General features: G+C 38.6%; 192 protein-coding genes, 6 pseudogenes and 1 riboswitch (2 of these 199 running past the window's edge). Of the genes and pseudogenes, 151 read left to right on the top strand and 47 right to left on the bottom strand.

The features are described 5' to 3' along the window. From K8L98_RS15125 to K8L98_RS15110, 4 genes and pseudogenes are all read left to right on the top strand, one after another. Positions 1-261, top strand: partial view of a Gfo/Idh/MocA family protein gene (locus K8L98_RS15125; RefSeq protein WP_223435843.1) — the 3' end only. Its footprint begins 828 nt before the window's first position; the window shows 261 of its 1,089 coding nt (coding positions 829-1,089); the start codon falls outside the window, past its left edge; it ends in the stop codon at positions 259-261. A gap of 55 nt (positions 262-316) precedes the next feature. Beyond that, positions 317-667: pseudogene (locus K8L98_RS15120) on the top strand (family 4 glycosyl hydrolase); the annotation flags it as partial. Positions 668-716: 49 nt separating this feature from the next. Beyond that, positions 717-2,087: an MATE family efflux transporter gene (locus K8L98_RS15115; RefSeq protein WP_223435842.1), complete on the top strand. Its 1,371-nt coding sequence runs from the start codon at positions 717-719 to the stop codon at positions 2,085-2,087. 532 nt (positions 2,088-2,619) lie between these two features. Continuing rightward, the gene (locus tag K8L98_RS15110; RefSeq protein WP_223435841.1) at positions 2,620-3,660 is read left to right on the top strand and encodes a hypothetical protein; all 1,041 of its coding nucleotides are present in this window, start codon (positions 2,620-2,622) and stop codon (positions 3,658-3,660) included. 327 nt (positions 3,661-3,987) lie between these two features. Here K8L98_RS15110 and K8L98_RS15105 read toward each other — a convergent pair whose 3' ends face one another. Both K8L98_RS15105 and K8L98_RS15100 read right to left on the bottom strand, forming a co-directional pair. Beyond that, entirely contained in the window at positions 3,988-5,190 is a 1,203-nt protein-coding gene (locus tag K8L98_RS15105; RefSeq protein WP_223435840.1) for an MFS transporter, read from the bottom strand. Positions 5,191-5,215: 25 nt separating this feature from the next. Further along, complete coding sequence (locus tag K8L98_RS15100) at positions 5,216-5,797, bottom strand: TetR/AcrR family transcriptional regulator (protein WP_223435838.1); 582 nt, start codon at positions 5,795-5,797, stop codon at positions 5,216-5,218. Positions 5,798-6,401: 604 nt separating this feature from the next. Between K8L98_RS15100 and K8L98_RS15095 the strand changes: the two genes are divergently transcribed. The 5 genes from K8L98_RS15095 (at position 6,402) to K8L98_RS15075 (ending at position 11,243) form a co-directional block, all read left to right on the top strand. After that, positions 6,402-7,868, top strand: a complete 1,467-nt coding sequence (locus K8L98_RS15095) for a sensor histidine kinase (RefSeq protein ID WP_223435837.1) — start codon at positions 6,402-6,404, stop codon at positions 7,866-7,868. Beyond that, positions 7,846-8,532 (top strand): response regulator transcription factor, encoded by a 687-nt coding sequence (locus K8L98_RS15090; RefSeq protein ID WP_223435836.1) that lies wholly within the window; start codon positions 7,846-7,848, stop codon positions 8,530-8,532. The genes K8L98_RS15095 and K8L98_RS15090 overlap by 23 nt, the downstream gene beginning before the upstream one ends. Before the next feature lie 140 nt (positions 8,533-8,672). Next, positions 8,673-9,365 carry an ankyrin repeat domain-containing protein gene (locus K8L98_RS15085; RefSeq protein WP_420828793.1) on the top strand — a complete coding sequence of 231 codons (693 nt, stop codon included), beginning with the start codon at positions 8,673-8,675 and terminating at the stop codon, positions 9,363-9,365. Positions 9,366-9,391: 26 nt separating this feature from the next. After that, complete coding sequence (locus K8L98_RS15080) at positions 9,392-10,462, top strand: hypothetical protein (protein ID WP_223435835.1); 1,071 nt, start codon at positions 9,392-9,394, stop codon at positions 10,460-10,462. Positions 10,463-10,826: 364 nt separating this feature from the next. Beyond that, on the top strand, positions 10,827-11,243 hold the full coding sequence (locus K8L98_RS15075) for a VOC family protein (RefSeq protein WP_223435834.1): 417 nt from the start codon (positions 10,827-10,829) through the stop codon (positions 11,241-11,243). Positions 11,244-12,026: 783 nt separating this feature from the next. On the opposite strand, the gene K8L98_RS15070 is transcribed toward K8L98_RS15075, so the two are convergent. Both K8L98_RS15070 and K8L98_RS26705 read right to left on the bottom strand, forming a co-directional pair. Continuing rightward, the gene (locus K8L98_RS15070; RefSeq protein WP_223435833.1) at positions 12,027-13,241 is read right to left on the bottom strand and encodes an MFS transporter; all 1,215 of its coding nucleotides are present in this window, start codon (positions 13,239-13,241) and stop codon (positions 12,027-12,029) included. 20 nt (positions 13,242-13,261) lie between these two features. Next, a pseudogene (locus K8L98_RS26705) lies at positions 13,262-13,957 on the bottom strand (LysR family transcriptional regulator). A gap of 315 nt (positions 13,958-14,272) precedes the next feature. On the opposite strand from K8L98_RS26705, the gene K8L98_RS15055 reads away from it, so the two are divergent. Beyond that, a complete protein-coding gene (locus tag K8L98_RS15055) occupies positions 14,273-14,425 on the top strand; it encodes a YfhD family protein (RefSeq protein ID WP_223435831.1) in 153 nt (50 codons plus the stop codon). Between the two features lie 941 nt (positions 14,426-15,366). Here K8L98_RS15055 and K8L98_RS15050 read toward each other — a convergent pair. Continuing rightward, positions 15,367-16,608 carry a multi antimicrobial extrusion protein MatE gene (locus K8L98_RS15050; RefSeq protein ID WP_223435830.1) on the bottom strand — a complete coding sequence of 414 codons (1,242 nt, stop codon included), beginning with the start codon at positions 16,606-16,608 and terminating at the stop codon, positions 15,367-15,369. 798 nt (positions 16,609-17,406) lie between these two features. Between K8L98_RS15050 and K8L98_RS15045 the strand changes: the two genes are divergently transcribed. The 3 genes from K8L98_RS15045 to K8L98_RS15035 all read left to right on the top strand — a co-directional run bounded on the left by K8L98_RS15045 (position 17,407) and on the right by K8L98_RS15035 (position 19,022). Next, positions 17,407-17,736 carry a DUF2834 domain-containing protein gene (locus K8L98_RS15045; RefSeq protein ID WP_223435829.1) on the top strand — a complete coding sequence of 110 codons (330 nt, stop codon included), beginning with the start codon at positions 17,407-17,409 and terminating at the stop codon, positions 17,734-17,736. A gap of 161 nt (positions 17,737-17,897) precedes the next feature. After that, positions 17,898-18,350 carry a GNAT family N-acetyltransferase gene (locus K8L98_RS15040; RefSeq protein WP_223435827.1) on the top strand — a complete coding sequence of 151 codons (453 nt, stop codon included), beginning with the start codon at positions 17,898-17,900 and terminating at the stop codon, positions 18,348-18,350. Positions 18,351-18,521: 171 nt separating this feature from the next. Beyond that, entirely contained in the window at positions 18,522-19,022 is a 501-nt protein-coding gene (locus K8L98_RS15035; RefSeq protein ID WP_223435825.1) for a DinB family protein, read from the top strand. A 101-nt stretch (positions 19,023-19,123) separates the two neighbouring features. On the opposite strand, the gene K8L98_RS15030 is transcribed toward K8L98_RS15035, so the two are convergent. Then, the gene (locus K8L98_RS15030; protein ID WP_223435823.1) at positions 19,124-19,669 is read right to left on the bottom strand and encodes a DinB family protein; all 546 of its coding nucleotides are present in this window, start codon (positions 19,667-19,669) and stop codon (positions 19,124-19,126) included. A 223-nt stretch (positions 19,670-19,892) separates the two neighbouring features. Here K8L98_RS15030 and K8L98_RS15025 point away from each other — a divergent pair, with 223 nt between their 5' ends. The 7 genes from K8L98_RS15025 to K8L98_RS14995 all read left to right on the top strand — a co-directional run bounded on the left by K8L98_RS15025 (position 19,893) and on the right by K8L98_RS14995 (position 27,383). Further along, positions 19,893-21,131, top strand: a complete 1,239-nt coding sequence (locus K8L98_RS15025; RefSeq protein WP_338036979.1) for an ROK family transcriptional regulator — start codon at positions 19,893-19,895, stop codon at positions 21,129-21,131. Between the two features lie 228 nt (positions 21,132-21,359). Beyond that, entirely contained in the window at positions 21,360-23,156 is a 1,797-nt protein-coding gene (locus tag K8L98_RS15020; protein ID WP_223435821.1) for a glycoside hydrolase family 2 protein, read from the top strand. A gap of 110 nt (positions 23,157-23,266) precedes the next feature. Next, positions 23,267-24,526, top strand: a complete 1,260-nt coding sequence (locus tag K8L98_RS15015) for an extracellular solute-binding protein (RefSeq protein WP_223435820.1) — start codon at positions 23,267-23,269, stop codon at positions 24,524-24,526. A 219-nt stretch (positions 24,527-24,745) separates the two neighbouring features. Then, entirely contained in the window at positions 24,746-25,606 is an 861-nt protein-coding gene (locus K8L98_RS15010) for a carbohydrate ABC transporter permease (RefSeq protein WP_223443473.1), read from the top strand. Positions 25,607-25,609: 3 nt separating this feature from the next. After that, a complete protein-coding gene (locus K8L98_RS15005; protein ID WP_338036978.1) occupies positions 25,610-26,452 on the top strand; it encodes a carbohydrate ABC transporter permease in 843 nt (280 codons plus the stop codon). A gap of 52 nt (positions 26,453-26,504) precedes the next feature. Continuing rightward, positions 26,505-26,930: a hypothetical protein gene (locus tag K8L98_RS15000; RefSeq protein ID WP_223435818.1), complete on the top strand. Its 426-nt coding sequence runs from the start codon at positions 26,505-26,507 to the stop codon at positions 26,928-26,930. Positions 26,931-26,993: 63 nt separating this feature from the next. Beyond that, on the top strand, positions 26,994-27,383 hold the full coding sequence (locus tag K8L98_RS14995) for an ROK family protein (RefSeq protein WP_223443468.1): 390 nt from the start codon (positions 26,994-26,996) through the stop codon (positions 27,381-27,383). 236 nt (positions 27,384-27,619) lie between these two features. Here K8L98_RS14995 and K8L98_RS14990 read toward each other — a convergent pair whose 3' ends face one another. The 4 genes from K8L98_RS14990 to K8L98_RS14975 form a co-directional block, all read right to left on the bottom strand. Next, positions 27,620-28,360 (bottom strand): anti-sigma factor, encoded by a 741-nt coding sequence (locus tag K8L98_RS14990; protein ID WP_223435817.1) that lies wholly within the window; start codon positions 28,358-28,360, stop codon positions 27,620-27,622. Continuing rightward, entirely contained in the window at positions 28,361-28,915 is a 555-nt protein-coding gene (locus K8L98_RS14985) for an RNA polymerase sigma factor (RefSeq protein WP_223435816.1), read from the bottom strand. Positions 28,916-29,024: 109 nt separating this feature from the next. Next, positions 29,025-29,513: a COG4315 family predicted lipoprotein gene (locus tag K8L98_RS14980; RefSeq protein WP_223435815.1), complete on the bottom strand. Its 489-nt coding sequence runs from the start codon at positions 29,511-29,513 to the stop codon at positions 29,025-29,027. A gap of 25 nt (positions 29,514-29,538) precedes the next feature. Further along, positions 29,539-30,324 carry an extracellular solute-binding protein gene (locus K8L98_RS14975; RefSeq protein ID WP_223435814.1) on the bottom strand — a complete coding sequence of 262 codons (786 nt, stop codon included), beginning with the start codon at positions 30,322-30,324 and terminating at the stop codon, positions 29,539-29,541. A gap of 351 nt (positions 30,325-30,675) precedes the next feature. On the opposite strand from K8L98_RS14975, the gene K8L98_RS14970 reads away from it, so the two are divergent. The 3 genes from K8L98_RS14970 to K8L98_RS14960 all read left to right on the top strand — a co-directional run bounded on the left by K8L98_RS14970 (position 30,676) and on the right by K8L98_RS14960 (position 34,189). Next, positions 30,676-31,029, top strand: coding sequence for a VOC family protein (locus K8L98_RS14970; RefSeq protein ID WP_223435813.1), 354 nt, complete (start codon positions 30,676-30,678; stop codon positions 31,027-31,029). A gap of 611 nt (positions 31,030-31,640) precedes the next feature. Further along, entirely contained in the window at positions 31,641-32,102 is a 462-nt protein-coding gene (locus K8L98_RS14965) for a VOC family protein (RefSeq protein WP_223435812.1), read from the top strand. 614 nt (positions 32,103-32,716) lie between these two features. Continuing rightward, entirely contained in the window at positions 32,717-34,189 is a 1,473-nt protein-coding gene (locus tag K8L98_RS14960; RefSeq protein ID WP_223435811.1) for a protein adenylyltransferase SelO, read from the top strand. A gap of 346 nt (positions 34,190-34,535) precedes the next feature. Here the strand turns inward: K8L98_RS14960 and K8L98_RS14955 are convergent, their stop codons facing one another. Continuing rightward, positions 34,536-35,309, bottom strand: a complete 774-nt coding sequence (locus K8L98_RS14955) for a phytanoyl-CoA dioxygenase family protein (protein ID WP_223435810.1) — start codon at positions 35,307-35,309, stop codon at positions 34,536-34,538. 141 nt (positions 35,310-35,450) lie between these two features. Here K8L98_RS14955 and K8L98_RS14950 point away from each other — a divergent pair, with 141 nt between their 5' ends. From K8L98_RS14950 to K8L98_RS14895, 12 genes and pseudogenes are all read left to right on the top strand, one after another. Continuing rightward, positions 35,451-36,311, top strand: coding sequence for an AraC family transcriptional regulator (locus tag K8L98_RS14950; protein ID WP_223435809.1), 861 nt, complete (start codon positions 35,451-35,453; stop codon positions 36,309-36,311). Between the two features lie 259 nt (positions 36,312-36,570). Further along, positions 36,571-37,341, top strand: a complete 771-nt coding sequence (locus K8L98_RS14945; protein WP_338036977.1) for a ThuA domain-containing protein — start codon at positions 36,571-36,573, stop codon at positions 37,339-37,341. Between the two features lie 24 nt (positions 37,342-37,365). Then, entirely contained in the window at positions 37,366-38,442 is a 1,077-nt protein-coding gene (locus K8L98_RS14940; protein WP_223435807.1) for a Gfo/Idh/MocA family protein, read from the top strand. A 145-nt stretch (positions 38,443-38,587) separates the two neighbouring features. Then, on the top strand, positions 38,588-39,370 hold the full coding sequence (locus tag K8L98_RS14935) for a sugar phosphate isomerase/epimerase family protein (RefSeq protein ID WP_223435806.1): 783 nt from the start codon (positions 38,588-38,590) through the stop codon (positions 39,368-39,370). A gap of 298 nt (positions 39,371-39,668) precedes the next feature. Continuing rightward, on the top strand, positions 39,669-40,559 hold the full coding sequence (locus tag K8L98_RS14930) for a Vgb family protein (RefSeq protein WP_223435805.1): 891 nt from the start codon (positions 39,669-39,671) through the stop codon (positions 40,557-40,559). Between the two features lie 591 nt (positions 40,560-41,150). Then, positions 41,151-41,672, top strand: coding sequence for a P-loop NTPase family protein (locus K8L98_RS14925; protein ID WP_223435803.1), 522 nt, complete (start codon positions 41,151-41,153; stop codon positions 41,670-41,672). A gap of 46 nt (positions 41,673-41,718) precedes the next feature. Beyond that, positions 41,719-42,270, top strand: a complete 552-nt coding sequence (locus K8L98_RS14920; protein WP_223435801.1) for a GNAT family N-acetyltransferase — start codon at positions 41,719-41,721, stop codon at positions 42,268-42,270. A 493-nt stretch (positions 42,271-42,763) separates the two neighbouring features. Then, positions 42,764-44,620 carry a GAF domain-containing sensor histidine kinase gene (locus K8L98_RS14915; protein ID WP_223435800.1) on the top strand — a complete coding sequence of 619 codons (1,857 nt, stop codon included), beginning with the start codon at positions 42,764-42,766 and terminating at the stop codon, positions 44,618-44,620. After that, on the top strand, positions 44,595-45,236 hold the full coding sequence (locus tag K8L98_RS14910) for a response regulator (RefSeq protein ID WP_223435799.1): 642 nt from the start codon (positions 44,595-44,597) through the stop codon (positions 45,234-45,236). The genes K8L98_RS14915 and K8L98_RS14910 overlap by 26 nt, the downstream gene beginning before the upstream one ends. A gap of 188 nt (positions 45,237-45,424) precedes the next feature. Then, a complete protein-coding gene (locus tag K8L98_RS14905; RefSeq protein ID WP_223435798.1) occupies positions 45,425-48,970 on the top strand; it encodes a S8 family serine peptidase in 3,546 nt (1,181 codons plus the stop codon). Between the two features lie 313 nt (positions 48,971-49,283). Continuing rightward, positions 49,284-53,432 carry a S8 family serine peptidase gene (locus tag K8L98_RS14900; protein ID WP_223435797.1) on the top strand — a complete coding sequence of 1,383 codons (4,149 nt, stop codon included), beginning with the start codon at positions 49,284-49,286 and terminating at the stop codon, positions 53,430-53,432. 592 nt (positions 53,433-54,024) lie between these two features. Beyond that, positions 54,025-54,168: pseudogene (locus tag K8L98_RS14895) on the top strand (bile acid:sodium symporter family protein); the annotation flags it as partial. A 233-nt stretch (positions 54,169-54,401) separates the two neighbouring features. Here the strand turns inward: K8L98_RS14895 and K8L98_RS14890 are convergent. Further along, complete coding sequence (locus K8L98_RS14890) at positions 54,402-55,490, bottom strand: citrate synthase/methylcitrate synthase (RefSeq protein ID WP_223435796.1); 1,089 nt, start codon at positions 55,488-55,490, stop codon at positions 54,402-54,404. 108 nt (positions 55,491-55,598) lie between these two features. Here K8L98_RS14890 and K8L98_RS14885 point away from each other — a divergent pair, with 108 nt between their 5' ends. From K8L98_RS14885 to K8L98_RS14830, 12 genes are all read left to right on the top strand, one after another. After that, entirely contained in the window at positions 55,599-56,477 is an 879-nt protein-coding gene (locus K8L98_RS14885) for a LysR family transcriptional regulator (RefSeq protein WP_223435794.1), read from the top strand. A gap of 16 nt (positions 56,478-56,493) precedes the next feature. Beyond that, positions 56,494-57,552, top strand: coding sequence for an undecaprenyldiphospho-muramoylpentapeptide beta-N-acetylglucosaminyltransferase (locus tag K8L98_RS14880; RefSeq protein ID WP_223435792.1), 1,059 nt, complete (start codon positions 56,494-56,496; stop codon positions 57,550-57,552). Positions 57,553-57,748: 196 nt separating this feature from the next. Then, positions 57,749-59,590: a sigma-54 interaction domain-containing protein gene (locus tag K8L98_RS14875; protein ID WP_223435791.1), complete on the top strand. Its 1,842-nt coding sequence runs from the start codon at positions 57,749-57,751 to the stop codon at positions 59,588-59,590. A gap of 162 nt (positions 59,591-59,752) precedes the next feature. After that, entirely contained in the window at positions 59,753-60,838 is a 1,086-nt protein-coding gene (locus K8L98_RS14870; protein ID WP_223435789.1) for a tartrate dehydrogenase, read from the top strand. Between the two features lie 13 nt (positions 60,839-60,851). Further along, positions 60,852-62,300 carry an aldehyde dehydrogenase family protein gene (locus K8L98_RS14865; protein ID WP_420828792.1) on the top strand — a complete coding sequence of 483 codons (1,449 nt, stop codon included), beginning with the start codon at positions 60,852-60,854 and terminating at the stop codon, positions 62,298-62,300. Then, the gene (locus K8L98_RS14860; RefSeq protein WP_223435788.1) at positions 62,297-63,070 is read left to right on the top strand and encodes an SDR family NAD(P)-dependent oxidoreductase; all 774 of its coding nucleotides are present in this window, start codon (positions 62,297-62,299) and stop codon (positions 63,068-63,070) included. Before K8L98_RS14865 ends, K8L98_RS14860 begins: the two co-directional genes overlap by 4 nt. Continuing rightward, entirely contained in the window at positions 63,070-63,933 is an 864-nt protein-coding gene (locus K8L98_RS14855) for an energy-coupling factor transporter ATPase (RefSeq protein WP_223435787.1), read from the top strand. The genes K8L98_RS14860 and K8L98_RS14855 overlap by 1 nt, the downstream gene beginning before the upstream one ends. After that, entirely contained in the window at positions 63,930-64,802 is an 873-nt protein-coding gene (locus tag K8L98_RS14850; RefSeq protein ID WP_223435786.1) for an energy-coupling factor transporter ATPase, read from the top strand. The genes K8L98_RS14855 and K8L98_RS14850 overlap by 4 nt, the downstream gene beginning before the upstream one ends. 5 nt (positions 64,803-64,807) lie before the next feature. Further along, positions 64,808-65,653 (top strand): energy-coupling factor transporter transmembrane component T family protein, encoded by an 846-nt coding sequence (locus K8L98_RS14845; RefSeq protein WP_223435785.1) that lies wholly within the window; start codon positions 64,808-64,810, stop codon positions 65,651-65,653. A gap of 72 nt (positions 65,654-65,725) precedes the next feature. Next, positions 65,726-66,283 carry an ECF transporter S component gene (locus K8L98_RS14840; protein WP_223435784.1) on the top strand — a complete coding sequence of 186 codons (558 nt, stop codon included), beginning with the start codon at positions 65,726-65,728 and terminating at the stop codon, positions 66,281-66,283. Then, positions 66,283-67,254: a P1 family peptidase gene (locus K8L98_RS14835; RefSeq protein WP_223435783.1), complete on the top strand. Its 972-nt coding sequence runs from the start codon at positions 66,283-66,285 to the stop codon at positions 67,252-67,254. Before K8L98_RS14840 ends, K8L98_RS14835 begins: the two co-directional genes overlap by 1 nt. Positions 67,255-67,269: 15 nt before the next feature. Next, positions 67,270-68,484 (top strand): M20 family metallopeptidase, encoded by a 1,215-nt coding sequence (locus K8L98_RS14830; RefSeq protein ID WP_223435781.1) that lies wholly within the window; start codon positions 67,270-67,272, stop codon positions 68,482-68,484. Positions 68,485-68,795: 311 nt separating this feature from the next. Here the strand turns inward: K8L98_RS14830 and K8L98_RS14825 are convergent, their stop codons facing one another. The 3 genes from K8L98_RS14825 to K8L98_RS14815 are packed head-to-tail and all read right to left on the bottom strand — an operon-like array spanning position 68,796 to position 72,468. Then, a complete protein-coding gene (locus tag K8L98_RS14825; RefSeq protein ID WP_223435779.1) occupies positions 68,796-69,923 on the bottom strand; it encodes a Ger(x)C family spore germination protein in 1,128 nt (375 codons plus the stop codon). Next, a complete protein-coding gene (locus K8L98_RS14820) occupies positions 69,913-71,394 on the bottom strand; it encodes a spore germination protein (protein ID WP_223435778.1) in 1,482 nt (493 codons plus the stop codon). The genes K8L98_RS14825 and K8L98_RS14820 overlap by 11 nt, the downstream gene beginning before the upstream one ends. 9 nt (positions 71,395-71,403) lie before the next feature. After that, complete coding sequence (locus K8L98_RS14815; RefSeq protein ID WP_223435777.1) at positions 71,404-72,468, bottom strand: GerAB/ArcD/ProY family transporter; 1,065 nt, start codon at positions 72,466-72,468, stop codon at positions 71,404-71,406. Positions 72,469-72,653: 185 nt separating this feature from the next. Here K8L98_RS14815 and K8L98_RS14810 point away from each other — a divergent pair, with 185 nt between their 5' ends. From K8L98_RS14810 to K8L98_RS14790, 5 genes are all read left to right on the top strand, one after another. After that, positions 72,654-73,001: a DUF3243 family protein gene (locus tag K8L98_RS14810; RefSeq protein ID WP_223435776.1), complete on the top strand. Its 348-nt coding sequence runs from the start codon at positions 72,654-72,656 to the stop codon at positions 72,999-73,001. A 509-nt stretch (positions 73,002-73,510) separates the two neighbouring features. Beyond that, the gene (locus tag K8L98_RS14805) at positions 73,511-74,545 is read left to right on the top strand and encodes an ABC transporter permease (protein WP_223435775.1); all 1,035 of its coding nucleotides are present in this window, start codon (positions 73,511-73,513) and stop codon (positions 74,543-74,545) included. 1 nt (position 74,546) lies between these two features. Further along, positions 74,547-75,224 carry an ABC transporter ATP-binding protein gene (locus K8L98_RS14800; RefSeq protein ID WP_223435774.1) on the top strand — a complete coding sequence of 226 codons (678 nt, stop codon included), beginning with the start codon at positions 74,547-74,549 and terminating at the stop codon, positions 75,222-75,224. Positions 75,225-75,335: 111 nt separating this feature from the next. Beyond that, positions 75,336-76,010: a response regulator transcription factor gene (locus tag K8L98_RS14795; RefSeq protein ID WP_223435773.1), complete on the top strand. Its 675-nt coding sequence runs from the start codon at positions 75,336-75,338 to the stop codon at positions 76,008-76,010. Then, a complete protein-coding gene (locus tag K8L98_RS14790; protein ID WP_223435772.1) occupies positions 76,007-77,389 on the top strand; it encodes a sensor histidine kinase in 1,383 nt (460 codons plus the stop codon). The genes K8L98_RS14795 and K8L98_RS14790 overlap by 4 nt, the downstream gene beginning before the upstream one ends. A gap of 602 nt (positions 77,390-77,991) precedes the next feature. On the opposite strand, the gene K8L98_RS14785 is transcribed toward K8L98_RS14790, so the two are convergent. Both K8L98_RS14785 and K8L98_RS14780 read right to left on the bottom strand, forming a co-directional pair. Then, positions 77,992-78,807: an endonuclease I family protein gene (locus tag K8L98_RS14785; RefSeq protein WP_223435771.1), complete on the bottom strand. Its 816-nt coding sequence runs from the start codon at positions 78,805-78,807 to the stop codon at positions 77,992-77,994. Next, entirely contained in the window at positions 78,807-79,769 is a 963-nt protein-coding gene (locus K8L98_RS14780) for a S8 family peptidase (protein WP_223435769.1), read from the bottom strand. Before K8L98_RS14780 ends, K8L98_RS14785 begins: the two co-directional genes overlap by 1 nt. A gap of 457 nt (positions 79,770-80,226) precedes the next feature. Between K8L98_RS14780 and K8L98_RS14775 the strand changes: the two genes are divergently transcribed. From K8L98_RS14775 to K8L98_RS14765, 3 genes are all read left to right on the top strand, one after another. Beyond that, complete coding sequence (locus K8L98_RS14775; RefSeq protein ID WP_223435768.1) at positions 80,227-80,781, top strand: GNAT family N-acetyltransferase; 555 nt, start codon at positions 80,227-80,229, stop codon at positions 80,779-80,781. A gap of 517 nt (positions 80,782-81,298) precedes the next feature. Further along, complete coding sequence (ppsA, locus tag K8L98_RS14770; protein ID WP_223435767.1) at positions 81,299-83,914, top strand: phosphoenolpyruvate synthase; 2,616 nt, start codon at positions 81,299-81,301, stop codon at positions 83,912-83,914. A 392-nt stretch (positions 83,915-84,306) separates the two neighbouring features. Further along, the gene (locus tag K8L98_RS14765) at positions 84,307-84,462 is read left to right on the top strand and encodes a DUF1540 domain-containing protein (RefSeq protein ID WP_223435766.1); all 156 of its coding nucleotides are present in this window, start codon (positions 84,307-84,309) and stop codon (positions 84,460-84,462) included. A gap of 127 nt (positions 84,463-84,589) precedes the next feature. Here K8L98_RS14765 and K8L98_RS14760 read toward each other — a convergent pair whose 3' ends face one another. Together K8L98_RS14760 and K8L98_RS14755 are read right to left on the bottom strand one after the other, a co-directional pair. Continuing rightward, positions 84,590-84,832, bottom strand: coding sequence for a hypothetical protein (locus tag K8L98_RS14760; RefSeq protein WP_223435765.1), 243 nt, complete (start codon positions 84,830-84,832; stop codon positions 84,590-84,592). A 640-nt stretch (positions 84,833-85,472) separates the two neighbouring features. Beyond that, entirely contained in the window at positions 85,473-86,813 is a 1,341-nt protein-coding gene (locus K8L98_RS14755) for an aminotransferase-like domain-containing protein (RefSeq protein WP_223435764.1), read from the bottom strand. A gap of 116 nt (positions 86,814-86,929) precedes the next feature. Between K8L98_RS14755 and K8L98_RS14750 the strand changes: the two genes are divergently transcribed. Both K8L98_RS14750 and K8L98_RS27005 read left to right on the top strand, forming a co-directional pair. Further along, positions 86,930-87,850, top strand: coding sequence for a DMT family transporter (locus tag K8L98_RS14750; RefSeq protein WP_223443462.1), 921 nt, complete (start codon positions 86,930-86,932; stop codon positions 87,848-87,850). Continuing rightward, complete coding sequence (locus K8L98_RS27005) at positions 87,837-88,052, top strand: EamA family transporter (protein WP_223435763.1); 216 nt, start codon at positions 87,837-87,839, stop codon at positions 88,050-88,052. Before K8L98_RS14750 ends, K8L98_RS27005 begins: the two co-directional genes overlap by 14 nt. Positions 88,053-88,355: 303 nt before the next feature. On the opposite strand, the gene K8L98_RS14745 is transcribed toward K8L98_RS27005, so the two are convergent. After that, a complete protein-coding gene (locus tag K8L98_RS14745; RefSeq protein ID WP_223435761.1) occupies positions 88,356-88,766 on the bottom strand; it encodes a VOC family protein in 411 nt (136 codons plus the stop codon). A gap of 1,536 nt (positions 88,767-90,302) precedes the next feature. On the opposite strand from K8L98_RS14745, the gene K8L98_RS14740 reads away from it, so the two are divergent. The 12 genes from K8L98_RS14740 (at position 90,303) to K8L98_RS14690 (ending at position 126,784) form a co-directional block, all read left to right on the top strand. After that, positions 90,303-90,809 (top strand): GNAT family N-acetyltransferase, encoded by a 507-nt coding sequence (locus tag K8L98_RS14740; RefSeq protein WP_223435759.1) that lies wholly within the window; start codon positions 90,303-90,305, stop codon positions 90,807-90,809. Positions 90,810-91,029: 220 nt separating this feature from the next. After that, a complete protein-coding gene (locus K8L98_RS14735) occupies positions 91,030-91,536 on the top strand; it encodes a hypothetical protein (RefSeq protein ID WP_223435757.1) in 507 nt (168 codons plus the stop codon). 94 nt (positions 91,537-91,630) lie between these two features. Continuing rightward, positions 91,631-91,762: a hypothetical protein gene (locus K8L98_RS26575; protein ID WP_275976709.1), complete on the top strand. Its 132-nt coding sequence runs from the start codon at positions 91,631-91,633 to the stop codon at positions 91,760-91,762. Between the two features lie 442 nt (positions 91,763-92,204). Further along, a complete protein-coding gene (locus tag K8L98_RS14730) occupies positions 92,205-93,230 on the top strand; it encodes a serine hydrolase domain-containing protein (RefSeq protein WP_223435755.1) in 1,026 nt (341 codons plus the stop codon). A 210-nt stretch (positions 93,231-93,440) separates the two neighbouring features. Next, complete coding sequence (locus tag K8L98_RS14725) at positions 93,441-94,454, top strand: fatty acid desaturase family protein (protein WP_223435754.1); 1,014 nt, start codon at positions 93,441-93,443, stop codon at positions 94,452-94,454. 189 nt (positions 94,455-94,643) lie between these two features. Next, the gene (locus K8L98_RS14720) at positions 94,644-95,372 is read left to right on the top strand and encodes a thioesterase II family protein (RefSeq protein WP_223435753.1); all 729 of its coding nucleotides are present in this window, start codon (positions 94,644-94,646) and stop codon (positions 95,370-95,372) included. Continuing rightward, the gene (locus K8L98_RS14715) at positions 95,353-101,121 is read left to right on the top strand and encodes a non-ribosomal peptide synthetase (protein ID WP_223435752.1); all 5,769 of its coding nucleotides are present in this window, start codon (positions 95,353-95,355) and stop codon (positions 101,119-101,121) included. Before K8L98_RS14720 ends, K8L98_RS14715 begins: the two co-directional genes overlap by 20 nt. Continuing rightward, positions 101,111-105,358 (top strand): type I polyketide synthase, encoded by a 4,248-nt coding sequence (locus tag K8L98_RS14710; RefSeq protein ID WP_223435751.1) that lies wholly within the window; start codon positions 101,111-101,113, stop codon positions 105,356-105,358. Before K8L98_RS14715 ends, K8L98_RS14710 begins: the two co-directional genes overlap by 11 nt. 4 nt (positions 105,359-105,362) lie before the next feature. Beyond that, entirely contained in the window at positions 105,363-109,844 is a 4,482-nt protein-coding gene (locus K8L98_RS14705) for a non-ribosomal peptide synthetase (RefSeq protein ID WP_223435750.1), read from the top strand. A 23-nt stretch (positions 109,845-109,867) separates the two neighbouring features. Further along, complete coding sequence (locus K8L98_RS14700; RefSeq protein ID WP_223435749.1) at positions 109,868-113,023, top strand: cyclic peptide export ABC transporter; 3,156 nt, start codon at positions 109,868-109,870, stop codon at positions 113,021-113,023. After that, positions 113,007-125,249, top strand: a complete 12,243-nt coding sequence (locus K8L98_RS14695) for a non-ribosomal peptide synthetase (RefSeq protein ID WP_223435748.1) — start codon at positions 113,007-113,009, stop codon at positions 125,247-125,249. Before K8L98_RS14700 ends, K8L98_RS14695 begins: the two co-directional genes overlap by 17 nt. A gap of 134 nt (positions 125,250-125,383) precedes the next feature. Then, entirely contained in the window at positions 125,384-126,784 is a 1,401-nt protein-coding gene (locus K8L98_RS14690; protein ID WP_223435745.1) for a YcdB/YcdC domain-containing protein, read from the top strand. A 75-nt stretch (positions 126,785-126,859) separates the two neighbouring features. Here the strand turns inward: K8L98_RS14690 and K8L98_RS14685 are convergent, their stop codons facing one another. After that, a complete protein-coding gene (locus K8L98_RS14685) occupies positions 126,860-127,204 on the bottom strand; it encodes a cyclic-phosphate processing receiver domain-containing protein (RefSeq protein WP_223435743.1) in 345 nt (114 codons plus the stop codon). 332 nt (positions 127,205-127,536) lie between these two features. Between K8L98_RS14685 and K8L98_RS14680 the strand changes: the two genes are divergently transcribed. The 7 genes from K8L98_RS14680 (at position 127,537) to brnQ (ending at position 135,701) form a co-directional block, all read left to right on the top strand. Then, on the top strand, positions 127,537-128,154 hold the full coding sequence (locus tag K8L98_RS14680; protein WP_223435742.1) for a class I SAM-dependent methyltransferase: 618 nt from the start codon (positions 127,537-127,539) through the stop codon (positions 128,152-128,154). A gap of 317 nt (positions 128,155-128,471) precedes the next feature. After that, on the top strand, positions 128,472-129,233 hold the full coding sequence (locus tag K8L98_RS26700) for a CPBP family intramembrane glutamic endopeptidase (RefSeq protein WP_338037044.1): 762 nt from the start codon (positions 128,472-128,474) through the stop codon (positions 129,231-129,233). Positions 129,234-129,521: 288 nt separating this feature from the next. After that, positions 129,522-130,565 (top strand): ArsR/SmtB family transcription factor, encoded by a 1,044-nt coding sequence (locus tag K8L98_RS14670; RefSeq protein WP_223435741.1) that lies wholly within the window; start codon positions 129,522-129,524, stop codon positions 130,563-130,565. Between the two features lie 4 nt (positions 130,566-130,569). After that, entirely contained in the window at positions 130,570-131,763 is a 1,194-nt protein-coding gene (locus tag K8L98_RS14665; RefSeq protein ID WP_223435740.1) for an MFS transporter, read from the top strand. Positions 131,764-131,951: 188 nt separating this feature from the next. Next, complete coding sequence (locus K8L98_RS14660; RefSeq protein ID WP_223435739.1) at positions 131,952-133,352, top strand: alkaline phosphatase; 1,401 nt, start codon at positions 131,952-131,954, stop codon at positions 133,350-133,352. 142 nt (positions 133,353-133,494) lie between these two features. Then, positions 133,495-134,157, top strand: coding sequence for a DUF4352 domain-containing protein (locus K8L98_RS14655; RefSeq protein ID WP_223435738.1), 663 nt, complete (start codon positions 133,495-133,497; stop codon positions 134,155-134,157). Between the two features lie 218 nt (positions 134,158-134,375). Beyond that, entirely contained in the window at positions 134,376-135,701 is a 1,326-nt protein-coding gene (gene brnQ, locus K8L98_RS14650) for a branched-chain amino acid transport system II carrier protein (protein ID WP_223435736.1), read from the top strand. 390 nt (positions 135,702-136,091) lie between these two features. Here brnQ and K8L98_RS14645 read toward each other — a convergent pair whose 3' ends face one another. Continuing rightward, positions 136,092-136,373, bottom strand: coding sequence for a hypothetical protein (locus tag K8L98_RS14645; protein ID WP_223435734.1), 282 nt, complete (start codon positions 136,371-136,373; stop codon positions 136,092-136,094). Between the two features lie 344 nt (positions 136,374-136,717). Between K8L98_RS14645 and K8L98_RS14640 the strand changes: the two genes are divergently transcribed. Genes K8L98_RS14640 through K8L98_RS14625 form a run of 4 tightly spaced genes read left to right on the top strand, consistent with a single transcriptional unit; the run spans position 136,718 to position 140,109 of the window. Then, positions 136,718-137,878 carry an ABC transporter ATP-binding protein gene (locus tag K8L98_RS14640; protein ID WP_223435732.1) on the top strand — a complete coding sequence of 387 codons (1,161 nt, stop codon included), beginning with the start codon at positions 136,718-136,720 and terminating at the stop codon, positions 137,876-137,878. Continuing rightward, positions 137,879-138,526, top strand: a complete 648-nt coding sequence (locus K8L98_RS14635; RefSeq protein ID WP_223435731.1) for an ABC transporter permease — start codon at positions 137,879-137,881, stop codon at positions 138,524-138,526. 27 nt (positions 138,527-138,553) lie between these two features. After that, positions 138,554-139,468, top strand: a complete 915-nt coding sequence (locus K8L98_RS14630; RefSeq protein ID WP_223435730.1) for a glycine betaine ABC transporter substrate-binding protein — start codon at positions 138,554-138,556, stop codon at positions 139,466-139,468. Next, entirely contained in the window at positions 139,465-140,109 is a 645-nt protein-coding gene (locus tag K8L98_RS14625) for an ABC transporter permease (protein WP_223435729.1), read from the top strand. The genes K8L98_RS14630 and K8L98_RS14625 overlap by 4 nt, the downstream gene beginning before the upstream one ends. 130 nt (positions 140,110-140,239) lie before the next feature. Here the strand turns inward: K8L98_RS14625 and K8L98_RS14620 are convergent, their stop codons facing one another. From K8L98_RS14620 to K8L98_RS14605, 4 genes are all read right to left on the bottom strand, one after another. Beyond that, on the bottom strand, positions 140,240-141,655 hold the full coding sequence (locus K8L98_RS14620; RefSeq protein ID WP_223435728.1) for a sodium:solute symporter family protein: 1,416 nt from the start codon (positions 141,653-141,655) through the stop codon (positions 140,240-140,242). A gap of 29 nt (positions 141,656-141,684) precedes the next feature. Continuing rightward, positions 141,685-143,016, bottom strand: coding sequence for an aspartate aminotransferase family protein (locus K8L98_RS14615; RefSeq protein WP_223435727.1), 1,332 nt, complete (start codon positions 143,014-143,016; stop codon positions 141,685-141,687). Between the two features lie 85 nt (positions 143,017-143,101). Beyond that, positions 143,102-144,478, bottom strand: a complete 1,377-nt coding sequence (locus K8L98_RS14610) for a sigma-54 interaction domain-containing protein (RefSeq protein WP_223435725.1) — start codon at positions 144,476-144,478, stop codon at positions 143,102-143,104. Positions 144,479-144,624: 146 nt separating this feature from the next. Next, entirely contained in the window at positions 144,625-145,596 is a 972-nt protein-coding gene (locus K8L98_RS14605; protein WP_223435723.1) for a magnesium transporter CorA family protein, read from the bottom strand. 307 nt (positions 145,597-145,903) lie between these two features. Beyond that, a riboswitch (M-box (ykoK) riboswitch) is annotated at positions 145,904-146,068 on the bottom strand. A gap of 268 nt (positions 146,069-146,336) precedes the next feature. Between K8L98_RS14605 and K8L98_RS14600 the strand changes: the two genes are divergently transcribed. The 3 genes from K8L98_RS14600 (at position 146,337) to bioB (ending at position 149,264) form a co-directional block, all read left to right on the top strand. Further along, positions 146,337-146,720 carry a hypothetical protein gene (locus tag K8L98_RS14600; RefSeq protein ID WP_223435721.1) on the top strand — a complete coding sequence of 128 codons (384 nt, stop codon included), beginning with the start codon at positions 146,337-146,339 and terminating at the stop codon, positions 146,718-146,720. A gap of 277 nt (positions 146,721-146,997) precedes the next feature. Then, positions 146,998-147,882 carry a foldase protein PrsA gene (locus K8L98_RS14595; RefSeq protein WP_223435720.1) on the top strand — a complete coding sequence of 295 codons (885 nt, stop codon included), beginning with the start codon at positions 146,998-147,000 and terminating at the stop codon, positions 147,880-147,882. Between the two features lie 383 nt (positions 147,883-148,265). Then, positions 148,266-149,264, top strand: coding sequence for a biotin synthase BioB (bioB, locus tag K8L98_RS14590; RefSeq protein ID WP_223435719.1), 999 nt, complete (start codon positions 148,266-148,268; stop codon positions 149,262-149,264). Between the two features lie 96 nt (positions 149,265-149,360). Here the strand turns inward: bioB and K8L98_RS14585 are convergent, their stop codons facing one another. Then, positions 149,361-150,545 carry a M14 family zinc carboxypeptidase gene (locus tag K8L98_RS14585; protein ID WP_223435718.1) on the bottom strand — a complete coding sequence of 395 codons (1,185 nt, stop codon included), beginning with the start codon at positions 150,543-150,545 and terminating at the stop codon, positions 149,361-149,363. 321 nt (positions 150,546-150,866) lie between these two features. Here K8L98_RS14585 and K8L98_RS14580 point away from each other — a divergent pair, with 321 nt between their 5' ends. The 3 genes from K8L98_RS14580 (at position 150,867) to K8L98_RS14570 (ending at position 152,589) form a co-directional block, all read left to right on the top strand. Beyond that, positions 150,867-151,736: a cation diffusion facilitator family transporter gene (locus K8L98_RS14580; RefSeq protein WP_223435717.1), complete on the top strand. Its 870-nt coding sequence runs from the start codon at positions 150,867-150,869 to the stop codon at positions 151,734-151,736. A 36-nt stretch (positions 151,737-151,772) separates the two neighbouring features. Next, positions 151,773-152,069, top strand: coding sequence for a hypothetical protein (locus tag K8L98_RS14575; RefSeq protein ID WP_223435716.1), 297 nt, complete (start codon positions 151,773-151,775; stop codon positions 152,067-152,069). Positions 152,070-152,241: 172 nt separating this feature from the next. Next, a complete protein-coding gene (locus K8L98_RS14570; protein WP_223435715.1) occupies positions 152,242-152,589 on the top strand; it encodes a hypothetical protein in 348 nt (115 codons plus the stop codon). A 54-nt stretch (positions 152,590-152,643) separates the two neighbouring features. On the opposite strand, the gene K8L98_RS14565 is transcribed toward K8L98_RS14570, so the two are convergent. Together K8L98_RS14565 and K8L98_RS14560 are read right to left on the bottom strand one after the other, a co-directional pair. Next, positions 152,644-152,823 (bottom strand): hypothetical protein, encoded by a 180-nt coding sequence (locus tag K8L98_RS14565; protein WP_223435714.1) that lies wholly within the window; start codon positions 152,821-152,823, stop codon positions 152,644-152,646. Between the two features lie 15 nt (positions 152,824-152,838). Then, the gene (locus K8L98_RS14560; RefSeq protein WP_223435712.1) at positions 152,839-153,747 is read right to left on the bottom strand and encodes a LysR family transcriptional regulator; all 909 of its coding nucleotides are present in this window, start codon (positions 153,745-153,747) and stop codon (positions 152,839-152,841) included. Positions 153,748-154,007: 260 nt separating this feature from the next. On the opposite strand from K8L98_RS14560, the gene K8L98_RS14555 reads away from it, so the two are divergent. The 3 genes from K8L98_RS14555 to K8L98_RS14545 all read left to right on the top strand — a co-directional run bounded on the left by K8L98_RS14555 (position 154,008) and on the right by K8L98_RS14545 (position 158,783). Next, complete coding sequence (locus K8L98_RS14555; RefSeq protein ID WP_223435710.1) at positions 154,008-155,831, top strand: assimilatory sulfite reductase (NADPH) flavoprotein subunit; 1,824 nt, start codon at positions 154,008-154,010, stop codon at positions 155,829-155,831. Between the two features lie 27 nt (positions 155,832-155,858). Then, positions 155,859-157,577 (top strand): assimilatory sulfite reductase (NADPH) hemoprotein subunit, encoded by a 1,719-nt coding sequence (gene cysI / locus K8L98_RS14550; RefSeq protein ID WP_223435709.1) that lies wholly within the window; start codon positions 155,859-155,861, stop codon positions 157,575-157,577. A 129-nt stretch (positions 157,578-157,706) separates the two neighbouring features. Continuing rightward, positions 157,707-158,783, top strand: coding sequence for a DNA alkylation repair protein (locus K8L98_RS14545; protein ID WP_223435707.1), 1,077 nt, complete (start codon positions 157,707-157,709; stop codon positions 158,781-158,783). 49 nt (positions 158,784-158,832) lie between these two features. Here the strand turns inward: K8L98_RS14545 and K8L98_RS14540 are convergent, their stop codons facing one another. After that, on the bottom strand, positions 158,833-159,102 hold the full coding sequence (locus tag K8L98_RS14540; RefSeq protein WP_223435706.1) for a hypothetical protein: 270 nt from the start codon (positions 159,100-159,102) through the stop codon (positions 158,833-158,835). Between the two features lie 228 nt (positions 159,103-159,330). Here K8L98_RS14540 and K8L98_RS14535 point away from each other — a divergent pair, with 228 nt between their 5' ends. Further along, positions 159,331-159,558: a helix-turn-helix domain-containing protein gene (locus tag K8L98_RS14535; RefSeq protein ID WP_223435705.1), complete on the top strand. Its 228-nt coding sequence runs from the start codon at positions 159,331-159,333 to the stop codon at positions 159,556-159,558. Between the two features lie 299 nt (positions 159,559-159,857). On the opposite strand, the pseudogene K8L98_RS27000 reads toward K8L98_RS14535, so the two are convergent. Beyond that, positions 159,858-159,965, bottom strand: a pseudogene (locus K8L98_RS27000) (KGG domain-containing protein); the annotation flags it as partial. 255 nt (positions 159,966-160,220) lie between these two features. After that, positions 160,221-160,295: pseudogene (locus K8L98_RS26995) on the bottom strand (KGG domain-containing protein); the annotation flags it as partial. Positions 160,296-160,621: 326 nt separating this feature from the next. On the opposite strand from K8L98_RS26995, the gene K8L98_RS14525 reads away from it, so the two are divergent. From K8L98_RS14525 to K8L98_RS14515, 3 genes are all read left to right on the top strand, one after another. Then, entirely contained in the window at positions 160,622-161,815 is a 1,194-nt protein-coding gene (locus tag K8L98_RS14525) for a nucleoside transporter C-terminal domain-containing protein (RefSeq protein ID WP_223435703.1), read from the top strand. 315 nt (positions 161,816-162,130) lie between these two features. Then, on the top strand, positions 162,131-163,540 hold the full coding sequence (locus K8L98_RS14520; protein ID WP_223435701.1) for a GH1 family beta-glucosidase: 1,410 nt from the start codon (positions 162,131-162,133) through the stop codon (positions 163,538-163,540). Between the two features lie 85 nt (positions 163,541-163,625). Further along, complete coding sequence (locus K8L98_RS14515; RefSeq protein WP_223435700.1) at positions 163,626-164,333, top strand: GntR family transcriptional regulator; 708 nt, start codon at positions 163,626-163,628, stop codon at positions 164,331-164,333. Positions 164,334-164,599: 266 nt separating this feature from the next. On the opposite strand, the pseudogene K8L98_RS14510 reads toward K8L98_RS14515, so the two are convergent. Beyond that, positions 164,600-164,807 (bottom strand): annotated as a pseudogene (locus K8L98_RS14510) (DUF6198 family protein); the annotation flags it as partial. 2 nt (positions 164,808-164,809) lie between these two features. Continuing rightward, complete coding sequence (locus tag K8L98_RS14505; protein ID WP_223435699.1) at positions 164,810-165,250, bottom strand: GNAT family N-acetyltransferase; 441 nt, start codon at positions 165,248-165,250, stop codon at positions 164,810-164,812. 123 nt (positions 165,251-165,373) lie between these two features. Between K8L98_RS14505 and K8L98_RS14500 the strand changes: the two genes are divergently transcribed. From K8L98_RS14500 to K8L98_RS14470, 7 genes are all read left to right on the top strand, one after another. Further along, positions 165,374-165,826 (top strand): MarR family winged helix-turn-helix transcriptional regulator, encoded by a 453-nt coding sequence (locus K8L98_RS14500; protein WP_223435698.1) that lies wholly within the window; start codon positions 165,374-165,376, stop codon positions 165,824-165,826. A gap of 413 nt (positions 165,827-166,239) precedes the next feature. Continuing rightward, entirely contained in the window at positions 166,240-166,584 is a 345-nt protein-coding gene (locus K8L98_RS14495) for an avidin-fold protein (protein ID WP_223435697.1), read from the top strand. Between the two features lie 116 nt (positions 166,585-166,700). Next, positions 166,701-166,952, top strand: coding sequence for a DUF2164 domain-containing protein (locus K8L98_RS14490; protein ID WP_338036975.1), 252 nt, complete (start codon positions 166,701-166,703; stop codon positions 166,950-166,952). Positions 166,953-167,060: 108 nt separating this feature from the next. Further along, on the top strand, positions 167,061-167,909 hold the full coding sequence (locus K8L98_RS14485; RefSeq protein ID WP_223435696.1) for a transporter substrate-binding domain-containing protein: 849 nt from the start codon (positions 167,061-167,063) through the stop codon (positions 167,907-167,909). A gap of 25 nt (positions 167,910-167,934) precedes the next feature. Further along, positions 167,935-168,612 (top strand): amino acid ABC transporter permease, encoded by a 678-nt coding sequence (locus K8L98_RS14480; RefSeq protein ID WP_223435694.1) that lies wholly within the window; start codon positions 167,935-167,937, stop codon positions 168,610-168,612. 331 nt (positions 168,613-168,943) lie between these two features. Further along, positions 168,944-169,363, top strand: a complete 420-nt coding sequence (fosM, locus tag K8L98_RS14475) for a FosM family fosfomycin resistance protein (protein ID WP_223435692.1) — start codon at positions 168,944-168,946, stop codon at positions 169,361-169,363. A gap of 155 nt (positions 169,364-169,518) precedes the next feature. Further along, positions 169,519-170,217, top strand: coding sequence for a polysaccharide deacetylase family protein (locus K8L98_RS14470; RefSeq protein WP_420828871.1), 699 nt, complete (start codon positions 169,519-169,521; stop codon positions 170,215-170,217). A gap of 119 nt (positions 170,218-170,336) precedes the next feature. Here the strand turns inward: K8L98_RS14470 and K8L98_RS14465 are convergent, their stop codons facing one another. Then, the gene (locus tag K8L98_RS14465; protein WP_223435689.1) at positions 170,337-171,899 is read right to left on the bottom strand and encodes an alkaline phosphatase family protein; all 1,563 of its coding nucleotides are present in this window, start codon (positions 171,897-171,899) and stop codon (positions 170,337-170,339) included. A 169-nt stretch (positions 171,900-172,068) separates the two neighbouring features. Here K8L98_RS14465 and K8L98_RS14460 point away from each other — a divergent pair, with 169 nt between their 5' ends. From K8L98_RS14460 to K8L98_RS14390, 15 genes are all read left to right on the top strand, one after another. Continuing rightward, positions 172,069-172,881 carry an alpha/beta fold hydrolase gene (locus K8L98_RS14460; RefSeq protein WP_223435688.1) on the top strand — a complete coding sequence of 271 codons (813 nt, stop codon included), beginning with the start codon at positions 172,069-172,071 and terminating at the stop codon, positions 172,879-172,881. Between the two features lie 270 nt (positions 172,882-173,151). Further along, entirely contained in the window at positions 173,152-173,805 is a 654-nt protein-coding gene (locus tag K8L98_RS14455) for an HAD family hydrolase (protein ID WP_223435687.1), read from the top strand. 86 nt (positions 173,806-173,891) lie between these two features. Further along, the gene (locus tag K8L98_RS14450) at positions 173,892-174,359 is read left to right on the top strand and encodes a GNAT family N-acetyltransferase (protein ID WP_223435684.1); all 468 of its coding nucleotides are present in this window, start codon (positions 173,892-173,894) and stop codon (positions 174,357-174,359) included. Positions 174,360-174,821: 462 nt separating this feature from the next. Beyond that, positions 174,822-176,264: a GntP family permease gene (locus K8L98_RS14445; RefSeq protein ID WP_223435682.1), complete on the top strand. Its 1,443-nt coding sequence runs from the start codon at positions 174,822-174,824 to the stop codon at positions 176,262-176,264. Between the two features lie 30 nt (positions 176,265-176,294). After that, positions 176,295-176,996 (top strand): CoA transferase subunit A, encoded by a 702-nt coding sequence (locus tag K8L98_RS14440; RefSeq protein ID WP_223435681.1) that lies wholly within the window; start codon positions 176,295-176,297, stop codon positions 176,994-176,996. 15 nt (positions 176,997-177,011) lie between these two features. Continuing rightward, positions 177,012-177,665 carry a CoA transferase subunit B gene (locus tag K8L98_RS14435; protein ID WP_223435680.1) on the top strand — a complete coding sequence of 218 codons (654 nt, stop codon included), beginning with the start codon at positions 177,012-177,014 and terminating at the stop codon, positions 177,663-177,665. Positions 177,666-177,691: 26 nt separating this feature from the next. Further along, a complete protein-coding gene (locus K8L98_RS14430; protein WP_223435679.1) occupies positions 177,692-178,477 on the top strand; it encodes a 3-hydroxybutyrate dehydrogenase in 786 nt (261 codons plus the stop codon). A gap of 195 nt (positions 178,478-178,672) precedes the next feature. Continuing rightward, positions 178,673-180,097, top strand: a complete 1,425-nt coding sequence (locus tag K8L98_RS14425) for a sigma-54 interaction domain-containing protein (protein WP_223435678.1) — start codon at positions 178,673-178,675, stop codon at positions 180,095-180,097. 375 nt (positions 180,098-180,472) lie between these two features. Beyond that, the gene (locus K8L98_RS14420; RefSeq protein ID WP_223435676.1) at positions 180,473-181,258 is read left to right on the top strand and encodes an SRPBCC domain-containing protein; all 786 of its coding nucleotides are present in this window, start codon (positions 180,473-180,475) and stop codon (positions 181,256-181,258) included. Positions 181,259-181,285: 27 nt separating this feature from the next. Further along, positions 181,286-181,723 carry an SRPBCC family protein gene (locus tag K8L98_RS14415; RefSeq protein WP_223435674.1) on the top strand — a complete coding sequence of 146 codons (438 nt, stop codon included), beginning with the start codon at positions 181,286-181,288 and terminating at the stop codon, positions 181,721-181,723. Between the two features lie 218 nt (positions 181,724-181,941). After that, positions 181,942-183,432, top strand: a complete 1,491-nt coding sequence (locus K8L98_RS14410) for an amidase (protein ID WP_223435673.1) — start codon at positions 181,942-181,944, stop codon at positions 183,430-183,432. Positions 183,433-183,535: 103 nt separating this feature from the next. After that, complete coding sequence (locus K8L98_RS14405; RefSeq protein WP_223435668.1) at positions 183,536-183,688, top strand: hypothetical protein; 153 nt, start codon at positions 183,536-183,538, stop codon at positions 183,686-183,688. A gap of 232 nt (positions 183,689-183,920) precedes the next feature. Beyond that, positions 183,921-184,328, top strand: coding sequence for a transcriptional regulator Spx (spx, locus tag K8L98_RS14400; protein ID WP_223435662.1), 408 nt, complete (start codon positions 183,921-183,923; stop codon positions 184,326-184,328). A 52-nt stretch (positions 184,329-184,380) separates the two neighbouring features. After that, positions 184,381-185,097, top strand: coding sequence for a GTP pyrophosphokinase (locus tag K8L98_RS14395; RefSeq protein ID WP_223443453.1), 717 nt, complete (start codon positions 184,381-184,383; stop codon positions 185,095-185,097). Positions 185,098-185,123: 26 nt separating this feature from the next. Next, the gene (locus K8L98_RS14390; RefSeq protein WP_223435661.1) at positions 185,124-185,558 is read left to right on the top strand and encodes a MarR family winged helix-turn-helix transcriptional regulator; all 435 of its coding nucleotides are present in this window, start codon (positions 185,124-185,126) and stop codon (positions 185,556-185,558) included. A 611-nt stretch (positions 185,559-186,169) separates the two neighbouring features. Here K8L98_RS14390 and K8L98_RS14385 read toward each other — a convergent pair. Next, a complete protein-coding gene (locus tag K8L98_RS14385) occupies positions 186,170-186,844 on the bottom strand; it encodes a phosphatase PAP2 family protein (protein ID WP_223435660.1) in 675 nt (224 codons plus the stop codon). A 591-nt stretch (positions 186,845-187,435) separates the two neighbouring features. Between K8L98_RS14385 and K8L98_RS14380 the strand changes: the two genes are divergently transcribed. Both K8L98_RS14380 and K8L98_RS14375 read left to right on the top strand, forming a co-directional pair. Next, entirely contained in the window at positions 187,436-188,140 is a 705-nt protein-coding gene (locus K8L98_RS14380) for a nucleotidyltransferase domain-containing protein (RefSeq protein ID WP_223443450.1), read from the top strand. A 16-nt stretch (positions 188,141-188,156) separates the two neighbouring features. Further along, on the top strand, positions 188,157-188,600 hold the full coding sequence (locus K8L98_RS14375; protein WP_223435658.1) for a GNAT family N-acetyltransferase: 444 nt from the start codon (positions 188,157-188,159) through the stop codon (positions 188,598-188,600). A gap of 36 nt (positions 188,601-188,636) precedes the next feature. Here the strand turns inward: K8L98_RS14375 and K8L98_RS14370 are convergent, their stop codons facing one another. After that, complete coding sequence (locus tag K8L98_RS14370; protein ID WP_223435656.1) at positions 188,637-188,822, bottom strand: DUF6954 family protein; 186 nt, start codon at positions 188,820-188,822, stop codon at positions 188,637-188,639. A 201-nt stretch (positions 188,823-189,023) separates the two neighbouring features. Here K8L98_RS14370 and K8L98_RS14365 point away from each other — a divergent pair, with 201 nt between their 5' ends. The 15 genes from K8L98_RS14365 (at position 189,024) to K8L98_RS14295 (ending at position 202,655) form a co-directional block, all read left to right on the top strand. Further along, positions 189,024-190,367 (top strand): aspartate aminotransferase family protein, encoded by a 1,344-nt coding sequence (locus K8L98_RS14365; RefSeq protein ID WP_223435655.1) that lies wholly within the window; start codon positions 189,024-189,026, stop codon positions 190,365-190,367. A gap of 17 nt (positions 190,368-190,384) precedes the next feature. Beyond that, entirely contained in the window at positions 190,385-191,083 is a 699-nt protein-coding gene (locus K8L98_RS14360; RefSeq protein WP_420828870.1) for a CoA transferase subunit A, read from the top strand. After that, positions 191,062-191,712 (top strand): 3-oxoacid CoA-transferase subunit B, encoded by a 651-nt coding sequence (locus tag K8L98_RS14355; protein ID WP_223435652.1) that lies wholly within the window; start codon positions 191,062-191,064, stop codon positions 191,710-191,712. Before K8L98_RS14360 ends, K8L98_RS14355 begins: the two co-directional genes overlap by 22 nt. Before the next feature lie 12 nt (positions 191,713-191,724). Then, a complete protein-coding gene (locus K8L98_RS14350) occupies positions 191,725-193,026 on the top strand; it encodes a peptidase (RefSeq protein WP_223435651.1) in 1,302 nt (433 codons plus the stop codon). A 36-nt stretch (positions 193,027-193,062) separates the two neighbouring features. Next, positions 193,063-194,493, top strand: a complete 1,431-nt coding sequence (locus K8L98_RS14345) for an aldehyde dehydrogenase family protein (protein WP_223435649.1) — start codon at positions 193,063-193,065, stop codon at positions 194,491-194,493. Positions 194,494-194,595: 102 nt separating this feature from the next. Then, positions 194,596-195,423, top strand: a complete 828-nt coding sequence (ablB, locus tag K8L98_RS14340) for a putative beta-lysine N-acetyltransferase (RefSeq protein ID WP_223443444.1) — start codon at positions 194,596-194,598, stop codon at positions 195,421-195,423. Between the two features lie 49 nt (positions 195,424-195,472). Further along, positions 195,473-196,867: a sigma-54 interaction domain-containing protein gene (locus K8L98_RS14335; RefSeq protein ID WP_223435647.1), complete on the top strand. Its 1,395-nt coding sequence runs from the start codon at positions 195,473-195,475 to the stop codon at positions 196,865-196,867. Positions 196,868-196,961: 94 nt separating this feature from the next. Next, the gene (kamA, locus tag K8L98_RS14330; protein ID WP_223435643.1) at positions 196,962-198,374 is read left to right on the top strand and encodes a lysine 2,3-aminomutase; all 1,413 of its coding nucleotides are present in this window, start codon (positions 196,962-196,964) and stop codon (positions 198,372-198,374) included. Further along, entirely contained in the window at positions 198,367-198,648 is a 282-nt protein-coding gene (locus K8L98_RS14325; protein WP_223435642.1) for a YokU family protein, read from the top strand. The genes kamA and K8L98_RS14325 overlap by 8 nt, the downstream gene beginning before the upstream one ends. Before the next feature lie 91 nt (positions 198,649-198,739). Beyond that, positions 198,740-198,973 carry a YozE family protein gene (locus K8L98_RS14320; protein WP_223435641.1) on the top strand — a complete coding sequence of 78 codons (234 nt, stop codon included), beginning with the start codon at positions 198,740-198,742 and terminating at the stop codon, positions 198,971-198,973. A 404-nt stretch (positions 198,974-199,377) separates the two neighbouring features. Beyond that, the gene (locus K8L98_RS14315; RefSeq protein WP_223435638.1) at positions 199,378-199,803 is read left to right on the top strand and encodes a MarR family winged helix-turn-helix transcriptional regulator; all 426 of its coding nucleotides are present in this window, start codon (positions 199,378-199,380) and stop codon (positions 199,801-199,803) included. A gap of 10 nt (positions 199,804-199,813) precedes the next feature. Beyond that, positions 199,814-201,442 (top strand): MDR family MFS transporter, encoded by a 1,629-nt coding sequence (locus tag K8L98_RS14310; RefSeq protein ID WP_223435636.1) that lies wholly within the window; start codon positions 199,814-199,816, stop codon positions 201,440-201,442. A gap of 114 nt (positions 201,443-201,556) precedes the next feature. After that, on the top strand, positions 201,557-202,078 hold the full coding sequence (locus K8L98_RS14305) for a DinB family protein (RefSeq protein WP_223435635.1): 522 nt from the start codon (positions 201,557-201,559) through the stop codon (positions 202,076-202,078). Next, entirely contained in the window at positions 202,071-202,253 is a 183-nt protein-coding gene (locus tag K8L98_RS14300; RefSeq protein ID WP_223435634.1) for a hypothetical protein, read from the top strand. The genes K8L98_RS14305 and K8L98_RS14300 overlap by 8 nt, the downstream gene beginning before the upstream one ends. Positions 202,254-202,361: 108 nt before the next feature. Continuing rightward, positions 202,362-202,655: a DUF3817 domain-containing protein gene (locus K8L98_RS14295; RefSeq protein WP_223435632.1), complete on the top strand. Its 294-nt coding sequence runs from the start codon at positions 202,362-202,364 to the stop codon at positions 202,653-202,655. 286 nt (positions 202,656-202,941) lie between these two features. Here the strand turns inward: K8L98_RS14295 and K8L98_RS14290 are convergent, their stop codons facing one another. Further along, entirely contained in the window at positions 202,942-203,154 is a 213-nt protein-coding gene (locus tag K8L98_RS14290; protein WP_223435630.1) for a hypothetical protein, read from the bottom strand. Positions 203,155-203,401: 247 nt separating this feature from the next. Between K8L98_RS14290 and K8L98_RS14285 the strand changes: the two genes are divergently transcribed. Continuing rightward, a complete protein-coding gene (locus K8L98_RS14285; protein WP_223435627.1) occupies positions 203,402-204,931 on the top strand; it encodes an alpha/beta hydrolase in 1,530 nt (509 codons plus the stop codon). A 296-nt stretch (positions 204,932-205,227) separates the two neighbouring features. On the opposite strand, the gene K8L98_RS14280 is transcribed toward K8L98_RS14285, so the two are convergent. Both K8L98_RS14280 and K8L98_RS14275 read right to left on the bottom strand, forming a co-directional pair. Beyond that, entirely contained in the window at positions 205,228-206,553 is a 1,326-nt protein-coding gene (locus tag K8L98_RS14280; RefSeq protein WP_223435626.1) for a short-chain fatty acid transporter, read from the bottom strand. 524 nt (positions 206,554-207,077) lie between these two features. Beyond that, on the bottom strand, positions 207,078-208,460 hold the full coding sequence (locus tag K8L98_RS14275; protein WP_223435624.1) for an aminotransferase-like domain-containing protein: 1,383 nt from the start codon (positions 208,458-208,460) through the stop codon (positions 207,078-207,080). Positions 208,461-208,653: 193 nt separating this feature from the next. On the opposite strand from K8L98_RS14275, the gene blaOXA reads away from it, so the two are divergent. The 3 genes from blaOXA (at position 208,654) to K8L98_RS14260 (ending at position 213,279) form a co-directional block, all read left to right on the top strand. Then, a complete protein-coding gene (gene blaOXA / locus K8L98_RS14270; RefSeq protein WP_223435622.1) occupies positions 208,654-209,439 on the top strand; it encodes a class D beta-lactamase in 786 nt (261 codons plus the stop codon). A 167-nt stretch (positions 209,440-209,606) separates the two neighbouring features. Beyond that, the gene (locus K8L98_RS14265) at positions 209,607-211,130 is read left to right on the top strand and encodes a LysM peptidoglycan-binding domain-containing protein (protein WP_223435620.1); all 1,524 of its coding nucleotides are present in this window, start codon (positions 209,607-209,609) and stop codon (positions 211,128-211,130) included. Between the two features lie 988 nt (positions 211,131-212,118). After that, positions 212,119-213,279 carry an MFS transporter gene (locus tag K8L98_RS14260; RefSeq protein ID WP_223443441.1) on the top strand — a complete coding sequence of 387 codons (1,161 nt, stop codon included), beginning with the start codon at positions 212,119-212,121 and terminating at the stop codon, positions 213,277-213,279. A gap of 39 nt (positions 213,280-213,318) precedes the next feature. On the opposite strand, the gene K8L98_RS14255 is transcribed toward K8L98_RS14260, so the two are convergent. Together K8L98_RS14255 and K8L98_RS14250 are read right to left on the bottom strand one after the other, a co-directional pair. Continuing rightward, entirely contained in the window at positions 213,319-213,864 is a 546-nt protein-coding gene (locus K8L98_RS14255) for a GNAT family N-acetyltransferase (protein ID WP_223435617.1), read from the bottom strand. An 85-nt stretch (positions 213,865-213,949) separates the two neighbouring features. Then, complete coding sequence (locus K8L98_RS14250) at positions 213,950-217,012, bottom strand: efflux RND transporter permease subunit (RefSeq protein ID WP_223435615.1); 3,063 nt, start codon at positions 217,010-217,012, stop codon at positions 213,950-213,952. Positions 217,013-217,347: 335 nt separating this feature from the next. Between K8L98_RS14250 and K8L98_RS14245 the strand changes: the two genes are divergently transcribed. From K8L98_RS14245 to K8L98_RS14235, 3 genes are all read left to right on the top strand, one after another. Continuing rightward, the gene (locus K8L98_RS14245; RefSeq protein ID WP_223435614.1) at positions 217,348-219,204 is read left to right on the top strand and encodes an LTA synthase family protein; all 1,857 of its coding nucleotides are present in this window, start codon (positions 217,348-217,350) and stop codon (positions 219,202-219,204) included. A gap of 111 nt (positions 219,205-219,315) precedes the next feature. Beyond that, positions 219,316-219,786 carry a DinB family protein gene (locus K8L98_RS14240; RefSeq protein ID WP_223435613.1) on the top strand — a complete coding sequence of 157 codons (471 nt, stop codon included), beginning with the start codon at positions 219,316-219,318 and terminating at the stop codon, positions 219,784-219,786. A gap of 465 nt (positions 219,787-220,251) precedes the next feature. After that, positions 220,252-220,680, top strand: coding sequence for a DoxX family protein (locus K8L98_RS14235; protein ID WP_223435612.1), 429 nt, complete (start codon positions 220,252-220,254; stop codon positions 220,678-220,680). A gap of 154 nt (positions 220,681-220,834) precedes the next feature. Here K8L98_RS14235 and ant(6) read toward each other — a convergent pair whose 3' ends face one another. Further along, a complete protein-coding gene (gene ant(6) / locus K8L98_RS14230) occupies positions 220,835-221,698 on the bottom strand; it encodes an aminoglycoside 6-adenylyltransferase (protein WP_223435611.1) in 864 nt (287 codons plus the stop codon). Positions 221,699-221,825: 127 nt separating this feature from the next. Here ant(6) and K8L98_RS26885 point away from each other — a divergent pair, with 127 nt between their 5' ends. Genes K8L98_RS26885 through K8L98_RS26880 form a run of 3 tightly spaced genes read left to right on the top strand, consistent with a single transcriptional unit; the run spans position 221,826 to position 222,325 of the window. Continuing rightward, positions 221,826-222,029, top strand: a complete 204-nt coding sequence (locus K8L98_RS26885) for a DUF6886 family protein (protein ID WP_420828791.1) — start codon at positions 221,826-221,828, stop codon at positions 222,027-222,029. After that, positions 221,932-222,243, top strand: a complete 312-nt coding sequence (locus K8L98_RS14225; RefSeq protein ID WP_223435609.1) for a DUF6886 family protein — start codon at positions 221,932-221,934, stop codon at positions 222,241-222,243. Before K8L98_RS26885 ends, K8L98_RS14225 begins: the two co-directional genes overlap by 98 nt. Next, positions 222,194-222,325, top strand: a complete 132-nt coding sequence (locus tag K8L98_RS26880; protein ID WP_420828790.1) for a DUF6886 family protein — start codon at positions 222,194-222,196, stop codon at positions 222,323-222,325. The genes K8L98_RS14225 and K8L98_RS26880 overlap by 50 nt, the downstream gene beginning before the upstream one ends. A 55-nt stretch (positions 222,326-222,380) precedes the next feature. Here the strand turns inward: K8L98_RS26880 and K8L98_RS14220 are convergent, their stop codons facing one another. Further along, positions 222,381-223,562: a styrene monooxygenase/indole monooxygenase family protein gene (locus K8L98_RS14220; protein ID WP_223435607.1), complete on the bottom strand. Its 1,182-nt coding sequence runs from the start codon at positions 223,560-223,562 to the stop codon at positions 222,381-222,383. Positions 223,563-223,841: 279 nt separating this feature from the next. On the opposite strand from K8L98_RS14220, the gene K8L98_RS14215 reads away from it, so the two are divergent. Next, positions 223,842-224,558, top strand: coding sequence for a YwaF family protein (locus tag K8L98_RS14215; RefSeq protein ID WP_223435605.1), 717 nt, complete (start codon positions 223,842-223,844; stop codon positions 224,556-224,558). A 551-nt stretch (positions 224,559-225,109) separates the two neighbouring features. Here K8L98_RS14215 and K8L98_RS14210 read toward each other — a convergent pair. Further along, entirely contained in the window at positions 225,110-225,232 is a 123-nt protein-coding gene (locus K8L98_RS14210; RefSeq protein WP_223435603.1) for a DUF4023 domain-containing protein, read from the bottom strand. Between the two features lie 236 nt (positions 225,233-225,468). Here K8L98_RS14210 and K8L98_RS14205 point away from each other — a divergent pair, with 236 nt between their 5' ends. After that, positions 225,469-226,095 carry a hypothetical protein gene (locus K8L98_RS14205; RefSeq protein WP_420828869.1) on the top strand — a complete coding sequence of 209 codons (627 nt, stop codon included), beginning with the start codon at positions 225,469-225,471 and terminating at the stop codon, positions 226,093-226,095. Here K8L98_RS14205 and K8L98_RS14200 read toward each other — a convergent pair. After that, the gene (locus K8L98_RS14200; protein WP_223435600.1) at positions 226,092-226,265 is read right to left on the bottom strand and encodes a hypothetical protein; all 174 of its coding nucleotides are present in this window, start codon (positions 226,263-226,265) and stop codon (positions 226,092-226,094) included. The two genes, K8L98_RS14205 and K8L98_RS14200, sit on opposite strands and share 4 nt — an antisense overlap. Positions 226,266-226,415: 150 nt before the next feature. Between K8L98_RS14200 and K8L98_RS14195 the strand changes: the two genes are divergently transcribed. Continuing rightward, positions 226,416-226,592, top strand: coding sequence for a YozD family protein (locus K8L98_RS14195; RefSeq protein WP_133310713.1), 177 nt, complete (start codon positions 226,416-226,418; stop codon positions 226,590-226,592). A 37-nt stretch (positions 226,593-226,629) separates the two neighbouring features. Here the strand turns inward: K8L98_RS14195 and K8L98_RS14190 are convergent, their stop codons facing one another. Further along, positions 226,630-227,718 (bottom strand): DUF2515 family protein, encoded by a 1,089-nt coding sequence (locus K8L98_RS14190; RefSeq protein ID WP_223435599.1) that lies wholly within the window; start codon positions 227,716-227,718, stop codon positions 226,630-226,632. A gap of 97 nt (positions 227,719-227,815) precedes the next feature. On the opposite strand from K8L98_RS14190, the gene K8L98_RS14185 reads away from it, so the two are divergent. From K8L98_RS14185 to K8L98_RS14160, 6 genes are all read left to right on the top strand, one after another. Further along, on the top strand, positions 227,816-227,980 hold the full coding sequence (locus K8L98_RS14185) for a hypothetical protein (protein WP_223435597.1): 165 nt from the start codon (positions 227,816-227,818) through the stop codon (positions 227,978-227,980). After that, on the top strand, positions 227,980-228,798 hold the full coding sequence (locus K8L98_RS14180) for a serine/threonine protein kinase (RefSeq protein ID WP_223435595.1): 819 nt from the start codon (positions 227,980-227,982) through the stop codon (positions 228,796-228,798). Before K8L98_RS14185 ends, K8L98_RS14180 begins: the two co-directional genes overlap by 1 nt. Further along, complete coding sequence (locus K8L98_RS14175; RefSeq protein ID WP_223435594.1) at positions 228,785-229,555, top strand: sporulation protein; 771 nt, start codon at positions 228,785-228,787, stop codon at positions 229,553-229,555. Before K8L98_RS14180 ends, K8L98_RS14175 begins: the two co-directional genes overlap by 14 nt. Positions 229,556-229,634: 79 nt before the next feature. Further along, a complete protein-coding gene (locus K8L98_RS14170; protein WP_223435593.1) occupies positions 229,635-230,096 on the top strand; it encodes a helix-hairpin-helix domain-containing protein in 462 nt (153 codons plus the stop codon). Between the two features lie 194 nt (positions 230,097-230,290). Then, complete coding sequence (locus K8L98_RS14165) at positions 230,291-230,578, top strand: hypothetical protein (RefSeq protein WP_223435591.1); 288 nt, start codon at positions 230,291-230,293, stop codon at positions 230,576-230,578. A 104-nt stretch (positions 230,579-230,682) separates the two neighbouring features. Continuing rightward, positions 230,683-230,686, top strand: the start of a protein-coding gene (locus tag K8L98_RS14160; RefSeq protein WP_223435590.1) for a hypothetical protein. Its footprint extends 218 nt past the window's final position; only the first 4 of its 222 coding nucleotides appear in the window; it begins with the start codon at positions 230,683-230,685; the stop codon falls past the right edge of the window.

The raw sequence follows: 230,686 nt of genomic DNA, 5'->3' as shown, positions 1-230,686 counted from the left end.
GTGTGGGATGGTGGAATCGGATCGATGAGCTTATTCCATGACATAAAGGGCCATCATGTTGAGTCAACCATTCCAGTTAAAGATCATCAACTAAATATATTTAATGAGAAGGTTCGAGATTTCGTCGGTTCTATTAAAGATGGTACTTCTGCGCCTATCCCAGGTGATCAAATTGTCATTAATCAAGCGATTATAGATGGTATTTTACGATCATCAGAGCAAGGAAGAGAAGTTAGCGTGGAGTTACCGCAATTAGTATAGATAAAAAGGAGAGAACACCTGATTCTCTCCTTTTTATTATTGCCATGCTGCGTTATCTCAAACTATCGAAGCCATTGAAATAAACAGAGCTTTTAAACTTGAAGGAAATGTGTTTAATACAGGCCGTTTAATCTCTAATCTTCCGGAAAATGTCTGTGTAGAGGTTCCTTGTGTGGCCGACCGCAGCGGCATTGTTCCGTGTTATGTGGGTGATCTGAAGAACAGTTCTGTTGGCGGCACTTAACCGTACCAACATCAATACGCAGTTAGTGACCATTGAAGCTGCCATCACTAAAAAGAATACATTAATCAAGCAGCGATGTTGGATCCGCATACAGCATCAGCATTATCATTAGATGACATTATTACACTGTGCGATGACTTAATTGAAGCTCATGGCGAGTGATTACCTATTCGTTATGTTTGAATTCTTATAAGACCAGGTGGTATTTAGAATGCAATTAATTAAGCAAATTCTTCGTTTGGCCCTTCCATCAATTGCAACCTTTTCATCGATGACGTTTACAGGTTTACTCGTGTTAATGATTGTTGGAGGATTAGGACCCGCAGCAATTGCGGTGGTGGGAATTTCAAACATTTTAATGTACAATTTGTGGGCCCTATTTTCAGGGAACCAAGGATCCATCAATTATTTGGTTGCTCAAAACTTCGGTTCAAACAATATGAGATTGGGTAATCAACGCATGCAAATTGCGTTGATAGGAACAGCCTTACAAGCTGTGATTTTATTTATTGCAAGCTTTACCCTTCCTTATTTTATTTTGCAACTCATGGGAGCGAATGAAACGATACTAAGCCTTGGAGCCCCTCATGTTCAAGTGCGCATGGTAGCTTTAATGTTTACCATTTTTAACACGGTATTTTTTGCATATTTGCGAGCAACGGGTGATACACGCACACCGATGACTATCTCGTTGATTAACAGTGCATTGGTCGTCATCTTGACCTATGTTCTGGTCTATGGGAGGTTTGGCTTTCCGAATTTGGGATTGCAAGGTGCAGCCTGGAGTATGGTTGGGGCAGAAGGGATTGCATTTTTGTTGAATCTGATGGTGTATTTCGGTTTGTCAAACAAATTGTATGACACCCGTAAGTGGGTGCCGATTGAATTTCAACAAATTCGGTTGCTCCTGTCTGAAAGTGTGAAACTTAGTATCACGGAAATGTCCAACAGTATAGGGTTGTTAGTATTTACAAGTTGTATCACACGGCTGGGAACCACAGCAATTGCTGCCAATGAAATTGCTTTAAATATCCTTTCATTTGGATATATGCCAGCCAATGGATTTGGAGCCGCGTCAACCATCGGAATTGGCCAAGAGATAGGTAAGGGGAGGCCGGCGGAAGCCAAACGATTTGGATTGGTCACAGTGTATCTTGGACTGGGATTCATGTTTTTGTTTTCGATCTTTTTGTTTATTTTTGCCTTACCAGTGGCGAAACTGTATACATCAGAATCTGAGGTTTATTTGACTGCTATTTCCTTGATTCATTTAGCTGCATTTATTCAATTATTTAGCGGAGCAAGTATTATTTTTGGAGGAGGGCTGAGAGGCGCTGGCGATACAACGTATTTGTCAAGGATGTCATTTTTTCTCAACTGGGTCTTGTTTATTCCTAGCACGATTTTGTTAACTCTCGTGTATGACTTCGGACAGACCGGGGCATGGGTGGCCTTTAGCAGTGTAATTGTCTTAACAAGCATCGCTAACAGCTGGCGCTATCTATCCTTCAATTGGAAATCTGTGAAAATGAAATCAATCAATGTAACTCGGTCCAAATCGGTCAGTATTTCATCTGATTAATTTGGCTTATAAATGGTGAATTCTACACTATGTCATTGTTACGGGATAATGCATGCGTCTTATTGAGCCTATATCTTGCAAAGATCAATATTTAACCTCCTAGGTAGATGAGAGTAATATTAAACTTACATATCTCATCTACTTATTTAGGAGAATACTCTTGATGATATAAATCCAAGTCCTACTGGGTTTTCAGAATTTAATGAACTACTTATTATTCTAGTTACATCTGCTAGTAATATACTTGGAGATAATTTACAAGGTTCTTTTGCGGTAGGCGATGCAGATATGCAAAGTGACTGTGACTTTATAATATTCATTACAGAACAACTAACTAATTATCAAGGTATTCTTCAGTTAATTTAAGTTAATCATACTGTGTTTATGCTAGGAGGTACCTCTTCTATGTTGATTTGTGTAAAAAACATAAGAGAAGATTTTAAAGTGATTTATAGAAAAGCGGCATGCTTATCCAGTGTTCGAAATTTGTTTAACACAAACCAAAATACCGAGCGAAGTGATGGTGGTGTCTATGAGAATCGAATCAGCTAGAGCTGCAGCGATTGAATGGGTCATGGAGCATGCAAGTCGGGAAGCTTGGTTCAAGGGAGCTTACTTCAGCGGTTCGACCATTGAACTACCCGGTGAGGCGATGTTGCCGGATAGCTCTGATTTGGATGTCATGATTATTACCACACTAACTGAGCCACCACTCAAACTAGGGAAATTCGTATACAAAGGCACGCTTTTGGAGGTTACTTATTTGTCCTGGTATCAGTTCACCTCGGTCGAAGAGGTTCTGACATCCTATCATCTGGCCAATAGTTTTCGAGTGAACACGATTATAGCCGACCCCACGGGAGAGGTTAGTAGATTACAAAAACGGGTGTCTCGCCACTTTGCAGATCGGGCCTGGGTAAGACGCCGATGTGAAAATGCACTGAACAGAGTTATGAATGGGTTACGGGCAGTCGATACCTCTGCACCCTTCCAAGATCAGGTTATGGGCTGGCTGTTCCCAACTGGAGTGACAACGCACGTTCTTCTCGTGGCAGCGCTCCGTAATCCTACTGTACGGCTTCGCTACCTTGCAGCACGAGAGGTGCTTATAGAATACGGACAAGCCAGCCTGTATGCAGATTTGCTGAAATTGCTTGGTTGCGCTCATTTAACTAAACAGCGCATCGAGCATCATCTCGATAATCTTGCTCGAACGTTCGACGCTACTGTCGAAGTTGCCAATACACCGTTCTTTTTCAGCACCGACATCACAAACATAGCACGGCCAATTGCAATCGATGGAAGTCGAGAACTTATACGTTCCGGTTACCACCGCGAAGCGGTCTTCTGGATTGTTGCTACATATGCACGTTGCCACACGGTCCTGGCTGCAGACGCTTCACAAGACCTGCAACGCGCACTTGCTCCAGCCTTTGAAGAAATCGTCTCTGATTTGGGCATCACTTCTAGTACCGACCTCATCCGCAGATCCAAAGACGTCATTGATTTCCTGCCTAGACTTTGTGAGACCACCGAGGCAATCCTATGGGCCAACCCTGACATTGAGGCATAGTAATAAGTTATTGCATTTTAGGGCGCTTATCCAGAACAAGGATAGCGTATTATTCACAGCCCTTTAAGTACCGTTTGGATAGGTAATCAATGTTCATTTTGTTTACTAGATTTGAAATACTCTGGCTTGGAAGCGTGACTTGTTAATTTTGAGTTGAATAATCTTAAAGAAAAGCTCTAAACCCTTTGCATCCAAGGGTTCGGAGCTTTTCTTTAAGACCTGTGAAGTAATTCCTTATGTCATTTTCTAATGAAACATTTATTGGACTTCTATTTTACCTCTCTTACGATTCTTGTTTTGTTCCGAGGGAGCATCGTGCTTTTCTAATTATTCCGCAAAGCTTTCAGCCAATTGCTTTTCTTTCCACATGACTGTAATACCAAGGCCAATAATCAAAATGACAGCTGCGAAAAGATAAGGATAGTGGATGTTTACGTCAAATAATATGCCGCCCATGGCTGGCCCAACTATATTTCCTAAGCTTGTATAAGCTGAGTTCATCCCTGCAACAAATCCTTGCTCTTTCCCGCCAGCTTTTGATAAAAATGTTGTCAATGCCGGACGAAGCAAGTCAAATGCGAGGAAGATGAGGCAAGTTACCAATAGTACACCCAAAAAGTTAGATACAACGGTGGACGCCACCGACAATATTGCACCTATAATTAAACATAATTGGATCATTTTCTTTTCACCGAGTATATCTACCATTTTTCCAAACATAAATACTTGCACAACAACTCCAAAGATTGAGCTTATTGTGATAATAACGGCAAGGTCCTTAGGCGTAAAGCCGAACTTATGATCAGAAAATAGGCTAAAAACAGTTTCATATGCTGATAAACCGAAAGCAAGTACAAATACAATGATAAATGCAATAAAGTAATGTGGATTAAGTGATCTTTTAAAATCGCTTATAAAGTTTGTTTGCTTTGTTTTAGCAGAAATTTCTGCAAGCTGTTCCTTTGTTAGCGGCTCTTTTAAAATAAATATCGATGAAAAGCATGCTAAAAAAGCAATGGCTGCTGCAAAGAAGAAGGGCAAGCGTACACCATATTCTGCAATAAATCCACCGATACCAGGGCCTATAATAAATCCAGTGCTAATGGCGGCAGAAATATAGCCCATCGCTTTTGCCCGTTCCTGAACGGATGTAATATCTGCAATATATGCTGTAACACCTGGCATAATAAAGGCGGCACTAATTCCCCCTAGAATCCTTGATATATAAAGAACCGATACGTTCGTGCCTACACCAAAGATAAGTTCTGAAACACCAAAAAGGAATAAGCCGAATATGATTATTTTCTTTCTGCCGTAACGGTCAACCCAACGACCTGCGAATGGTGACATAAGCAGTTGAGCTACCGCAAATACGGCAACAAGATAACCCATCGTACTTCCTGATAAATGCATGATATTCATAAAAGATGGCATAACGGGTATGATAAGTCCAATTCCCAGAAATGCAATGAATATATTGCTTAGAAGAATAATTAATACTGCTTTTTGTTTTTTTATTGGTTTCTTCATGTATTAACACCTTTTTCTGTATGTATCATTGAAGTGAAATACCTCTCCAAAATACTGTCCAAGAAGCGGCTAATTTATCTTTCAGCCGTTTTTCATCATTGCCGTATACAAGTTCCAGCATTAGGGAATCGACTACTCCTAAGAAAGCAAAGGTGGGTGTTATTGCTGCATCTCCGATGATTAATTTAGCATTGATCCAATCCTGAAATTTTTTTTCCAGTATCGTCTGCACCTTTTCCTCGATATCTATAACTTCCTGTTCGATTGCTTTTTCAAGATGGGCTGGCGGAAAAAAAGACATACGCAGCCAAAACTTTAATTGTTCATTTTTTTGGAAAAGATCGATGACCAATTGTAGAAATCCGTACAAATCTTTTTCAGGATTTTTTGAATCAACTTTACTAAAATAGTGAAGTTTCGAAGATAGCTCTGTCTCTTTCGCATCACGTAAAACTTTCAGAAAAAGATCATCTTTTCCTTTGAAATGGGCGTAAATGGATTGCTTTTTCATGCCGACTTCTTCAGCTATCAGAGAAAGGGATGCTCCTTCATAACCATGAATTGTGAAATATTTTAGAGCTGCCTGCTTAATTTCATTGCTTTTCAATAATATCACCTCAAATTTAACGAACGTTCGTTAGTTATATTAGCAATTTAAATAAGTAAAAGCAAGCGGATCAGTAATAGAATGTATTTATGCAGCACGGTAATGCAGAGTAATTTTCCATAATCGGGGTTTAAGATTCTTAAGCATATACCAACCAAGCGTCTATTTAGAGGAAATGAGAAGGATAATGAGCGATTAAAAATTCTTTAAGATCATGTTCTGGTCTTTTTAATATTGTTTTTATAAAATCATCTGTTATGATTTTTCGTCTAGAACTGCTAGAAAATCCGAGTTCTAATAATCTGTTAAGATCTTCATCCTTAAAATAATACTGTAGTTTAATTCAATAAATCGAATAAACCCCTCTTTAAACTTCAAGTTCAAAGAGGGGTTTGTCTACGGTCTGAGTCGTGCTGAGAAGCACGTCATTTTTTTATCTCTTAAAAAAACAAGAGCGAAGTTGATCATTTTTAATAGGATCATTTAAGAAAATTTTAAGATTTACGTGGTAAAGTGGTACAGATAAACCGCCAGGATGGTTAAAACAGATAATGGAAGAAAACCTATATCTAGAATAACTTGCGGTAATGAGGAGATTAAAAGTATGTCGATTAAAATAAGATTTCTTCTGTCTTATATAGGCGTTATCGTTGTCTCAATCATCTTATGTCTTGCAGCCGGTTTTTTGATGCTTTTTACAGTCACAGGAGACGCAAATTCGGTTGAGCACTTATTTAAGAAAACCTATATTCAAAAGCCTCTGACAACAGAGGAGGAAAGCACCTTTTTAGATCTTAAATTACTTGCAAAGAAAGATCCCAATACACTTTTAAATACAAATGAACTTCAAAACATTAAACAAGTCGGGATTGATATTGTCGTAAGGAAAGGCGGAGAAATCGTCTATTCAACTGACGAGCAGAATCGAGAAAAACTACAGCGTTTTCTGCCTGAATTTGAAGAAATCAATATAAACACCCGCGATACAATACGGATTGATGATAGGTTCTACACGTATGTGAAGTTTGATTTTTATTTTGAAGATGGTGAGCAGGGCAGCATCTTCGTCTTACGAAAAGCAAGTTCAGTAGCGGAACTGACACGTGAGCTATTTCCGTTATTATTAATTTTATTGGTAATTTTGTTTGTATTGATCATTGGTCTTCTGAACTATCTGGTTTCCAGAAGCATTATTAAGCCGGTCTCCTTTTTAAAACAAGCAGCGGACCGCATCAAATCAGGAGATCTCGACTTCAAAGTCACACCAGCTTCTAATGACGAAGTGGGTCAGCTTCACCTGGCTTTTGAAGAGATGAGGATTCGGCTAAAGGAATCTACAGAACTTCAGATAAAATACGAAGAAAACCGAAAAGAGCTGCTGTCTAACATCTCGCACGATTTAAAGACGCCTATCACATCCATCATCGGTTATGTAGAAGGGGTACGGGACGGTGTTGCCAACACGCCAGAGAAAACAGCAAAGTATTTATCAACTATATCTTTAAAAGCGCGGGATTTGGACTCTCTAATCGATGAGCTCTTCCTGTTCTCAAAGCTAGACCTCAAAAGGGAGCCGTTCTTTTTTGAAAAAGTGGATCTTGTTCCGTTTATTAAAGATATATCGGAAGAAGTTCAATTCGATTTGCAGCCGCATGGCATCCAACTGGACGCTGCAATAATAGCTCCATCACTTATTGTGACGGCCGACCGTGAAAAAATAAAACGGGTTATGATGAACATAATTCAGAACAGTGTAAAGTTTTTAGATAAAGATGAGAAGAAAATTGCTATTAGTCTACAAGAAAACAATGAAGATGTTATGGTTATCATCACAGATAACGGACAAGGCATTGACCCCGAAGCACTTCCGTTTGTGTTTGACCGCTTTTACCGGTCTGAACTTTCACGGAACACGGCAACAGGTGGAAGCGGACTTGGACTTTCCATCGCGAAACAAATTATACATGCACACGGGGGAACAATTGAAGCAGACAGCAATCTTGGAGAAGGTACATCTGTATACTTTACGTTAAAAAAGGGGGATCACCGTGAAACGCATTTTGCTGATTGAAGATGAAGTGAGCATTGCTGAGCTGCAAAGAGATTATTTAGAGATTGAAGGCTTCCAGGTAGATATGAAGCATGATGGAAAGTCAGGTATAACAGCAGCCTTGCAAGGTGATTTTGACCTCATTATCCTCGACATCATGCTGCCTGGGATGAGCGGATTTGAAATTTGTAAACAGATTCGAGCTGAGAAAGATATCCCAATTCTGCTCGTGTCCGCTAAAAAAGAAGAAATCGATAAGATTAGAGGACTCGGTCTTGGAGCTGATGACTATATTACAAAACCTTTTTCACCAAGTGAATTAGTTGCGAGAGTAAAGGCACATCTATCACGTTATGAACGGCTTGCAGGGCAACAGCCAAGAAACCAAGTGCTTTTTGTACAAGGGATATCAATTGACCAATCCTCACGTAAAGTACAGGTAAACGGAAAAGACATACCGTTTACGACAAAAGAATTTGACCTGCTCGTGTTTTTCGTGATGCACCCGAATCAAGTGCTATCGAAGGATCAGTTGTATGAGCGGATCTGGAGAATGGATTCTGCGGCTGATGTATCAACGGTTACGGTTCACGTCCGAAAACTTCGGGAGAAGATTGAACAAAATCCGGCAAAACCTGAACACTTGGAAACCGTTTGGGGTGCAGGCTATCGCTTTAACGTATAATTTATTATCCCGGAATATGACCCGGGATATTTTTTTAAGCTTTTCTTAAGAATTTGTTTAGATGGAATTTATGAATTCCCTCTATCCTTATCTGTGTAAGACAAAACAAGTAAGGAGAGATGTAAAAGAGGGGTGAATAGATGAAATGGTCAGCAGCAGGACTCAGCATTATGTTACTTCTGCAAGGGTGTACCGACAAAAGCGAAAGCACCAATACGCCAGGAAAGGAGACATCAATCATGACAAATGAACTTCATCGAGCAACAGAACAGCAAGATACCGAACAAGTGAAAAAACTAATTAAGGACAGCGTTGATATAAACGCACAAGACTCTCAAGGGCGAACGCCTCTAATGATTGCTGCGTACAACGAAGACTATGACACTGCAAAGGTTTTAATTCAAGCAGGCGCAGATGTAAACATTCAAGATAACATGAAAAACAACCCGTATCTGTATGCAAGTGCGGAAGGCTACAGCGATATCCTGAGCATAATCATTGGTGCAGAAGCTGACACGAAAATCACAAACCGATACGGCGGAACAGGATTAATTCCTGCATCTGAACATGGTTATGTGGAAGTTGTAGACATGCTTTTAACGAAAACAGATGTCAATGTGGACCATGTGAACAATCTTGGCTGGACGGCGCTGTTAGAAGCGATTATCTTAAATGACGGAAATGAAAAGCAGCAGAAAACGGTAGAGCTATTGATTCAGCATGGGGCAAATGTCAACTTGGCGGATGGTGAAGGGGTAACACCGCTAGAACATGCGAAACAAAAAGGATTTAAAGAAATTGAGACCTTACTAATTGAGGCAGGAGCCAAATAATCCATAACAAAGGGAGAGAAGAATTAATGAAACCACGTAAAAAAATCCTTACAGCAGCACTTGCTTTTTCAGTTATAGCAGCAGGTGTTGTAACATATAACCAATCAGACTATGTGAATGCGGAAAAGTCAGCACAACAGCAGCAACAGAAAGAAGCACGCATTACAAACATTGATGTACTTAACACGATGACACTGCAAGTGACGTTTAACAAGCCGCTTGCAGCTGAAGATGTGAACCCAAGCAACTTAGAAAACATCAAGAAGCATTTCTCATTTAACCATGACTTGAGCATCGTGAACGTACCACAATTGAAGATCGGTGCAAAAAGCACGTACATTGTTCCCGTGACGATGCAAAAAGAAGGAATCCCTTATACGTTGAGCTACAAAGGGGAACGTACGAAGAAGTTTAAAGGAAGCGATAAAAAAATCAATATCCGTGATACTCGTCAAGTAACAGATGACACGTTTGAGATCGAGTCATTCCGAGAAGATGGTGTCACAGACTATGCGAACATCATTGAAGCTTACAGATCAAACCGAGGAGAGCAATCTTTTGAGTTGGACCGTCAGAACCGTGACGAAAACGGCATACAGTATGAAATTATTTCATCTCTTCGTGACCGTGTCATAACCGTAAAAGGTGACAACGGCGACACATTTACAGCAAACTATGTACCGTTCACACAAGGAGCTGACATGAGACAAGCTCCGAAATTCCGCCTGCCGGCTGGAGAAACGTTCTATCCCGGTGTAACTTACACGGTAACTTCTGAATGGGCTGATGTGAAGAACGCTACATTTAAAGCAGCTGACTTTGAGCCGCTAAACATTCAATCGGCTAATGCCATTGATAATAAATCTTTAGAAATTACCCTAAATGCTGATCCCGGCATGGAGCTGTTTGCTGGAAGAAGTTTGCAGTTAAAAGCAGAGGATGGCAGTACAGTTGATGCTCAATATCGTTTTTCTTCACGAAAAGGAGCAGTTGGAATCTTTGATGTGAAAGGTACATTAACGTCAGGCGAAACGTATACGATTGTTCCTCTCACTGATTGGGCGGAAGCATACAACGTCACATTTACAGCGAAATAGTTTACAATAAGCACACTTTCCTAGGTTAGGAGGTGTGCTTTCGTTTGTTACGAACAAATTTCCTTAGGTGTCAGGAACCCCGCTTTATGTAGGCGCTGCGATCATTGTGAAAAAGTGGGTGATGGCGCTATTACGGATTGAACAAGCTATTATTTTTCACCCCAATTGAGAAGGAAATCCAGAAAAGCATTTTCAACTAAAGGGCAGTTTAATTGAAGAGTGGTGTCAATTGTTCTGATCAACAATCGGGCCATTTTCTTGAATAAGAGAAGGGATTATTCGTAAGTAAATCGAAGTTAATTTAGAAGCTATTATTTAGTTTAGCATCGAAACGTATTACTCAACATTAAGGAGGAAATCGATTATGAGCGACACACAGACATTACGAGGACTTACCACAGTCAGTTTTTGGACGGATGATCTAGCAGAGGCAAGGAAGTGGTACTCAGAGCTATTGGGCATCGAACCATACTTCGAACGTCCAGGATATGCTGAGTTTCGCCTCGGCGACTACCAGCACGAGCTGGGCCTGATCGATAGACGCTACGCGCCCGATGGATCAGCGAATGGCCCGGCCGGTGCTGTAGTGTACTGGCACGTCGACGATGTAACAGCAACTTTCAAGAAGTTGCTCTCTATGGGAGCGAATGAGTACGAGGCACCCACAGAGCGCGGCGAGGGGTTCATAACTGCTTCCGTGGTCGATCCTTTTGGGAACATCCTGGGCATTATGTACAATCAGCACTATTTGGAGGTTCTAGGTTCGCCCAGAAAAGCGTGACCCTCGCCGTCGGCAATCACAGTTCACCTGACTTGGCAAATTGCACTGTCGGGCTTAGCAATTATCTGTGCAGTGGCAGCTGTCATGATTTATGTTATGCTTACCCAAACTGTTCGGTATTCATTTACTATTCTGAAGACAAAAAGCACAAGAAAAGTGAAAAGGGCTTCACGAGGTAACATTTTATTAATTCATAAAAAAAATAAAAAACCTCTAAATTATTTAGAAGCTTCTTTTAAGTCAGATTGTAAAGCTTTATCGATAGCTGAAACTGCAGGTTCAATATAATCATAAGTTTCGATCGTGTGATTATTCAAATAAGTTAGCTGAAAACACTTGTTATTATAGTCATAAGTTTCGATCGTGTGATTATTCAAATAGGTTAGTTGAAAACGCTTGTTATGGTAGCGTACTAACAATATGGGAACCTGATGCTTGTTTTTGAAAGTTAGTGTTATTTCAAAATTATTGTACTGTTGTAAGGTTTTTAACATAGATTCTATGTGATCTAAGGACATATCGTCTTAGTCTCCCTTCTATTTAATAGGGGGGTTGACTAAGAGAAGTCTCAAAGGTCCCAAACAAATAAAATATATTTATCTATCAATCATAACATAGTTTGGTAAATATTAGCGAATATTGGTGTGAACAGCAAGAAGATTATATGCAGCAAAATACAAAGGATTTGTTCAGCTACCGGGGGCGATTGCTTAATAAAGTGTTGCCTATCCTTCTAAAGTAAAGTGGCGGTTAATTTAATAAAAAAAACGCCCATAGGCGTAATTAATAAATTTTATGAGGGGAAAATTTAAATTTTTCTTTTGTAACCGTTCCTAACCGATTCAGAAATAGGAGTGAAATTAATGAAAGAACAGCAATCATAGCAACAACACCAAGCCAGTCAAAGTGATCATAAAAAACACCGGTTGCTGTTCCCATTACACTTCCACCTGAATAGTAACTAAATAAATATAATGAGGCTGCCTGAGCCCTATTATTGGCAGCCAATTCACCAACCCAACTGCTGGCAATCGAATGACCGGCGAAAAAGCCGAAGGTAAAGATAGCTAATCCAAAAATTTTCAGCCAAATATTGAGGTTTAAAGTGATACAAACCCCAATTAACAAAATGATTATCGATAACTGTAAAATCTTCCTTTTACCATATTGATCTGCTAACATCCCCATCCACGTTGAACTAAATGTTCCAACAATATAGACAACGAAAATAAATCCAATCAAAGTTTGGCTGAGTGAATAAGGTGGTTTAATTAATTCAAACCCTATGTAGTTATATAAAGAAACAAAGCCAGCCTGTAATAAAAATCCAATGAAAAATAGATAAATGAGTCCAGGTGCTTTAAACTGGCTAAATAATGTGATTACTAAGTGTTTCATCCTAAATGTTCGGGGTTTAAAATGAGTTGATGGAGGGAGGACCAGCCAGAAAATAATGGTTGCAAGTAAACTAACGATTCCAATTCCTATTAAAGCAATGTGCCAACCAAAATAATCAGTCAAAATCCCATTAATAATACGACCTGCCATTCCTCCGATAGAATTTCCGCTAATATATAAACCCATTGCCATACCTAAACTCTTTTTTTCAATTTCCTCTCCCAAATAAGCCATTGCGACTGCCGGAAGACCGGCTAACGTTATCCCTTGTAAAATTCTGCATAGAATTAGCAAACCGAAATTTGGAACAAATCCTGTGATGACAGAAAGTATTGATGAGGCGACCAAAGATATGAACATTACAGTCTTGCGTCCAAAAATCTCGGATAAGGAACCCGCTATTAAAAGGCTGATAGCCAAAGCAACTGTTGTTGAAGTTTGACTTATACTTGAACTCGCTGGTGATATATGAAATTCTTCTGCGAACTCGGGGAGTAAGGGCTGTGTTCCCCATAGTAAAGCGAAGGTACAGAATCCGCCTGCAAATAAAGCAATATTAACTTTTTTAAATTCAGATGTTCCACGTTTGATGTAAGTCATTGATTAACACCTTACTCCCTTTAATGCTTTATAAAAAAGCGATTAATGTATTGAATAAATCCCTCCACAACAGGTGATATGTAGCCATCTTTTACCCAAGCCATTCCAATTTCCCGTTTACAGACCGGATTATTGACTCGGATAAGTTTGACTTTCCTTTTATCCAGAAGCTGCAAATCAGGCAACAAAGATATGCCCAATTTCGCACCGACTAACCCTGATACAGTATAATTCTTCAGTTAATAGTAACTGACAGAAAACGTCCTTATCATCGTGAAGCAATGAAGTAAGAGCTAGATCCACATTTCTCGATTTTAATTGCTCTATAATTTGTTGATTCGATATTTGTGTTAATTGACGTTTGGGTAAGTTTTTTGGAAAGTACTTATTATGTTGGGAACAACATTTATTCCAAGAGAAGGCAAAAAGGATAAGGATATCGTCCCATTATCTGGATGTATTTCATCCCATATTTCCTGTTTACCGATTTCAATTTGTTTTATCGATTGCTCAACACGGTTTAAAAACATTCTTCCATAACGATTCAAATAGATATTTCTGCCTTTACGATCAAAAAGCTGTACGCCTAATTCGTCTTCCAGTTTTAAAATTGACCGGCTAAGTGCAGGCTGGGAAATGGATAATAGGTCTGCTGCTCGTGTGATATGCTGAACTTGTGCAACCGTTTGAAAATAATTGATTTGATGCCAATCCACTTGAATGACCTCACTTATGATTTTATTTCTCTTTAATAATACGCTCCTTTACTCATTACTTCTAATTGTTAATTTGCATTAAATTAATACCTAAAAGGTATTATTCGGCTCTAAATTCGTTATTACCGAAGGGCGGCAGGGGATAGATTGTTAAATTATGCACTTAAACTGCAGGGTGCATTAGATCAATAAGAAGGAGCTGTCCCAAAAAACTGATTTAAGATAATAATGTTCGTTTAAGAGCAAATCTAGATATAAAACTGTGATTCTTAGCCATACTAATAAAGACTAAAAATTTCGTTAGGAGGCAATATTATGGGAAGATCAAACAATCATAAACCATCTAGCAGTAAAAATTCATTACCTCAAACTCCCAAAAACTTAAAAATAGAACCGGATCGTGTGGATGATGAGTTTTCTCGTGAGCTAGGTGAAAGTGGGAAAATAAGAGCTACAAGACCTAAATAAAACTGTAAAAAAGTTCATATTTATTTTTTTTCATTTTTGTAAAACAGATACAAAAGAGGCCGCCCATACTTATGGGTGGCCTCTTTTTATACCAAAAAATCTTGCTGTTTTTTAATAATTTCTTATAGAACTATAGTGTGCTTTAGTTTAAGAAAAATTGAGTGATTTTTGACTGAGGCTATATTTAAATTTTCCATTAAAGGGCCAGATTTTTTAATAACATGATAAATTTAATGTTGGATATTTATGTTAATGTCATTATAAAGAGTGTTAAATATTTTACTTAAAGAAACGTTTAGCAAATATGATGGTGCAAGACAATTTCCGGCTCCACGAAACTGATGAATAATGTAAATCAAATTTTAATTTTCAATTGAATTTATGATAATTTATAATATAAGGCATTGTTACTTAATAAATAGGGGCATGACTGATGAACCTCCTGTAATGGGAGTAGAGGAACAGCCCAAGTCTAACGGGAAAGAACGATTGGTGCATTGCCCCAATCAGATAGGAACCTGGGAACATCCCTTCTGTTAGGAGGGACGCTGCAGTGTAAGTAACGGTGAACTTATGATCAAGTAGATTCGGTTAAAGGGAGCGCGGAATGGGGGAAAACTCGCACGTTCCGTGTGGAGCAGGGGAAATGCCGGAGATAGCTTCAAACGCTTACCTATTGCGATTGTGGAAGAAGCTAACTTATATTTAACGACTTTATTGTTGCATATCTAAATACGGTGAAGATAGCCGCGGTATTCCTTTCTTTTGTCCACCTTGTATAATTAAGAATATAACCGTACCTTTTATTCCAAACATTTTTTGTGAGCGCATACATTCTTCATGAAAAGGAGTTCAGGCTTGGCAGGATTGACCCCCATAGAAAGATGTTTACCCGGTTCAATAACATCTCAATGTAGTTAAAAAACTTATTTATAGAATTTTTATCCATTTATATATTTGCTTTTACCTGGTTTTTCATTGCACACTTTCTTCTCAACCCTGTATATAATAAAAACCAATACACATAATTCTGTTAACATTCCTATTGATTGTGCAATAGCACCAATTTTCCCGTTCCAATATGGAACAATACTAGAAGTTATGACTAAAACAAGAAATGTTAAGAGTAAATTGGCTGACTGAGAAAGAACCATCACCTTTGTTTTGTTCCGTACCATTAATAATCCATTACAAAAGTCTATAAAAGGAAAAACAAGTGTCATTAATAAAAAAACGTTTAAACTATCCAAACTTGCCATTACTAGGAGTTCGTTTGCACCTAATACATGCTCAATAAAAAAGGCACCAATTGGAGTAAAGCAAAACAGAGACAAAATACCTGTAGGAATAAACCCTATTATTAATGTGAATCTTTGAACTTTTTGAGGATGATCTTTATAAAATGTTAGGACGATTTGATGAGTATAAGTGAAGAAGCTCAAGAATAATTGTGTAATACTTAAGGCAATTGCATAAGACGCAATCGCAAGTTCAATTTCATTAGTTTTTCCTAAAAAAACATTAATAACTGGACCAACCATAACAATTATTAATGATGATAGAATTAACGGATTATAAAACCGGAAAATTTGAGATTTTTTTGTAATGGTATGTTTCTTATCATCATCAACCATCTTCTTCACTAGAATTCTACCTTCTGTAAAACTAATTATACTTTCAATCATCATACCTGCCAAAAAGATATAAGCTCCTGTTTTGGCATTAATATGACCGGTATTAATAAAAACTAAAGATAATAAATACATCACGATGAGCCGTATGACCATTCCAATTGTCAACCACTTCGTTTGTCTATTTATAATAATAACTCCCTGAAATAAACAGCGAATTGCTGAAAAAAAGGTTACGATAATCAGTATTTGATAAACATCAACTATTTGTGCAATCATGTTCTCATTAGCACCAAAAAGTGTAGTAAAAACCCAATTGCCGATAGGTGTATACGCAATTGTTCCAGAAACCACCATTAAAGCCGTTAGAACATAAGCACCAACAATCGTCATCACCTTAAACGACACCTTGTCACGCACCAAAGCAGAACAGGCATTACGCAATAAAACACCAAGACGTTCTGTTATGCCAAATAAGCTCATTGCTATGGCATAACTAGCAATAATGACCTCGGGATTCTCTCCTCTTGTTAAAGTTCCATTAATTATCATATGGGAAAACGTAACTAAGCTCGCTGATAATCCTAAGGGGATAAAAAACAAAAGGATCTTTTTAGTCGGCAGGACTTTTTCGATTGAATCAATAATAATTCCCTTCTCCCTTGTTTATTTATAAAAGATTACTAATTAACTCTGATAATGTTAATGGTTTTATAGATGCGTATTATAACAATGATTTTACCAAAAATTGAAAACTCATTCTAGGATATTATTTCTTTCTAATTTTCAAATATAAAGTTTTCTTATGTACATCAGCATGTGTCACAATGTTTTTCACAATTAATCAATCGTGTCTCTGCTAGAGACCCATACTTCTGGAGGATTTGGAAAAATGTATTTTGAAGGTGCAAACTGGTTCAATAAACTGACTGTTAAACATAAATAGAATAACAAAACAACTCCCATTTATATCTTGATTAACTAGCAGTCAAATTACCTTATTTGCTAATACAAATCATATAAAAGAGCAGCGGTAGCTGCTCTTTTTAATATGGAAAATCTTCTGCAGCTGTTATGAAATGATAGCTTGTGTTCTGTTAAATGGCCAGATTGTTGAGGAACGTTTTCTATATATAAACGTAAATTTTTGTTCAAAAACAGAACAGAAATTGTGATGATTTTCACTTAAACTAACGGGCTGGATTGTGGAAGAGTCATTTTCTATCATCTTTAGTTAAATGGTCAGATTGTTCAATAAAGGAATCTTAAATAATATATATTTTTTGAACGATTTTAGAATTAGTTATGGTAATCTAATAGTAAATTTGTTGAAAAAGGGGAAATTATCCAGTGGAAAAATTATATTTAATTTTAGGGTTAATTGGTACTGTTTTTCCGTATTATTTTTTTATTCAGTTCCTCAGGGATTATGGACTTGATTTAGGTTTAATAATGGAATTATTATTTTCTAACACGATATCGGCCTTTTTTGCAGTTGATTTTTTAATCTCATGTGTTGTTTTCTTGGTATTTATGTTCAATGAATCACTAAAATATAACATTAAAGAAAAATGGATTTGTCTTATATCTCTGTTTACAGTTGGATTATCTTTAGCTCTTCCTTTATTTTTGTTTTTTAGACATTCTTATATTAATAGTAAAAATCAAAGTATAAATTAGAAAATAAGCATGTTTAAGTTAAGATAAGTAAAATGTTTATTCAAGTATCGGGCGCAAGAATTGAGCAACAATGGACTATTTCAGTAGTCCATTGTTGACGGAATTAGCGATTACTATTTTATAAGAATATGAAACATAATCTAATTAAATGAGGGATAGATTTGATTAAAAAAATTGATATTACTAATCCGAAATTTGCTGAAGAAGTTTTAAACGTTCAACTCCCATCTTATAAGGTAGAGGCAGAAATAATTGACTTTTATGAAATACCGCCATTAAAAGATACTGTTGAAACGTTGCTGCAATGTAGTGAAACTTTCTTTGGTTATTACATAAGCGAAGAGTTATGCGGGGCTATTTCTATAAAGGTTGAAAAAGATGTAATGGATATACATCGGTTAATAGTGCATCCAAACTATTTTAAAAAAGGCATTGCCAAGATGTTATTGGATTTCATTGAAAGCCATATAGAAGGCATTGAAACAATAATAGTGTCAACGGGTTCCAAAAATACACCAGCAGTAAATTTCTATGAAAAAAACGGATTCTCAAAAATAGGTGAAACAAGAGTAAATGAACGTTTATCTCTAACTTCCTTTAAAAAGAAAATTTAAGCTAAACTAGCTAATAGAAGTTAGTATGATATTCAACAATCGGGCGCTATTGCCGAACTATGAGCATCCGCTTTTTTACAAGGCGGATTAGAATAGTTCTATAAATGATTCGCAGTAAATATTTTAGAAACTGTAAACCTGGAATAAAAGAATATAAAAGAGGTGTTTAATTTGAATGATTATCACACAATTGAAATCTACAAAAACCACCTGCAGCACTTTTCGAAGGATCAGTTAAGACATATTTCTGCTGAAGGGACCTGGTCTATCGGGCAAATGTATCTCCACTTGATTGAGGTTGCATTTGAGTATCTTGAGAATGTTGAAGCTTGTTCAGCAGCATCTGAAGAACAAAAACTTGGAAAGACGGAAGCAGGAGAGATTTTGTACAAACGCGGAGGATTTCCTCCAATTAAAATCAAGCTGCCGGCAGATCCAGAAAACACACCAAGCAATACCAAAAGGAAAGAGGAACTTATGCAGGGGCTCATTCAAGTAGAGAAGAGAATGAGAGTGTGGGAAGAGAAGGTAAATGTCATTAATCCTAACTTCAAAGTAAAACATGGGGGCTTCGGCTGGCTCAATGCAAAGGAATGGTTCGATCTTGTCGACATGCATTTTCGTCATCATTTACGTCAGAAGCGGGAATTAGAAGAAAAGATATGCCTTTAGAAAGAAAAACAATAACCCTTCCATTTATTCAATCAGAATAGCATGGAAGGGTTTTAAAGTTTTGATTAATAGCAATGTCTAACAGATTTCAGCGAAATCCATTAGTAACATGATGGCTTTCCTGAAAAACTATAGACATTAAAATCTGTCATAGGTGCATCTGTTAATCCCGCATTACGGCCAATCGTTGTAATCTGACCTCGGTGATAAGTACTGTGATTCATGACTTGGAGGATAAATTCAAATCTGGGTCGAGTTTCATTAAACCATGGAGTTTCAACTTGACAAGGTCCTGTTATGGAATTTTCGGTAAGTGAATGAACATATTGAGATAACTCTTTTGAACTTTTCTCCACCATACTAAACACTTCCTCCATTGACTGAGTGGATTTCTCTCCAAACTGACCCAAATCTGGCGGTGATTCCTGCTTAATCACTTGCAGCCAAAAATTTTGAACATCCGCAATATGCTTGAGCGTCAGCTTGATAGTTGGAAAACTCGAAGGGACTTCCTGTACCATTTTTTCAGACGGTTTTGTTTTGAGCCACCCGGTCATTTTCGTATTTGCCCATAGGTTATAGTTCGCAAGATCTTTTGTTAGCGTCGTTAGATTCATTTCACTGCCGGAAAGTTCTTTTTCTATCATAATAGCTCTCCTTTTTTCACATTTGTAGAAAAGTTCAACAAAAATAATCACTTTCCTTTATTTAAAGGGCAAATAGATTTTATAATTGCCTAGCAGTTCTTATAGGAATATTTTTGTATATTTATTAGGAGTATATTATAGTAATGTAAAGTAACTTAATTAACAAAGAATTACTAATTCTATGCAGTGCACATGACAAAACTGAAGTCATAAAAAAGGCGTGATGAATAAAATGACGTTTACTCTTAAAACGGGAAGCTTTGAAGGGATGAGATCCCTAAATCAATCTTCCGTGCTCAATCTTATACGCTTGAGAGAACCAATATCGAGAGCAGAGATAGCGAAGATTACAAAATTAACGCGTCCTACAGTAGGGGATATTGTGAGTAACCTTGTTGAACAGAATCTGGTCATAGAAAAAGAATCAAATAGTTCAAAGCAAGGCGGCAGAAGGCCAATCATGCTCAGTATTAATTATAAAGCTCGTTACATAATCGGTGTTTATGCGGCAGCGGAGATCATTCGTGTTAGTCTGACAACAATGGATGGGCACATTGTCTATAATCTTTCTAAAGAGCTTGAAACTCTTCCTTCTAAAGAAGATTTTATTACCCTTATAAAGGAAAGCATCTACTCAGTGCTAGAGAATAGCAAAGCAGATAAATCCCTGATAATTGGTATAGGTTTTGCCATGCATGGTTTAGTTAATCCGGACAAAGGACTTGCCATTTTTTCTCCGCACCTGCATCTTGAAAATATGCCGATCAAAGAGATTCTTGAACAGGAATTCCACCTCCCTGTAACCTTAGAAAATGATGTTCGTGCCTTGGCAATGGCAGAAAGCTGGTTTGGACAAGGAAAGGGAGTTTCAGATTTTATTTGTATTAGTGTTGGCAGAGGTATTGGATCTGGCATTGTAATGAACAGCGAAATCTACAAAAGCTCTTTTCATACTGCCGGTGAAATAGGCCACACTGTTCTTGACGTAAATGGCCCTATGTGTGAGTGCGGAAACAATGGCTGTCTTGAGGCTTATGCATCGGAAGCGGCCATTCTTAAAAAAGTTCATAAAGGATTGGATTCTGCTGAAGATTCTATTTTAAAAGAGTGGGTAAAGGCGGATAGGAGTAACCTTTCGATTGAATTGATATTCAAAGCTGCAGAAAAAGGAGATCCCCTGGCCAGTCTTATTGTTGAACAAAGTGCTAAATCTTTAGGATTGGCAACAGCTAACTTAATTAATATTCTGAAGCCGTCCAAAATTATTCTTGAAGGCCGTATTTTTGAGCAAGGCGATCTAGTTATTTCTTGTGTTAAGGAAATGGCAGGCAAATATACAATAAGAAGTTTGGAAGAAGAAGTGGACATTGTCTGTTCTGCACTCGGAAAAAAAGGAATGATCCTTGGCGCTGTTTCTGTAGTAGTTAAGAAAATGTTTGAAGCTGGGGGACTGAATACTTAATGTTCAGTCACCATCTTTGACATATACCCATAGTCAGAATCATGAGCCAGCAATGTGTTATTTTAATAATGTCAAAGACAGCAGAAACTGAATACTTTTGAGCATTAAATGTGTTCTAGGAATAAAGTACCATTATCAGAAAATTTAAATAATAGATATTTACATTTATTTTTTTGCATATTATAGTTAAGTAAATTAATTAACTATGATAGCAAAGGAGAAAAATAAATGGTGTACCGTAAAGAATATCCCCGTCCACAGCTCGTCAGAAAGGAATGGCTGAATTTAAATGGCGCTTGGCAATTTGAATTTGACGATGAGAATGCTGGCTTAAAAGAAAAATGGTTTAAGAAAGAAAAAAAGTTTGGCAGAAAAATTGAGGTTCCTTTTGCTTTTCAGGCAGAGCTTAGCGGTATTAATGAGAGTACTTTCCACGATTGGGTCTGGTATAGAAGAGAAGTGGAAATTCCAAAAGATATGTTAGGAAAGCAAATTTTTCTGCATTTTGGAGCGGTTGACTACCGTGCTGCCGTTTATGTGAATGAACAGTTAGCAGGAACTCATGAAGGCGGACACGTTTCCTTTTCTTTTAATATTACAGACTATTTAACTGGAGAAAAGGAATCCATCGTTATAAGAGTAGAAGACCCTTCAACAGATGAAACAATTCCCAGGGGCAAACAATTTTGGCTGGAAGAATCAGCTGGTATCTGGTATACACGGACAACAGGAATTTGGCAAACCGTTTGGCTAGAGGCAGTTCACACCACTCATCTCTCAAAACTTCGGTTTACCCCCAATATAGATTCCGGGGATATTCAAATTGAATTCGAGGTGGCTGGGGAGTTTAAAGAGAAAAAGGCATTAATAGAAATATCATTTAAAGGCTCAAAGATTGCAGAAGAAAGAATAGAAATTTTTGATTCATTTACAAAGAGATCAATCAATCTGTATAATCGTCAGATATTTAAGGCCGGCTATCATCACGAAGGATGGAACTGGTCTCCGGAAACACCAAATTTGTTTGATGTTGTCATTAAAATTATAGATGCTGAGATCGTAATAGACGAAATTACTTCTTACTTCGGAATGAGAAAAATACATACCGAAAATGGAATGGTCTATCTAAATAATAAACCCTATTATCAGAAACTAGTGCTGGACCAAGGGTACTGGCCTCAAGGGCTGCTGACAGCACCAGATGATCTGGATTTTAAAAAGGATATTGAACTTTCAAAAGAAATGGGATTTAACGGATGCAGAAAACATCAGAAGGTTGAGGATCCGCGGTTTCTGTATTGGGCAGATCATCTGGGGTTCCTCGTATGGGGTGAGTGTGCTGCATCTCCTATTTACAGCGAGGATGCAGTAGCGCGGTTAACTAGGGAATGGATTGAAATTATCGAGCGTGATTATAATCATCCTTCGATTGTAACGTGGGTTCCAATAAATGAAAGCTGGGGAGTCCCAAACATCTGCAATAATGAACAGCAGAAACATCATTCATTAGCCATGTATCATCTCATTCATTCGCTTGATCCTACTAGGATTGTCATTTCAAATGATGGGTGGGAAATGACCACGACAGATATATGCGCCGTCCATAATTACAACCATGGACACAAGGAAGAGCTAGAGAAATATGAGCATTTCAAGCACTCACTTTCTACAAAGGAAAAGCTGCTGATGTCCCGTCCAGCAGGAAAAAAGATATATACAGAGGGCTTTGATTACCAGGGTGAGCCAATTCTATTAACTGAATTTGGCGGTATCGGCTTTAAAATTGGGGATGCCGCTGGCTGGGGATATACTTCTGTATCAAGCGAAGGAGATTTTGTAAGCGATTACGAAAGGATTATAAAAGGCGTTTATGCCTCAAGAACCCTTCATGGATTTTGTTATACACAATTAACAGATGTGGAACAGGAGATTAATGGAATTCTAACCTATGACCGCAAGCCGAAATGCGATCTGAAAGAAATCAAGAGGATTAACAATCTGTGGCATATTGACACAGTCGAATAACTTTCAAAGCTTACAGGGTGAAAAGAAATATAAGCGCTGTACTATGGGCTGAGGCTATTCATTTTGTTTTTAAGTGATAAATGGTAATCAAAAATTTCAGGGGGAATACTATGAAAATCACTATGAAATCAATGTTCAGTTTATTCGTTTTAGTAAGTCTCGTGTTTACGCTCGTTGGATGCAGCTCAAACAGCACATCAGGTGCCAACAGTAAAGAACTTGTATTTTGGAACCCTTTTACAGGGCCTGATGGGAAGAATATGCAGCAGATCATTAATAATTACAATAAAACAAATCCAGAATATAAGGTTAAAAACGTATCTTTAAAAGAACAGGATATGTATACCAAAATTCCTACAGTAGTTAACTCGGGAAAAAACATTCCTGATATGACAATCGTTCATGCAGAGAGAATTAAAGGGTTCACTGCAAATGAGATGCTAACCCCATTTGATGAAGCATTAACAGATTTTCCGGAAATAAAGGAAGAGAATTATGTTAAGTCTGGCTGGGATATAGGAAGCTTAGAAGGGAAAAGATACAGCTTGCCTTTAGATGTTCATAGTTTTGTTATGTATTACAATAAAAAGCTTGTTGAAAAATATGCTCCAGGGGTTTTAGAAGATAATATTGTCACATTCGATGAAATAAAAGCAGCAGGTGAAAAAGCTAAAAAAGATAACATTAAAGCAGTAGGGATCACATGGACGAGACCAATCTTCCTGTCTCTTTATCACCAATTTGGCGGGGATATAACAAGTGATGGCGAAAAACCAACGCTTAATACACCCGAAGCCGCAGAGGCTTTAAATCTATTGAAATCACTTGTTGATGAAAAGCTGACAAACAAGGATGGAGAAGACCCAGGGCAGCTGTTTAAATCAGGGAAGCAGATTTTTTATCCTGAAGGAATCTGGATGCAAAATGGCTTAAACGAAGTGAAATCTTTGGAATGGGGAATGACAAACTTTCCTCAAATTTCAACCGATAAAGTTGTTAACTGGAGCTCATCCCATCAGTTTGTCATGCTAAACAGCAAGGATCGAAATCAAGAGAAAACAAATGGGGTTATGAAATTCCTCGATTATTTGAGACAAAATTCTCTTCCTTGGGCTGAGGCAGGACAAAATCCGGCTGCACTGGCTACCTTAGAAGACCCAAAATATTTGGAACTGCCTCAATCCTTCCTGGTAAAGGATGAAAAACAGCAGGAAACGCTTAAAATTTTTGACTATCAATATAATGGTTTTGTCGTTGACGAGATTGATAAAATGGCCGGAGATGCCATTTTTGGAAAAGTGAAAATCGAAGATGCTCTTAAGAAAGCGCAAAAATCGGTTGAGGATAAGATCAGTCAGAATAAAAACTAACATAGAGCGAATTTCATTCAACGCGTGATGAAGAGTAAAAGAGGCTGTCAATCATGAAAGGATCAACCACTTGTTTTTGCATGGTTTTACCCTTTCATGATTGTCTCTCTCTATTCGATCAAAAAAGAATAGGAGACATGCTATATGAATCGTCCAGCGATAAAGCAGCAAACCCGACTTGTACCTGCTTTACAGGAGATCAAGGTTCCTAAAAAGAAAATGAACCTTTCCCCGCTCATTTATATCGGACCCCACCTGATATTGTTTCTTGTATTCTTTTTCATTCCAACGTTATTTGGTATTTATATCTCTTTTACAAATTGGGATTTGATTAATCAGCCGGAATTTGTAGGTTTGGCTAACTATCAGGAAATTTTATTTAATAAAGAATCAACGTTTCATACACAGCTGTATACAGGGCTTGGTAATACCTTTCAATTTGTCCTGTTTACGGTTCCAGCATGTATCGCCGTTCCGCTTTTGCTTGCAGCAGGTTTGCATGCAAAGCCTAAGGGGATGGGGTTTTTTCAAGCTTTATTTTATGTGCCGACACTTTTTTCTGTATCAGCAGTCATGATTATATGGGCAATGCTTTTTCATGTAACTTTTGGACCCATCAACCATTATTTTAAGCTGGATACAAACTGGGTCTCTGTTCAGCCTTATGCCTGGGTAGCTCTTGTAATCGTAACTGTCTGGTGGTGTATTGGAGCGAATATGATAATCTACCAGGCAGCTCTAGGCGGAATTCCAAAGGAATATTTTGAAGCTGCGTCAATCGATGGTGCAGGCAGTGTGCAGCGCTTTTTCAAAATTACATTGCCGAGTATTAAAGGACAGCTTATGTATACAGTTGTCATTACGACGATTGCCCAATTCAATGTTTATGGCCAGCCGTTAATGCTGACAAAAGGAGGACCTGACAGTTCAACAACTGTGCTGCTTATGTATATTCAGCAGAATGCGTTCGGTTCCGGCCAATCTATTGCCGGCATCGCTTCAGCTATGGCTGTAGTCTTAGGAGTCTGTATTATGATTGTTTCAGCCATTCAATTCTTCTTTTTAAGACAGCGTGATTAGGAGGTGTTATCTATTAATAATCGGGCCGCAAAGCTGATATCGTTTTTCTTTTTGCTGGTTATGGCATTTATCTGGATTGTCCCATTAGTTTATACATTTTTAACATCATTTAAAAATGAAGCGGATCTTCAGGCAAATGGCTTCACCATTTTGCCGATCAACTGGGTGATGACAAACTATCAGGATGTTCTTTTTAATAATACAAGTGCGCCCCTGGCTAAATGGTTTATGAACTCTCTTATTATATCAGCCTCTCAGACTATTTTAGTGGTAGTAGTGGTTTCATTGGCTGCATTTGGTTATTCCAGACTAAAATTTAAAGGAAGAAACGCCCTTTTTCTCTTTTTAATGGCTACCATGATGTTTCCTAGTGTCGTAAACTTAATTCCGCTTTATAAAATGATTGATTCTTTAGGGTGGGTAAATAGCTATCTTGCCGCAATTGTCCCTGGTGCAGCGGGTGTATTCAATATTTTCCTGGTTCGTCAGTTTTTAAATGGCATTCCCAGGGAATTTGATGAGTCGGCGAGAGTCGATGGAGCCTCTGATTTTCAAATATTTTTGAAAATCATTTTGCCCTTGCTTAGACCCGTTTTGACAGTAGTAGCATTATTTACGTTTACTGGAGCTTGGAATGACTTCTTATGGCCATCCATTGTCTTCAACGATGTTGAAAAAATGCCGATAACTCCAGGATTGCAGCTGATTCAGGGAATGTATCAATTGGATATTGCCCATGCGTTAACTGCCGCATTAATAGCGATTATCCCGACTTTTATCCTGTATTTATTTACGCAAAAATATTTTGTCGAGTCCCTGTCATTGTCTTCGGGTGTCAAAGGGTAGATTTCATGGAACTGGAACATTTTCATCCTATCCAAAAAGGAGATAATGAACTGTGAATAGAAAACTTGAGAGAAGACTTGTTTTAATAGGGGCGATATGGGAGATTTTCACAGGAGCGGTGACCATGCTCTTTTATGCATCCGCCATAAAAAAGCAAGGGCTTAGCGTCAGAGAAACTTCCTTTGGAAAAATGGAAGCCATACAGTCTCTTTTTGGAAGCATGTACATGTTTGCGGTAACATTCGGGATGATATTCATCACGCTTGGATTTATAAATTTGTATCTCATGAATAAGCTTGATGAGCAAAAAATAGAAGTGAAACTGCCAGTATGGTTTATCTTTGTAGGACTTGTATCTTATTTGCTGATGGACATTCCAGGAGCTGTTCTATGTCTTTCTGCTGGAATTTTAGCTTTGGCTAAAAATAAGTCGATGAGAAAACTAGGTCAGTTACATGAAGAATCTCAACTTTCTTAGGCAAGATAGGGAGCATATCATAATAAGATCAATGAATTTGAGGCTGATTCAACAGATAGTTGAATCAGCCTCAAAGCTTTCGTCCAAGACTATCTAGAAGAAATTAAGAGTAAAGAGGTAAAAAAGAACATATCAGGGGAAGAAATTATTCATCTGGCTATGAATGATGATCCTGCAGCTTTTTCCGTTTACAGCCGATTTGTTCACTTTATTAGCATAGGCCTTGCAAACATCACTCACCTGCTTAATCCAGAAGCCATTATTATTGGCGGCGGAATAACAGAAAAAGCTGACCGTTTAATAATAGATATTAATAAAAATTTAAAAAAGGAAGTAATGGAGTACTACGGACATGATTTGTTAGTTCTTCCATCTATGCTGGGAAATGATGCGGGTTTATATGGTGCATGCTACAATATGATTAACAAGCTAAACATGGTGTATAAATATTAAAATTATGATATTTTTTATAATGGAAAATAGATGTATTTTTTTTGATTAGAGAAGATACAGAGGGGGTTCCTGCTGATTTGGCAGGAGAAGATGCTGGTGTCTTTAATTTTCTGAATATATCGATGAAATATCAATTTTTTCGGTGGAAATTGAAATATTTCTGCGATCGCCCAAAAATCATGACAACACGGACTCACCACAATTGGAAAGTCCGTGTTGCTTCCAGAAATGAAATATCACGACGATCCCACAATCTTTTTGCCTCTTGGCTGGGTGCTGTATTGGTCAGGTTCGACGGTAATACCGATTTGATCAAAATCGGAGTTTTGTACAAGCTGGTAGGTTAACACTCCGGCCCCGCTTTCATCCGGCTTGAAAATCCCGGCATTCTCCCGCTTGCCATTTTTTAACAGCCACACCTGGTATACTTCCGATCCTTCTAACCTAGGCAAATTATTGACTTGTACAACCAGCCTCTTGTCTTCGCCCTGCTGCAAAATAGATGCATGGCCCCTCACGTTGCTGTTCGCTTGATTGGCGCTCTGTAAAGAAAGTGTTGACAAAACTTCAATTGGAGCGTATTTTAAGTTTTCTTCACTCACAAGTTCATTTTTCAATTTTACATTTGAAATTGACTGACCGATAGACAGGCACATAAAGACTAGCACTATAACAGCAGATATGGGGGTAAACTGCCTTTGAAAAAAGCTGCCCCATTCTTCCAGCTTTGCTCGGATTGACTTATTAACATTCTTTTTTTCACTCTCGAACACAAAATCCATTACGTCCACCTTTAAGGATGCAGGTACTTCTTTTTCTTCAAAGTCCCAATGTAATGAATTCCAGGCTTCTGTCATGTGTTCATACTCCCTTGAGCATTCAAGACAACGCTGTAAATGCTCTTCAAATTTTCTTTTTTCTTTTGCATCCAATTCATCCGCTATAAAAGAAAGCAGGTTTTCACATTCTCTGACCATTTATAAATCCCCCATTTCCAAATGCTTCTTTAATTGTTTGAGAGATTGATGAAGCCTGCTCTTAACGGTTCCTACCGGTTCGTTTTCGATCTTAGCAATTTCTGTTAGAGAATAGCCTTTCCAGTATAGTAAATCGATCAATCTTTTTTGCGACATATTTAATTTGCTTTTTGCCTTGGCCACTTCACTGAAAATCAGCCTTTTCTCAATTTCATTGCTCGGATCTGCTATTTCAATTGACCAACTTGGATCCATTTGTCGGTTGTTTTGGGCATGAATACTGTCTTTCCGGATATAATCAACGCAAACATTACGGGTAACCGTCAGAAGCCAATTCGTAAAACTGCCTTTTAATGGGTCATAGCTGCTTTTTGTCGTCCAAAGCTTTAAAAATACTAACTGGACAATTTCTTTCGTTTTATCTTCATTGCCGTTTGTAAATTTAAATCCAAAGCTATAGACTAATTTAATGTAGCGATCATAAAGTTCTTCTAGAGCAGGACGATGCTTTTTTTTCACTAATCTCATTAATTCGTCATCACGTTTGTTCTTCAATCGTACCTGCACTCCTCACCATTGATATCTTTATTATTGGTTAAACCCATACAATAAAATGATGAAAAGGAACCATCACTCGCGTGAAAGTTCCTGATCCTTTTTATATTTATTGAAAGACTGTTTCACTGTTTACAATAAACCATACATCTTTCACACCCTGGCCGTTTACGTCACCCTCTTTTTTGTCATTTACAAAGTAGTACAGAGGGTATCCTTTGTACGTTACCTGCTCCGCCCCAGTATCCTCTCTTGTAATCGTACCGAAGTCTTTTTTATTGAACCCATCCGGCACTTCAAATTCCTTTTCTGTAAATGGCGGCCATTTTGCTAAGCAATCACCAGTGCAGTTGCTTTTTCCGGACACGTCATTTTTAAAATAATATAGCGCCTTTCCCTCTGAATCAGTAAGATACTCACCTACCGCTTTATCCTTAAGCAATTGCAAACTTGCCGCGTCTTCTTCTTTAGCAGCGGTTTCCGATGCTGCATCAGTTTCGCTTTGAGTTCCCTTTGCCGTTTCTTTAGCTTCATTTCCACAGGCGCCTAAAACAAATATAGCAGCAAAAATTGATATAACAAACATCCATTTTTTCATCTCCAACCACTCCTTATACTAGTTATCATTTCCATCCCCATTTTTGAAAAACTTGGTGTGAAGCTTCTGTTTTTAAGTAGTCGATAAACATTTTTGCTTTTTTCTTATTGTTCGAATCATTCGTCAAACTAATAGGTGTTCCCCTATACAGTTTGTCTTCATCAGGGAGCTGAACCAAATCTGTCTCGTCTTTTAACCGATAATGCCAAGACTCGTATGTAATCCAAGCATCATATTTGGAATTAGATTTCCAGTACTCAATGGCTTCCGCGCTTGATTTCACTGAAATGGCAATATTGCGGTCAATTCCTGGAATAAGCCCTTTTCTTCCCGCCAAATCCTCCCACAGTCCAAGCTGGCCTGCACCATTGACATCAATGATTTTAACGCCATTTTTCGTTAAATCCTCCAACGATCGAATGTTCTTTGGGTTTCCCTTTCTGACTAAAATGCCTGCCGCTCTAGGATACAGCTCTATACGTTTTTTCTCATCAATCATTCCGGGATATTTGAGCATAAGGTCACGTAGCATATATTCGGAGCCTCCATAAATAATGTCGGCATCCTGTTTGGCTTTATCGATCCATTTTGCTTCTGGACCAGCAGTTACATTCACTTTTATTCCCGTTTCCTCTGTAAACCGTTCCGCCAGCTCTTTCATTGGCCCGAGAGGTCCTCCTGGTCCGTAAACGTTTACAACTTCATCATTATTTCGGCTGGTCTGCGCCTGTTTTGAATCCGCAGCTTCCGAAAACCCGAGCAGCACTAGCATTATTAATAATAATCCAGCAATAAAAACGGTTTTGTTCATTTCCATCCCCCTTTTTTGTATCACTATAGGTAACGAGAAAAAACACAAAACGGTTTGAAATAATTTATTTTTTTAAAAGAATTTTTCAATGCGGTGTTTTTTGTATTTATAGAGCCTTTTCAAGGATACGCCTTTTAAATGTGTTAATAGAAGCAATTTACTTCAATCTTTTGGCTACACTCTTAACTATTAAACATCTATCCTATTTTCAAACTGCATACTGCTTCGTAAAACGGAAAAAAAATCATTTAATACTCCTTTTAATTGTTGAACTTTAAAAGCAGGTTAGTTAAACAAAAAAACGAATGTAATAGCTAAGGCAACTATGTAAATAATTATGGAGGTGTTTATTTGAATAACCCTATTTTAAATCAAATCGGAACAGTCTTTATTCCAGTGAGCAGCATAGAACAAGCACGAGATTGGTATTGTGATATTTTAGGTTTACAAGCAGATGGAGACATTCAATTTGGTCATATTTACGTTATACCTCTGAATGGTACGGGGATTGTTTTAGACAGCAAGATTTATTCAGAACATAACATTATAAAAACCCCCTTATTTCATTTCAATACAGAAAATATTGAGGAAGCATATACTTTTATGAAGAAAAAGAACATTGATGTGATTACTGAAATAGAACATAATCACTATTTTAATTTTAAAGACCCTGATGGAAATCATCTGATGATTTGTAAGTGTTAATTAATATCTATTGAGATGATGAATAAGAAAGGAATATTTGAAGTATTTAGTTTCTAATCTCATTTGTGAATAGTTAATCTTCAACAATCGGACACTCTTCTTTAGTAAGGAGGTGTTTTTTACTAAGCGGTATAATGGAATAGCCAAATAAAATACAAGTGACATATGAGATTCGTTAATCTATTACTCTTCAGTTGAAAAAGATTATAAAATACAATTTAAAGGCGTATCCTGTTTACAAGAGGATACGCCTTTAAAAAATATTAATTGATTCTTTCAATCAGCTAATTGCTTAGTAAAGCGGTTATAAAACCATCCAATATATCAAAGTTTGATTAAGCTTAATGGGCATTTATTAAAGTGAATTTTATTCTATAATTGGGCACTTATCCAAATTGGGATAGTGTCTTATTTAATGAAAAGTTTAAAGTGAATGTTTATGATTTGAAATGAAATCGCTCAGTTTCTGTTAACCAATTTTCAGGTAAAGTCCAAAGTCGTACGACTTAAAACGTACACATGTTCAGCCAAATATACGATTCCTCTTTATTTCTTATTTGTTACAATGGGGAAAAATAACAAATCTATAGAAAATAGGGAGGGACTTATGAATGTTTCCAGGAACTCTATATGAAACACATGTTCAAACAAAAAATTTAGAAACAGCAATAGAATTCTATAAGAAACTAGGATTAGATCTAGCCCATTATATTGAAGAGCGCCGTGCAGCATTCTTTTGGTTTGATAAAAATAAAAAGAGAGAACAGATGCTTGGCGTTTGGGAGGTTTCAGAAGAAAATTTTCATAAAAGCCACTTTGCATTTAAGATTAGCTATGAGGATATCATACTTGCCAGAGAATGGCTTCTTGAAAAAAGTATTAGTCCAAGGCCAGCTTTTGGGCTGGAACCCTCTGAACCCATGGTTCATACTTGGACACCTTCTGCTAACCTCTACTTTTATGATCCAGACGGAAATTCTTTAGAATTTCTTTGTTTACTTCCCAAAAAGAAGAATGTGGAACGAGATGTCATGTATTTAAGTGAATGGGAAAATATCAGAAGTGATGGATAGGATAAAAAATCATTATTATCGAAATTCTCATCAAAATCGTTAAATTATTACTCATGTTTTTTCAAAGTGCAACTGGACTAAAATTGCTGGTATCACCACGGGTAACATGTTGGTTTATACACAGCAATTTTAATGTCAGCAGTTGCGTTTTTGATTTTTATTTACCAAGTTTGGCATAAATGGTTTGAAAAATATTGAACAGCATTTTCAATAAATCTAAATGCTCAGAGAGGAAATTCTCTGAGCATTTATTATTCAATTCCTTCGTGTATCCTTGATGGATGAATATGGTGTTATCAAAAACTTCTTATTATTTGAATGCGGCACAATAAGACCTTACTTTATTATCCATCATTTATAAGATACTATGGAGAGGAATACAGCGTTTGCCACATAAACTTCCTATGAATTTAATGGTACAGATAAACAGATGATAAGAACTGGAACAAGTGTAAGTGAAAGTATAATTTCAAGATGTTATTTATTGGAATGTATTTTCCCTTCAAATGATCCTGAATCAGTTGAACAAGCATGTTAATTATAAATTTTCGATAGTTTTGTGAGTGAAAACACTTGATGTTACATAAAAGACAAAAAGAAGAGAAGGAGATACTATGACAAATAAAAAAGAAAAAAAAACAGGATGGAACTTCGACAACAGTTACGCCAATCTGCCGAAATCATTTTTTGCCAGCGTAAATCTTAACCCTGTAAGTTCACCGAAATTGATTATTTTTAATGAACCTTTGGCAGCATCGCTTGGGTTAAACATACAGGCGCAAAAAAGCGAAGATGGAGTAGCGACGCTTGCCGGCAACGAGATTCCTGAAGGTGCTTTGCCTCTGGCTCAAGCTTATGCAGGGCATCAATTCGGCCACTTTACCATGTTAGGGGACGGACGGGCCATGCTGCTTGGTGAGCAAATCACTCCCCATGGTGAGCGGGTTGATATTCAGTTAAAGGGGTCAGGCAGAACACCATATTCCCGCGGTGGCGATGGACGGGCTTCACTTGGACCTATGCTGCGAGAATACATCATAAGCGAAGCCATGCATGCGCTGGATATTCCTACCACTCGCAGCCTGGCAGTGGTGACAACCGGTGAACCGGTAATTCGCGAAACTGAGTTGCCTGGTGCGATTTTGACCCGAGTGGCTGCCAGTCACTTGCGCTTCGGAACATTTCAATATATTTCAAAATGGGGATCAGTCGAAGAACTCCGGGCCCTTGCTGATTATGCACTTAAGCGTCATTTTCCAGACGCTGATAAGGACGAGAGCAGATATCTTTCTCTGCTTCGGGAAGTAATTAAGCGTCATGCCATGCTGATTGCCAAGTGGCAGCTGGCTGGCTTTATTCACGGAGTGATGAACACAGACAACATGACCATAAGCGGAGAAACCATTGATTATGGTCCTTGCGCTTTCATGGATGCCTATGACCCGGAAACGGTATTCAGTTCCATTGACATTCAAGGCAGGTATGCCTATGGAAATCAGCCGTATATTGCCGGGTGGAACCTTGCTAGATTTGCGGAAACCTTATTGCCGCTGCTGCATGCCGATCAGGAGGATGCCGTCCAGCTTGCGCAGGACGAAATTTCAAATTTTATTGAGCTGTACCAACGAAATTGGCTTGCAGGAATGAGAAGGAAACTGGGATTATTTAATGAAGAGATTCAGGATGAAGCCCTTATAAACGACCTCCTGAAGCTGATGCAGAAGCATCGCGCTGACTATACCAATACATTCCTTGCATTAACTTTTGATAATGCGGAGGGTACGATGCTGTTTGGCACTAAAGAATTTGCTGATTGGCATAAGCAGTGGCAGGATAGACTTGGAAGGCAGGAAGAACCAAAAACCATCTCGCAGCAATTAATGCGCAGAAACAATCCTGCAGTGATCCCCCGCAACCATCGAGTAGAAGAGGCATTAGATGCTGCTGTAAAACAAGGAGACTACAGTGTGATGGAGAGGCTTCTAGGTGTACTTTCCAGCCCGTACGCGCACTCTCCGGAACAGGCCGATTACTGCACACTTCCGCCGGAATCATCAAGTCCCTACAAAACTTTTTGCGGTACTTGACATCAAGAATAGGCATGGAATTTTAAGATGAAACAATTTATGGAATCTGATCAACAAGTTTCTATATTTTTTCAACAATTAGGCGCTTATCCAAAGCAAGGATTGCGCTTTTTTGATGGAATAAAATAGTGAAAAAATCAGTAAAACGATTAGGATGAATGAACAGGGGCGTTAAACTTGGTATGGAAGAGATTGTTTATTTTTTGCAAAAGGTCGCCTCCATAAGTTGTTTGTGCTGTTATAAACTATATACTTACACATAGGTTCGTACATATTATAAGAAAACAGAACATAAAAACCGTCCGTATATCCGAACGGTCTATATTAAAGTTAAATAAAATTACATTTACACAATTTTATATTTTGGGGTTACCCTTTCAAAATGGGGATTTTCACCATTTACCATCAGTCCCATACCCCAGTCAAAATGATCATTGCTTGTCGGGAAATCGGATGCATCCCGGTATTGGAAAAGGATATTTCTTCTCGTGCGATTACTTTTGTTAACATCCGAACCGTGAATGGTTAAGTAATTAAAAAACAACACATCGCCTGCTTCAGCTGGACATAATGTTCCTTCTGAAATCGGGTATTCCTTTTGATTTAAATAATGACTTCCTATATGCGGAAGGACCCCTTGTTTATGTGATTCAGGAATGACACGCAGACAACCGTTTTCTTCATTGCTGTTATCTAAATGGACACTTGCCGCTAACATGGTATGGTTTTCGTGCGGAAAGTAGGGATAATCTTGGTGCATAGGGAAAGCGGCACCATTTTCAGGCGGTTTTACAAGCATTTTTGAATGATGAAGCTGCACATTCGGTCCGATTATCTGTTTCAATACAGCACGCATATTCGGATGAGTCAACGCTCTTAAAAATACATGATCATGATAGTGAATATTATGAAAACCTTTTAATACTAGTCTTTTCAATTTTTCCTTTGGTAAATAGTCACCATCCCATGTGGCATTATGATCCTTATTCGCGTGTACTGCCCGCTGGATGATATTATCGACACCAGTACGCATTTCTTCAACTTCCTGCTGATTGAATACTCCTTTTACCAACAAATACCCCTGATCTTTGTAAAAATCTACATCACTAGATTGAATCATTTTCCCCAGCCTCCTTTATAGTTGTAAAAATTGACTTTATCTTCACAATTATTATAATAATGTTAATCCTTTTCTGTATTTGAATAAAACCGCCATTTTTTTGTCTGATTCCGCCATTATTAAATAAATGAGGGGATAGCTATGTATCTTGTAAAGGAAAGTGTTAGCCGATTAAATCAACATTTAGTATTAACTGGACAGGGAGCATCTTTTCGTATTAATTATTGGGGAGTCGATTCACAATTGACATACAACCCGGTCCATCGGCATTCATCGTTTGAGGTTTGTTATGTTCTAAATGGGGAGGGAACATATATAGACGATGGGAATATCTATTCTCTCTATCCAGGTACCTTGTTTTATTCACGACCAGGCATCACACATCAAATATTAAGTGAAAAGGGTCTTTTCTTGTTATTTGTTTGTTTTGAGGTTGACGAGAGGCGTTCATCAAGAGAATATATAAAGCATTATCTTTCACTGGCACAGCAGGATCATGTTTTGATTCATAATGGAGATAATTCTTCTACTGCAACTCTTTGGAAAACACTCCTCGTACCCATTCAAGAGCAATGGGCAGTATCGTCTGACACATTGCCAAACTTAGCTCATACTCTGCTGGTCTCCTTTCTTAACTTGTTTCTTAATCATAAAGATACCTATAAAAATAACATGAATCTTCCACATTTTATCTTGCAGCAGGCAAAAAAATTTATAATTGACAATTTGGAAAAAGAATTGTCATTAGAAATGGTTGCTCAATATCTTAACGTTTCAACTAGACACCTGTCCCGGTTATTTTCTACAGGAATACATGAGAACTTTATTACATTTATTCGAAAGGAGCGTGTCAAACAAGCTGCTTATCTATTAAAATCGACAAACCTTCCAATAAAAGAAATTGCAGAAGCGACAGGATTTGGAAGTGTCCATTATTTTACAAGAGTTTTTCAAAAGGAAACAGGGCTCCCGCCTGGACGATTCCGAAAAACAACCAACTAGAAATATATCTTTATTTTGAAATGGAAAACACTGATGCTATTAAAATTCTGAAAATTGACAATCGTGTGAAATTAAACTATCCTTTATATCGATAGTTATTGGGGACGGTTCAAGTAAATAAAGACTTTAATGTTAAAGCGCGCATTAAGATGCTTCCATCATTGAAATGATAACGCTTTCAAAAAAGGATTGAATCAGATCTATTAAAATTAAGGGCAAGTGCTGACTCAATTGTGCTAATTGGAGGCACAGGTCACGAATGAAACCATTAAAAATGAGGCATTGCCTCAATCATGAGCTGTTTGCGAGATTGTGCCTGCTGGTCTTGGTGAAAATGTTGGTGATTTTGCCAGTCTTTCTGTTGCCTTACATCTGCTTGAAAACAATACAAAGGGAAGTGAAGGATAAAATGAAAAAAGCGCTAATTGTATCCGGTGGCTGGAGTGGACACAAGCCGAAAGAAATCTCAGAGATTCTTGCAGCCTATTTAAGAGAAAAAGAGTTTGAAGTTGAAATAACAACTTCTTTAGACACTCTTTTAGATGAAGAAAAGTTAATGGAATTAAATCTTATCGTTCCAAATTGGACGATGGGTGACATAACCCAAGAACAGCTTCAATCTTTATTAAACACTATCAAAAGTGGTGTGGGACTAGCTGGGCTGCATGGCGGAATGGGGGATGCATTCCGAAATGCAGCAGATTATCAATTTATGGTTGGAGGACAATTTGTAGCACATCCAGGCGGGGACGCTGTGGAGTATACCGTGCAAGTGGATCCGGCTCACCCTGTTACAAAAGGAATGAAGGATTTCACCGTAAAATCCGAGCTGTATTATATGCATGTTGACCCTGTAATCGATGTTTTAGCCTATACAAACACGGAACAGGTAAAGATGCCAGTTGCATGGACGAAACAATATGGAGAAGGACGAGTCTTCTATTGTGCATTGGGGCATTCTATCGATCTTGTGGAGCGTCCGGAAATGAAGAAGATGATGAGTCAAGGAATGGCTTGGGCTGCAAAATAATCTCAGTGAAAGGTGGAGAGATATATGGAAAAAGTGAAAGTCGGTATTATCGGATGCGGAAATATTAGTGATATTTATTTCAAAAACTGCTCAAGCTATAAGTCATTGGAAGTTATCGCTTGTGCGGATCTTGATGTTGAAAAAGCGAAACAAAAAGCAAAGTTATATAACATAAAAAGAGCGTATCATGTTGATGAGATATTATCAGATACAGAAGTTCAAATGATCATTAACTTAACCATACCTGCGGCACACGCAGAGGTTTGTATAGCGTCACTTGAGGCAGGAAAACACGTATATGTGGAGAAACCTCTTGCGGTATCCCTTGAAGATGGTAAAAAAATGCTTGATTTGGCTGAGAAAAAAGGGTTACTGCTTGGCGGCGCACCAGACACATTCTTAGGGGGCGGTCTGCAAACCTGCCGAAAATTAATAGATGATGGAGAGATTGGTAAACCAGTTGCAGCTACTGCTTTTATGATGTGCCACGGCCATGAAAGCTGGCATCCGAATCCTGATTTTTATTATCAGCAAGGCGGTGGTCCTATGTTTGATATGGGTCCCTATTATTTAACTGCGCTTGTCTCATTGATTGGTCCTGTTAGAAGAGTTACAGGATCAACAAGCACTTCATTTCTGGAAAGAGAAACAAAGGATGGACGAAAAATACCTGTAGAGGTTCCAACACATGTATCCGGAGTCCTTGATTTTGAAAATGGGGCTGTGGGGACTATTATTACAAGTTTCGACGTATGGGGAGCAAATCTGCCGTTTATTGAGATATACGGCGAAACAGGAACAATGAGTGTTCCAGATCCCAATACGTTTGGCGGCCCTGTAAGAATAAAGAAACAGGGAGAAACAGAATGGAAAGAGTATTCACTTACGCACAATTATACAGGAAATAGCAGAGGCATTGGGGTAGCTGAAATGGCAGATTCTATTAAAAGCGGCAGTCAGCATAGAGCAAGCGGCCAATTAACCTATCATGTACTTGATATCATGCACGGATTTCATCTTTCTTCAATCAATGGTACGCATTATTTACCGTTTTTTAAACCCGAAAGACCTAAATCATTAGAACCGAACACAGAATTTTAAAGTCGATTTTTTTTTTCTTTTATTACTGTAAGTCATCCATGCACTTTATGATTCAACAGAAAATTGAGAACGTTAAACTCTTCATTAGACTTGAGATGAGAAATTGAGAAAAAACTAAATCTGATTATTGGAATGGAGGATTTTTATGGGGAAATTAGGATTACAAATGTTTTCGGTCTGGAGAGAAGCAGAAAAAGATTTTTTGCAAACATTATCAAAGGTCGCTGTATTAGGGTATGAAGGCGTTCAGTTTGCAGGTTTTTATAATACGCCCGTTCAGGATCTGAAAAGAGCGATGGATCATAATGGACTTAAAAGTGCAGGTGCTCACGTCAATATTAAACAGTTAATAAATGGTGAATTTGAAAAGACTGCAGAATATCATGAATTTATTGGTAATAAGCTTATTATCTGTCCTGGTCTTCCAGAAGAAATGAGAAAGAATGCTGATGACTATAAGAAAGCGGCAGAATTATTTAATCAGATAGGGGAAAAGTGCAAGAACTTGGGATTTACTTTTGGATACCATAACCATGAATTTGAATTTGACGTTTTTGATGGAAAAACAGGATTTGACCTATTATTTGAGAATGTAGATCCTTCTCTCGTGAAAATCGAGCTGGACGGCTTTTGGGCAGCCTTTTCAGGATATGATCCTGTTAAAATTCTTTCAGACTATCAAAATCAGTGTGTAACATTGCATTTGAAAGACATGAAAATCGCAGATGGAAAGAAGGTAAGTACGGAAATTGGGAACGGAGAATTAGACATTCTTGAATTCCTGCAAACTGGAACAAAATTCGGTGTCGAATGGTTTATCGTGGAACAAGAAGAATTTGAAATAGATCCGTTTGAAGCCTTGAGAATAAATTCAGAAAGAGTAAATGAAATGATAGATTTGATCAGTAAAAACAAAAGCTATCAGTAAGCTGTATAAATTCTCATTTAATATATGATGTGACGCAGAATTCAAGCCTCTTTATGACTCACATTATTCATCTGAGAATAAATTCATCTTGTTTATTACATCAGTGTTATAAACGTAACACTTATTAACGAAGCTGCACCTATTGGGATAGGTTTATTGTAATGTACTTTATACAGTCTAAAAAGGCATTGGATAAATAAGCCTGTTTTTAGTCTGTAACATGAACTGCACTACCTCCTATCTCAGAAAATGGGCATAGGAGTTTTTTTGTTAAAAAATGATTGATGGAGGGATTTAAATGAAATTTGATATTAGAGAATTTAATTTATCAATTCCCGATTCAGGTCCGTACGGTATAGATTCAACACTAGACGGAAAGGTATGGTTTACACAACATAAAGCAAACAAAATCAGCTGTCTAGATGAAAGTGGTAAGGTAAAAGAGTATAAAGTTCCTACTCCAGATGCTAAAGTTATGTGTTTAACTATATCTTCCAAGGGCGACATATGGTTTACAGAGAATGGAGCCAATAAAATAGGAAGGCTTACAACATCAGGTATTTTTATTGAATACCCGCTGCCACAGGCGGATTCAGCTCCTTATGGAATAACTGAAGGCTCAAATGGCGATATTTGGTTTACCCAATTGAGCGGGAATCGTATAGGCAAATTGACCACTGAAGGTGATATTCATGAATATGATCTTCCAAATAAGGGTTCCTTTCCTTCTTATATTACTTTAGGTTCAGATAACGCACTATGGTTCACAGAAAACCAAAATAATGCTATTGGAAGAATAACTGAAACTGGAGAGTTAACTGAATACCCTCTGCCTACACAAGCAGCAGGGCCAGTGGGAATTACTAGTGGTAACGATGGTGCACTCTGGTTTGCCGAAATTGTGGGCAACAAAATAGGTCGCATTACTACTTCTGGGGTGATTAGCGAATATGATATTCCAACTCCAAACGCACGCCCACACGCAATAACCAAGGGAAAAGATTCCGAAATATGGTTCACTGAATGGGGTGCAAATAAAATCGGCAGAATCACAAGTGACCAAACGATTCATGAATATCAAATTCAAACAGAAAATGCAGAGCCGCATGGTATTGCATTTGGGGAAGACGGTTCCGTATGGGTTGCGTTAGAATGCAACAAAATTGGTAAACTGAATTTGAGTGAATGAGATCGGAATGAGCAGTATTTATGAAACCAAAAACCAGCAAGGACCTAATCCACAAGAAGGATACCCAGTAATAAACATATTATATTAAATAAACAATCTATTACAAAGCCTCCTATTATAAGTGGAGATTATTCTTGAAGAACTGTATATGGGATAAAGCTTTTTTGTGATAAATGGGAGATTCTAATTTTCTTGTACCGGGAGCATTTATTAATAAGAAAGTTACTTTCGGAAATACAATTTTATATTGATATGCTATTATCGGCGCTTTCCAATAATAAGGATTGTGCTCTTTTTGCATGCAGATTTCATTGTATGGTTAGCCAGTTAATGTTGACTGATCTTAATACAAAGCTCTGTTTTGAGATTGAAAATAGATACTAAGTGCGATTGAAATCAGAGAGATGCCACCCTTTATCTACTTATATTTGTAAATTTTGATATATAATCTCTTTATAAAAGTTATAATATTGGAAATCGGCAGAATTAAAAAGTGAACAGTTTAAGACTATCAAACTAAAATACAATGATCCTCATAAAACTAACGGGCACATTCCTTGAAGCAGGAAACGAAGGGAGCTGATTTGTAAAATGAACCGCATTATGGTTATGGGAGTATCAGCAGGGGTAGGGAAGTCTACATTTGCACGCAGGTTAGGAGAATTATTAGAAATCTCTGTCTACCATTTGGATGCTTTATATTGGAAACCAGAATGGGAAGAAGCTTCATTAGAAGAGTTTGCAGATGATCAGCAAAAAATTGTCTCTCTAGATCAATGGATTATAGAGGGCAATTATAGTAATACATATGATATTAGAGTGCAGAATGCAGATACGATTATATATCTGGAGCTTCCCTTAATTGTATGTTTGTATCGAGTGTTCAAGCGCTGGATTCAAAACATTGGGAAAACGAGACCTGACATGGGGGAAGGGTGCAAGGAAAAATTAGACTTCCAATTTCTTAAGTTCATCTGTACCACTTACTATCCCCGTAAGAAAAAGATGGAAACCAGGCTTCAAGCTTTCAAAGGAACGGGTTCTCAAAAAAACATAATCATGCTGAAGAATAAGAAAGAGATCCGCTCTTATTTAGAAACTTTATCGCATTGAAATATCTAAATGGGATATCAAGAACAGGGTTTGAGGAGGGAAATCAATGGAAAAAGAATTTCCAATAATAGAAACAGCAAGATTAATCCTAAGAGCCGTAACATCAGAGGATGCTGACGATATGTTTCACTATCTATCTGATTATGATGTTGTCAAACATATAGGACTAGCACCTTGCAAAACAGTTAAAGACGTTTTAGATGAAATAAATTGGTATCAATCTATATACGAAGATGGCACAGGAATTAGATGGGGAATCACACTTAAAAATTCAGGTAAGGTTATCGGAAGCTGTGGTTTTCTTAATATGGCTTCCAAACATTTCCGGACTGAAGTAGGTTTTGAATTAAGCAAAGAATTCTGGGGAAATGGGATAGCCGGTGAAGCATTGGAAGCTGTTGTGAAGTATGGTTATCATCACTTTCAGCTAGAAAGAATTGAGGCTTTAATTGAACCTGCTAATCTCCCATCACAAAAATTAGTAGAAAAGCAAAGGTTTAAAAGAGAGGGCTTGCTGAGACATTATGAGTATACTTGCGGTAAATTTGATGATTTATATATGTATTCAATCATAAAAGAAGATCTGAAGTTTAGTTAGACAAACGAGAATTTTTAAAAATCATTCCTTTGCCGGAAAAAGAATAATGCAAGGGTAAAGAGGAGTATGAATTCTCAGTTGTGTTTTTTGAGGTTGCAATGATCCTTAAAAAGGGGACTGGCTGTATAGTTTATCACTTTCAGTCAGCCCTTTATTTTAATATAGATTTATCATTAGCTGAACTTTTGATTATTTTTAATTTAATATTCTATTTCATCGTAATCTTTAATGGAAAACTGTCTGAAAGGCAGTCTGGAATCCGTATATATCTTTTGTTCTATATAGTCTAGACAAAAAAACATTTATAATTACAACATTTGGTGAACAGGCAAATGAAGCATTAAGTAATATAATAATATTGTGTCTTACCATTTAAGGTTAGTGCACAGCCGGTGATTGGCTAGTGGGACATTTTCCATTTTGCCAGTGCCGGTTTTTTATTAGATAATAATAGTGTGATTATAGATTCTATGAGATAAAGGTAGGTGGCGCTTTGGAAAAGATAGATTCTATTTCTATGAGAGAACATTTTGCAAGTTTTTATATTTATTCTATTTCTTTTCTCGGTTTAATAGCTGTTATTACTTCCATATTTATGAGTGAAAAGACTTCTGAACCCATAATCCTTTTCCTATTGGCTGTGTTTATAGGGATTATTGAGTATTTTCCTATCCGCATTGGGAGAGGAGGAATCACGCTCAGCCTTACGCTCATTTATCCAATGAATTGGGAGTTTGGGATACATATAACTGTCATTGCTTGTGTGTGTGCAATGGTATTTACTCATACCCTTCGCCGTTTGCCCATGCAAAGAACACTATTTAATAGTACTCAATTAGCTCTAAGTATCACTCTAGCAGAGTGGTTGTCAAACCAATGTATTTCTTTTTTTATTACGGAGATGAACCTGCATGTTTTATATGAAGATTTAATAAGCTTGCTTTTATTTACCGTATTCTTTTGCTCTATCAATACCCTTTCTTACGATCTTTTAATGGTGCTTCTTCCTCAGCCATACACGCGAGAACAATGGCACAAGAAAAATATTTTAGTATTTTTGAGTGCAAGTTTTTGTTTATTCTACGCCTATCTTATATATATCTTAGATCATCGATATCACGGAGAGATGGATGGAATTACTGTTCTGTTCTTCTTTTTCCCGCTTGTAGCCATTTGCATCATTAGTTCTTTCTCCAGGCAAATACGGATTGAAAAAGAACGATTATATAACCTTTTTTCTATTACGACGGAGTTGAGCCATGGGCTGTCTGCCGGAAACTTACATCAGATGAAACAATCACTTAAAGGATTCTTGGGAATACAAGCATATGCTTTATGGGCAAAAGATGAAGGGAACTGGCAGCTTCTATTAAAGGATGGAAAAGTACATTCCAATATTTCAAGTTCACCTGATCTGCAGAATTTTGAGGAGATAGCTCAAACCTTTGTTGTTACTGATTGGAAAAAGGGTATGGCTCCAGGAGATGAAGTATTTGAAGATGTTATACGCTCCCTCGTCTACTTACCTCTAAAAGTCAATCATGAGTTGGTTGGAATGTTTGTTGCAGGCAAAAGCAGGGGGGCGAGTTTTATTACCGAAGATATACAGTCTTTAGCTACGTTTGCCAATCATTTGGGCAGCTTGCTTAAAACACGGTCGCTCGTCTCCGAACAGGAAAAACGAATTATTCTGGAAGAAAGAAATCGATTAGCCCGTGAAATCCACGATGGAATCGCACAAGTATTAGCCGGAGTCATATTTCATCTGGAATCAGCTCAGAAACAGTCCAAAGATCAATCAGGAAACATGGAGCAAGTGGTAGACAAAAGCATAAAAAAATTACGGAAGAGTTTAGGGGAAGTTCGGTATTCTATCTATGCTTTAAAGCCATATCCTACCCAAAGATTAGGGCTAAAACAAGCAATTGACAATAAAATTCAATCCATTAAACAAGAATATGATCTGGCCATTAAATATCATGAAAGGGGCCGTTCACGAACTCTCAGTTTTTCAAAAGAACGAGTCATTTTCGATACATTACAGGAAAGCTTGCAGAACATTGTTAAGCATGCAAAGGCGGACAAAGTTGATATTCTTTTAAGCTATCAACGTGAACATGTACTTTTAAAGGTGAAGGACAATGGGATTGGCTTTTCCCTTTTTGAATCTATGATTAAAACGAAACATGAGCCCCATTATGGAATCTTGCATATGAATGAACAAGCTGAACAGCTGGGTGCAACCCTTCAGATTGATAGTTCACCAGGAAAAGGTACAGAAATAACATTGTTAATTCCAGATTCGGAAAAGAGGGAAGAGTATCATGATTCAAATATTATTAGTGGATGATCATACTGTCTTGCGTGATGGAATTCGGAGTATATTAGATCTAGAATTCGATATCCGAGTCGTAGGAGAAGCTGTTTCAGGGGATGAGGTGTTGAAGAAAGTAGAAGAGTTACGACCTGATTGTATTTTGATGGACATCAATCTCCCTGGAAAAAATGGAATTGAGGTAACCTCACAGGTGAAAAGTCAGTATCCAAACTGCCGTGTTCTCGTATTGACTATGTTTGAGGATGATGAATATTTGATGGAAGCGCTTCGGGCGGGTGCAGACGGATATTTATTGAAGGATTCATCATCTGAACAAGTGGTGGCAGCCATCCGAATGGTGTCACAAGGAGATTCTGTTATTCATCCGCGCATGACGAAAAAACTGATTACGTATCATCACCAGCACACGAAATCAGAACCAAACGAAAATATGCTGACAAAGCGTGAAAAAGAAATCCTGTTTGAATTGGTCAAAGGTCTTAGTAATAAAGAAATTGCTGAAGCCCTATTTATCAGTGACAAGACCGTTAAAATCCACATCAATAAGATTTTCAAAAAGCTGAATGTGAAAAGCCGTTCCCAAGCAGTCATTTATGCCGTTCGAAATCAACTTGTTCCTTTTTCTTAAAGAACTATCCTGCGCCTGCACAAGGTGCGGATAGTTCTTTTGTTTTATATTGGTATAGAACCAAAAGCTTCAGTGATTATACCTTTTGATCAATTTTCAGAAAAGTGAAAATGAGAGATGATAAAGATAGATTTGAAGTTTATTAGTTTTATCTATTTATTTTTTTATAAGGAAAAGGAGAGATGTTCATGAAAAAAAGAAAAATGAAGCCATGGAAAGTCATGACCACAGCAGCGATGACTTCCTTATTATTTTCATCACTTACCGTTTTTGCAGAAGGTGATGTTACGCCAGCTGAGTCGCAAATGGCTGAAGAAATTGGGGAACAAAGAGGACAATTATTTTTTGATAAGGATAAGATCGAAACAGGTCAAGAAGATTCACTATATAAAGACGTTAAAAAAGAAGGTTTGGCTACAGCATATAAACCGAATGATACTGTTCGCTTAATCGTAGAAGTTGAACAACCAACAGAAATTGAGCAAACAGCCAAAAGCAAAAAAGCTTTATATAAACAAAAACAAGATAAAGTAATCGAACAAATCTCAAAAGAAAAAAATTCTCAATCAAATGCTCCTATTAAAGTGAAGCATCGTTTTTTCAAAGGGTTTAATGGATTCAGTGTAGAAACAGAGTTCCAAAATATAAAAGATATCCAGTCTATTTCAGGGGTTGCGAATGTCCATATCGCTAGAACTTTCCAGGAAAATATGGCAGCAAGTAAAGAATTAGTGCTAGCTCAAAAAGTATGGGAACAATATGGTTATAAAGGTGAAGGATTAGTAGTAGCGGTCGTAGATTCCGGGATTGATTATACGCACAAAGATATGAAACTTTCTGACACAGCCAAAGCGAAAGAAAAATGGACTCAAGATAAAATTAATCAAAAATTTGCTGAGACAGACGTAAACGAAATTTGGTATTCCGATAAAGTCCCAACAGGATATGACTGGGCAGACAATGATACCAATGTCATTCCGGGAACAAAAGGCAGTCCGCATGGTACACACGTGGCTGGTACAATTGGAGCAAATGGCGACGAAACGAAGGGTGGTGTCGCTGGAATTGCACCAGGTGTTCAACTATTAGCCGAGAAGGTATTTTCTGATAATGGCGGTGGTGCCTATGAGGATGATATTATCGCAGGAATTGAGCATGCAGTCACAATGGGTGCAGATGTAATTAACATGAGTTTAGGTGTTGATGCAGGCTATGTAGATGAAGATTTTGATCCGATCCAAAAATCAATCCGAGTTGCGACAGAACAAGGCACCCTTGTTGTAGTGGCAGCCGGTAATACAGCCTATAGTACAAAGAATAATATTATTCTCTCTTCATTAAGACCATATGCAGAAAATCCAGATATTGGAACGGTTGGTGCACCGGGTGTAAGTCCATATGCGTTATCGGTTGCTTCCTATGAAAATAGTAAACTTCATTTAAATGCATTAGCAGATGCAAGTGGGTTTTCGGTGCCGTTCAAAGATCAAACGCAATTTCCAGCATCGTATAATTTTAAATTCTCTAAGGTTCTTTCACCAGAAGTACCTTATGATTTGGTATATGTTGGGGAAGGAAAGAATGCATCAGATTATCCTAAAGGCAAAACTGACTATATTGCCGTTGTTAAGCTATTAAATTCATATAGTACGGTTTCATCCATTCAGTGGGAAGCTAAGAGATCAGGAGCAAAGGCGGTTATTATGATACCACCTGCAAATTGGTCAGATTATACTACACTACCAGTAACGCCAACAGCAGCACCAACGGCGTCAACAAGTAAAGCTGCAGGTGAAGCATTACTTAGTAAAATGAATAGTCTGCCAAGTGGTCAATATTTAAGCATGAAATTTGCAGGCAATACTTGGGTAGAGAATCCAGCGAAAGACACAATGTCCTATTTTTCATCTTTTGGTTCGCCAAGTACATTAGATTTTAAACCAGAGATTTCTGCTCCTGGTGGAAATATTTATTCAACTATACCAGGAAATGATTATGAAGTGATGAGCGGTACATCGATGGCAGCTCCTCATGTTGCAGGCGGTTCAGCATTGTTATTGCAGGCCCTTTATCAAAAAGGATTAACCCATTCAGAAGATACAGTTTTAAAAGCAAAACTTGCTTTAATGAATACAGCTAATTTTGCCATGGATCCAAGGACAAATGGAGAAGTTCCATATTCACCACGTGTACAAGGGTCTGGGATAATGAAAATTCAAAATGCCATTAATACACCAGTCATTGTAACAAGTAGAAACACGCCTTTAGAACAAGCTGGAGCGGTTGCATTAAAGGAAATCGGTCAAAATACAAGCTTTAATTTAATCATGGAAGCATTCGACACTCTTAAGGGTAAAAATAATAGTGATGATATTGAATACAATGTTTATGTAGATCTATTGAAAGATAAGACTGAAATGAAGGAATTCGATTTAGATAGTGATGGGCAATTGGATTCAAAAGAGTATTTAACATTAACTAGTGAACGAATTAATGGTGCGACAGTCACTGTAAATGATAATGTGGTAACAGATAAAACTGGAGCATTACTTAAAATTAAACCAGGTCAAACAAAAATACTGACTGTTAATGTAACTTTACCAGATTCCTTAAAGAAAAATAGTTTTGTAGAAGGATTTGTTCGTCTAGTTCCAGCAGCCAAGGACCAAGATAAAGCAGTACCTTTAACTGTTCCTTATATGGGCTTCTATGGAAAATGGGATGAACCGCGAAATATCGACGCACCTGCATGGGAGAAGGATGCATTTGTAGGATATACGGCCCTTTGGGATGAGAATTCAGAAAGATATCCATTGGGATATAACCCATATACTGGAAGGTTCAGTCTCAACCATATTGCATTCTCGAAAAACTATATACTCGATGGTATCTATCCGTCCTTCCAAGCCTTACGTAATTTAGACAAAGTTGAAATGTATATTGAAGATCAATCTGGAAATCTCATAAAAAATTTAGGCGATTTTAGTGAATATACTGGTACTCCATGGAAATTCAGAAAAAACATAATGTCATATGGGGATAGAATGTATGGCGGATATAAATGGGATATGAAAGACTCATCCGGACAATATGTACCTGATGGTGTTTATCAATATGTTACCAAAACAACATTAGATTATTCAGACGCAAAACCACAGATTGTTAAAATGCCAATTACGGTAGATTCTGTCCCTCCGACCGTTTCAGATATTACAGTAACGCAAAAAAACGGAAAATATGAAATTTCCTTCAATCCGCAAGACAATGCAAGTGACTTTAATTCTGCTGTTGTATGGGTGAATGGACAATATTATTCACTAAGTCTTGAGCAAAAATCTTTCTTAGTTAATACAGAACCGAAAAGTATTATTATCCTAGCCATTGATTATGCAGGAAATCAATCGTACAAAGTTTGGGGAGATCCGAGCTATATTAAATATACTATGGCCGTTCAAACGTTCAGTTTAACTCCAGCTGCAAATATTAACAAAAGCAAACCTGCAAATATTAATGCCTGGGCTTATGCCAGAGCAGACTGGACGATTAATGTTAAAGATGCAAGTGGAAAGATAGTCGATTCGTTTGAAGTGAAAAATGAACATACACTGAAAACACAATGGGTACCTAATACGGACCTTCAAAATGGAACGTATTCTATCTCAATTGATGTCGTGACAAAAGACGGTTTTAAAGTAACAACAACGCCTAAACAAGTAACGGTTCTCCAACAATAAACCGATTGCGGCCCAAGTGAGGATGATTCACTTGGGTTTTTTCATGCCCGGTGCATGGTGCCATTTCTATACGCAAAAGATGAATGATTAAATAAAAAGTCGCGTAGTAGTACTTTTGTTTTATATTGGTATAGAACCAATAACTACAAAATTTACTTCCTATGTTTAATTTTCAGAAAAGTAGAAATGTGGGATGATAAGGACAGTATCTAGTTAACTAGTTTCATGGATCTTTCTTTAAATAACTTGTTTGTAAAAAATATACAAGTTTAAGAGAGAAAAAAACAATTATATAGGGACAAGGTGATGCGGTATGAAGAGGAAAAAAATCAGTAAAATTCTTACAGGAACGCTAGCTGTTGGCATGTTACTATCTCAAGGCGCTCCATATAACGTATTGGCGCAAAGCTCGTTTGAGCTGAATCCAGTTGAAAATGCGGAAGAGATCTTAGCGAGCCTGTCTGCAGAACAAAGAAAGGCATTAGAGCAATTGGATACCAATTCAAACTTTACGATTTCTCCGGATATTAATGCAAATAGTCCGGAATTAGTCAAAGTCATCGTTGAATTTGAACAGGCGCCGGCGAAAATTGAAGTGATGAAACAAGCAGCGAAAGGAAAGAAACTATCTTCTGCTGATGCGAATGAGAAAGTGGAAAAAGCTCATAAAGATTTTAAACAGCATGTGCAATCATTGAAATCACAGAAAAACGTGACCAAGTACAAAGCAGAAGATGTAAACATCACTAGAGAGTATAAAAACGCCATCAACGGTGTAGCGATGACGCTGCCTGGTGTGGCAGTGGAGGATTTGCTGCAATCTGGTGTAGTTAAACGTATCTTTAAAGATTACGAGGTAAAAGTGGAACCGCCGGTAAAAACGAAAGAAGCCATCGATCCGAAAATGGCAGACAGTATTCCGCAAATTGGCGTGGACAAGCTGCATGCCGAGAACATTACCGGCAAGGGCATTAAAGTCGGCGTTCTTGACACAGGTATTGATTACAACCATCCAGACTTAAAAGAAGCATATAAAGGCGGATATGATTTTGTAGATAATGATGCAGATCCGATGGAAACCACATATGAGGATTGGATAAAAGAGGGCAAGCCAACAGTTCCCGGCTATGTGTATTACACAAACCATGGGTCACATGTCGCAGGGACGATTGCAGCCCAAAAGAAAAACAATGTGGATTATGCTGTGAAAGGGGTAGCACCTGAAGTAGATTTATATGCGTATAGAGTATTGGGACCTTGGGGAGGGGGAAATACAGAAGGAATCCTTGCTGGAATCGATCAAGCGATTGAAGATGGCATGGACGTCATCAATTTGTCGCTTGGCGCGCAGACTAACGATCCTTTATACGCCACTTCTGTCGCAGTAAATAACGCCATGATTTCAGGCCTGGTGACCGTCGTTGCCGCGGGCAACTCCGGACCGAACGAAAAAACTCTTGGCTCTCCAGGAACAGCAGCTCTTGGCATATCAGTAGGTGCAAGCGATGCCTCCATGTCCATTCCTGCATTTAGTGGAAGCGCTTCCGCCGAGAAGTTTGAAAATATGCAGCTGCTAGGCAAAGATTTTTCTGATAGATTAGAAGAATTGCAAGGAAAATCCTTACCAATTGTATTTGCGGGACTTGGTAAAGCGGTTGATTTTGCCGGGAAAGATGTCAGCGGGAAAATTGCGTTGATTCAGCGCGGGGAACTTGCGTTTGATGAAAAAATCAAAAACGCCAAAAACGCTGGGGCTAAATCAGTGATTGTGTATAACAATGTCGACGGGCAAATACCTGCCTACTTGGGTGAGGCCGTCGGGTTAATCCCTTCTTTCCGCCTGTCAAAAGCGGATGGTGAGCGATTAAAGGGGCTGGGCGAAGGTTCTTTCACATTTGAAACGTTAAATAACACAAAAACAGAAGGCGATCATTTAGCAGATTTCAGTTCACGCGGACCGGTAAATGGAAATTATGATATTAAGCCGGATGTAGTCGCTCCAGGTGTGTCGATATTCTCTACGACACCGGAATATATCAACGATCCGCAGGAAGGCATTAATTACGGCAATGCCTATGTCCGCTTATCAGGAACGTCTATGGCTTCTCCTCACGTAGCAGGTACAGCAGCATTGATTTTGCAGGAGCATCCAGAATACACTCCTTTCGATGTGAAAACGGCACTCATGAATACATCGGATGATTTAAAAGGGAATTATTCTGTATACGAAGTGGGTGCAGGACGAATCGATGCCTATCAATCGGTTCATACAGATACATCCATCAAGGTATGGGATAAGACAAAAAATATCGAAAATGGAAACGTCGTAGAAATTGACGAACAAACAGGCTCCATCGTATTCGGCAGATATTATAAAAAAGGTAATGAACCAATTGAAGCAAGCAAAAAGGTGACGGTTCAAAACAACAGCCAGGAAGAAAAATCTTATAAACTAGAAGTGGAGTATCACGGCGAGCGCAAAGGCATTCAAGATGCAGTGAAGAACGGTGTGAAAGTAGCTGTGCCTTCATCGATTACAGTATCAAGCGGGCAGTCACAGGAGCTTCAGCCAAAAATAACGATACCAACCAGCGCTGCGGCAGGAAGATATGAAGGGTATATTCATGTGACCAATTCCAACAATCCAGACGAAACCTATCAAATTCCATTTGCTGTTATGGCGACTGAAAAAGGATTTGATTATGTCAAAGCGACTAGACCATCCGTGACAAATACAACACCTTTCTGGGAACTTAATGACACAATGATCCATTTCATCATGAAGTTGAACAGCCCAATGACAACCATGGATGTGCTAGTAAAAGACAGTAAAACAGGAAAATCTGTAGGGTTCATAGGGACAGCGAACACTAACTTTCCAATAGATAGAGAAGTGTATCTTATGGGTGCGTTCAGCGGTACGGTCTTACCATTTACAAATGATCCGTCCCAGCCAATCAGTGATATTCCTATAAAGCTTCCAGCAGGCGATTATATACTGGAGCTGATTGCACACGATGAGGAAGGTGGATCATATGTGGTAGACAATCCGCTTATCGTGGACAATACAGCACCAGAAGTAAACATGGATATAAAATCGGGAGTAATCGAAATCAATGATTCTATGTTTACAGTAGAAGATGGCCAAAAAGCAGTGTGGCTGCATGGAACAGCTAAGGATGAGACAGTGGATTTATTGCAATCTAAAGGGTTGGACGTCAATCAATCGTCCAACACTATGGCTTACTATACAGGTGGCTCTGGATATATGGCTGGGTTCTTCCCGGTTCAAGCGAATGGAGATGTGAAATTAGGAATTGAGGAAAGTGATATAGCAAAACAACCTATGAGATTGTGGTTGAGAACGTGGGATACTGCAACAGCAGTTGGTTACCAAAAGTATTACTTCATGAAAGAAGGAACGGAATATACGACTTCCAGTTATGACAAGAAAGAGTTAAAAGTCGGCGATAACTTTACGATGACACTCAGCCTTAATAATGTGAAACAGCTTGTCTCGGGAGAATTTAATGTAGAGTACTACAAAGACTTCTTCAAGTTTTCGAACGTGAAGCTGAACAAGGCAGTAAAACAATATGCAAATGAAAAAGGCTTACAGGTATCACTAGATAAACCTGTTGTGACGGAAGGTACATTCAATAATAGTTTGAAGATCGGTGCTTCCATTACTGGAAATGTATTCAGAGGACTGGATGGAGACATGCCGTTCCTCGATGTAACGTTTAAAGTATCGAATGATGAAGTTTACGATGAAATTCCTGGATTTGAGGTAAAGAAGGGGTCTTATAAGAAATCCGGACAAACAGCAGGTACTGCTATTCCTTTTTACGGCACTGAAGATCTTAAAATAACTCCTACACATACACAGTTGCTGGGATCCATATTGCCGGAAGCATTTTTGATATATGAATCAGGATCAGCATTTTTGAAAAAAGGGGATTATTCAAAAATAGGAGCACAAGTATACGCTCTCTCCAGAAGCGGTAAAAAGTATAAAGGAACAATTAATAAAAATGGATCCTTCACGATCAATGATATTCCGGCTTCCGATCAAGTATATACAGCTGTTTTCGATGTTCCGGGGCATCTTAAAGTGATGAAGAAATTCATTCCTGGATATCATGATGCAAATGGAGAGCTACGAGGGCAATTTTTAAGAATTGGTCAGAGAAGTCTTGCAGGGGATGTGAATGGCGACAAAATGATTGATATCCTCGATATCCAGAGTGTCGTTGATGCATATGGTACGAAGGATTCATCTATCGTGCCGCAAGATATCAATCAAGATGGTGTGGTAGACGAAACAGACATTCGCTTCGTTGAGAAAAATTTCTTAACGAAGGGACCGGATGCGCCTGCCGATAAACAGCCAAAAGAAAAAATTGGCAAAAAAGGTCTGGAATACTTCCTGCGTCTTGTCGGTCTTGAGCCGAAACAATAACAAGGGATGTTGATAAAAGGGGAGGAATGCAAAACATTCCTTCCTCTTTTTTCTTTGTTATAAAATTCAAATGAAGTTAAGAATAGCAGAGGCAAGAAAGGTTGAAAAATTCTTTTATGGAGAGAAAAACTTGATAGATTAATTTATAAATATCAAAGTATAACAATAGAACCTAACCCAATAAACGTGTGAACGGAATGGAAAATGTTAAGTAATTGTAATGGCTCTATCAATTGGTTAAAAAATATTACAACTTATTTTAATGGGATAAGCCCTTGATTAAAAACCTTCTGCAGGTTTATTATATCCTTTAAAAAATTTGAGAGGAGTGACCTAAATAATAATAGAATCAGTTTCCAATATAATAGATTTATTTTGGAGGTTAGAATGTAGAGGTAAAAAATATGGAAAAAAACTTAAAATGCAACACCGACACTATAATTTATTACCGGGATCTGCCCCTGAAAGAGAAAGCTCCAAGACAATGACCAATACTTAATGAGAGTGGTATGCTCAAGGCCATCAATTACTTAGTAAGTGAAACAGAGGGAAGGCGTTTATAAATTTGGTGTCCTAAACTCTACACGTAATTGGTCCGCTAGCTGCGCTGCCAAGTGTACTTGGAACAGTATGGCATAACATTTCCGGTCCAATTCTAGCAACCTTTTGGTCAAAAAAGCCGGTCGCCGAAAAAAATAAAAAGTGGTTAGAGCTTCCATCTGAAGTGAAAATGTAAAGAGAGACACAATGAGCGATGCTTATTGTGTCTTTTTTCATTTAAGGGTGATTTTTTAAAAACAGTAAACGGATTAAATCGGCATCCCTTTGAATGGGTACCTAATCGGTCTGTGACAAATCCGCATTTTCTGTGCGCAAAGCCACATTTTTTATGCACTCTTCGGACCTCTTCCCGTTTTCTGCAGTACACAAAATCAACGCAATCTTTTTTCTCTTTTTAAAAACCTGAGATTAAACCACAGGCATTTTCCCAATATAGTGAGACTCCGGTCTGAAAATCGTATTATTTTCTGCCTGCTCAAGGACATGTGCCGTCCAGCCGACAACTCTGCTTGCTGTAAAAGTCGGGGTGAAAAGATCAGATTCCATTTGAATAGATTTCATAATGGCTGCAGCATAAAATTCAATATTGGTGTATAATGCTCTTCCCGGTTTTAGCTCTTGAAGCAGTCTGACAGCAGCCGTTTCCACATCTAGGGAAAGACCAAGCCATTCATCCTTGCCTGCAATCTCAAGTAATACTGATTTCAGTGCCAAAGCTCTTGGATCATGCGTTTTATATACGCGATGGCCAAACCCCATTAATCGTTCCCCGCGATTTATTTTCTCCCGAATCAGTTTTTCAATATTACCGCTTTTGGCAGCTTCATCTAAAAAGGCGATGACTTCAGAAGGAGCTCCTCCATGAAGCGGACCTTTCATCGTGCCGATAGCGGAGGTCACCGCTGAATAGATGTCAGACTCGGTAGAGACGGTAACTCTGGCTGAGAATGTAGAAGCATTCATTCCATGCTCTAAAGTTAAAATCATATAGGTTTCCAGTGCCTTGCACTGAGATTCCGCAGGCTTTTCTCCATTAAGCATATAAAGATAATTTTCAACATGATCAAGCTCCGCTGAAGGGCGGACAAAGGGTCTGCCTTCTAGATGGCTTTTTCTGCATGCGATGATTGTCGGCATCATAGCCGTTAACCGGATGCTGTCTGAATAAGAGGGCTTATCTTTATTTAAAGGACCAGCTGCTGAAACCGCTGTTCTCAAAACGCTCATAAAATCCATCTCAGCCGGGAGACTGATTAGCAGATTTTCTAAATACTCGGGAAGCTCGCGATGTTTCTTCAGTTCGTTTTTCAGCTGAAGGAGCTGGTGATGGTCTGGCCATTCTCCATGCCACAATAAATATGAAACTTCTTCGAAAGAATGATTTTTCGTCAATTCCCCTATATCAAGTCCTCTGTATATCAATCGCCCATTTACCCCGTCAATATGGCTGATTGCAGTTTCAGCAGCTTTAACGCCTTTTAATCCTTTAATTACCATAAAAATCTCTCCTTTCCTTTGTACTGTCTATTCTATAAAATAATAAGTATTAAGAAAATTAAATATATATAAATCATTTGATTAAGAATCTTAATTAGGAGGATGTATATGGAATTCACTTGGGTTCAAACGTTTGTCACGGCTGCAGAATGCGAAAATTTCAGAAGAACAGCAGAGCTGCTCTACATTTCCCAGCCATCTGTTTCCGTTCATATCAAACTGCTTGAAAAAGAGCTCGGGGTTTCCTTATTTGAGCGAGATGGCCGGAGAATTAAGCTGACAGAAGAGGGAAGGGTTTATTTAAAGCATGCAAAGGAGCTGCTTTCAGTTTATCAGAATGGGCTAGTAAAGCTGCAATCCTTTCAGCAGGGATTTACATCGCAGTTTACCCTGGCGATTTCCCCGCTGATTGCGGACACGATTCTTCCTTATGTGCTTAAAAAATACTGCAACCAGTATCCTGAGGTAGAAATTTCCGTTAAAATTATTGAGTCAAGCGAGATTGAAAACGCAGTGCTGAATGAAAAGGTGGATCTGGGTTTGTCCTGTTCAGAAAGCACGCATCCAGATTTAAACTGTCAGCTTCTGTACAAAGATAAGGTATTACTTGTAGCCACACACGATGGAGTGGATTCTGAAAGTGCACTCCCTCTGAATGAGGAAGAGGTTTTAACATCAAATTACCTTCTCACTCATAATCATCCTGTATACTGGGATTCCCTGTGCAGAGCTGTAAAAACAAACTATCCCGGCATTCGAATGATGGAGGTCTCCCAAATTCACATTACGAAAAGGTTTATTGTCGAAGGACTTGGAGTTTCGTTTCTTCCAGCTTCAACTGTCAGGAGAGAAATGCTTGAAGGAAGACTGCTCGAGGTCGATTGTCCTTCTATTTCATTGCCCGAAGCTCATACATATGCCATCATGAAGTACACTCATAAAAAGCAAAAAGAATTTTTAGCATTTCTTTCACAGTTCAGAATTTAAAAGGAGGCCATTTTATATGAAAAAAACGATCGTTTTTACAGGAGGCGGCTCAGCAGGGCATGTCACGCCAAATATCGCGATTATTGATGAGCTCGATAAAAGCGTCTGGGACGTCCAATATATAGGTTCTAATAAAGGGATTGAAAAGGAACTGATAGAGAAAATCTCTATTCCCTATCATGGAATTTCCAGCGGAAAGCTGAGAAGATATCTCGATTTTGAAAACGTGGTTGACAGCTTTCGAGTGTTAAAAGGCTGCATGGATGCAAGAAAAGTACTAAGAAAACTGAAGCCTGCTTTAGTTTTCTCAAAAGGCGGTTTTGTCTCCGTACCGGTCATTATTGCAGCCAGATCATTGAAAATTCCTGTTCTGATTCATGAAAGCGATATGACTCCGGGCCTTGCCAATAAAATTGCACAGCGCTTCGCTACAAAAATATTTACTTCGTTTGAAGAAACGCTGAACTATTTTCCAAAGGATAAAACAGCTGCCATCGGCTCACCGATTCGAAGAGGTATCTTAAAAGGATCTCCATACAAAGGAACGGAGCTGCTCGGCTTTGACCGCAAACGTCCGGTCTTAACGGTGATGGGCGGCAGCCTCGGGGCAAAAAAAATCAACGAGACTATTAGAGCTGCATTGCCGCTGCTGAAAGATTATCAGATTATTCATTTATGCGGAAAAGGCAACGTTGATGAGAACTATACAAATTTGAAGGACTACAAACAATTCGAATATGTTTTTGACGAGCTGCCGCATTATTTAGCAGCAACGGAATTTGTCATTACCAGAGGAGGATCAAATTCTATCTTCGAATTCCTTGCATTAAAAATCCCAATGCTCATCATTCCTCTTACGAAAAATCAAAGCAGGGGAGATCAGATATTAAACGGAAGATCATTTCAGGAAAAAGGATATGCTATGATGCTTGAGGAAGAAAATTTATCTGTTGATACATTGGTTATACATCTTGCTGATTTAAAGAAAAGAAGGGATGAAATGAAAGAGAAAATGACCTCGCTTGAGAAGAAGGACGCTATTGGAGTATTAGTAAGGGAGATAAACGCCAGATAAAAAACTTCAATAAAGGGAGCAATAGATGCACCTTTTCATATAAAAAGCCAAGGATTTGCTAACCGTTCCACCATTGGATTCATGTAGGGTAGAATGGACTGCTCTTTATCTTGAATGATAGGCTTTGTTGATGAGTTCAAGAGAATTGGGCTCTTTTTTTATGTATGAATATGATAAATTATAAAAAAGAAGGAGAGTGGAGAAATTGATCGCATTGTATAAATTGAATAAAACACTAGAAGCAATCGTCACTCGAATTTTAAGTGAACACGGTCATCAGCCTTCCTGCTTTCACTCAAAAAAAACAGTTATAGATCATATGATGAACCCATTTGTTCTAATTACGCCCTTAACTTATGTAAACGAGGTTCACTCACTTTCCATCCCAGTTGTTTCATTGTCCATTCATTTAAGTGATTTCGAAAAAACAATAGAAGATCATGATCTTAACGATAAAAATCCTCTTATTATGGTCTCAGAAGAAGAAAAAAAGTGGTTAGATACTGAAAATCATATAAGGCATCAAAATCGTTTTGAAATTTGCAGCAGGGAACAGGTTCATTACGGCTACGCAAAGAAAAACACATCCATTCTTGTTTCTTCTTGGGAAAAAAACCTTTCATTTTTACAGCAATCTAAGAAGCATCTCTTTTTTGTTCAGCCTTCAATGGATACGGTAATTTCCGCTATTCGTCAGGCAATCCAATTAATCGATGTTACGAAAGAGATGTTTAAAGAAAAATATCAAGTACAGGCTATTGTAGATTCTGCACATGATGGTTTAATAGCAGTTGACCGGCAAGGGAAAATCACGTTGACCAATAATAATGCGAAAGTATTTCTGGGTTTGGAAGCAGAAGTTATTGGCCGAAATATTACAGATTATATCCCGAATTCTGATATGCTGAGAGTTCTGCAAACAGGTAAGAAGGAAATAGGGGATGTAGCCAAAATTCAGGACCGTCAATTCATGATTAATCGGTATCCTGTTATTCTTAATAACACTGTTGTAGGAGCAGTATCCAATTTTAAAGAGATTACAGACCTGCAAAGGCTTGAAATGAAGTTAAGGAAAAAGCTGCATGAGAATGGTCTAGAGGCTAAATATACACTTAATGATATTGTAGGAGAAGCAAAAAAAATCTGTGAAGCAAAGGAACAGGCCAAGGTATTTGCAAAAACGGACGCTACAGTATTAATTACAGGGGAGTCTGGAACAGGAAAAGAATTATTTGCCCAGGGAATTCATTTACAAAGCACCAGAGCAATTGGACCTTTTGTGGCAGTTAATTGTGCCGCATTCCCTGAAAGTTTACTAGAGAGTGAACTATTTGGCTATGAAGAAGGAAGTTTTACAGGAGCAAGAAAAGGAGGAAAACAAGGACTATTTGAATTGGCGCATGGAGGAACTTTATTTTTGGATGAAATAGGTGAAATGCCATTGCAAATTCAGGCGCACTTATTAAGAGTTTTACAGGAGAGATCAATTCGAAGGATTGGGGGCAAGCGAACAATACCTGTGAATGTTCGTATTATCGCAGCAACCAATACAAACATTGAATCCGAAATTGAAAATAAGCGGTTTAGAAATGATTTATACTATCGTTTAAATGTGCTTTCACTTGATTTGCCGCCATTACGCACAAGGCTTGCTGATATCCCCCTCCTTACCCGCCATTTTATCCGGCAATTCAATGAACAGCACCGCAAACAAATTGAAAAGATTGATGAAGACTTTTTTTCTGTATTACAAGAGTATCACTGGCCGGGAAATATCCGTGAGTTAAGAAATGTCTTGGAACGAATTGTCTTGCTTCAACAAGATTCAGCCATATCTGCAAAAGATGCCTCGTATTATTATCCTAAACTTAGAATAAACAGATCCGACACAACTGCTGGCAATGCGACCATTAAAGAAAAAGAAAAAGATTTAATCCAAGTAGCGCTAAAGCAATATGAAAGTAAGGCAGAAGCAGCAAAATCACTTGGAATTGATCGATCAACACTTTGGAGGAAAATAAAAGAATATAAACTCTAGTGTTTTAAACTGAAACGCATGATGCAAAATGAAACATTAATTAATGATACTCAGTACATTTATACCTTAAAACGCCTTTATAATTCAGAATATTTTAAATTAACTGAATTGGCATAGAACTTGCATTAATAATCTATTAACAGAACAAAAAGAGGTGATAGCTTGCAACATTTTTCAATAGCTGCCATACCTGGTGATGGAATTGGCCCTGAAGTCATGGCAGAAGGATTAAAAACATTAAAGAAAATTCAGGAACTCCACGGAGGAATTCATTTCTCCATAGACACATTTGATTGGAATTGTGATTACTACTTAAAACACGGAAAGATGATGCCGGAAAATGGCTTGGACATTCTGCGGGATTATGATGTCATTCTGCTTGGGGCAATTGGTGCCCCAACTGTGCCTGATCACATTTCAGTATGGGAACTGATCTTGCCCATTCGCAGAGCCTTTCAGCAGTATATCAATTTGAGGCCTATTAAACTATTAAGAGGTTTGAACAGTCCCCTCCGGTATAAAGCTCATGATGATTTGAATTTTGTTGTAGTCCGTGAAAATACTGAAGGGGAATATTCCAACATGGGAGGGCGCCTTCACGAGAATACTCCTTTTGAGCTGGCGGTACAAAATAATGTTTTTACGAGATATGGAAGCGAAAGAGTCATCAAATATGCCTATTCGCTTGCTGAAAAAAGACCTAAGAGAAGGCTGACGGCAGCAACAAAATCGAATGGTATAAATCACTCGATGCCTTTCTGGGATGAAATCGTCAGAGAAGTCGGCATGCATCATCCGAACATCAAGACTGATATTTATCATATTGATGCACTGGCTGCTTACTTTATTACAAGACCGGAAGAATTGGATGTAGTCGTTGGCAGCAACCTGTTTGGCGATATTTTAACTGATCTTGGTGCAGCCATTGTCGGTGGCCTTGGTCTTGCGCCTTCCGGAAACATTAATCCGGAAAAAAACTATCCGTCGATGTTCGAACCGATTCATGGTTCTGCACCTGACATCGCCGGAAAAGGAATTGCCAATCCAATTGCACAAATCTGGAGTATTAGCTTAATGATGGAGCATCTTGGCTATTCTGATATAGGCGACTTGATCGTTTCTTCTATTGAAGAGGTTCTTCTTGAAAAAAATGTATCTACCCCTGATCTCGGCGGTAAAAATACGACAATAGAATTTGGAGAAGCCATTAACAAGCAAATGACCAAAATGAGCATGAATTCTATATAAGGAGATGAAAATGATGACTGAGATACAAACATCCCTGCTGAATCATAAAAACTTCCATTTATACATTAACGGTGAACACATTCACACAGTACATCATATTCCTGTCTATCACAAGTACACAGGTGAATTGATTGCATCAATCTCTAAAGCGGAAAAACAACATGTAAAGGAAGCTGTGAGTGCTGCTGAAAAAATCTTTAAATCAAACAAATTAACTGCCTATCAACGGTCTAATATTCTATCAAAAGCAGCAGACTTAATGGAACAAAGACGAGAGAATTTTGAGGTTTCATTAGTAAGAGAAGTTGGAAAAACACGCAAAGATGCATCAGGGGAACTGGATCGCACGATTAACACGATTCGATTGTCTGCTGAAGAAGCTAAACGAATAGCAGGAGAAATGATTCCTCTTCAGGCGACAGAAGGATCAGATAACCGGCTGGGATTTACCATTCGTGTTCCTAAAGGTGTCATAGGAGTGATTACTCCATTCAATTATCCTTTATTATTGGGCATCCATAAAATAGCGCCAGCTCTTGCGGCTGGAAATACCATTGTAATTAAACCAGCAACTTCAACTCCTCTTGCGACCTTTCAGCTAGTAGAACTCTTAGAAGAAGCAGGTCTTCCCAAGGGATATGTGAACATCATTACCGGAACAGGAAGTGAAGTGGGTGAATGGCTATTGGAAGATGAACGAATTGCCATGTATACGTTCACGGGTTCTGGTGAAGTAGGCAAGCATATTAAAGAACGAAGCGGACTGAGGCCTGTGGCGCTTGAACTGGGAAACAATTCTCCAAATATTGTTCATAATGATGCAGATCTTGAACTTGCTGCAAAACTGACGGCAAGCCGAAGTTTTCATAATGCTGGACAAGCCTGTATAGCTGTACAGCGCTTATATATCCATCAATCGGTATTAAAAGAGTTTACGGAAAACTACTTATCGCATGTTCAGCAGCTGATAGTCGGCGATCCTGAAAAAACAGAAACAGATGTGGGCCCGATGATCAGTGAGAAAGATGCTATTCGATCAGAGGAATGGGTGAGAGAAGCCATAGAACAAGGTGCCAAATCTTTGCTTCCATTAAAGAGGGAAGGGGCGGTCTTATATCCAGTGGTACTCGTTGACACGAATCCTGCCATGAAGGTTGTATGTAAAGAAGTCTTTGCCCCAATCGTTTGTATCATCCCTTATCAAGATATTGAAGAGGCATTTCATTCTGCTAATCAATCAGAATATGGTTTACAGGCAGGAATTTTCACACGTGATTTGCAGCTGGCTATGAGGGCGGCAAAAGTTCTGGAATACGGTGGAGTCATTATTAATGATGTATCCACTTATCGTAATGACGTTATGCCTTATGGGGGAGTGAAAAACAGTGGCCTTGGGAAGGAAGGGCCGCACTATGCGATTCAAGAAATGACAGATGAGCGAATGGTGGTGATGAACCTGTGACTGCAAGATTGTTAGAAGGAAAAACAGCCGTTATTACAGGTGCGGGCTCAGGTATGGGAAAAGCTGCAGCTAAATTGTTTGCAGCACAAGGGGCAAACGTGGTTCTATCTGACATAAATAAAGATGCAGCAGACCAGACGGCGGAAGAAATAGATCGAACAGGACACGTTAAGACGGTTTATACAGATGTAGGAGATGACGAAAGTGTCCAAAATCTTGTCAAAGAGGCATTTAATGAATTTGAAGATATAGATATTCTGATTAATTGTGCCGGCGTTCCGCAATTCTTTACCCCGATAGAAGAAATGAGCTTAAGTGAATGGGATAAAATTATGTCTGTTAATTTGAAATCGATTTTTCTAACAACCCGTCATCTTGTTCCTATTATGAAAAGAAAGGAAAAAGGATCGATTATAAATATCGCATCGATAGCAGGAATAAGGGCCAGGCCAGGATTAAATGCATATTGTGCATCTAAAGGAGCAGCGATTATGTTAACCAGGGCATTGGCGCTGGAATTGGCTCCTTTTAAAATACGGGTCAATGCCATTAATCCAGGCCCTGCTGAAACACCAATGCTTGAGAGATTTTTACCTGGCGATCCGCAAAAAGTAGAAGAGGATAAAAAGAAAATTTTTCTTGAAAGTGTTCCTTTAGGTACGTTAATTCAGCCTGAGGATATTGCCCAAGCGGCACTATATCTTGCTTCTGATCTCGCCAGGGCTGTTACTGGGGAAATCATGAATGTTGATGGAGGAAGGGGAGTGTAATGAGTAAACCATTCATTAAAATAGATGGAATTTCGTTTGAATATACAATTAACAACCAAAAGACTGTTCCTGTTCTGCAGAACGTTACCTTTGATGTACATCCGGGTGAATATGTGGCGATAATTGGTCATAATGGCTCTGGAAAGTCAACGCTGTCAAAGCATTTTAACGGAATTCTAAAACCGCAGCTTGGCGATATTTTTGTGGATGGTTTAAATACCAGAGATGGAGGACTGCTCCGTGAGATCCGTCAAAAAGTAGGGATGGTCTTTCAGCATCCCGATAACCAGATTGTTTCGACGATTGTTGAAGATGATGTAGCTTTTGGGCTGGAGAATATCGGAGTACCTGCTTCAGAAATGAAGGCAAGAATTGATTTTGCATTAGAAGCGGTTGGGATGAGTGCATTTCGGAATCGCCCTCCTCATCATCTCTCAGGAGGCCAAAAGCAGCGGGTTGCTATTGCGGGAATCCTTGCGATGAAGCCTGATTGCATTGTCCTGGATGAAGCGACCAGTATGCTGGACACTTATGGAAGAAGAGATATTCTGGATGTTGTCCGCAAGCTTAATAACGACGGTATGACGATCATTACTGTAACCCACCATATGTCAGAGGTAGCTGAAGCAAGCCGGGTTATTGTCATTGAAAAAGGTCAAATCGTATTGGATGGTGCACCAAGAGAAATTTTTCAGCAGCATGAACTGCTGCATCGATTGCAGCTGGATGTCCCTGTAGCAAGCCAATTAGCAAGGCTGATTCATAAATATGACAATGAATATGAGGCTGATTTGATTCATAATAACGAGATCGTTCAAGAGGTAATCCGTTTATCAGCCAAAAGAGGGGTGTATGCAGGTTGAGTGAATTTCCCATTCTTGAAGTGAAGGACTTACATCATATCTATATGGAAAAGACACCTCTTGAACACAAGGCCCTCTCCGGAGTAAGTTTACGTGTTGATAAGGGGGAATGTATAGCAATTATTGGACATACAGGGTCAGGCAAATCGACTTTAATTCAGCACTTTAATGGGCTGATGCGCCCTCAGCAGGGTAATGTTATAGTGGACGGCCAGCATTTATCTAATCCAAAGCTAGATGTAAAAGCGCTGCGGAGAAAGGTCGGCCTTGTGTTTCAGAATCCAGAGGATCAGATTTTCGAAAAATTGATTGGTGATGATATTGCTTATGGCCCATTAAAGATGGGACTTCCTTTAAAAGAAGTAAGAGACCGTGTGAAATGGGCAATGGAATTGGTTGGGCTTTCCTTTGAAGACCTGAAAGATCGTGCTGCCTATGCCTTAAGCGGCGGCCAAAAAAGAAAAGTCGCTCTGGCCGGGGTGCTTGCTTTAAAGCCTGAAATTTTGGTATTGGACGAACCGACAGCAGGCCTTGATCCAAGGTCAAGACAGGAACTTTTGGAGCAAATACTTCAGTTGAACAAAAAGGAAAATATGACAGTCATTTTTGTCTCTCACAACATGGAGGAAGTTGCGTATTTAGCAAATCGAATTTACGTTTTAGCAGAAGGAAGAAATCTGATTGAAGGAACACCGGGAAACATATTCGGCAATTCCGAAATCCTGGCAAAACATCATATTGGAGCACCTCAAACGGTGGAGATTCTGGCGCAGCTAAAAGAACGAGGATATTCAGTCAATCTTAATGCATATGAAATAGAGGCTGCAGCAAAAGAACTGGTTTCTGTCATTCAGTCAAATAGGAGGTGAGGAAAATGGCTGGTTTTGAATTCGAGTTAACCCGAAATATTACCATAGGGCAGTATTTGCCCACAGGTTCTCTCATTCATCGTATGGATCCTCGCATGAAGCTCTTGGCATTTACCATCCTTGTCATAGCAATGGCTATTTGTGACACATATGGGGGAAATATAATTGCACTAGCTTTTGCATGTTATTTATTTTATATGTCACGTATTCCGATTAGCTATGGTTTGTCAGGAGTCAAGCCGGCTGTCCCTTTCATTTTGATCTTAGCGGTATTGCAGCTGTTATTCTATAGCGAAATTGCTTCAGGCGGAACGGTTTTTGTCGATTATGGATTTATTCTTATTACTAGTGACAGCGTTCGTCTGGTAATCGTTTCTGCCCTTCGATTTATTGAAATCATTTTTTTAAGCAGTGTATTAACCTTAAGCACTTCAACCACACAAATTACACATGGTATCGAAAGTCTGTTAAGACCTTTAAAGCATGTTAAGTTTCCGGTTCATGAATTTGCTCTAATCATTACGATTGCGATTCGCTTTGTTCCTACATTTGCAGTGGAAATGGAAAAAATGATGAAAGCTCAAGCCTCAAGAGGGGCAGAATTTGGCACAGGAGCATGGTGGAGAATTATCCAGCGGACCAAGGATGTCTTTCCGATTATCATTCCATTATTCAATGTTGCGATGGCGAGGGCTGAAGATTTAGTGCTTGCTATGGAATCCAGATGCTATACCCCGGGGAGTGAACGGTCAATTTATACAAAATATAAAGCTCAAAGCAGAGATTATAGTGCACTCCTTTTCTGTATTCTATTTACTATTCTATTATTGGCATTTCCATTTCCCTATTAGATTTTAATCCATTTCTATTATTTAAAATGCAATACCATTCTAGCAGTCTGAAAAAATAAGGAGGGTAATCGAATGGAAAAAGGTCTAACCACTAGAAAGATTGTCATTGCCGGAGTATTAGGAGCAGTAGCTATTTTGCTTGGTGTCACCCGATTAGGTTTTATTCCTGTTCCAACTGCAGCGGGGAACGCTACTATCATGCATGTCCCGGCAATAATAGGAGGAGTCATGCAAGGCCCGTTTGTTGGATTAGTCATTGGACTGATCTTCGGTGTGTCTTCGTTCCTTGATGCAACCATTCCGTTATTCAAAGACCCGCTGGTTGCTATACTGCCGCGATTGTTTATTGGAGTAACAGCCTATTTATCTTACATTTCCTTGAAGAGAGTCAACGAATATGCCGCTATTGGGGTGGCAGGATTTGTAGGTGCATTTACCAATACGCTGCTTGTTTTGACAATGGCGGTAATCAGAGGATATATTGCTCCAGGTGTCGCGGTTACGATTGCTGTAACCAACGGAATACCGGAAGCAATTGTTTCCGTGATCATTACGCTTGCGGTGGTTGTCGCATGGAAAAAGCTGGACCATAGCGGAAACAAGAAATCAAAGATTTCAGGAGAATTGTAGTGGAACGGTTTTATAACATAACAGACGTTCCTGGTGTAAAAGTAGGGAATGAAGAGGACAAATTTGGTTATACGGGCTGTACCGTTTTATTGTTGGAGAAAGGTGCTGTATGCGGAGTAGATGTTAGGGGTTCAGCTCCAGGAACAAGGGAAACCGATTTACTGAATCCAGTGAACCTTATAGACCGGGTTCACAGTATCTGCCTGGCGGGAGGAAGTGCCTATGGCCTTGATGCAGCAAGTGGTGTTATGCAGTTTTTGGAAAAGAAAGGTATTGGTCTGGATGTAGGTGCAGGAGTGGTTCCGATTGTTCCCTCAGCTGTCCTGTTTGATTTGCCCGTAGGGGACCCTTCTATTCGTCCAGATCAGAAAATGGGATATAAGGCTGCATCAAACGCAAAAAGAGGATATTTCCCGTTAGGTAATTCAGGAGCGGGCTGCGGGGCTACGGTTGGAAAAATAGCTGGTCACGATCGGGCTATGAAGGGCGGGCTTGGTTCCGCTTCTAGAGTTTTTCCAAATGGTTTGGTTGTAGGAGCCATTGTTGCAGTTAATGCGATGGGGGAAATTCGAAATCCCGAAACGGGAGAAGTGATTGCCGGTGCCAGAGATGATCAGGGGAAAATAAAGAGCAGTTTAGAATGGATGCTAGAGCAGCCTTCCATTCCCCTAAAGCCCGGTACTAATACAACAATAGGGGTGGTTGCCTGCAATGCGAAGTTAACTAAATCGCAGGCCTCTAAAGTAGCCTCCATGGCACATAATGGATTAGCGAGAACCATCTATCCTGTGCATACGATGTTTGATGGAGACACAATCTTTTCCCTGAGTACGGGGGATATGAGTGCATCAGTTGACCTGATTGGAACGATTGCTGCTGACATTTTGGCAGAAGCGGTCATTCTGGCTGTTAAGAATGCAGAAGGAATTAAGGGCTTTCCATCAAGTAACGAAGTCAATGAATCTCATTAAGAAAGGACGTTTGCCATGACAGCAGCGATAGAATCTATTCTTCCTTTTATTGATAAAAAAGAAGTGATTGAACTGACAAGGAGTCTTATTCGTATACAAAGTGTCTATCGTCCAAATGTCGAGGGCGGAAACGAGGAAAAAGTCGCCCGTTTCATAGATGACTATCTTAAGAACATCGGATTAGAAGTTTATTATGAAGAAGTGGTGCCAGGACGGCCAAATGTTATTGCGGTTTATGACTCTGGCATTCCAGGCAAAACTCTCTTATTTGAAGGACATACGGATGTAGTGACTGAAGGAGATATTGATTCATGGACATATGATCCTTTTGGCGGAGAAGTCAGCAATGGCAGAATTTATGGCAGAGGTTCTTGTGATACGAAAGGAAACCTTGCTGCAGCCATTTCTGCTGTTCATTCTATAAAAAAATCAGACGCTGCTTTTAATGGGAAAATAATCCTTTGTATCCCATGCGATGAAGAGGGAATGATGATCGGAATTAAAGATTTTATTAAAAAAGGATGGGCAGATGGAGTGGATGGAGCTATTATCTGTGAACCTGAGGAGAATCAGCTCTGTATTACACAAAAAGGGGCGATGCGCATTGTATTAAAAACTTACGGAAAAATGGCTCATGGTGCGATGCCGCTCACCGGAATTAATCCAAATACACGAATGGCTAAATTAATCGTAGAATTGGACCAATTGGAACAGCGGGAAAAAGAACGGATGGGTGAACATCCCTATCTTGGATGGCCTAGTATTACTCCAACTATCTTGCAAGCGCCAGTTAAGGGAGAACCGCAAATCAATGTAGTTCCCGCACAATGTATGACTACACTGGATATTCGGACGGTTCCCGGGCAAGAGCATCATCAATTGAGGAAAGAAATAGAAGTCATTATTGAACAGCTGGGTAAAGAAGATCCACATTTCAAAGCTACACTTGAATTGATTGAAGACAGACCTTGGACAGAAACATCAAAAGATCATGAGGTGGTACAAGCAGTAGCTCAGGCTTATAAGCAAGTTACAGGCAAAGAACCCGTATACAATGGGGTCCCTGGGGCGACAGACGGGACGTTCCTTCACCTTGCAGGTGTGCCGATCATTACAACAGGAGCAGGTGACCGCCATATTCCCCATCATGCCGATGAATATGTTGATATTGATGAGCTCGTTGAAACTGTGCAAATCTACACACTTTCTGCTCTTAACTTTTTAAAGTAGAACTCTACACAGTAAAAATAACATCAACAATCATATAATCAGTTCATTCTATTAAATGAAATAATATTGATGGGAAGTTGAGTAAAAGAGGTGTGCCATGAGGCTAACTTTTGGCACACCCTTTTTTACTGTGAAAACGGCTAGAAGTGCCTGTTCTTTCATGGTGGGCAGGTGTATATATAGACTAATCGGATGAGAAAAATCTGGGCCATGGAATGAAATCCGCTTTGAGCCTCCGTGGTACATGGTTCTGGAACGACACTCCATTTTATTTTTCCGGGGCTAAAGAGTGACCTTTACCAAACATCATATTACTCTTTGTATTTCTGACTTCCGGCATTCACAATGACAACTTCTATTTGGATCTCAGACAGAGAATCTTCCCGCAGCTTATATTTTTTTGTGAGTTCAGGTGATGAGCGGTATGTGGATGCAGTCAAATTATACAAATCTGCGTCCAGCTTAATTCCGTTTTCATATGTGCGCTGTACATCATTTTTAATTTCTTGTTTGATTTTTTTCTTTAAACTGGTCAGTGAAGGTTCATCTACACTTTCATCAATGAAAGCCTTAGTATTCAATTTAACAGTATAGTGCAATCCATCCTTTACAGGTTGATGAAGAGTGATTTTATAGCCCTTCACCAAGAGTTCAACGACAGTTTTTTCATGAGGGATTTCAAGTTTATTTTCTTTTTGCTCCTCTGTTAACCATTGTAGTCCTGAAAGATCTTCGTAACTCAAAAATCCCTTGGATTTCATCTTGGATACAATAAAACCTCCATTTACTTGAGGGGTGGGGGGCTTTTTTTCATCTTCCTGCCATTTTCCCTGAGAGATAATAACATTCGGAATCAGGATCGATCCATAAGGCTCATTGCCGCCTCTCATCAGCATCTGCATATTTAAAGGATTTACAGCATGATTCCGGCTAAGCATAATGTCAGGATGAAACATGACTTTATATGTTGGTGCCTGATTAAAGAGAGACTTTGTTTTCAAAACTTCTGACAAATCCTCAGATGTGCCGAAAACCCAAGAGGTATATCTGATTAACGGATCATGGCCTATGTGAGAGATAACTTCTTCTAACTTTTGATTAATAACCCTCTCACTTAGCAAGATTACCTGTATGTGGCCATAGTACAGGGGATATTGGGATGCCTTCTCCAATTTCCTGAACGCCATCGTTAAGCTATCTGCTTCCTCTTTTCCTACCAGTACTGGGGACTCCGAAGGCTGGGATCCTCCACCTTCTTGCTTTGCTATGGAAGAAAAAACGGCAGATTCTGTGTATACAATATACTTTCCATCTTTATAGTCCACTCCTAATGCCTCAATATAAAGCTGATCGCTAATTCCCCGGCTTCCCCAGCATCCGCTCAGAACGGTACTGATCGAAAAAAGCAGCAGAAAAAGTTTTATATGTTTAGTGATCATTGTTGTCACCTTGACGGGATGAGTCCTGAGGAAACATCGATTTATCTCTTTGTTTCATAAGCGGAAAAGGCAGTTTGAGAAATGTTTTTAGAAAGTCTGAAACATTAGGTGCAGCCAATGTTGCCAAGTAAGGATAGTCAAATGAACGCAAGGACCCCAGAAGCAAAAATAAGCTGAGCATTGATATAAAAAAGCCGAATAATCCAAACAAACCGCACATCAAGAGGGTATAAACACGTAAAAAAAGCAAATTTCCGCTTAACGATTGGTTCACGAATGTATAGCTTGCGATCATGGTGATTGCTACGACAACAAGTGTAGTAGGGGAAGTAAGACCTGCACGAATGGCTGCATCTCCTACGATTAACCCTCCCAATACAGCTACAGTCTGACCGACTGCCCTCGGCAGCCTTGCGCCAGCTTCTTTAAACAATTCGAACAATACGACCATAATCATCATCTCAAGCGGCAAGGATAAAGGAAGTCCGGTTCGAGAAAGAGTAAGAGTTGCAAGCAGCGGATAAGGGAGCTGATCCTGGTGGAAGGTTGTTAGCGCAACCCACAGACCAGGGAGTGAAATCGTTGTAAATAATCCCGTAAAACGCAGAAGCCGTTCAAAAGTAACCATATAAAAACTTGCGTTTGAATCCTCTGGTGATTTTAATGTAATCCCTAGTGTCGCTGGTCCTATCAGAACCGTAGGGGATCCATCGACAATAATGATGAAATGACCCTGAACCAAGGATTGAACGGCATAATCAGGACGTCCTGTATTATCAAGTAAAGGAAAAATAGAAAAGTAATGATCTGATAAGGCCTCTTCTAAATCACTGCTGCTCACCAAAACATCAAGATCTAATTGTGTGAGACGATGATGAACCCGTTTTACTAAATCCTGATCGATAATATCATTTACATACAGCAGAGATAAAGAAGTCTGGCTTCTCTTTCCAATCGTATAGGATTTACTATGCAGCGAGGAAGATTTAAATCGTTTTCTTATTAGGGCGAAATTCGTTTCTAAATCCTCAATAAATCCATCTCGCGCTCCTCTGATCGAAATTTCTGTATTGGATTCTTCAGGGCTTCTTTTAGGTGTGTTTGATAGATCAATTGAATAAACATAGCTTCCATGATCTTTTGTTATTAAAACATTGCCTGAAAACAGACTGCGTTCTATCAACTGAAGCTCTTGATCAGTAAGAGAAAGTTTATTTACTGTAAAACGGTTTCCTATCGATTGACAATCTAAAGTTTCACCTTTTTCGATTATTGATGTCAAAAAAGGAAGCAGCGTTTCCTCCATAATCTGAACATCTGTTAACCCCTTGCAAAACAAAAGCGTATAACCGCAAGGAAATTCTTCAGTAAATAAGCGTTTCTTAATGACCACATCCATATTGTTTTGAAAATAGGACAAAAATTCATTTAGTTCAATAGCTTTGACATTAGCGGCAGCATTATGTGTCATACAGTTTCCTCATTTCTTAAGTAGGACGTAAATACAAATGATGCTGATGAGCGGAATCATAACGTACATCTGGAAGGGAAAAAAGTAATGATAGAGATACCTGAAAATGACAAGGTTAGATATTGGAGCAAGTGTATAGCCGATTACCAGAATGTATAAAAGACTTATTATCCAAATTCTGTATTTTTTCACTTTAATCAAATGTGATCCTATATAAATCAGTAAGCTGATACGAATAAACGCTCCTGAAATCCATTGATAGATCGACAGAAAATCCATTCTGGTAATTTCTTTGCTGATGGTAAGGAGCTTCCATTGCTCAAATGCAGGATAGCGGAGCTTGCTTGCCTCGTATGGTCCAAACTCAGCGATTGCTGCCATCAAAGGACCAAGCATGAGTCCCATTAAGATAAAAGCCACCAGGAAAATATGCTTCCATTTCAAAGGCTTATTCGTATACTGGACCATAAATAAAAGCGTGCATAATTCTGTAAGTCCAGAAAAAACGTAGGTTGTGCCCTTTATTATTGGTCCTGGTCCATGTTCAGCGATGGGAAGAAGCATGGAGTAATCCTTATGCTGAATATTTCCAATTGCGATGAAAAAACCAAAGGCAACAACCAGCGGAAGAGCAATCATAGCAACAATGCCTAATTCCTGAATACCTTTATATGTTCCGAAAAAACACAGTAAGCCTAACAAAATGCAAAGAACAAGCGGTGGAGTATTCATCAAATAATTGGTTTTTGTCCAAGTAACTGTATCTCTGAAGGTCACTGCAGCATTCAAATAAAAATATAGGAACAAAATCACTGATAACAGAAAAACAGGAACACTTCCAAGACGAGATTTCAAATAGTCTAAAAGGTTTTGATTTCCAATCTTTTTAGTAACTGCACCTATTAATAGAATCCAAATGATATAAGGAACGATTGAAACAGCAACACTGAGCCATGAGTCTCGCCCGGCAGCCGAAAGAATAAGCGGTAAGATAAGAACGTGATTGACTAATCCGGAAGACATGATAATCATGAAATAGATATGGATAGGAGCAATTCCTGGCTGAATTCGCATGTTTTCCCCCATTGTTATTAATAAAAGTTAGTATTTAGTTAAAAAATGGGTTTTATACGATAATTTGGTGGTGTTTCCCTGATTTTCAACATAGTCAGGCAGTAAAGAGTTAATAAGTTTCGATATGAAAAAAGCGGGTAAAAAACTAATAGAACGACGCTTATATAAAGAAGGGATGGATTCAAATGTCAGAACAAAATCATATTATTAATAAAAATGAAGGTCTGGAAACAGAAAAAGTTGAAAGCCGCATAGCGACGATTCCTGATGAAAAGATGGAAGATATTCTGGGGAGTTTTGAAAGCTTTAAACAGTATTTGGGGAAAAGGGTGGCACTAGGCGAAAAACTCGGACTAAATGAAGAACAATTAGCCAAAACAGCAGAAAAGGTAGCAGCATACCTTGCTGAAAATGAGGAACCGAGAAATAGAGAAGAAAAATTGCTTCAGGAACTTTGGAAAGCATGCGGGCACGAACAGCGCCATCAATTGGCGCATATGCTTGTCAGGCTTGTTGGAAAAGAGAACGCATAAAATCATTAGAAAAAACTAGAGCGGAATTTTCCGCCCTAGTTTTTTCTTTTATGAATGGGAACGGCAGGATCGTTCGGCATAATAAAAGATAGGGTGATAGAGGTTAAACTCATACGTATGCCGCGTCCACAATGCCGACCATTTTTTCAATGTCGTAAAGGTCCAGCATAGAAACATAAAAACTGCCATTTCTTTAGCAGATGCTCAATTATTCTTAGAAGGAGAACAAACAACACTGCAGCTGTTTGAAAATCACAAAAAATCGATTCACAAACAATTAAGACGCTGGGGGCTACTGGAAAAAAGCTTGATGATAAGATTGCTGCTTATAAAGAATTAATAAAGAAAAGCACTATTAATAAGCAAAATTAACAAACCATTAAAAAACCTGTAAACGGACTTCGAACCTGTTACAGGTTTTTTATGCTGTACGTTTGTAATCTCCCGTTCATGTTGTGTTCACCTTGCTTATTTATAATTTTCGTATCAAGAGAATTGGAGGAAGCAAAATGATTCTGGCATGGAAGGAAATCAAAAAAAACAAGGCCCGTTTTATCATTTTAGGATTCATCATTTTTTTAGTGAGTTTTCTGACGTTTATGATTTCTGGGCTTTCAAATGGATTATCCAAAGATAATGCATCTCTGATAAAAGATTTGCCTGATGGTCATTTCTATATGAATGAAGATGCTGAAGAAAATTATCTCGCATCTAAGATTGATAAAAAGATTGAGGGAAATGTCCTTGCGGAAAATAAACAGGCATCTGTCCTTGCAATCCAAATGGGTTTTATAAACGATGATCAAGATAAGCAGCATAGTGTTGCATTTGTGGCAGCAGCTCATTCGCCATTTTTTGAAGAGGTCGGAAAAGGAGAAGTGATTCTAGATCGTTCTTTAAAAGATGAAGGAGTGAAAATAGGAGATAAGGTAAAAAACAAACAATATAGTAAAGAACTGATCGTAAAAGGGTTTGCAGATCACAAGAAATTCAGTCATGCTCCTGCAGCTTTTATTCATAAAGAAGATTACAAAGAAATTTTTAAAGGAACTGAGATGCAGTTAATCTTTATTCCAGAACTAGTTGAGGCTCCATCTATTACCGGACTTCAGTCTTTTACGAATGACGAGTTCCTCAGCACAATTCCCAGCTATAGCGCGGAGCAGATGTCCCTGAATATGATTTCCTGGTTTTTAATAGTCATAAGCGGCATGCTGTTTACTATTTTTTTCTACATGATGAATGTTCAAAAAATAGGGCTGTACGGAATATTAAAAGCCATTGGCATGAAAACGAGGTCGTTGTTTGTTATGATGTGGAGCCAAATGATGATCATCACGCTCGCTTCACTTGGAATATCTGTTCTATTGAGCCAAGCGTTAGAAACCGTTGCTCCTGAGGGATTGCCATTTTATTTGCCGGCCAAAACCAGTTTTCAGTTTTCACTCGTTTTTATAGCAGTTGGGTTCATTGGGGCTACATTATCAGGTATTCAAATAAAAAAAGTCGAACCATTAAAAGCCATACAACAGGGAGAAGGGTAAAATGACAATATTACAGCTGAATGATGTGAAGAAAACGTTCATTTATGGTGAAGAGGAAGAACAAGTATTAAAAGGAATTAGCCTATCTCTTAAAGAAGGTGAAATCACTGCGTTAGTAGGGGCCTCAGGTTCAGGGAAGAGTACGCTTTTGACGATTGCTGCAGGACTTCAGCGTGCAACACATGGGAATATTCTTTTTAATGGTGAAAATGTAAGTGAAATGAGTCAGGACCAAATCAGAAATTTGAGAGCCAATCAGTTTGGCTTTATTTTTCAAGCTTCTCATCTGGTCCCATTTCTTACGGTTCAAGATCAGCTAATTCTCATGCTTAAACTCTCTGAAACAAAGCTAAAGAAACAGGAACAAAGAGACGAAGCAGGAAAGCTGCTAAAATTGACAGATCTGTATCATCGGAAGGATGCATATCCCCAATCTTTATCAGGTGGAGAAAAACAGAGAGCTGCTGTAGCCAGAGCCTTGATACACAAACCAAAAATCTTATTTGCGGATGAACCGACAGCCAGTTTAGATTCTAAAAGATCAAAAGATATAATGAATTTAATCAAACAATTAACAAAAACGATGAAGATTACCACAATGATGGTTACTCACGACGAAGAAATGCTTCTTTATGCAGACAAAGTCGTTACAATAAAGGATGGGCTGGTTTTCAATTAATGGAACAATCATGAAAAGACTGCCGGAATCTGAGGCAGTCTGATTTTGTCCATATTAATTTGATTACAATAGTGAATGATAGGTTTATTTCTTATCTAAGGGGAAGAGAACATGAAAAGAATTTTAGTAGTGGACGATGATCAGGATATGGTGAAATATATCCAGATAGAGTTAAATCGAGCAGGCTATAATGCAATCGGCGCCTATTCTGGTAAGGAAGCTCTTTCCATATTAAATAAAACGTCGGTCGACTTAGCTGTAATAGACATTATGATGCCTGGTTTAGATGGTTTTGAAGTAACAAGAGAAATGAAAAATATTTGCGAGGTGCCTGTCATCTTATTAACGGCAAGGCATCACATAGAAGACAAAGAAAAGGGATTTCAATCAGGAACAGATGATTATGTCGTAAAACCATTTGAATTTAAAGAATTACTATATAGAATACAAGCTATTTTAAGAAGATATCAAAAACATCAGGATGAGCTCCTGATTATTGGTTCTATCAAAATTGACCGCAGAAGCTATGAAGTTCAGGCGGAAAGCGGGACGCTGATGCTTCCGCTTAAAGAATTCGAAGTCCTGAGCCTTCTCGCATCTCGTCCAAATCATGTGTTTACCCGCGAACAAATAATTGAAAGTGTGTGGGGAATAGACTACACAGGTGATGACCAGACTGTCAATGTTCATATGAAACGAATCCGCAGCAGGCTTTCCAGCAAGGCGCCTGATATACAAATTACAACAGTCCGCGGAGTAGGGTATAAGCTGGAGGAGCTGACATGACCCATTCACTCTACCTGAAGTTCGTTTGGTTTACTCTCATTACAATGATCATCAGCAGTTTAACATCCTTCTTTGTTATGAATACGTATTATCACCAGTATGTAAAAAAAGAAAATGATAAGAAGAATGCAGCGATTGCGGCTGAGATGTCGGCATATTTAGAAGGTTTGAGTTCCGATCAGCTAAGTGATGCTTTTGAAATGCTGGGCGCATCCGGCTATCAGCTATATGTGGAGGATCAAAGCGGAAGCAGTTCTTTCTATGGAGGGGAGTACCGGGATAAAACTTTGCCCAAAGAGGTTATTTCTACTGTCATTAACGGGGAAGTGTACCATGGAATGCGAGACTACCCAAGAGAAACGTTTGTGACAGGATTTTTTGCAAATGAGCTAAAAAATTCAGTAGGTGTTCCATTGGAAGCGGATGGAACAAAATATGCTCTATTTATTCGTCCTAACATCGGCCTGCTGTTTGGAGAGCTTCGTTTTTTATTCGGAGGTCTTGGTATTGGTCTATTGCTTTTAAGTGTTTTTGGCATGATTATTGCTGCAAGGAAATTAATTCATCCAATTACTCACTTGACCAACGTGACAAAAAAACTGGCCGCTGAATCGTTTGATGAACCGATTAACATTTCCCGCCGAGATGAAATCGGCCAATTAGCTGAAAGTTTTGATGCAATGCGTGTGCAAATCAAGCAGCTGATGACAAAAAGAAAAGAGTTCGTAAATAATGTTTCACACGATATTCAGTCACCGCTGCATACGATTCAAAGCTACCTTGCGTTATTAAATAAGCCTGATGTGACAAAAGAAGAGCAATTCGCTTATCAGAAAATTATTCATCAAGAAACGTCCAGATTGTCTGAATTAACTAAACAGCTGCTTGCATTAACCGTTTTGGACGAATCTCTTGCAGTTCAAGATCAGAAACTTCTTTCAATAAATAAACAATGGTTAGACACGATTAACCACAATAGATGGAAATTAGAGGAAAAAGAAATGAGCCTTTCTCATTCTTTGAAAGCAGAAGATATCAAAGGAAATGCAACCTTGCTTCAAACAGTATGGGAAAACCTTTTAAATAATGCGGTTAAATATAGTGAAAAAGGCGGAAGTATTCATATTGAAACAGATAATAATGAGGATCAGGTTACGATCATAATCCGCGATGAGGGGATTGGAATGTCTGAGGATGAGAGAAAACAGGCGTTTGAGAGATTCTATCGTGCAGATAAGGCAAGAACACGCAAAACCGAAGGGACAGGTCTTGGTCTTTCGATTGTGAAAAAGATTGTAAAGTTGCATCATGGCAGTATTTCAATCGAAAGTGAACCTTTAAAGGGGACTTCAATCACTATTTCCTTACCTAAAGGGTAGCAAAAAGATGATATTTGTAAGAATCAGGGTTACATTAGAGTAAAAAAAGCTGAAGTAATTATACTTGAACTCATTTAAAAGAATATATACACCTACTCAAATCGTTCTTATTTGGTTATTTACGAACAATGCGCAATTGATCTCTATATAGAGTTTAAATATGATGGATAGTGGGTAATTTACGAAGCATGTCGATTGATTGACCTACTTGCTCATACAATTCTCATTCACTGGTATCCGATTAGCAGTCCTCTGGAAACATGGTATTTCATTCTTTGAATGATCATTGTGGGGGTAAATCATTTGAAGGGAACGGAAACCTCTAAGTGCAATCAAACTTTATGGAGGGGAAAGAAATAAAAGAAGCCTGTATCAATGATTACTTGGTAATCTTTGATACAGGCTTTTTAATTCAATAAGTGAATTGTCATTATATAAATTTAACATCGGGCCTGTTGCAAGTTGCTGCAGGACCTTTAATATTCGTCTGGATATTTTTCTGACAAAGCATAAAAATTATAAAAGGAAGCCGAATGGCTGCACTCCTTTCAATCTTTTATTCTAGAAAGACCCTTTCACAAAGGAGTTTCCAATCAATCACTTTATTTTTCTATGGTTACAATACTCTCTGCCATCTCTGGAAAATCAATAAATGGGTTCCGATTGCCTTGAAGTTCATAGATAGCTAGGTTGCGATGCTTTTCATAGATGGATACCGGAAATGTTTGATGCCATTTTAGCAATAAAGAGACATTCTCTAGTTCTTTTTTTATTGTGTTTGGATAGCGAATTAGGAAATAGAGTGTTGCTCTGGCAACGATTCCTTTGCCGTATTCTGGTTCGAATTTACTTTCTTCAGTCTTGCCGCAGCCATCTTTGATTCCTAGAATCCATCCTTCAGGGACATAATCGTGGAAATCATAGTAAGGATGGTTGCTGCGACTGCTATTGCAGGTGGGTTCGCAGGCAAATAGATGATGCAAGTCTCCTCTCATCGGTTCTTTTTTATCGAACCATGATTGAGGAACTACATGTTCACAGTTTAATAGATCTTCCGAGAAGCTGCCAATTAACCCTTTTGCCTGCATTTCATGGAGTCGAACGTCCTCCTCTATGACAGAAAGCGGATTCATCCCTTTTCCAGAATAAAGGCTTTTTAATTGACCGTTTTCCTGCAAATCAACCCAAGGGTACACATAACGGTGCGGGCTGTAGTTTAACTGATCTGTATGTGTTTTTTCAAGCAATGTATGAAGGCTGTCTGACAGATTAGCATCCGTGAATGAAATGCTCTGGTAATATTGATCCTTGACTTCCTTATCTTTCTTTTCGTCATAATAGGATCGATTTTCTTTATATTTTAAAAAGTCTGACTTGGCCGTTTCCCGTTCACTGTATAGCAATTCTAGCTTTTCCATTATAATTTCAACGCCTGAGCAGATATTTTTTGGTTGAACACATCCGATAAGCAGTCCTCTGCTGTTAAGTACAGCAATCCGTTGCCTTCGAGTTTTGGCGAGTTTCCTAGCGGAACCGTTCTCTTTATTAATTGTGCATACAGCTCAGGCTCTGTGAGATTTCGCTCAAAGTTTTTGTTGGCAATCTCTTTAATGAGCGCAAGTGAACCGGATATATGCGGTGCTGCCATCGAGGTTCCGCTTAGTTTTGCATACTTTCCCTTTAAATACGTTGAAAGGATTTCTTCACCAGGAGCTACTAAGTCGACTTCATTATTCGAATTTGAAAATTCAGAAGAACGGCGTTGCAGATTAATAGCTCCAACGCTAATGACTTCGTTGTAGCAGGCAGGATAGGCCAATTCATTTGAAGAATCCTGTCCATCTCCCTCATTTCCAGCAGCGCATACTACTAGAATTTGCTTAGCGATTGCGTTTTGAATAGCTTGATGCAACTCAGAAACATCCTCAGAACCACCGAGGCTCATAGAAATGATATCCGCCTTTTGTTCAACTGCATAGTTAATTCCATTTATGATCCAGTCGTATTGACCTGATCCATTTTTATCAAGAACCTTTAAAATCAGTAGACTCGCTTCAGGTGCAACCCCAACTACTCCTGTATCGTTATGGACCGCAGCAATTGTGCCAGCCACATGGGTTCCATGGCCATTATAGTCAGTATATACATCAGGATTTCCATTATCATCACCAGTGAAATTCCGTCCTCCGATAATCCGCTCATTCAAATCAGGATGGGTGACATCGCAGCCTGTGTCCAATATCGCAACCGTGATTCCCTTCCCTTTCGATTTCTCCCAGATTTTTGGAGCCGCAATAAGTTCAATACCTTTTGGCACCTCAGACACCGCTTCGACCACTGCATTTACTTGATACGGAATTAAATGTAATTTTCGCTCCATTTGTATACCTCCTGACAGAATTAATTTTCTGTTTATTCTTGGTAGTTACTAATAGTTTAACAATTCAAAATCTATATAAACAGTTACAATAGATGTGTTTTTATCGAACTAATGTTCCTGTTTTGCAATTGTCCCAAGTTACGAAAATCATGACTGACTTCTTAGATCAACACGTCATCTAGCTGGTTTAGATACAAGTTGGCTTAACCATGAAATAAAAACCAATAACACTGTTAGTCAATCACGCATGACTAATTTCCTTCAATAATCGGGCCATTTAATTGAATAAGACTTAAAGAAGAATTAGATATATATGTTAATTTTGGTTTGAGATTGTGAGGAAATGTACTTAAACTAAAGAATCAGGTTAGTACAACAATAAGCATCACTAATTAAAGGGATTTTGCTCTTCAGTATAGAAAGAACAAATAATTAAAAATGTTAGGGGATATAGGAGATGTCAGAACAAAGCAACCAATCCATTCAGATTAAGCCTTGGGAAGATAAGGACCTTGAATTACTTTTTCGTATGAACACTCCAGAGATGTTGAAGCACCTTGGGGGTCCGGAGAGTAAGGAAAAGGTTTTGAAACGACACAAACGGTATCTTGAGCCTGGTAATTGGGGAAGTATGTTTAGCATTAAAATGTTACCAGATATAGAAGCAGCAGGATCTGTTGGATACTGGGAAAATAATTGGAATGGTGAAAATGTGTATGAAACTGGATGGAGCGTCTTACCATCGTTTCAGGGGAAAGGTATAGCAACAATGGCAGTGAAATTAGCATTAGTTAAAGCAGCTGAGCAGAACAAGTATAAGTACGTTCACGCTTTTCCTTCAATCAGTAATCCTGCTTCAAATGCAATTTGTCAAAAGCTTGGCTTTCAATTTATCTCCGAATGCGAATTTGAATACCCGCTGGGGAGCTTTATGCGGTGCAATAATTGGCGTTTAAACTTAATTGATTATCAAGAAGTTTTCTCTAAGAAAGATAACAAAGATGGGATGTAAATGGGCTGCCGCCAGCAAAACGCGGATTTACTTTAAGCAACTAAAAAAAACGAAAAAAGCCCAGTTTCTTAATATTAATACTAAGAAACTGGGCTTTTTAATATTGGAATTTCTTAACGTTGTAAATCCGTATTTTCCTGACGCTACACTAAATGATTGGATATTTGGATCATATAGTGTGAGTCATTTGTCTTGTAAAATGGGTTTTTCTTCCTTTGAATTTGCATCAATTATGGTCGTGAAAATACATTGATAAAATTGAGAAACTGTGGTAAATTTATATAGATACACACTGTTAATGGATTTTTGTATAAAATATCCCTATTTTAATTATACATCATAAAATCCTTTTCAGTCAACCCCAATTTTTATTTTTTTGATATGAACATGGAACTTCGCCAGAAGCAAGAACGAGTGGACAGCGTAATGGAAACAATTACAGAACAAAGGTTGATCAGATGAACAATTTATGCATATGATTCGTCTTGGTATTGAGCGATAAATGGGAGGGAAAGAAATGAAACCATATGTACTAGAGTTTCGGGAGATCGATAAAACGAGACAAATGGTGGTCGGTGGCAAAGGGATGAATTTGGGCGAATGTTCGAGGATTGAAGGAATACTTGTACCAGAGGGATTTTGTGTTACCACTGAGGCATATAAAAGAGTCATTGGGAAAAATGAGGAGCTTCATCAATTACTGGATCAACTAGCAGTTCAAAAAGTGGACGCACGAGAAAGAATTAGTGAAATTAGCGGGAAGATTCGTGAGCTGATTGAGGGGATCGAGATCGAGAAGGGGATCGAAGAAGATATCGATCGATGTCTCTTAACTTTTGGCTTCGAGCATGCATATGCTGTTCGTTCAAGTGCTACAGCAGAGGATCTTCCATTTGCCTCCTTTGCTGGTCAACAGGATACCTATCTAAACATCAAAGGAAAAGATGCAATTTTACAACATATTAGTAAGTGCTGGGCTTCACTATTTACTGATCGTGCTGTGATTTATCGAATACAAAACGGATTTGACCATCGTAAGGTTTATCTGTCTGTTGTTATTCAAAGGATGATTTTTCCACAAGCATCCGGAATACTATTTACAGCTGATCCAGTTACCTCAAACCGCAAGGTGCTGTCGATTGATGCTAGCTTTGGACTGGGTGAGGCACTTGTCTCTGGCATAGTGTCTGCGGACAATTATAAAGTGCGGGAAGGCAGGATTGTGGAGAAGACGATTTCTGGCAAAAAGTTTGCTATATATGCACGAAAAGAAGGCGGAACGGAGAAAAAGGAAATTGAGCTGCGTCAGCAGAATCTATCGACCCTGTCAGATGAGCAAGTGTTAGAGCTAGAACAGATCGGCAGAAAGCTTGAAGCTTATTTTGGATGTCCGCAGGATATTGAATGGTGTCTTGTTGACAATGAAATTTACATCGTTCAAAGCCGGCCCATCACTACTTTATACCCGATCCCTGAAGCGAACGATCAAGAAAATCACGTCTACGTATCTGTCGGTCATCAACAAATGATGACAGATCCCATAAAACCACTGGGATTGTCTTTTTACCTGTTAACGACTCCTGCACCCATGCGTAAAGCTGGCGGAAGATTGTTTGTTGATATTACACATAATCTGGCTTCCCCTGTTAGCAGAAAAATGTTATTAGATGCCATGGGACAACACGATCTGCTCATGAAAGACGCACTTATGACCATTTTAGAGCGAGAAGATTTTATAAAATCGTCACCAGATGGTGAAAAAGTACCGAGTCCCAGTAAAAGCAATAAAGGTATATCGTCTTCGGGTTTTCAAGCACAAATCGAAAACGATCCGACAATTGTTTCTGATTTGATTAAGAGTAGTCAAACATCGATAGAAGAGTTAAAACAAAACATCCAAACGAAATCAGGATCGGATTTATTTGATTTTATTCTGGAAGATATCCAGATATTAAAGAAGATTTTATTTGACCCACAAAGTTCAGCTGTGTTTATGGCTGCTATGGATGCTTCATCATGGATCAATGAAAATATGAACGAGTGGTTAGGTGAAAAAAACGCAGCCGACACCCTTTCTCAATCTGTACCAAACAATATTACTTCGGAAATGGGTCTGGCGCTATTGGATGTTGCAGATGTGATTCGTCCTTACCCAGAAGTAATTAATTATTTACAGCATGTAAAAGATGATAACTTTTTGGATGAACTGGTTAAGTTTGATGGTGGACAGGAAACCCGAGACACCATCTATGCTTATCTCAACAAATACGGAATGCGATGTAGTGGAGAAATCGATATTTCTAAAACTCGTTGGAGCGAAAATCCAACTACACTTGTCCCCATGATTCTCAGTAACATCAAAAATTTTGAGCCTAATGCCAGCAATCGGAAATTTGAGCAAGGGCGACAGGAAGCTTTGAAAAAAGAACAAGAGTTATTAGATCGACTGAAGCAATTACCGGATGGTGAACAAAAAGCCAAAGAAACAAAACGAATGATCGACATAATCCGGAATTTCATCGGTTATCGGGAATATCCAAAATACGGCATGGTTAATCGCTACTTCGTTTATAAGCAGGCTTTGATGAAAGAAGCCGAACAGCTTGTACAAGCAAAAGTTATTCGTGAAAAAGAAGACATATACTATCTTACTTTTGAGGAACTTCGCGAAGTCGTAGGTACAAACAATCTGAATTATCAAATCATCAATAAACGAACAGAAGAGTACAAACTATATGAAAAACTAACTCCTCCACGTGTTATCACGTCCGATGGAGAAATCATTGTAGGTGAATACAAACGGGAACATCTCCCATCTAATGCTATTGCAGCTCTACCTGTTTCTTCAGGTGTTATCGAAGGAAGAGCACGTGTCATCTTAAATATGGAAAATGCTGATTTAGAAGATGGAGATATATTAGTCACCTCCTTTACTGACCCTAGCTGGACACCATTGTTTGTATCCATAAAAGGCCTAGTCACCGAAGTTGGTGGACTGATGACTCATGGAGCAGTTATAGCACGTGAATATGGCTTACCGGCAGTTGTCGGGGTGGAGAATGCTACCAAACTGATAAGAGACGGGCAGCGAATTCGGGTGCATGGAACAGAAGGGTATATCGAAATACTATAATTCATTACATTAAGCATTATGTACAATCAGCACTATTTGGAGGTTCTGGGTTCGACCAGAAAAGTGTGATCCTATCCTTTGGCATTCACAGTTAACTGAGGCTTAGAAAGTAGCACTGTAGGGTGTAGCAATTATCTGTGCAGTGGCGGTCTGAATTTATATTATGCGTACCCTACCTGTTCGGTATGCAACTACTATTCTGAAGGCTAAAAGCACAAAAAAGTGAAAAGGTAAAAAGGGCTTAATGAAGTAATATTAGTAAAGGATTATTTCAGAATAGGGCGAAAAAGGAATGCATATCTTAAACATATTCCTAAGAATATTCACACTAAAATAAAAAGTATCAACCACCTCAAATTAGTTAATGATAACAAAAGAGGAGGTGTGATACTATGGCTAAAGATGTTCTTTGTGAAGTAAACAACTGTTCGTATTGGGGTTCAGGAAACAAATGTAATGCGGATGCTATTTACGTTGTAAGTCATAAAGGTAAGCAAGCTTCGAATAGTGAAGAAACAGATTGTAAAACATTTAAACCAGGAGTTTAATTTTCTTAAGGGGTAACCAACATTTTGGTTATCCTTTATTAGGTATAGTATTGATAATAACTATCATTTTCATTCATATTTAATAAAAATTTATTAGCTGTGATAAAACAAAAGTATTCCAAGAGGATTAAGAGTGAACCTTCTTTTCATTTATAAATAACAGATAATGGGCATTTTCCACTTTTTTTTCTAAATAGTCGAGTGAATAATTGCCTAATGGATCTGCAAAGTCTCCGATTGCCCGAGATAAATTATCAATCACTAGACTTAATGTATCAAACTGTCTCCGTTCTTTCCTTTTATTCATCTCATCCATGATTTCATATGCCAGATGTTGGATTCGACGTAAGCGTATTTCTTTTGTTTGCATGATATACTCATCCTCCTCTATATACTAACTTATATTGTCTAAATATATGACTAATTATAGAGTTTATGTGTAGATGATCTTACAGAACTCGCTCGCTTAATTCCTTGTCCTTTGACAAATAAGATCGCTTTATTCTAGCTAAAGCAATCATTGCTCCTTCTTAATTAATAATATGGTCGATCTTCCACAATCGGACGCTTATCTGTAATAAGGTAAGTGTCCTTTTTAATGGTATATAAAAGATTGAGTTAATCATCTGATTTTGAAATAATTGGTATTAAGCAACGGGACATGTTGTGGTGTAAGAAAGGAAATTAGGTGGATCATCTTGAAATGGTATGTTATTCCAGAAAAGGGCAGGATTGTGGAAGAGTTTGTTTCTTTGCAACAATCGGGCCATTTAATGGAATTAGAATTTTTAATAATATACGAATGTAAGTGGACTTTTTTAATCTGAAAATCTATCAGACGATGATAAAGTAAATCTGATTTCGAAGAAGGAATACTATAGGAGCCGTGAGACAAAAAATAAAGGTGAATGTATTAGTCAAAAGTAAAAGGGTGATGGATATTAGTCATGTTTAATATCCATCACCCTTTATGCTTTCGAACAAGGACAGTTTTGCCTTGTTGAAAGAATTTATAAAAAGTAGTTTTGAGGATTTTTTAATGCACTTGCAATTTTCCTAATTCCTTCTTCAATTCGATGGGCGTCAACATTTGAAACATTCAACTTCAAAATCCGATCGTGGTAAAAGCCATCTAAATAATTTCTTTCAACTGAATCCAGATATATGCCTTCTTCATGCAAATGATAAACAAATGATTTCAAATTCACACGCTTGGGCAACCTAATATGACTATGCATTACAATTTCTGTTGATGATTCGTACGTAGATAAATGATCTTGTATTGATTGATGCAGAATTTTCGCACGTGCATAATAGATGTTACTGACTTTCGTTTTATTATGTTCAAACATACCATTTTTCAAATAGAGATATAATGCGGCTTGTGAAATCATAGAGCTGTCGATATCCGTTGTCATTTTGTATTTTTGAAAAATGTCAATAATTGAGGAAGGAAGAACCGCCAAACCAACTCTTAACCCGGGAAACATTATTTTTGAAAAACTTTTTAAATAGATGACTTTATCATGGTAATCATCAGCAAAAAGAGGATCGTTCTTCGGATTGTATTCAAAATCTGCTAAATAATCATCTTCTAAAATGTATACATTATATTGGTCTGCTAATTGTAAAATAGCTTCTTTTTCTTTTTTACCGTATGAAGATCCTAAAGGATTATGGAAGCGCGGCATTGTATAAAAGAATTTAATATCTTCTTCATGAAATATTTGTTCTAGTCGACCTAAATCAATACCTTTCGCGGTACGTTGAATTCCTATTGCTGGTATCTGTAAGGTTTTCAGCAGTTCCATATATAAATGATAGCTGGGTTGTTCAACTAGAATGGTGGAACGATTATTTGGAAAGGGCATCATACTTACTAAAGAAAGAGCCTGTTGAACACCTGCAGTGATGAAAATCTGTTCGTTATGCGTGAATACTTGGTAAGATTCTAACAGTTTTTTAGCTTCTGCTATGAGTGGTGGCCAACCTTTTGGCGTTCCGTAGCGAAATAATTCTTCTTGATAGGTATCAATTGCTTTATTTATGCAGTGTTGAAATTCTTTATAAGGAAATGCATGCCAAGTAGGAGATGCGCTTGTAAAGTCAATTATGTCAGTGGACAATGGGGTTTTGAAGACGTGATTATCCACAACATAATAACCACTTTTCTGTAGGGCATAAATAATATGTTGCTCCTCCAATTTTTTTAAAGCGGTCAATACAGTGCTTTTACTACAAGAATATTGTTGAGTTAAATTTCGAATGGATGGTAATTTTGCACCGGCCGAAAATTTTCCAGACTGAATTTGCATCATAAGGGATTGATAGATTGATTCATATTTAAGCATCATAAACCTCTTTGCACATCTGTATCGGTACAGATGTGTATTTTTTATATCGTAAAGGTTATTATTATCTCTTACGATAATGGTACCGGACAGATCAATATAAGGGGGTAATCGAAATAATTGAAAATAGAAATGCATATATCGCAGCAACCATCTATGCAATCATTATCGGATTGTCATTTATGTTTGTTAAAGTGACATTAACGGTTGCAACACCGTTAGATACATTGGCTCATCGGTTTACCATTGCATGGATCGCTGCCACAGTGTTGTTCGTGTTAAAAAAAGAATCGATCAAAGCAACAAAAAAAGATGTACTGCGGATTGCCTTGTTAGCCATCTTATATCCGACACTCTTTTTTGCTTTTCAGGTATTTGGGTTAGTGCATACATCTTCATCAGAAGCTGGTATTATTCAAGCAACAATACCAATTTTTACGTTAATTTTTGCAAGTATCATTTTAAAGGAAACATCTACAAGTAGTCAAAAAATAGCCATTGGTTTATCTGTACTCGGTGTGATCTATATTATGTACATGAACGGGGCAGGGAGCACAAATACAAGTCTCCTTGGGACTGGTTTAATTTTACTTTCAGCACTTACCGCCTCACTATACAACGTATTTGCCAGAAAGTTAACACAACGCTATTCGTTATTCACTATCACATATTTCATGACCTTGTTTGGGTTTATAGCTTTTAATGGACTGGCACTGACAAACCATGTAATGAATGGAACAGTCCATCAATATATGCAACCTTTTGGACACTGGGATTTTGTTCTTGCCATTTTATATTTAGGTATCCTATCGTCATTAGGAACGTCCTATCTTTCCAACTATGCTTTATCAAAAATAGACGCATCGAAAATGAGTGTTTTCAGTAATTTTGCTACGCTCATTACCATTCTAGCAGGGGTCATTTTTTTAAAAGAGGAATTTCATTTATACCATATAGTTGGATCAATTATCATTATCATCGGTGTTGTTGGTACAAACTATTTTGGTGCAAGGGGCAAATCAAATGAAAAAATATAGTCTCTTGCTAATCATAAGCTTCATTTGGGGATCTCAATTTTTCTTCGCGGAATTAGTAACGAATGATGTAAATTCCATTTCGTTGTCTGCTTTGAAAGCACTGATCGGTGCAATTTGTTTATCAGTGATTAATCTGTTCCAATCAAGAAAAACTACACAACCAATACTAAAAAATATTTTTGGATTGCACTTTTTGAAGTAGTCTTGCCGTTTATTCTTACTGCACAAGGCCAAAAGTATGTATCGAGCAGTATTGCATCTATGCTGATCGCAATGGTCCCGATCTTCAACAATCGGAGGTATAATGGAATAACTTATTAACTCAGTTCAACAATGAACTGAGTTTTATTATGCAAAAAAACACCACTAAAAGCGGTGCGAATTAGTTTACTAATCCTAATGCTATACCCGGTGTTTAAAACCGTGTGATTTCAAGTTTTCCCTCCCAAAACGTAACTCCTTAATCTTCAATTGGAGGTTTTTTCTCTTTCGAATAAGTGATTGTCTAATTAACCGCGCTTTCATCCATATACATAACTTCCCAGAGGTGACCGTCCAAGTCCTGAAAGCTCCAGCCATACATAAATCCATGATCAATTGGGTCTTTAGATTCCTTACCTCCAGCATGCAGCGCTTTATTAACAATCTCATCAACTTTTTCTCGGCTATCTGCAGATAGAGCCAGGATAACTTCAGTACTTTTTCCTGCATCCGAAATAACTTTCTTAGTAAAAGTTTTGAAATAATCTTCAACAAGCAGCATGACAAAAATATGCTCGCTGATCACCATGCAAGTGGCATTTTCATCTGTGAATTGGGGGTTGAACTCAAACCCGATTTTTGAAAAAAATTCGACGGATTGATTAAGATTTTTTACAGGTAAGTTAACAAAGATTTTATCTGCTGTCAGACTCATTTTTATCACCCTTTATTAGTATTCTCAATGTACGGGCATTGTCAAATTTAACTAAGAAGCTGCCTTTTCTTAATTCCAAAATCCCCCCTCTACAAAAGAATTTTACTGTCTTGCTTCATCTTTTTATTTCTCCAGCAATTCTTTAGTTTCCTGCCGAATTCACAGAATCTTATGAAAATATCTTGTCGTTTTTAGTCCTTTTCATTTAAAATTGGACATTGGGAGCAGATTTACAATGGATGCTGCTTGCTTATCAGGCGCATGCAACTCTAACTGAAGGAATTCGGGATTTTGAGAACTCATATCGTTTGAATACTCAAATTGGATTCCTCCCGGTTTTTGGGGACTCATAGAGTTCGATTGAGTCCTCAAACTGGATTCCTCCTGGGTTTTGAGAACTCATAGAACGCGATTGAGTCCTCTAACAGACCTAATTCGTAATTTTGAGAACTCATAGAGGGTGGTTGAGTACTCAACTTGAATTCCTCCCGGGTTTTGAGTACTCATAGAAAGCGATTGAGTACTCAAACTGGACGAATTCGGGATTTTGAGAACTCAAAGTGCGTGTTTGAGTACTCAAATTGAATTCCTCCCGGGTTTTGGATACTCAAAGAGCGCGATTGAGTCCTCTAACAGAACGAATTCGGGATTTTGAGAACTCAAAGTGCGTGTTTGAGTACTCAAATTGAATTCTTCCCGGGTTTTGGAGACTCATAAAGCGCGATTGAGTCCTCTAACAGAACGAATTCGTAATTTTGAGAACTCAAAGAGCGTGTACTCAAATTGGATTCCTCACGGGTTTTGGAGACTCATAAAGCGCGATTGAGTCCTCTAACAGAACGAATTCGTAATTTTGAGAACTCAAAGAGCGTGGTTGAGTACTCAAATTGGATTCCTCCCGGGTTTTGGATACTCAAAGAGCGCGATTGAGTCCTCTAACAGAACGAATTCGTAATTTTGAGAACTCAAACAGCGTGGTTGAGTACTCAAATTGGATTCCTCGCGGTTTTTGAGAACTCATAGAACGTGATTGAGTCCTCAAACTGGATTCCTCCCGGGTTTTGGGTACTCATAGAAAGCGATTGAGTCCTCTAACAGACCTAATTCGAATATTGAGAACTCATAGAGGGTGGTTGAGTACTCAAATTGAATTCCTCCCGGGTTTTGAGTACTCATAGAAAGCGATTGAGTCCTCAAACTGGACGAATTCGGGATTTTGAGAACTCAAAGAGCGTGGTTGAGTTCTCAAACTGGACTCCTCCCGGGTTTTGGATACTCAAAGAGCGTGGTTGAGTACTCAAATTGAATTCCTCCCTTGTTTTGAGTACTCATAGAGCGCGGTTGAGACCTCAAAATGAACGAATTCAGGCTTTTGAGACCTCTATCTGGACCACAAGCGGGATCGCGGTTTAGATCAATGCTTACTGTATGGCCGCAAAATGAATCATTTAGCGGGAGAGATCATTTGCCAAGGCATACTTCATTCTTTTTAGAAAATTTTTCATGTAAAATAAAAGGAGAGGGGAGGTAATAAAGGTGTCATACGAAGTGGAAATCTCAGAATTGAAAACGTCAGAAGTGCATATTGAGAAGCTTTCTGATCTTCTGATCAAGACAGTAGAGGGAGGTGCTTCAATAGGGTTTCTGCCCCCAATGAGCCATTCTCAGGCAACAGAATATTGGGAAAACGTATTAGAACCCAATGTGATTCTCCTAATTGCGAAAGTGAATCATGAAATTGTTGGGAGCGTTCAGCTCCAATTATGCGGGAAACAAAACGGACGCCATAGAGCAGAAATCGCAAAACTGATCACACATCCGGACTATCGCAGAAAAGGCATCGCCCGGTTATTAATGCAAAAAGCCGAAGAGCGGGCTAAACAAGAAAAGAGATCCCTGTTAGTTCTCGATACAAGAGAAGGCGATGTCTCGAATCAACTTTACATCTCACTTGGTTTTACAGAATGCGGCCGCATCCCGTTATTTGCTGAATCAGCGGATGGAAAGCTTGATGCAACTATTGTTTATTATAAAACTTGCTGAGGAATGAAAATAGGATCTACCTTGTTTTGATAGAATTCAACAAATAATAATCTTTCCCAAAGATGTGCTGCTAATGATTTGGGGCTTTCTTTTTTAATTCCATCTTTCCTCTTTGTCGGTGCAGCTGTGTACTAGCAGCCGCCTGATGATGTGAAAAAAAAGGAATCATATTAAAGAAGTAACGAATCAGTGCGGATAACCAAAAGGGAATTCATAATACATGATAAGTTCAATAATAAGGAAAGATTCGTGTGATTATCAAAAAATCAATTTATCTATTATTACATATATACTGTCTTTGTTTTTGCTGCTGACAGCATTAAATGCAGTGGACTTTAACATTGAAATTCACCATTATCTGGATTTCAGCTTTATCCACTTTTTTTTACTTGGGGGAGTGTTGCTCAACGCTTTGCCAGTATCTTTCATTATAGAATGGATTGCTAAAAAAGTGCCTCAGAACACCAGAAATATATATAAGCTGTTTATGTATTTATCGTTTGGCATCTTATTCAGCTTCGTGTTCATGATTCCCATGGACGGAATAAGTTTCTTTTCGATTGTTGTATTATTCCAATTTTTCATTGTGGAAACATTAAGTGAAAAACTTCCTTTTATAAAACTTCACCCGTTTATTAAAGGTGCTTCTTCAGCGGTTATTCTATTTACGGGTATTTATTACAACGTTAAATTGGCAGAATTATTTATTTTGCGGATTAACCAATAGCTTCAAATTGTGAAGATCATGCTTGTTTTTCTCCTATCTGGAATGAACGTATGGCTTATTGCACAAAATACTCCTGTTATGAGGAGGTGCAAACATGCCAAACTTAAATGATAACAAGTTCAGAAAAATCCAATCCGAAAGTCAAAAGCAGGGCAAAACACAAGAAGAATATGCTGCTGAGTTAGACAGCAACCGTGCTAAAAGCGGGCAGAAGAAGAAGGACTAAAAATTAAAGAAGCAAAGTAATCTAGAGGCTGCGCTGGCAGTCTCTTTTTTGGGGTTTTATAGAAACATGACACTACTGAAGAAAGACCTATTGCTTGCTTCATTTAGTTGTCTAATATTTTAACCATCATGAAATCTATTTAAAGTAACATATGATTTCCTGATTAGGGATCGAGGAATAATCAGTATGGAAAAATTAAATGATATCCAACATTTCAAAAGGTTCTCCAATCTCAAAGTCAAGTCTAAAACCATTGATGAGGGGAATGGATATCCTCTGTTTTAATCTGGACACCGCAGAACAAAGTCCCAGGACTCTTTAAATCGTTAGGTTGAAGCTGGATAAATTAGGGTCTTTAGAACTCTTGTTAGCAAGAAGTGAAAAGGTTAAAATTACCATTAGAAATATTTAGTAAATATAAAAATGAGAAAGGTCGGATTTAATGGAGCTTTCTGAAAGTATTGAAGAATTTGTAATGAATTATGATGATAGATTACGGTTCTCTGGCGCAATCTTAATTCAAAATGAAAAAAAGATATTTGAGGGTGGATTTGGCTACGCCAATCGAAGTGAACATATCCCTATTACTTCAAGGACCAGATTTGGAATGGCATCTGGTTGTAAAATTTTCACCTCAGTTGCGATATGTCAACTAGTTGAGAAAGGGATTTTAACTTTCGATACATGCCTCAAAGATTGTCTGGATATCTCTTTTCCACATTTCCATCCAAATGTTACAATTCACCACCTCTTAACACATACCTCAGGAGTACCAGATTATTTCGATGAAGAAGTGATGAGTGATTTTGAAGAGTTATGGAAAGCTGTCCCTATGTATTCTATTAAATCACCAAAAGATTTCTTACCTATGTTCCAGGATCATCCTATGAAATTTAATAGCGGAAGTAAGTTTTCATATAGCAATGCAGGATATATTTTACTTGGGTTGATTGTTGAACGAATGACAGGGATGACGTTTCCAGAGTATGTTGCGGAAAATATATTTCGAGTTTGTGATATGTCCGATTCTGGGTATTTCCGGATGGATAAACTCCCAGAACGGACGGCACTAGGGTATATTGACAGCGAAGAAGGCAACGATTGGAGAACAAATATTTATTCCGTTCCTTTAGTAGGAGGTCCAGATGGAGGAGCATTTACAACCGTGTTAGACTTAGCAAAGTTTTGGAATGGATTATTAAATGCGAAACTATTAGGAAAAGAGTATACGGACAAGCTATTAACTCCCTATGTGAAGAGCAGCAATGATATCTATTATGGATATGGAGTTTGGATTTCAATGAAAAATGATGAGGTTCTCAAATATATTATATTTGGATTTGATCCAGGTGTTAGAATTCATTCCTCTGTAAATGCAAAATCAAAGATACATTCTCATATTATGTCGAATATTGATCAAAGTGTAATCCCTATTGTAACTGGGATTGATAAACTGATATATGGATAATAATTTAGGATTTAGTCTTGGGAAAATATGACTATTTGTGACTTTTAAGTATATAACAATGATGGGGGTATGGTTAGAAAGTGGATCTGTAATAGACAGTTTCGGGTTTTGGTGAAATTCGGAAGTTTATTGGTATTTATAAAGAGATTATAAATAAATGATTCAGGTCGTAAATCAAGTTCATGATTTCTATTAAAAGGAGTTAATAACATGAATAGTGAAATTAACCGATTAGAAGCGACGAACCCCCCACAAGAGTTAGAAAAGCATCGATTTTCGAAAGAAATCTTGTTGAAAATCCGCGACTTACAACAACGTAATAATTGGTATAATTTTTTTGCTATAGGACTGGATTGGTTAATCATCTCCTTGGCAATTGTTCTCAATTATTTTATACCAACTGTTTGGATGTATTTAATTAGTATCGTTATCATCGGCAGCCGTATGCGCGGATTGGATATCATGATGCATGAGTCAAGTCATCGTATGCTGTTTAAAAACCGTAAATTAAATAAGTGGGTTGCTTGTTTCTTTGCAGCCTATCCGATAATGATTTCTCATAAAGCATACTGTAAGAGTCATATGAGTCACCACAAATACTTGTGGAGCGACGTAGACCCCGATAAACAACGGTATCAAATTGTTGGATTGGATAAACCTCCTGAAAATAGGATGAAGTTTTTTATTCATCATTGCTTAAAGCCATTGTTCTTGGTGCATGTGCCCAACTATCTAATCGGAATGATCAAAGTAACAGCATATGCAAAAGATGAACCTCGTTTGGATCAGGTAATCCGAACTTTATATTGGGCAGTTATCATTATTAATTCAATTATTTTTGGTTTTTGGCAAGAGTTAATCCTTTTCTGGTTTGTACCATTTATAACAACATTCCAAGTGTTAAAGTATTGGGCTGAAATGGCCGAACATGCTGGGTTAGAGTCTGAACAGGAGATATTTGCATCAAGAAATTCTTTTGGGAATTGGTTTGAGCGCACTCTAATCCACCCTCACCGAAATTCATACCATTTAGTTCATCACCTTTTCCCTGCTGTACCGCACTACAACATAAAGAAAGCTCATCTTATATTGTTGGAAGATTCAGAATACCGAAAAGCGCACCATTGTACGGGCTTCTTTTTGTCTTCTGCACCAGGGTTCTCATCGGTTATTGATGATATTCAAGGCCGTATACCATTCTGGAATAAATTAAAGAACAAATAGTTTCATACACGTTTTATATAGGCTTTATAGAAATTAACTGGTTTGCCAAAGATGTTTTTCCTGATTGCACCCTATACATATAAGTTGGGGGTTAGTTTAGCAAAACCTTGGGAGGTGTCGGGTAACTTATTAATCTCTATAGAGTCTTTTAGTTTATTCAAATCAATTTATCCGGGAAGGGGATAATGAATGAGTAAATTGGTTCTTTTTTGTTTTCCCTACGCTGGAGGATCAGGGTCAATATTCAATAATTGGCGCAATTATTTACACCATAGCATTGAGCTGCAGCCTATTCACTATGCAGGGAGAGGAAAGAGATTTCAAGAATGCTGCTATCAAGATATGAATGAGATCACAAATGATATATTCGAAAATATAACTGATTATATAAACAAAAGTAATTATTCGTTTTTTGGACATAGCATGGGAGGACTTATCGCCTATGAACTTTGTAAAAAAATGGTGAGCGAAGGCTTACATTCCCCTGCTCATATTTTTCTGTCAGGCATAAAACCTCCTAACCATGTTAGAGAAAAGAAAGTTCATAATTTACCTGAAAAAGAATTCAAAGAAAAAATAGGTAAACTAAATGGTACTCCAAAAGAGATTCTTAATAATCAGGAGTTAATGGATATATATTTACCGATTTTAAGGTCTGACTTTAAATTGATAGAAGAATATGAATTTAGCAGAGAAGGGTACAAATTAAACACTAGTATTACTGCTATGTACGGTAAGCAGGATGATATAACTGAGGAAGATATGAAAAAATGGACTGACTTTACTTCAAAAGACAGCCAAGTCCGCGGCTATCCAGGAGGGCACTTTTTTATTAATGAAAATTATATTGATATCATAGATCTGATTAATTTGACATTAGTTGGGAGAGGCGGTTTTTATGATCAATCATACATATAATAATGATTTGTTAACTGAAGAAGAAAAATTTTGGTTGAGTCAGCTATCCGAGAATTTAAGCATGAGCAGCTTTACTCATAAAAATAATAATGTTGATTTTGAAGATCGTAAACGCAAGTTATTTACATATAGAATACCAGGTCAAATATCCCGTGAAATCCTTAAGATGAGTGATCAATCCGAATATGGGTTATTCATCATTCTGATGAGCGGGGTAAAATACTTACTTTCAATATATACGGATAATGGAGATGTCTCAATCGGAACCCCAGTTATTCAATCAAAATCTGGGGCAGCTTATCAAGATCATCAATTGATCATACGAAGTGATATCCATAGCGGAATGTCATTTAAAGAGCTTCTATTTAAAGTGCAGCAAAATATTTCTGATGCCAATAAAAACCAGAAAGTATCACATGATAAATTAGCAAAATTATTAGGTTTTGATTCTAAAACCTCCAATAGACTGAACCCCCTTACAGTTGTCCAGCTTGAAAATATTCAACGCAGCAGTTCAAATTATGATTCATATGCCGACACGGTCTTCAATTTCACTTGGCATGGAAGCACTATTGAATGCTCTATTACTTGTAACGGAATCGCAGGAGAAATGATCGGAAAAATTACAGATCAACTGACTCATTTCTTTAGAGCAGTGGTGGAAAACCCTAATATTCGACTTTCTGAAATCGATATTTTATCCAATGATAGGAATCAAATTCTTTATGAGTTTAACAACACTGCTGCAGATTTTCCTAGAGACAAGTCAGTTGTTGAATTGTTTGAATTACAAGTGTCAAAAACTCCTCATGAGACAGCAGTCGTTTATCAAGGCCAAAAGTTAACTTATCAGGAATTAAATAAAAAAGCGAACCATATAGCAAATGAATTGGTTAAGCTGGGGATCAAAGAAAATTGTGTAGTAGGAAGTATGGTGGATAGATCTCTCGAACTTCCAATCGGAGTATTAGGAATTTTAAAAGCAGGAGCAGCTTATTTACCCATTGATCCAAACTATCCAAATGAACGTATAAAAAAGGTTATAGGTAACTCCAACGTAGATATAATTTTGAAATGCAGTGATCATAAACATGTGTATATTAATCAGAATACTCTATTTATTGATATCGATACAACTTTAGAAAAGGGTACACCAGTATCAATGGAAAAAAATCTAGAGCTCGAAATCTCATCTGAAAGTTTAATGTATGTTCTTTACACCTCGGGAAGTACTGGTGATCCTAAAGGGGTTATGGTTAAAAGAAATTCATTTGTAAACCTGCTCTACTGGTACACGAATGAATTTGATATAAATGAAGCCAGCAATTTATTATTAATTGCCCCAATAAGTTTCGACACTGCGCATAAGAATTTATTTGCTCCATTAATAAGAGGAGGACGATTACACCTCTTTGAGCCGGGTATGTACGATTATAATAAAATGTCAGATTATATTGAATTTCATAAAATTACAACTATAAATTGTACACCAAGCGGTTTTTATCCATTGGTTGATTATAATGAAGAATCGGATTACAGCAGGTTAACATCACTGAAACATGTCTTCTTAGGCGGTGAATCAATTAATTGTAAAAAGTTGAAACCTTTGGCGGAGTCAGCCAGCTTCAGTAGTGAAATAGTAAATACTTATGGTCCTACTGAGTGCACGGATATTGCCTCCTTCTACCGAATCAGCAATCAAGAATTAATTCAGCAGAAGTCAATTCCTATCGGAAAGCCGCTCAATAATGTAGAACTATACATTGTTAATCAAGAAATGAACCTCTTGCCAATTGGTATAACAGGAGAATTATGTATTGCTGGAGTCGGATTGTCACAGGGATATTACAATGCACCCGTTTTAACTAAAGAAAAGTTTGTGGAGTTTCCGCATATTCCCGGGAAAAAAGTTTATAAAACTGGGGATATGGCGAGGTGGATGCCTGATGGGAATATTGAATTTATTGGAAGAATAGACAATCTTACAAAGATAAGAGGCTTTCGGGTAGAAGTAGGTGAAATTGAGAATTGTCTTTTGAAACACCAGGATGTGGAGGAAGCAGTTGTTGTTGCGATGGAAGGTACTTTTGGCACAAAAGAGTTAAGCGCTTATTTTGTTGCCAATGGGGATATAACGAATTCGGAATTAAGAAATTATCTAATTAAAAGGGTGCCGGATTTCATGGTACCAGCTTATTTCACTCAACTGAATAAAATGCCTCTTAATCAAAATGGAAAAATTGATCGAAAAGCACTGCCCGTGCCTGATTTGGATAATGCGTCAAGCTCAAGTTATGTCGCACCTGAAAGTGAACTGGAAAGAATGATCGCTGGTATCTGGGAAGAAGTTCTTAATATTGAAAGAATAGGAGTTTATGATAACTTCTTTGAATTAGGCGGCCATTCGTTAAAGGCTGCTTCAATTGTTCTGAAGATAAACCAAGTATTTGAAACAAATCTGCAAATAAGCGAATTGTTTAAGCAACCAACCATAAAAGAAGTTGTTAATCTAATTACTAAGATGCAACAACATAAGAGATCAACCGTTTTAGCTGTCAAAGAAAGAGAATACTATCCCGTCTCATCACAGCAGAAAAGATTATTTATCATGTGGCAGCTTAATCGAGACTCTGTGGCCTATAATTTGCCCTCTGCAATCATTATAGAAGGTAATCTTAATCCAGATAAGCTGGTGGCAGTTTTCCAGAAGCTCGTTGATCGTCATGAATCTTTGCGCACATCATTTTCTTTTGTCGGTGGTCAACTTGTACAGTCAGTTCATCCTAGATTAGATGTTATTGTCGATTTTGCGGAAGCCCCGAAAGATAGACTAATGGAATTTGTAAAGAGTTTAGTCAAGCCTTTTAACCTGGAAAAACCTCCTCTTTTTAGAGTAACGGTTATTAAGATCGGAGAAAATAAGCATTTGCTGTTGACTGATGCTCATCATATTGTTTTTGATGGTATATCCATGGATATTATTATGGTGGAATTTTCTGATTACTATTCAGATAAAAACCTGCCTCAGGCTAAGATACAGTATAGAGACTACTCAGTATGGCAGGAGGTATTTTTTCAGACTGATGATTTTAAGCGCAAAGAGGAGTATTGGTTAGACCTGTTTAAAGAAGGTATTCCTGCACTAGAGTTAAATACTGATTACCCGCGTCGTCCCTTGCAAAATTATGAAGGGGATCATGTATTAGTTACTGCAAGCCACGATTTGACATCACGTTTAAGAAGAATAGCAGCGGAGAATGGGGCAACCCTTTATATGGTGTTACTTTCTGCTTTGAATGTGTTGTTTTTCAAATATACCGGTCAAGAAGATATTACAATTGGTTCACCGACTGCAGGTAGATCCCGTCCTGGTTTGGAAGGTGTTATCGGCATGTTTGTTAATACTGTGGTAATGAGAAACTTTCCATGTCGTGAAAAAACTTTTCGGAAGTTTTTGAGTGAAGTGAAGAATACTACGCTGAATGCTCTGGATCATGAAGAATATCCGTTTGAAGTGTTGATAGATCAATTAGGCGTTCATAGAAATCTTGGTAGAAATCCGATGTTTGACATTATGTTTTCTCTAGACAGTAATGAGAATTTCTTTAAGGATACTAAAGAATTGTCCTTCCATAAATTCCCGATAGAAAGCAACTTGACTCAATTTGATATGTTCATTCATGCAATGGAAACGAACAATAGCATTGATTTGAAATTTAAGTTTCGGACGAATGTATTTATGAAAGAAACAGTACTAAGAATGGCCGACCATTTTATGCGTTTGCTTGATGAAATTACCCAAAGTGTGAATATGCTGCTGCAAGATATTCAGATAATGTCCGAGCTAGAAAAGCAAACCATTCTCTCAGGATTCAATAATACGGATGCAGAATTCTCATATCATCAAATGACGGTGCATGAGATATTTGAGAATCAAGTGAAAGAGACAATATCGAAAACTGCTGTCGTTTGTAATGGGATTACACTATCTTATTCTGAGCTTGATTCGAAAGCCAATCAACTGGCCCGCATTTTAAGAACAAGAGGAGTGCAAAGAAATAACATCATCGGAATTATTGCTGAGCCCTCCTTGGAAATGGTCATAGGAGTTCTTGGGGTGCTAAAGGCAGGAGGCGCATTTTTGCCAATCGATCCCGGCTTTCCGATAAGCAGGATAGAATATCTATTGAAAGACAGTAATTGTCAGTTAATCCTGACGCAGCATCATTTGAAGGGAAAGTTAACTTTTGAACAGGAAGTTGTTGGACTGGATGATGAAACGATCTGTAATGAAGATGATTCTACTCTTGAAAATATAAATCAATCCGACGACTTGGCATATGTGATTTATACGTCCGGAACAACTGGGAATCCAAAAGGTGTTATGATCGAGCACAGAAATCTTGTCAATCAGCTGGGTGGATTGATCGAAAACATGCAGTTTGACCAAGAGTTTCATCATTTGCTGCTTGCGAAAGTTTCTTTCGATGTTTCCGTACAACAGATTTTTCTCCCGATCCTGTCAGGAGGAAAATTGTATATTCCTGAGGAAGAGCTGGCTGCTGAACCGAGGAAACTTTGGAGTTTTATTGAGCAAAACAAAATCAATATGCTGGGTGCTGTACCCGCCCATTTGAAGGTTTTGATAAATAGTGCCTCTACAAATCAGCGTCTTCGCTACGTCTTTGTAGCAGGCGAGGTCTTCACAAAGAATCTTTACGATGAATTACGAAGAACTGTTAATGCCGATCAAATAATAAATCTTTATGGTCCAACCGAGACAACGATTTTTTCAACACTTTATGTTTGCAACGAAAAAGAAGAAGGTTCGAGCTTGCCTATAGGTAAACCTTTAAACAACTATCGAGCGTATATTTTAGACCAAGATCATAGTCCCGTACCCTTAGGTGCAACTGGGGAGTTATGTATTGCTGGTGCGGGCGTAGGGAGAGGCTATATCAATAACCCAGATTTGACAAATGAACGTTTCGTCTCCGATCCATTTGTTCCGGGTAAAAGGATGTATAAAACTGGGGATCTGGCTAGGTGGCTTCAAAATGGGAACATTGAATATATCGGAAGAATTGATCACCAGGTAAAGATTAAAGGAGTCCGAGTAGAGCCGGATGAAATAAAAGAGCATCTTTTAAACCATAGCTCCGTTAAGGACGCAGTTGTCATTGCAAAACAGAATCAGAGTGATGAAAGTTACTTGTGTGCGTATTTGATTACAATTCAAGATGTAAATACCGCAGATTTAAGAGAATACTTGAAAAATAAGCTGCCAGATTACATGATCCCATCACATTTTGTAAAGTTGGAAAGTATGCCCCTGACGAACAGTGACAAAATTGACGTAAGAGCGCTGCAAAAAAGAAAAGACGAGGACTATATGTTGTCAGGACCCTCTTATAAGGCACCTGGAACACAAATAGAAATAACTATAGCGGATATATGGAAACAGGTACTTGGTGTGAACAAAGTAGGTATCCATGATCATTTTTTCGAGCTTGGTGGAAATTCCCTTAATATTGTTCAAGTAAATGAGCGGCTGAAAGAAGAATTAAACATCGACTTACCTGTAGTGGCGTTATTCAGACACACCACCATTTATTCTTTGGCCCAACAATTAAAATTGATTAATGCGGAACCAGAGAAAACGAATCCAGATCGAGTACAAGTGATGGAGGAATCGAGAAACAGGCTAAAGGACAGAAGGCGAAGAAAGAGGGATTGGAATGAATCATAGTCCGCAGCTATCGGTTAGAAACGGTATGGAAATTGCTATTGTCGGGATGTCATGCAGATTTCCTGGGGGAAATAATGTAAATGCGTTCTGGGAGAATTTGAAGAATGGCAAAGAATCGGTATCCATTTTCTCAGATGAGGAGCTGCGGGAAGCAGGAATTGACCAAGAAACAATCCAGAGTCCCAATTACGTTAAGGCTGGAGGATCCATCACCGGCACAGAATGGTTTGATACTCATTTGTTTAAGTACTCTCCCCGGGAAGCAGAAGTAATGGATCCACAGTTAAAAGTTTTACACGAATGTGCTTGGGAAGCGTTGGAGAACAGCGGCTACTGTTCCGATACCTTTAACGGACTGGTTGGTACTTATATTGGAAGCTCAACAAACTTGTATTGGATTGACACGGTTTACCATCAAGCACGTGATTTTATAAAAGAAGCAGAATTGTTGAATGGTTCACAATTTTTCAGTACAAGATTGTCTCATCAATTGAACTTGAAAGGCCCAAGCTACACCGTTCAAACTGCGTGTTCATCATCCTTGGTTGCTGTTCACTTGGCAAGCCAGGCTCTTTTAAGCGGTGATTGTGACATGGCTTTGGCTGGTGGCGTCTCACTCACATTACCTGAGAAAAGAGGCCATTTCTATCAAGATGGTATGATTCTTTCACCAGATGGGCATTGCAGACCTTTTGATGCAAATGCCAGGGGAACGGTTAACGGTAATGGCGCTGGAATCGTTGTATTGAAACGTCTAGAAGATGCTGTTGCTGACGGAGATTTTATCCATGCTATCGTGAAAGGATCTGCAATAAATAATGACGGTTCAAATAAGGTCAGCTTTACCGCACCCAGTGTTGAAGGACAAGCTGACGTTATCAAGGCAGCCCATCTCATGGCAGAAGTGGAACCCGAAAGCATATCTTACGTAGAGGCCCATGGTACTGGAACCATGTTAGGAGATCCAATTGAGATTGAAGCTTTAAAACTGGCGTTTAACACAAGAAAAAAAGGGTTTTGCGGCATCGGATCTGTCAAAGCGAATATTGGTCATCTCGATAACGCCGCAGGTGTGGCAGGTTTGATTAAAACGGTCGTTTCTTTAAAACACCGAATGATTCCACCACATATAAACTACGAGAAACCAAATGTGAATATTGACTTTGAGAATAGCCCATTTTACGTGAACAATAAATTGACGGAATGGAAGAACTCCGGGTTTCCTTTAAGAGCTGGAATAAGTTCGTTTGGTATGGGGGGCACAAATGCCCATGTAGTCCTTGAGGAAGCACCGGATATAGAGGCTTCGGATAGAGGAAGAAGATATCAATTACTTTCCTTTTCTGCACAAACGGAAAAGTCACTTGAGGAACAGACAAAAAAGTTGGCAGATTACTTGAATCAAGACCCTAATGTGAATTTGGCCGATGTGGCCTATACTCTTTTAAACGGCAGAAAAAGTTTAAAACATCGAAGAATGCTGGTAGTTTCTGATATAGAGGAAGCTAAGCGTGAACTTTTCGCTATGAACCCTGTTAAAGTTCAGACCAAAAGTTATGATGGCGCCAGTAAGCAAATAATATTCATGTTTCCTGGACAAGGGGCACAGTATGTAAATATGGGGTTGGATTTGTATAGAGAAGAAAAGATATTTCGGGAAGAACTTAATCGCTGCTGTCAAATTTTAGAGGGAATTAGCGGCGTCAATTGGATGGAATTATTATATCCCTCTGATCCAGAAGCTAAAGCAAGTGACGCGATCAATCAGACATCCAATACTCAACCTGCAATATTTATTTTTGAATACTCATTGGCAAAAATGTTAATAGGATGGGGGATTCGTCCTGATGGCATGATCGGGCACAGTATAGGAGAATATGTAGCTGCCTGCTTGTCCGGGGTATTATCCCTAAAGCACGCACTTAAGCTGGTTTATGACCGTGGGATCTTAATGCAGCAATTACCTAAGGGAAGTATGGTAAGCGTAAAGGCTTCGCAAAATGACATTTTACCATTAATGAGTCGTGATTTATCCTTTGCTGCGGTGAATGGTCCATTATCATGTGTTGTTTCGGGTTCTGATGAAGAAATGAACATTTTGGAGACCAAATTGAATCGTGAAGGTTTTAAATATATTAAACTGTTAACTTCTCATGCTTTTCACTCATCCATGATGGATCCGATCTTAGCTGCTTATAAAGAGAAGATTAAAGAAATTGATCTTCATCATCCAAATATCCCATTTATTTCTAACGTCACAGGAGAGTGGATTACCGCAAGCCAAGCAACCAGCTCCGATTATTGGGTAAATCATCTGCGGCAAACAGTTAGGTTTTCTGACGGTATCAAGCATCTAGTAACAGGTTCGGAAAACATTTTTGTCGAGGTCGGACCTGGAAGAGCTTTAAGTGCATTGGTTAGACAACAAGAGCAGGGAGAATCAGAACTTGCGATTGTAAACACTGTACGGCATTCCAAAGAAAGAGTCTCCGATGATAAGTTTTTGCTTCAAAATATTGGTAAGCTGTACATTTATGGTGTAAAGATAGATTGGCCGAAATACTTTTCACAAGAAAGAAGACAGCGGGTTCCTTTACCCACATATCCCTTTGATCGGCAGTTCTTTAGTATTTCTAAGGATTTAAAAAGCCGAGAAAGTGCGTCCTTATCTCAAAGTGAACTTGTAGGAGATTCGAAGCAGCCTATTGCCCCTAAAGATGATAAAGAGCAAAAAATTATAGAATCATATAAGGAAGTTACTGGTTTGAAATATATAAGTCCTCATGCTGATTTTTTTGAAATAGGAGGCAGCTCACTTACCGCAGTCAATGTTGTCGCCAGATTACAGAAGGATTTTGATATTTCTATTAATCATTTATTTGAATATCCCAGAGCGTCTGAACTAGCACAGCATATCACGTTTAAGGGAGAGAAGAATAAGGTCGATAAACATGTGTTGACAAGTTACCTTGTTGCAAGGAGGGAAAGGCACCGCTTAGTAGAGGATAAAATTAGGGACATTGAAGAAACACGCCGTTTATATGATGATAAAAACAGAAGATATGAGGAAGTAAATCTTTTTTATCAACTTAATTATAAAGAGATTCTATTAACAGGAACTACAGGATATTTGGGAATTTACTTGCTGCGTGATTTATTAACAAAATCAGATAGCAATGTTCACCTCATTGTAAGAAGCAAGAATCAAATAGAAGCAGAAAATCGCACGAAAGAAAAAATTTGTTCTTATTTTGATCCACCTTTTTATGACAAGTTTAAACAAAGAATTTTTGTTTACAGTGGTGACCTGGCAAGAAATGATTTTGGATTGGATATGAGTAATTATCAATATCTTAGTGAAACGATTCAATGTGTTATCCATTCAGCTGGTAATGTTAGTCATTTTGGAAACTACGATAAATCCTTCGAAGCGAACGTATTGGCTACGAAAAATTTAATCGATTTTTCACTCACGGGAGTAAAGAAAGATGTTAACCATATTTCTACATTGGCTGTAGCTTCCGGTACAGTGAAAAATAAAAAAGATATATTGTATACGGAATACGATAATGATTTGGGACAAGTTATTGAAAATCCTTACCCGAAAACAAAGCTAGAAGCTGAAAAGATTGTTATTGAGGCAAGGGAAAGAGGAGTAAACGTAAACATTTTTCGAGTAGGAAATATCGTTTTTGATTCTAAATCTGGCAGGTTTCAAGAGAACATAGAGCAGAACGCTTTGTATTCTATGATGAAATCATATATAGAAATTGGTCTGGTTCCAGAAATGGATAGAGATACAGATTTTTCATGTGTTGATGATGTTAGTCGAGCAATAATCAGTCTATTTGATAAAGAAGAATTAATGAATGAAACCCACCATATCTTTAATCCGAATTATATGAGTTTATCCGATCTTCTAACTACTCCTGACTTGAATATTGATGTGAAAGAAACGTCAATTGACAAATTTTTAGATTTTATCTTTGATGAAAAGCAAGTCGATCGACATGCATCAGCTATTTATAACTTACAGCTGCATAGCATAGGAGAAGAACTGGAAGTCTTTGATAATGCTGGGCAGACAGTTTTTCATATCACAGCTGATAAAACAAATATGCTGCTAAGCAGAACTGGTTTTATATGGAATGATATAAATGATCAATTGGTAAGGAAAATGATAGAGTACGGTCAGCAGGTGAACTTCTTCTCTAAATCAAAAAAGATAAAGTGGTGATTATATGAATCATACAGAGTATTATTCGCTAACTCATCCCCAAAAAAGAATTTGGTATATGGAGAAAATCAACGCTCATCAACCACTGCATAATATTGGTGGAGTAGTAACGATAAAAGGGGAGCTGGATTTTACCTTCCTGGAGAAAGCAATTAATAGTTTTGTGAAAAATAACGACGGAATGAGACATCGTTTTATAGAAACAGACGAGGAAGTACGGCAATACGTGGAAAAATACCAAAAGATAGACGTACTTAATGTTGTTTTTAATTGTCGGGAGGATTTGGACGCCTGGGTTCAACAAGAGGCGGGGAAACCTTTCACTATTCATGATTGCGATCTATTCGATTTTGCAATGTTTAAAGTGCGAGATACTAACGATAGCGGTTACTTTGTTAAGGTTCATCATATCATTTCTGATGGATGGTCTATGAATCTTTTAACGGAACAGATTTTCGATACGTATATGAGGCTTTTAAAAGGTGAAAAAATAATCGATCAGCACAGAGACTCTTATACTCTCTGTCTCAAAAAAGAACAATCATACCTAGCATCTGAGCGATTTATGAAGAATAAACAATTTTGGAATGAGAAATTCAGCACACTTCCAATTCCGATCCAGAAGAGGGAGTTAGAATGTGCAGAGGGGAATAGAAAGACATATTGTTTTCCGAATAGTCAATCTAACGGAATCAAACAATTTGCTGCTGACCACAATGTTTCTGTGTATGCTTTTTTTGTTGGTTTGTATTATATCTACCTTCAAAAATTAACGAAGCAGGAGGATTTGATTGTTGGAATGCCAGTACTTAATCGATCCGGGAAAAAAGAAAAAAATATCGTAGGGATGTTAACGAGTACTATGCCCTTCCGGCACTCTGTCGATGTGGAAATGACGGTTCGAGAATTTATCAAAGATATTAACCGTGAATTAATTCGCTGTTACTACCATCAAAAATATCCTTACGATTTACTTGTACAAGATTTGGGATTGAAGAAAAAAGGCTATGGTGATTTGTTTGATGCATGTATTAATTATTACAACACAAACCTTCCGAATGAACTTGGTGGTATTCCAGCAGAAAATGAAGAATTCTACAACGGAAATCAGATTTATTCGCTCCAGCTGATTATTCGAGAGTGGTCTAAATCAGGAGGATTCAATTTAGATATCGACTATAAGATCCAAGAATATGAAGAAAAACAAATAGAACAAATGTATCTTTCCTTCACCCATTTAGCAGAAAAAATGCTTCAATTTCCTGATAGAAAGCTTGGGGAACTGGAACTTTTATCAGAAGACGTAAGGAATAAATTAATAGTCGAATTCAATGCAACGGATTCGGATTACCCCAAGGATAAGACTATTTACCAGCTTTTTGAAGAGCAGGCAGCAAGGACCCCTGACAAAGTTGCTCTTAACTTGGGAAACGAGGAACTTACCTATCGTGAATTAAATGAAAAATCGAATCAATTGGCGAGGTATCTATTAAAGAAAAATGTGAAAAAAGGTACAATTGTCGGAATATCAACCAAGCACTCACTGGAAACAATCATTGGAATTCTAGGGATTGTGAAAGCGGGAGCAGCATACTTGCCTCTCGATCCTGACTATCCATCTGAACGAATCAATTATATGCTGGAAGACTCGGGTATTTCTATGCTGCTGACTAACTTTGATGTCTTAAATCGATGGAACATTTCCCCACACAAAGTGGAAGTTGTTCAGCTTCATTCAGCAAATCTTTATGAGGGTAAGTCTTCTAATATTAATGCTCTGAGTGACCCATCTGACCTCGCATACATTATATACACATCGGGTTCTACTGGAACTCCTAAAGGGACGATGATCGAGCATCAAGGATTGGTTAACTATACTTGTTGGGCGAAGAACGTATATGTGGAATCAAGTCAAGACGAAGTGTTTCCTTTCTATTCTTCACTTGCTTTTGATCTCACGGTTACGTCTATATTTACCCCACTAATTAGCGGCAATCAAATTGTCATTTATCCTGCTGATGAAAATGAACATGTCCTATATAAAATGCTTAGGGAAGGCAAAGTAAGTATTGTCAAATTAACTCCATCCCATTTATCCCTCTTACAAGATGTGGATTCAGAGATAAGTTCTATCAAAAAGTTTATTGTTGGAGGAGAAGATTTAACGGTAAGCCTTGCTAAAAGCATTCAGAATCGCTTCGGCAGAGATGTCAAAATATTCAATGAATACGGGCCTACAGAAACAGTTGTCGGGTGTATGATTCATCAATTCGATGTTGAAAAGGATCTAGGAACATCGGTGCCAATTGGCATGCCTGCACAAAATACGAAGATATACTTGTTAGACTCTGATCTCCGTCATGTTCCAGTGGGTGCTGTAGGGGAAATCTATATTTCTGGAGACGGCGTTGCGAGGGGGTACCTAAACAAACTAGATTTGACACGTGATAGATTCATACCGAATCCATTTTCTTCAGAAGAGCGGATGTATAGATCAGGTGACTTAGCCAGGTTTATGGATGAGAGCAAGATTGAATTCCTGGGAAGAGCGGATAATCAAATTAAAGTCCGCGGTTTTCGGATAGAACTAGGTGAAATTGAAAGAAATTTATTAAACCATCCGAGTATCAGGGATGCAGTAGTGGTCGATCGGGAGAACCATGATGGAAATTATCTTTGTGCTTATTACATAGAGAAAAATGAGGTTACTGCTACAGAGTTATTCAGATATTTAAAGAAATTTATGCCGGCATTTATGATTCCTTCTCATTTTATTCCTTTGAAAGAAATTCCGCTGACAATTAATGCAAAAGTTGATAGGGATGCTTTGCCTGAACCTGTAATTGCGAAACGCCATGCAGCTAATGCTGCAATAGAAGAAGATCTACTAAGTATCATCCGTCAGGTGTTACTTGTAGATAAAGTGCGGATGCGGGACAACTTCTATCATCTAGGCGGAGATTCAATCAAAGCAATTCAGATAGCTTCCAGGCTAAGTGAGAAAGGACTAAAAATTAAAACAAAAGATATTTTGTCTAATCCTGTAATAGAAGACATGGCTTTACATTTAGAAACAACCGCTAAAAATTTGCATGAGAGTAATCAACCATGCGTTGGCAGTGTTCAGTCACTTCCATCTGCATCTTGGTTTTTCTCACAAAAATTAGATAACATCCATCATTATACGCAGTCTGTATTATTGAAGGTGAAAGATGATATTAATATGCAAATGCTTGAATCCGCTCTGCAATTATTGGTTTGCCATCATGACTCTTTCCGATTGAATTATATGATCCAAACGGAGAAGTTATATTATAACGAGAAACATCTCGATCAGAAGTTTGAATTGAAATTCTTTGATTTATCATGCTATTCGGTGCAAGATCAGAACAATCATATAGCAAAAATTGGAGAAAAGTTAAAATCGAGCTTTAATATTGAAAACGATATTCTGCTTAAAGCGTGTATATTCGATCTGGGGGATCAGGGTAAAAGGTTTTTGATGGCGGCACATCATTTGGCTGTAGACGGGATATCTTGGCGTATTATTTTTGAAGATATGAACCGATTATATAATCAGATGGAGAATAAGGAGATTGCTTTATTGCCGCCAAAAGACAATTCGGTGCAAGATTGGGGCGTTGAATTGGAAAAGTTAAGCAAAAAAATCCCAGACAAGGAAAAACAATATTGGAATCATGTTTATCAATCTCGGGAGGAAACATTTTCAGATTTTGACTTAGGACCTGATCGCATGGAGGATTGCGAGACATTTGATCAAAAATTATCAGAAGAAGAAACGGCACAACTTTTTCAAAAAGCAAATGAAGCCTATCGAACAAAAGCTGACGAATTGATGATTATAGCACTTTCAATGGTGTTGTCTGACTATATCAAAAAGAATGAAGTAATCATTGAAGTTGAAGGGCACGGGCGTGAAGACTTATCTGAGGAAATAGATGTATCAAGAACTGTTGGATGGTTTACGAGCTTATATCCGATTCTGCTGAAGGTAGAAAATACAGATATATCACAGCAGATCAAGCAATTAAAGGATCAATTGCGCAGTATTCCCAGAAAAGGTTTGAGTCATGGAGTTTTGAAATACATTTCGGATGAATTGAGGTTTGACAATCAAAAATACGTCCGATTTAACTATCTGGGTGATTTTAATGCGTCATTTTCAAATGGAATATTTGAATTTGCTGAGGAATACTCTGGCCGAGATACCTGTCATTCAAATGCAATGGATTGTTTGGTGGATATCGTTGCATACACAGTGGATAAAAAGTTAAATTTATCAGTCACGTATAGCCGTAACAAATTTAAATGTGAAACCATATCGGAGTTTGTTAGAGATTATACGATTCAATTAAGAGATTTGATTCAACATTGTTGCCAAAGGAATCATTCTGAATTTACTCCATCTGATTTCGAAACTGCAAACCTCTCAAGTGAAGAGCTGGAAAATATATTTAACCTATGAGGCAGGGGAGGAAAGATTCAGTCATGATTAGAATAAAAATCGTTTTGATTGCCCTTGTAGTCTTATTGCAATTGCAGATGACTGCTGGAATACAGATAGGAAATGCAGAGAATGATAGAGTATCTGCCGGTTTATCCGATGACTATGGAAAAAAGCTGGACTCATTCATTAAAAAGCAAATGAAGGAAGGCAAAATTCCAGGTATGTCAGTGGTAGTAGTCAAAGGGGACCAAGCTGTTTATAAAAAAGGTTTTGGGTATTCCGACATAAAAACAAAACAACCAGCAACGGATCAAACTTTATTTGAAATTGGCTCGAATAGTAAGTCATTTACAGCTCTAGCAATCTATACGCTTGCCGAAAAAAACTTAATAGATTTGAAAGAACCAGTCAAAAAGTATTTGCCCTGGTTTCAAATGAAATATGTGGGTGAGTATAAAGGTCAGCAACTCAATAAGAATGTTGATATAACACTTGAACAGCTCTTATATCATACGAGTGGAATTCCGTTTCAAACGATAGGAGACATCCCAGTCGCAAATGACGATGATGCGCTGGAAAACACCGTTAGAAAGCTGATAAATAAAAAATTGGAGACTTACCCAGGTGAGCAATTTACTTACGCAAGCATCAACTATGACATTCTAGGTTTAGTTATACAAACAGTAACGAATCAATCATTTGAGAAATACATTGAAAATAACATATTAGTCCCATTTGAAATGGATAATACTTATTTGTTCAGAGAAAAGGCTGCCAAATATGAAATGTCTAAGGGTTACAAAATCAATTTTTTAAGGCCTAAAGAGTTCAATGCACCTATTTATCGCGGGAACACCCCTGCAGGTTATTTTATTTCAAATGCAGATGATATGGAAAAGTGGCTTCGTATGCAGTTTGGGATGTATAAGTTAAGTGATGGCCAGCAAAAGGCGATTCAAAAGACGCATATACCTAACCGCTCGGTTCCACCTTCTGCGGATGGCTCTTCCTATGCGGGAGGTTGGGAAGTATACCAAAACGGTTCCGGCGAGATCTCCCATGCTGGAAGCAATCCTAATTTTTCGTCTTTTATTGTATTTCGTCCTCAGGAAAAGATAGGTGTTGCAGTCATGGCCAACATGAACTCCTCTTATACTCAAAACATTGGCCAAGGAATCATCGATATTCTCTCAGAGAAGGAATTAGTAAATAATACAAAAGATATGTATAAGAGCATTGATGCTTTTTCTTTTACCTTACTTTTGTTTATGATTCCTTTTTCGTGCCTTACCCTATATTTTATTTTTCAAATAATCATTCAGGTGTATCAGAAAAAGAGGAATCTGGAAGAAAATAGAGTTAAACGCATTGGAGTTCCATTTATTATGGTTGTGTTTTCTTTGTTTGCCGGGTATTCCCTTTTTAAAGTTCCATCTGTATTTTTTACAGGGCTTACTTGGGATTTTGTAAACGTATGGGCACCTGACAGCATGAGTTTGGCGGCTTGGGCTACTCTAATTGGAATTGTATTGTTTTCTATTTACTTGTCGCTTATAACCATCTTTCCTTTATATAAAAATAAGAATTTATTCCCGCTCTTTGTGTTGAGCGTAACTAGTGGTTTTGGAAATGCGATGATCATATTTATCATCAATGAAGCTTTAAATAGCAGCAACGATTCAAACAATAGTCTGTTTTTATATTTTGTGCTTGGAATCATCATTTATGTACTTGCACAAAAGCTGGTTCGAACTCAGTTAATCACTCTTACAAATAATCTGATTTATGAACAAAGGCTTATTCTATTAGACAAAATCTTAAATAACCCATATGAGAAAATCGAACGGATGGAATCCGAAAAAATTCAGACCATATTAAATAATGACACAGAAGCCATCAGTAACCATGCTCCTGCAATTATCACCGGTCTGACCGATTCAATTACACTCTTGTGTTGTTTGGTTTATCTGGGTGTAATTAATGTGTTCGGACTTCTTATTTCAATTGGGGTCATTCTTGTTGCAGCAGGCATGTACTATGTAGCCGGAAGATCAGCCAATAATCTTTGGGAACAAACACGGAATATTCAAAACACCTTTTTTAGATATATCAACGACCTCATTGGCGGTTATAAAGAGTTGAGTATCGGAAAGGCAAAACGAGAAGAGTTTAGAGAGGACATGAAAGAAAGCTGTGGTGAGTATAAGGATAAACGGATTAAGGGCGGCCTTAAATTTGCCAATGTCTTTATTATTGGTGAATTGCTGTTTGTTTTGGTGATCGGGGCCGTTACATTCCTTTTTCCCATTCTGTTTAAAGAGGTGCAGAGCGAGTTCTTAAGGAGTTATGTTTTTGTTTTTCTTTATATGACAGGGCCAATTCATAGCATACTTAATGCTATTCCAAACGCTATTCAGATGAAAATCAGCTGGAAGAGGATAAAAGCTTTTTCTGAGAGTCTAAATGCGGATGAAGCTGATAAAAAAGAAACAATCAGTATATTGAAAACTCCTTTAAGACTGAAACTGGAGTTCGAAAATTTAGAATATCAATACGATAGTGATCATGAAGAATCTTTCCAGGTAGGTCCAATTGACCTCCAATTAAAATCAGGTGAGATTGTTTTCATAACAGGCGGGAATGGAAGCGGCAAATCAACTCTTGCAAAACTGATTACAGGTCTGTATACCAACAAGAGCGGAGACATATTCGTCAACAATCAAAAAATAAGCCAAAAAGAGTTAAAGGAACTATATTCAGCGATATTTAGTGATTACTATTTGTTTACAAAAGTCTATGGAATTGATTGCAGCTCGAAACAAGAAGAAATAAAAAAGTATTTAAAAATACTGCGTATCGATGAAAAAATACAAATTCAAAATGGGGAATTTAGTACAACAAAACTTTCTACGGGTCAGCGGAAAAGGTTAGCATTGTTAATCTCTTATTTGGAAGACAAACCTATTTATCTATTTGATGAATGGGCAGCTGATCAGGATCCCGAATTTAGATATTTTTTCTATATGGAGCTATTGCCTGATTTAAAGGCCCAAGGAAAATGTGTCATTGCTATTACTCATGACGACAGGTACTTCCATCTTGCAGATAAGGTAATCAAGATGGAAAGCGGAAAGGTTGTGGATGAAGTGCAACATGATCATCTAAAGGAGGAGCTTACTGATGGCAAAATTGGATAAACAAAATGTGGAAGACATTCTTAGCCTGACACCAATACAGGAGGGGATTTTGTTCCATTATTTAAAAGATCCGCATAGTGATGTGTACTTCGAACAGATATGCCTAGAGGTTTCAGGAGATATAAACGAGTCATTCTTTATGAGAGCATGGGAGTCTGTTATCCAAACCAATGAGCAGCTGCGTACATTGTTTCGGTGGGAAAAATTAAAAGCTCCTGTCCAGATCGTATTGAAAGAGCATAAGCCCTATATAGAAATAATCGATCTACAGCATAAAGATGAAACAGAAAAAAGTGCCCTTCTTGAGGAAATAATAATCAAGGATCGAGAAAAAAAAATCGATCTTCGAGATGTACCGTTCAGGATCACCTTGTGCAAATTAGCGGAAGAAAAATATGAAATGGTTATCAGTAATCATCACATTTTATATGATGGCTGGAGTAATGGGATCATTTTGAAAGAGTTTTTAAAAGCTTACCAATGCTTGAGTCATTCAGTAAAATACAATCTTCCTATCAAGAAGAAATATAAGGATTTTATTAAATATATCCAAAATCAGGATAAAGAACAGCAAAAAAAATTCTGGCAAGGTTATTTAAAGGGGTTTGACCCACAGCCAAGGCTGGAGTCGAAAAAGAGAAAATCGATTCGAAACGATCGTCATTATCGAATTCGATTCTCTAAAAATGAACTGCTCGGATTCACAACAAAAAATGAAGTTACTCTAGCCTCACTTATCTATAGCTTGTGGGGGATAGTACTTCAAAAGAACACTAATAGTAATGATATTGTTTTTGGCTCAACTGTTTCCGGCAGAGCAGGAGTCTTTAATGGAATTGAAGAAATGGTTGGATTATTTATCAATACAATTCCATTAAGAATAAGAAGATCTCCAGGGGAAACATCTATAGAACTTATCAAAGCGGTAAACAGCGCATTACAGAACTGGGAATTGTATGGAACTACTTCTTTACCGGATATTAAAAGACATGGCGAGTTGGATGAGAAAACGGATCTCTTTGACACCATTGTCGTTTTTGAAAACTATCCTCTAGATCAATCCGTATTAAACAAAAAAAGTGATATTGCTTTCAACTCCTACTCCGCAACTGAAATGACGAATTATGGTTTATCTATCAGCATAAGTGTTTTCAAAGATGTTGAAGTATGTTTCAGCTACAATGAACAATTATATGACTCATCTACAATTAAGCGGTTGGCTCAACACTTTACTTTAATCACAGATGACGTAATAAAAAACCCTGATAAAGAGATAGAACAAATCGAAATTATACCTGCCGAAGAGAAAAAGCAAATCCTCTCGGATTTCAATAATACCCGGACAACATATTCAAATGAGTACACGATTAGCCAATTATTTGAACATCAAGTGATGAAAACACAGGATAATATTGCAGTGATATATAAAGAGAGCGCTGTTACTTATAAAGAGTTGGATGAGATGTCCAGCAGCCTTGCAAATGTGCTCCTTAGGAAAGGAGTACAAAAAGGTGAAATTGTTGGCATAATGACAGAACCGTCCATTGAAATGATTGTGGGAATCATTGCTGTTTTAAAAGCGGGAGCCGCATATTTACCTGTTGATCCGGAATATCCTGAACCGCGGAAAAGATTTATGGTACAGGATAGTGGAACCAGGTTCATACTGACTGAGGAAAATTTAATGAACAAAAACAACTGCCTGATCGGGGTATTTCATAAAGATTGTATTCTTTTGTTGGATGATACCAGTCTGTTTTCAGGTGAGACGATTAGTCCAAGATTGGATCCCAGTCCTGCTGACTTATTTGCCGTTTTTTACACTTCAGGTACATCAGGAAAACCTAAAGGTGTAATGATAGAGAATCAAAGTGTGGTTAATCTTATTCAGTGGTTTGGAAATACTTTTAATATGACGGAAAATAGGAAGCTATTACAATTAACAAATTATGTATTTGATCCGAGCATTGAAGATTTTTTTGGGACACTTCTTTACGGAGCGACATTACATATAGCCGAAAGGAATTTGATATTAAACAGTGAGAGCTTCTGCGATTATGTTGACCAGCATCAAATTGATATTATTAATTTTATCCCAACTGTTTTAAAAGAATTATTATGTACTAATCGAAAGTTGAAGAGTTTACGCACAGTCATCTCCGGTGGTGAAAGACTGGAAGAATCATTGAAAGATGAACTGATTTATAGAGGTTATGAACTGTATAACAATTATGGACCGGCAGAGACAACAGTCGATGCCTTAAGTATAAAGTGTTCTGAAGAAAATGTATCATTAGGAAAGCCAATTTCAAATGTGAGATGCTACATCTTGGATAAAGACCAAAACCTTAGCCCAATTGGTATTCCTGGCGAGCTGTATATCGCGGGAGCCGGAGTGGCCAGAGGATATTTGAATATGCCCGAGTCTACAAATGACAAATTCATGAATGATCCTTTTATACCCAATGAGCGGATGTATAAAACAGGTGACTTAGGGAGATGGAATCGAAATGGAGAAATTGAGTTTCTCGGGAGATCGGATCACCAGATCAAAATCAGAGGATACCGAATTGAAGTTGCAGAAATTCATAATCTGCTATTAAAACATAATCACATTCAAGATGCGGCAGTAATTGATTGGGAAAATGATAAAGGCAAAAAAGTGCTTTGTGCATATATCGTATCAGATGCCCAGATCAATTCGAAAAGTCTTAGAGATTACTTATCTGAAGAATTGCCAGATTATATGGTTCCCTCCTATTACATCCAACTAGAGAAACTGCCTTTAACATCGATAGGCAAGCTTGATCGAAAGAAGTTGCCGCCACCGAAAATCCAAACAAACAAAAAGTATGTAGCTCCTGCTAATAAAATTGAGGAAGATCTGCTGGATGTTTGGTCTTCTGTATTGGGCATTGAACAGGAAGCAATCAGTATAGAAGATAACTTTTTCGAACTCGGCGGAGATTCTATTCTAAGTATCCAAATAGTAGGCAAGGCGCTGCAAAAGGATATAGAGATTACTGTAAGTCAGATGTTTCAGCATCAGACCATTGCGGAGCTCGCTGCATGTGTTGTGGACGGCAAAGAGAGTAAGCGTGAAGAAGGGACTAAAACGCCAGAGACAGGAGAAGTGCTCCTTACACCGATTCAAAAGTGGTTCTTTGAACAAGACTTGGGAAACTATCATCAGTGGAACCAATCAATCCTGCTGGAAACACAGCCCGGTATAAGCTCTGCACTGTTAAGTCAAAGTTTTCACATCCTGACAAGCTATCACGATAGCTTCAGACTTCGGTATTACCAAAGAAACGGTGAGTGGGTTCAAGTATATTCAGAAGCTAATGAGCATGTATTATTTGAAGAATATACTTCTGACCGGCAAGATGATCAAATGCAAGAGATCTTCTCAAAACTGCAGTATGGGTTGAATATCACGAATGGACCGTTAATCCGAGCAGCATATTTTGACTTTGGAAATCAGGAAAAAGGAAGGTTGTTTGTAACAGCACATCATCTTGTAGTAGATGGATATTCATGGCGGGTCATGATGGATGATCTACAATCTATTTATGAACAGCTTGAAAATAGTGAAACTGTCCAACTCCCATTGAAAAGCCTTTCATTTAAAAAGTGGTCAGAGTATCTTTACGAGTATGCAGATTCGGATCAGCTAAAAAGTGAACTCGTCTATTGGCAGATGAATACGCCACCTGCCTCCAAACCTATTCCTGTTGATATAAAAGGTGGGTTAAATACGGAAGACTCGGCTCGTACATTCTCTCTTATGTTAACAAAGGATGAGACAGATTTTTTATTGCGTGATATGCACCATTCTTTTAAGACAAGAATCGATGACAGTCTACTTTCAGCACTTTCTAGTTCATTGGCAAAATGGAACGGGACAACCCTAGTCGATCTAGAAGGACATGGAAGACACCCATTATTAAAAGAGCATGATATTTCTCGGACCGTAGGTTGGTTTACCTGCGTATATCCGATGATCTTAGGAGATATTGAACCAGAGATACATGTGGAAGATGTATTGAAAAAAGTGAAAGAACGGTATCGCGGTATACCCAAAGGTGGAATTGGGTATGAGATTTTATACTACTTGGCAGAAGAGAGTATACGTGAACAATTTGAATCTAAGCCAAGGGCACAAATAAGCTTTAACTACTTAGGTCAGTTTGAACAAGTACTTGAGAAAAATCAGTTATTTAAGATCTCTGAAGTGAATACGGGACCTGGTCGCGACTTGAGCGGAATAAGGAGCCATTTACTTGAAATCGATTGTATGATTGTTGATAAAAAGTTATATATTGAATGGAAGTATAGTTCTAATAAACATTTGCCTGAAACAATTGAGCAATTAGCAAACGACTTTGTTCATTATCTGAAACATTTGATCCAGTATTTTCAGACGAATGATAGTATATATTTTACTCCATCTGATTTCCCGCTTGCTTCTATCGATCAAAAGAATCTTGATGAATGGGGAAAGAAATATAAAACCGTAGAAGATATTTATACACTTTCACCTGTACAACAAAGCATGGTTTTCCATCATATCTACTCACCTGATTCATCAGTAACGGTGGAGCAAACCGTCTTCTCGATAGAATCAAACTTAGATATCGAGGTATTCGAAAGAGTATGGCAAACGATCCTGGATCGTCATGAAAGCTTGAGGGCTTCATACCACTGGGAGGAGGGACTGAAAGATCCCGTTCAGATTGTTCATAAAAAGATAAAAGTTCCTTTTCAAGTCTTGGATTGGACGAATCTTTCGGAAATTGAGGGACTTCAGAAATTAGAACGATTGATAAAGGATGATCGTAAGAGGGGATTTGATCTTACTAAACCGCCGCTAATGAGAATTTTGGTAGTTAAAAGGGGCGATTCTGTCTACGATGTGATATGGACACATCATCATCTTCAGCTGGATGGTTGGTGTAATAGTATACTCCTTAAGGAGATCGGAGAGTTTTATAAAGCCTATTGTGCTGGTGAAAAAATTGAAATGGGAAATGCACTTCCATTTAAGGATTATATCAAATGGTTACGCAGACAGGATGGGAAGAAAGCGGAACAATATTGGAGAAAGGCGTTAAAAGGATTCAAAACGCCTATACGATTTGATAACATTTTCCCTGTAAAAGCAGATTCAGATGAGTTATCCGCTTTTGGAGATGTTGTATATGAAGTGACACAAGAGAAAAAGCAGCTGATCCAGAATTTTGCCAGGAAGCACCGGATCACACTAAACACCTTGGTTCAGGGAGCATGGGCTATTCTTTTAAATCGCTACTCTGAAGAAAAAGATATTACTTTTGGTGTTACCTCATCTGGTCGCCCAGCTGATTTGAAAAATTCGGATGCTATGATCGGATGCTTTATGAATACTCTCCCTTTCAGAGTAAATGTAAACTCGAACATCGATTTGATACCATGGCTTAAGGATTTGCAATTGAAACAAGCTGAAATGCGTCAATTTGAGTATACTTCTTTAGCTGATATACGAAGTTGGAGTGAAGTACCAAGGAATTCTGGCTTATATGATCTGTATGAAAGTATTGTAATAGTTGAAAACTATCCTTTTGACGCTGCTCTAAAAGATGGAATTGGTTCTCTTCACGTAAAATCAATACGTGTAGAGGAACAATTGGATTACCCTTTGGTTGTCTATTGTAACTTACAACCAGAACTTCATTTTAAGCTCCTGTTTGATTGTCACTTTTTAGATGAAACGGAAGCAAATCAGATACTTGCACATTTAATTAATATCCTATGGAATATGATCGTAAGTGAAAATAGACAGCTAGGTGAAATTTCGATGTTATCGGAAAAAGAGCTTAAACTTTTAATTGACAGTCATCCTGCATCGATGGAGTATCCTAAAGACAAGTGTTTTCAAGATTTATTTACAGCTCAAGTGAAATCACGGTTAAACCAATCTGCAATTATACAGAATGATGAAAGTTTATCTTACAAAGAGTTGGATATACTCTCAAACAAATTAGCTCATAGACTCATAAAGCTAGGGGTTGGGCCCGAGGTGCCTGTTGGGCTGTACGTCGAACGTTCAATCAAAATGGTTGTAGGGATTCTGGGTATTCTAAAAGCTGGAGGAGCTTTCCTGCCCATTGACGCTGATTATCCTGGCGATAGGGTAAATATGATGTTGAATGATGCGCAAGTACCTGTGCTGCTTACTCAAACCAATCTGAAACCAAAGATACGAAGCTATGAAGATCACACTATTTGCCTTGATGCGGAATGGGATTCATTGCTTAAAGAGCCTGAAGGACAGCCAAAATCTCGGATTGAACCTAATAATTTGGCATATATCATCTACACTTCAGGTTCATCTGGCAGACCAAAAGGTGTAATGATGCCCCATGAAGCGGTTGTTAGCCACTCCATCGATCTTGTTAAACGCTATGAGCTTACACCAGAGGATCGGGTTCTTCAGTTTTCTTCAATAAGTTTTGATATTTCGCTTGAACAGATTTTTACGACTCTTGCTGCGGGAAGTTCTCTTGTTCTGCGTGATAAGAATATATGGACTCCTCACGAGTTTTCTCGAAAGTGTGTGGAACTCGGACTTTCGGTTGTGAATCTTCCTACATCTTATTGGGGGGAAGTTATCCAAGAATGGCATATAAGTCCTGAAATGATTCCAGATAGTAAGCTTAGACTTGTTATAGTCGGCGGAGAACAAATGTCAGCAGAAAAAGTGGGAATATGGGAAAGCTTATCTTTAGACCACGTAATTCTATTAAATGCTTATGGACCTGCTGAAACAGCAATGACCAGCACTTTGTACAGAGTATCTGGTAATGGAACTAAGAGTGCTAATTTAAGGAATATTCCGGTTGGAAGGCCACTTGCAAACAGACGTGTTTATATACTTGATGAAAGCATGCAGCCGCTGCCCATTGGTGTGAAAGGAGAAATATTTATTGGAGGTCTGCCCTTGGCCAGAGGTTATCTGAAAAATCCTGAGATGACAAAGGACAAGTTTATTCAAGATCCTTATTATCAAGATTACGGAAACAGGCTTTATAGGACCGGAGATCTGGGCAGAATTCTTCGTGATGGCAACATAGAAGTGTTAGGACGAAAGGACGACCAAACAAAAATTAGAGGTCATCGAATGGACATTGGTGAAATTGAAGTTGTTTTGAACCAATGCGATAACATAAAAGATTCTGTAGTTGTAGTGAAGAATGATGAGAAGAATGAGAAGTACCTTGTTGCATTCTACGTCCCAGCCGCACATATGACAAATGATTTATCAAGTATTAGGAAGTTTTTACGAAATCATATCCCAGAGTATATGATCCCTTCCTTTTTCATACAGCTGGAAAAACTTCCAATGAGTCCAAATGGGAAAATTGATAGAAAGTCGCTTGCTCATACGAAAATAAAAGTGGATATAGATGGTGGATATGAAAGACCATACAATGAAATACAACGAGAACTCGTACGTATATGGGAAAAAATACTGGGAACTGATGGTGTGGGAATCAATCATCATTTCTTTGAAATTGGAGGTCAATCATTAAAAGCGATTACGCTTGTTTCGGAAATTCACAGGGTATTTGAAGTAGAGATTCCACTTGGGAAAGTGTTTGAGTCTCCTACCATCAAAGAGTTGGCTTTACTTATTGAAGAAATGATGGGGAAGAAAGAAACATATCAATCTATTTCCCCAGTAGCGCAGCAGGAATTTTATAAGGCTTCCGCTGCACAGAAGAGAATGTATATCGTCAGCCGCTTGAGCGGTGCTAGTACCAACTATAATATTTCTGGAGCTGTATTTCTTGATGGCAAAGTAAATGTGTTACAGCTGGAAAGGGCATTTCAAGCTTTAATCCTTCGGCATGAAAGTTTACGAACATCATTTGCACAGACAAATGGGCACATCATTCAAAAGGTCCATGAAAACTTGGAGTGGAACATGGAACATCTGTATGCGAATGAATACAATCTGGACAGTGTTGTCGAAAGTTTTATTCAACCATTTGATTTAGAACGGGGTCCCTTGTTCAGAGCGGCAATTGTAGAAATGTCACCTTCAAAATTCTTACTTGTTTATGATATGCATCATATAATATCCGACGGTTTATCGATTGGAATTTTAATCAGAGAGTTTGTAAGTCTATATCAAGGAAATACCTTGCCGAATGTAAGAATCCAATATAAAGATTTTTCAGGCTGGCAGAATCATGCGGTAGAATCTGGTTTATTAAAATCTCAGGAGGAATACTGGCTTAAAACATTTTCACAGGAAATACCCCTTTTAAATCTGCCAACAGATTATCGCAGATCGGATGAACCGCTGTTTGAAGGAGATGGAGTGAAATTTAATTTAGAGGATAGTTTAACTTCGAAATTAAACCAAATCTCAATCGAAAAAGGGGTTACTCTGTACTCGCTATTACTCTCTGCATTCAATGTTTTGCTGTCTAAATATAGCGGACAGGAAGATATTGTAGTAGGAACTCCAGTAGCCGGAAGACTGCATTCTGAACTTGAAAATATGGTGGGTATGTTTGTAAATACACTAGCTCTTAGAAATTATCCTGATCCCGAAATGACGCTTGAAAACTTTGTGAAAGAAGTAGCCAATCAAACAGTTCAGGCTCTTGAACATCAAGAATACTCATTTGAGATGCTAGTTGATAAGTTACAATTAAGAAAGAATTTAAACCGTCATCCCTTGTTTGATGTTATGTTTGCCTTTGAAAACGTTGATGGGGCAATGGCCCAAATTGATGATTTTGAGATCATACCATATGAATATACCAATCGAACAACTAAATTTGACTTGGAGCTAAAAGTAACAGAACAGAAAGGCAAACTTCACTTTGTTTTTGAATACAGTACTGGTTTGTTTCGCAGAGATACAATTGAACGAATGGCTGAACACTTTGTTAAGATTATCGAGGTTATAGCAGATGACATCACAATTTCTATCGGGGAGATTGACCTAGTAACAACAGAAGAAAAAAATATAATAATGGATTTTAATGAAACTGGTACCCTTTTCCCAATAGAAAAAACCATCAAAAGTATATTTGAAGAACAGGTGGTAAAACACCCTTATCGTACTGCAGTAGTGTTTGGTCACAAGAAGCTAACTTATAAGGAGTTAAACGAGAAGGCCAATCAACTGGCTAATTACTTGATCAAGAAGGGTGCAAGGCAAAATACTGTGATTGGTCTTTTGGCGGAGCCTTCTATTGAAATGGTTGTTGGACTATGGGGGATTATTAAAAGTGGAGCAACTTATCTGCCCATTGATCCCGAGTTTCCAGATGAACGTATAAATTTTATGATTGAATCTAGTGGTTCCACTGCTATTTTGATTCAGTCTCATTTGTTAACCTCCATTGAATATGCTTGTGAGGAGGTTATCGAATTGGATAATAAAGAATTACTTTCTGAAGATACTTCAAACCCAGTAGAAACTACTGCATTTGATGACCCGATATACATTATTTATACTTCTGGCACAACTGGCACACCGAAAGGAGTACCAATCAAAAATCAAAGCTTGGTCAATTACATTTCATGGTTTACACGAGAAGCGAATATAACTTATAGCGATAAAACAATGCTGTTATCTTCCTTTGCATTTGATTTAGGATACACAAGTTTGTATACCGCATTATTGAATGGGTGTGAACTGCACTTAGCTCCAAAGAAAAGTTTTACAGTTCCAGAATCACTACTAACGTATTTAAAAGATCAGAAGATAAGTTTTATAAAACTGACTCCTTCACTATTCACCCACCTAGTAAACAACAGTTTGATTGAGAAAGAACAAAACCGTCTGTTGTTGAGGCTGGTGGTCTTGGGCGGAGAAGAAATGAAAGCAATTGATATCGAGAAATTTAACAGTTTGTACCCTAAGACTGAAGTAATGAATCATTATGGGCCCACGGAAACTACTATCGGCTCTATAGCCCATAAGGTCGATTTTGCCAAACTTAATCCTTTATTCCAGGGAACGGTCATTGGAAAACCGATCGATAACGTGAAAATATTCATCCTTGATAAGCATCAGAAACCTGTGCCAATAGGAGTAACCGGGGAAATCTGTATTGCCGGAGCAGGATTGACAACAGGGTATCTGAATCAAACTGAACTGAATACTGACAAGTTTATTAAAGGTTCATTTCTTGACTATGAAAAAATCAACCTGTATAAAACTGGGGACTTAGGCAAATTCACATGTGATGGAGAAGTTATATTCCTCGGAAGAATGGATAATCAGCTGAAAATTCGAGGATATCGAGTGGAGCTTGAGGAAGTGACTTCTGTACTCCTGCAGCATGATTCGGTAGTGGATGCAATTGTAGCTGCCAAAGAAGATAAAGAGGGCAACAATGATCTTTGTGCCTATATTGTGTTAAAAGAGGGTAAGAACGGATCGGGAATAAGAGAGTATCTTTCTAGTAAAATCCCTTACTACATGATGCCGTCTAGTTTTATCAAATTGGATAAAATTCCATTGGCCCCGAATGGGAAATTAAATGTTAAAGCCCTTTCGGAAATTGCCGGTGAGTCATTAATTAGAGTTGAATACGAAACTCCTGGAGATTCAGTTGAACAAAAGATTGCAGAAATATGGGAACAAGTCCTTGATGTTGAAAAAGTTGGTATGAATGACTCGTTTTTTGAAATGGGCGGAAACTCATTGAAAGTAATGCTATTAACGGCGGAGATTCATAAGCAATTTAATGTAAATATCCCGTTGCGAGTATCATTCAAAGCACCAACAGTTAGAGAGATGAGTAAGTATGTAAAGAATTCTTCAGAAAATATATATTCATCGCTTCAACCGTTAGAAAACAATGAATACTATGAACTTTCATCTGCGCAGAAAAGGTTGTATACACTTCATCAGATGGAGGGGGTTGGCACAAGTTACAATATGCCGAGAGCAACATTATTAGAGGGCGAGATCGATCTGGATAAACTAGAAAATGCTTTTTGTGAAATTGTCAAGATGCATGAGGCATTGCGTACTTCTTTTGAAGTAGTAGAAGGTGAACCCAAACAACGAATTCAAGAGAATGCGGAAGTTGAAATCAAATATTCTGTTCTAGACGGAGACTTATTTCCTAATTCAACGGGAGAACCTGCTGCTGAATTTATTCATTTGATTGATGAATTTATAACACCTTTTGACTTAAGCAAAGCACCTTTGGTCAGAATTATGGTCATTCGTTTACGCAGTGATAAACATGTGCTGCTGACGGATATGCACCATTTGATTTCAGATGGATATTCAGTCAGTATTATGTTAAACGAGTTATCAAAGCTGTATCAAGGACAGCAGATACAAAAGAATCGTATCCAATATAAAGATTTTGCCGGGTGGCAGAACGAGTTTTTGAAAACCAGTGCTGCAAGTAAGCAGGAAGAGTATTGGTTAGATATACTCTCAGGAGACCTCCCAGTATTGAATATGCCTACAAATTTCCCTAGACCGCTTATGCAAAGCTTTGAAGGAGATTGTTTTATTTTTGAAGGAGGAAAGGAATTAAAGCAACGCTTAGATAAGCTGTGTTTGGAAACGGATACGACCCTTTTTATGGTTTTGTCGGCAGCTTTTAGTATTCTTTTATCCAAATATTCCTCACAGCAAGATATTATTGTAGGTTTGCCTATTTTAGGACGAACGCATTCTGATTTAAAAAATACCATCGGCATGTTTGCCAATACTATTGCAATAAGAAGTTTCCCTAATGAGAATAAATCTTTCCTGACGTTCTTAACGGAGGTTAAGGAGCATTTGCTTAAAGCGTATGATAATCAGGATTATCAGTTTGATATGCTCTTAGATAAACTAAAAATAAAGAGAGAGCCAGGAAGAAACCCTATATTTTCTGCAATGCTTGCTCTTCAAGATGTTCAAATCAACAAGAATACCATTGGAAACATAAAATTGACTCCTATCAAATATAGAAATAAAATTTCTAAATTTGATCTATCGCTATTTGTGGAAAACGGGAATGAAGACATTTCTTTCGAACTCGAATTTGCAAGTAATTTGTTTAATATTGAAACTATTAAAAAATTCGCAAATGATTTTCTATTTATTCTGGACAAGGTTAGTTTCAATAGGGAAATAAAATTAGAAGGATTAAAGATTGAAGGATTAGTAGTTGAAAACACTGAAATTGAAAATGTTACTTTTCATTTCTAAGACAAATAGCTAAGCAGTTATCATTTGATCCCGTCCTAAGTTGGCGGGGTTTTTTATATCACTCTATGAAACAAAACAGCCTTTAGATACGTATATAAAGTAATAGACTGCAGCTCTTAAAAAAGGAGAAGGTTATGCATAATAAGGAACTTTTATATAAAGCAAGGCAGATTTGTGTGATTCCAAGTGAATATCAGCTTGAAATTGAAGATTATTCTGAGGATGGAAGCCGGGCGATTTTCGCATGGAAGCATCCAGATGAGGAAGAAATGGGGATTTGGATTGAGCTGGATGGAAACGGTCATCTGCTTGATTTAACAAAAGACAAATCAACTGCAGAGGTTCAACACAATCTCTTTAATCAAGAGGATTTAAAAAATAAAGCATTGCAATTTGTCGAGATTCATTATCCTGGTGCAGTTAATAAGTTTATGGAAGAGCATGTACACAAAATAGATGTGAATCTCCGCGTATCTTATATCCAGATGGAATTGGATTTACCTTTGCCATTTACCGGTTTTTACATAGATATTAATGAACACGGGGAAATTATGCAGTTTCATTTTAATGGTTCAGCTGAACACATTGTTTTTCCCGAGTTGCTGCTGCCTGAAGAAAAAGTAAGATGTGAATTTCTGAAAGACATAATCATGAATCTGATGATAGTCTGCCTTAATGAAGAACTCTATGAAAAAGGGGACAATCTTCCTCACTTAGTGTATGAACCAGAATTGCTTTTTTATAAGATGCCGGCAGACGGGAAACAAAAAGTATTTATAGAAAATGAAGAAGAAGATAAAGGACAAATTTACAAAAGATTGCCAAAGTTAGAATCTGGATTCTCCCCAGAAGCGTTAACAGAACTGGATGCAGGCTTTGCCAAAATTCGAGAGCAGGATTTCGGGGATGCGATTGGACAGGTATATAGAAAATATGGGGACGAGCCAGCTGCAGCAGATCATAGCATCATGACTTTTTTCAACAAAAGAAATGAAAATACAATAAAAGTAAAGCGTGATAAAGAAACCGGCAAATTAATAGGATTCATTTCTTTTATTGAAACGGCGGGGAATCAATTGCTGAGCATAAAAGAATGTGAAATAGCAGCCATTCAATTTTTAAACGCCATTTATCCTGATGCTCATCTTTATTTCCGGATGAATGAAGAAATAGAAAGTGATGAAGCAAGAGCCCTTTTTCAATTTGATCTTATCCATCATGGAATATCTGTGAGATATGGAACGGCAAGAATTAGTGTGAGCCGAACCGCTGGGAAAATCACACACTATCTTGGACCAGAAGTAGAGCCGAAGCTGCTGTTGTCAATTGATCCTGATCCCGGAATTTCTAAAGAGAATGCTATAGAAATATTTCGTTCAGTCTTCCAAATTGAAAAGCAATGGTCTAAAGAGTATAAAGACAATTCAGAAAGCTATTATCAGCTCGTTTATAAACCTATCTATCCAGATTTTAAAGGGACTGTTGCTTTTATTCATGCGAAAAATGGAAAACTTATAGTGGAAAAAGGATTTTAAATCCATTAAAAAGAGGCATCAGTTTTTAAGTAATACCTCAAAAAAATCGCTATATAGAATTTTTGCAGGCAGGAGTTAGCGGCAGGCAGCAATAGAATGAAGGGGCATGGGTTTTAAGATAACTTTAATAGATTTCGGCATTTTAAATTCATCCTGTGCTTTTTTAAAATACTTGTACATAGCTTTGCTTCCGACAGCATTGGCGGAATGAATCGTGATGCGTTTGGCATAAAGGTGATTATTAACCATGTACTCAACAAGCATTAGCCCGTTTCTTGTTTTGTTTACAAGATCATGATCAAGTGAAAGATGGTCCACACAGTTATTCCGCAAAAGACTGATGCACTGATCTATATTTTCTGCCAAAACATATCCGCTTGGGCACGTTCGGTAATCATCTAAGAAGACACTGATTTGCATGATGATTTCCTCCGATCAATTTTTGACCTGTCTTAAGTGTAACATATTTTCAGCATAAACAAAGGGGAAACCGCTTTGCCGAAGAGGAGATTACGTATATAAAAGCTCTCAGAACAGACACTTAGATGCCAATTGTTGTAATAAAAAAATTTTTATGAAGTATTCAGGAGCAGGAAATGGTGTAACTTCGCCATAAATGAATAGACTGCAGGAAATCATCATGAGATTACCGTCTTAATTTTTTTAGGCACAATGGATCTTTAAGTAACTCAAATAGAATAAATAGGAATTTATAGTTTTATCAATTACTGATTTTTAAAGAGGGTGGAGAAATGAATAATGCTTGGAATAAAGCGATATATAAGGTTTGGTCTCCAGTTTACGATAAGTTTTTCAATTCAGGCCGCTTTCTCAATGCCCGAAAGAAAATATTTCAAGAAAGGACATTTAATCGTACACAAAAAGTCCTTTTTGTCGGTGTAGGAACAGGAGCAGATTTAGAACAGATTCATCACAATGGACTAGATATTACCGCTATCGATTTTTCACCTGAAATGCTAAACAAAGCAAAAGAGAAATTTCCCAACTCTTCTATCCATTTCATAGAAATGGATGCTCAAGAAATGAATTTTCCAGATGAACAATTTGACATAATAGTAGGGAGTTTAATACTCTCTGTAGTACCAGACGCAGATAAATGTTTTGGAGAAATGTCGCGAGTTTTGAAAAAAGAGGGTGAAATCATACTGTTTGATAAGTTTTCCTCCAAAGCAAAGAGGCTCTCCTTAATAAAAAAAATCATTAGGCCATTTATCAAGGTTTTAGGAACTGATATTGGATTGAATTTTGAGGAATTATTTGCAAAACAAAAAGCAAAACTCCGTATTAAAGAGGATGCAGGGATCATGTTCAACGGAATGTATAGAAAGATAATAGTTACTAAGCAGTGATAGTGTGCCTAGGAGACACTTAGTGTTCGTCATCTTTAGGTAAGAGTGATAGTAATATTCTTTAATAAAGAGAATATTTGAATGGTCAATGTTCAGAGTGGGAACTTCTGAGCATTTTTTTGTTCTCTTTTTCTTTAAGGCTCATTTCGTAAAGATTGTTGTTTTTAAATAAGATGATTGATAATTTACTTTTTATGGTATTGTATTTACAGGAGCTTATTCAGCTAAAGAGCAGTTATCTTGATCAAGTTTAGATGAAAACGGTTTAATTGTGCTTTATTAAAGGGGGGATTAGCATATATCGCTCACGGACAAATATGTTTCTCTTATTTTTGGCAATCTTATTTTTCGCAGGTATTATTCTTTTTTCATTTAGGTTGTTTGTTTGGGGATTATTACCACTGATATTCTTGCTCCTCATCTATATCTCAACTAATAAATACCGTTCATCCGTTTCCTTGTTTATATTCTTCTTATTAGGTACATTGATGTTTCAAATTGGAAGCAGCTACATAAATGAATGGAACATATCCGTAGAAATAAAAACCATAATTAACAGAAGTTTACTTTTGTTTATTATGGTTGGAACAGTGATTTCACTAATGTTATCTAAGCAGAAGATATTTTACTTCGGACTATTACCAGATTGGCAAAGACGTATAACAATGCCGTTTCATACAATTAAATTACCATACTTTTTACTTATTGGGCTTATGGTATCGAGCACAATACTTATACCATTATTTATTCATCAAGAAATGAGCTATTTAAAATCAATATTACTTTTTGGTATATTATTTGCCATCTTAAACGCTACACTTGAAGAGGTAATTTGGAGAGGTATTATGTTATCAAGTTTAAAAAGAAATGTTTCCACCTTTTATGCTGTCGTAATAACCAGTATCGGATTCGGGCTGCTGCATTTAGCAATTGGAATTCCTGTAATAATAAGCTTACTTTTTTCTTTCGGAGGGCTTTTCTATGCAATCGTAGTTTTAAAGACCAATAGTATATATCCATCCATAGTGTTTCACATTGTTATCAACTTGGGGATGGTTTTCAATGGATGGATAATTTGAACTTATTCCATACAAGGGGGATTTAATTGAATAACCCCATTTAATTACGACGCTCAGAGTATAAAAGGCTCTGAGCTATTTTTAATTTAAATGATCGATCACCTTCATAACATCTCTACCGTATGGCAGTTAGATCTTTGACACGCTGAATTCAACATTTGTTCTCAGCGTTTGTCTAGTCCTAAGTGCTTTCCTATTTCAGCGAGTGAAACCAGTTTTTAATTAAATTCTAAATATGTTGAATAAAACATTCTATATAATTAGAATAAAAGAAAGGAGATGATAAAAATGAACTTATTAAACACATCCTTTGAAAGAAAATCATACGAAGTAGAACTAAAGCATTCGATAATATTTGAATGTGTGCTTGGAATTGCCATGATTACATATCCAAAGCTGCATAACCAGCTGGAGAAGCCAAAGCAGGAATGGGATCACATCCGATATAATCTTTCTGAAAGTCTGACGGCCGAGCTGCAATATTGTCAGGAACACAATACGTGGAAAATGCTGCTGCAGCTTTTGCACGAGGAGAATTTTTCTTCTTTTAAAGATCTACATGGTTTTATTGATGATCTTCCTGATCAGCACCTGAAATATTTGATACTGCCTTACTTGGATCAAACTCAGGATGAGAACCGTCTGAAGGCTTCCAATGGAGATGCTGAATCTGAAAATGAGATGATCCTTGCTTGTAAAGAACACGCTTTTTTCCCGCAAATGATTCATTTCATTTGCAGGTGTGACTTAAAAGAACTTAGAAACCATTTTAAACAGGTAACAATCGGCTGGTACAGAGAATTTATACAAAAACAGGAATTAGAAATAAGAAGCATTCTGGAACGTGATCAAAAGGAAAAGGAACATTGGCTGAAAAATCAGAGTCCTCAGGAAATTGTTCTTCATGCAGCAGGTGTAGATTACAAGCCGGAGCCAGGTATTACAAAGGTTTTGCTGATCCCGCATCACATTTACCGGCCGTGGACCATTCAGGCTAATTTAGAAGAAACAAAAGTCTTCTATTATCCAGTAAGTAATAACAGTCTGAATGAAACAGCAGATCCTTACGAGCCGCCTGCACAGCTTGTCCAGCGTTTTAAAGCAATTGGAGATGAAAAGCGGCTGCGGATCGTAAAGCTGCTTTCTGAAAAAGAGAGAACATTAAAGGAGCTTACAGCTTTACTTGGAATGGGCAAAACAACGGTTCATCACCATTTATCATTATTGCGTTCAGCAGGAATTGTGAAAGTGACTGGTGCTTATTATTCCGTAACAGAACAAGCTTTCCGGGGTATTGAAACCCAAATTGAGAATTATTTAGAACGGAACTGAATGGATGAAAAGTGTTTCCTTGCTTTTTTACAATCAGCTGCTTTCAACCTTCGCAAGTACGTTTGGCACCTTTTGCATTTCCTGGATTGTCTATGGGGAAACAGGCTCTAAGTTTGCGATGGGAGGACTTTGGCTGGTGAGTATTGCGGGCCAGCTGCTGATCCAATTTTTAGCGGGTCCCTATATCGATCGTTTTCAAAGAACGACTATGATGAAAACTTCAGAATGGATAAGATGTTCAGCTTATTTTCTATTGTGGATGATCATTTTTTCAGGAAATGCAGAGGTTGAATTTCTTTACTTTTCAGCTTTTATAACTTCAATTGTCGTTTATGACCCTGCTGCTGCAGCGCTTATACCAAAACTCGTTAAAGATGAGGAATTAGTAAAAGTGAATGCGAAAATCTCAGGCGGAGTCCAGCTAATGAGGTTTATTTCTCTTCCTGCTGCAGGTTTGATAGTAACCGCTGTTGATTATAAGGATGCTCTTTTATCCATTTCTATTATGTTTTTCATTTCTTTTACAATGATACAGAAGATCAATGAGCCATTTATCAGAAAAACGAAAAAGAATACTTGGACAGGTCAATTTAAAGAGGGTTTCACAATTTATCGAAACCATTGGATTTTGCTTGTTTTAGGAGGATTTATTTCCGTTGCCAGCTTTGGCGTATACGCTTCGCAAACGATGTACATTCCATACATAGCTGAGATAATCGGCGGCTCTGCTTTTGAATATGGTCTGTTCGCGGCTTCTTTTCCATTAGGCTATATTCTTGGGAGCTATGCCGCTGCAAAAATAAGAGTTCCAAAACAATCACTGTATATTGTCATGACCTCCGCGCTATTTATTGGAGGCTGCACGTATTTAGCTTTAGGAGTCACTAAAATTTTATGGGCTGCTATTTTAATAGAAATCATTGCTGGAGCCGTCATGCCTTTTTGGAACATCTACAGCACGACCCTCTATCAGCGGCTGGTACCAGATTCGGTCCTTGGACAAATTCTGTCGGTCAGGTTCTTGTTAACAAAAGCGGCCGCTCCTTTGGGGATTTTGTATGGAACTTTTTGCGCTTCGCAAATTGGGATTTCTGCTTTGTTTTTATCCGTTGGGCTTCTGATATGTATAGTGTCAGGCGCAGGCGCTGTAATCCTGAAGGTTTTCAGAAGGAGACTTGCAGTTCAGGCGGCAGATTAAGCTGGGTTAAGCAAGAGACAGCTTTTCTTCAATTTAATGTAAAAAAATCTGCGTTTTCTTTGTCTTTTTTGTAAATATTACGTAAAGGACGGACAATGAGAATTTACAAAGTCAACAAACTTACTTAAAGAAAGACCAATAGAATGTAAATAGAGATTATTAATCTATTCTATTGGGAGGTCGTTTCATTGTTTAATAGAAAGTTTGGAAAAAAAGTCATTCCGGTTGCTGTACTTTCAGCAGTGGTTGCTGGCAGTTTAATTGGAAGCTTTCCTGAGGCGAAAGCGAATCATGCAGAAGCATCCTCTAATAAAACGGGCGAAATCAAAAACGTTATTTTTTTAATCGGTGACGGAATGGGAGTATCATATACTTCATCTTACCGCTATCTGCAGGATAATCCAAATACACCAGTCGCTGAACGCACAGAATTTGATAAGCATCTTGTCGGCAATCAGATGACATATCCTGAAGATCCGTCAGAAAATGTAACGGATTCAGCGTCAGCAGCAACGGCAATGTCAACTGGGTACAAAACGTTCAATGCAGCGATTGCTGTAGACAACGATGGAACGGAACTTAAAACGGTTTTAGAATCTGCAAAAGAAAAAGGAAAGTCAACTGGACTTGTTGCAACTTCTGAAATCACGCATGCCACTCCGGCATCGTTCGGCGCACATGACATGAGCCGTAAAAACATGAACTCATTAGCAGATGATTACTACGACGAAATGATTAACGGCAAGCACAAAGTAGATGTGATGCTTGGGGGCGGCTCAAGCAACTTCATCCGCGGTGACCGCAACCTGACAGAAGAATTCAAAAAAGATGGATACAGCTATGTTACTAATAAGGAAGATTTATTGAAGGATAAAAATGAGCAAGTACTTGGATTGTTTGCAGAAGGCGGTATGCCGAAAATGATCGACCGCAACAATGAAACACCTTCGCTTCAAGACATGACCAACTCTGCATTGACAAGGTTAAATAAGGACAAAGACGGATTTTTCCTTATGGTTGAAGGCAGCCAGGTCGACTGGGCAGGTCATGACAATGATATTGTCGCAGCCATGAGTGAAATGCAGGATTTTGAAAAAGCATACAAAGCAGCGATTGAATTTGCTAAAAAGGACAAGCATACACTAGTGGTTGCTACAGCTGATCATTCAACTGGCGGATATTCAATCGGCGCTAATGGTGTCTACAACTGGTTTGGTGAACCGATTAAAGCTGCTAAGCGCACACCTGATTTCATGGCTAATGAAATTGTCACTAAAGGTGCAGATGCAGAAAAAACATTAAAGCAAAATATCGATTTAGATCTAACGGCAGAAGAAATTAATTCTGTTAAAAAGGCTGCTGAGGAAGGAAAAGCAGATAAAGATAAAGGTATTTTACGAGTAGATAATGCAATTGAATCTATTTTTAACAAGCGCACAAACACAGGCTGGACAACTGGCGGTCACACAGGAGAAGATGTTCCTGTATTTGCTTATGGACCTGGATCAGAATTGTTTGCAGGCCAAAAGGACAACACAGATCATGCAGAAATAATCTTTAAGATTTTAGAGAAAAACAAAAAGAAATAAGCAGGAATCCGCTGTTCTTCTGTGACTCTTACGAACAGCCCCGGCGATGAAGCCTAAATAGTTCTTCATCGCCGGACTTATTTCTGCCAAAAGCGGAACTACTAATAATCTATATCCACTCCTAGAGAAAAGGGGATTACAAATGAAAAAATTATGGACCCTCCTATTATTAACGTTAATTCTTACAGCATGTCAAGCTCAAGCTTCAGCACCAAAAGATGCTGCTGAAGAAGAGAAAGAAACGGTATCTGAACCCTCAGCAAATAAACAATCTACAAACGATGTCTACGTTCCAAACCCTCAAATTACAGATGACCGCGAGCTGCTTGAAGTCGGTCAGACTTTTAAGGACGACAAAGGAGCAGCAGAGTTAAAAGCTATTAAGAAAGTCAATGAAACGTACCAAGTCGGCGATGTTGAACTAATAATCCATGATGTCAAAATTATCGAGCATACACCGGCCTACAGCATGATCGATTTCTTTCACTCTTTTACACATGAAGAAACGTTTAATATTGTGAAAGTAAATATTGAAGTTAAAAATACGTCAGATCAGCCTGTTTTCTTCTCACCGTTAGCTGTCCTTGAAACGAATACAGGTGAGCATAAAGATTGGGAGTCTGATATTTACCTCGAGGAGTTAAATGGCGAGCTTGCGGCAAATGGATCTAAACGGGGGAATATCGGATTTATCTTGGATCATTCTGATAAAGAGATTAAGAGTATTAAAATTTTGACGAGTGATCTATTAAATCAAGAACAACAGATAGAAGAGAAAGCACAGGAAATAAACATTAAGTTTTAATAGGACAATGCCAAACAGGCATTGTCTTTTTTATTGGAAGAAATTTTATCGGAGTAAAGTAAACGCATTCAATGCTGATAAATAACGATTTGTGCCTTTTTTGTAAAAGAGTACTGAAAAAATGAACTAGTCAATCAATTTAATAGCTGATATACTTTGAACTATTATTTTCATGACTATTTTCTTATAGGAACTACTACATCAAAGGAGCTTTTTACATGACAAAGGAATTTAGTGGGAAACAACTTGTTTTTATTAGCTTAATGCTATTTTCAATGTTTTTTGGGGCAGGAAATTTAATTTTCCCAGTCTTTCTTGGACAGGCTGCCGGGGATAATATGTGGCCATCCCTTGCAGGATTTATTGTTTCTGCAGTAGGACTGCCGATCCTGGGGGTTGTGGCTATTGCGAAAGCAGGGAGCTTTCAGACACTGAATTCCCGTGTACACCCGTTATTTGCTCTTATTTTTCCATTTATCATTTATATTTCAATCGGACCGGGCCTTGCCATCCCTAGAGCAGGAAGTCTTGCCTACGAAATGGGAGCAGCACCATTTCTTCCTGAAGGATTAGCAGTTAATCCTGCAACACTATTCATTTATACAATTGTCTTTTTTGGTCTAGTTTACTGGCTGAGCATGTCACCATCTAAGCTTGTAGATTTGTTTGGAAAACTGCTGACGCCTATTGTGCTCGCACTTATTGTGATCATTTTGGTGAAAAGCCTGATCACTCCAATTGGTTCTTTTGAACTTCCAACAGGCAATTATGGAAATAGTCCTGTTTTTCAAGGGTTTTTGGATGGCTATTTAACGATGGACGCCCTTGCTGCCCTTGCATTTGGCATTGTGATTGCCAATACGATTCGGGCACAGGGAGTAGAGAATGATAAGTTGCTGTCACACTATATGATTTCCGCGGGAATCGGAGCTGGAATCTTACTGACTGTCATCTACATTATCCTTGGATATCTAGGTGCTGCCAGCGCATCTCTTGGCCAGTCAGAAAACGGTGCGCAGATTTTGACAAATATTATGGGGTATCTCTTCGGACAAAGCGGTACTCTCATCTTAGGAATTGTTTTTACACTTGCATGCTTCTGCGTCTCCATTGGTCTTGTGATTTCATGCAGCCAGTTTTTCGCTGGTGCAGTGTCAAAAGTTCCATATAAAGCCTGGGTTCTTATTCTTTGTCTGACTAGCACAGCGGTTGCGAATTTAGGTTTAACTCAAATTCTTAAAGTGTCCGTGCCGATTCTGGGCATGATTTATCCAATTGCAATTGTGCTGATCTTCCTTCCACTAATCCATCAGTATATTGAAAACAGTTCTTATATTTATGTTACAACTGTCGCAGTTGTCGGACTGTTCAGCATCCTAGATACAGTAAATAAAACATTTATGGGAGAAGCATTGAGTCCGGTTTTGAATGCAATGCCGCTGTATCAAGAGGGAATAGGCTGGCTCATTCCGGCACTCATCGGGATCGCACTCGGCTATCTTCTTGGTAAAAGAAAAACATCAAGTGTTCCTGCCTATAAGTAAATAATATAAAGGATCGTTTACTTTGCGGGGGTTCTCCCAGTATACTGTGCTGATTTTGGCTATCCGGTTATCAATTCCCTGAAAATAGCCTTTCGGATATAAGTTACTCCATATATTGTAAAATAGAAGTTCATCTGTTTTCGGATAGCAGGGAGGCTTCGTAAACCATGAATCCGTGTTAACAGGGACAATAATGTCAATGGACCCCTTGCTTTTTAGCCTCAATCAGTGCTTTAATCAGCTGATTGCCAGGAACAAAGCAGGGGGTTTCTTTGGCGAATGATTTTTTAAGTCTGTTATAAAAGGAGACCTCTTTTGTTCCACCCTTCGTTTTTAAAAAGCTTTGTCTTTTTACTGACAGCTTTTAGCCCGCATCTTCTTCCCAGTCCTTTAAAAATCGTTTCTTGATTTCTTCTGAGCCTTCACCTGCAATCCGCAAATGATAGTCCCGAAAGGATTCAAACCTGTGACTTGACCAAGGTATTCCTCGCCTAAATTGAAACCGCCGCACAAGTGTGAAGCCTTTCCATCAATGACGAAAAACTTCCGCTGATTTCCATGAATGATAGTAAAGAAAAAGAGCCTCTGCATCGTTTCCCGCTTTATTATGAAGAGCTCTAAAAACCTCATGCTGATTGACTTCTCTAATGATAAAAGTGAATATAAAAGCACTTATGCACCTTCAAAATCTTTAAAAAAGGGCAGGATAGAGTTTGCTGACTGCAGGATAAAGCGCTAGCTCCCCCTGATAATAAAGAATGCACCTCTGTATAGTAATCATTTACAAATCGCAAGCAGGATGACTCCACATAAAATAAGTATCATTTTCTTCAGTATATTAAAACTTCCGGTATATCGATATTAAATTGGGTTAGGCACACAAGTGAATTTTAGAGAAGGAAATGTATGGAATGAAGGGGCTGACAAAAAGTAAAAAAATGTTTGAGTTTTTTTCACAAGGGAATAAACATAAATGGAAAATATCAATTGGATTCTAACAGAGAAGGAGACATGTAATGATTCAGCTTAGAAATATCACAAAAAAATATCCTGATGGTTTTAAGGCATTAAAGGATATCAATCTTGAACTTGAGGCAGGAAAAATTCATGTAGTGATCGGACCAAGCGGATGCGGGAAATCAACAACCATGAAGCTTATCAACCGTTTGATTACTCCGACTGAAGGCACGGTATACATAAATAATGAGGATATCTCGAAGATAAATCCTGTCGAGCTGAGGAGGAAGATCGGCTATGTCATTCAAAGCATCGGTCTTTTTCCGCACATGACCATAGCCGACAATGTCGCAGTCGTTCCGCGTTTACTGAAGTGGGAGGAAGAACGGACAACCCGGAAAGTGAATGAGCTGCTATCGATGGTCAATTTAGATCCAGAGACCTACCGCAGCCGTTTTCCAAGCGAGCTGAGCGGGGGACAGCAGCAGCGCGTTGGCGTGATTCGCGCACTTGCAGCAGAACCTGATGTCATTTTGATGGACGAGCCGTTTAGCGCACTTGATCCAATCAGCCGTGATCAGCTTCAGGCAGAGCTAGTGAATTTACAGGATGATCTGAAAAAGACCATCGTGTTTGTCACTCATGATATGGACGAAGCCATTAAAATTGCGGATAACATCATTTTAATGAAGGATGGAGAAGTGATCCAGGTAGGATCGCCAGACTCGATCTTGCGGCATCCGGCAAATGATTTTGTGAAAGAGTTCATTGGGAAGAAGCGTTTAAAAGAGCATAATGATACAAGTTTTCCGATGGATCCCGATGAAATTCCAACCGTTAATGAAGTCATGATTGATAATCCTGCAACAGCCTATCCAGAAAGAGGTCTTGCAGCCGCAGTGAAAATCATGGAGCAAAGACGAGTGGATTCGCTGATTATTATTGACCGGGAACGCAACTTGCTGGGATATGCGCCAATTTTGAATCTTCTGGGACAATACCGTGATGAAACCAAAACGCTGAAAGATGTCATGCTGCCTTTCGCGCATACCGTCCAATCTGACAGTCCTTTTACAATTGCACTTGATTTAATGAGCCAGTATAACCTGCCTTATGTACCGGTTGTTGGAAGAAACGGCAAGTTTGTCGGCGTGATTACGAGAGGAAGCATGGTCCGCTTAATGGCAGACGTATTTCCTTATGCAGATGAGGTGGTTTAAATGAAACTCATTCAGGATTATTTTTCCTTTCTGCAGGAACGGTACCCAGATATTCTGGCAAGGTCAGGAGAACATTTAACGATTGTTGGCCTTGCTGTTTTATTCGGCTGCATAGCAGCTATTACAACTGGTATTTTACTGACAAGGGTGAAAGAAGGCCCTTTAAACAGCTTCGTATTTGGTCTTGTGAATGTATTTCAGACGGTTCCGACCATTGCCTTGCTTGCGATGCTTATTCCGCTGATGGGCATCGGAATGAAGCCTGCAATATTTGCTCTCTTTTTATATTCATTACTGCCGCTTCTCCGCAATACCTATTCAGGTATTAGAGAAGTGGATGGCAGCATTGTTGAAGCAGCCAGAGGAATGGGGTTTGGCACGTTTCAGCGTCTATTTAAAATTGAACTTCCGCTTGCATTTCCATACATTCTTTCAGGAATTCGATTAACGACCGTTTATATAATCAGCTGGACAACCCTTGCTGCATTGATTGGAGCCGGGGGACTTGGTGATTTGATTATTGCCGGCATGTCAAACAATGATAATTTTCTTATCTTTACTGGAACGATCAGTGCCATTATTCTGGCGGTTATCGTTGATGTTGTTTTAGGCTTTTTCAGTAAAAATAGAACCGGGTTAACAGCTTAGAAATAAGGAAACACAAGGAGAAATTTAATGAGGAAAGCAATCATTCTATCTGCACTGGCAGTTATCATAGCATGCACCTCGGTTTTATCAGGATGCAGCTCAAAAGAAACCATTAAAATCGGCGCCGCCACCTACACAGAAACAAAGATTATGGCTGCGATTTATAAAGAACTGATTGAAGATCGGACAGATTTAACCGTTGATATTACACCTGATCTGCTCTCAAATCCGATGATTCTAAAATCGATGAGCAGAGATGACCTGGATATGGCGCTCATGTATTCAGGAGTTATTTTCAGCAACTTTTTCCCTGTAAAGCAGACGACAGACCGCAAAGAGGTTCTGAAGCAGGCACAGGAAGGCTTTGATAAGCACTATGACTTTACATGGTTTGACCCTCTTGGCTGGGAAAATACCTATGCGCTGACCGTTCAGAAGCAGACTGCAGAAGAAAAAGGGCTTAAGAAAGTATCAGATTTGAAAAAAGATCAGGGGAATATGAAATTCGGTGTTGATTCATCCTGGATGGAGCGCAAACAGGATGGATATCCTGCCTTTATCAAGCATTACGGGTTTGACTTCGAACAATCTTATTCCATGGATATCAACTTAGTTTATGAGGCAGTTGCGAATGAACGGGTCGATGTGGTTCTTGCCTATTCAACTGACCCGAGACTGATTCAATATCATTTGAAAACATTAGAGGATGACAAACGATTTTTCCCTCCTTATGATGCTTCTATGGTTGCACGAAATGAGGTCCTTGAGAAGCATCCGGAGCTTAAACCGATTATGAATGAACTGGTCGGTGAGATGGATGAGGAAACCATCACGAAGCTCAATTACGAGGTTGATATTAAAAACCGCAACGAACGGGAAGTAGCAAGAGAATTCCTGACGGAAAAAGGCCTCCTGAACAACGGATCGGAGGGAACGAAATGACATTTCTTAAAGAACTATTTTCTTATATGGGCGAAAATATAGATTTGCTGCTTCTTTACACTGGACAGCACCTGCTTATGGTCATCATCGGGGTTTCATTGGCATTGATTGCGGGAACGCTCCTTGGCATTGTGTGCAGCAGGTATAAGAAACTGGCGCCTATTATCTTATCAGCAGCCAACATCATTCAAATCGTTCCGAGTCTTGCCTTGCTGGCCTTGCTGATGTTATATTTCGGACTTGGCTTCTATACAGTGGTCATTGGATTGTTCCTTTACTCATTGCTGCCCATCATCAGGCATACCTATGTGGGGCTCGAGCAGGTTGATTCATCTCTCACGGAAGCGGGACACGGTATTGGGATGACCTACATGCAGCTTCTGACAAAAGTACAGCTCCCGCTTGCTATGCCATTTATCATGGCTGGATTAAGAATTGCGGCAGTGATCGCTATAGGCGTTGCAACCCTTGCGCCATTCGTAGGCGGTGACGGACTAGGACGTGAAATTTTCTCAGGAATTAACTCCAGAAATGACATTCGGATCTATGTCGGCGCCATTCCGGCTTCCATTCTGGCCATCCTTGCAGATATTATTTTAGGGCGGATGGAGAAGAGGATGAGTGTGAAGGCTGCGAAATAAGAAGAAAAGAAGATCAGCTCCTTTTAGGGCTGATCTTCTTTTAAATAAGTGTATATCACGATATAAGTTTATTTTTGTCCAGCTCCATCGCAAAGAACTGTCGGGGCTAACCAGGCGATTCCACATTTCTTTATAATTGTTTTGTCTCTTTCAAATACTCCACATTGCTTGTTTTCTTTCTATAGTTAGTAAGGTATGAAATCCCCACTAAAACGATAAAACCAGATGACATTCCATATATGATCGGGTTTGTTGATGTAAGCCCTTCAAAAAACAGCCCGGCAAGGACAACGACCGTGCTGACCAAAATGGAATAAAAGCCGGCATTCGGCGTCGCTTTTTTCCAGAAGAATGTCATGACGAGCGGGATAAAGATTGCACCGGATAAAATGGCGTATGCTACATCTAAAGCGACTAAGACATCCTGAATCCAAATCGAGAAGGTGATCGCGATTAATCCAACGATAAGCGTTGTAATTCTTGATGCTCTTAAAAGCTGTCTATCTGTCATGTTTTTCATGAAATATTGCTTTAAAATATCATTTGTAATAAGAGTGGCCGACGCCAGCAGAGTTCCTGATGCTGTTGACATGAGAGCAGAGCAGACACTTGCAAGAACAAGCCCTAAAATTCCCGATGGAAGAATGGCAAGGGCCATTTCTGCAAAGGTGTTTTGAGGATTGCTGATGGACGGGATGACGATAAATGCACACATCCCGATGATGCTTCCTGCAAGTGCATAGGCAATGCTGTAGAAACCTGCAAAAATAGAGCCGTTTCTAGCTATTTTATTCGATTTTGCAGTAAATACCCGCTGCCAAATATCCTGTGATACGACCATGCCCAAGGCATAAAGCAGGAAGTATTGAAAGATTTGCTGATAACCGATAGATGCAAAACTGAAGTGAGTCTGAGGGAGCTCTGTCAATAGATTTCCCCAGCCATCCGCTTTTGAAATGCTCATTGGCAGCATAATGAAAAAGATTCCGATGGTCATGACAACAAATTGAATAATGTCTGTAACGGTTACACTCCACATGCCGCCAAGAATGGTATAAAAAAGAACGATTCCGCCCCCGACAAGCATCGAAGTCGTAATATTCCAGCCTAAAAGGACGTTGATGATTGCTCCCATTCCTATAACCTGTGTTACAGCAACCATTAAAGTATAGATGGCAGCTACAATTGCACTTAGCAGGCGGGTTTCAGAAGTATATCTTTTGCCGAGCAGTTCACTGATGGTTGTGATTTTCAAAGAATCAATTTTCTTAATAAAAATAGTGCCGAGTATAATAATGCCAAGACCAATCATGGTGACAAACCAGATCCCTGAGATTCCATATATATAACCAAGTTTTGCCGTTCCAATTGTTGCGGCGCCTCCGAGAATGACAGCAGAGAGACAGCCGAGATACATGAACATTCCAAGATTCCGTCCGGCCAGGTTAAAATCTTCCGATGTCTTTGCCTTTTTGGAACCGATAACCCCAACACCTATTAAAACCCCAAAATACACTAAAACCACGAGCGTATCGAGCAGCTGCATGTGAAAAGCCTCCTTTTTAGTTTAAATGGTTACGAATTTAATAATGCCTTAGATAAATGAGAGCTTTGGTACTCATAAACGGCTTCTTCTAATACTTTGAGGCCATGATCAATTTCATCCTTGCTGATAGTAAGCGGAGGGATCATCCGAATGACTTCGCCATGATTACCGCATAAATAAAAGAGCACACCTTTTTCCAGACAGCGATCCAAAATGGACATGAGTGCTTCTCCGTCTGGTTTTCCTGTTACAGGGTCAACAATTTCAATTCCAATCATCAGACCGATTGCGCGTACGCTTCCGATCACAGGGGATGTTCTTTGCAAAAATCTAAGCTTCTCCACTGCATATTTGCCCATTTTATTAGAGTTCTCAATGAGCTTCTCTTCTTTCAGCACTTCAATGGTTGCAAGTGCTGCCGCACATGCAATCGGGTTGCCTCCAAACGTTGTGCCGTGACTGCCAAGCGGCCATTGATGCATTAATTCTTTCGAAGCAACAGTAGCACTCAATGGAAGACCTGATGCTATTCCTTTTGCGATGGCCATAATATCGGGCACAACATCAAATGCTTGAGAAGCAAACCATTCTCCCGTCCGTCCGAAGCCTGTTTGAACCTCATCAAAGATAAGGAGAATCCCATGCCTGCTGCAGATATCCCTTATTTTTTTCAGCCAGCTTTTCGGAGGAACGATATATCCGCCTTCTCCAAGGACCGGCTCAACGATCATACATGCGACTTCTTCTGGTGTTACTTGATGATTAAACAATGTTTCAAAATCTTTTTCTAATTTCTCCGTGCAATAAACCTCAGGATCAGCCCCATTAGGACATCCTGAAACATCTGCATAGGGAACTTGATAAGCGAGTCCATTTGGCTGCAGAAATTTACGGTATTTGCTTTTAGAAGTTGTCACACTTAGTGCTCCGAGCGAACGGCCATGAAAGCAGCCGATAAACGATACAACATATGGTCTTTTCGTAACGTGTTTTGCGAGTTTTATCGCACCTTCAATTGCTTCCGTTCCGCTGTTGGCGAAGAAAAAACAATCGAGATTTTCAGGCAGAACGATCTTTAATTCCTTTGCCAGCTTCAAAATTGATTCATACATGATGACGCCTGATGGACCATGCATCAGCTGGTCAGCTGCATCCTTAATGGCTTGTACTACTTTAGGATGTCTGTGTCCTGTGTTGGCTGTCGCAATGCCTGATGTAAAATCCAAATATTTTCGGCCGTCAAGCCCGTAGTAATAACAGCCTTCAGCCTTTACGACGGGCAGATTCGGGTGATCCTTCGCCATGCTCGGCGCTAATAAATCCGGCATTTCTGCAACTAAATGACTCCAATTATTTTCCATCTTCATCCTCCTTGATCAATCCTGCATCATGTTTAAAAAGTAATCTGTTTATACTTAAACACTTGCAAGAACCGTGCCAAGAGAGTTAAAGGATCTCATGTTTTTTCATTTTTCTAACAATTGAAGGCTGACTGATGCCAAGAGCCTCTGCCATGCGCACTGTGGTTTTATATTTTTTCCTTGCTTTTAAAAGAATTTGCTTTTCCATTGCATCCATCATTTCTGATAAGGTCTGATTTTCATCAATCGGGAAGGGTGCAGGACCAACTGAATCTTTTATATATTCTGGCAGCTGGTCAACAGTTATTAATGCAGAAGGTGAAATAACAACCAGCCGTTCCAGAATATTAATCAATTCACGGACATTGCCCTTCCAATCGTAATGTAATAGGTGATGTGTAACAGCTTCATCCAGCGTCTTTTCCTTGTTGTACTTTTCTTCAAATTGTTTTAAAAGAAGATGAATAAGCGGCACAATGTCTTCTGTCCGCTGTCTGAGCGGGGGAATAGTTATCGGCACCACGTTTAATCTGAAGTACAGATCCTCCCTGAATAATTTTTCTTGGATGGCCTGCTGCAAATCTTTATTTGTAGCAGAAATGAGTCTGAAATCAACGTGAATCGGCTTTGTTCCGCCGACCCTGTAAAACTGTTTTTCCTGAATGACCTTCAATACTTTTACCTGATGGGCAAGAGGCAGTTCGCCAATTTCATCTAAGAAAAGGGTACCGCCATCAGAAAGTTCAATCAGGCCGATTTTGCCTTTCCGATTGGCTCCGGTAAAGGCTCCGGCTTCATATCCAAACAGCTCTGCTTCTACTAGGGAATCCGGTATCGCACCGCAGTTCACTTCAATAAATGGTCCGCTTTTTCGATCGCTTTTGTTATGTATAAATTTTGCAAGCAGGGATTTGCCAACGCCCGACTCACCCAGTATTAATACGTTTACGTCAACTTCTGATACTTGGAGGGACGTACTGATAACTTTCTGCATTTCATCACTTTTTGCAATAATTCCGGCATCATAAAGCTGTTTGCCCCGCAAAAGATCAAGCTCGCTTTTTACCCGTTCCATTTCTTCTTCCATTGTGATGAGGAAATTTTTATAGTCTGCAAGTTCCGTAATATCGTGTGAATAGCTGACAACCCTGTAGAGTTCACCATCTTCATTGTAGACCGGTATGCCTGTAACCAATAGTTTTTTTCCTTTATTCGTCGTTTGAACAAACGTAATTTTTTTCTTCTCTTTCAGAACAATTGGAGTCAAAATGGGGGTGAACAGCCCCTGCGCCTCAAGATCATAGACTGATTTTCCAATTAAACTATCAGATTCTACCTCGTAGATTTTTCCTGTAAACTCACTGACTTTTAAAATAATTCCATCTAAATTGGTAACAAGAATATCATCCTTCAGGGAGTGAAGAATTTGTTCATTTTCATTCCAGTTTGTTGATTCCGTCATCTAAAATTCATCCTTTCATTGAATGAATATAAGAAATATTATTCATATTTGAATAATTATTCATTTTTGAATAATTATATCAGGGTTCTAAATGAAATCATATACTTGAATATAAAAAGACGACAGCAAATGAGCTGTCGCCAATGTTATAAAAGCTGTTTATTTTTAAAATATTTCCACATTCCAAATGTTAATAGAATTAGAAAAGAAAAGATAATGACTGTCGCAAAAGGCGAGTCCTGGTAGGGAAGCGGAACATTCATTCCGAAAAAGCCTGTTACAAACGTTAATGGAAGCATAATAGTTGAAATCAGCGTCAGGACATTCAGTTTTTCTGAGGACTTCGCATTAATAATAGAGTAGTAGGTATCAAGAGCACTATTTACTAAGTCTCTGAACGTTTCAGTAGAGTCGACAATCCGTTCTAAATGGTCAATTAAGTCTGTATAGAAAGGGACATTTTCTTCTCTTATATCAAATTTCCATTTACCATCAACATTGATAAAGATTCTCCGCTGGGGGAGTATGACTCTTCGGATTAAGATGATGGTTCGTTTTAAGGCGAGAAATTCCTCGGTTACACCGCGAATTTCTTCATCATAAATCTCATCTTCTAATTCATCAATCCGGATTCCTATACGGTCAAGGATGGGAAAATATTCATCTGTTATACCGTCAATGAGCGTATATAAAAGAAAGTCAGCGCCTTTATTCATATATTTAATGTGTTTAGAGCAAATTGCGTCCATTTGTCCAAGCCACTTTAATTTGTGCTTATGAATCGTTACGACATAATTAGGGCCGACAAAAACGTTTAATTCAAGGGTCGTTATTTCATTATCGCTTTCCTCGTTGTACCGGAGAGCGTGAAAGACAAAGAATTTATAATCCTCGTAGTTATCCATCTTAGCCCTGGGGCTGTCATGGAGACAATCTTCAATTGCCAGATGGTGAAAATCAAATATTTTTGCGACTTCATATAATTCGCGGTTTTGTACATCATACATATCAATCCATAGTAAGCTGTCTGAATGGCTTAAATGATGATTGATTTCATTCATTTTAATATCTGCGATCATTTCTTGTGTATCGTTTTTATAGAGATACGTTTTAATCATCTGTATACACCCCGTAAAAGTTTATTCTACGAGGCAAACGTGCCCGCTTAGATCTTCTTTGGCAGGAAAAGAGGAACAGGTGCACACTGGTTGCCTCATGCTTATGCTGACTCTGTTTTCATCTGCCGGATTAGGGTCATCTGTGCCCATTATTTCCTCACCCCCATTATTATGAAAAGCGCAAGCGCCCATAGTTTATTCTGCCCGAGTAGCTGGGTGATTCCGCTTGCCATCAATGCTCAAAATTCTGTTAAAAAGACCCCTTTCATATGAAAGGGGTCATAAAAAGCATAAATAGCAAGCTTTAAATGTCTCCCCTTGTTTTGAGTTTTAGCACTGTACAGCATAGGATCATACCAGCTGCATTAAGAAAAACCTTAATCCGATTTTTCCTGTTGACCCATTGGCGTCTCTCGACATTTTTGGGCAGCAGCGTATCTCTATACAGGAGCCTCACCTAACAGAAGACTTATTTAGCTATAGTCACTATATGAAACATTACAATAAGTGTCAAACTTTTTTTAGTCAATCCTTTAACTGAATATTCATTTGGACATAACTCTATATTCAGCAAAGAATTATCAAGGAAAATATTCTTTAGTTAACCTATTTTAATAAGAAATAGGATAAGAAATGGAAATGGATAAGACTCCATGCCTATCTTAATTAAAGACAGATTCAGAATTTATTAACAGCTAAAGGAAACAATAAATCTGATCTTAAATGAAGGAGACTTGGATATGGTAAAATGTTTGACTGCTTTGGTTTTAATGATATCCCTTGTGTTTACACCGGTAGGGGACAGCGTTTTGGAAAAAAATACTTCTTATGTGAGTGCAAAATCATTTAAAGGGGGAAAACGCCGCTATAATCCAAACAGCAATTATAATCAGCGGGATGCACCTCGTTCGAACTTTAGCGCCCGCAGGAACAATCCGGCCAGGGGAGGAATTATGAGAGGATTGCTGTACGGCGGAATCGCCGGACTGCTTCTTGGAGGTTTGCTTAGCAATCTAGGGTTTTTTGGAGGGATCCTTGGGCTGTTTATCAACCTATTTGCCATTTTGCTTTTCATTTTTATAATAAGAAAGTTAGTTCGATTTTTTACACATCGTGTAAATTAATTTTTACAAACTTATTCTTTTCAAAAGGATAAGTTTTTTTACTGCTCAGACTGTCCCCCGGATGTACTGACGAACACTGCAATAACTGGGGAAACCATATCTGCTAATTAAGAGTTTACAAGCTCTTCGGCAATACCACTGAAAATCTTACTTGAAAACGCACATTAGCCTTATTTAACAGCTTCTTCTCGATTTGTTCATAGTTTATTCATATTTGGGCGATATCATTGGATGTATGTTCAGCAAAAGAGAAATGGTTAAAGAAGGAGATTTGTTTATGAAGAATGTTTTAAAGAATAGGCTAACTTATGCTTTTCTGATGACTGGGATCTTAGGAGTGGGACTTGGATGGGGCATTACCTCCACTGCTGAAGAAGAAGTGGCAAGCGTAAATGGAGAAAAAATCAGCAAGGACGAGTTATACAATCTCCTGATGGACCAAGGCGGGACGCAGCTTGTCGATTACTTAATAACGGAAAAAATTATTGAACAGGAGTCAGATAAAAAAGACATAAACATCTCAAATGATGCTGTAGAAGAAGAATATCAGACGGTTATAGCGTCTTATGGGGGCGAAGAGGCCTTTATTCAGCAGCTTGAGACGAGTGGCGGCACCGTTGAAGATGTAAAAAAAGATCTGGAAACAAACTTGAAAATCGAAAAGCTTCTGGAGCCGGAAATTAAGATTTCAGAGGATGAAATGAAGACCTATTTTGATGAAAATAAAGAAAGTTTTGCAGAACCGGAACAAGTAAAAGCAAGTCATATTTTAGTAGAAGATGAGGCTGCAGCTAAAGAAGTGAAAGAGAAGCTTGACGGCGGAGCAGATTTTTCAGAGCTTGCGAAAGAATATTCAACAGACACTTCGAACAGTGAAAAAGGCGGTGACTTAGGTTACTTTGCAAAAGGCGATATGGTTACTGAATTTGAAGATGTGGCATTCGCTATGAAAGAAGGAGAAATCAGCGAGCCGGTTAAAACCGAGTTTGGCTATCACGTTATTAAATTTGAAGATAAAAAAGCAGCTGCAGAAGCAGTCTTTGATGACAAAAAAGAGGAAATTAAAGAAACATTGTTTGATCAAAAGATGCAAACGGTCTACACAACATGGCTTGAAGAGAAAAAAGATGAATATGATATTAAAAATACGCTTGAGAGTTGAAGAAGAGAAGGAGAGGATCCCTCTTCTTTTTCTATTTTCCAGCATTAATTGTACCGGATATACGAGCAGTGATGGTCAAAAGAAACAGACTTGATAGGTAGGTTTTTTAAGATATCGCTTATACATCTGTTAATGCAAAAAACTCTTTTCTTTCTGAAATTAGGAGGCTGCTGGAAAAAAGGGAGTGTTTCTATAAAATCGGAAAGTTTTTACCAGATTTTTGCTAGTAAACAGGTCATTTCGGATAGTAAAAGTCTCATTTTGGAAAGTAAACTTTCATTAACATAGAATATCACATTTAAGTAAACTAAAATAAAAATAAGTTGACATAAATCCCCTCCATTCTTTACCATGAAAGAGAAGGAAATGATGGAGGGATTACCATGGACTGGTTAACACTTGCAAACGAAGTAGTAAATGGAAAAGAATTAAATGAAGAGGAAGCACTGAGTATCTTAAACTCTGATGATGATGAACTATTAAGTTTACTGCAGGGTGCATTTACAATTCGCAAGCACTACTACGGAAAAAAAGTAAAGCTGAACATGATCATCAACACGAAGTCAGGTCTATGCCCTGAAAATTGCGGGTACTGTTCACAATCCAGTATTTCAACCGCGCCGATTGAAAAGTACCGCATGATGGACCGGGAAAGCATTCTTGCTGGAGCAGAAAGGGCTTATAATCTGAAGGTAGGCACATACTGCATCGTGGCAAGCGGTCGGGGACCATCTGAAAAAGAATTGGACACGGTTGTATCTGCAGTGAAAGACATAAAAGAACATTATGGACTTAAAGTATGTGCGTGTCTTGGTCTTTTAAAGCCAAATCAGGCCTCACGCTTAAAAGAAGCAGGAGTTGACCGCTACAATCACAATATCAATACATCAAAGGAACATCACGAATCGATTACAACATCCCATACATATGATAACCGTGTTGAAACGATAGAAGCTGTCAAGGCATCAGGGATCTCACCATGTTCAGGTGTCATCATCGGCATGAGAGAAACGAAAAAAGATGTCGTCAACATGGCATACAGCTTAAAGGTACTTGATGCAGACTCGATACCCGTTAACTTCCTTCATGCGATTGACGGCACTCCGCTTGAGGGGACAGACGACCTTGATCCGCGCTATTGCCTGAAGGTCCTTGCACTATTCCGTTTTATCAATCCGGCAAAAGAAATCCGCATCTCCGGGGGACGTGAAGTGAACCTTCGATCCCTTCAGCCGCTTGGGCTTTATGCTGCGAACTCTATTTTCGTCGGCGATTATTTAACGACTAAAGGCCAGGAAAGCACAAGTGACCATGAAATGCTGAAGGATTTAGGATTCGAAGTAGAGTTTGATTTTGAAGAAAATGAGGCGTTGACTGTATAAAAAAAGGGTCCCTTCCTAATAGAGGAGGGACCATTTTTTGTTCACAATTAAGTCGGATTAATTATGAAAGTCTGCTCATTCATTTTTTTTTATAGATTAATAAGTAGATTCAGGAATCGCTTCGTACTTTTCAGGATCAAGAGTATATACAGATTCATCACTTACGCCATTGATAATGCCCATTAAACCAGTTTCCACTGTTTTCACGAGCATTCCTTTTTGTTTTTGACCAAAGTTCTGTGTTTGTCCTTTTACTTCGAAAAGGACGGTTCCGCTTCCATTTAATGCAAATGAACCAAGTGCAGTTCCCGGCAGATCAAGACCTTGCTCATACAGGGAGATATTCGTGAATACAGAATCTCCTTTTGCCTGAAGGGCTTCATATGCGGCAACATTCAGCTGTCTTGAGAAATCATAGTTGTAGTCCGCTGCATATTGAGCATATTTTGCTCCTTCAGCTGAGCTTGGGTCTGGAACAAACTGTGCAGAGATTGACATTGTCGCGATTTCTCCTGTGTCCCCAACATATGGAAATCCTTGATGATGAAGATCCATGAATACATCGACTTTACCGAACTCGGCCTGAAGATCTTTATACACGTCTCTTACTGTTTGAGCTTCAGGTGTTATGTACCAGCCTGGTTTGCTGGAAGCACCAGGGAAATCAGCTGCATTTGGCACATAGTTTAAGTCAGGATGAAAATCACGGTTTACATCAAATCCTGGGTTTGCTGCATAATCATCACTTTGCAGGACTCTCGTATAATAGTTCCATGATGGCGTGGCTGAACTTAATTGCGGGTATCTTTCCACGACCTCCTGCCAGCTTAAATCATTTCCTCTGCGATCTAATTCAGAAGCATCCACATTCATCATTGGAATGGCCACAATCGTCATTTCTTCTCTGATTTTACTGGCTTCAGCAGAATTGCTTGAGCCAATGTTTTGAAGCGTATTCAATAATGCAGCGGTTCCTGTTTTTTCATTTCCATGAATTTCACTTTGAACGAGCAGAACTTTGTCTCCTTCACCGACTCTGGCCGTGTAAATTTCACGCCCCTGATTCGTATAGCCTGCCACATCCACAGAGACTTTTCCGCTGCTGCTCTGCTCAATTTGAGTAAGCCTTTGCTTAAGCTCCGCATAATCAATAAAACCTTGTGTTGATAATGTTTCGCCTGCAGATGGTTTAGCGGCTTCCATGTTTCCTGCCTGCGGAAAGACAAAAACAGAAGCTAAAACAGCGGTACCTAAAATCTTTTTCCATGATTTTTTTTTCAATCCAGTCACCTCATCCTTAATAGTTCTAACTGCAATCAGAATATACTGCAAAAAATCTTCCAATCCTTTCTGAATTGACAAAAATGACGCTATGGTTCTACAAGAACTTTCAATTTGTTATTTCTTCCAATCTATTTTCCTAGCAGACGGAAGTTCTTTCGCCTCACGAAATAAAAGGTTTTCTAAAGGAATAAGTTTTAGCTGAAGCAAACTCTTTTTGACTGACATTACTATTGTTGTATTATGAAAAAAGGTTGCTGTAGACCCACTCAGTCCTTACTTGGTAAGATGGTCAAGGAATAAAAAGTGGAGGACTTTTGGATGGAACAACAAAAATATGCGGATTTAAAACTGGGTGAGCGCGGCGCCATCATAAGCATCCTTGCATACCTGTGTTTATCTGCTTTAAAACTCATGATCGGATATACAGCAAATTCAGAAGCTTTAAAGGCTGATGGATTAAATAATGCGACCGATATCGTTGCGTCGATTGCAGTGTTAATAGGTTTAAGACTATCTCAAAAGCCAGCTGACAAGGATCATCCGTATGGGCATTGGAAAGCGGAAACGGTGGCTTCCCTAGTTGCATCTTTCATTATGATGGCAGTAGGGCTTCAAGTTCTTTATGGGGCAGTCATGTCAGTTTTTGAAGGGAAACAGGAATCGCCTGATTTACTTTCTGCATGGACAGGGATTTTCTGTGCTGCTATTATGTATTTCGTATATCGCTATAATAAAAAACTCGGCGAGAAAATCAAAAGCCAGGCAGTTATTGCCGCTGCAAAAGATAACCTTTCAGACGCATGGGTCAGCATTGGGATCGCAATCGGCATTATTGGATCCCAATTTTCACTTCCTTGGCTGGATCCTCTCGCTGCTGTCGTTGTGGGATTTCTGATTTGTAAAACAGCCTGGGATATTTTCAGAGAAGCCTCTCATCATTTAACAGACGGATTTGATGAGCAGGAAATTCAGGCGTTTAAAGAAACGACTCTCTCGCTGTATGGGGTAAAAGGCGTCAAAGAAATTAAAGCAAGAAACTATGGAAACAATACAGTCGTCGACATTGTCATCCTCGTCAATTCAAATTTGGATATTAGGGATGCGCATGATATTTCAACAAAAGTTGAAAACATTTTAATGAACAAGCATGATGTGTACAATGTACATGTTCATGTTGAACCGAATTGAATCTGTTTTTGCTTATAAAAAAAGGAGGGAGAACCGATGGATACCAACCTGCTTACAAATTTGATCCGCATTGGACTGCCGATTATCATCATTGGAGCATCCATATTCTGGACAATGAAAATGCCTTACACAAGAAGGTTAATTCCTCCAGTTACGCTTGCCATACTTGCTGCTGCTGTATTTGCTGCACCATATGCTCTTGAATGGATCAATGTCAGTGATCGGGACTTAGAATCAGTTTTATTAACGATTTATATCACACTTACTTTGATGCTCAGTTCTGTATTGAGTTTGATCACAGCTTTATTTGTGAAGAAAAAAGAGACAAAATAAATATGAAATAGAAAAGACACTTCTTTCATAGCAGAGAAGTGTTTTTTTATTGATTTGATTGGAATAAAGTTGAATTCGATAAATAAAAGGAATCCCAAAGGATTGTAAGAGGAAATCACTGCTGAAACGAGAACTACATAACTGCATAGATGAAAAAAAGGGGGGCTCCATATTGAGAAAAATGATTTTTCTCATGGCCTTTATTAGTATTTTTTTAATTAGTTGTTCATCATCAAAATCTTTTGAAGGAAGAATCAGCGATATTAAAAAAGGATATTTTGAAGTGGATTGTTCTAAAGAGGTGCAAAAGGGTGAGGAGAAAGGGGAATCCGCCGGGTATCCATGTACTGTTAAGCTGTCAGATGAAACCATTTTTCGCGACAATCATGGCAAAAAGCTCAAAGCTAGGCATTTTACAACAGGATTAGATATTAAAGTTGTTTTAGCCGATCGGAAAAAAATCAGTAAGAGCAAGGAAAGCAGAGAGGTGGAAGCCAGGGAGATCATTCTGCTTAATTAAAAGTGAAAATGCTTCTCTTTTGAACTTTTGAATTAAAAGAGAAGCATTTTCTATCTAAAAAGATTGATTATTTTTTTGTTTTCTTAAGTAAGAAACGAACAATATTAATAGTCCGCCAACAATAAACCCTGCGAGAACCCCTAACGGAAACTCTCCTTTATTAACTCCAACGATTAATCCGCCAACACAGGCACCCATTATAATCATGAATACTCGAAAAACTGAGTTTTTCATTCCTGCACCTCTTATTTATTTGTTTTGAGGCTCTTGAACACTCGGCCATTTTTGCTGCAGAGCATGAATAAATGTTTTTACAATCTTCTTATCTTCAATGACTGGTGAATAAATATAAGACAATGTCCGTGTAAAATTCTGGTTTTTCATTTTAATGATGGACAGGTTCTTATTCTGTACATCTCTTTCAATGACACTTCTTGATAGAAAGGATAGTCCCATGCCATTAATCAGGGTTTCCTTAATACCCTGATTGCTGCTTATAGTGAGAAGCGATTTCACTTTTAATCCGTTAGTCCGGATCACATGATTGAGGAATTCGCGTGTGCCTGAACCTACTTCTCTTGTGACCCACGGCTGATTTTGAAGATCTGCGAATGTCACCTCATTTTTTGAAGCGAGCTCATGATTTCTGGAGGAAACAATAAATAGCTCATCCTGCATAAATGGATGCACAGAGAGCTCTTTTTCATTTGTCTGTCCTTCTATAAGGCCAATATCTACTTGGTGCATGCGGACAGATTGTATGATCTCTTCTGTATTTCCGATAAGAACCTGCAGCTCAAGCTCCGGGTATTTATTTTGAAGGTCAAGGAGTAAAGACGGTAAAATATACTCGCCGATGGTAAAACTGGCGCCAATTTTCAATTCTCCCTTTATCGAATTCTGATGCTCTAAAATATCCTGTCTTGTTTGTTCGTAAAGGGTAATCATCCGTTTTGCGCGATCATATAAAATCTCGCCTGTCGGAGTAATCTGCAGGAATTTTGGCGAACGCAAAAATAACGTCGTCTGAAATTCTTTTTCGAGATTTTTAATATGCAAGCTTACACTCGGCTGCGACATACGGAGATTTTCGGCTGTTTTCGTAAAGTTCTTAATCTCTGCAAGGGTCACAAATGTTTTTAATGCGTCATAATACAAAAGAAGCCCACCTTATGATTAGTAATCTTAATTATAACAATAAATTAAATGTATTTTACTAATTTTCTGTTTTCGGGTAAAGTAGAAATAGTATTTTTTAATTGGAGAAAAAGGTAAATCGATAGGTATGATTTTACCCTAAAAACCAACTTAATTTATAGGGATAATCAAAATGATTCTTTCTTTCTATAAAATAAACTGGATTTTTCCTTAATAATGATTTGAAAAAAGTGTTAAATTTCTTTGTGAGGTGGGAAACGTTGCAACTTCAGGTAACTAACAGTCCGTTCAGTCAGGAGCAGGCAGAGCTCCTTAACCGCATTCTGCCAACGCTGTCAGAAACACAGAAAATCTGGCTGACAGGGTATTTAACAGCAGCTCAGTCTCAGTCGATTCAGACAGCACCGGGGACTCAATCATCAGAATTGACTGTACAAAGCAGTGAGGCAGCCGTCTCTAAAGAAGTAACCATTTTATACGGATCACAAACAGGCAATGCTCAAGCACTTGCTGAGAATGCAGGCAAAACTCTTTCAGAGCAGGGTTTGCAAGTGACGATCTCGTCGATGAATGATTTTAAGCCGAATCAATTAAAGAAAGTAAAAAACCTTCTGATTGTCGTAAGTACACATGGAGAAGGCACTCCGCCGGATAATGCGCTCTCGTTTCACGAATTTCTGCACGGCAGACGCGCGCCTAAACTTGATGGCCTTAGCTTTTCCGTTCTGTCTCTTGGTGACAGCTCGTATGAGTTTTTCTGCCAGACAGGCAAGGACTTTGATCAGAAGCTTGAAGAACTTGGAGGCACACGGATTCATCCGCGAACAGACTGTGATCTTGATTATGATGATCAAGCAGCAGAATGGCTTCAGGGAGTTCTTGGCAGCTTAATGCAGGATCCGGGAGGAAGTCAGGAATCATCTGTACAGACATCATCTTTACAGGTAACTGAATCCGTTTATTCCAGAACAAACCCATTTCGTGCAGAAGTGCTTGAGAATCTTAATTTAAACGGACGCGGTTCAAATAAAGAAACACACCATCTTGAGCTGTCCCTTGAAGGATCTGGGCTCTCGTTCGAGCCGGGTGACAGCCTTGGCGTATACCCGGAAAATGATCCGGCACTAGTTGACTTGCTGATTCAGGAGATGAACTGGGATGCTGATAAAGAGATAACCGTAAATAAACAGGGGGATGTCCTTCCGCTTAAAAAAGCACTTATATCCCATTATGAAATCACGGTTTTAACAAAGCCTCTTCTTGAGCAGGCAGCTAAGCTTTCTGAAAGTGCGGAATTACAGGAGCTGACATTGCCTGAACAAAAAGAAAAATCTAAAGCATACATTGAAGGACGCGATTTGCTTGATTTGGTCAGAGATTTTGGACCATGGAATGCATCAGCAGAAGAATTCGTTTCGATTCTAAGAAAAATGCCTGCCCGTCTTTATTCAATTGCAAGCAGCTTATCAGCAAATCCTGATGAAGTCCATTTGACAATCGGAGCTGTTCGCTATGAAACACACGGGCGTGAGCGAAACGGCGTCTGCTCGATTTTATGTGCAGAGCGGCTTCAGCCAGGGGAGACCCTTCCGGTTTACATACAGCGGAACCAGAATTTTAAGCTCCCTCAAAATCCGGATACACCGATCATCATGGTTGGACCTGGGACTGGGATAGCGCCTTTCCGTTCTTTCATTCAGGAAAGAGAAGAAACAGGGGCAGAAGGAAAGTCTTGGCTGTTCTTCGGTGATCAGCATTTCGTAACGGACTTCCTTTACCAGACAGAATGGCAAAAATGGCTTGAAAACGAAGTGCTGACAAGAATGGATGTTGCGTTTTCCCGTGACACGAATGAAAAAGTTTATGTGCAGCACCGGATGCTTGAACAGAGCAAAGAATTGTTTAAATGGATCCAAGAGGGAGCGGTTGTTTACATCTGCGGCGATGAGAAAAACATGGCCCATGATGTTCATAACACTTTAATTAAGATTTTTGAAAATGAAGGCGGCATGAGCCGTGAAAAAGCAGAAGAGTATCTTGCAGATATGCAGCAGCAAAAACGCTATCAGCGTGATGTATACTGAGTTCTAGATTGAAAGGGGTATTTCAGCATGGTGAACAAATTATTAACAGCGCCGGATGGCCCGCCAAGTGATGTAGAAGATATTAAGGAAAGAAGCAATTATTTGCGCGGTACATTGAAGGAAGTCATGCAGGACCGGATCAGTGGCGGAATTCCTGACGATGACAACCGTCTCATGAAGCATCATGGCAGTTATTTGCAGGATGACCGTGATCTTCGAAATGAGCGTCAAAAGCAAAAGCTTGAACCTGCTTATCAGTTTATGCTCCGTGTCCGCATGCCGGGCGGGGTGGCGAAGCCAGAACAATGGCTTGTAATGGACGATCTTGCCCAAAAGTACGGAAATGGCACGTTAAAGCTGACTACGCGCCAGACCTTTCAAATGCACGGCATATTAAAATGGAATATGAAGCCTACCATTCAGGAAATTCATGCTTCGATGCTGGATACCATTGCTGCCTGCGGCGATGTAAACCGGAACGTGATGTGCATTTCGAATCCTTATCAATCTGACATTCACTCTGAAGTATATGAATGGTCAAGAAAACTGAGTGATGATTTGCTGCCTCGCACGAGAGCGTACCACGAAATTTGGCTTGATGAAGAAAAAGTAGCGGGAACACCTGACACAGAAGAAGTTGAGCCAATGTATGGTCCGCTGTACTTGCCGAGGAAGTTTAAGATCGGCATTGCGGTGCCGCCTTCAAATGACATCGATGTCTTTTCACAGGATCTTGGCTTCATTGCAATCGTGGATGAAGGAAAACTAAGAGGGTTCAACATAGCAATCGGCGGGGGAATGGGAATGTCCCACGGTGATAAAGCGACATATCCGCAGCTGGCAAAAGTAATTGGATTCTGCGCTCCTCATCAAATTGTCGATGTGGCTGAAAAGATCATTACCATTCAACGGGATTATGGAAATCGTTCTGTCCGCAAAAATGCCCGTTTCAAGTACACAGTTGACCGCTTAGGGCTGGATACGGTAAAAGAAGAACTTGAAAACCGCCTGGGATGGAATCTTGAAGAAGCAAAGAGCTATCACTTTGACAATAACGGTGACCGATATGGCTGGGTAAAAGGAATGGATGGCAAGTGGCACTTTACTCTTTTTGTAGAAGGCGGACGCGTAGCAGATTTTGATGGCTACCAGCTGATGACCGGTCTGCGTGAGATTGCAAAAGTCCATAAAGGTGAAATCCGGCTTACTGCCAATCAAAACTTAATTATTTCTAATGTCCCAAGCCATCAAAGAAAAAAAATCAACGATCTGATTGACCAATACGGGCTGACTGACGGCAAGCATTACTCTGCCCTTCGCCGCAGCTCTCTCGCATGTGTTGCCCTGCCGACATGCGGCCTTGCAATGGCTGAAGCCGAACGCTACTTGCCGGTGCTGATTGATAAAATTGAAGCAATCGTTGATGAAAACGGATTGCGAAACGAAGAGATAACCATTCGAATGACTGGCTGCCCAAATGGCTGTGCACGCCATGCTTTGGGTGAGATTGCCTTTATAGGCAAAGCCCCAGGCAAGTACAATATGTATTTGGGCGCAGCTTTTGACGGCAGCCGCCTGAGCAAGATGTACAGAGAAAACATCGGGGAAGAAGAGATTTTAAGCGAACTTCGCGTCCTTCTTTCACGCTACGCAAAAGAACGGACAGAGAAAGAACACTTTGGAGACTTTGTCGTTCGGGCAGGTGTCATAAAAGAAGTAACAGACGGCACAAATTTTCATGATTGATGAAAGACAGGATCTTCCTGTCTTTTTATTTTGGAAAGAAACAGGAAATAATAGAAGTGGATTGAAAACGAATGTACGTTCGTGTATAGTTAGTTTAGATAGTACTTCCTATAAAAGAAGGTAGAAATGATGGCTGAAGCCCTGAAAAATATTTATAATGAATCTTTTATTGAAGCGTTAATTGCTGCAATAGATCAAGAATACTCTTTATTTGATTCCGAACAATTCCGGACACATTTCTTTGAAGAAGGCTGGGAGAATTTAGCGCTAAAGCAGCGGATGAGAAAGATTACAGTGTGTTTAAAAAATTCACTGCCTGAGGACTATCAGGATGCTCTCCAGATTTTATATAAAATTGCACCTCATTTTAATGGTCTTGGCGGCATCATTTTCCCCGATTACGTGGAGCAATATGGTTTGCAGGAATGGGATGAATCAATGCATGCGTTAGCTTACTTTACAGAATTCTCAACTTCAGAATTTGCAGTCCGTCCTTTTTTAATTAAAGATGGAAAGCGTATGCTTGAGCAAATGCTGAAGTGGTCTACCCATTCGAATGAGCATGTAAGAAGACTTGCTAGCGAAGGGAGCAGACCAAGACTTCCTTGGGGAGCAGCGGTTCCTTCATTAAAAGAAGACCCCCGGCAAACATTGCCGATCTTAGAAAACCTGAAAAATGATCATTCTTTATATGTCCGCAAGAGTGTGGCCAATCATCTAAATGATATTTCCTATACACACTCTGAGTTTGTTTTAAGCATTGCGAATGAATGGATCGGAAAGAACAATTATACGGATTGGATAATCAAACATGCCTGCCGTTCATTGCTTAAAAAAGGAAACAGAGAAGCACTTGCGTTATTTGGATATGGAAATGACAGCCCAATAAAAATTGAGCATCTGACACTTCATCCCGATACTATCCGGATTGGAGACAGTATTCAGTTTACATTTCATATTTCAGCAGAAAGCACAATTCCTGTCAGGTTGGAATATGCAATAGATTATGTGAAATCACGGGGACAGCGAAACCGAAAGATATTCATGCTGAAAACATGCCATATGAAGCAGGGAGAAAAAAACACCATCACAAAAACTCACGCTTTTAAAGATTTAACAACAAGAAAGCATTATAAAGGAATACATACCATATCGATCGTTATTAATGGTGCAGTAAAAGCAGAGAAAGATTTTATCATCAAATGACAGACTGCTGGAACAATGAAAAAAAGTCCTCGGAGGAGGACTTTATTCATTAGTCATCTTGTCTGTCTTTATCATTCATATCTTCAGGGTCTTCAATTGGATCTTCTGGATCTTTCTCTCCATTTTCTTCGTCATCTTTGTTCATTGTGTCATCTTCATCTAAACCAGGCACATCTCCATTTTGTTCTTCTTGAGGAGCTTCATCATTTTGCTCTTCTTCTGGGGGTGCCGGATCTTGATCATCATTAGTTGCGCATCCAGCTAAAATTAAAGCAGAGAAACATACACTAAATAGTACAGATAACCATCTTTTATTCATTGTGTTACTCCTTCCATTAATTAGAATGATTGTTAATTCTGTTTTATATTTCCCTTAAGAATTTTATTTATCAGTAATTTTTAAAAAAAATAGTTGAAAACGTTAATAAAGAATTCATACTGTGTTTAAAAGTTGTTAACATAATGTTCACGTTTACAAGTATCCAGGAAATCTGAATGGTGATAAACTAAAAGTAGAAAATTGGATGATTTTAGGGAGGAATCAAGCATGTCTCATTTTGGTGAACATTTAAAACATTACCGAGAGCTGAAAAACATGAGTCAGGAAGAACTTGCTTTTAAAGCGCGACTTGGACGGCAAACCATCGAAAAGTATGAATCCGGTGTAAAAGTTCCCGATACCCAAACCATCTTAAAACTCTCCACTGTCCTTGATGTTCCAGCATCAGAGCTAGTTGATAAAGAGCATTTTCAAAAGAAAAACAAAATAAATTAATCGTTATGTTTAAAAAAGGCGTTTCCTATAAAAAAGGAAACGCCTTTTTTCGGAGAGAAATCCATTTTATTAAATCTATTCCAACTTCTCATTTAGAGAATAGGTCTTCAGGGGCAGGAGATTATGAGGAAGGGGGGACATAAAAGAAGGCAGGATAGATCATATATAAGACAGCATTTAATAAAGGATAATTGTGATTGGAAGCGGGTTCTCACCATTTTATTTGTATGACTTTTAATATTCAACTAACAAAAAACACCTTCCATTACTGGAAGGTGTGATTGTAGTCCATCCTTTTATCGTCTGCTTTTTTCGCCGCCTTTTTGCCCAATCTCCTGGTAAAACTCTTTATCATGAGAATCAGCTGTAGCTTGTCCGCCTTTGCGTCCCGCTTCTTCGCGGCTCATTTTACCGTTATCGCCAGAGCTGCTGCTGTTAGAATTCGATTGATTTTGGTTAGAGGAGCTAGCTTGTCCGCCTTTGCGTCCTGCTTCTTCGCGGCTCATTTTATCATTATTGTTTGAGCTGTTGTTAGAATTCGATTGGTTTTGGTTAGAGGAGCTTGCTTGTCCGCCTTTGCGTCCTGCTTCCTCGCGGCTCATTTTATCATTATTGTTTGAACTGCTGTTGTTAGAATTCGATTGATTTTGCTGAGCGGCATTTGCTTCGCCGCCTTTTTTTCCGATTTCCTGGTAAAATTCCTTATCATGAGAATCAGCTGTAGCCTGTCCGCCCATCCGTCCTGCTTCTTCGCGGCTCATTTTGCCATTGTTTTGATTAGCCATTGAAAATACCTCCTAATAAATTTGGATTTTTTAACCACACTTTTTTAATACCCGTCAGCTTAGCAATCAAACTGCTTTTTTATCATTACGGCCAAATGTACTAGATAAGAATGTAATAATTAGATAAATAAAACTGAAAATATCATTTCTATATATGATTATCAATTAATCCCTTTATCCTGTTGTGCCAGTGCTAACAGGATGGAATGAAAGAGCGATAATCTTTTCACAAATATAAAAAAAGATATTGGCAATGATAAATCAAGGAGGGTGATAGGATGTATTTCTTGTTAAATATACTGGGTGTACTAGTGGTAATTGGAATTGTTTATATTTGTTCACCTAATAAAAGGAATGTTAAATGGAAAGCTATTCTTACCTTGATCGTTGTTGAATTCATAATTACTTGGTTCATGTTATCGACTAAAATCGGGACATGGGTCATCAATCAAATTGCAGCTTTCTTTACCTGGCTGATTGCTTGTGCAAATGAAGGAATTTCTTTTGTTTTCCCATCAGCAATGGCAAATGAGCAGGTAGATTTCTTTTTCAGTGCATTAATGCCGATTATTTTCATTATTACGTTTTTTGACATTTTATCGTATTTCGGTATCCTGACCTGGATTATCGATAAAGTAGGCTGGCTCATCTCAAAAGTATCCGGATTGCCAAAACTTGAGAGCTTTTTTTCCATTCAGATGATGTTCCTTGGAAATACCGAAGCTCTTGCTGTTCTGCGTCTCCAGCTTGGTGCTATAAAAACTCAGAGATTGCTGACATTTGGAATAATGGGCATGAGCAGTATTAGCGGATCCATTATCGGGGCTTATTTATCCATGGTTCCTGCTACATATGTGTTTGTTGCTATTCCATTAAACTGTTTAAACGCACTGCTGATCGCTAACATGCTTAATCCTGTAGCTGTCAGCAAAGAGGAGGATGTCGTATATGTTCCTACTAAAGAGGAACGTAAAGATTTCTTTTCCACTATTTCTAACAGTATGCTTGTGGGAATCAAGATGGTTATTGTCATTACAGCTATGGTAATCGGTTATGTAGCATTGACGGCCAGCTTAAACGGTATATTAAGTTTCTTTGTCAACGGTTTGACGATTCAAAAAATCTTCTCAGTTCTTTTTAGTCCATTCGCTTTCTTGCTAGGTTTAACTGGGAGTGATGCGATGTATGTTGCTCAATTAATGGGAATCAAACTTGCTACCAATGAGTTTGTTGCCTTGCTCGATTTAAAAGATAAAGTTGACACCCTTGCTCCGCATACTGTGGCCGTTGCAGTGACATTCCTCACCTCATTTGCCAACTTCAGTACAGTAGGCATGATTTATGGAACATTTAATTCCATCCTTGATGAAGAAAAATCGCACATTATCGGAAGGAATGTCTGGAAGATGCTGCTGAGCGGAATGGCTGTTTCCTTGTTAAGTGCTATGGTTGTTGGATTATTCATTTGGTAAATAGGTTACTGATATAAAAGAATGTAAGAAGGAAAACAAGATACAATAAGGGGAAAAGTAAGGTTACTTTCATCTTCAAGTTAAGGAGGGGGCGTTAATTCAGAAGGATTAACGTCTTTTTTCTTTATTAATGGCGCTTGGATTTAATTCTCCCATTACCGCAGATACTGTCTTTTATACGTATGTTTTAATATGTTACGAAATTTATGTAGTCAAAAATTGAAAAAAAGGATATAATCACATTAATATTTGTACCTATAAATATAATATATGGCAATGAATTAGGTGAGCTGATATAAAAATGGAGGGTTTAAAATGAAGTTTCCATATGATTTTTTATTCGGAGCAGCTTCTGCTTCTTATCAAATAGAAGGCGCCTGGAATGAAGATGGTAAAGGTAAAACGAACTGGGATGTCTTTTCAAAGATTCCGGGGAAAACGTATAACGGCACAAACGGAGATGTAGCCATAGACCATTATCATCGCTACAAAGAAGATATTAAGTTAATGGCAGAGATGGGGCTTGAATCGTACCGTTTTTCCATTTCATGGGCCCGTATTTTGCCGACAGGAGACGGAGAAGTCAATGAAAAGGGCTTGGAATTTTATAATAATGTGATTGATGAATGTTTAAAATATGGTATTGTTCCATTCGTTACACTGTATCATTGGGATTTGCCTCTGACTCTTGAAGAAGACGGAGGATGGACAAATAAGCGAACAGCTGACGCCTTTGTCAAGTATGCAGAAATTTGTTTTCAGTCATTCGGCGACCGCGTCAAACATTGGATTACGTTCAATGAAACAGTTATGTTTTGCGGATTAGGCTATTTAAAAGGAGCACATCCGCCTGGTATCCAAAACGATGAGAAGAAGTACTTTCAAGCGACGCATTACGTGTTTTATGCACATGCAAAAACCGTAGAAGTCTATAAAAAACTGAATCATTACGGGGAGATAGGTATTACCCATGTTTTCTTGCCAGCTTACAGCATAGATGATAAACATGAGAATGTAGTAGCTGCCAGGCATGCCAATGAATATGAAACTTTTTGGTATTATGATCCAATATTAAAAGGTGAATATCCGTCTTATGTGGCTGAGCAGTTAAAGGAGAAAGGCTGGACGCCAAGCTGGACAGAAGAAGAACTGGATACGATAAAAAGAAATGCGGGAAAAAATGATTTTATAGGACTTAATTATTACCAGCCCATTCGAGTAGAAAAAAATCATGAGGCGGATTCATCTAAGGAACATTCAAGAGAAACATCTACTCTAGCTCCAGGCAACCCGTCTTTTGATGGTTTTTATCGGACCGTAAAAATGGAAGATAAAACATATACAAAATGGGGATGGGAAATCTCGCCTCAAGGATTTTTAGACGGACTGCATATGTTGAAAGATCGTTATGGTGATATTAAGATGTATGTAACAGAAAACGGGCTTGGTGATGAGGATCCGATTATTGATGGGGAAATAGTGGATGTTCCCCGTATTAAATATATTGAGGAACATTTAAAAGTGATTAAGCGTGCAATCAAAGAAGGCATACATTTAAAAGGGTATTACGCATGGTCTGTCATTGATCTATTAAGCTGGTTAAACGGCTATAAAAAGCAATACGGATTTATTTACGTGGATCATCATGATCATTTAAACCGAAAGAAAAAGCTGTCGTTTCATTGGTATAAGCATATTATTGAGACGAGAGGAGAAGAGCTGTAAAGTAGAAGGAAAACCTCTTGATTTTAATCAAGAGGTTTTGTGTATAATAAAGAAAAAATGATTGAACGAATGATAGGGAGATTATATGGCTGTTAAATATAAAGAAATAGCAGATTGTTTAGAACGTGAAATTAGGGATGGGAAATTTGATAAAACGAAAAAGCTGCCGACAGAAGAAGAACTGATGAAAAATTTTGAAGTGAGCCGAAATACGATCCGAAAAGCCATTAATCAGCTGGTCAATCGAGGTTATATCTATCAGGTGCAAGGGAGCGGAATGTTTTTACGGGAAAAATCGGTATCAGATTATATTAACTTAGGCAGTCTTAGAGGATTAACAAAAGATTTGACTTCAAAAATAATTGAGACGAAGATTTTGGATTTACATGTGATAGAAGCTGATGAAGTAAAATCAAAACAAATGCGCTGTGAAGCGGGAACAAAACTTTATTATATTAAGCGGCTGCGAATTGTAGACAAAGAACCCTTCTCAATTGAAATAAGTTACTTTAAAAAAGATATTGTGCCATATTTAAATGAAGATATTGCATCGAGTTCTATTTATAGGTACCTTATAGAGGACTTAAAATTAAACATTGGTTTTGCCGACAAAGTAATCAACTGCGAAAAAATCGATGAAGCAAGTGCGAGATTGCTCCATGTTAATCCGGATGATCCAGCATTGATCATTGAAAATACAGTATTCTTAACTAACGGAACTATCTTTGAATTATCTAATTCTTTATTTCATTATCAAAAAGCAAAAATATTAAATCGAATCAATTTTAAATAAAATAAGATTTAAGCAGTTAAGACTCCTGTTCTTATCCGGTTTATTATATGGTGCTCCTGAAATCGCTCAGTGTACGTTCGTCTTGTAAATAATCAAATTACCTTTATGTTATTGTGGGTGCTCACACAATAAAGCTATGAAGAAATCCTTGTCAACTGACGGGTGCTTTACTTCAGTTGCAGGCTGCCATTTTCGGCAGCTTTTTCTTATTATACAAACGGGTCAGGGCAGAAGAAGGAAATCAAAAACCATTCTATATAGAATGGTTTTAAAAAGGAATTACAAAATATTAGGTTAAAGGCTATATGATTTCCCAACTTCCTGCAGTAAGACCTACTTTTATAGATATTCCTGCCAAATTGCATCAAAAGGTGATGTTCCAAGGTCTGATTGTATAGTCAGTGAAATACCAAGAGTTAAGATCATGATCCTTAATCCATAAATAATATATTTCGATTTACTTAACCTTTTCATAATTATTTAATAGATAATTCTTTAGTCATTAAAATGTGCGGAATTCCATCTTCCATAAATATACTTGATGAAGTCTGATAGCCAAGTTTTTTATAAAAACCCTCAGCTTGAGTTTGACCGTGTAATTTAACCCTGGATACTCCTTTTTCTTCAGCTATTTCTTCTAACGCTTTAATAATTCCTTTTCCAAGTCCAAATTTCCGGTAAGGCTCTAGGATACAGATTCTTTCCAATTTACCTGAGCCATCAACAACTCTTAATCTTCCCGTTCCGGCTGGCTGTTGATTGTAATAGACTAAAATGTGTTCACATAGTCCATTAAGTGTGTCAAAATCATCAAATTCATCTTCAAATGATACGCCTTGTTCTCTAACAAATACTTCTTTTCTGATATGAAATGCTTTTTTTAAATCATCTTCCACAGTTATTCTTTCTGACTCCACTTATCTTCAGCCCTTTCTGGATTTATTTAATCAGACAAGTCATAATAAATTAAATATCTTCGAACAGTATACAGGAAAATAATATTGTTGTAAATGCAACAAAAAACGTTGGGAGTTTTTTGAATGAAGGAAATACTTCGTGAAATTGGAATGATAGCAAGGGCATTAGACTCTATAAGTAATATAGAATTTAAAGAACATGATCTTACAAAAGGGCAGTATTTGTATCTTATTCGAATCTGTGAAAATCCAGGAATTATTCAAGAAAAATTAGCAGAAATGATAAAGGTAGACCGAACAACAGCAGCCCGTGCAATAAAAAAACTTGCGATGCAAGGTTTTATTGAAAAGAAAGATGATGATAACAACAAAAAAATTAAAAAACTATTTCCAACTGGGAAAGGTGAAAAAGTATATCCCTTTTTAAAGAGAGAAGGAGAATACTCCAATATGGTTGCATTATCTGGATTTTCCGAAGAAGAAATAGATATCATTTATAATCTTCTTCAAAAGGTTAGAAAAAATATAGAGGTCGATTGGGACTTTGTAAAAAAGGGAAACAAGAGAGAATACTGAAAAAATAACTTGGATTTTGAAAAACTCGCCTTTTTTTCTAAGGGGTTCCGTTTTGGAGAGAAAATCTGAAAATACACGGTATTTAGCGCCGGGAATAGCAGCAATCTGGGGCTATTATGGAATAACTTGTTAACTCAGTTCTACAATGAACTGAGTTTTTGTATGCAAAAAAAGACACCGCTAAAAGCGGTGTGAATTAGTGTGCCAATCCTATCATTTAAATGTGGTCTGTCAGTAGTCATCGGCCATTCATATAAATTGGGAATTCTAAAGCCAATTAGCACACTTCCGTGAAATATATTGTACATGCGATCCAGTTCATTTTTCGTAATTTTTATAAAATTGAAATAAATAATTGGATACATTTATTAAATATGATAAGATGGCATAAAATTTTATAAAGGAGAATCAAAATGATCAATTACCATAATCGCCGCTTTGTGTCTGTAGAAAATACTGCAAATGGAGAGGTCTCCTCTAAAACTGTTTTTACGTATAAACAAGATGGCCAAATACTTTCAGCAGCTTATGAAGGCGGAGAGATTGTCAAAGGGACATTAATTGGGCTTGTTAAAGAGGATGGTACATTAGAATTTAAGTATAACCACGTCAATGTAAACAATGAAATCAGGGGAGGGCACTGCTTTTCCAAGCCAGAGATATTATCTGACGGCAGAATCAGACTTCATGAACAATGGCAGTGGTTTGACCGGGATCAGACAGAGGGAGAATCTATTATAGAGGAAATTGTTAAGTAAGATAATCAGACGATCTTTTTCACTTTGTACACAGAATTTTTCAAAATACCAGTCTGCCTTTCTTTTTTCTTTCTTGTTATCATCAAAAAAGTGAAGAGAACAAGAAAGAAAGGCTGATGAAGATGTTTATTAAGTTTACCAAAGAAGAAAAAATGATGATGATTGAAGATATTCAGCGCTACTACTACCAGGAAAATGGGGATGAAATTGGCGAGCTTGCGGCTGAAAATCTATTGGAGTTCATTAAAGAATCCATCGGGCCACACTTTTATAATCAGGCGATTAAAGACGCTAAAAATTTAGTTGAACAAAGAATGCAGACGATGGAAGAAGATCTTTATGCACTTGAAAGATCTATTAAAAGATAAATTAGTGTTAAGCTTACAGTCTCTGTAAGCTTTTTTTGAACAAAAAAATTGCGAAATCCCTGCTGTAATGCTATCTTTTATAGGATTATAGAAAAAAGGTGGATTCGTATGACAAGATTATTTACTTCAAAGAAGCTGAATGCCATGATGATTATGATGGCATTTGCATTAGTGATTGCCGGATGCAGCAGTTCTGCAGAGAAAAAAGAAGAAAAAACGGCATGGGATACAATAAAAGAAGAAGGCAAGCTGACAGTTGCTACTTCTGGCACGCTTTATCCAACGTCTTACCACGATTCAGAAACAAATGAGCTGACTGGATATGAGGTAGAGGTTGTTCGTGAAATGGCGAAGCGCATGGATCTGGAAGCAGAATTTTCTGAGATGGCATTTGACGGAATGCTGACATCCATCCAAAGCGGAAAAGTAGACATCGCTGCAAACGATATTATGATTAATAATGAACGAAAAGAAAAATTCGATTTCGCCGATCCATATAAATTTTCATACGGTACAGCGATGGTCCGGAAAGACGATCTTTCTGGAATAAAATCATTAGAGGATTTAAAAGGGAAGAAAGCAGCGGGAGAAGCAACGACTACATACATGGCTGTTGCCCGTGAATACGGAGCAGAGGAAGTCATTTATGACAATGCAACAAATGATCAATACTTAAGAGATGTATCAACTGGAAGAACCGACGTTATTTTAAATGATTATTACCTGCAGCGCCTTGCGGTTGCAGCGTTCCCTGACTTAAATATTGCCATTCATCCTGACATCAAGTTCAACCCTAACAGCCAGGGCATCATTATGAAAAAAGGAAGCGCTGAATTGAAAAAGAACATGGATGCAGCATTAAAAGAAATGCATGAAGATGGAACCATTTCAGAGATCTCGAAGAAATTCTTTGATGGTGCTGATGTTTCAAAAAAACCGGATGTTGATTTTGAGTAACTGGTAACTGAAGAAGGTGAGTGCGATGGGAGATATTCAGTGGGAATACGTCTTTAATTATGAACTTGCAGTGGAGTCTTTTCCATATGTGATACAAGGGATCTGGAATACCCTGCTCATTTCCTTAGTCAGCATGGCAATTGGCTTGGTGCTCGGTTTTTTTCTCGCACTAGGACGCACTTCTAAGTACTCGTTTTTCAGGTGGCCGGCTAGAATCTATATTTCGTTTATGCGAGGGGTTCCGATTCTTGTTATTCTGTTTATTTTATATTTTGGATTTCCAATTATCGGCATCGAGTTCACGGCCATAACGGCTGCTTTAATCGGCTTCAGTTTAAACAGTGCAGCCTATATGGCAGAAATTAACCGCTCAGCTTTAGCCTCTGTTGACCGCGGACAGTGGGAGGCTTCCAAGTCGCTTGGACTTTCCTACTGGCAGACGATGAGAGGAATTATTTTGCCGCAGGCATTCAGAATTGCGCTGCCCCCTCTTTCTAACGTGCTGCTTGATTTGACGAAAGCATCCTCACTGGCCGCGATGATTACTGTGCCGGAGCTATTTCAGCAGGCTAAAATAGTCGGAGGAAGGGAGCTTGATTACATGACAATGTATATTCTAGTTGCCCTTATTTATTGGGGAATTTGTTCTCTTTTGACAATTGCCCAAAATTACCTCGAAAAAAGATATGAATACCTATTATAAATTAAAGTCACAGCATTGGAGCCTGATTTTCATTAATAAGAAAATCCGGCTTCTTTGATTTTATCTTTTTTTAAAATGGATTATACTTAGTGCTGGGAGTAGGACTTCTGCATGAAATGATGTATGCAGCGTTTTAAGCCTGTTTCGTGCATGAACAGTCTCTCACACTAATGTAACAAGATATTTACTTAGCCATCTATAGTTAAACAGGAGGCAATAAAAATTATTCCATGAGAAAATTTTCATAATGATAGATTTTATTAAAACTGAAATACTAGTTGACGCACCGGAAGAATAGTAAAAAACAATTTATCTTTAATGAGGTGAAGGCATGACTATTAAAGGTTTGAATCATTTTTTATTTTCCGTTACTGATTTGGAGCACTCAATCAAATTTTACCAGCATGTATTTGATGCAAAGTTATTGGTAAAAGGAAGAAGCACTGCCTATTTTGATTTAAATGGCATGTGGCTCGCTCTCAATGAGGAAAAAAATATTTCCCGCAGGGAACATAATCAATCATATACACATATAGCTTTTTCAATAGATGAAGCGGATTTTGATAAAATGTGTGATCGGTTGAAAAAGTTAAATGTAAACATTCTTTCTGGGCGTTCAAGAGATGTGAAAGATAAAAAATCAATTTATTTTACAGACCCGGATGGTCATAAGTTTGAATTTCATACGGGTACACTGGAAGACAGATTGACTTATTATCGACAGGAGAAAAAACATATGGAATTTTTCTAATTTCAAACGAGGAAATACTTGCTTCTTCATAAATGATATAATTAGGTACCATGTATTTTTTTGGAGAATTAAAGTAAAACTCTTGTTTATATTGGGTATTCGTTAGTTGAAAAATAATCCAAAATAAAGAAAAGAAGTAAGAGGTTTAGTTTATGTTGAAAAAAAGATATGTCATACCATTTATAGGATTAATTTCGTTCATTATTCTTTTATTCTCTATGTATCATTTAATGAATTCAAGAACCTTTCAATTATTTGGCGGGTTAACCAGCAATGTTGAAACGTCACAAAAAGCAGTTGCATTGACATTTGATGATGGACCAGCAGGAAATACGGATGAAATATTGGCTATACTGGATAAATATCATGCGAAGGGTACCTTCTTTTTAATCGGAAATGAGCTGGAAAATCATGCGAAAGAAGGACAGATGATAGCGGAAGCGGGACATCAGATTGGAAATCATACATATTCTCACAGCAGAATGATTTTTAAGTCACCATCATTCATCAAGGAGGAAATCGAAAAAACAAACAACTTAATACGTCTTGCAGGCTATGAAGGAGAAATTGATTTTCGGCCTCCAAACGGGAAAAAATTAGCCCTGCTGCCCTATTATTTAAACAAACGTCAAATGGATACAATCACATGGGACATTGAACCAGACACATACTACAGTTCCATATCTGACAAAGTAAGTTATGTAACTGAAAAGACTGAACCAGGGTCCATCATTTTGCTTCATCCAATGTACGATAAAACTGGAAAAGAACTAAAAGCTCTGGAAGAAATCATCAAATCATTAGCAGAAGAAGGTTATGAATTCGTTACGGTGAATGAATTACAAAAATATTAGGACTGTATAAAGGCAGTAATCCTGTCTTTATTTTGTTTATACATAAACTTTCAATTAGAAAAAGCAACCTGAGAAATGAACCAGGTTGCTTTTTGTATTAGATGTCATATCCCATGTAATTATTCTTCTCCTAAGATATTAATAATCCAGTTTTTTAAATCAACAATCCGTAATTGATCAATGTGATGCCCGGTTCCTGTAACGATTATAGGAGCATAAGAATCGACTTTGTGCATAGAACCGTGGGCTCCTCCGCCAGTATGTTCTGGAGAGCTTTCTCCTATGAATTCATAGCCGGGGTTTGCATCCGCTATTAGAAATTCTCCTTCTTGTGAATGAATGGCTCCATACAATCTTGATAAACCATCAGGGTAATCCCCATAGCTAAGCTGTTTGCGGCTATTTGCTTTCAAATCTAAAATGTCCATGTTCCCTTTTATCTCCCAGTTTTGATGATAACGATCTTGATAAGGGCCTCCAGGTTTAAATTGGAGAGTTCCTTTGCTTCCTTTTGAAATAACTTGCACCATATCGTTTTCTTTCCAGGCAATCCAGGCAATCCGGGGATCTGTCTGCAAATTACTGGCTATTTTTTTTATAGAGGGATCCTTTTTCAGTTTGTATATATATGCCATTCGTTCATTTGCAGTAATAGCAATTTCAGTGTTTTTTTGAACTTGATCACCAAGCTTTAAAAGCTTGTAATCCGATAGGGCATCTCTTAAGTCGATCAAGGCTTTCTTTTTGTTCTTTTCTACAGCTGATTGATTACCGTCCCCCATAATAATCCATACTCTATTTGCGAGAGCGTCATTCCACTTTGGATAAGTATTCAATATTTCTTGAAGATGTTTATCAAGCTTTTCAATCCCATCCGTTGTTTTAGGTCCTTTTCTATGGACTGCATGATCATTTTCAGGCAAGTACAAAATTGTAAAGTCAGGAAGAAGCTTGTTTTTTAGAAGATAGGTTAACTCTTGAACAGCAAAAGCATCATTAATACCTAATCGATTTATCACATGATTGTTTTCCGGATCCTGATTAAGAAAATCTCCTAAAGTTAATATCTTTGGTCCGGTTGTATTGTATTTGTCCGGCAGGGAAGTCGTTTTTGCTAAAATTTTTGGAACCCTTAAGGTATGCTGATAATTTCCCCTGTATATTACTGCATTGATAGAGGCAGTTTGTTTTCCTCTATCATCCAGATCTTCATGGATTGTTTTCACATTTTCACTTAGATCTTCGTTATTAAATTGATAGAGGCTGTTGTCTGCCACATTCGTAACTCCATACTTTAAGGTTTCTAAGAGTCCATTCCCATAGCTGATCACCCGCTGTTCATCTTCGTTATACCAAACAAGACCGGGTATTTTATGCTTATCCGGGCTTGTTCCTGTAAGCAAAGTGCTGTCAATAGTAACGGACATAGTTGGATAAGCACTTACCAGCTCTTTACTGTACTGACCGTTGTTCAGGAAAAATTCGAGTGCAGGGGCTTTATTTTCATGAATCGCTTTTTTTAATGGTTTGTCCATTAATGAATCCACAACAAGAAGAATCACTTTTGGTGAAGAGGAGTTTTTTGTTTGAATAATGTTTGGAGAGACTTGATCATTATTGGCTGAGCAGCCGGTAATCAGGATGATCGAAAGGGTTACTAGAGCTAGCGCACAATTCTTCATTCAGACTCCACCTTCGGTTTACAAGTTCTCCTTATTATTTACAATATCTCTGCAATCATGTTAAAAAACGCAATGAAAAAGTGAATAAAGAATTTTTTATAAGGGGAAGGTAAGATAGCGAAAAGGAAATCAAATAGTCGGCTCAAGAATCATTTGGAGTGAAAAAATTATGCCCTCAATCAAGATAGACAGCTGCAATTCTTTTCATTACGAAGAATTCGGTCAAGGGATACCGGTTATATTTATTCATCCTCCCGGTATGGGAAAAAAAGTGTTTTATTATCAGCACAATTTATCAAAGCATATGAGAGTTATTTTTCCGGACTTAAGCGGCCACGGAGATAGTGAGACTGCTTCGCAAGAAATTTCGATTTCGTATTATGCAAGTGAAATAGTATGTTTTATGGATGCTTTAAATCTGGAAAAAGCTGTTATATGCGGATACTCAGCGGGGTGCCAGATCGCCCAGCATCTTGCCATTTATCATTCAGAAAGAATCGAATTGCTCATTTTATCAGGCGCCTATCCATGCGTTGATGATGCGTCAGGACAAATATTGCATCGTTCCGGCATTTATATGGCAGATAATCATTTGAATTTATTAATAGAAATGATTTCAAGGAGTCATACAAAAGATAAAAAGATGAGAAAAATGCTAAGTGGCCATATGAAAAAAGCGGACAAAGAAGTTTGGAAGCAATATTATATTCACTCTTTGCAATACAGCTGCCTCGACAAACTTCATCTCATCACGATGCCTATGCTGTTTATGTACGGTGAAGCAGGAGACTGGACGAACCATTATTTAAAACTTTATCGAAATAAATGCAAACACGCAGAATTTTTCCTATTTACTAACCAAAATCATCAGCTTCCTACGAAGAAATGGAACATATTCAATGAAATTGTTACAGGATTTGTCCTAAATCGAGTGAATTTCACCCATGACAATACCATAAATTTACAAAGGCAGCTCTTTTAAAAAGGCCGCCTATTTTATTATGAATGAAAGGATTTTTTAAGAGAGAGAAGATGTCCTTTAGCCAAGGGCATTTGTCTCGGAGCTCAGATTACAAAAGTGGAAGCTCATATTGTTTTTAGAGAATGAATCAAACCCTATCTTATTTAAAAGGAGCAGCTTGTTAACCCTTTGAGCCAATAGAAAGAACTTTGCTGAAGATTCTATTTTTGCACTCAATATCCAACAGTAAATTTGATAATATTGGAAAAGAGGAATAGAAAGGAAGTGTGGATGATGAAAGCGGTCCTTTTTGATTTTGACGGAACTTTGGCCAATACTTTGCCAGTGTGTTTTTATGCCTTTCAATCAGTATTTAAAGAGTTTGATAGGAGAGATGTTTCTGCAGAAGAAATAGTTGGGATGTTTGGTCCTTCAGAAACAGGGATTATTCGGGAGAATCTTCTAAATGAGGAAAAAGAGAAAGCAATTGAAAGATACTATGAAAAATATCTTGAGATGCATCCAGAGCTGGTTGAAAAAAACAATGAAATAGATGAATTAATCCGGCTTCTAAAAGACAGGGGATTAAAGCTCGGCATTGTGACTGGAAAAGCAAAAAGAAGTTTAGAGATATCCTTAGAAGCCCTAAACATGGTTGGCCTGTTTGACGTAATCATTACAGGAGACGATGTTAAAAAACCAAAACCTCATCCTGAGGGAGTAAAGAAGGCATTATTTATTCTTGGCACAGAAAATAATGAGGCCCTTTTTATCGGAGACAGTGAGGCAGACATTCTTGCAGGAGTTCGAGCAAATGTTTATACAATCGGGGTGCAATGGCTGCCGGAATATCAAACGATTAATTTTGTTACACAGCCAAACCAAGTTATGAAAAATATAAAAGAATTTAGGGAATTTATTAATCGGATGAACACCAGAAATTAAAGATTTTTAATTTAATACAAGTTTATCTGTGAATGTTGAACCTCACAGCTGAAAATTTTTCATCCTGTTTACAAAGGCGGATATTTATGAAACTTATAGAGTTACAATTATATAAAACTGAATATTTCGATCTTATCAATAGATTCAGCCTGCCGGAGGATCAGCTTCCGTTCACTGCATTACCAAATCTGATGGCGGAAATAACATATGAAAAACACCCTGTCGTCATTATATGCGGTATGGAACCAGTCGGTTTTTTTGTTCTGCATTCAAGTGACAGAGTGAAAGAGTATACTGACAATCCGGATGCCATGCTGCTGACTGCATTTTCAGTTAATCATGTTCAGCAGGGGAAAGGATATGCATTCCGGGGAATGAATCAATTAAAGCCGTTCCTAAATCAGCACTTTCCAAAATGCAAGGAAGTTGTACTCGCAGTCAATAAAAGAAATATTCCAGCTCAGAAGCTTTATCAAAAAGTTGGATTTACGGATACGGGAAGAAGAAAGATAGGGAGAATTGGAGAACAATTGATTTTGAGTTTGAAAGTATAACATTAAACCAGCCTGCGTCTGATTTAGATGTTTGGTGGATTATGTACATATAGGAAGTAATCAGTCGCTGGCTGGAAATAAATAAAACTTCTGCGGTACTTAAATGCCGAAAGCCTATTATCCGGCCAAATTAAGTTTTATTAGATGAGTTCCGTTATTGCGGAATTTTCCGTAATAACGGAACTCATTCGAAATTAATTCCTGAATTCCGGAATTTTTAGTGGCTCTTTTTATTAAATATTCAGTCTATCTGTAACGCAAAGCCAACAAGGAAGCGGAATTGGGGCTATTGTATGAATTTTCATAAAAGAATAAATAGTTGGCACACTTCTTGCAAGTATAAAAACGAGCTGGTCATTTAGAAGGAGAGCGAAAACAGGTCTGATTGCACATGTTGTAAGCGCTTACCAGCTAAAGTCTGCTCAATTTCAAGAATTAAAGAGGCCAAAAAGGGGGATGTTTGTGGAAATCATTATTATTTTATTATCACTAAGTTTACTGATGTTTGTTGCTTATCGTGGATTTTCAGTTATTTTGTTTGCTCCGATCTGTGCTCTGTTTGCAGTATTGCTGACAGATCCGAGTTATGTACTGCCGTTTTTCTCTAACGTGTTTATGGAGAAAATGGTCGGATTCATTAAACTTTATTTTCCGGTATTCTTGCTTGGAGCTATTTTTGGAAAGGTCGTGGAAATGTCCGGTCTTGCTGAATCCATTGCCAAAACGATTGTAAAGCTAGTAGGAGCAAAGAGAGCGATTCTTGCGATTGTTCTGATGGGTGCCATCCTGACATACAGCGGTGTCAGTTTGTTCGTTGTGGTGTTCGCAGTCTATCCATTTGCTAAAAATCTGTTCATTGAGGCAGATATTCCAAAACGTCTGATTCCCGGAACAATTGCTCTTGGAGCTTTTACTTTTACGATGGACGCACTTCCAGGTACGCCGCAGATTCAAAATGTCATCCCGACAACTTTCTTCAAAACTGACATTTATGCAGCTCCTGTTCTTGGGATTATAGGTGCGATTTTTGTCTTGTCACTTGGAATGTGGTATTTGGAATCACGACGTAAAAAAGCGGAAAAAGCAGGTGAAGGGTATGCAGGATTTCACTCAGAGACTGCAGCTGGGCTGGATCCGGAGCTTGCTCGTGAAAAAGAAGAGGCAGCTGTTTCAGCAAGAACGGAACTTAGTGCTGCCCGTCAGATTTTAGCCTTCGTACCACTTATTCTGGTTGGTGTCATGAACAAATTCTTCACCGTTTCTTTTCCAAAATGGTATCCAAACGGATTTGATTTCTCAGCGATCGGACTTGAAGCATTTGGTAAAATCGAACTTCCATCTGTTGTTGCAATATGGTCTGTTGAACTTGCGCTATTAGTAGGAATCATCACGACAATTGCTTTTGACTGGAAAGCTGTAACCGCTAACATTAAAGACGGTTTGAATGCTGGAATCGGCGGTGCACTTCTTGCCGCCATGAATACAGGAGCTGAGTATGGATTTGGCGGAGTCATCGCTGCACTTCCTGGATTTAAAACGGTGAGCAACGGTATTTCCTCAACATTTACGGATCCGCTTGTAAACGGAGCTGTGACAACGACCGCACTTGCAGGTATCACAGGCTCCGCATCCGGAGGGATGGGAATTGCGCTTAGCGCAATGTCAGATAAGTATTTAGAGGCAATTGAAAAGTTCAATATTCCTCCGGAAGTTATGCATAGGGTTATTTCTATGGCATCAGGCGGTATGGATACTCTGCCTCACAATGGAGCGGTTATTACGCTTCTAGCGGTTACAGGTCTTACTCACCGTCAATCTTACCGTGATATTTTTGCCATTACGATTATTAAGACAGTTGCTGTCTTTGTCATTATCGCTATTTACAGCCTATTCGGCCTAGTTTAAACAATTTTCATAGAAAGAGAGGAAACTTAGATGGCTAAGGGAAAAGTTTTAGACTCATTTAAACAAGCAATTGATAAGATAGAAGACGGTGCAACATTGGTCGTTGGAGGCTTCGGCCTCTGCGGCATACCTGAAAAAACGATTCTTGCTTTAAGAGATAAAGGTGTCAAAGATCTTACTGTTGTAAGCAATAACTGCGGAGTTGACGATTGGGGCCTGGGCTTGCTGCTTGCAAACAAACAAATCAAAAAAATGATGTCTTCTTATGTAGGAGAAAACAAAATTTTTGAACGTCAGTATTTAAGCGGAGAATTGGAAGTGGAGCTGATCCCTCAAGGAACTTTGGCTGAGAGAATGCGGGCTGGCGGCGCTGGAATTCCTGGCTTTTATACAGCAACCGGAGTTGGAACAAAGGTGGCTGAAGGAAAGGAACACAAAGATTTCGATGGCAGGACGTATATCCTTGAAAGAGGAATCGTTGGAGACTTTGCCCTAGTTAAAGCATGGAAAGCGGACCCGCTTGGTAACTTGGTTTTCAGAAAGACTTCCCGAAACTTTAATCCAGTGGCTGCGATGGCCGGGAAAATTACGATAGCAGAGGTCGAAGAAATTGTTGAAGCCGGAGAGCTGAATCCCGACGAAATTCATACACCCGGCATTTATGTCCAGCATGTATTGCTTGGTGCGAACTATGAAAAACGAATTGAACGCCTTACGGTTCGTCAGGCATAAAAAGGAGGCAAAAACATGAGTGACAGCAGACAAAAAATGGTGAAGCGAGCAGTTAAAGAAATAAAAGACGGCATGAACGTAAATCTTGGAATCGGGATGCCTACTCTTGTAGCAAATGAAATTCCTGATGATTATAATGTGCTTTTGCAATCGGAGAATGGCCTGCTTGGAATCGGACCGTATCCGATTGCAGGAACAGAAGATCCAGACCTGATCAATGCAGGAAAAGAAACGGTAACAAGTGTACCTGGTGCATCTTATTTTGACAGTGCAGAATCCTTCGCCATGATACGCGGCGGACATATTGATCTTGCCATTCTAGGAGGCATGGAGGTTTCCGAACAGGGAGATCTTGCGAACTGGATGATCCCAGGAAAAATGGTTAAGGGAATGGGAGGTGCCATGGATCTGGTTAATGGCGCCAAACGGATTATTGTCATTATGGAACATGTCAATAAATATGGTGAATCCAAGGTTAAAAAAGAATGCACGCTTCCTTTGACAGGGAAACAGGTTGTTAACCGTCTAATTACAGAGCTTGCTGTATTTGATTTTGCAGATGGCACGATGGAGCTCGTTGAACTTCAGGACGGTGTAACCATTGAGGAAGTAAAAGAGAAAACAGAGGCCTCATTTACAATAAGTCAATCACTGATGACCGCCCATTAAGGCGAGCAATAGAAAGGACAATGGCGATGAATCGATTACTTAAGGAAAAAATAGCGCTTGTGACAGGTGCCGCGAGCGGCATAGGATTTGAAGTTGCAAAGGAATTCGCAAAAGAAGGAGCGGCTGTGGTCATTTCAGATGTGAATCTGGAAGCTGCCGAAGCAGCTGCTGCACAATTGAAGGAAGAAGGTTTTGAATCCATTGCTGCTGCTTGCGATGTAACAAAGGAAGATCAGATCATTCAAACGATTGAAACCGTTCAAAAACAGTACGGGCGCTTGGACATTCTTGTTAACAATGCTGGTCTGCAGCATGTTTCTCCAATCGAAGAATTCCCAACTGACCGGTTTGAATTCCTGATCAAAGTCATGTTGACAGCACCATTTGTAGCTACCAAACACGTTTTTCCAATCATGAAAAAACAAAAGTTTGGCAGGATTATCAATATGGCATCTATTAATGGAGTGATCGGTTTTGCTGGAAAAGCGGCCTACAACAGCGCCAAACACGGTGTCATCGGACTGACAAAGGTTGCTGCGCTTGAAGGGGCGGAACATGGAATCACCGTTAACGCACTTTGTCCGGGCTACGTTGATACCCCTTTGGTTCGCAACCAGCTTGCTGACCTTGCAAAAACGCGGAATGTAGAGCTTGAACGTGTTCTAGAACAAGTGATTTATCCTCTCGTACCGCAGAAAAGATTGCTCTCTGTACAGGAAATTGCCGATTATGCAGTCTTTCTGGCAAGTGATAAAGCAAAAGGAATTACCGGTCAGGCAGCTATTCTTGATGGCGGGTATACCGTACAATAATACTCATATTCTAGAAAAGGGACAGCCAAAGCTGTCCTTTATTTTTTTGCAAAGAAAAATAAATTGTCTTTCTTTACCAGAGTGATTTTTTAATCTGAATCTTCCAATCTATTGATTTTTATTAATAGGTCTGTGTAAGATGAACATACAAATGTAAACGGTTTATTTCAGATAACCAGGAAAGAGGTGGAGAGAATGAAAGGGCTCATGGAAAAGCTTCCCTATGATTGGATTGAAGAAGTAGTCAATTTGGCGGCAGAATGCATGGTCGTTGTGGATCATGAAGGAATTGTTGTTTATCTCAATTCGGCCTATTGTGAATTCCTGAAAGTAACCGCAGAAGAATCGATTGGGAAACCTGTTCAGGATGTTATTGAAAATTCAAGAATGCAGATTGTAGCAAAAACCGGTCAGGCGGAAGTGGCGTCCATTCATCCCATAAACGGAAGCGAAATGATTGCAAACCGGTATCCCCTCTATGTGAAAGGTCAGCTGGTTGGTGCTGTTGGAACAGTGATGTTCCGCAATGCTCAGGAATGGCTGGACTATTCTAAGAAGATCCAGCCGATTATGGAAGAATTAAACTATTATAAAACGAAATTTGAGAAAGAACTTTTCAGTAAATATCATTTTGGGGATCTTGTTGGAAGCAGTCCCAAATTCATAGAAGCCAAGAAGCTCGCAGAGCGGGTATCAGACAGTCAGTCGGCCGTTCTTCTGCTTGGGGCATCTGGAACTGGAAAAGAGCTGTTTGCCCATGCCATACATCAGACTAGCGGAAGACGCTTTGCCCCTTTCATGAGGGTCAATTGCGCTTCAATCCCCGAGCATTTATTTGAATCGGAAATTTTTGGGTATGAAGAAGGTTCATTTACCGGTGCGAAAAAGGGCGGGAAAAAGGGAAAGTTTGAGCTTGCTCACGGAGGGACCATTTTCCTTGATGAGATTGGCGACCTCCCTCTTCAGATGCAAAGCAAATTGCTTCGTGTGCTACAGGAAAAAGAAATTGAGCGAATCGGCGGACGCGCTCCTATTCAAATTGATGTAAGAGTGATTGCCGCCACCCATCGAAACCTGGAAAAAATGGTTTTAGACGGTGAGTTTAGGGAGGATCTTTATTATCGCCTGAATGTCATCAAAATCGATATTCCCTCACTTAAGGATCGGAAGGAAGATATAGTCCCAATCTCAAGAATTCTATTAAAAAAGCTGGGCACTAAATTTCACAGGTATGATCTTGACCTCTCTGAAGAGGTGATGCTTGACCTGGAGCGACACTCGTGGCCCGGGAACATTCGTGAGCTTGAAAACGTACTTGAGCGTGCTGTTAACGTACTGGACGGCCAAATGATTTACCCGGAACATCTGCCTCTGTATCTTCAGCAGGAAGGGAAGAGTCATAGCCCAACCTACTCTGGTCAACTGCCTCTTAGTCCAACTCAAAGCAGCAAACTTTATGGGCCTGTCAAATCGCTTAAAGTTATCGTGGCTGAAGCTGAGAAAGAAGCAATCTTCCATGCTCTTACAGAAGCGAAAGGGAACAAACTGGAGGCAGCCAAACTGCTTGGAATTGGGAAGACAAGCTTTTATGATAAATGCAAAGGGTATGGGATAAGCTGACGTTTTCAGAAAGCACCATATGATGCTAAAATCTATTCTCCAATATACTGGGAATAGGTATAACGAATGACAAGTATCGAGCAGGGAGCACAAGAGAAAAGATGGAAGCATGGTTTGAAAAATGCTTCCATCTTTTCTTTTTCTTTTAAAATTCCCGGATTGACTTTCTTTAATATTTATTAGTACTTTACAAATGGGCTAAAGGGAATCTTCTTATATATATATTTAGAAAAGTGTTTCAAAAATGAGAGACAGGCAAGAATCTATAATGGAAACAATTACTATAATTTGAATGATTGAGCTTCATGAAATTACATGTTACTATGTAGTCACATGTGAGCATTCCGTGCTGAAATGAACGAAAGGATCGTGGATATGGAAGACAAGCTTTCCACATTGTTTAAAGCGCTGGGCCATCCAATTAGAAGACGCATTCTTGATATTCTTAAAGAATCAGCTAAAACAACTGGCGAATTAAATGACTATTTTCCTGAAGTATCCAGGTATGCAATCATGAAACATCTGACCGCACTTGAGGAAGGGAACTTGGTTGTTGTAAGACGGGAAGGGAAATACAGACTTAATTACTTAAACGCCGTTCCTCTGCAGGAAATGCATAACAGGTGGGTGGGAAAATACATGGAGACAGCGGCCGGTTCTTTACTTCGATTAAAATCGGCTGCTGAACAAAAAGGAGAAGAAGAAATGAACTTGGCAGAACAAGCAAAAGTGTTTCGAATTGAACAAGAGGTTTTCATAGACGCACCAAGAAAACAGGTATTCAAGGCATTGACAGAAAAGGCAGAAGAATGGTGGGAGTTTCGGTTAGCCCCAAAAGGAGTGACATCGAAGTTTACGTTTGATCCTGTACCAGGCGGCCAGTTCATTGAAAGATGGGGTGAAACAGAAGGGGCAGTGTGGGGGAATGTATATTATGTTAATGCTCCGGAAGAAATACGCCTTCACGGGCATTTGGGAATGCAGGGAGCAGTCAATAGTTCTTATACGTACCGTTTAATTGAAAAAAATGATGCTACAATCCTTCAGCTTTCCCATACCGCTTCAGGATTGATTGAAGAAAACTGGGAGCAGGATCATACTGAAGGATGGAAACATCTGCTTGGAACATTATTAAAAAAATATGCAGAAAGAAAAAATTGATAGTTGCCTTTTGGAGGATTAAAGAGAATGGTCCACGTAATTACTGAGATAGAAATTCGGTGCACTGCTGAAAAGGTGTCAGCGTTTGCTTCAGATCCTGACAATGCACCTGAATGGTATGTTAATATTCATTCGGCAGAATGGATGACCGCAAAATCTTTAACAATTGGCTCTCTAATTGCATTTAAAGCAAAATTCCTAGGGAGGGAACTCTCGTATGTTTATGAAATTGCTGAATTCATTCCAGGTGAAAGAATGGTCATGAGAACAGCTGACGGACCTTTTCCAATGGAGACCATCTACACTTGGCAGGCAGCTGATCAGCATACAACAAGAATGATACTTCAGAATATAGGGAATCCGACAGGCTTTTCAAAATGGTTAGCTCCGTTTATGTCTATCATGATGAAAAGAGCGAATACCAAAGATTTAAAAAAACTGAAGAACATCCTGGAAAATAGATAATCGCTGTATTTTTTATACAGAGAGATTTAAAATCTGGCTCTTCTTCCTGGATATTTGGTAAAGTTAGATCATACAGAATAACAGGAGGCAGCCTATGAGCGAATCAGGTAGTGCTGCCCCCTAAATCGATTTCGAATAATTGTTTTGCGGCCGGAAACCCTTGTCAGATTATAAAAAAACATAGAGCAAAGCACAAAATCATAGAGCGAGGTTTAATTGTGGATTTATATACATATGCAAAATACGATGGCACTGGACTTGCCGAATTGGTTAAAAAGAAAGAAGTAACACCGAAAGAATTGACAGAAGCTGCTTTTAAACAAATTGAGAATGTCAATCCTCTTTTAAATGGCGTGGTCCGTACACGGCAGGAAAAGGTTTTAAAAGAGCTAGAGCAGCTGGACCTTCAGAAGCAGCCATTTGCGGGGGTTCCTATGCTTCTGAAGGATATTTCTCAGGCGATTGAAGGTGAACCTTTAACAGCAGGATCAAGGCTCCTTAAAAATAACATTTCAAGCAGAGATTCGAATTTTGTTGCTCGGTTAAGAAAAGCGGGATTTTTATTTTTGGGCCACACGAACACTCCTGAATTTGGTTTAAAAAATATTACAGAGCCTGAAGTTCATGGACAGACGATGAATCCATGGAATACAAAGTACTCAGCCGGCGGATCGAGCGGCGGTTCAGCAGCGAGCGTGGCCTCGGGCATAGTTCCGATTGCCGGCGCAAGTGACGGCGGAGGCTCAATCCGTATTCCTGCTTCTTTTACGAGCCTGTTTGGACTGAAACCTACTAGAGGAAGAACGCCAGTAGGACCAAGTGTCGGCAGGCAATGGCAGGGAGCTTCGATTGATTTTGTTCTGACAAAAACAGTCCGCGACAGTGCCGCTATGCTTGATATTCTCCAAATCATTCAGCCGGAAGCTGCTTTCCATACCCCGTTGTTTGCAGGCAAATATACGGATGTTTCTAAAAAAGGGATAAAACGCCCATTACGGGTAGCGTTTCAAACCCAGTCTCCTGTCGAAACACCAGTCAGTGACGAAGCAATTACTGCCGTTAATCGTATGGTGAAGTGGCTTGAAGATCAGGGTCATGAAGTAGAAGAACGCGGAAACGGCATCGACGGTGTCAGACTGATGGAAAACTACTATATTATGAACAATGGTGAAATGGCTGCAACGATTCTTGGCCTTGAAAAAATGCTCGGCAGACCAATTGCAGCAAATGACGTAGAAATTGTGACTTGGGTGTTAAGTGTTGCAGGACATTCCGTAACGGCTGCCGAATTTACACAGAGTCTGGCTGAATGGGATACTGCAGCTGCTCAAATGGCTGCTTTTCATGAAACATTCGATTTGTATTTAACTCCGGCAACTGCATTTCCAGCTCCTAAAACCGGAGAGCTCACTCAGACTGAAGAAGAAATCCAGTCGTTGCTTAAGGTCAGTGAGCTGAAAAAAGAAGAACATTTATCATTCGTTTATGACATGTTCTTAAAGAGCTTAACGGTTACACCTTTTACACAGCTTGCAAACCTGACAGGACAGCCTGCCATGAGTGTGCCCATTCATATTACGGCTGATGGATTGCCTTTGGGTGTTCATTTTGTGGCACCAAAAGGGAAAGAAGACATACTTCTTGCTCTTGCAGGTCAGATTGAACAATCTGATCTGTGGATTGGTATGGAAGGAAATCCATTTTTCTGAAAAATCGTTATTATTTTAAGTGAGTAAATTAGTGTCCGTGTTAAAGTTTTGAAAAATTTGCCGATATAGAAGGAAAGTATTTAATCAGGCTGGAGGATCACTGATGGAAGAAGAAGTAAAGAATTGCCCTAAATGCAGAATGCTTCAAAAGCATACAGACAGTAAGTGCCAGGTGTGCGGACATACAGTCATGGATTCCATTTTGGCCTTATATCCTTCAAAAAGCGCCGGAAAACGCTTGGCAAAAAAGAAGTGACGAACATGGACTTTTACTCAGAGAATAAAACCATCAATTTTAATGATGGTTTTATTCATATGTAATAAAAGGCAGACAAAACAGGAAAGCTAAAAAAAAGTGGGTTCCTTCCTAAGGGTTTTTATTTGATTTATATATATCTTACTTGTAAGATATATATATAATAATTAATAAAATACATTTCACGAACCAGTGAATATAAAATCATTCATTAAAGGAGAGGAATTCACTAATGGCCATTACTATGTTTACGTCTTGCAGCTGCACATCTTGCAGAAAGTCAAAAATGTGGATGGAAGAGCATGGTCTTTCCTATACAGAAAGAAATATTCTTACACAGCCTTTAACAATGAAAGAACTTAAACAAATTCTTCATATGACAGAAGAGGGCACAGATGAAATTCTATCAACCCGCTCAAAACAATTTCAGGAATTGGATATGAATTTAGATGCTTTGCATCTGAAGGAATTACTTGGACTTATTCAAGAGAAGCCGGGAATTATGCGCTGCCCGATTATACTGGATGAAAAACGTTTTTTAGTGGGATTTAATGAAGATGAGATCCGGAAATTCCTTCCCCGCAATATACGGGCCTATCTTTTAAAGCTGCTTGAAGCGAAAACAATGCTGCCTAATTAACGGTTCGACTGATAAAGGAGAATTACAAGTGGAAGAATTGCCAATACCCAACATGAATTATGATCAGCTTAAGAAAATAAAAAATGAATTAACGCGGTTTATGATGTCCTACAAATTTGCGTTAGAAGAAATGAACACGAAAATAAATATCCTTGAACAGGAATTTCAATATATTCATGAGTATAATCCAATTGAACATGTCAGCTCGCGTCTGAAGTCTCCTGAGAGCATCGTAAACAAAATATACAGGAAGAATTACGACCTTTCCCTGACCGATATTAAAAAGAATATAAAAGACATAGCAGGTATTCGCATCACCTGTTCTTTTTTGTCTGACATTTATCAAATCAGCGAGATGATTCAAAACCAAAAGGATATCAATGTCATTGAATGCAAGGATTACATAAAAAATCCTAAGCCAAACGGCTATCAAAGTCTGCATTTAATCGTGAAAATTCCAGTGTTTATGTCGGACCGCCAGGAAGATATCCTTGTAGAAATACAAATTAGAACGATTGCGATGGATTTTTGGGCTAGCCTTGAACACAAGATCTATTATAAATATAATAAAGAAATTCCTGAGCGGCTTACAAAGGAATTAAAAGAAGCCGCAGTTTCTGCAGCGGAACTCGACCGCAAAATGGAGAAACTTCATAATGAAATGACCGATATAAAAGAAGCAGAGGAACCGGCAGGGGAACTGTCCCAGCTGCTTTTCAGCAAGGAACAATTTAAGCTTCCCATTGATTTAGTAAATTCATTAAAATAAGGAACTGTTTGTGGAGATGAAATTGTATGAATAAAAAAAGAAGTGAAAATATCGTCTCCTTATTTGAGATTTTTGTTTCACTTGAACGTAAATGGATGAATGACTGGAATCATCTGAATGAGGTCGGCCTTTCAAAAACTCATATTTTGATTCTGCAAATCCTTGAAACGGAAGGACTGAAGCGTCCGTCAATACTTGCAGAGCAATTACAGATTACTACTGGCGGTGTGACCGTCCTCACAAGCAAGCTAATCAAAGACGGGTTTGTCCAAAAATGCCAAAACGAACGTGACCGAAGAGCATACAACCTTGAAATCACGGATTCCGGAAAAAATCTTCTGCATTCGGCCAGGAGCCAAATTAATCAGCAGATTCAAAACATGTTCGGAATGCTTTCAGATGAAGAAATTCAGAACTTGCGGGATATCTTTTACAAATGCTTAATGGGACAAAAACAATAAGCTTTGCTGACAGGAGAGTTTTAAGGTTTAAATATAAAAGAAAGCCAGTGATCTGGCTTTCTTTTATTTAGCTTTCTTCATTTAAACAATTATCGCACAGCCATAAATTTTCCGCTTCGGAGAATGTCAATTTTTTATGAAATGAGCATTCGTCGCATAGATCTTCTTTTTCTTCAATGTCTCTCACATTCGCAGCCTCCTTTTATCGGCAATAGGTTCTCATCCATAAGCAGCTGTCATTAATATATGTATGATTATGATTTTAGATATACCCCTATAGAAATAAAAGGAAACATTTCCTATTATAATGAAAAAGGATGAATCCGATAGTCGTTTATAAATAAAATAAAGCAAATCATTTTAATATATAAGAGACTGCATCTTACATTTTTCTGTAACATGCCGTATTTTTTCGAGCCTAAATATAAACTATCTTTTTGAAAGAATAATAATCGTATCTAACCTATATAAAGCCCGCTGCATTGGGACTTAATCAGGATTTCATCGTCGAACCCAAAAATTATCGTGCATGAGGATGCGTAAACTTCTCTGGAGGAAAAGGAAGCGAACTGTTCAGAATGTTTCAGGAAAAAACATAAAAAAACGGCTTATCAGAAGGGAAGCCCTTTTGATAAGCCGCTTTTTTTTCTTGTATTTTTTATGTTTTCCAATTTTGCAGCAACTGCTTTTCGTTCAAATAAGATCATCCAAAGACCGGCTGAGAGAATGACAGAAGACAGTACATCATAAATGACATGCTGCTTCACAAATAAAGTAGAAAGGATAATCAAAATTCCTGTTACTTGCGTGACATAATTCATCATTTTCCCTGAGTCTTCTATCCGATTAACAGAGAGCATAATAATCATCGTAGTCAGAACATGAATGCTTGGAAAACAATTATATGGCTGGTCTGAACTGTAGATTAAGGAAACGAGCTGGACTAGGAAGCTGTCTCCCATAAGCTGAGGACGCGGCACGGTAGTCTGAAAGTAAAAGTAAATAATGAAACATACGATTTCGCCAGCGGTTATAGCCAGGATAGACTTCCAGTAAACACTCGGGTTTTTCCACCAAAAATACAGCAAAAACCCAAACATATAAACATACCAGATCACATAAGGAATGATGAAAATAGGAGCAAATGGAATGTATGAATCCAATGGTGAAGAAATATTCACAGCGTTTGCTGATTTTTCATTCAGGTATTCATAAATCAAACCAAGAATTGGGAAGATGAATAGTCCCGTTAAACCTCTTATTTTTATTAAAGCTGCCTTTGACATGTAAAACGCCTCTTTTGCTGTTTTTTTATCTATGATGCTGCTGACAAAATTCTGTTGTATATATACCCCATATGGACAACCTTAATCATCTCTATGAAAAAGTCTGACAATTAGTGATAGAAATCTGGAAATCTTACAATTATTGAAAAAGTTGGTATAATCAACTTGCGGCAAGAGCCGCAAGTTCTACTATACCTTTTTGGGAATACAATTGGAAGATTTGGGATTGGGATACGATAATAAATTCAAACAGCAGGTAATAAGCATGATTGAGTTAAAAAAACCGGAATTTTTGGCGCACTTAATAAAAAGAATCAGTCCAATTCATTTCAGGGAAACAGTCTCCAAAGTTTAATGACATGCATCTGAGCACGGTGCAGATGTTAACGCAGTCGCCAGCGACGGAGATGCTCCGATTCAGGAACGCAGCTTTTGAAGGGAATACAGAGATTGGAAGTCTATTAATAAATAACCGAGGAGACACCCTAAACGGCGAACAAAGAAGTGCTGCAGAAATAGCAAAACGAAAATATCACACAGATTTTATCAATATACTGAAAAATCCTTAAGGGGAGAGTGATAAATATGAGACTGGATCCAGTAGAAGCTGCAAAAAGAATTATAGAAAAACGGTACCCGTCATGCAAAGCCGCTGTATTATCAGGCAGTGTGGTAAGAGGGGAAAGCACTAAAACGTCAGATCTTGATCTCGTTATTTTTGATCAAGCACTAGAATCTTCCTACCGGGAATCATATGTTGAGTTTGAATGGCCAGTGGAAGCATTCGTCCATAATTTCGAGTCATACCGGCAGTTTTTTCAAAGTGACTGCAAAAGCGGCACGCCATCCATGCCGAGAATGGTATATGAAGGACTTGTTATAAAAGGAGAAGATTTGCTTGAGCCAATTAAAAGCGAAGCTCAGAAACTTTTAGAAAAGGGTCCGCAGCCTCTTTCGAAAGAAGAAATAGAAATGAGACGCTATTTTATAACAGATGCACTTGATGATTTTACGGGGAGCAGCAAACGCTCGGAAGAAATTTTTATTGCTGGGGTACTCGCAGAGCTGATCCATGAATTTGTCCTGCTGACAAATGGAAGATATATAGGGAAATCAAAATGGATTCCAAGGGCTCTCATGCAATATGATCCTGTATTTGCCGATGAATTCACCTCCGTTTTTGACGAGTATTATCGTACAGGACGCAAAGACAATGTTATTGCCTTGACGGATTCGATTTTGGAGCCCCACGGCGGCAGATTTTTTGAAGGGTTTTCACTGGGAAAAAAAGAATAGAATAGGAGAGATGATCATGTCACTTATCATACGTCATCCAAATGAAATGGATTTTGTTGCTCTGACAGCGCTTATGTATGAATATATCGTCGATTTTTATCAATGTCCAAAACCTCCAGAGCATAAAATTCATCAGCTGATTAAGACACTTCAGCAAGAAGAGAAGGGTATTCAATTTTTGGCGGAGGAAAACGGCAAGGCTGTCGGATTCGCGACACTTTATTTCACTTACAGCACAACCAGAGCTGAACCCATTACGATTATGAATGACCTTTATGTTCAGGAAGCATACAGGGGATCTAAAGCTGCAGAAAAACTTTTCAAAAGCTGCCAGACATACAGCAAGCAGCATCAATATGCTGCCATGACCTGGGAAACAGCGCGGGATAATGCAAGAGCACAGCGCTTTTATGAAAAGATGGGTGGCAGAAAAGGAGACTTTCTGACCTACTCCATTTGAGAGCGAAAAGTAAGCGCTTGGAAGACTTCCAAGCGTTTATTTGAAGAAATTTTTTGAGAAAGAATAATACAAAACACAAAGTAAACTCGCTGTCATGATGACAAAAAATCCTGTTACAATTCTTTCATCCAAAGTTCCGTCTGAAAACAGCACAGGACCGATTCCGAAGAAAGCAAGCAGCATGAATAAAAGAAGGAACACTACATCCACAATCCACTTCAAAGAATATCACCTTTGCCTTTTTCATACATCCTATGTTTCATTAGGAGTCTGAGATACAATAGTTCTTAAAAATGACAGCGCTTTCAATCTAAAATGATTATCTAATTCAATGCAACCTTCATCTATAGAAATAACCTGTTTATCCTTCACATAGAATGTAAGAAGCATGATATTCAGAATGCAAGTGAGGTGGGTATCCGGATGGAGAGGGAGTACTTAATCAAACCGATGCTTGATGAAAGCTATAAAAAAGTCAGCCATGGACAAGGTGTTTATCTATACGATACTTCTGGCAAGAAATATTTGGATGGATCATCTGGAGCTGTAACTTGTTCAATCGGACATGGGGTCAGTGAAATAGTCGAAGCAATGGCGGAGCAGGCGCGAGAGGTATCGTTTGTCTATCGGTCTCAATTTTCAAGCCATGCAGCTGAGGGCCTGGCAAAGAAGCTTGCAGAGATAACGCCGGGTGATCTTAACTGGACCTTTCTGGTCAACAGCGGATCTGAAGCCATTGAAACGGCCATGAAGACAGCGATACAGTTTTTTCAGGAAAAAAACATGCCTAAAAAAACAAAAATCATTTCCAGGTGGATGAGCTACCATGGGATAACAATTGGCGCGCTTTCTTTGTCAGGCTATCCAGAGCGGCGTTTCCGGTTTCAGCCGCTGCTTGAAGCAAATCCCGTGGTATCTCCTGCGTACTGTTATCGTTGTCCATATGGATTAATACCCTCCTCTTGCAAGGCGAAATGTACAGGAGAATTGGAAACGGCAATAAGAAGAATCGGTGCAGATCACGTTGCTGCTTTTGTTGCAGAGCCGGTTGTCGGTGCAGCGGGAGCAGCAATTACACCTCCAGAAGGATATTACGAAAAAATCCGCGATATTTGTGATCGAAACGACATTCTGTTCATCGCGGATGAAGTCATGACAGGCATTGGAAGAACAGGAAAAACACTTGCGATGGAGCATTGGGGAGCATTGCCTGACATCGTTGCACTCGGGAAAGGATTAAGTGCCGGTTATGCTCCTGTTGCGGCAACTTTAATCAGTGACAGGGTGATGCGGCCAATTCAGCAAGGATCAAAGTTAATCATGAGCGGGCATACCTACAGCGCGAATCCTCAATCTGCAGCTGTCAGTCTAGCAGTCTTGCATTATATTGAAAAAAATCAATTGAACAATGCAGCTTTTGAAAAAGGAAAGATGCTGATTAAAAACCTGCAAAAATTGCAGAAAAAAACAGAAATCATCGGTGATGTCAGGGGAAAAGGATTATTAATAGGAATTGAATTTGTCATGAACCAGACGACCAAACAGCCTTTTCCGAAATCTTATAATCTTACGAACCGCATCATTAAGAAAGCAAATCAGAACGGACTGCTTGTCTATCCGTCTGCTGCTGGAATCGAAGGCGGCGACGGCGACGCCATATTAATTGCCCCGCCGCTGAACATCAATGATGAAGAGCTAAACGAACTTATCCACCTATTTACAAAAACGACTGAAGAAATAGAAGCCGAAGTGCTGCCAATGTCATAAAAAGGAGAATCTGTATGATTGCTAATTCATTTCAGAAAATTAGACAAATTGATGAGGTTATAGGCAAAATCAATGACGGCTGCACGCTGATGGCAGGTGGATTTGGAGGTGTTGGCACCCCTCCGTCTTTAATTGACGCAATTTTGGAAAAAGAGGTGCGGGACCTCGAAATTATCTGCAATGACACTGGTTTTCCTCATATCGGAATTGGAAAATTGATCTCTGCAGGGCGTGTCCGAAAAGTAATTGCCTCGCATATTGGCTCAAATCCAATCGCGGGAAGCTTGATGTCAGAAGGCAAGCTTGAAGTGGAATTTTCTCCCCAGGGAACTCTTGGCGAGAGAATCCGTGCCGGCGGCATGGGTCTTGGAGGAATTTTGTCAGATGTAGGCATGGGAAGTGAGATTGCAGAAAAAGGAAAAGACCTTGTACAAGTGGAAGGGCGCACCTATTTTATTGAAACAGCCCTTACTGCTGATGTGGCCATCATTTGCGGAAAGGCAGCGGATGAATTCGGAAACATCATTTACAAAAAAAGTGCACGGAATATGAACCCGCTTATGGCTATGGCTGGAGATTATACCATTGCTGAAGTCGATGAAATCGTAAGCTTAGGCGAGCTTGATGCCGAAGCCATCATAACCCCGGGTGTATTTGTTCAAGCCATCGTACAAAGTGAAGGGGTGAACTGGAAGTGGGTATGGGAAGCGAAATAAGAGAAAATATTGCAAAACGTGCAGCGCAGGAAATAGATAACGGCATGATCGTCAATCTTGGCATAGGGATTCCCTCTCTCGTGCCGAATTATCTGAAAAACAAACCTCAAGTGATGATTCAGGCTGAAAACGGCATCCTCGGCATTGGACCAACACCTTTGCAAGGAGAAGAAGAGGAGACACTGTGCAATGCTGCCGGCTATCCGGTAACCCTTGAAAAAGGAGCCTCTTATTTTGACACGGCTACAGCGTTTGGCATGATTCGAAGGGGATGCATTGATTTGACGATTCTAGGTTCTCTCCAAGTAAGCGAAAATGGGGATCTCGCCAATTGGATCGTACCCGGTAAGCGTGTACCTGGAATGGGCGGAGCAATGGAACTTGCCGGAAAAGCAAAAAAAGTCATTGTCGTCATGAATCATGTCAATAAAAACGGCGATCCAAAAATTCTCACAAGCTGCACCCTGCCGCTTACATCCAAACAATGTGTCGATTTAATTATTACGGATATGGCAGTAATTGAAGTGCATGAAACAGGACTTATATTAAAAGAGGTCATGGCTCCATTCACAGTCCAGGATGTGATGAAAAGCACAGGAGCAAAGCTTGAGATCGGCATGAATCTTTGAAGGAGTGATTCGATGAAAAACTTGCAGGTGCAAGTTTGCACATGGATAGAAGAAAATCGAAACCGGTCAATTAAATTACTCAAAAAGATGGTCGAACAGAGAAGTGTTCAGGGAAATGAGGCGTCAGCTCAAGCGGTCGTGCTGGAAAAATGCCGTCAGCTTAGTCTGGATATAGATCTGTGGGAGCCTGGCGGCAAACTCCTAAAACAGCACCCGCATTTTGTAGCAACGAGAACATCTTTTAAAGACAGCCCGAACATTGTCGGTGTTTTAAAAGGAAAAGGAGGCGGGAAATCCGTCATTTTAAATGGACACATCGATGTCGTGCCAGAAGGCGACTTAGAGCAATGGGATGTGGACCCTTATCAGGCAGCGGTAACCGAAAACCGTCTTTATGGACGCGGATCGACGGATATGAAAGGCGGGAATGTCTGTCTCTTAATGGCAATGGAAGCTATTAAAGCATCAGGGATTTCCTTAAAGGGAGACGTCATTTTTCAAAGTGTCATTGAAGAAGAAAGCGGCGGCGCGGGAACCCTTGCTGCCATTTTACGCGGATACAAGGCAGATGCAGCCATCATTCCGGAGCCTACTAAAATGAAAATTTTTCAAAAACAGCAGGGATCTATGTGGTTCAGGCTGAAAATAAAGGGGCGTTCTGCACATGGGGGAACGAGGTATGAAGGAATCAGCGCCATTGAAAAAAGCACGCTGGTTGTTAAGCATATCCTGGAGCTTGAAAAAAAGCGAAACGAAAAAATAACCGATGCGCTTTACAAAAAAATTCCGATTCCAGTTCCTATTAATATTGGAAAAATAGAGGGAGGCACGTGGCCATCCTCTGTGGCAGATCTTGTCACCTTAGAAGGAAGGTGCGGGATCGCACCGAATGAAACGATAGAAGAGGTGCAGACTGAATTTCAAGAGTGGATTTCTGACCTTTCTTCAAAGGATGAATGGTTCAATGAACATCCTGTGGAACTTGAGTGGTTTGGAGCAAGGTGGCTTCCAAATGAAATCGGAATCGAACATCCTCTAACCGAAGCTTTGATAAATTCTTATAAAGAGATCATGGATAAAGAACCGATCATTGAGGCATCTCCTTGGGGAACCGATGCAGGCCTTTTATCTCATGCAGGAGATATTCCTTCCATTGTATTTGGCCCCGGCGAAACAGAGATGGCTCACTTTCCGAATGAATTTATTGAAATTGATAAAATCATCGAATGTACAAAAATTCTGGCTGTTTTCTTAATGCATTGGTGCGGTGTATCAGAGCAGATGTTTTTACAGATCGATGGAAAGGGTAAATAATTGAAGATAACGATTAAATAATTGAGGTGTCAGCAAATGAAGCAGCATTTATGGATCAACGGACAGCATATGGAAGCAAGCAAGTATCAGGAATTAAAGTCTCCTTACACGGATGAATTGCTGGCAGAGGTAGCAATTGCGGGTCAGAATCAAGTAAAAGCAGCAGTTGACGCAGCAAGTGAAGCGATTAGTAAGATGAACGTTTTGCCTGCCCATAAGCGTGCAGATATTTTACTGAAAACAGCCCAGCTTCTTGCTGAACGAAAAGAAGAAGCGGCTGTGATTATTGCCAAAGAAGCCGCTAAACCAATTAAAACTGCGAGAGCAGAAGTGGACCGAACGGTTATGACATACACATTTGCTGCTGAGGAAGCGAGAAGGCTGAATGGTGAGACGATTTCAATGGATGCAGCTCCAGGCGGGGAAAACCGGACAGCATACACAGTGCGCGAGGCAATCGGCGTTATTGGAGCGATCACGCCTTTTAATTTCCCGATGAATCTCGTTGCGCATAAGCTTGGGCCTGCTTTTGCCGCAGGCAATACAGTTGTTTTAAAACCTGCGACACAAACACCTTTAAGCTCCTACTTCATCGGAGAGCTTTTTCATGAAGCGGGTCTGCCTGAAGGCGCACTGAACATTGTAACAGGAAAAGGCAGTGAAATCGGCAAGCATTTTACATCAGATGAACGCATAAAGGCACTTACGTTTACAGGAAGTCCAGACGTTGGGAAAAAGCTGAAAAAAGAAGCCGGCATGAGAAAGACGCTCCTTGAATTAGGATCAAACTCAGCTGTCATTGTCGCAGAAGATGCTGATGTTTCAAAGGTAGCTCCAAGATGTGTGACAGGTGCATTCGCGTATGCGGGCCAGGTTTGCATATCCGTGCAGCGAATTTATGTACACGAAAATGTATTTGATGAGTTCGTTGCGAAGGCTGTAGAAGAGACGAAGAAACTTAAACTCGGCAATCCCCTTGCTGAAGAGACAGATGTCTCCTCATTAATCTCAAGCGAAGATGTGGATCGCGCCATTTCCTGGATTGAAGAAGCTGAGAATGCAGGAGCTCAAATCGCATGCGGCGGCAAATCAGAGGATCATCAGACTGTTCAGCCGACTATCTTGCTGAATGTCTCGGCAAAAGTCAATCTCTCTTGTCAGGAAGCATTTGCTCCAATTGTCATCATCAACTCATTCAAAACATTTGATGAAGCAATTGAAGAAGTGAATAACTCGAGATATGGACTTCAAGCAGGTGTATTTACAAATAAAGTCGACCTGGCCTTCCAAGCAGCAAAAGCCCTTCATGTCGGCGGTGTCATGGTCAATGACATTCCAACCTTCCGTGTCGATCACATGCCATATGGGGGAGTGAAGGACAGCGGTTTCGGCAGAGAAGGCATTAAATATGCCATTGAAGAACTGACTGAATTGAAGCTGATCTCGTTTAATCATGCCAAGTTCTAAGGCTTAAAAAAAATAGAGTGTGCAGGCTGCACTCTATTTTTTTAGGGTAATTTTTTATATAAGGGGGACCAGTTCTTGAAAAAAACGTACTCCGAAACAATAATGTTAGCTAAAAAGGACTATCGGGCTGATGCAGTACTCGATTATTTTAACAAAAGGCTCCGAATCGATGACTATCGCGGAAATACAGAGTCCTTGCTCACAGATGCATACAAATTAGCTTCAGATAACAGCTTCACAAAAGTTATTGTCAAAGCAAAAGCCTGCGACATCACTTTTTTATTGAAGCATCAATTTCAGCTTGAAGCCATTATTAAAAATTATTTTCACAGTGATGACGCCTATTTTTTTACGAAATATTTAAGTGAAGAAAGAAGAAAAACAGACTGCTGGACAAAGCAGGACAGCATCGTCACATCCATTTATGAAAAAAAGAAGACAGTTCATGTACAGTCAGCAGCATTTTTATTTCGTACAGCTGAAGAACATGATGCAAAGAAGCTTGCAGAGTTATACAGAGCAGTATTCGAAGTGTATCCAACACCCCTCCATTCAAGTGATTATATACAAAAAACGATGAGGGATGGCACCATCTATTATCTTGCTGAAAAAGGAGACAACATCGTTAGCGCTGCTTCTGCTGAAATCAATTCAGCATACCACAATGCTGAAATAACAGACTGTGCAACGCTGCCCGAAGTCAGAAAGCATAAATTAATGAGAAGCCTGATTTTATTACTTGAGCAAAAGCTTTTTGAAAACGGTATTTTTTGTGCTTATTCGATTGCAAGGGCGGATTCTTTCGGCATGAACGCCGTTTTGCATCAGCTGGATTACGAATATACCGGCAGACTTACAAATAATTGTGTCATTAGCACAGATCTTGAAAACATGAATGTATGGTGCAAAGATCTGTCTGCCGGAAATTGAGCAATGTATGCCGAAAATCCGGCGGCTTATGTAAAAAGGAGGAAAACCTTTGACAAATCAAAATAGGGAGCGAATCATTCATCATATTTTAGAAACGATTGATGAGGGGATTCATGCGGTTGATGAGAAAGGAATCACCGTTTTTTACAACGAGATTGCAGCTTTTCATGATGGTTTGAAAGTCGATGAGGTAGTAGGCAAGCATTTATTTGATGTTTTTCCGTCTCTTTCTGAAGAAACGAGCACACTATTAAAAGCCATTAAAACGAAAAAACCGATTTATCACCATTCACAAACGTACATAAATATAAAGGGCGAAAAAATTGAGACTGTGAACACAAGCCTGCCGATTTTATCAGAGGATAAAGTGATCGGTGCAGTTGAAATTGCAAAGGATTATTCAGCGATCAAGCGGCTGACAGAGCGGCTTGCTGACCTGCAAAAACAAGTGCATTCTCCCCCTAAAGCAGAGGGATCCAACGGCACAAGGTATGTTCTTGATGACATCATTACTGCAAGCAAGAACCTTCTTATGATAAAAATGCTTGTGAAAAAAGCGGCAATTACCTCATCAAATGTTCTCATTTATGGGGAAACAGGAACTGGAAAAGAATTAATTGTACAGGCCATTCATAACGAATCACAGCGCAGAGATGCTCCTTTTATAGCACAAAACTGTGCGGCGCTTCCTGAAGCCTTGCTTGAAAGTTTATTATTTGGTACAGCAAAAGGGAGCTACACAGGGGCAGTAGACAGGCCAGGCTTATTTGAACTGTCGCACGGCGGCACGCTTTTTCTGGATGAACTGCAATCTATGCCACTGAATCTGCAGGCGAAGCTTCTTAGAGTCATTGACGATGGCACGATTAGGAGAATCGGAAGCAGTCATTCAATCACAGTCGATGTCAGAGTGATTGCCGCAATGAACATCAGCCCTGAAAAATGTCTCGCGGAGGGAAAAATGCGGGAAGATCTTTATTTTCGCTTAAACGTCTTCGGAATCAATCTTCCCCCGCTCAGAGAAAGGCCGCTCGACCTTCCCTTACTGATTTCTTATTTCATAAAAAAGTACAATCATGAATTTCAAAAGCGTGTTGCTGCATTATCAGACGAAGCGCAAGTCCTTTTAAAGCACCATCACTGGCCCGGGAATGTAAGGGAGTTAAAGCATTGCATTGAGTTTGCCATGAATATGTGTGATGGGAATAGAATTAAAACCGATCATTTACCGCCATATTTACTGAAAGAGGAAGATACGTCAAAGGAAGCGCATTCTCTTCATGAAAAAATGTCAATGATGGAAAAAGAGATTATTCAACAAGCACTTGTTCAAAGCGAAGGCAATATTTTAAAAACAGCAAAGCTGCTCCAAATTCCGAGACAAACTCTTCAATACAAAGTGAAAAAATATTTTCCTGACCAATTTTCGGCACCAAAATTATAAGCATAAATAGCAAATGTGATTTTAGCAGCTTCATAGTCACGTTGGCATGGTTTTTGCATGTAATAATGGTAAAGACCGAATTGGGGGAACTGCCATGAAATACGATCTATACAAGCCGAAGCGCGACTGGAAAGACATCGAACTCTGGAAAGATGTCACAGATGAACAGTGGAATGACTGGCTCTGGCAGCTGACAAATACCATCCGCACACTTGATGACCTTAAAAAAGTAATTAATCTGACTCCTGATGAAGAAGAAGGGGTTAAAATATCAACGAAAACCATCCCCTTAAATATTACTCCCTACTATGCATGGCTAATGAACGAAGATGATCCGAGATGTCCAATCCGCATGCAGTCGGTTCCGATATCACAGGAGCTTTATAAAACAAAATATGACCTTGAAGATCCGCTTCACGAAGATGAAGATTCACCTGTACCTGGCCTGACTCACCGCTATCCCGATCGCGTCTTGTTTCTAGTGACAAACCAATGCTCGATGTACTGCAGATATTGCACGAGAAGGCGCTTCTCTGGTCAAATTGGCATGGGTGTGCCTAAAAAGCAGCTGGATGATGCGATTAACTACATTGCTCAAACGCCAGAAGTCCGGGATGTGCTGATTTCAGGGGGAGACGGATTGCTGATTAATGACACAATTCTTGAATATATTTTAAAAAATCTCCGAGCAATCGATCATGTAGAAATCATCAGAATCGGTACACGTGCGCCTGTAGTTTTTCCGCAGCGCATCACAGAAAATCTCTGCAGCATCTTGAAAAAATATCATCCGGTCTGGCTGAATACACATTTCAATACTTCCATTGAAATAACTGAAGAATCTAAGAAGGCATGTGAAATGCTTGTGAACTCAGGCGTGCCAGTCGGAAATCAGGCGGTTATCCTTGCAGGAATTAATGACAGCGTGCAAATCATGAAAAAACTGATGCATGATCTTGTGAAAATAAGAGTGCGGCCTTATTACATTTATCAATGTGACTTGTCAGAAGGAATCGGACATTTCCGTGCACCTGTTTCAAAAGGACTTGAAATAATTGAGGGCCTCCGCGGACATACAAGCGGCTATTCGGTTCCAACTTTTGTCGTCGACGCTCCGGGAGGCGGCGGGAAAATTGCCCTGCAGCCTAACTATTTAATTTCTCAAAGTCCGGACAAAGTTGTGCTCCGTAACTTTGAAGGAGTCATTACAACCTACCCGGAGCCGGAAAATTATACGCCTGGACTTGCAGATGATTACTTTAATGAAGTCTATCCGGACTCTGCATCCAAAAAATCCCTATCAGGAATTGCTGGTTTGTACGAAGACGCTCAATTTAACTTAATCCCTGAAGGCATCGGAAGAATAAATAGAAGAAAAACGTTTGAAACCAACCCTGCTCATTCAACATTAAAGGACAAACGGGAAAAGCGTGATGAGTTAAAGGATAAAAAGTACCGTGCGCAGCTATTAAAATCCGAAGAAAAGAAGGCGTCAGAAAATGAGTGAGCGCTGCGAATGGTGTGAATCGCAAAATGCAATGAGCTCAAGCAACTTAGTTCACTGGGAGCTGCCTGACGGTTCGCGGGCTATCGAAATTTCAGATACTCCATGTATTACTTGTCCGGATTGCGGTATCAGTTATCAAAGCGAACAAACCATTAATGAAATTGAAAATCAGCTCCTTCTAATTTCCGTTAAAGAGCTGCCAAACCGCATAGATTACGAAAAACTGATGAAATGGAAGCGTCATCTGAAGCGAAACTATTTTGATTTTACCTGAACCTAAAGAACCTTCTGAGGTTTTCTTCTTGTACAATAAACGTTATAATAGGGACAATTTCCAAACGTAATTGTGACAAGGGGGATATACCGTGAAATCTTTTTACCACTACCTGATGAAATACCGTCATCCAAAACCGGCCGATGACATCAGCCAATTTGCAAATGACGCTTATGACGACCACAGCTTTCCGAAATCATCCGAAGATTACCATGAAATCAGTTCCTATCTCGAACTGAATGGATCTTACCTCCACAGCCTCGTCGTCTTCGATGATGCCTGGGAATTGTATGAAACCGAAATCCTTAAAAAAGCATCAATCTAAAAACAACTTACTTTGTAGGTTGTTTTTTTTTTGCGAATTTAGACAGTCTTAACCAATTAAAAAGTGCAACGGAAAAAGGCGGAATAGTATGGAATAGAGCGTGTTTAACCTGATAAAAATAGTGGTCCGAATAAAATGACATAGAGACAAAAATCAGTCCGGATTTCAGGTAATCAAAGAGAGGCTATGGTTACCTAAAATGAACGAAATCCAGATTTCAGGGTATTAAAGAGGTCTTATTGTTACCCGAAATTGACAAGCAAAAAACACAAATTGGAAGACAAATGCAAAATCAATCCCTCAAACTTTTATTCTTGACATCACCTTCGAATAATCATATAGTTAATAAAGTTAATAGTTAAGTAGGTTAAATATTAATTTCGTTAAGTGTACAGGAGGGGAAAATGGAAACAAGACAGGAACTTACGTATGAATTTCTCTCTAATTACCGGAAGTTAAATAAAATGACCAGGACAAATTTGAATGAATTGCTGGAAACTTATCTCCCGTTCAATGAATTTATGGTCCTTCGTCTGATTCGTGAGCAGAGCCACCAAAATGTCAGCCAAATAGCTGAACGATTAAGTGTTTCAAGCAGCCATATCACTTCTGTAAGTGAAAAACTGATCAAAAAGGGCTATTTGAACCGGATGCGAGCTGAAGAAGACAGAAGAGTGGTCTATTTGAAGCTGACTGAAGCAGGAGAAAAAGTAACAACTGAAGTGGAAGCGACCATTACTGAATACTTTCATCACAAACTGGAAAGTGTAACCGATGAAGAAATCATTGTGTTTAATCGATTATTAACGAAATTACTAGATGAACAATAGAGGTGGAATAATGGAACATTTAAGTCATAAAGAAAAAATCACGATTATGATTGCAATTATTGCAGCGATGTTTTTCGCCGCGGTCAATCAAACGATCGTCGGGAATGCTTTGCCGAAGATTATTTCGGATCTAGGCGGACTGGACTATTACAGCTGGGTATTTACGATTTACATGCTGACAAGTGCGATCACAACGATCCTTGTCGGTAAGCTGTCTGATATTTATGGAAGAAAGCCGTTTATCATTATTGGTATCATTATCTTTTCAATCGGTGCATTTTTAGCCGGAACATCAATGAACATTTTTCAGTTGATTATCTACCGCGGAATTCAGGGATTTGGTGCAGGGATGATTATGTCTACAGCTTTTACGGCTGTAGGAGATCTTTTCGCGCCGCGTGAACGGGGAAAATGGCAGGGTGCCATGAGTGCAGTCTTTGGAATTTCAAGTGTGTTTGGTCCAACACTTGGGGGTTATATTGTTGATAACCTTGAGTGGAAATGGGTCTTCTGGGTGTTCTTGCCGCTTGGTATAGTAGCTCTCGTTCTAATTTGGAAGCTTTTCCCTTCAACAGTTAAAAAAGCTGGTGAGAAAGTCGACTATCTTGGATCCGTCTTTTTATCAGCAGCGATCACAACGGCATTACTGGCTTTTTCATGGGCAGGAACAAAATATGACTGGGATTCTGTTCAGATTTTATCTTTATTTGGAGCTTTAGTGCTGTCTCTGATCATTTTTGTCTTTGTTGAAAGAAAAGCGGTGAGTCCGATCTTGCCATTGGACTTATTTAAAAACAGTATTTTTACGATTTCAAATATAATCGGTTTTGTCATCGGAGTTTCCATGTTCGGAGGCGTCATGTACGTGCCATACTTCATTCAGGGAGTCCTTGGCTATTCAGCTACACATTCCAGCTTTCTGACGATGTCGATGACTCTTGGATTAGTTTTTGCCAGTGCTCTTGGCGGCCAGATTATTTCGAAAACAGGAAAATATAAGATGCAGGCCATTATCGGTCTTTTTATTTCTGCCATCGGTCTTTACTTGCTTTCTACCATGACTGTAGAAACGTCTCAATACCTATTGGTGTTTTATTTAACTTTAGTAGGATTTGGCATAGGAATTGGCATGACGGTCTTTACCTTAACGGTACAAAATGCGGTTGATCAAAAGCTGCTCGGTGTAGCAACTGCTTCGTCACAGCTTTTCAGATCAGTAGGCGGTACGGTTGGGGTTGCCATCATGGGAACCTTGCTCAACTCACGTATGCAGGATAAAATGGCGTCTATGAGTCAAACTGGAGACACCAATCAAATGGCCGCTTCACCAGAACTTGCCGGCAAATTGGAATCTCTTCAAAATCCTCAGCTTCTGCTGGACCATGAAAAACTTGACGGGCTTAAAAATACATTGCCGCAAGAGGCGATTCCTTTCTTTGATAATGTCATTCACAATCTTCAGGATTCTCTGAGCTATGCATTATCGGGTGTTTTCATCTTTGTAACTATTACGATGGCCGTCGCAATTCTCTTAACATTCTTTATTAAAGAAGTTCCGCTTAGAAGTGCGAAGGATCAGCCATCAGTAAAAAAAGAAAATACCATTAAAACTGGAAAATTACAGAGCAACGAAAATTAACGGTAAACCAAGGTGCATTTCGTGCCTTGGTTTTTTTGATTATAAATGAAATTTTTTCCAAAATAAGCTATAATTGAAAGGGGAGAATTCATATATAGGAAAGGGATGAGCTTCATGACAAATGCAATTCAGCTGTACGATTTTCACAAGTGGTCTAATATCAGAGTGTTTAGCCGATTGAAGGAACTGCCGAAGGAATTGTATACAAATGAAATAGAAAGTGTATTTCCGTCTCTGTCCCATGTCATGGTTCACATGTATCTTACGGATGCCCTTTGGCTGAAAGTAATCAAGCGGGATTCTTTTGAACGAATAATGGCTTATCTTGGCGAGGCTCAAAAAGAAACAGAGAATAGGAGTATGGAAGAATTAGAGAGAATGTTTGCAAAGCTTGCGAATGAATACGAATTATTTTTAAAAGACAATAGAGATGCAGAAAGAGCATTTACTATTGAACACCCGATGTATGGAAAATTAGAGACAAATGTTTTTGAATTGATCCAGCATGTAGCAAACCACGGAACCTATCACCGCGGGAACATCACAGCAATGCTTAGGCAGCAGGGTGTGCCAGGTGTATCTTTGGATTATGTGATTTATCTTTATGAAAAGAGAAAGGACGGCAGCATTGAATAAATACGAACATTGGCTGCTCGTTATTTTGGTAGGGTTCAGCTTAATTCCCGGCATTTATCATTTCGAATTTACTTTGCCTTATGTTATGGCAATCATCTTTGGAGTCATTGGTTTTATTGCAGTTCTTTACATGTCAATCTCAATCCAGCTAAATCAAAAGAATAAAACCTCTTAGTGGACATACATATAGAAATGAACATTCTATGACGTCTGCTCAGCAAAAGTAGTTTTTAGGGCATTCATATCCTATAATAATAGAAAAAAGTGTACTGGAGGTTCACCTATGCTTCAATCACCAATTGGCCGCTTTAGGCTCATGGGATTCATCGAAGGAGCGTCTTTGCTGATTCTTCTTTTTATTGCCATGCCTTTAAAACATCTGGCAGGAATCCCTATGGCCGTAACAATTGTGGGATCACTTCATGGCTTTTTCTTTATCACGTATTTGCTGATCATTGCCTATACTACGTATAAAATCAGATGGTCCTTCACCTGGGTATTCAGTGCAGTCGCTGTAGCGTTTATTCCGTTTGGCAACATGATTCTGGATGCGAGACTTAAAAAAGCAAATTTATAAGAAAATGAAATGTACAAATGACCTTTGCGAAAAGGTTATTTTTTTATGCTTTTTTCAGTTTCATCTTGCACTCCTTTTTATCTCAAGTGATATCATTGCACCTGGTTGGAAGGAGGAGGGGAGTTTCTTAAAAATTGAATGGATAAGGTCCAAACTAAATTCACACTGCGAATCTTTTCTTATTTACCATAACGATGCAGGAAAAGAGTTTCTTGAATGATTTCATCAGAGAGGGCGGTCTGGTGAAAACTGCATTCGCAGTTTAGAAATGAAAAAATGCATCCGATTATTCGGATGCATACTTAACAATTCCATGTAAATAAACGGAATATTCGCGCTGAACAACTTCTCTTAATTTTATTTTTCCTTCTCTTTCTAATTCTGAAACAAATTGGTCAATCTGCCTTTCATCTTCCTTCGTAGCCTTTTGAACCTCAATCGAAAACAAATTGCCACGGCTGGCGTGATGCATTTTTTTTAATAATTTATCCTTATTCATTGGGTCAGCCCCTTTATCCTATTTATTTTCGACATAAATGGAGAAATTCCTCTAATTACTATTATATTAATAATAGAAAATTTTTTGTAAAATCGTATGATTCTGCTATACCAACAATAATTGATAGGACTATAGACTATTTATCCTATTTATTCAGTTCTATCTTTTGTACCATGTCTATCATTTCCTAAAAGAGTAAACTAGAAATGTTTAGTTTGCAGAAAATTCTAATAAAGGGAGTGTTTTTTTGAAAAAAGAAATGATGGCGTTTACTTTATCGGCAGCCATGCTTACATCGGTGCTGCCAATCCCTCACCATGCTGTAAATGCAGAAACCTCTCAGCTGCAGAGTCTTCTTATACCTGGTGCGCAGAATGTAGTTGAAACTTATTTTGATGGAGTGAACGGAAATTACTTAACAACGAAAAATCCTCTTCAATTTCAAAATGCAGCATTGTTTGGAAACATTGGTCTTGCTCCTGTCAATTGGGGGAGTGTAAATGATGGGACAGGCTGGTACAAGATCAATAAACCCGCAGCCATCAGCGGTACTCAGATAAATGGCGCTTTTGAAGACGCTCAGTTTGTGATACGTGTCCCTGATAAGTGGAATGGGAAACTTGTAGTGGCTGGTATTCCTGCTACTCGAAATGAAACGTCTACCGACTTATTGTTCAGTGATTTTGTTCTTGAAAAAGGGTATGCGTTTGCAGCAATTGACAAGGGAACACAAGGAGAGACGGATCCTAGTGACCCATTTGCAAAAGCGAAGAACGCCCTGGCTGCTGAAGATGATAGCGTCGCAGAATGGCATAAGCGTTTCAGACAAATCACGAAAGCCGCTCAATCGTATTTAGCGGAACATTATCAAGAGCAGCTGATTTCTCCAAAAGATAAATCAAATCCAGCTCATCATTTAGTGAGAAAGAATCACAGTGTTCCAACTTATGCAATGGGGATCTCAAATGGGGGATATGTCGTGAGGTATGCTCTGGAGCATGACGGCCGCCAGAAAAAAGAAAACCGTCTGTTTGATGGAGGTGTAGATTGGGAAGGTGTTCTATGGACGGAAAAGCAGCCAAACTTAATTTCTTCTCTCACAGCAGTCGTTAATCATGCTGAAGCTGCTATTTACGGCACTGGAATAGAAAAAGAAAAAGCTATAAAAGAAATGTATAAAGCGGGCATCCCAAAAGGATCGGAAAAATTGTGGTCATACCATGATCAGGTTTATTGGTTTATTACAGCGAACATCTACCGTGACCATTTTGATCCAAATGCCCCGGACAGCATTCCGTGGAGAAACTACTTGAACTTTATTAATGGAGTCAGGGACAGAAGCTACGATTATATTTTTGAAGGTTACAAGTATCAAAGCCGTCCGAAAAGGGTTAAAGAGAACATAAAAGAAATTGCTAATACGGGTGACATAGACGTTCCGCTGATCAGTTTTACAGGAACATTGGATGCCTTGATTTTCCCTGATATTCACGCCAGGGGCTATGAAAAACTTGTAAAAAAAGCAGGCAAGGAAAAGCTTCACCGCATGTATTCGATTGAAAATGGAAATCATGTTGACAGTCTAGTATGGAATTCTGCAACGGACTCGGACAAAAAACTTCAGCCTTTGCTCCCTTATGCCCATCAGTCATTTGATTTATTGGTAGATTGGGTAGAGAATGGCGAGAAGGCACCTGGAAGCAAGACAATTCCTGTTCCTGATGATACAACGAAGGTTATCGATCTTAAAACAGGAAAAGAGGTTGAGCCAAGGTAATATAAGAATCTGAAACAGGAACATAGTTATAGATTATATTTAATGCCATCAAATCCTGTATTAAACTCTTAATATGGGATTTTTGTTTTGTCTTTATCTTTACCTATTTAAAGTCCATTGGCCTTACTGATACTCCAAAGTTAAAAAGAGAAAACCCGCTGAATCAAGTGTCACTTTATCGTAAAGCTTCTTGCTGGATTCTTACCCATCAGAAGAGGAGAGGAAGTAAATATCCCTCTCCTGTACATTAATGACAGCATTTCATAACATGTAAAACAACCAAATCCAATTAAATTCTATAAAAACAGAAACACGGCAGAAATAAACACCCCTGTAATTAACATGATAACCAGACCATAGCCCATGATGTCTTTTGCTTTTAACCCTGCGATTGCCAGGGCAGGAAGGGCATAGAAGGGCTGGATCATATTCGTCCAGGCATCCCCCCAAGCTACCGCCATTGCCGTTTTCGGTAAAGAAACATCCAAATTCTGAGCGGCTTCCAGCATGACTGGAGCTTGAACAGCCCATTGTCCGCCGCCAGATGGCACAAAGAAGTTAACTAATCCTGCACTCCATAAGGTGAATAAGTGAAATGTGTGTTCATTTGATATCGATATGAACGCATTAGATAATACTCCAGCTAAGCCTGATGCAGAGACAATCCCCATTAACCCAGCGTAAAATGGAAATTGAATAATAATGCCGCTTGCACTTTTCACTGAGTCTGTTACCGCTTTCAAAAATTGTCTTGGTGTTTTATGCAAGATGATGCCGATGAAGAGAAATAAAAAATTAACGATATCAAGATTGAGAGCAAAACCATTTTTGACAAAGTAATAGACTAAAAAGGCGATACCCAACAATCCAATAAGCAATGAAAGGATTTGGCTATTTTCTAATCGATCAGCTGGGGACAGAACAGTTTGTTCTTCACTGGCTGCTTCGAAAAATTCTTTGTCTTCTAACAAAGCTGGATCAATGACAAACGCTTTATCTTTTGGCGGCACCATCAATCGGTTAATAATAGGCACTAAAATAAAAAGGCCCGACAGAATAACTAAATTAAAAACAGAAAAAATCGTTTCGCTTGTAGGAACAACTCCAATGAGATGTTCAGTAAAATGACCAGGAGTTGCAATGGTCAGGGCAACAGATCCAGAAAGCCCGCCGCTCCATATGATAAAACCGCTATAAGCACTTGCTATCAATAAACGATAGTCGACACCCTCTACTTTTGCAGCAATCTCTTTTGCAAACAAAGCTCCGATGATTAATCCGAATCCCCAATTTATCCAGCAAGCTGCAAGCGCTACAACCGTAACTAGTATAATGGCTTGTCCCGGAGTTTTTGGCAAATTGGCTAAGGTTCCTAATAGTTTTTTAAAAAATGGACTGCTTGCCATTACATGACCTGTTACGATAATTAAAACCATTTGCATTGAAAAAGCTAATAAACTCCAAAACCCGCCGCCCCAATATTCAATAATTTGCACAGGTGTACTACTTGTAAAAATAAGTGCAAGGCCGCAAACAAAAAAGGTGAGCAAAATAACTAATAAAAAAGGATCAGGCATATACCTCTGCATCAATCTGTTCGAAAAAGAGATCAGGATTTTCATATTATTTCCCCCTATTTTATTGATGAACTGTATTCTTTAAAATCTTATCTTGTATTTTATAAGAATTATTTCATTTTTCTTATATTTTTAAAATTTCGATAAAATTTTACATTTTCCTGCATTTATAAGTTTTTTTGGGTGATAAGTTTAATGAGTTTCATGAGGATAGGTTGGGCAATATTTATATGCTGGAAAGCGGAAACATCACAATGTTTAGTCTGTCTGATTTTCAAGGAAAGGGAATCGCTCAGAGAACAATAAAGATGGTTGAAAAGATGTTCCCTCAAGCAGCCAGTTGGGTAATAGTCAAAATATTGGAGGAAGAACGCAATTGTTATCTCTGCGAAAAAATGGGTTACTCCATGACTGGTATAAGAAAAAAGCTGAATGAACAAACAACGCTTGTATTTCACCCGAAAATAACGGGCCCTTTTAATCAGATATAAAAAAGAGTATGCTTTCCTTTCAAAATGAAATTTGACGAAAATCATGAACTTTTGGGAGCCGGATCACCGGTTCCCTTCTTATTTAAATGACCAGGTCAGAATCTTTTTCTTTTCTAGTATCATCGTCTGAATTCCGGCGGCAATTTTTTGAATTCCTTTTGCAATTAACTCATCTTCCACTTGTGAAACACTGAGTCTCAGGACATTTTCCTGTTTATATGCAGGGAGATACATTCTCTCGGCATTATCTAAAAAGACATTTTCTTTCTCTAATAATCTAATCAGCTGCTGTGCTAGTAAAGGAGGAGGCAAGTGAATAGTTGAGTAAAATCCTGATGAAGAACCTGTATAAACTGCATCAGAAGGCAAGAATTCCGAGTAGGCCTTCTGCAGCAGCTTTCCTTTTTTATGGTAAGTCTGTCTGATTTTTGAGATGTGTGCATCGAACATTCCGTTTTTCAAGTAAATTTCAAGTGCGCCCTGTGTGAGAACAGGGGTGTGAACATCAGCAGCGAACTTTACCTGCAAAAATTCTGCTTTAATCGCTTCAGGCATGACGATTAAACCAAGTCTGAGCCCTGGCAGCAGCGTTTTTGAAAAGCTTTTCGTGTATATGACTCTTCCTGAGGGGTCATAAGCAAACATTGGATCCTGCTTCATCTTTAGATCAAGGTCACCCATGTAATCATCTTCGACTATGTATACGTCGTATTTTTGGGCAAGTTCAACGATTTTTTTCTTTTCTGCGTTTGTGTAGCTGTATCCGGTTGGATTATGAAAGCGTGAGACGGTATAAAAGAATTTAATGTTTTCATATTTGAAGATTTCCTCTAAACGATCCAGATCAATGCCGTTTTTTTGAATTTCAATGCCAACAGCATCCGCTTTTTGTGTCTTAAGCGATTCAATAAATCCTGGATGCGTCGGCTGTTCTGCACATATTTTACTCTTTCCATTAGGAAATGGAAGAGAGACAAGTAGATGAAGGGCTTGCTGTGAGCCAGTTACGGCAGCAATCCGTTCAGGCACAGTAAATACCTGAAGATCCTGCAAATGCCTGGCAAGCTGTTTGCGGAGGGAATACAGGCCCTGAAGCTCTGAATAGGAGAACATGTCTTCTCTGTAGCGATCGATTGCCTGATTTATGCAATGCTTAAAGTCCAAGTAAGGCATGGCTTCTTTGTCCGGTCCAGCTGATAAAAAATCTATCTTTCTGTTTTGTGAAGACTCTTTTTTCTGAAATTGATAGTCTTCTACGAGGTAATAACCGCTCTTTTTGACTGAATAGATTTGATGATTCAGTTCCATTTCCTGATAAGCTTTGATAATTGTATTCTTACTGCAGGATAGTTCTTCAGATAAAGCTCTTATTGAAGGAAGTCTGCTCCCTGGCTTTAATACTCCAGCCGCTGCACGACGTGCAATTTCCATCATAACCTCTTCGTATTTTTTCTTTGTCATCAGCTTCTCCTCCTAAATCTGTACGGGTACAGAGCAAGAAAAATGGGATTTCGGTTCCTGTTAAGGATAAGTATACTTGAAATCAATAAATCCTGGTGCTTCTCATCAGTAAAGAAAAGCAGCGAAAGAAGGTGGAAATGCCGTTTGGCAAGCTTTGCTTTAAATTAAATACTTTAAAAAGGAGAATGCAAAAATGAAGAAAATGATGATGTTTTTACTCAGTATCTTATTAGTCTGCTTGACGGGTTTACCCGTAAGTGCTGAATCGCCAAAACCAGAGAACCTGCAGGTGGCCGAGCTGTTTAAAGGAAAACAAGGAACCATTGTGGTTAAAAATCTGAAAACAGATAAAATTTATGTTTACAACAAAAAGAGAAGCAACGAGCGCCTGACACCTGAATCGACTTTCAAAGTGCCAAATGCGTTAATTGGGTTAAAAACAGGTGCGGTCAAAGATGAATATGAAGTGAAGCGATGGGATGGAACAATCAGGGAAATTGAAGATTGGAACAGGGATCATACCTTAGCTTCTGGTATGAGGTTTTCTGTCATTTGGTACTATCAATCGATGGCAAGAGATATTGGATCTGATGCGATGCAGGAAAATATTGATTTACTGAACTATGGAAATCGTGACATAGGCGGAGGGATCGATCGTTTCTGGCTTGACAGCAGTTTGAAAATCTCTGCACAAGAACAAATCGGTTTTTTTGAAAATCTTGTTGAAGAGACACTTCCTTTTGATAAGCAGCAAATGAGAACAGTTAAAAGAATCATGATAAATGAAGAAGCGGATTCATATGTTCTGCATGGCAAAACGGGTACTCGCCTTTCTGACCTTGGGCTCGGCTGGTATGTTGGATACGCCGAAACAGAAAAAGCGGAATGGGTTTTTGCGGCAAATTTAGACGGAAGCGGATCCGAGGCAAAGAATATCACGATAGAGGTATTGAAACAGTTAAATATAATTAATAAATAAGATTAAAAGGAAACAAGATCTCAGAACATGAGGTCTTTTTTTATTGGAAATGCCCATTTAGAAATGACTCCGATTCCTGATGAAAAATCCCCACTAAATCCCACTATTCATTTCATAACCTCGGGGAGTATGATTACTTTTATATGTTAAAAGATTACAGAAGGAAGATGAACGCAGTGAGAAAGGTTTTAAGCAGTTTACTAGTTTTATTCCTGATATTAAATCAAATGCCTCTTATAGGCAAAGCTGAGTCAAATACTCTGCAAATTGGTTCTGTAAAAGGAAGCAGCGTCAATGTTTATTCTTCTCCAAAATTGAGCTCGGCTGTGACGGCTGTTCTTCAAAAAGGTGAGGAATATCCTCTTATTCAATCAGCAGCGGGAGATTCTGCCGATGCTATTACACATAAAGTTACAAGCGGAAATACACTATGGAAACTAGCTAATCAATATGGTACATCCGTTCAAGAACTGAAAAGGCTCAATGGATTAAAAAATGAGAAGATTTCGCTCGGTCAAACTATTAAAATTCCTCAGTCCGTTCAAGTTCATCAAGTAACATCTAGTGATACACTTTGGAAAATCACAAACAAATATGGAGTAACAATCGATGATGTTACCAAGCTGAATGCTTTGAAGACAACTCAGCTTAAAATAGGCCAAAAATTAAAAATTCCTGTGTATTATTATGAAGTTCAGCTGCTTGGCGGCAAAAAAGGGTGGGTCAAAAAATCGCACCTGCAAGTAAAAACAAGCAAACGTGTTGTCATGGGCTGGAGTTTTAATGGAACTTCAGATACTTACATTCAGCAGATGAAAAATAAACCAAATTTAAATGTTGTCTCACCGCGCTGGTTTACATTATCTCAATCGAATTCAGGTGTTACAGTTAAAACGGATCCTGCCTATACAGAGGCAGCACATGATGCAGGAAAAAAGGTTTGGCCGCTTCTTGGCAACAACTTTGATCCAGTTCTGACAGACTTGATCATAAGCAATCCGCATAAAAGACAAAAACTAATTTCTGCGCTTCAGACTGCATTAATCAAAAGCAAAAGTGATGGAATTAATGTTGATTTCGAAAACATTGATATAAAAAACAAACAGGATTACGTATCGTTTATCCGGGAATTAAAAACAGCCCTGAAGCCTCATGGAATCATCGTATCTGTCGATGTGACAAGAACAAGCGCTGACCCGTTTTGGTCAGGAAGCTTAGACCGCAAAGAACTTGGCAAATTAGCCGATTATGTGATTATGATGGGATACGATGAGCATTGGGGAGGGGGACCGAAAGCTGGTTCTGTTGCTTCCCTGCCTTGGGTTGAAGAAGGCATTAAGCTTCTAATGAAAGATGTTCCCTCACATAAAATCATTCTCGCTGTGCCGTTTTATACGAGAGAATGGGTGACAGACCTATCTTCTAACAAATTGAGAAGCATCGACCGCTCGATGTCAGAAGTCAATCGGATCATTTCCTCTAAAGGACTTAAGAAGGTATGGGATCCGAAGGCTTCACAATACTTTGTTCAATTCACTGAAAAAGGTGAAAAACATCAGCTGTGGATAGAAGACAAGAAATCAATTGAGCTGCGGATGAAGATGATGAAAGAAAATCATTTAGGCGGAGCTGCCGCCTGGTATATCGGCTCAGAAACTTCGGATATATGGGATGTTTATCATTTTAATTAATGATAGATAAATAACGCGGCAGAGAAAAAAATCACAAAGGGAAACGGGTACCAAATTGCACAGCAATTGGTATCCGTTTTTTTGTTGTTGAGGAACAAAGGAGCGCTATGAGGACTCAAAATTCATGATCAGGCGAGTTTGAGGACTCAAAGGAGCGCTATGAGTATCCAAAATCCATGATCAGGTGAATGAGAGGAATCAAAAGCGCGCTATGAGTATCCAAAATACATGATCAGGTGAATGAGAGGAATCAAAAGCAGACTATGAGTACCCAAAACCTTGAAAAAGAGGAATGAGAGTACTCAAAGGCAAGATATGAGTGCCTAAAACCTTGAAAAAGAAGAATAAGAGTACTCAAAGCAAGCAATGAGTACCCAAAACCTTGAAAAAGATGAATGAGAGTACTCAAAGGCAGATTATGAGTACCCAAAACCTTGAAAAAGAAGAATAAGAGTACTCAAAGGCAAGCAATGAGTACCCAAAACTGCAGAGCAGATAAAAGAGAGGAGTCAAAGGCATACTATGATTCCTCAAAATCCAGGAGAAGTTGAATTTGGGTACTCAAAGACAAGCTATGATTCCCTAAAACCTTGAAAAAGATGAATGAGAGTACTCAAAGGCAAGCAATGAGTACCTAAAACCTTGAAACAGAAGAATAAGAGTACTCAAAGGCTAGCTATAAGTACCCAAAAACTTGAAAAAGATGAATGAGAGTACTCAAAAGCAAACTATGAGGATCCAAAAGTTCCTCCAAATCATCTTTACCTATGAAAAACCGTATTTTATTCGATTCTTTCTCCCTAAAAAGTCAAAAATTCATTTATTTGGTATAAATAACCAGAATTAATAATAAAACTTTATAATTTCATACCTTCATTGATTGTGATATTATTTAGTAATCCGAAATAAATTTATGGTATTCAGTTAACTTAGGAGAGATACAGTGAATCAATTAAAGAAAGCACCTCTTTGGACCAAATCGTTTATTATGCTTATGCTTGGCAACTTATTTATTTTTATGTCGTTTCAAATGCTGATTCCCACACTTCCGCCTTATATTAAATCTTTAGGAGCTTCTGGGCTTGAGATTGGATTAGTTACGGCTTTATTTTCAATTGGAGCGGTTTTGAGCCGTCCGTTTATCGGATATATGCTTGAATATAAATCCCGCAAGCCGCTTGTTTTGATTGGAGCAGTTGCGCTTCTTGCGATTACAATTTTTTACCCGATTTCAAATGTGATTCTTATTTTCTTGATGTTCAGGTTCATCCATGGTCTTGCCTGGGGTTTTTCAACCACAGTAAACGGGACGGCAGCCGTGGATGTGATACCAAAATCCCGTCTTGGAGAAGGCATGGGGTATTTTGGTCTTTCCGTAACACTTGGCATGATTATTGCACCAAGTCTTGGCATCTTTTTATTTGGGGTTACAACTTTTAACAATTTGATCTATATATCCTGTGCTCTTGGAATCATTGCGATTGTTCTTTTAGCAGCTGTTCGTTACTACACGCCTGAATCGGTCAGACTGACCAAAAAAGAAGATCTGAAATTTTCATACCTTGGTTCCCTTGTTGAAAAAACAAGCTGGTATCCAGCTCTTATTACGATGATTGCAACATTCGGATATGGTTCTGTTGTGACATTTATTGTCATTTTCGGTGAAGAGCGCGGAATTGACCAGATTTTCATTTTCTATCTGTTTAATGCAGTTATGGCTTCTATTTCAAGACCAATTGCAGGAAAGTGGTTTGACGAAAGAGGGCCTAAGGGGCTTATCGTTGTCTGCAGCTCTCTGACCTTTGCCGGTATGTGGGCTCTTTCTTTCTCTCACACCAATGTAGGAATTGCCATTGCGGGCATTTTATTTGGAATAGGATTCGGTTCGCTGCTTCCGACACTGCAGTCATGGACGCTTTCAAAAACACCGGATAACCGCAGGGGTGTGGCAAATGGGATGTTTTTCTCTGCGATTGATTTTGGAATCGGTTTAAGCGGAATCGTTTTTGGCTTGCTGGCTCAATTTCTTGAAACAGCGGTTCTCTTTCAAATTTCAAGCATTTTTCTGATCGTACCTATGATTCTTACACTTTTAGAAGGAAAGAGCAGAAGGGTACAAAAAAAACAGACAGCCGCGTCTACTTATTAAATAGAAGAAAGCACCTGACTCAGTCAGGTGCTTTCTTCGTTATTTTTGCTTCCACTCATTAGCAAGCATCCCATACACGGCATGATCAACGAAATGATCATAGAGCCATTCAGCTTGTCTGATGTTTCCTTCATGCACAAAGCCAAGTCGTTCGGGGATGCTTCTGCTTTTCGTGTTCAAAACAGCAGCCCGGATTTCAACTTTGTTCAAGTTGTATTCCTGAAAGGCTATATCGGTCAATGCTCCGGCAACTTTTGTCATAATGCCATTGCCCTGAAACTCTGCCCCGAGCCAATATCCGATATAAGCTGTCCTGTTTGACCAGTTGATTTGGTTAAAGCCTGCTGTTCCTGCGAGTTCACCTTTATATAAAATAACTGCATTCAGGCTTTTATTTTCTGCATAAGCCCGCAGACACCCTTCAATGAATGATTTTGTGTCTTCCTGTTTTGTTGTGAAATCCAGCCACGGAAGCCAATTTCTCAAATGGTTTCTTGAATGGTCTGTCAATTTGAAAAGCTTATCAGCATCCGGCAAATCTATTAATTTTAGTGATAGTTCATCATCAATCTTATGTAAAAACATTCTATTTTCCCCCTTTATGCATCTGTTCTATTTAATTACTATACTATGTTTAAAAAAGGCTGCCAATAAAAGGCAGCCTTATCTGTTATATTTTTCTTCTTTTCGTACGAAGCTTATCTACGACTATATATAAAGCAGGAACGATCAGCAGCGTCAGAATTGTTGAGAACAGGACCCCGGATACTATGCTGATGGCAAGCGGTTTGAATAATGGATCGCTGCTGAATGCAACAGGCAGCAGAGCCACTAAAGCAGTGAATGCCGTCAGAAGGATAGGACGTATTCTAGCTCTTCCCGCTTCCAGAACAGCTTCCGTACGGCCATAGCCCGCTTTGATCCGCTGTTCTATAAATTCAAACAGCACGACAGAGTTTCGGACTACAATTCCTGCAAGAGACACAATCCCCATTGTTGCCATGAAACTGAATGGAGTCTGTGTCACAAACAGTCCGGCGACAGCTCCGGCTACTGCTAAGTAAACAGTTCCAAGGACAAGCAGCGGCAGTGAAAGGGAATTAAACTGAAACGCAATAGTCATGTAAATCAAGACAAGAACGACCAGGAAGAGAAGACTGATTTCGATAAAGAATTGCGTCTGATCGTCATTTTCTCCTCCTAGAGTCAGGCTGTAGCCTTCATCTGCATATTGATTTTTAAATTCATTTACTATTTTTGCAACATCTTCTTTAAATGTTTCTGATTCTCCCGGATAAGCTTTCAGGGTAATGGTCCTTTCACCATTTTCATGGGGAATCGTTTGATATTGTTCAATGGTGTCTGTTTCCAAAAAGTCACTGATTGGCGCTGTTTGGGGAACCGGACCTTCTGTTTGAAGAGGAACCTCGATTTCACCCAGCTGTATTCCTTCCTGATGAATCTCCGTGTCCTGCTTCATCACTAAATCAATGTTTTTGTTATCAGATTTAAAGGTGCCTATAGGAATGCCTTCTGTTACTAAACGAATTTGATCACTGATGAATTTAGGGTCTAACCCATTTTCAGTTAAAGCATCACGGTCAAGATTATATTGGATGGATGAAAGGGATGCTTTTACATTGTCAATAATCAAGCCGTTGTCCGCTTTCTGAATTTTACCTGCAAGCTCATTCTTAATATCATTCAGTCTGTAGAAATCCTCACCGCTTAATTTTACGGTTACAGGTGCTTCTGTCGGAGGACCCTGGACGATTGTGGTTAAGAAAATTTCTGCATCAGGATACTTTTCCCTGAGATCATCTTTGTTTTCTTCTATATATTCATCGGCAGTCACCGCTTTATTATCTATGCGTGCGACAATTTGACCTGTGTTTTGACCTGCATTTTCAACCGTTTCACTAAAGAGGCCTGGTACCCCGGTACCGGCAAATATCGCTGTCTCTTCGGTTTCTTTTATATCCATCAAATCTTTTTCCAGCTCTATAAGAACACCGTTTGTTTCTTCAAGAGTGTAGTCTGTAGGCATTGTGACAGTTAAAGTTACTTCTTTTTTATTAGCGGATGGGAAAAACTCAAACGGAACGTAAAACGCCAGCAAAAAGATCAAAGATGTGGCTGCAATTCCGCCGACGCCAATGATAACAGGCCGCTTTACAATTTTCGCAAGGAGAATATCCGCATAAAAGTCCGACAGTTTTTTGAGAGGCTTTCCTAAGAAGCCCGGTTCTTTCTCGCTTGAACGAATTCTCTTCTTATTTACAGCATATTGATAAACCGGAACCAGCGTCAATGAGATAATCATGGATGCCACAACCGTTAAGATAAGAACGGAGGGAAGGGACCGGATAAATGACCCATTCGAACCTGACAGCAGGGTAATCGGCAGGAATGCAAAAACAACTGCAAGCGTTGACGTGACAATTGATCCCCATACCTCTTTAACGCCATCTTTTGTTGCCTGCAGGACATTTCCATTTTTCTGCAGCTTATATTGACGCAGAATATTATCATTCACAACAATAGCATCATCGACCAATATTCCAAGTGCGATAATCAGCCCGATCACAGAAATTTGGTTCAGGTCAACATCAAGGAAAGGCAGCGGCATTGTCCCCAAGGTAATAGATAAGGGAATGGCGAGTGAAACGATAAATGCTCCGCTTAATGTTAATCCAAGGGTTGTAATCAGAATAACGGCAAGCACCGCAATGACTGCCTCTTTGATTAAATCATCAAAAATAGTATCAACATCTGCTTTTTGCGAGTAATACGTTTCGAGCTCTGCTCCTTCAGGCAAATTCAATTCATCCTTGATTTCTTTGTCTACTTTAGTAAAAGCAGCGGGAATATCAAGTCCTGAATCGATCGTGACTGTAAAAGAATACGCGGGTTTGCCATTAAAAGAAACAATATCTTCCTGATCCTTCTCCTCAAAAGCAAGCTCGGCGATATCACTGACTTTTATTAGCTCTTTTGTAATAGGCGATTGTACGGTAAGATCTTTTATTTGTTTGACGTCTTTATATTGTTTCAGCGAAAGGCCGACATTTTCGCCGTCTTGCTTTGTTTCGCCTAGTGGTGTCGTTTTATACTCATTATTGATGGCATCAATAATCGTAGAGACATTCAGCCCCTTATCAGATAACTTATCACTGTCAAGCTTTAAAATGGCTTCTTTTTCATTAAAGCCTTTAATCGTAACGCCTGATACACCGTCAAGGTCGAGAACCTTTTCTTTTAAATCAAGAATTTCCTCCTGGCTGCTCTCAAGTGTATTCATATCTCCAGCAGTTATCATATATGAACCAACCGGTAGATCAGCCGCGGCATTTTTTACTTCAGGATCAAATGCACCCTCAGGAAGCTTCGAGACATTGTCGGATACATTTTGTTTAATATTACTGGATATTTTTTCAAAATCTTCACTATCATCAACTTCAATGATAACAGTTGAAAATTCCTGTGCAGAAACGGAATTAATGCTTGCAATGCCTTCTGAATTTTTGAAAACATCTTCTAAAACCTCCGTTACATCACTTTCAACAACTGAGGCATCCGCTCCTGGATAAACAGTTGATATTGATACAATATTTGCTGAAAACTCCGGCAATTCGCGTTTAGGAAGCTGATAAAATAAATACCCGCCAACTAAAATAATCATAAAAAATAAAATAATGATTAATTTTCCCCGTTTAAGAAAATGTTCGAACATAGGCTGTCTCCTCCTTAGTCATTAGTCAAATTTGACTAATAAAACTATATCACAGAAATAGTCTTTTTTTCATTCCTGAATGTGTTAAGATTTGTGAAATTTTTTTAATAAGCATCTTTAACGAAGGATTTTCATAAAAAACGAAGCGGAAAAAATTACGTGCGGGAGAGTTCGCTTAAATGTAAACGGTTGATTACGTGTTTTTTAACTCTTTGTAAAGGAGTATTAAGTTTTTGTTAAAATTATCTTTAAAAAGCTAACTCGTTTTGCTATGATTAACTGAATATAAAGATCTATTTTTGTTCGATTAAATTACTTAAAGGTGTGAATATAGATTGTCATTAAATAATAGAAAGAACATGGTCATGTTTTTGCTGACCGTAGGGTTGATCACCGTTTTCTGGATGTTTAAAACCCTGTATTTTGTACACGAAATGGAATTATCGCCTCATAAGAAATATATCCTAGTTGCCTCTGCCGGTTTTGCTTTATGTTTAACAAGCCTCTTAGTAACAGGAAGATCAAAATTAAAATTCATCACCGCATTCATCATCTATTTCATTCTATCTTTTATCCTATATGCAGATGCTGTTTATGAACGGTATTATGATGCTATTTTAAATGTAAAACTGCTTGGGCAGGCTGATCAGTTAGGGCATGTGAAAGATTCAATTATATCCCTTATCTATCCGGCCGATTATTTATACTGGATTGATGTCTTGCTGGCTGCTGTTTTGTTGATTGTTTATTATTTAATCAAACAGAATGAACAGCGTAAAGCGTTCAGCAGAATTGCCTTCGGACTTGGAGCAGCAGCTATATTATTTACTTCTTTTTACCCTTTGAAAGATACATTTTCTGATCAATATAAAGTCTCATTAACAGGAGTTCTTCCTGCCCATATTTACGATGTGAAACAAAATATGCTTAAACAGGCTTTTGCTAAGGAAACCTTCCTTAATGACAAAAAACAAATTCAAGAACTGCAGTCGTATTTCAGTGAAAATCAAGAATTGCAGAAAGAATCACCTTATTACGGCAAATTTAAAGGGAAAAACGTCATTGTCATTCAAGCAGAATCTTTAAACACGTTCCCAATCGGACTGAAAGTGAATGGGGAAGAGGTCACTCCGAATTTGAATGATTTGATTGGAGAAAGTCATTATTATCCGAATACTTATCTGCAAATTGGACGCGGTAATACGTCTGATGCAGAATTTGTTTCAAATAATTCTTTATATCCAATGGCGCCTAAAGGTGTTTATAATGCATATCCTTTTAACGAATACATGTCGCTCGCGAACGTTTTAAAACGGGAAGGATATTCAACCAGCGCAACCCATGGCAATAATCCTGATTTCTGGAATCGCCATCAAGCCTATCCGGAACAAGGGTATCAAACGTTTTACCATAAAAATCACCCGAAAATTACAGCGGATGAAATTGTTGGACTTGGTATTTCGGATGAAAGTATATTTAATCAAATGGCTGAGATATACACAGAAGATAAAAAGCCTTTCTATAATTTCATTGTCTCGCTTACCAACCATCGTCCTTTTGTTATGCCGAAAGACCATCAATATTTAAATCTTCCAAAAAGGTTTGAAGGCACGAATACAGGTCATTATTTGCAGTCTACAAAATACTTCGACGAGACAATTGGTCTATTTATCGAAGATTTGAAAAGGAAAAACCTGTGGGACGATACAATCTTTGTTGTATATGGCGATCACTATGGACCGCTGCCAATGGATAAAGATGAAATCAATAAACTGATTGCTGTGGATTTTAATGAAAAAGAACAATTCAATATCCCGCTGATCATTCATCATCCCGGGCAAACAGAGGGTGCAGTCAATGAAGTAACTGCCAGCCAGATGGACATCTTTCCAACAATCACGTCTTTGCTTGGAATCGATCAGAAGCTGATTCAGTTTGGGAAACCTCTTGATGCTGATCATGAGGGCTTTGCAGGATTTGCTTACGAAACAACACGTTATTCGTTTTACTCTGATAGCTATGATTACATTGCTTCCCATGATGGCGTTTTTTCATCTGGTAAATGTATAGATAATAAAACCAAAAAGCAGACAGACATTGAAGCCTGCAGAGAAAATTATAACAAGTTATATAAAGATATAGAGTTATCAACGATGTTTTTGGAAAATGATTTAATCACCAAATTATATTAATCTTTTGATGAAGCTGCTTTATTCTAACGGATAGAGCGGCTTTTTTCTTGTAGAGGAAAGGTAAATATCCGATAATTATTTTAAAGCGGAGATAAGGGAGAGGTTTGGCTTTTGAATCCATATGTTAAAAATGCATTGCATCAAATTGAGGTGGCAAATGACACTATTATTAAGATTATAGAAACGTTAGAAGAAAGTGATTTGATGAAAAGACCGACAGCTGACAAGCATTCCGTCGGAGAGCTGCTCAAACATATTGCAATGATCTGTCATGCAGATCTGCTGATTTCTGAAGGAGCAAGCTGGGAAGAGATGGCCGGCTTCTATTCTTCTGCAGCTTTAAATAACCTCCACGACATAAAAGAAGCATTGATTAAGAATCACATTATTTTATCAGAACGGTTCAGTCAATTTAATGAAAAAGAACTTCATCAGGAAATGACCTCTTATTGGGGAACCGTTTATACCCGGTATGAATGGCTTTTAGAAATGGCAGTTCATTTGTATCATCATCGAGGCCAGCTGCATGCGATCCTTGTGCATTGTTATAAGAAAGATCCCGGGGTTATGATGTTTGAATAGGAGACTGACCGTTATTGAATCTGACACGAAGAGTGAAAATGAAGCTTGTGTTTGTTTGACTGAGAGAGCTGTTTGGCGGCAATTTAAAAATAATAATGATGCCTGCAAAAAATAATGAAAAAAGGATTTATTTGTTAACTCACTGTAATTCGGAAAAGTAAAGAGGACTGTTTGCATGACCTCGATTAACTTCTGCAGAAATAGAGAGACTTGGAAAAGAAAGCAGAGGCAATAAAACAAAACTCCAAGTCGTCCATTTTGGCATGGGCCATGATGTTTTTCCGGGATTTCAAAGATTTTACTAGAAAAAGAAAGAGAAGGATTTCATTAGCCTGACGGATGTAAGAACAAAATTAGAAGTCATAATTTTAAAACTCATCCAGTATTTTGAAATGATGTATGATTACACACGAGGAACTAAAGTGTACAGAGTATCATACAAAAATCAGGGAGGTACAAACAATCATGGCAAAAAGTGTTTCAAAAGGCCGCCTTTTGACTTCTTGGGTGATGAGCGGACTGGTTATCCTGTTTATGTTATTTGACAGTATTATGAAATTTGTCAAACCTGTTCAGGTTGTTGAAGGAACCCTTTCGCTTGGTTTTGAGGAGCATCACATTTTTATCATTGGATTGCTTGGGCTATTATCTGTGATTCTGTATCTTGTACCGCGGACTTCTCTCTTGGGAGCAGTACTCCTGACCGGCTATTATGGAGGCGTTATCGCTACACATTTACGATTGGATGCCCCGCTCTTTTCTCATACTTTGTTTCCGGTATATTTAGCTGTTATAGCATGGGGAGGCTTATGGCTGCGGGATGAAACCGTGCGCAGTCTATTTCCGTTTAGGAAACAGCTTTCAGCTGACAAAAAGATTCAATCACATATTTAAAGGTATGAAAAAACCTGATCAGCAGCTGCTGATCAGGTTTTTTCATTTTGCACTGGACACAAGATGGAATACTGTTGTGCACTAAATCAAAAAGGTATTTTATAGTCATATATATTGTTTATCTCTGGGAATGACAATGGAACTTCTTCCGCTTTTAATGGTTTTTACGAAAGGAATGAAAAATTTTTTCAGTATACCCAGTAATCTGTTCATCATAATCTGGATAGTCGTAACTTAAACGATGAGCAACTAATTTGGAGTATTTTCTAAAAAGATCATAGCAATCAAATAAAGATTGCCACATATTTTCGTAACTATTCTCTGCATACGTATTAAGCAATTTTTCCCAGTCGTTTATGTCTAAATAGGTTTGAATATACTTATAGTTCTTTCCGACGCTTAAAGAGAAATCAGTTTCGATCCCGATATTCCAAGCCATCATTCGTAAGAGATTAGGTCTTGCTATTTCATTTAAATGATCAATTGCAAAAAGAATTTCTTTTCGTGCTAAACCTTTAACAACATACGTTGACACCATCCAAAATTCATTGCAGCAATCATCAAATTCTCTAGCTGAAGGTTTTTTTATGTGATATTTTTCATCATTAGGATCTATTTTTTTATTTATCTTTGAATCCTTATCCAACAATAATTTTATCAAGCCGTCACTTTCTGATAAGTACTGTTCCAGCTCATCAATTGGGATAAGAGTTAAGTCAATTTTATTATCATCTGCAAATAACATCAAATAGGAAAACCAATTGCCAAGTTCCGGCGGGAAAAGTTCCATATCTTCCGGCTTTTGCATCAAGATTCTTTGGCCAAATTGATTTAACCATTCATCGCTGGATTTAAAAGAATCAATATCCGTTACAAAATAGGAAATATCAAAGTCTTGAAATTTGTCTCTTGGCACATTTTTATTTGCTCTTGAACCCTCTAGAGTTACTAACCGAATTCTCTTATCATTTTTGGCAACATCAAGAATTAATTTCATCATTTCGCTTTCGCTTCTCAATTATGTTTCCTCCAAAATCTACTTATTTTATTGTAAAGTATAGCAAAGGTGGTTTTTATTAGAACATGCCATAAGGTTGAAGAATGCAGTCATTTTTAATAAAGGTAGAATAGGGGGACCAAAGTAAATGCTATACCATTTTAGTGAAGTTCCTTCTATAAATCTATTTAAACCGCGGCACTCTGCTGCTTTTCTAAGCCTTCGTCCAGTTGTCTGGGCCATAGATCAGGAGCATGCAACTTCATTATTATTTTCCGCGGGATTGTCACAGAGTTATATATTGGAAGGGGGAGCAAACGAAGGAAGAGGATTCTTCCAGATTTTTCGGTGAGACTAGTACAGATAAGATTATTGTGATTGAAAGCTCATGGCTTGAACGGATCCGCAGCACAAAATTTTACATTTATACATTTAATTCGGAATCATTTGAGTTGTTTGATGAAGCGAAAACGGCCGGATACTATTTATCTTTTGAAGAAGTTGTGCCGCTGAACGTTGAGCCTGCAGGCGATTTATTGGAGGAAGATTTTGACGGCAAACGTTGAGCTGAGATTTACTCCAGACCTATATCCAATCCGGAATCGTATTCTTTCATCATCCTTGAATTTTTCAATTATTCGTTTTTGAAATGCCGCAAGAATGAAAGAAGGGTGAATCAGCAGGTCACCCTTCTCCATATAAACTACTGGATTTTGCTGCCTTGAAAAATATCCTGATAGGCCGTGCTTGGATCAGCAAACCAGCCGGCAATTCGATCTGCTTTTGCCTGTTCCCCGGAACCTTGAAGGATCTGGTCGATAACATGCTCAGGCATCGGCATTGTCATCGCATTTGTCCACTCTGTCACTTGCTTGACTAATGGTTTCGTTTTATCCCAATAGGATTCCCCAAGCTGTGAATTCCAAGGTTCATCTTTAAACTCAATTAACGTCTCATACAGTTTTTCTGCGCAGTAAGACGAAAGATTGCAGCCTTGTCCTGTAATCGGATCATTCAAAAACACACTGTCTCCGCATCCGACTGCTAATTTATTTTGTATAATTGTATACGGTTTTCGTATAACAGGTGTGATCGCTGTTTGCAGAATTCCCTTTTCATCATTTAGAGCAAAGCTTTCCTCTACAATACGACTTGCGATTTCCGGGAAAAAAGATTGCAAAACTGTCCGTATTTTTAACGTGAATTCGTCTGATGAGCGAATCGCTTTAAAAATATCTAATCTCTTTTCCTGAATTGCCATAATAAACAAGATCGTCACTGGACCTTGATCCGTTAATGCAGGTATTTCAAACATTTCTCCTTCACCTGGGAGGATGGTGACATTAATTCCTTGAGGTGTAAGCGGCTTTATACCTCTAAAGTATCCAACGATGCATTTTCTTTGAGGTGTCTGGAATGGTGAAAAATCTTTTTCAATAGGAAAGGGGAAAAGCGGCCCATTTTTGCCAGTACAGTCAATAACCAAGTCAAATTCTTCTATTAATTCACCGAGATTCTCATTATTTATTTTTTTAAAGAGAACAGGGACCTTTCTCTCTATTAGTTCCTCTAAACAATGTGAAAAATAGAAGCGCTGATCAACAGAAAGTGCGGGTTCAGCCAGCATTCCTGCAAACAGTTTTTGCTGACCAATGGTCATATGGATACTTTCAATTCGAGTATGCTCACTCCATTTTGGCATAGAAAAGCGTCTTTCTCTTTCAATTGTCGAGCCGAAATGTACTTGTGTAGACTGAATTCTGCCATTTCTGATCTGTTCTGCTGTGCGATGGGAGATCACCGTCACATCAAACTCCTTTTTAAGAGCATATGCCAAATGGAGACCAGCTGTCCCGGTCCCAACAATACAAATTCGCCGTTTCATACCTCTCACTCCCCAAAATCATAATTGAAATTCATATAGTGAATTTTACCATTATTAAACCTCTATCACATTCTTCTATAGTAGGATTTTACACAGGTGTTATTGGTTGGATAAATAAAGGCTTACAAGTATTTATCTCGTAATCTTACCTGTTATTTTCTAGTACGGGAACTTAAAGGGACTTAAGAGCTGACTTTGAGCTCAGCTTTTTTTTCAGCTGTTATCGGCATAAATTATGTGAAATTGCCTCAAAATAAATAGAAAAACGGAGTGGCATGAATGTACGAATACTTTCAGCACGACCCTAAGGTTGAAAATTTCCGTCTATTTTCAGCAGATCACATATGGACATTGGTTTTAATTCTGTTTTTGACTTTCCTTTTATTTATTTTTAAGAAAAAAGTTAAATTAATGAGACAACCTGTTCGTATTGCACTGGCAGTAATTCTTTTTCTTTCCATGTTTGTGCACCAGGTGTGGCTAATAGCAGAAGGGGCATGGACACCCCAATCTTCATTGCCTCTTCACCTAAGTGATTTTACTGTCATTCTGGCCATTATCATGCTCATTGCAAAAAGCTCCAGGCTGTTTCAATTTCTGTATTACGCAGGAATTGCAAGTTCCATTCAGGCCGTTCTCACACCGAACCTTGGACAGTATTCTTTTCCGCATTTCCAGTATATCGTTTTTTTTCTGTCACATGGAGGAGTGATCATTGCATGCTTGTTTATGATACTGGCCTATCATTTTCTGCCAACCTGGCGCTCATTATGGGCTTCAGTGCTGATTGTCAATGTTTACGCCGGATGTATTTATCTCTTAAATAAACGGATTGGCTCAAATTATCTATACATCATGAAAAAACCTGAAAATGCTTCGCTTTTAGATTTTCTTGGGGCTTGGCCGAGGTATTTGCTTTGGATGGAGGTCTTTATGATTGCGAGTTTTCTCATTTTATACGGGTGTATTAAATTGAAGCAATTACGTTCTGATTAGATGAAATTTGTGAAGGAATGCTGGTCAGCTGGTTACAGAAAAAGATTGGGATAGTGCCAATATAAATTATATTTTCTTCTTTCAGAATCAATGTGCATTTGGCACGCGGATTAAAAGTGTTTGTCGATTTACTCGCTGAAACGAGTAAAATACTTACCTGTTTGCCTATTTTACTGGCCAGATTTGGTGAAATACTTGCCCATTAATAAGAAATACTTTCTTTTTCCAGATAACCCCCAGCTGACGGTGCGAAAGTTCACCATTATTATTAAGGATCCTGCAGAAACAGTCTTTTCTGCAGGATCCTTTTGTGTCCGTCTGTGTCATTGTCCAACTGGACCTCCTGATTCCTCATACAAAAGAATTCCCCCGAAAAGTCAGACTCTGCCTTTTCGGGGGAATTCTTGTAAGCCGCATCTGAGCTGACCAGCCGGCTCACAAATTCATTATTATCCAGCTCCATCGCCTAACCTCGGCCAGAACGGCTCCGACAAAAAAGTTAAACCAAAACTTTTCTGCCTGGGCTAACCAGGCGATTTTTCATTTCCTAATTATTTATGCGTTTTATTCGGCTTTTTCTTGCCCGGGTTTCCTTTGCCCTGGTGCTGTCTGTTCTGCTCGTCCTTTTGCTGTTTTTCATGTAAGCCTTCGACGTAATTAGATGTGTTTTCCATAAAAAATGACCTCCTAAAATGACTTCATATTCTTACTATCTCCAGGTCTCCTGAAAAAATGAGTCAATCATTTAAATGAAACCGAATTGATAGAAAATCCTTTGCTGATTTGCCTATTACGCATTCAGGTTTTACAGCATATACTATTCTAACTTTTATGAATCGCGGCAGAGGAGGATCTTTTAGTGAACAAAAAAATTCCAAAGTTTAAAGTCGGTGATACTGTCGTGATTATTATGTACAGTACGGTTGGAACGGTTACGAACGTTCATCAAATCGATCAGCATTATCTATATGAAGTAAATCACAGCGAGATTTTATACTTTGAAAACGCGATCCAGCTATACTCAGAATACACCGGGAAAGTCATTGATTCCGAAAAAATAGAAATTGAATTTCAGTATCATATAGGAGATATTGTACAAGTAAAGGGCTACGAAGAAGAGCTGTTCAAAATAGTCGGTTTTCGTACTGAAATCTGGAGATATACAGAGGATGGCTGGGAAGATATTATCTATGAGCTCATGCGCATCAACGACGGGGAATGGCTTGAAGCATCCGAGGAAGAGCTTGTATTTGTTATGGGGAAAAAACAGGCAGGAACATTCGTTCAGCAGCTGAGCCTGATGCATATCGTTTCTCCCGAAAGTAAAGCGATGGAACAGCTCCTTGCCAAAGAAAAGCTGACAAAGCAAGAACCCGCCGCTCGTAAAGTAAAACGAAGCAAAAGGGATATTGTTGATGAACTTCTTGATATATACAATGATTATTTGTCATTGTACGAAATGTTTGGAGATCCTGAGTATAAAGAAATGATGGATTTTATAATCGATAGTTTAAACAAGTATACAAAGGATCATTAAGAAAAGATTAAAATCAACAAGTAAATAAAAAACGGCACACATCCGAAGAGCATAGCCCCTTGAAGGATCTTAATTGTTTGTTCAAGCAGATGATCAAAGCCCTCTCCATCTATAAATTGCAGTACAATATTTTCTTCTTCTTTTTTTGAAACCGCTTGTAAGTTCTTCATTTCATTCATCTCCTCTTTGGCTTGTCCATTTACTTAAATGGTATGCAGGCAAGGATAGATTATGAACAATAAAATTTATCGAAAGCTTATTCATTCCTGACATAGTTTTGAAAATTGGGACATATAAACAATTACTAAGGGGGCGATGTTGTGAAAGAAATTGAAGTTATTATTGATACAGAAGAAATGGCAGAATTCTTTTACAATGAGCTGACGAAAAGGGGATACATTCCCTCAGAACTCGAACTGGATACAATAGCAGATATCGCATTCGATTATTTACTCGAAAAATGCATAATTGATGAAGATTTGGAAGACATAGAATAAACGACGAGGGTTCTCGTCGTTTTTTATTGGCGTTATGTCAAAGTATTTTCTTTGTAATCAATTGGAGGGAGCTCATTTTCAGCAAATTCATTTTTACATTCTTTGTTATGTCTTTATAGGTGCCCGTGTGCTGAAAAACATCAAATTCTGAAATTAGATCTATATTCTGAAGCCAATCACTGTATCTGTGAAAAGTATGAGGAACATCTTCCCATGCATCCAGCAGCTTCGGGCTCTGGAATTTTTGCTTCTCTTTAGAAGCTGAGAAAAGGTGTGGCCAATAGTCACTTCTCGAGCCAGTATGCGGAGTATGCTTTGAAAATAACAAAGCCTCATTGAAGACGGCTGGATGAAAAAGAGTTTGATAAAGGATCTTTCCTATTTTGATTCTTGCTTCAGGCTTAATAAAATTATCTACTTCCATTCCTGCAAGGGAATATTTTTTATCAAAAAAGTGCTTTTTGTATGGTAAGACAACATTCGTCAGTCCGCATTTTTCCTGCACAGCATAAGGGAATGTTTTTAAGATGCCGGACGATTTTGACAGCAGCTGATTCTCCACATAATGCTGCTCGTTTGTAATTAAGGCAAGCGTAAGCACGTCAGAGTATTTCTTTTTAAAAAACATCTCCCAGATTGGTATCATAAACCGCGAAACATTTAAGGCGGGCAATAAATGAAAAAGCGGTTTGCCTGATAAAAGGCTTTTTTCGTATAGCATCAGCTGCGGATAGGCATCATGGAAAATAAGAGCGTTAGCCGTTTCAAGAAATTGAAAAAGAGCGACAATCTCTTTTTCAGGCAGAAACTGACCGACAAAGCCATTTTTCAAATCAGTCATGCTGTATCCGCCGTTTCTTGACACCATATGTGCAAGAAAAGACCAATGAATTTCAGGGTGCTTTAAATAAAAAGCTAAATAGGCTTCCGTTCTTGTCAGGTTATTCCTGTTCAACTCGGCAGTCTGAGCTCTTATGTCCAAAACAGCAAGTCTTTCTTCTTCATATAGTACAAGGGGACTTTTTAATTCTAAAGACTCTGACAAAGTTTTTTCCAGGTTTACTTTTTCTGTATTGGGTAAAAGGACAGGTAATGCTTTCTTCTTAAAAAGCGGGAGGATATTCATAATAGCCAGCTCCTATATCCGTGCCTCCTACTTACATATGAAAAAGCTGAAACTTTTGTTCTTATGAAACGTAGTAATTAAAGAAAGAGGGATCTATATGTTAAAAAAATTGATCAATTCATTTTTAGGGAAAAAATCACATCACAGATACAGCAGCAGCGACCGCAGGAATAGACATTACGGAAATCCCGCTAAGTATGGCCACAAGCATTATAAGCGGAAATCTGGATCAAGCCGTTTTTCAAGATCCTACAGCAGTTAATGATTAACCTGTTATTAAAATATGGGGAAAGGCCGTTAAAATCAGGCATGACGATTAACAGCAAATACCTCATAAAAAAAGTGCTGGGTATGGGCAGCTATGGCATTACGTATCTTACCGAAGATATTCATTGCAGGAAGTCTGCTGTCGTAAAGCAGCTTAGAGCTTATAAAGCGCGTTCAAGTAAAGGGCTGCTCTCGTTCATGCGGGAAGCTGACATTCAGTCTAGCATGCGCAATTCTGCCTTTCCTGATTTTTACGAATCCTTTAAATGGGAAAAAAAACATTTTATTTCAATGGAGTATGTAGAAGCCGAGACATTCGAGGATTTAATATTTATTAAAAAAGAAGCTTATGGAGAGAAGGAATCCTTTCATATATTGTTGAAAGTATTAAGGGCTGTAAAGATTCTTCATGATAATGGAATTGTTCACAGGGATTTAAGAATACCGAACATTCTCATGAAAAATCAGTCCATTCATATTATTGATTTTGGATTAGCCAGAAGACTGAATGATTCTAATGAAGTATTCAAGTCTGAAACAAAATACTCCAAAGAAAAGATTCTTTTGAGAGAGGTTTCCTATCAAAGCGATTTTTTTGCTTTGGGACATTTCGTGCTTTTTTTATTGTATTCAGGCTATGTTCCTTCTTCGAGAAAGAGCAGAAGCTGGGAAGATGAACTTGAATTATCAGCGTTTGCTAAAGAAATTATAAAACGGATGCTCAAGCTTCTAAAGCCATATGATTCTATTGATGAGCTTATAGTGGAAGTATTGAAGTGTGCGGATGGGAGAGAACAAAATGTCATTTTTTAATAAAATTCTTTCAAGTGTAGGTATTGGTGCAGCTAAAGTGGATGCGCGGTTAGCTTCTGATAAAATTGTTTTGGGAGAAGAGCTGAAAGGAATTATTCACGTCCAAGGCGGAAACATCGAACAGCAGATCGATGAAATCTACCTTTCTCTGCAAACAACTTATTTAAAAGAATCAGATGATAAGAAATATCATCAGACTGCAACCATTACAAAGGTGAAAATGAATGAACCATTTGTAATCATGGCAAATGAAATAAAAGAAATTCCATTTGCTTTTCCACTGCCTGCCGACACACCAATCACCCTTGGCTCATCAAAGGTTTGGCTGGAAACCGGGCTTGATATTAAAGGGGCAGTTGACCCGAGTGACAAAGACTTTTTAGAGGTGGCAGCCCCGCCGCTCGTGCAAACAATTTTCTCCGCACTAAGAGACCTTGGCTTTAACCTTAGAAAAGTAGAAAACGAGGCAGCTCCGTATCATTTGCGGAAAAGGCTTCCTTTTATTCAGGAATTTGAGTTCTATCCAACCGCAGGTCCGTTCCGCGGCAAGCTCGATGAACTGGAAGTCGTCATTTCAAATGTAAGCCATCACGGAGTAGAGCTGCTGCTCGAAGTAGATCGCCGGGCAAGGGGACTCGGGGGCTTTTTATCTGAAGCCCTCGAAATGGATGAATCCCTGGTAAAAGTTATGATCACTCAGCAAGAGCAGGCATCTATCAAAAGAACGCTTGAAGATGTCATACAGCGATATAGTTAATCAAGTGACAGCAGTGAAGAGTTTATCACTGCTGTTTTTTGATGTGAGATAACCAATTTAATAGGAGAGGTGAAACAAAATGAAGCAAAAATCACCAAAGCTCCCCCTAACTGACAAGGAGAGGGAACAGCTGAGAAAGGGCAAAATCAGACTCTCAGAGATAAAAGAGATGAAGGCAAACAAATTAGCAGCTTTAATTGAAGTTCCAAACGAACGGGCCCGGGAATTAATTGGGCTTGCTGTCTTTCAGTCTATTCCGTCGGTGGGCCCAAAGCTTGCCCATAATCTGGCTGTGGACCTTGGATTCTCTGCTTTAGAGGATGTAAAGAACAGGAGGGGAGAAGAGCTCGTTCATGAACTAGAGAAAAAGTACGGGGTATGGATGGATCCTTGCGTAGAAGACGTCATGAGATGTGTCGTCTATCATGCAAATCATCCAGGCAGCGATAAAAACTGGTGGGAATTTACCGAAGACCGCAAGAAATACCGTGAAATTTTCGGGTATCCTGATGATCGGCCGGTTAAGGCGTGGCACGAGTAAAGAGGCTATTTTAATCCTGTGTCAACAAGTGCTTCAACAGTAAAAAAATCTTCCAATTTAAGAGAACAGACAAAAAAAGAGCGGCATGGAACGTATAGTATAGAAAGACAATTTATTTCTGACTTATTAATTGAAATGATTTGTCATGAACATTACAAATTTTTAACGCACTACAATTTAAGGAGGATGCAGCCATGATCTACGAAATTGAAATCGGCACAGAAAAAGGAAAGTTATCTTTAATCACTCTCGGATTAGAGAAAGAAGACGTCATTAACAGTCTGCAGACAGACCGCTTTTTTATAGGCTACACACATACAGGCCTTACATTCGGTTTAAATGCCAATGAAATTGTGACATTTGATATTCAAAAAAAAGAAACGGTTTCAAGCATGCTTGCAGCAGCTCTTACAGAGGAATTCGGCGGGGAAACAGCTGAAAAGTTTCCTTATTTGTCTACTGTATTATTAGAAACAGTTTAAACTTATAATAAACACCGCAGATTAATGTCGTACGGACTATATACATAAAGAGAATCGAAGCGAGCTCCGCGCTTCTTGTGAAAAGGGAAGGGTTGAAAGTGGTTATGA

The sequence above is a fragment of the Metabacillus dongyingensis genome (assembly GCF_019933155.2).
Taxonomy (GTDB): Bacteria; Bacillota; Bacilli; order Bacillales; family Bacillaceae; genus Bacillus_P; species Bacillus_P dongyingensis.
Note: the sequence above shows the minus strand (reverse complement) of the source record. Positions and strands in the feature narration are given on the sequence as shown.

Coding starts and splice junctions, on each gene's coding strand:
- K8L98_RS15115 (WP_223435842.1), top strand. CDS start 717: ATGCAATTAATTAAGCAAATTCTTCGTTTGGCCCTTCCATCAATTGCA.
- K8L98_RS15110 (WP_223435841.1), top strand. CDS start 2,620: ATGAGAATCGAATCAGCTAGAGCTGCAGCGATTGAATGGGTCATGGAG.
- K8L98_RS15105 (WP_223435840.1), bottom strand. CDS start 5,190: ATGAAGAAACCAATAAAAAAACAAAAAGCAGTATTAATTATTCTTCTA.
- K8L98_RS15095 (WP_223435837.1), top strand. CDS start 6,402: ATGTCGATTAAAATAAGATTTCTTCTGTCTTATATAGGCGTTATCGTT.
- K8L98_RS15085 (WP_420828793.1), top strand. CDS start 8,673: ATGAAATGGTCAGCAGCAGGACTCAGCATTATGTTACTTCTGCAAGGG.
- K8L98_RS15080 (WP_223435835.1), top strand. CDS start 9,392: ATGAAACCACGTAAAAAAATCCTTACAGCAGCACTTGCTTTTTCAGTT.
- K8L98_RS15075 (WP_223435834.1), top strand. CDS start 10,827: ATGAGCGACACACAGACATTACGAGGACTTACCACAGTCAGTTTTTGG.
- K8L98_RS15070 (WP_223435833.1), bottom strand. CDS start 13,241: ATGACTTACATCAAACGTGGAACATCTGAATTTAAAAAAGTTAATATT.
- K8L98_RS15055 (WP_223435831.1), top strand. CDS start 14,273: ATGGGAAGATCAAACAATCATAAACCATCTAGCAGTAAAAATTCATTA.
- K8L98_RS15050 (WP_223435830.1), bottom strand. CDS start 16,608: ATGATAATTAATGGAACTTTAACAAGAGGAGAGAATCCCGAGGTCATT.
- K8L98_RS15030 (WP_223435823.1), bottom strand. CDS start 19,669: ATGATAGAAAAAGAACTTTCCGGCAGTGAAATGAATCTAACGACGCTA.
- K8L98_RS15025 (WP_338036979.1), top strand. CDS start 19,893: ATGAATAAAATGACGTTTACTCTTAAAACGGGAAGCTTTGAAGGGATG.
- K8L98_RS15020 (WP_223435821.1), top strand. CDS start 21,360: ATGGTGTACCGTAAAGAATATCCCCGTCCACAGCTCGTCAGAAAGGAA.
- K8L98_RS15015 (WP_223435820.1), top strand. CDS start 23,267: ATGAAAATCACTATGAAATCAATGTTCAGTTTATTCGTTTTAGTAAGT.
- K8L98_RS15010 (WP_223443473.1), top strand. CDS start 24,746: ATGAACCTTTCCCCGCTCATTTATATCGGACCCCACCTGATATTGTTT.
- K8L98_RS14990 (WP_223435817.1), bottom strand. CDS start 28,360: ATGGTCAGAGAATGTGAAAACCTGCTTTCTTTTATAGCGGATGAATTG.
- K8L98_RS14980 (WP_223435815.1), bottom strand. CDS start 29,513: ATGAAAAAATGGATGTTTGTTATATCAATTTTTGCTGCTATATTTGTT.
- K8L98_RS14975 (WP_223435814.1), bottom strand. CDS start 30,324: ATGAACAAAACCGTTTTTATTGCTGGATTATTATTAATAATGCTAGTG.
- K8L98_RS14965 (WP_223435812.1), top strand. CDS start 31,641: ATGTTTCCAGGAACTCTATATGAAACACATGTTCAAACAAAAAATTTA.
- K8L98_RS14960 (WP_223435811.1), top strand. CDS start 32,717: ATGACAAATAAAAAAGAAAAAAAAACAGGATGGAACTTCGACAACAGT.
- K8L98_RS14955 (WP_223435810.1), bottom strand. CDS start 35,309: ATGATTCAATCTAGTGATGTAGATTTTTACAAAGATCAGGGGTATTTG.
- K8L98_RS14950 (WP_223435809.1), top strand. CDS start 35,451: ATGTATCTTGTAAAGGAAAGTGTTAGCCGATTAAATCAACATTTAGTA.
- K8L98_RS14945 (WP_338036977.1), top strand. CDS start 36,571: ATGAAACCATTAAAAATGAGGCATTGCCTCAATCATGAGCTGTTTGCG.
- K8L98_RS14940 (WP_223435807.1), top strand. CDS start 37,366: ATGGAAAAAGTGAAAGTCGGTATTATCGGATGCGGAAATATTAGTGAT.
- K8L98_RS14935 (WP_223435806.1), top strand. CDS start 38,588: ATGGGGAAATTAGGATTACAAATGTTTTCGGTCTGGAGAGAAGCAGAA.
- K8L98_RS14930 (WP_223435805.1), top strand. CDS start 39,669: ATGAAATTTGATATTAGAGAATTTAATTTATCAATTCCCGATTCAGGT.
- K8L98_RS14925 (WP_223435803.1), top strand. CDS start 41,151: ATGAACCGCATTATGGTTATGGGAGTATCAGCAGGGGTAGGGAAGTCT.
- K8L98_RS14920 (WP_223435801.1), top strand. CDS start 41,719: ATGGAAAAAGAATTTCCAATAATAGAAACAGCAAGATTAATCCTAAGA.
- K8L98_RS14910 (WP_223435799.1), top strand. CDS start 44,595: ATGATTCAAATATTATTAGTGGATGATCATACTGTCTTGCGTGATGGA.
- K8L98_RS14905 (WP_223435798.1), top strand. CDS start 45,425: ATGAAAAAAAGAAAAATGAAGCCATGGAAAGTCATGACCACAGCAGCG.
- K8L98_RS14900 (WP_223435797.1), top strand. CDS start 49,284: ATGAAGAGGAAAAAAATCAGTAAAATTCTTACAGGAACGCTAGCTGTT.
- K8L98_RS14890 (WP_223435796.1), bottom strand. CDS start 55,490: ATGGTAATTAAAGGATTAAAAGGCGTTAAAGCTGCTGAAACTGCAATC.
- K8L98_RS14885 (WP_223435794.1), top strand. CDS start 55,599: ATGGAATTCACTTGGGTTCAAACGTTTGTCACGGCTGCAGAATGCGAA.
- K8L98_RS14880 (WP_223435792.1), top strand. CDS start 56,494: ATGAAAAAAACGATCGTTTTTACAGGAGGCGGCTCAGCAGGGCATGTC.
- K8L98_RS14865 (WP_420828792.1), top strand. CDS start 60,852: ATGACTGAGATACAAACATCCCTGCTGAATCATAAAAACTTCCATTTA.
- K8L98_RS14855 (WP_223435787.1), top strand. CDS start 63,070: ATGAGTAAACCATTCATTAAAATAGATGGAATTTCGTTTGAATATACA.
- K8L98_RS14845 (WP_223435785.1), top strand. CDS start 64,808: ATGGCTGGTTTTGAATTCGAGTTAACCCGAAATATTACCATAGGGCAG.
- K8L98_RS14840 (WP_223435784.1), top strand. CDS start 65,726: ATGGAAAAAGGTCTAACCACTAGAAAGATTGTCATTGCCGGAGTATTA.
- K8L98_RS14830 (WP_223435781.1), top strand. CDS start 67,270: ATGACAGCAGCGATAGAATCTATTCTTCCTTTTATTGATAAAAAAGAA.
- K8L98_RS14825 (WP_223435779.1), bottom strand. CDS start 69,923: ATGATCACTAAACATATAAAACTTTTTCTGCTGCTTTTTTCGATCAGT.
- K8L98_RS14820 (WP_223435778.1), bottom strand. CDS start 71,394: ATGACACATAATGCTGCCGCTAATGTCAAAGCTATTGAACTAAATGAA.
- K8L98_RS14815 (WP_223435777.1), bottom strand. CDS start 72,468: ATGCGAATTCAGCCAGGAATTGCTCCTATCCATATCTATTTCATGATT.
- K8L98_RS14810 (WP_223435776.1), top strand. CDS start 72,654: ATGTCAGAACAAAATCATATTATTAATAAAAATGAAGGTCTGGAAACA.
- K8L98_RS14805 (WP_223435775.1), top strand. CDS start 73,511: ATGATTCTGGCATGGAAGGAAATCAAAAAAAACAAGGCCCGTTTTATC.
- K8L98_RS14800 (WP_223435774.1), top strand. CDS start 74,547: ATGACAATATTACAGCTGAATGATGTGAAGAAAACGTTCATTTATGGT.
- K8L98_RS14795 (WP_223435773.1), top strand. CDS start 75,336: ATGAAAAGAATTTTAGTAGTGGACGATGATCAGGATATGGTGAAATAT.
- K8L98_RS14790 (WP_223435772.1), top strand. CDS start 76,007: ATGACCCATTCACTCTACCTGAAGTTCGTTTGGTTTACTCTCATTACA.
- K8L98_RS14785 (WP_223435771.1), bottom strand. CDS start 78,807: ATGGAAAAGCTAGAATTGCTATACAGTGAACGGGAAACGGCCAAGTCA.
- K8L98_RS14780 (WP_223435769.1), bottom strand. CDS start 79,769: ATGGAGCGAAAATTACATTTAATTCCGTATCAAGTAAATGCAGTGGTC.
- K8L98_RS14775 (WP_223435768.1), top strand. CDS start 80,227: ATGTCAGAACAAAGCAACCAATCCATTCAGATTAAGCCTTGGGAAGAT.
- ppsA (WP_223435767.1), top strand. CDS start 81,299: ATGAAACCATATGTACTAGAGTTTCGGGAGATCGATAAAACGAGACAA.
- K8L98_RS14765 (WP_223435766.1), top strand. CDS start 84,307: ATGGCTAAAGATGTTCTTTGTGAAGTAAACAACTGTTCGTATTGGGGT.
- K8L98_RS14760 (WP_223435765.1), bottom strand. CDS start 84,832: ATGCAAACAAAAGAAATACGCTTACGTCGAATCCAACATCTGGCATAT.
- K8L98_RS14755 (WP_223435764.1), bottom strand. CDS start 86,813: ATGCTTAAATATGAATCAATCTATCAATCCCTTATGATGCAAATTCAG.
- K8L98_RS27005 (WP_223435763.1), top strand. CDS start 87,837: ATGAAAAAATATAGTCTCTTGCTAATCATAAGCTTCATTTGGGGATCT.
- K8L98_RS14745 (WP_223435761.1), bottom strand. CDS start 88,766: ATGAGTCTGACAGCAGATAAAATCTTTGTTAACTTACCTGTAAAAAAT.
- K8L98_RS14735 (WP_223435757.1), top strand. CDS start 91,030: ATGATAAGTTCAATAATAAGGAAAGATTCGTGTGATTATCAAAAAATC.
- K8L98_RS26575 (WP_275976709.1), top strand. CDS start 91,631: ATGCCAAACTTAAATGATAACAAGTTCAGAAAAATCCAATCCGAAAGT.
- K8L98_RS14730 (WP_223435755.1), top strand. CDS start 92,205: ATGGAGCTTTCTGAAAGTATTGAAGAATTTGTAATGAATTATGATGAT.
- K8L98_RS14725 (WP_223435754.1), top strand. CDS start 93,441: ATGAATAGTGAAATTAACCGATTAGAAGCGACGAACCCCCCACAAGAG.
- K8L98_RS14720 (WP_223435753.1), top strand. CDS start 94,644: ATGAGTAAATTGGTTCTTTTTTGTTTTCCCTACGCTGGAGGATCAGGG.
- K8L98_RS14715 (WP_223435752.1), top strand. CDS start 95,353: ATGATCAATCATACATATAATAATGATTTGTTAACTGAAGAAGAAAAA.
- K8L98_RS14710 (WP_223435751.1), top strand. CDS start 101,111: ATGAATCATAGTCCGCAGCTATCGGTTAGAAACGGTATGGAAATTGCT.
- K8L98_RS14705 (WP_223435750.1), top strand. CDS start 105,363: ATGAATCATACAGAGTATTATTCGCTAACTCATCCCCAAAAAAGAATT.
- K8L98_RS14700 (WP_223435749.1), top strand. CDS start 109,868: ATGATTAGAATAAAAATCGTTTTGATTGCCCTTGTAGTCTTATTGCAA.
- K8L98_RS14695 (WP_223435748.1), top strand. CDS start 113,007: ATGGCAAAATTGGATAAACAAAATGTGGAAGACATTCTTAGCCTGACA.
- K8L98_RS14690 (WP_223435745.1), top strand. CDS start 125,384: ATGCATAATAAGGAACTTTTATATAAAGCAAGGCAGATTTGTGTGATT.
- K8L98_RS14685 (WP_223435743.1), bottom strand. CDS start 127,204: ATGCAAATCAGTGTCTTCTTAGATGATTACCGAACGTGCCCAAGCGGA.
- K8L98_RS14680 (WP_223435742.1), top strand. CDS start 127,537: ATGAATAATGCTTGGAATAAAGCGATATATAAGGTTTGGTCTCCAGTT.
- K8L98_RS26700 (WP_338037044.1), top strand. CDS start 128,472: ATGTTTCTCTTATTTTTGGCAATCTTATTTTTCGCAGGTATTATTCTT.
- K8L98_RS14670 (WP_223435741.1), top strand. CDS start 129,522: ATGAACTTATTAAACACATCCTTTGAAAGAAAATCATACGAAGTAGAA.
- K8L98_RS14665 (WP_223435740.1), top strand. CDS start 130,570: ATGAAAAGTGTTTCCTTGCTTTTTTACAATCAGCTGCTTTCAACCTTC.
- K8L98_RS14655 (WP_223435738.1), top strand. CDS start 133,495: ATGAAAAAATTATGGACCCTCCTATTATTAACGTTAATTCTTACAGCA.
- brnQ (WP_223435736.1), top strand. CDS start 134,376: ATGACAAAGGAATTTAGTGGGAAACAACTTGTTTTTATTAGCTTAATG.
- K8L98_RS14640 (WP_223435732.1), top strand. CDS start 136,718: ATGATTCAGCTTAGAAATATCACAAAAAAATATCCTGATGGTTTTAAG.
- K8L98_RS14635 (WP_223435731.1), top strand. CDS start 137,879: ATGAAACTCATTCAGGATTATTTTTCCTTTCTGCAGGAACGGTACCCA.
- K8L98_RS14630 (WP_223435730.1), top strand. CDS start 138,554: ATGAGGAAAGCAATCATTCTATCTGCACTGGCAGTTATCATAGCATGC.
- K8L98_RS14625 (WP_223435729.1), top strand. CDS start 139,465: ATGACATTTCTTAAAGAACTATTTTCTTATATGGGCGAAAATATAGAT.
- K8L98_RS14620 (WP_223435728.1), bottom strand. CDS start 141,655: ATGCAGCTGCTCGATACGCTCGTGGTTTTAGTGTATTTTGGGGTTTTA.
- K8L98_RS14615 (WP_223435727.1), bottom strand. CDS start 143,016: ATGGAAAATAATTGGAGTCATTTAGTTGCAGAAATGCCGGATTTATTA.
- K8L98_RS14610 (WP_223435725.1), bottom strand. CDS start 144,478: ATGACGGAATCAACAAACTGGAATGAAAATGAACAAATTCTTCACTCC.
- K8L98_RS14605 (WP_223435723.1), bottom strand. CDS start 145,596: ATGATTAAAACGTATCTCTATAAAAACGATACACAAGAAATGATCGCA.
- K8L98_RS14600 (WP_223435721.1), top strand. CDS start 146,337: ATGGTAAAATGTTTGACTGCTTTGGTTTTAATGATATCCCTTGTGTTT.
- K8L98_RS14595 (WP_223435720.1), top strand. CDS start 146,998: ATGAAGAATGTTTTAAAGAATAGGCTAACTTATGCTTTTCTGATGACT.
- bioB (WP_223435719.1), top strand. CDS start 148,266: ATGGACTGGTTAACACTTGCAAACGAAGTAGTAAATGGAAAAGAATTA.
- K8L98_RS14580 (WP_223435717.1), top strand. CDS start 150,867: ATGGAACAACAAAAATATGCGGATTTAAAACTGGGTGAGCGCGGCGCC.
- K8L98_RS14575 (WP_223435716.1), top strand. CDS start 151,773: ATGGATACCAACCTGCTTACAAATTTGATCCGCATTGGACTGCCGATT.
- K8L98_RS14565 (WP_223435714.1), bottom strand. CDS start 152,823: ATGAAAAACTCAGTTTTTCGAGTATTCATGATTATAATGGGTGCCTGT.
- cysI (WP_223435709.1), top strand. CDS start 155,859: ATGGTGAACAAATTATTAACAGCGCCGGATGGCCCGCCAAGTGATGTA.
- K8L98_RS14545 (WP_223435707.1), top strand. CDS start 157,707: ATGGCTGAAGCCCTGAAAAATATTTATAATGAATCTTTTATTGAAGCG.
- K8L98_RS14540 (WP_223435706.1), bottom strand. CDS start 159,102: ATGAATAAAAGATGGTTATCTGTACTATTTAGTGTATGTTTCTCTGCT.
- K8L98_RS14535 (WP_223435705.1), top strand. CDS start 159,331: ATGTCTCATTTTGGTGAACATTTAAAACATTACCGAGAGCTGAAAAAC.
- K8L98_RS14525 (WP_223435703.1), top strand. CDS start 160,622: ATGTATTTCTTGTTAAATATACTGGGTGTACTAGTGGTAATTGGAATT.
- K8L98_RS14520 (WP_223435701.1), top strand. CDS start 162,131: ATGAAGTTTCCATATGATTTTTTATTCGGAGCAGCTTCTGCTTCTTAT.
- K8L98_RS14515 (WP_223435700.1), top strand. CDS start 163,626: ATGGCTGTTAAATATAAAGAAATAGCAGATTGTTTAGAACGTGAAATT.
- K8L98_RS14500 (WP_223435698.1), top strand. CDS start 165,374: ATGAAGGAAATACTTCGTGAAATTGGAATGATAGCAAGGGCATTAGAC.
- K8L98_RS14495 (WP_223435697.1), top strand. CDS start 166,240: ATGATCAATTACCATAATCGCCGCTTTGTGTCTGTAGAAAATACTGCA.
- K8L98_RS14490 (WP_338036975.1), top strand. CDS start 166,701: ATGAAGATGTTTATTAAGTTTACCAAAGAAGAAAAAATGATGATGATT.
- K8L98_RS14485 (WP_223435696.1), top strand. CDS start 167,061: ATGACAAGATTATTTACTTCAAAGAAGCTGAATGCCATGATGATTATG.
- K8L98_RS14480 (WP_223435694.1), top strand. CDS start 167,935: ATGGGAGATATTCAGTGGGAATACGTCTTTAATTATGAACTTGCAGTG.
- fosM (WP_223435692.1), top strand. CDS start 168,944: ATGACTATTAAAGGTTTGAATCATTTTTTATTTTCCGTTACTGATTTG.
- K8L98_RS14465 (WP_223435689.1), bottom strand. CDS start 171,899: ATGAAGAATTGTGCGCTAGCTCTAGTAACCCTTTCGATCATCCTGATT.
- K8L98_RS14460 (WP_223435688.1), top strand. CDS start 172,069: ATGCCCTCAATCAAGATAGACAGCTGCAATTCTTTTCATTACGAAGAA.
- K8L98_RS14455 (WP_223435687.1), top strand. CDS start 173,152: ATGATGAAAGCGGTCCTTTTTGATTTTGACGGAACTTTGGCCAATACT.
- K8L98_RS14450 (WP_223435684.1), top strand. CDS start 173,892: ATGAAACTTATAGAGTTACAATTATATAAAACTGAATATTTCGATCTT.
- K8L98_RS14440 (WP_223435681.1), top strand. CDS start 176,295: ATGGCTAAGGGAAAAGTTTTAGACTCATTTAAACAAGCAATTGATAAG.
- K8L98_RS14435 (WP_223435680.1), top strand. CDS start 177,012: ATGAGTGACAGCAGACAAAAAATGGTGAAGCGAGCAGTTAAAGAAATA.
- K8L98_RS14430 (WP_223435679.1), top strand. CDS start 177,692: ATGAATCGATTACTTAAGGAAAAAATAGCGCTTGTGACAGGTGCCGCG.
- K8L98_RS14425 (WP_223435678.1), top strand. CDS start 178,673: ATGAAAGGGCTCATGGAAAAGCTTCCCTATGATTGGATTGAAGAAGTA.
- K8L98_RS14420 (WP_223435676.1), top strand. CDS start 180,473: ATGGAAGACAAGCTTTCCACATTGTTTAAAGCGCTGGGCCATCCAATT.
- K8L98_RS14415 (WP_223435674.1), top strand. CDS start 181,286: ATGGTCCACGTAATTACTGAGATAGAAATTCGGTGCACTGCTGAAAAG.
- K8L98_RS14405 (WP_223435668.1), top strand. CDS start 183,536: ATGGAAGAAGAAGTAAAGAATTGCCCTAAATGCAGAATGCTTCAAAAG.
- spx (WP_223435662.1), top strand. CDS start 183,921: ATGGCCATTACTATGTTTACGTCTTGCAGCTGCACATCTTGCAGAAAG.
- K8L98_RS14395 (WP_223443453.1), top strand. CDS start 184,381: ATGAATTATGATCAGCTTAAGAAAATAAAAAATGAATTAACGCGGTTT.
- K8L98_RS14390 (WP_223435661.1), top strand. CDS start 185,124: ATGAATAAAAAAAGAAGTGAAAATATCGTCTCCTTATTTGAGATTTTT.
- K8L98_RS14385 (WP_223435660.1), bottom strand. CDS start 186,844: ATGTCAAAGGCAGCTTTAATAAAAATAAGAGGTTTAACGGGACTATTC.
- K8L98_RS14375 (WP_223435658.1), top strand. CDS start 188,157: ATGTCACTTATCATACGTCATCCAAATGAAATGGATTTTGTTGCTCTG.
- K8L98_RS14365 (WP_223435655.1), top strand. CDS start 189,024: ATGGAGAGGGAGTACTTAATCAAACCGATGCTTGATGAAAGCTATAAA.
- K8L98_RS14350 (WP_223435651.1), top strand. CDS start 191,725: ATGAAAAACTTGCAGGTGCAAGTTTGCACATGGATAGAAGAAAATCGA.
- K8L98_RS14345 (WP_223435649.1), top strand. CDS start 193,063: ATGAAGCAGCATTTATGGATCAACGGACAGCATATGGAAGCAAGCAAG.
- ablB (WP_223443444.1), top strand. CDS start 194,596: ATGTTAGCTAAAAAGGACTATCGGGCTGATGCAGTACTCGATTATTTT.
- kamA (WP_223435643.1), top strand. CDS start 196,962: ATGAAATACGATCTATACAAGCCGAAGCGCGACTGGAAAGACATCGAA.
- K8L98_RS14325 (WP_223435642.1), top strand. CDS start 198,367: ATGAGTGAGCGCTGCGAATGGTGTGAATCGCAAAATGCAATGAGCTCA.
- K8L98_RS14315 (WP_223435638.1), top strand. CDS start 199,378: ATGGAAACAAGACAGGAACTTACGTATGAATTTCTCTCTAATTACCGG.
- K8L98_RS14310 (WP_223435636.1), top strand. CDS start 199,814: ATGGAACATTTAAGTCATAAAGAAAAAATCACGATTATGATTGCAATT.
- K8L98_RS14305 (WP_223435635.1), top strand. CDS start 201,557: ATGACAAATGCAATTCAGCTGTACGATTTTCACAAGTGGTCTAATATC.
- K8L98_RS14295 (WP_223435632.1), top strand. CDS start 202,362: ATGCTTCAATCACCAATTGGCCGCTTTAGGCTCATGGGATTCATCGAA.
- K8L98_RS14290 (WP_223435630.1), bottom strand. CDS start 203,154: ATGAATAAGGATAAATTATTAAAAAAAATGCATCACGCCAGCCGTGGC.
- K8L98_RS14280 (WP_223435626.1), bottom strand. CDS start 206,553: ATGAAAATCCTGATCTCTTTTTCGAACAGATTGATGCAGAGGTATATG.
- K8L98_RS14275 (WP_223435624.1), bottom strand. CDS start 208,460: ATGACAAAGAAAAAATACGAAGAGGTTATGATGGAAATTGCACGTCGT.
- blaOXA (WP_223435622.1), top strand. CDS start 208,654: ATGAAGAAAATGATGATGTTTTTACTCAGTATCTTATTAGTCTGCTTG.
- K8L98_RS14265 (WP_223435620.1), top strand. CDS start 209,607: ATGAACGCAGTGAGAAAGGTTTTAAGCAGTTTACTAGTTTTATTCCTG.
- K8L98_RS14260 (WP_223443441.1), top strand. CDS start 212,119: ATGCTTATGCTTGGCAACTTATTTATTTTTATGTCGTTTCAAATGCTG.
- K8L98_RS14255 (WP_223435617.1), bottom strand. CDS start 213,864: ATGTTTTTACATAAGATTGATGATGAACTATCACTAAAATTAATAGAT.
- K8L98_RS14250 (WP_223435615.1), bottom strand. CDS start 217,012: ATGTTCGAACATTTTCTTAAACGGGGAAAATTAATCATTATTTTATTT.
- K8L98_RS14235 (WP_223435612.1), top strand. CDS start 220,252: ATGGCAAAAAGTGTTTCAAAAGGCCGCCTTTTGACTTCTTGGGTGATG.
- K8L98_RS26885 (WP_420828791.1), top strand. CDS start 221,826: ATGCTATACCATTTTAGTGAAGTTCCTTCTATAAATCTATTTAAACCG.
- K8L98_RS14225 (WP_223435609.1), top strand. CDS start 221,932: ATGCAACTTCATTATTATTTTCCGCGGGATTGTCACAGAGTTATATAT.
- K8L98_RS14220 (WP_223435607.1), bottom strand. CDS start 223,562: ATGAAACGGCGAATTTGTATTGTTGGGACCGGGACAGCTGGTCTCCAT.
- K8L98_RS14215 (WP_223435605.1), top strand. CDS start 223,842: ATGTACGAATACTTTCAGCACGACCCTAAGGTTGAAAATTTCCGTCTA.
- K8L98_RS14210 (WP_223435603.1), bottom strand. CDS start 225,232: ATGGAAAACACATCTAATTACGTCGAAGGCTTACATGAAAAACAGCAA.
- K8L98_RS14205 (WP_420828869.1), top strand. CDS start 225,469: ATGTACAGTACGGTTGGAACGGTTACGAACGTTCATCAAATCGATCAG.
- K8L98_RS14200 (WP_223435600.1), bottom strand. CDS start 226,265: ATGAAGAACTTACAAGCGGTTTCAAAAAAAGAAGAAGAAAATATTGTA.
- K8L98_RS14190 (WP_223435599.1), bottom strand. CDS start 227,718: ATGAATATCCTCCCGCTTTTTAAGAAGAAAGCATTACCTGTCCTTTTA.
- K8L98_RS14185 (WP_223435597.1), top strand. CDS start 227,816: ATGTTAAAAAAATTGATCAATTCATTTTTAGGGAAAAAATCACATCAC.
- K8L98_RS14180 (WP_223435595.1), top strand. CDS start 227,980: ATGATTAACCTGTTATTAAAATATGGGGAAAGGCCGTTAAAATCAGGC.
- K8L98_RS14175 (WP_223435594.1), top strand. CDS start 228,785: ATGTCATTTTTTAATAAAATTCTTTCAAGTGTAGGTATTGGTGCAGCT.
- K8L98_RS14170 (WP_223435593.1), top strand. CDS start 229,635: ATGAAGCAAAAATCACCAAAGCTCCCCCTAACTGACAAGGAGAGGGAA.
- K8L98_RS14165 (WP_223435591.1), top strand. CDS start 230,291: ATGATCTACGAAATTGAAATCGGCACAGAAAAAGGAAAGTTATCTTTA.